This is a genomic window from candidate division KSB1 bacterium (genome assembly GCA_034521575.1).
Classification (GTDB): Bacteria; Zhuqueibacterota; Zhuqueibacteria; order Residuimicrobiales; family Krinioviventaceae; genus JAXHMJ01.
Map to the genome: position 1 here is coordinate 1,211,100 of JAXHMJ010000005.1, position 230,686 is coordinate 1,441,785.

A 230,686-nucleotide genomic window follows, 5' to 3' on the forward strand; every position below is an offset into this window, starting at 1 on the left:
CAGGGTTTCAGGCATCGCAGCTCTTGAAAATGCACCTCTACATGATTGTATTCCGCATTCTTCTCGGCTGTTTCAAGCGCCTTTTCAGAATCGTCCACTGCGGTCACCCGGGCATTGGGAATATAATGGGCCAGAGATACGGCAATACATCCGGAGCCTGTTCCCACATCCAGTATGTGCACGTTTTCCTCCGGTTGAAAGCGATTCTCGCAGTATTGCATAATGTGTTCAACCATCACTTCGGTTTCCGGACGAGGCACCAGTACATCCGGATTGACAAAAAAAGGCAGAGACATAAACTCGGTAGATCCAATGATATACTGCAGCGGTTCATGCGTCAATCGACGCTTTAAAAGCGCCTTGAACGCCGCCAGTTCATCAGATGTGAGGGGGCGGTCAAAGTTGGTATAGAGTTCAATTCTTGAAAGGTCCAGAGCGTGCGCCAGCAGGCGTTCGGTGTTTAACCGGGCTTGATCGAATTTTTTTTCCAATAAATAGTTAACAGTCCAGTCCAGCAATTGAAGAACAGTCCAGTCTTTTTTCTTTTGCTGTGTGGGCACCCGATTTATTCCAATTCTTTTAATTTTTCAGAACGGTCAGCAAGTTTGAGTTGTTCTATAATCTCGGTGAGATCCCCTCCGAGTATTTCATTCAAGTTATATAAACTCAGATTAATACGATGATCGGTCACGCGTCCCTGTGGAAAATTATACGTCCGGATTTTTGCGCTCCGGTCCCCGGTGCTGACCATGGAACGCCGTTCCGCTGTCAGTTTCGCCTGTTCTTCGGCGATGGCTTTTTCATACAGCCGGGCGCGCAGTACCTTGAAGGCTTTTGCTCTGTTTTTATGCTGGGATTTTTCATCCTGGCACGTTACCACCAGTCCGGTAGGTACATGTGTCAAGCGCACGGCCGAGTCCGTCGTGTTCACACTCTGTCCGCCCGGTCCGGAAGAACGGTATACATCCATACGCACATCGTTGGGATCAATTTTTACATCCACATCTTTGGCTTCCGGCAATACAGCAACCGAAGCAGCAGAGGTATGGATTCGTCCGCCGGTTTCCGTGGTCGGAACCCGCTGGACCCGGTGAACCCCGGCTTCATATTTCATGGTACCATAGACATGCTGACCATTCAGTAAAAATATGATTTCCCGGAATCCGCCGATTCCCTGGGGATTCGAAGACATGATTTCCATTTTCCACTTGCGTATCTCGGAAAAATGTTGATACATACGAAACAGATCGCCGGCGAACAAACCCGCCTCATCCCCTCCGGTCCCGGCACGAATTTCGATAATGGCGTTGCGTTTATCCTTGGGGTCTTTGGGCACCAACATCATATTGATCTCTTCTTCGAGACTCTGCTTTTGTGACTTTAAATCTTCAAGCTCGCTTTCCGCCAGTTCCCGCATGTCTCCGTCATCCTCTTTCAGAACCTCATGGGCGCTGTCGATATCAGACAATATCTTTTGATAATCCTGATACCTCTGAACGATCGGAGACAATTCGGACTCTTCTTTTGCCAAATCACGGTAAAGCTCATTCTGCTGAATCACCTCGGGATCACTAAAGCTGTTTCGCGACCTCGTCGTAACGTTTCTTGACTTTTTCGAGTTTATCGATCACAGTCGGTTAGTCCTCTTTTATTACACCTCGACCATCTGCACGTCCGATGGCCCTGCTTGTGGTTCCTGTCCCAGCGCACAGCGCAAAGCCACCATGGCAACTTCAATTTGCTGATCATCCGGTTCTTTGGTGGTGATCTTTTGCAGCCACAATCCCGGATAAATGAGATACTTTATGATAGAGCGTTTCGGAGCCCGGTCGGCAAATCGGATAAACTCATAGGACAATCCGCCGATCAAAGGTACAAATGCAATTCTGAGAAAACGATCCGCAATTGTTTCCGGACGTCCCAGAAACATAAACACCAGAATGCTCACCAGCATGACAATCAGCAGGAAACTGGTCCCGCAGCGGGGGTGCAGCGTCGTATAAGAACGTGCGGATTCGATGCTCAGCTCTTTCTGATCTTCAAATGCAAATACACTTTTATGCTCCGCACCGTGAAATTCAAAAACCCGTTTAATTTCCTTCCACAATGAAATCAGGTAAATATAAGACAAAAAAATGATAACACGAAATATCCCGTCAATGAGATTAAAAACAATCCCGGACTCGATCGGGAACAAATCCGTCAGAATAAGGGGAACATAGAAAAACAAACCCAAACCAATTATAAAAGATAAAAGCACGGTCACTCCCATCCAGATATTATCCCAAATGGATTTCTCGGTATTTTTACCTGCTTTTTTGTTTTCTTCTTCCATGGCAATATCACTGGAAAACGAAAGAGCTTTCATCCCCAGAACAAGACTTTCAATTAATGTGACTGCGCCCCGCAATACCGGCCATCCGAGCGGTTTAAACCGCTTTATGACCGATTCAAATTTACGGTCTTTGACGACAATCGTACCATCCGGCTTGCGTACCGCCACGGCAACCCGTTCGGGGCCGCGCATCATAACACCTTCCATAACAGCCTGACCGCCGACAGTCACTTTTTCCTTTGCTTTCACAGGCAGGCTCCACATAAAAAAACGGAATCAACGTCTGACGACATTCATTCCGTTTAACGAAAATCGTCCAATCGGGTTATTTTTTGTTGGTCTTGTAATCCCCGTATTTTTTACGGAACTTGTCAACACGGCCCGCCGTATCGATCAATTTTTGTTTTCCGGTGAAAAAGGGATGGCACTGTGAACAAATTTCAACCTGAATATCACCCACGGTTGAATGCGTCTTAAAAGAATTCCCACAGGCACAGGATACAGTTCCCAGCTTATAATCCGGATGTATTTTCTCTTTCAAAATAACCTCCGACATGTTGTAGAGTAAAATCTATTATTTGCCAAACAATAATATAATATATTTTGCTCTAAAAAGCAAGAGAAAGATCAGGCATTCATGGATTCCAAAAAGGACTTGTTGGAACGGGTGCCTTTCATTTTGTTGATCAGCACCTGCATCGCCTCAACCACCTGCAGTTCGGACAGGAACTTGCGCAAAATCCATACGCGGTCCAGCTCTCGTTTATCCATCAACAGCTCTTCCTTACGGGTACCGGAGAGATTGACATCGATGGCCGGAAAGATGCGACGATCCGCCAGACGCCGGTCCAGAACCAGCTCCATATTACCGGTGCCTTTGAATTCTTCAAAAATTACTTCGTCCATGCGGCTGCCGGTATCAATCAAAGCCGTCGCAATAATAGTTAAACTGCCGCCCTCTTCAATATTTCGCGCCGCGCCAAAGAACCGTTTGGGTCGATGCAAAGCATTGGCATCCACACCACCCGACAAGATTCTACCCGAATGCGGCACAACTGTGTTATGAGCGCGCGCCAATCGTGTGATGCTGTCGAGCAGAATCACAACATCATGACCGTATTCGACCATGCGTTTGGATTTTTCCAGGACCATATCAGCAACCTGGACGTGCCGTTCCGCCGGTTCATCAAACGTTGAAGAAACCACTTCAGCCTTGACCGAACGTTGCATATCCGTCACTTCTTCCGGACGCTCATCAATCAGCAACACGATCATTTTTACGGTTGGATGATTGACGGTTATCGAATTGGCAATACGCTGCAGAAGCACAGTCTTTCCTGTTTTGGGCTGCGCAACAATCAATCCACGCTGTCCTTTTCCAATCGGTGTCAGCAAATTCATGATGCGTGTGGAATAATCTTTTGACGTACTTTCCAGATTGATACGTTCCTCGGGATAAAGGGGGGTCAGATTATCAAACAGAATCTTACCCTTGGCTTCTTCGGGGGTTTCAAAGTTAATTGCCTCTACCCGCAGCAGGGCAAAGAAGCGTTCATTGTCCTTGGGGGGACGGATTTGACCGGAGATTGTATCACCGGTGCGCATACCGAATCGCTTGATCTGTGAAGGTGAAACATAAATATCATCCGGACCGGGAAGATAATTAAAATCCGGAGAACGAAGGAACCCATATCCGTCAGGCAGAACTTCGAGCACCCCCTCTCCAAAGATCAAACCTTCTTTTTCCGTTTGTTTTTCCAGAATTTTAAAAATGAGTTCGGATTTTTTTATGCCCGTCACACCGGACACCCCTATTTCCTGAGCCAATTTGGTCAGCTCGGCGATTCGCTTGGTCTTTAATTCTGCTATATCCATTATTCTCCTCTTGTTTAAAAACGCTGTTTCTTTATCATAGTCCTGTTCCTTACATTTTTAGTATCGGTCAGCGAATTTCATGTATATCGGTTACTAAAATTCAGCTCTATTCCGGCAAATACTCTATTTTTATTTGAAAAATACAAACCCGCGCCCATGTGCAGGAAAAATTAAATACCCATTTCCAAAGATCAGCAATCATTGGTTCAAATGCCGGAGAATTTTTATTCTGAATATTCATGCATCCCCGTGATGCACCATATACCTGTGCACGACAATACTATGGAAAATATGCCTAGATTAAACGAGCTCTCCCTTTTTTCTTTTCATATCGGATAGAGTTAATGATTAATTAACAGTAGTATTTTTGAAGAAATTTGAGGTCATATACATTTGAGGTGTCGGTGGTAATTATACAAAAATACACAAAATTATCTAGTTTGTCAAGTAATTTATTGTATCCACCGCCTCTTTGTATATAAAATGTGACCCGGCGATACAAATCAAATCCTGCTGTCTTGTCAGCACATTTTTTACACCCTCTCTCACCTTTGTTCCGGGCAGACAGGGGATCTGTTTCCGTTTGACCCGGGATTCGAGTTCCACCGCTGATAACGCTCGGGGATTGTCAGCTTCAACCGGCTGTATACAGTCTGCTGTATCCCTGAGACCTTCCAGAATCGCATCCGTATCCTTGTCTGATGATAATCCCAGCACAAAAGTGACGGATTTCCCCGGATAGAACGTTTCTATCAATGCTGCCAGATTCTTCACGGATGCCGGATTATGGGCAATATCAATAATGACATCCGGGTCTGTTTTGAGGACCTGGAATCGGCCGGGACGCTTGAACCCGTTCAGAGCATCGCATATTCCCTTGTCACGTATATCCCAGCCTGTTTCGCCCAACAGATCTGCAGCTTAACCGCAAGTCCGGCATTCAATACATGCACTTTGCCCGTCATAGCTGTGCGCACACGTATACTGTGACGCCTTGTTTTCAAATCAAAATCAGTATTCTGAACACCGAGATGATGAACATTCATTTCGCAAACATCAGACAAACGATAAAAGGGGGCCTCAAGTTCCCGCGCTTTTTTTTCAAATATACGGTTTCGAACATCCTGACCAACCAAACAGGGCGTACCGGATTTGATGATGCCGGCCTTTTCTCCTGCGATCTCATCCAAAGTGGCGCCAAGAAACTGCGTATGATCTGATGAAATACTGGTAATCAGACTGATTTCGGGATGGATCACATTGGTCGCATCAAGTCGACCGCCCAGACCGGTTTCGATCACAGCAATATCGGTTTTCTGCTCCGCAAACCAGGTAAAGGCCATTGCAGTGAGGGTCTCAAAAAATGTGCTCTGACGGTGTTCCGCTGCAGATTTCACGTTATCGGCACACTGCGCAAATTCTGATTCCGATATCGGCCGACCATTCAACTGAAGGCGCTCTGTGACACTGCACAAATGCGGCGATGTGTAGAGCCCGGTTTTGTATCCCATAGCCATCAAAATCGCAGCAAGCATCGCTGCAACGCTTCCTTTGCCATTAGTGCCGGCGATATGCACAGTTGCAAAGTGTTGATGCGGTTCTTCAAGAGCACGCATCAAATCCCTGACATTCTCCAGTCCCAGCTTCCAGCCGTATTTTTGCCGATCATACAGCCACTGAAGACGCTGCTCAAACCTTTTTGATTGTTCCGTCAAACTCATATGCTTTAATCGCTGCGTAAAGGAGAGTTCCAGTAAAAACGCGTCAATCCTTTAGGGGTTCCGAACCAGATATAATTGCCTTTTAGGTAAAGCGAATAGACCCGATTATCCGCAAGCCCGTCCATGCGCGTATAATGTCTCCACCGGTTGGCGAATCGATTGTATTTGTAAACACCGTTGTCCGTCGCCACCCACACAGATTGCGCGGCAACCAGAATCCTGTGTATACCGGCAGGCACGGAATGCAGCCGTTCTGGAATCTGTTTCAACACATGGTGTTTTGTATCCAGGCAGCCGACTCCCTCGTCTGTCGCGAACCAGAGTTCAGAATCAAAGGCAGAAACGGCAAATACGCGGGTGTTGATAAAATCAATATCTCCGATAAAAAATCCGGCTTGTTTCTGTTTATGGTAAAGGTACAAACCGTATTCCGTTCCCAGCCACAGAGAATCGCCATGACTGTCGACATCATAAACCAGCAATTCCTTGTACCGCGACGGCAGAATTTGTTTAATATCCGCCGAATCGGGTCGAATAGAAGACAGGTTCAGACTGGATGCCCCTCCTTCTGTTGCAATCCAGAGGAAATCAGAATCCAATACCACATCATTGACAATATCATCGGACAGGTTATTCACCCGACGCAAGGTGCGCCAGTACTCCTGTTCGCGATCATAAAAGGCCACCCCGCCAAGTGTGCCGAAAAAAACAAACCGTTCATTCAAGTCAATAGAGGTGATTTCCGGGTTGGAAAACCCCGAAATCAAATGTGGCTCATAATAAACCGGGGGCTTTTGCACGCCGAACCAGCGGGTTATTCCGGTATAGTCATCATGATCCTGCATGCCACCCACCCAAAAACTGCTCTCATCTTTGCCAATATCGTCTACCGTATCATCCCACAATCCAAACGGCAGCAGAGTTAGTCGGTTGGTATTCAGATCACCGCGGCCTGCTCCCAGACCCCACGTGCCTATCCAGAGATTCCCCCACTTGTCACGCACCCAGGTGGTAACCGGCCAGGTTCTGAGTTCATGATCACGGATTTCCTGTCCGGCATCATTGAACGTATACGCGCTGAATTCGCTGTCCATAAAAAAATGCGGCAATCCGGAACGTTGGTCACGGCGGCCGAACCATTTAATATGGTCATTCAGAGCCGGCTGGGTTTGCTGAAAGTTGAAAAACTGGTTATGCGACTTGAACCAGTTGTCCCGAGAGTCCACCACAATCACATTCACACCGTCAAAGCCGATGGATTGCACCGGTGCCTGAATCATACCCATTTCATCGAAAAACTCATTATACCAGATCTCGGCTGCCGGTTCGTAACGGCTGATGCTTTTTTCAGTTACCGCCCAGACAAATCCGGTATTGGCATCTTCGGCGACCAGATAGACTTCATTTGAGGCCAGACCATTACTGACGGTCCAGGGATAGTTCCATTGATTGGCAAAATAATTATAGCGGGTAATGCCGCCGGACGACGCAAAATACACAAACGTATTCCCCAGAGAGACATAACGGACAAACCGTGTTGCGGCATAAGTGATCCAGTCTCCCTGATTGTAGGCACGGTTGGTTTCATAGATTTTCTGTTGAGCAATGGCCGGAAGGCTCAGTACAAGCAACAACAGCAGCAGAGTTTTATATTGCATTATTTTAGACCATATTTTTTGAGTTTTTTATGCAAATTCGCGCGATCCGTTTGAAGAATTTCCGCCATCCGGCTCACATTGCCCTGACATTCGGCATACCCGTTTCTCAAAATTGATTCTTCGAAAGCATTCATTTGATCGCGCAGCGACCCTGATTCACGTTTTGCATCTGTCTGCTCAGCCCCGGGCTCAGCCCGTTCACCCAACAGGCGGACGGCATCCGAGGCAGTAATTTTATCGGCGGTCAACATGATGCTCAAGCGCTCAACAACGTTGCGCAGTTCGCGAACATTCCCCGGCCATCTGTAGCGCATCAACGCATTCAGGGCATCATCCTCAAGTCGCTTGGGACGCTTGCCGTTTTTCACAGCATAAACATCGAGAAAATGCCGGGTCAATGCCGGAAGATCCTCAATCCGGTCGCGCAAAGCAGGGACGGTAACCGGCACTACATTCAATCGAAAATACAGGTCCTGACGAAAATGACCGTTGTTGATTTCAGTCTCCAGATTTTTGTTGGTCGCAGACAGCACCCGCACATTGAACGAATGCGGGACAGTGCTTCCCACCGGCGTAAATTCATTTTCCTGCAGCACACGCAGTAATTTTGCCTGGGTTTCCGGCGCCATATCTCCGATCTCGTCGAGAAGCAGAGTGCCATTTTCCGCTTCCTGAATCAGACCGGTCTTTTTTTTATGAGCTCCGGTAAACGCACCTTTTTCATACCCAAAGAGCTCACTTTCAATCAGTTCACGCGGCAGAGCCGCACAATTTAGCTGTAAGAACCGTCCGGGTCGGCCGCTTTTTTTGTGGATTTCCCGCGCCACCAATTCTTTTCCGGTGCCGTTTTCGCCGTAAATCAAAACCCGGCCGTCCGTCGGGGCGATCTGATCGATCATCGCCCGCAGAGACTGCACAGGGGGTGACTCGCCGATCATCTGGTAATCCAGATCAACGCGGTTCTTCAGAGAATCCAGCTCGGCATCTTTGCGCTGCTGGTCTTCAATTTTCCGAATCTCAAGCAGAATCTTTTCGGGATTCACCGGTTTTTCAAGAAAATCATAGGCGCCTTCCCTGGTGGCATTGACCGCCGTCGAGATATCAGCCTGCCCGGATATCATAACCACTTTGGTACGCGGGCATTTGTTCCGCAGCTGTTTCAACGCCTGCAGACCGTCCATTTGCGGCATGACCACATCGCAAAACACCAGGTCAACATCCTGTTCAGCAGCCTCGTTTACCACACATCTGCCGTCAGAACAGGTGGTCACCGCATGGCCTTCTTTCATCAACAGCCAGCGCAGCGATTCAACAATATTCGCATCATCATCAGCAACAATGATCTTCATACCTGCTCCGGTTCAATTTTGCGCTTCCAGCATACGTTCAATACGCGCCGCGTTCGTTTGATTGGCCACAAGATTCATAATGGCATGCTCTTCGGTATACCGGACATCCAAAACCTGGGCCAAATCATGCATTTTCGCCATCAGACGGGATTGATGCAACGGAATTTCCACAGTTATTTCTCGCGATTGCTCCTGAACCCACTCTGAAAGCTTATCCTTCAGCCGATCCAGAAAAAGACCGCGCCCCGCCGCGATAAACACCGAATCCGGATATTCTCGTTTGACCTCTTCAATAACCGAACGATCGTTGAGCAAATCAAGTTTATTGAATACATAAATCCGCGGTTTTTCACCCGCCTCCAGTTCTTTCAACACATCATGGACAGTTTTCATTTGCTCCGCAAATTCATAGCTCGAAATGTCCACCACATGCAATAACAAATCAGAATCGCGGACTTCTTCCAGAGTGCTTTTAAAAGAAGCCACAAGATGATGCGGCAATTTACGGATAAATCCTACCGTATCAATCAGCAACATTTTTTCCTGATCGGAAAATTCCAGAGCGCGCACGGTCGAATCCAGTGTGGCAAACAGTCGATCCTCGACCAGCACGCCGGCTTTGGTCAGCTCATTCAGAATTGTCGATTTTCCTGCGTTGGTATAGCCCACCAGCGCAGCCTTGAAATTATTCCGACGTTGTTTTCGACGATTATCACGCTGTTTGGCTATTTTCTCCAGTTCCGCTTCCAGATGCGCAATCCGCTTTCGAATGAATCGACGGTCAACCTCAAGCTGGGTTTCACCGGGACCGCGTGTGCCGATTCCGCCGGCCTGTCTTGAAAGGTGAGTCCATTGCCGGGTCAGACGCGGCAGCATATAATTCAACTGCGCCAGTTCCACCTGGGTTCTCGATTCACGCGTGCGCGCATGTTTGGCAAAAATATCCAGAATCAGGCCGCTGCGGTCCAGCAGTTTCACTTTGATCAATGACTCGATGTTTTTCACCTGAGCCGGAGACAGATCGTCATCAAAAATCACCAAATCGGCATCCAGATACTTGGCCATCTGCGCCAGTTCCTGCACTTTACCCCGGCCCAGCATATACGCCGGATTAATTTTCTGTCGGGACTGAACCACTCGTTCGATCACCAGCGCGCCGGCCGTATCAGCCAGCAGTTCCAGTTCGTCCAGATATTCGTTAACCTGATGCCGGTCCTGATCCGGACGGACCATACCGACAATAATCGCTTGTTCGCGATGCTCTATGACCGTTTTATCCAAATACTCCTCTTTCTTTATGTCAAGTTCCGGGTTTGACAGGAACCCGGTATACCATCATTTCCAGTACAATTAGCAACAGAACAGCCCAGGCAAAAAACGGCCATAATTCTGTTCCGTATCGATTTGCCTGTATCTCGGTTTTAATATCAGTTCCCGGCTCCAGCATATTTATGTTAAGCGAATCCAGGATTTCTTGTTGTATTATAGTAAAATCCGATTCATTCGGTTCCACGTTCACAGCCCATTGGTTTAACAATTCGGAATCCGCATAAAGTCCATACATCCCCGATATTTGGGTGTCCTCATAATGAATATACAACCGTCCTTCCGGAGTTACAGAACCTGTAATATGATCGATATGATCAGGATGATGAACAGTCAGAGTTTCCTTAGCGTACAAAGCCGGCAAGGTAGTGTTCAGAGGTTGGCCCAGCTTTTTAACGGACAATTCACCAGCCGACCGCGTTCCGGCATACCGGATCATTCTTGCGGTCAGAGGCGCAAAAATAGTTTTAAACGTCAGATCCGAGAGTCGCGGACTCTGTCCGGTTGTCATGACCAGCACCGTACCCCGACCCAGACGTTTTTCATACAAAAACGCTGATCCGTCACTGTAACTCATAATCGGATCAATGTCCTGACTGCGCTCGGCGCGTAAAGCAAAATAAAATTCCGGTTTTTCGAAAGAAACTGTTTTGAGAAAGATGCCTGAGAACAGTGGATGCGATTTATCGATCGTTCCGAGTGTAAACACCGTGTTTTGCGATCCATAGTCGCCCAGCGATTCCAGCAGACGCGGCAGGTCCAGTTGTTCTGCCAGAGTCTGATTAAACGCTCTCAGATCAGTCCGTTCTCCCAGGATCAGCACGACACCGTTGCCCTGCTCCACGTAATCTCTGAGATCACGGGCCATACTATAATCCAGTCGTGCAATGTTGGAAAAAACCGTCACATCAGACTGCATAAAGTCTCGATTTTGTGCATCGAGACTTGCATCCTGAAGCAAAAACGGACTGCGGCGGTCCAGAACCAGTTTAATAAAGTCTGTTTCACCGTATAACGCGACTTTTGTGCGTTCAGGCACCTCAAACGCAAAATGCCAGATATTATCAGGCGCTATATCGTCTTGACTTAGAACAACGCGGCCGTTCACAGCGCCGGCGTGTTCAAGAGGAAAGCGAAATGAAACCTGACGGGTTTCACCGACAGATAGAGAAACCGGAAACTGCTTCACCCGATCATTTTCCACATAAACCTGCACCAGAGCGCTTTCCACAGGCTGGGTGCCGGTGTTTTTGATCTCTATTATTGCTTCAACCGTCTGGCCGACCTGGAGAATAGTTGACACCCACTGCATGTTCTGAACAGTTAGGTTGTACACAGATGTGCTCTCAAAAAGCAGGCCGTAAATCCGAACGGATTCCGGAATTTCCGCAAGCGAGTCCGGTTCTAAATTGCCCGCTTGAAAGTCGGATAGAATAAAAATCTCCTTATTCAATCCCGGCCCCCGCAGACGGTTCAGCGCACAGGCCAGAGCTGCATTCATATCCGCACTGCGTTCGTCTATTGCAAATTGTTCCAGCTCCCGGGCGACCGCATCCTTGTCCGAGAACGAACGCTGACTCATAACCCGACCGGTGTCCGTCGGAGCGATCAGATTCAGTTCATCGCCCGGTTCCAGCATATCTGCGATCGTCAGCGCGGAACGTCGGGCATGTTCCAGTAAACCGGCATTCTCCCGGTTGCGCTGCATACTGAATGAATTGTCAAGAATAAGTGCAATTCTGGTTTGCGCGCGCGCCTCTGCCAATGCAGTGGTCCGCTGCTTTAGCGTGGGACGTGCAAATGCGAGAACCAGAAACAACAGGATCAACGTCCGAAGAATCAGCAGTAAAATCTGCCGAATGCGGATACGCCGCATCTGCCGGTTTTGCAGTTCCTTGAGGAAAAAAAGCGAACTGAAGGGAATTGTTTTGGTCCGGTTCCTGGCAAACAGGTGGATCAAAACAGGCAGGACAGCTGTAACTGCCGCAAACAATATGACAGGGTTTAAAAAACTCACGTTATAAAGGATAGATAATGTTTTCGATCAATTCGCACCACATGTGAATAATACTGATATGAATTTCCTGAATCAATTGAGAACTGTCAGACGGTACAACTATTGAATAATCATTAAGCTGTAAAAGTTCCCCACCGGATTTTCCCAACAGTGCAACAGTGTGCATTTTTTTTGCTTTGGCTGCGTGTACCGCCCGGCTCACATTTTTTGAATTTCCGCTGGTGCTGATCGAAACCAGCGCGTCATTCGATTGTCCCAAGGCCTCAACCTGGCGTTTAAATACATGTTCGATGGAAAAATCATTGGCGACAGCGGTCAAGATCGAAGTATCAGTGCTCAGGGCAACCGCCGGAAGCGCAGGGCGGTTGCGCTGAAGCCGCCCCACAAACTCTGCTGCAAAATGCTGGGCGTCCGCAGCGCTGCCTCCGTTGCCGCAGATCAGCAGTTTTCCGCCGTTTTCGACACAATCGGATAAAACCAGAGCAGCCTGAAGAATCGATTCGGACAGCTGCTCACTGACTGTTTTTCGGAGGTCCGCTCCTTTTTGCAGATGATTTTGTACAAGCTCTAATGATTTTTCCACGGCAACCTCATGACTTTAACAAAGACTTTATACGCGAGAACATGGATTTATTGCGACTGGAAATCGATTCCGGCTCATGGTATTCGATCAGATCACCCTTTATGATTCGCAATGGATTTTCATTGAACAAAATCCGGGCCCGTTCTTCTCCCCACATGTTTTTGACCAGATTATAGGCTTGTCTTAATTGTAAAGTGCGCGACTGGTCATCATGTGCGTCTGTGGCGATGAGATGCGCCGCATTCGCCTGCAAAAGCGTGTGAGCGACAGTCTGAACCTGCTGACCGAATCCGCCCAACAAACTCCCGGCTGTCACCTGTAATAACGCGCCATTTTTAACCAGTTCGATGGCATTTTGCGGATTCCTGACAATACTGCCATTGCGTTCCGGATGCGCAATGACCGGCGTTTTATCAAGAGGCAGACTCTGAAAAAAATGCCTGGCAACAAAAGACGGAATCATAGCCATGGGAAATTCAATCAAAAAATAACGACCGTTCTGGGCCAGCGTGGTCATGTCCTTATCGAAACGAAAATTCGGCTGAACATAGAGTTCCGAACCCAGATACAAATTGATCGGAATTTCAGCATCCTGCTTGCGCGCAACCAGTTCTTTGAACAGCTTTACAAATTTATATTCATCATCAAGATCATTATTGGAAAAAATGTGCGGCGTACAAACAATATCCGTAATACCATCTTCCCGCGCCTGCTCAAGCATTCGAAGCGACATATTCCAGTCTTCAGAGCCGTCATCACAGTATGGAATGAGATGTGAATGCGTGTCAACGAGTTTCATAAGGGGCTTTCACAATTTCAGGACTCATTGACATGAACTGCTTTGGCAAATTCGGCTATCAAATCAGCATCCCGGTTGCGTTCAATGATACTCCCGGTCACCACAAAATCCGCTCCGGCCTCAACTTTTGCGCGCGCGTCTTTCGGCTTTCTGATACCGCCTCCCACAATAACAGGCAGATTACAATATTGCCGGACCGACTGAACCACCGCGTCCGGAACAGATAATTTTGCTCCGCTTCCTGCCTCAAGATAAACACATTTCATCCCTAGATATTCCGCGGCGAGCGCGTGCGCCGAGGCAATGTCCGGTTTGTCACGCGGTATAGGATTGGTATCGCTGATAAACAAAGCAGAGGTAACCGAACCGGATTCAATGAACATATAACCGGTGGAGATGGGTTCAATCCCGACCGCTTTAATAATGGGCGCACTCAATACCTGCTGACCAATCAGTGTATCTGCGTTTCTTCCGCTGATCAGCGAAAGGTACAAAAGCGCATCCGCGTATTGAGACACCTGTTTGGTACTACCCGGAAACAAAATAATAGGCAGACCGCAAGAGTCTTTGATCCGTTTGATCACCTCATCAAAACAATGAGTGAACAGCAGACTTCCCCCGACAAGCAAGGCGTCAACGCCGGACGCTTCACAGTATTGTGCTGTTTGCACAGCTTTTTCTATATCCTGTTTATCCGGATCGATAAGGACGAAATATCCTGCTCCGCGTGATTCCTTGATTTGAAGGAGCTTTTCAAAAATCTTCACGGATCACTGACTCCTTTCAATTGCGACATTCATTAACAATTTGTTCAACTTTTGACAATGCCAAAGGCAGTTTGGATACATCCTTGCCGCCGGCCAGGGCCATATGCGGCGCGCCGCCGCCGCCGCCCTGAACATAACTTGCAACTTTTTTAATAATATCACCGGCTTTGACGCCCTTTTTAACCAGATCATCCGTCACCACACAGACAAGAGATACCTTGTCGTCAATGGCTGCGCCCAAAACCCCCACGCCGCTATCCAGTCCGTTTCTGACATGATCACCGAGTTTTCTCATATCATTGGCTTCATTGGCGTGAACCTCTCCGGCCACCACCTGAATGCCATTCACCTGCTTGATCTGGTCGAGTATGGTGTCAATTTCGCCTTTGGACGACTGCTGCCGCAGGGTTTTTAATTCGTTCTGGATTTCTTTCTGTTCATCAATCAGCGCTTGTACACAGGATTCAAGCTGTTCCGGTGTACATCCCAGCAATCGGGATGAACGCTGAGCCACTTTACGGCCGTTCTCCAGATAATTCAGAGCCTGCATACCGGTCAAACATTCAATCCTCCGGATGCCGGCCGCAACCGAACTTTCATTGATAATCACAAAACTGCCGATTTCGCCTGTAGCGCGCACATGTGTTCCGCCGCAAAGTTCTTTGGAGTAATTCTCTACCTCTACCACGCGAACCTCGTCGCCGTATTTTTCACCAAACAAAGCCACAGCGCCGTCTGCTTTGGCCGTCTCGATATCCGTATAGCTCCAGGTGGTCTTTCGGTTTTTCAGAATCTGTTCATTGACAATGGTTTCCACCTGATGCCGCTGTTCTGCGGTCAGCGCTTCGAAATGTGTAAAATCAAAGCGCATAGTCTCCGGCCCCACCAGTGAACCCGCCTGCTGGACATGCTCTCCGAGTGTCATTCGCAGGGCTCTGTGCACCAGGTGTGTTACCGTATGGTTGCGTTCGGTGGCCCGGCGTCGATCACGGTCGATCACAGCCGTAGCGCGATCCCCCGGTTTGGGCTGTCCGGATTTCAGTTCACCGATATGCAGCACATGTTCACCGGCTTTTTGTGTGTCCGTCACTTGAAATTCAAAATCATCGCCTTTGATCACACCGATATCGCCCACCTGACCGCCGGATTCAGCATAAAAGGGCGTTCGGCTGAGTACCAGTTTACCGTCTATATATTTGATCACCGACGCATCCGTTTCATCCTTGTCATAGCCTAAAAACTGTGTCGGCTCTGCCTGCACGTCGATGGTTTGATAGTTTACATTTTTTGCAGCCTGTGCGGAACGCTGACGTTGGGCGTCCATTTCCCGGTTAAACGCTTTCACATCCACAGTGAGTTGTTTTTCCTCAGCCATCAGCTGAGTCAGGTCCAGCGGAAATCCGTAGGTATCATGCAGTTCAAACGCATCTTTTCCGGGGAATACGGTTACACCGCGCTCGGCAAGTTGACGTGAACGGTCTTCAAAAATTTCAATCCCACGGTCCAAAGTGCGTCCAAAGCTCTCTTCTTCAGAACGAATCACCCGCTTCACATAGTCGTGACGTTCCCGGAGTCTCCGGATAGGTTTCGCCCATCTGATCACAAAGTGTTCCGACCAGTTTATAAATGAATGGTTCGCGCATCTCCAGTAACCGTCCGAACCGCGCCGCGCGCCGCAGAATCCGACGTACCACATAACCGCGGCCCTCATTGCCGGGAATAACGCCGTCGGTGATCGCAAACGTCAAAGCGCGCACATGATCCGAGATCACCCGAAAGGCCACAGCCTGCTCACCGTCCGTGTACGGCTTGCCGGCGAGCTCGCCAATTCGCTTCAGCAGCGGTGTAAACACATCCGTATCATAATTGGATTTTACATGCTGCATCACCGCAACCAGACGTTCAAATCCGGCTCCGGTATCCACATGCTTTGCCGGCAGTGGATGCAGCTTGCCGCTCTCATCGCGATTGTACTGAATGAACACCAAATTCCACAATTCGATAAAGCGGGCACAACCGCTGTTGACCTCACAGACATGATCAGGATCATCCGAATCGCAGAATTCAGATCCCCGGTCAATATGAATTTCCGAACAGGGACCGCAGGGACCCGTGTTGCCCATTTCCCAGAAATTATCTTTTTTATCAAATTCCAGTATATGAGAATGATCAATATCGGTTTTGGATTTCCATTCTTTAATAGCCTCGGTATCCTTGGCCACATGATCGTCCTGATCTCCCTCAAAGACCGTGGCATACAGCCGATCCTTGGGAAGCTCCCACACGTCGGTCAACAACTCCCATGCCCATTCGATAGCCTCGGATTTAAAATAATCACCGAACGACCAGTTGCCCAGCATTTCAAAAAAGGTATGATGATAGGTATCGCGCCCCACTTCCTCCAGATCGTTATGCTTTCCGGACACACGGATGCACTTTTGCGAATCCGCGGCACGCGGAGCATCCGGCGCCTGGGTGCCCAGAAAAATATCCTTAAACTGGTTCATGCCGGCGTTGGTAAACAACAGCGTGGGGTCATTCTGCGGCACAACCGGCGCGCTGGGCACGATTTTATGGTTCTTGCTTTTGAAAAAATCCAAAAAAGATTGTCGTATTTCGTTGGCTTTCATTCCGTAGCACGTTTCCTTTTTGCTGTTCTCGATTATATATTGTTCAATGCCTGTTTTAAATCGTTGATCAGATCCTGAGTGTCTTCAATTCCGACAGACAGGCGCATCAATCCGTCCGTAATGCCGATGGCCTGGCGCTCCTCCGGAGTCAAACTCTGATGCGAGGTGGTGGCCGGATGCATGATCAGTGTATCGATCTCACCCAGACTGACGGTAAAATTGCACACCTGGACCGAGTTCATGATGGTTTTGCCGGCTTTCAGGCCGCCCTTGACTTCAAATGCTAGCATGCCACCGAATCCATTCAGCTGCCGCTTTGCCAGATCATGCTGGCTATGCGACGGCAACCCGGGATACAGCACCCGTTCGACCTTGGGATGGTTATATAAAAATTCAGCGATAGCCTGGGCATTCTCGCAGTGTTTTTCCAATCTGATTTTGAGTGTTTTTAATCCACGGATGGCCAGCCAGGCATTAAAGGGACTGACAATACCGCCGTACAACTTGACGGTCTCACGAATGGGTTCAATCTTTTCACGGTCTCCGATGATCACACCTGCCATAATATCACCGTGACCGCCTATGTATTTGGTTGCACTCTGAATGACGAGATCCGCGCCCAGATTCAATGGCTGACAAATCGGAGGCGGTGAAAATGTGGAATCGACCACCAGAAGTAAATTGTTTTGTTCGGCAATCTCCGCCAATCCGCTGATATCAGCAAGCACCAGATTGGGATTGCCGATGACTTCAGTGTATAGAATACGGGTTCGGCTGCTGACGGCCGCTTTAACCTCGGCAAGGTCTGTGATATCAACAAATGCGGTATTGACCTGCAACCCCCGCAAACGCTTGTCCAGCCAGGCTTTGGTGCCGCCGTAAATGGCGGCAGAGGATAAAATCTCGTCTCCCGGCTCGACAAAGGATAATATGGCATTGCTGATCGCTGCCATTCCGGACGCGGTGGACAGGGCCTGCTCACCGTCTTCAATCAAGGCCACCATGGATGCAAACAAATCCATGGTCGGATTGCCTTCCCGGGTGTAAAAATAGCCTTCCCGGTTTTTGGCAAACACTTGCATGCCTTCATCAACGTCCGGATAATCATAATTCACCGTTTGAAAAATGGGGGGAATATGCGAATTGACCTGGCGAAAATCAGCCTGATTGGCCGCTTTGATCAATCGGGTGCCGACATCCAGTTTTTTCAAATCATCCGGTTTCACGTATTTACAACTCCTCCCATCGATCTATAACATCATGTATGATTGCAAATGCAAAGCCGCGCCGCTGCAAAAAATCCGAAACGCGTTTCTTTGCCTTTATTTCTTCTTTATTCTTTAACATTTTTTTACGTTTTGCCGCGAGTTCCCGTGCTACTGTGGCCTCGTCCGTCTCGCGGTAGGCTTCGTTGACACCGGTTTCAATATCTTTTTCACTCAACCCTTTCTGAAACAGTTCGCGCCTCAGATAATACGCGCCGACCGGCTTGGTCACCATGCGTGACCTTGAAAACATTTTTGCAAACTCGGTGTCATCGAGCAGCTTCAACCGGTCAAGTTCCTTCAGGGTCCATTCGATAACCGGTTTGGAAAAATCACTGCGCTCCAATCGCTGACGCATTTCAGACCGGCTCCGGGCGCGCACACCCAGCAACCGCAGAGCCTTGTCCTTGGCGGCTCGCTTTTCTTCCAGGTCCTGAATTTCCTCGATTTTTTCAAGATCGAGCCGGTCGCCTTTGGCGATACCGGTTTTTAAAAGAACATCGACATGTATACCAAACGCAAATTCGTCATCCAGAAACACAGAATACCGGTCTTTGCGTTTCTTTTGCGGAACGAGACCGGTTATTTCAAAAGTGACAGTCAATGCGTTTGATCAGATTTTTATTTATCGTCTTTCTCCGTTTCCGATGTTTCCGATGTTTCCGGTTGTTCTTCCTCTAATTTGGGTATCAGGCCGGTCTCTTCTTTGACTTTTTTTTCGATCACGCTCAACAAATCATGATTCTCATCCAGAAACTGTTTCACGTTCTTCGCGGCCCTGTCCCAGACGCTCGTCGCCGAACGAAAACCAGGAACCGGATTTATTGACGATATTCAAATTTACCGCCAGATCCAGCAAATCTCCAACGTAAGATATACCCTGGCCGTAAATGATATCAAACTGAACTTCTTTGAACGGCGGTGCCACTTTATTCTTCACCACCTTAACCCGGGTACGGTTACCGATCATACTATCACCGTCCTTGATGGAGGCGATTCGGCGGATATCCAGACGCACGGAAGAGTAAAACTTGAGAGCGCGGCCTCCGGAGGTGGTTTCCGGGCTGCCGAACATCACACCGATCTTTTCCCGGATTTGATTGATAAAGATCACACTGCATCTTGATTTTGAAATAGCACCGGTCAGCTTGCGCATGGCCTGCGACATCAGTCGCGCCTGCAGTCCAACCTGGGCATTGCCCATTTCTCCCTCGATCTCTGCGCGCGGCACCAGCGCGGCCACGGAATCGATCACAATAACGTCCAGCGCGCCGCTGCGCACCAGTGTTTCCGTAATCTCCAGCGCCTGTTCACCGGTATCCGGCTGCGAGATCAGCAAATTATCCGTGTCTACACCCAGCGCTTTCGAATACTGGGCATCCAGGGCATGTTCTGCATCAACAAACGCCGCCAGCCCTCCGGCTTTCTGAGCCTCGGCCACGATATGCAGCGCAAGTGTGGTTTTTCCCGATGATTCGGGACCGTAAATTTCTATGACGCGGCCGCGCGGTATTCCGCCTACACCCAGCGCCAGATCCAGTGACAGCGCCCCCGTAGAAATACTGGGCACATCCACTTTTTTGTCAGCTCCCAGATACATGACGGAGCCTTTCCCGTATTGACGGTCAATCTGGAAAGCGCCAGATCCAGAGCTTTTTTGCGTTCTTCAGTATTTCGTTCTTCTGCCATAGTTCAACCTTTTTTTCATAATGTGCAAATTTCTGTGAATTACAACCCGATTTTCCGCAACGGCGTGTAAACTGCACCGGATGGCGTCAGTTTACTCTGCATCACCACAACTTCCCTGGCAGGGAATGAGACGGGTTCCGGATGCAGGCGTTCGAGTTCTTTTGACACGTTGGCAACACCCCGGCTGTTGTTAACCCGGCCCAGGGTGAGATGCGGAGAAAATGCACGTTTTTCTCCGGGAAATCCAATATCTTCAAGCTCGCCCTCGATGGCTGCCTGGCATTGTTGCAGCTTTTGATCCGGGTCCGAAACACCGACCCAGAATACACGCGGACGTTTAAAATTGGGAAACGCTCCGGTTTTTGACACTGTCAGTGTGAACGGTTCAAACGCTTTGCAGGCATTCTGCACCGCCTCCATAACAGCGTCCAGTCGCTCACGCTCAACATCCCCCAAAAAGCGCAACGTCAGATGAATACGCTCCGGGTTCACCCAGCGGGTGCCGTCGTGCAGGGGTTTCAAGCGTCCCTGAATCGAGCGCAGCAGTTCCAGCACCGTCGGGGGGAGTTCAAAGCATACAAATGTCCGGATCTTATTCTGCATCGAGCAATTGTTTTCTAAATAAATTCAGCACAGCCTGAGCTGTGCGCACTTTATTGCCGTGGCGGTCATTGGCAAACCGGTGCTCCTCCACCACGGTATTCACACCATCGGAAAATCCGATATAGACCAGTCCGACGGGCTTTTCTTTTGTTCCGCCTGTGGGTCCGGCGATACCGGTAGTAGACAGTCCGAAATCCGTACCGGCCCAGTTTTTCACACCGCGTGCCATGGCCGCGGCCACGGGTTTACTGACCGCGCCGTGTTCTTTTAACAAGGTCTCTGCCACGCCGAGAACATTCCGTTTCGCCTCATTACTGTAGGCAATAACGCCCTGCATAAAATACTTGGAACTGCCGGAGATACTTGTCAACTTGTCCGCCAACAGTCCGCCCGTACAGGATTCCGCCACCGCCAAAGTTTTACCACGCTCCAACAGCAGGTCAGCAATCACATGTTCCAGCGCTTTTTCCTCTTCGGTGTAGACAAACTCTCCGGCACGCTCGCGCACCTGCTCTGCGGCTCGCTGTAATTGCCGATCGGCATCCTGTTCCGATTCGGCTTCCACGGTCAACCGAATTTTAACACCGTCGAGTCCGGGCAAAAACGCCACTTTGGCGCCAATGGACTCGATATCGCCCATTTTTTCGTACAATGTACTCTCTGGAATACCGGTTGTCTTCAGGGTGCGCATACGGATGACCTGCCCGGTCTGTTTTTTTAACTCGGGCAGTACAAAGGACTGCATCATATTATGCATTTCATGCGGCACACCGGGCATCACATAGCAGGTTACTTTGTCCGTTCGAAACACCATACCCGGGGCAGTGCCCAGCGGATTCTCAATCATATCCGCATCCTCCGGCACCATTGCCTGTTCTTCATTCACTTTGGCCAGCGGAATATTTCGATGCATAAAGCGCTGTTTGATCGCCTCCAGCCATTCCGGGTTCAAAACCAGACGTGAATCGAAAAATTCGGTCACCACTTTTTTGGTGATATCATCATGGGTAGGACCCAGTCCACCGGTCACCAGCACCACATCAGCGCGCTGACTGGCCGTCTGCAAAGCAGCATAGCAGTGTTCGGCGACATCGCCCAGGGTGGTCACCCAGCGCGGAGTGACCCCGATCTCTACCAGCCGCTGTCCCATCCAGGACGCATTTGAATTGACCGTCTGACCGGACAGCAGTTCATCGCCGATTGACAAAACCTCAATGTCCATAGGTCACCGTAAATAAAACCAACTGCAACACCAGATTCGCATACACACCGGCCACCACATCATCCGTCATAATCCCGGTACCACCGGGCAATCGTTCTGCGGTGCGAACCGGAACCGGTTTCCAGATATCGAACAACCGGAACAGAAAAAAACCGGCCACATACACCCACAGAATATGCGGCAGGGCGAACAGAGCGATCCATTGTCCCAAAAATTCATCCCAATTCACCAGTCCGGGATCTTTATAATATAATTTTTCAGTTTCACCCGAAGCCCAAACCCCGATTCCGTAAAACAGGACAAACAATCCGAGTAAAATCAGCGGCGAAACCGGTTGTAAAAACCACAAGACCACCACAGCAATCGCAGACCCAACCGTCCCGGGAGCGATCGGGAAATATCCGGTCCCGGCGGTTGTGGCTATCATTTTGGCTAAAGTTTTCAATTAACACCCTTTCAGGTCTTTTAAAAAGTGTATATTAAAAAATTAAATAGACAAAGGCAAGGTCAATTATTAATCTTTTGCCCTCAGTAATAGATGCGCCCTTCCAGCGCCCGTCCCAGCGTTAATTCGTCCGCATACTCGATATCCGCCCCCACCGGCATACCGCGCGCAATACGGGAGACTTTGATATCCAGAGGCTTGATCAGTTTTGTCAAATATACTGCAGTGGCCTCGCCTTCGGTATTGGGATTGGTTGCGATGATCACTTCAGTCACACTGTCCAGCCTACCCATCAAAGGTTTAATGCGCAGATCATCCGGGCCGATACCGTCCAGCGGCGACAGAACACCGCCGAGAACATGATACAGGCCGTTGTATTCACCAGTGTTTTCCAGCGCCAGAATATCATTGGCTTCCTCAACCACACAAATCATCGTGCGGTCGCGTTTTGCGCTGCTGCAGATGTAACAGGGGTCCTGCTCAGTAATGTTATAACAAATCGAACAGTGTCGCACATGCGTGGTCAAATTGACCAGGGCCTCGGACAATGCCTCTACCTCGCTTTTCGGCGCTTTCAGCAAATAAAAAACATGCCGCTGAGCGGATTTTCGGCCGATTCCCGGCAGCTTGGACAGTTCATGGATGGCACGTTCTACTGTTTCTGAAGAATATTTCACCACTTGCCTCGCGCCTACATTCCGGGAAGTTTCATGCCGGGCGGCATACCGCCGGCAACCTGGCCCATCATTTCTTCGGACTTGCTCTTGGCGTTTTGCATGGCCTGGTTTACGGCAGCCAGCACCAGATCCTCAAGCATTTCCACATCATCAGGATCAACGGCTTCCGGATCAATCTTGATTTCCAACACTTTTTGCTGACCGGTCACCACAGCCGTCACCATGCCGCCGCCGGCCGTGCCGGTTATCTGCATTTCTGCCAGTTCGTTCTGAATGCGTTCCATCTCTTTCTGCATTTTCTGGGCCTGCTGAAGCAGACCGCCCATACCACCTTTAGCCATGGTCACCCTTTCTATTTTATAAATTCGACGTCAAATGTATCCGACAGTCGTTTTAACATCGGATTCTTGTCGCGTAATTCCTGAAAAACCTTTTCTTTGTCCACCTGTGAGGGAATTTTGCGTATGGACTCTATTTTTTCCGGTTCAATCAGCGTGAACATCAGTCGCAGCGGATGCCCATAAAACTCTTTGATCAAGGATTCCAGGAACCGGCTTTCGCGTTTGGCTGTATTCATCTGAAATCCGTTGCGCTTGCCGAATGCCAAAATTAGATTGTTTTCGGTCACACGCATCGGCCAGGCATCCGAAAGAATCGTGCCCAATCCGATTTTATGATGCTTGACCTGTTCCAGCAATGCCGTCCATTTTTTCTCAATGTCGTCCAGCGTTATGGGAGGCGTCTCTTTGGAAGATACATGCTTTGTAGACGGGAGCGGAGAGCGCTGCGGTTGAGGATCAGGTTCCGGTGGTTTTTGGGTTACCGGAGTTCCGGGGGGATCAGATGCTTTTTTTTTTGGTATTAGATCAGTTTTTTTTTTGATCTGCTCAAATTCTGAAAGCAAATCGGACAACTGCACACTGGAATTCATTTTAATCAGTTTGATCAAAGTGACCTCCAAATGCAGCCGGGCATTCGAAGAGCGGCGCAGTGCATTTTCCGCATCCGCTGTGATCTTGATCATGCGCAGCAGATCTTCGATTTCAAAGCGTTCGGCTTCCTGCAAATAACGGGCAGCAAATTCCTCAGAGACATCAAGCTCGGCGGCGCTGTTTGTCGCTCGGGCAACCATAAAATTACGGAAATGCTCGGCCAGTCCGAGTATAAATTCATTAAAATCATAACCCTCTGAAAAAATATGTTCGACCAGCTCGATACCGGCATCCACCTCGTTGTTGTGAATATGATCGGTCACCCGGAAGAACAAACTCTGCCCGATCAGCCCCAGCAGCTGCGAGGTGTCCTCCGCTGTGATCCGGGTTCCCGCATAGGCGATCACTTGATCCAGAATACTTTCGGAATCGCGCATACTGCCGTCACCCTTGACTGCGATCAGACGGAGAGCTTCGTCCTCAGCCTCTAATTCTTCCTTTTTGCAAAGCTGTTTCAGCTGTTCGACAAGCTGTTGATTGGATATACGTTTGAAATCAAAACGCTGACAACGGGATAATATAGTGGCCGGGACTTTGTGGGGTTCGGTGGTGGCAAAAATAAACAGAACGCGTTCAGGCGGCTCCTCCAATGTCTTTAACAGGGCGTTAAAGGCTTCATTGGTAAGCATATGCACTTCATCAATAATATGGATACGGTATTTGTTGGGATTGGGGGAATAGCGCAGACTTTCGCGCAAATTACGGACTTCATCGATACCGCGGTTGGAAGCGCCGTCGATTTCCAGCACATCCAGACTTCGGCTTTCGTTAATTTCCACGCACGACGAACAGGTATTGCAGGGCGTATCGGTAAGACCGTTATCACAATTGATGGCTTTGGATAAAATTCGCGCAACCGTGGTTTTGCCCACACCCCGGGGACCGGAGAACAGATATGCACCGGCCAGACGGTTTTGTTTGATCGCGTTTTGCAGAGTCAACGTCACATGCTGCTGACCGATAACATCCTCGAACAGCATGGGACGGTATTTCCGAGCCAGAACCTGATAAGCCATAATACACCCACATGATAATGATTTAAAAACGCGACTGTGCCCCATCCTTGATTTGCCATGCACAGCGTCCCCTGAACAGCCAACTCCAGCCAAGAACTCCCGCGGCACATGGATTAAGCACCTACCGCTGCTTCCTTCCGGACCTGACGGGGTTCAATGCGCCTCCATTGCGCGGGGCTTGAACTATCAACGTCGCTTATTCAGGAGGGCGTTCGCACGGTCAAACCGCAAATGGGCGTTCAACCCTGCTATAGCGGATTGCAGGTTACAGGGCACCGCTAGCTCCCCGTCTAGCACAGCCGCCTGGTGGAGCCGATGGGATTCGAACCCACGGCCTGTACGTTGCGAACGTACCGCTCTCCCAACTGAGCTACGGCCCCAAATAAAAGAGCGGAGAGAGCGGGATTCGAACCCGCGGTAGTTATTCACTACACACGCTTTCCAAGCGTGCTCCTTCAGCCACTCGGACATCTCTCCGTTCCACGAATTATACCTGATTCGCACATTGTGTTCCGCATCATAAATGCGGATCAAATCATCTTAAAGAACAAGCGGAGAGGCAGGGATTCGAACCCTGGGTACCCGGAAGGGTACAACGGTTTTCGAGACCGCCCGATTCAACCACTCTCGCACCTCTCCGAAAACTTACGCAATTCCCTGAAAAACCGCTGTAACACCTCCCGGCAGCGCGACTCCAGAACACCGGACTCAACATCCACACTGACATCAAGAGCTTTATGATTCGCGATCTGCAGTACACTGCCGCAGGCGCCGTATCGGGGGTCCGATGCACCGTAAACGATTCCGGATATCCTTGATAATAAAATAGCGCCCACACACATCGAACACGGCTCCAGAGTTGCGTACAACACTGTGTTCTCAAGGCGCCATGAATTCAATTTCTGCGCAGCGCTCTTTATAGCCTGCATCTCGGCATGAGCGGTCGCATCTTGCAGAGTTTCTACAAGATTATGGCCTCTTCCGACGATTTGACCGGCCTGTACAATCACACAGCCCACAGGCACCTCTTTTTTCTGAGAGGCCTTTTGTGCTTCCAACAACGCCAGCTGCATCCACTTGCTGTGTTCTGTCTTCATACCGGTCAAAAAATGAGTACGCCCGGGAGGAGTCGAACCCCCAGCCTTCTGGTCCGTAGCCAGACGCTCTGTCCAATTGAGCTACGGGCGCACGTATTACTTTATTATCTCGCAGCGCGTACGGGATTCGAACCCGTGCTACCGGCGTGAGAGGCCGGCGTCCTGGACCCCTAGACGAACGCGCCAACAAAGCCTATAAATATACAAATTTCAGCAAACCTTGTCAATGTTTTATTTTATCAATTCGCATAAATACACCACCTCTTTTGGGGGATTGCAGCAAAAAAACCGGCTCCGCATCTCTTGAAACCGGCTCTTTCTGCCTGTTGCTGGTAAAAGGAGAACACGATCACAGCAGTGATTTAACAGGCCTAGATAAACATATTGACATCCGAACGGCTGGCGTGATCCATAAATGATGCCACACCGCCGATTTCGACACCGTCAACCAGTTCTTCCGCCTTGACACCCATTACATCCATGGACATCTGACAAGCGATCAGATTGGCGCCGCCTTCAATGGCACTCTGGATCATATCTTCCAGAGAATCCACGTTTTGCGCTTTCATTCGGTCACGCATCATTCGGTTGCCCATACCCGCCATATTCATCTTGGACAATGACAGATCCTTACTGCCTTTGGGCATCATGGCGCCGAACATGCGGCCCATCAGATCTTTTCTCACGCGCGGACCTTTTTGTTTTTTGATTATATTCAACCCCCAAAATGTAAAAAACAAATTTACGGCTTTGCCGGCAGACAAAGCGCCGTTGGCCAGAACAAATGCAGCCAACGCCTTGTCAAAATCATCACTGAACACCACCAGGGACAAGCCGTTCTTGTTGGCGCGCACGGCCTGAAATCCCTGTTCAGAGGTTGAACCCTTTTGCACACGCGCGATAAGAGTGCCTTTCTTGTCGGAAAGCTCCAGCAGATGGTTGCCCGTCATACCAGCCCATGACTTGACGTCATTCCGGAATCCGGGATCAGTGGCTTTAATCTCAATGGTATCACCCGGCTTGAGTTCTTTCATGCGGTCGCCGAGGCGCTTGATCGGGCCGGGACACTGCAAGCCGCTGGCGTCCACTTTGACCAATTGTCCCGCTGACTGCAAACGCGCCGGATCCACAGAGTAGACAATATCATCCTGACCCAGATGCATTTTTTCAAAGATATCTTCATTGCTCTGCTTCATAGTGGCGTGTTCAAAGGTCTTGTAACCGCCGGTCAAATTGACCACCTGTTTAAAACCGTGCTGCATCAGAATGCGCGCAGCCAAGTACCCGCGCAATCCCGCGGCGCAGTAAACAATAATACGCTCGTCCCGCGGCAGCTCATCCAGTCGCTGACGCAGTTCATCCAGCGGAATATGCACTGCATCATCAATCATTCCCAGCTCAATCTCCGCCTGGGTGCGCACATCCAGAACCACATCTTTTTCAGGATCGCGTTCGCTGACCTGCTGCCAGTGAACAATATCCACCATCCCCTGAATCACATTTTCTGCGGCAAATCCGGCAATATTGACCGGATCCTTGGCTGAGGAGAACGGCGGCGCATAGGCATGCTCAATTTCCGTCAAATCATGCACTGTTCCGCCGCGCTTGATGGTCGCGGCGATCAGATCAATTCTCTTGTCCACCCCGATATATCCCACGATCTGGGCGCCGTACAGCTTGCCGTTCTCAGGATCAAACTGTATTTTGAGGGTCATCGGTTTCGCATCCGGATAATAACCCGCATGCGAAAATGCATGCGTAATAGACACCTTGTGCGGGATTTTTTCTTTTTTCAGGGTTTTTTCGGACACCCCCGTAGCCGCGACTGTGATATCGAACACCTTGGCAATAGCGGTTCCCAGCGTACCCGTATATTCGTGTTTTGGGCCATCCACCAGATTATTGGCGCATATGCGGCCCTGTTTGTTGGCCGGACCCGCCAGATACGCCAGCATCGGTCGATCAATAATCGGATTGACAAATTCGATGGCATCTCCCACCGCAAATATATCCGGATTGGAGGTGCGCAGATGCGAATCCACCTTGATGCCGCCGGTTTCGCCGATATCCAGTCCGGCGTCGCGCGCCAGTTTGCTCTCCGGGCGTACGCCGATGCTCAAAATTACCATATCCGCGTCCAGTTCCTTGCCGCTGTTCAAGGTCACCCGCACGCCCTCGTCAGCAGATGTAAAGGCTTTGACCGCATCGCTCAAATAAAATTCAACATGCTTGGTCTTGAGATGCTGATGTACGCCCGCCGCCATTTCATAATCCAGCGGCGTCATCACTTGCTCCGCCATCTCGACTATGGTGACAAACACATCGCGTCGATGCAGATTTTCCGCCATTTCCAGACCGATGAATCCGGCGCCTACAATGACCGCGCGTTTGGGGTCTTTTTCATCGACAAACGTTTTTATACGGTCCGTATCCCTGACATTGCGCAGGGTAAAGATTTCCGGAAGATTTACACCCGGAATCGGCGGTTTGACCGGCTCCGCCCCCGGAGACATGACCAGTTTGTCATAGCTTTCTGTATATTCAGTACCGGTATCCAGATTCTTTACATGCACTTCTTTATTAGCCGCGTCCACCGCCACCACTTTATTTTTCAGCCGCACATCTATTTTAAAACGCTTGCGAAACAATTCCGGTGTGGCGACAAATAAATTATCCCGCTCCGAAATGATTTCGCCGATATAATAAGGCAAGCCGCAATTCGCATAAGAAATATGCTCACCGCGCTCGAAAAGAATAATCGTTGCATTTTCGTCACGTCTTCTCAAACGCGCCGCAGTTGTCGCACCACCGGCAACTCCTCCGATAATCAGGACTTTCATTACAATCCTCCAAAATTTTTATGGTTTTTATGATGAGATACAAGACACTGAAAAAGGATTCATTTTTTTTAAAAACAATATTCTCACAGGATCATTCCAGGTAAAAAACGGGATTTTTGATAAAAAAAGCATTGTTTATAGTTCAAAAGATTGAATCCTTTTTTTGACGGGTGCATCCTATTATAAATAGAAATCAAATCTAAGGATATTCAGGATGAAAAAAATAGTCATTTTGGGCGCCGGAACCGGCGGCACGATCATGGCCAACAAACTGAGTCAGCAGTTGCCAAAAAACGACTGGAAAATTACGATTGTCGACAAGGACAATAAGCACATTTACCAGCCTGGACTGCTGTTTATCCCCTTTAACATTTATTCCTGCAATGATATCATCAAACCGAGGCGCGATTATCTTCCCAAGGATGTCGAATTAATTCTGTCCGGAATTGACGTCATCGAGGCGGATAAAAACCAGGTAAAACTGGAAAACAACAAAGTCCTGCCCTACGATTACCTGATTATCGCCACCGGTACGCAGCTGAAACCGGATGAAACCGAAGGCCTGGCTGACGGCGGCGCCTGGTATCAGAATATCTTTGATTTTTATACCTTTGAAGGCGCCTGTCAACTGCAGAAATTCCTGAAACACTGGAAAGGCGGTCACCTGGCGCTGAATATTACTGAAATGCCGATCAAATGTCCGGTGGCTCCACTGGAATTTATGTTTCTTGCCGACTGGTGGTTTACGGAGCAAGGCATGCGCGACAAGGTGGACCTGACCCTGGTCACACCGCTTCCGGGCGCCTTTACCAAACCCAAGGCCGCAAAATTTCTGGGCGATTTCCTCGACCAGAAAAACATCAATCTGATATCTGAATTCAGTACCGGCAGTGTAGATACATCCAAAAACCAGCTTGTTTCTTTTGATGATCAGAAAGTGGATTACGATCTTTTGGTGACCATCCCCACCAACATGGGTGATGACTCGATCGAACGGTCCGGCCTGGGTGATGAGCTGCAGTTTGTTCCCACGCACAAACACACGCTGCAGTCCAAAAATCATGAAAACATATTTGTCATCGGCGATGCCACGGATCTGCCGGCCTCCAAAGCCGGATCAGTTGCGCATTTTGAAGCTGAAGTGCTGACAGAAAACATGATCCGCCATATCGACGGCATGCCCCTGCAGGAAGATTTTGACGGTCACGCCAACTGTTTCATCGAATCCGGTTTCGGCAAAGGTCTGTTGATTGATTTTAATTACGATATTGAACCGCTTCCCGGTAAATTCCCCCTGCCCGGGATTGGTCCGTTTTCCCTGCTGCAGGAAACCAAAGCAAATCATTGGGGAAAAATGATGTTCCGCTGGATATACTGGAACATTCTTTTACGTGGTTCCGAACTTCCCATCCAGGCCCGGATGAACATGGCCGGAAAAATGCGATAAGAAAGGAGGCCTTAGTGGATAAAGACTTGGAGGCTGTTCATCGTAAACTGGACATGATCGCTGAACAGCTGAACGAAACCCGGCGGCGCCAGCAGGAGATGGACGACCTGCGCCGCGACCTGACACCGATCGCCACAGATCTGTTCAACACGGCGGCCGAAGAACTCGACAAAGTTTCTCCCTATTTCAGTTATGAGGATTTGATTTACCTCGGCACCAAGCTGCTGCGCAATATCCGTAATTTAACCTCACTGTTCGAACGCATGGAAAGCGCCGTAGACTTTGTAAATGATGCCGGCCCCTTGTCCAAACAGGTCTTTGACAGCACCCTGGAAAGTCTGGACCAGATGGAAAAACGGGGTTACTTTACTTTTTTCTCAACAGTGCTTCAGACTCTGGACACAATTATTTCAAACATGTCAGAGGAGGATATGCAGCAGATGACTGAGACCCTCCCGAAATTCGCGGATGCGTTTTTGCAGCTCAGCAAAACGAGCTTTGCAGATGATTTGAACGCCGTGGCCGCCGCATACCGGGAAAAACCCGAAATGCCGGAACACGTATCGCTTTTTAAAATCATGAAAACCGCGAGCGATCCCAAGGTACGCCAGCTGCTTTATATGGGACTCTCATTCGTAAAAACCATATCAATCCAAATGCAGCAATCCGACGGCACACAAAACATGTCGGAATTACAAATTCAACAAGGAGGTTAATACAATGCCTGAAAAAACCATTGCAGGATACACGGTTCAAGTGGATGACGAAGGATTTATGACCCAGCCGGATGAATGGAACGAGGACATTGCCAAAGATCTCGCCAAAGAAGAGGGCATTTCGGAATTGACCGATCGTCACTGGGATGCCATCCATTTTATACGCAAAGATTTTAAGGAAAAAGGCGCGCCGCCGACCATTCGCAGAATGAACAAAGTGGGCGGGGTTCCCACCAAAGAAATGTATTCACTCTTCCCGGACGGCCCTGCGAAAAAAGCAGCTAAAATATCCGGTCTGGGTAAACCACAAGGATGTGTATAACAGGAGGTTACAATGGCGGAACAAAATAAAATAGAAAAAGTATCGATTGTTATTTCCAAAGGCTCTCTGGATGGCGTGTATCCGGGTCTGATCATGGCAAACGGTGCACGCATGGCCGGTATTGACGCCACGGTGTTCTTTACGTTTTTCGGACTGGAAGCGATCATGAAAAAACGCGCCGACAAGATCAAAGTATCGACCGTCGGAAACCCCGCCATGCATATCCCGTCGCTGGTCGGTATTCTTCCCGGTATGTCATCATTTGCAACGACCAAGATGAAGCAGGAAATGGAAAAACTGGATATTCCCCCGGTTACGGAATTCATTGAAATGATCAGCGATGCCGGCGCAGGACTGTACGCCTGCAAGGCCACCGTGGACATGTTCCATTTGTCCAGGGAGGATTTTCTGCCGCAGGTAGATGACGTGATTAATGTGGGCAAGTTTTACGAGCTGTCCGCCGGTGCACAGATTATTTTCACCTGAATATTCAGGAATCGGGAAAAAACTTGTCAGCGCTTTGCAAAGAAAAGTTTGAAAAGTAATAACGATAACTTTTGCCCCCGATTCTTTAACTCACCGGTTCGGTGCAGGGTTAAATACAAAGTTTGTTTATCATATCCTGCAGTCATTCAGACGCTCCGGATTGACATATCTTTAATCCCGAGTGTTACAGCGATAATCACAGCTCACAAGTCCACGCTGTTCAGGCGTGAGCGCTCATAAAGGAGAGTTTCCTTGAGGCCTTTAGACAGTGGCCGCGGATGGTATCCCAGATCGCGTCTGGCACTGCTGTTGTCGCCCAAATAGGTGACGCCGGCCTGCACACGCAGGGCTTCTGAAGAATACAACGGCGGCAACGGCACGATCCATTCGATCAGGGATGAAAAAAAAGCGGTTATCTTGAGCAGCGCCGGCGGGACCGCCATAGGCGCCTTGAGACCGGTAATCTGTTCCGCCATATCGAACGCCTCGGTCAGGGTATGACAGGGGCCTGTGATCATATAGGTCGTACCGGGATCAGCCTTTTGCATGGCCAGCAAATGCGCATCGGCAATGTCATCCACGTGCGACCAGCAGAACGCCGAGCGTTTGGGGATCATCGGCAGTTTGCCCTGCAGATACAGGCGCAAAGACTCATCACTCAGACTGGCGCCGTCCGGACCGTAAATCAGACCGGGCATCAGAATCACCAGCGGTAATCCGTTTTTGATAAATGTTAAGGCAATCTCATGCGCCCCGGCTTTGGTGCGGTCGTATTCGCTGATGTGTTCACCCATGAACTGAAAAGATTCATCTTTGGCTTCTGCGTGCGTATCCGAGTTTACAGCCACGGTGCTGGTGTACACGCCTTTGCGGATGCCCAGTTCCTGCATCAATCCCAGGACATTGCGGGTGCCCTGCACATTGATTTTATACCCAGGCGACTTGTCGCGTACTCCGATCTTGTACCAGCCTGCCACATGAAACACGCCGTCGCAGCCCTGCATAGCCGCACGCATGCTGTCCTTGTCCGTCACATCCCCCTGAAAAACCTGAACCCCCAGACGGCGCAAGAAATCCGCCCGATCCGGGTTACGGACAATGGCATTGACTTTATAATTATTGTCTCTCAATTTCGCAGCGATACGCGATCCAACAAATCCGGTGGCGCCGGTCATAAAGAATCTCATTCTTTTCCTCCTTGATATCTTTTATCCTCATCCAATACATTCAATGGGGATAATATACACATATTTTATCAGATAGAAAAAAAAAGCCCGCGCTTGAGCAACGCAGGCTTTTACCATAGGAGGAGAGAGAGAAAAAATTTATTTCATTTTAAACGCTTTAAACGAGTGCGCGTTCAAACGCGTCTGGAACCGGTTTTCGGTGACTTGCCGGAATCTGCGGGTCACGGACTCGCCGTCCAGCACCCGTCCGGTCTCGATATCGATCAACTGACTCACGCCGTCCGGTGTGAACAGGCTTGTCAGCACCGGTTCATCACAGAAAGATTCAACGATAAATGTATCATTGTCATACTGGAACACACTGACCTTGCCGGGGGCGCTGACGCGCACAAATTCATCGGGCAACACGGTTTGACGAATGCCGTCGAGCACCGGAACCGGCAGACGATACAGATCAATAAAGCTTTCCGGGATCGTCAGCACATACAGAACGGCATTGCCGTATTCGGCCGAATGCAGCAGCGGCCAGCCGTTGGTGCCGTCCATGGCGGAAATCTCTTCCCAGGAATCATTGGTCAGATAGGCGATCTGCGGGATAAGCATCGACTCATCAATAGAATACATAGACCGCCAACCGGCGCGGAATTGATCCACCAGGGCCTTGCGCGGCGTGTAGCGCAGTTCAACAATATCCTCCAGTCCGTTATCCTGCAGTGCATTCACCAGCCCGGATGTGATCACAATATCCTTGCCGTTGATCAGGCGTGCTTTCATTTTTTCAACAATATTCGGATCATGTTTGGCGGTCTCGGTGAGGATCAGCATATCACTGTCCATCGGGAATTCGGGCACCAGATGCACGGGAATGCCGATCATGCCCAGATAGTTTTGCAAAAAGTCCTCACCCGTGGAATGAAACGGTTTATAGGACGGAACCGCCACTGGTGTGCCGAGTTCTCCGATAATCGGATCAATTTTTTCAAAGGTATAGCCGGCGGCCAATGCGACGGTGGCATCCTCAAAACGATTTCCTTCTTTTGCCAGGAACGGCGCCATCATTTCATCAAAATCAAAACTACTGCCGCTTCCCTGCCAGTCGGCGCGCCATTCACGGCGAATAGGATACTGCAGCTGGCGGAAATCGAACAAAGTCTGTTCCGGCGCCTTGGCGAACAGGGTCAACCACAACTGTTCCGCGTAACGGTCCAGAAAGCGCAGTCCACCGGTATCCACCCAGCCGCCGAGATTGCCGTCGGGTTTCAAATTTTCGAAATAGCGTACGATCTGATAGCCCTGATACGGCTGCAAGTGCTGATGACTGCCGGGGTCCCGGGTTTCGGTCCCCGTGTACAACCCGTCAAACAGAGCGGGCTGGGTTTCCAGATTAAAACCACATCCCTGAAAGTGCTCGTACCAGTTGGGATATTTGACAATCACACTGACATCCGGATTGACTTTTCTTGCCGGTTTCAGGATTAAATCACGCGCCACCTCGGTGAGCAGCTGCAGACGGAACTCCGGCCAGCTGCGGTCGCCCTTGGCTTTGATGCAGGATTCGCATTTGCAGTTGGTGAAAAAGAAATCATCTAAAATGACCTCGTCGAAATTGCGCGCCGTAAATTCAATCACCTCTTTGAGTTTTTTCCGGTGTTCGGGATTGGTATAACAATACGTTTCGAACCGGTTTCCCTCATCCACTGTAATGGTAATGCCGCCCGACGTTTTAACACCGCGGTCATGAAAAAATTGTTTCACCCGGTCCAGGGTTTCCTGGTCCACGACCACCATATCCCGGTGTGTTTCCAGATAGACCTTGTCCACCTCGATGTGTTCCTGCATCACATCAAAACGGGGTTCCAACCAGTCCAGATCGCCCATTTTAATCGTCTCGTATACACGCGAATAGATGGCTGTGTTAAAATTTTCGTATGCCAGCAGCGGGACCGCAACCAGCACCAGAATCAGACATAATGTTTTCCTCAGCATAGCTTCTCCCTGTTATATATAAGCATCATACCCCCGATCCGTTTCTCCGGTTCATGGGGAATTTATAATTTCCACATTCACTTTTCCGCGGATGTCTCGCGAAGACGTTCCGATCATCAGAGTATATTGTCCCGGCTCGACCTGCCACTCTGCGTTCGCATCATTGTAATACGCCAGTTCGCTGACCGGCAGATGCAATTTTGCCGTTTTAGTCTCACCTGCTTTTATAAACACTTTATCAAACGCTTTTAATGCTTTGTCAGGACGCAGCACCCGGCTTTCTTCAACAGAAACATAGCATTGTACGGTCTCTTTGCCCTCTATTGAACCGGTGTTTTTCACCGCACAGGTAATTTCGATCACATCCCCACTATGATAAACGGATTTGTCGGTTTCCGGCCCGGAATACTCAAATGACGTGTAGGAAAGACCGTGCCCGAACGGATAAATGGGATCGATCTGTTTGCTGTCAAACCAGCGGTATCCCACCAGAAGACCTTCTTTGTACACGACGGTTCCGTTTTCACCGGGATAGGCATTCAGCGCATGCGCGCCCACATCCTCCAGCCGCTTCGGCAGGGTGAACGGCAGTTTGCCGGAGGGATTGACATCTCCAAACAGAATATCTGCCATTGCGCGTCCGGCTTCTGATCCGTTGAACCAGCCGTAGAGCACAGCGGGCGCGAGGTTCACTGCGGACTGAATATCATAAGCAGCGCCGGCAAGAAACACCACAATGGTGTTGGGATTGGCGGCGCACACGCTCCGAATCAGTTTATCCTGACCAAAAGGAAGGGTTAAATCCCGGCGATCTCGCCCCTCGGTTTCAATGTCCCGGCTGGCGCCGGCAAAAATGATCGCAACATCCGAACTCCTTGCAAACTGTACGGCTGCGTCAATCAAACTATCGTTGGCCGTTTGCGAGGGTATGCGGTGTCTGCTGTTCGCTGACTGCATAAACGTCTCTTCATAGCCTCTGGAAAACGTCAACGCAACTTCGGTTCCCAGTTTTGATTTCAAGCCCTGCCAGGGCGAAATTTCGTATTTTGCTTTGACAGATGCAGTATGGCCGCCCCTTGACTGCGGTTTATGCGCATTGGTGCCGATCACCGCGATGCTGTTAATGGTATCCGGGTTGAGCGGCAGAATATTCTGATTTTTCAACAAGACGACGGCTTCGGAGGCCACGTCATAAGCGATCCGGCGCGTTAACGGCGAGGTTTTCTCGCCTTTTGTGCGCGTCGAGTCCGATTTTTTCAGATTGTAAATCACGCGCAGGACCCGGCGTGCCTTGTCATTCACCAGACTATCCGGAACGAGTCCCGCTTTTACCAGTTCCAGCAACGGTTTTGCCATATAATTTTCATCATACGGCTGTCCGGTTCCCATTTCCACATCCAGTCCGCCCCAGGCTGCTTTTTCTGTATTGTGCGTGGCGCCCCAGTCCGAAACCACAATACCCTTGAACCCGAATTCATCTTTTAACACTGTGTTATTCAGATAATCATTTTGGCACAGATATTCGCCGCGGAATCGGTTATAAGCGCCCATCATAGCATGCGCATCCGCCTGCTGTACAACCGCGCGATAGACCGGCATATAGATCTCGCGCAGAGCGCGTTCATTGATTTGCACGCTGATGCTGCCGCGCTGTTCTTCCTGATTGTTCAGCGCATAATGCTTGACACAGGCGGCCACGTCCTGACGCTGTACACCGCGTACATAACCCACCGCGATTTCCGCATTCAAAAACGGATCTTCGGTAAAATATTCAAAATTGCGGCCGCAAATCGGCGTGCGCATAATGTTCACAGCCGGACCCAGCAGTACATCTTTACCCCGGGCGCGCGCTTCCAGTCCGATCCCCCTGCCGTACTGCTCTGCCAGCTCCCGGTTCCAGGTGGCGGCCAGCGCCGGTCCGGTTGGAAAAAAAGTCACCGAATCGGTGGTCAGATTCAGAGAATTCCAGGAGTGACGTTCCAATTCCTCGCGAATGCCGTTAGGTCCATCGGTATAGTGCAATTCCGGGATGCCCAGCCGCTCCACACCACCGGAAACAAATTTGCCCGTGCCGTGCAGCAAATGGACTTTTTCTTCCAGCGTCAATTCAGCCAGCACACTATCGATAACAGTTTCATATCGATCCTCAAACGTCCACTCTGCATCGGCAGCTTTGCGGTTGGTATTGGCGCAAGCGGCCAATAACGTCAATATAATAAAAAGATATTTTTTCATATGCTTTGGTTTTCCTGATATAAAAAGGATTGTATCGCCGTTTTTACATGTTTAATATACTAAATAAAACCAATTCAGTAAAAAAAAGCAATGCTCTATGATAATAATTTACAATTGATGGCATCTAATGACAATATTGTAATGAACTTTAAAAAAAGCATAAACAAGACATTATTAGTCAAAACGCAGGAATAGATATCTTTTGCCGTTCGTTGCAATAAAAAAGCATAATTTAAACAGGGCAACTGACATGAAAAAAATTAGATGGGGTGTTCTCGGTACAGCTGATATCGCACGCAAACAGGTGATACCGGCCATGCAGAACAGTACAATCACTCAAATACAGGGCATCGCGTCCCGGGATTTACGAAAAGCCCAGGGCGCGGCGCAGGAACTCGACATTCCGAGGGCATTCGGTTCTTATGAAGAGCTGCTGGCTTTTGAGGAAATTGACGCCGTTTACATTCCCCTGCCCAATCAGTCTGCATATCGAATGGACAGTCAAGAGCTTGCAGGCGGGTAAACATGTTCTCTGCGAAAAACCCATTGCCATGCATGCCGACGAAGCGCAAACGCTTCTCCAAACCGCTCAAGATTATCCGCATCTCAAGGTAATGGAAGCGTTCATGTACCGGTTTCATCCGCAGTGGATTCAGACTTTGGAATGGGTGCGCTCCGGCACTATCGGAGACCTGACCACCATTCAAACCGTGTTCAGCTATTATAAAGATGACCCGGAAAACATCCGCAACCGGCCGGAAACCGGCGGCGGCGGCCTGATGGATATCGGTTGCTATCCGATTTCAGTCTCAAGATTTCTGTTTGAAAGCGAGCCGCAGCGAGTTTTCGGCTGGATGCAGTACGATCCCCTGCTCAAAGTCGACCGCTTGACCTCGGGACTGTTGGAATTTGAAGACGGCACGTCCAGCTTTACAGTGAGCACTCAAATGTCAGCCTATCAACGGGTGCTGGTGTTCGGGCGCACCGGCCGTATCGAGGTGCAGATTCCCTTCAACGCGCCGCACGACCGGCCGATAATTTTGCTTTTGGAACAGAACGGCAAAATGCACGAAATCACCCTGCCGGCCGCCAATCAATACCAGCTTCAGGGTGACGCCTTTTCCAATTCCATACTGGAAAACACGCCGGTTCCGACTCGCTTGAACGATGCAGTAAACAATATGCGGGCGATTGACGCTCTGAGAAAAAGTCACGAAAACGATGCATGGTGTAACCTGAGGACAAGCCAATGAGCATGTGGGATCAGCGATTTGACACGCCGGAGCATGTATACGGCCGCGAACCGAATGAATTTCTTGTTGAACAGTCAGCGCTCATCCCCAAAGGCCGGGTTCTGAGTCTGGCCGAAGGCGAAGGGCGCAACGCGGTGTATCTGGCGCTGCAGGGATACGAGGTCACGGCTTTGGATGCGTCCCGTGTGGGCTTGCAGAAAACAGAACACCTGGCCAGCGAATCCGGGGTTCCGGTGCATACACTGCACCAGGATCTTGCTCATTATGCGTTTGAACCGGATGCCTGGCAGGGGATCATTGCCATTTATTGTCACCTGCCTTGTGAATTGCGCAAACGCATCCATTCAGACATTGTCAAGAGTTTGGCGCCGGGCGGCGTTTATATCATGGAAAGCTTTTCACAGGAGCAACTCAAATACGGAACGGGCGGTCCAAAGTCTCCTGATCATTTGATGGATCTGGATTCTGTTAAAACCGAATTGCAGGGCCTGGAATTCCGACACGCAGCCAAAGTTGAACGACACCTGGACGAAGGCGCGCACCATAGCGGCCTGGCGTCCGTGGTGCAGGTGGTGGGGGTAAAGGCGCAAGTTTAGAGTGTGCATTCTGCCTCAGCCGGCAAGAGAGTTGAATATTCATGGAAACCGGAACTCATTTCTGTACCTTTTCAAAATTGTGCCGCGACCACTCGTCGCACAAAGGAAAATTGTACGACGAGGACAAGTATGGCACGCCAGCATCCGCGATGCTGGCGTGCGGGGCTCGGCGCCTTGAAATGGATTGCTGTCGTTGGACACCATGCCCGGAATGCGCAGTTTCTGCCTTGACGTGAATCCGTGAAAACTCACGGATATTTCACTCCAAAATGATACATTTACAAAAGTCATTCTCAACAATAGCGTCATGGATGACGCTTTTTCTTTTCCATAACAATGAAAATTCTTGCTAAAGACATAAAAATGAATTAAACTTTTAAATTGAAACGTTATGATTTGCAAATAAATCCATATTGTTATATGGGCATGTTAAAGGAGATCATTTCGAGTGAACACAAAACAAAAAACAGCGCTGGTGACCGGCGGCGGATCCGGTCTGGGCTATGCCATTGCGTCCAAATTTGTGGAAAGGGGCATCCATACGATCATACTGGGACGCAGTATGGAAAAATTGACAACCGCCTGTGAGCATTTTGGCGAGCTTTGCAATTATGAACAATACGATCTGGCTGAATTAGACGGCATACCGGATATGGCGGCGACAATTATTGAGAAACATGGGCCTATTGATATTCTGGTCAACAATGCGGGAATCCATCAAAAGAAAAGTCTGTTTGATGTCTCGCATCAGGACTTTCTCAAAGTCATTGAAATCAATCAAGTCAGCGTTCTCTCCCTGTCCCGCGAAATTGCCAGACATATGGCGGAACACAAAAGCGGCGCGATTCTGAACATCAGTTCCATGGCATCGCAGTATGGCATTCCGTACGTGATTGCGTATACTTCTACAAAGTCGGCTATTGAGGGCATGACCCGGGCCATGGCGGTCGAGCTTTCACCGCTGGGTATCCGGGTAAACTGTATCGCCCCGGGATTCATCGAAACTGACATGTCGAGAAAAGCGCTGGACAATGATCCGGAACGCAAAAACAAGGTTCTCAGCCGCACGCCCCTGGGGCGTCTGGGCAAACCGGAGGATGTGGCGGATGCGGCCTATTATCTCTGTTCCGAGCAAGCCGGATACATCACCGGTGTGGTGCTGCCGGTGGACGGAGGCAATTCAATAGGATTCTGATATGGCAATGGAAAAATGCTGGCGGTGGTTCGGTCCGGGTGATCCGGTTACCCTGTCCGATATGCGACAAATGGGTGTGGAAGGTGTTGTCACTTCATTATATGACGTCCCTCCCGGTCAGGTCTGGCCGCGTGAACAAATCAAAGCCGTAAAAACGTCCATCGAACAGGCCGGACTGCGCTGGAGCGTGGTGGAAAGTCTGCCGGTGGCCGAGGGTATCAAACAGCATACGGAAAGCTATGACGAGCTTGTCGACGTTTACACTCAATCCCTGCGGCATCTGGGCGAACAGGGCATTGATACAGTCTGTTATAACTTTATGCCGGCGCTGGACTGGGTGCGCACCGATCTGCATCACCGTCTGCCGTCGGGCGGAGAAGTGATGTACTTTAACCCGGTCAAGTTCGCGGCGTTTGATCTGTTTATCCTGCAGCGCCCCGCCGCCGAAGCGGACTATAGCGAGGAAACCATACAACAGGCTGAGTCCCTGTACAACAAAATGCATGTATCGGAGCGCGAAGAACTGGCCTACAACATTATTATCCTCACCCAGGGATTCATTCACGGCGCCATTGATAGCGGAGAACAGTATTACCGGGAAAAATTTCTGGAACTGCTAACGAAATACGATGAAATCGACAGAGCCCGGTTGCGTCGGCATCTGGGCTCCTTTCTCAACGACGTGATTCCGACAGCTGAACAGGCGGGTATCAACCTAGCTATTCACCCGGATGATCCGCCGTTTCCGGTGCTCGGATTGCCGCGTATTGTCAGCACCCAGGACGATCTGCAGTGGATATTTAAACAGCAAACCTCGCTCGCCAATGGACTGACCTTCTGCAGCGGGTCGCTTTCTGTGCGGCGTGACAACGATCCCGCCGCCATTGCAGCGGCATTTGCGGAGCGCATTCATTTTGTGCACCTGCGCAACAACCGCGTTCTGAAAAACGGCGCGTTTTACGAAAGCGGCCACATCCAAGGTGATGCAGACCTGCCGCAACTGATCGAATTGATATTGCAGGAACAGCATAGACGCCGGGAACAGGGACGTACAGATACACGCATGCCGGTTCGCCCGGACCACGGTATCAAAATGCTCTCTGATTTCAATGAAAATACAGCGCCCGGCTATCCGCGTATCGGCCGGTTGTCGGGGTTGATGGAAATCCGGGGTATGGAAGCGGCACTTGAATACTGTTTTTAATTCAAAATGCGTCATCGCCCGGGAGTACCGCGGAATGGAATATCCTGCCGGTTATTTTGTTTATAAAGTTAAAATCTGATCATTTTTTGAGAGGTCTATGATGCAGCGCAGGCAATTTATAAAAAGCACGGCAGCAGCCGGTATCTTAACATGGTCCGGCAGCACAGTACACAGCGGAGAGCAGACTATGCAGGAAAAAACAATCATGCCCCGGCGCGTACTCGGACGCACCGGTGAGAAATTATCCCAACTGGGATTCGGTGGCATTCTGGTGATGGATGTGGAACAAAAACGGGCAGACAATATGGTGGCACGCGCTTTTGATCATGGGATCAATTATTATGACGTCGCCCCCACCTACGGCAATGCGGAACTGCAGCTGGGTCCGGCATTGGAGCCGTACCGAAAACAGTCTTTTCTCGCCTGCAAAACCGGTCAGAGAGATAAAAAGGGCGCACTGGAGGAACTGCACGCTTCTCTGAAACACATGCGCACGGATTATTTTGATCTTTATCAGCTTCATCACATCACCACGGAAGAAGATGTGGAACGCGCCTTTGCACCGGACGGCGCCATGGAGACGTTTATCCAGGCCAAAAAAGACGGCAAAGTGCGTTATCTCGGGTTCTCCGCCCATTCGGAAAAAGCGGCGCTCATGGCCATGCAGCGCTATGACTTTGACACGATCCTGTTTCCGATCAATTTTGTCTGTTGGTTTGAGGGAAATTTCGGTCCGCGCGTGCTCAAAGAAGCGAAAAAGACGGACAAGGGCATTCTGGCTTTGAAAGGTCTGGCCTTCCGGCAGCTGCATGAAGATGAAACCCAGCCCTATCCCAAATGCTGGTATATGCCAATCCCGGAAAAAGAAGACCGTATGGCGGAAATCGCGTTCCGGTTCACCTATGAACAGGGTATAACAGCCGCCATTCCTCCGGGTTCACCCGTGTTCTGGGATCGCGCCTTTCAGATCGCCGCCAATCTGAAACCGGTGACAGATAATGAACTGCAGGAATTAAAAGAGTATGCAAGCGGAAAAACACCCTGTTTCAACGGGTATGAAAACTTGTTTTGAACATGATGCATCATGCCGTCGATATCAGAAAAACATCCTGAAAAAATCAAGAAACATTCTTGAAAGTGTACTTTTGGAAAAAAACAGGGCTGTGAATGATCACAGACCCTGTTTCAGAAATCCGTTCTGAAGAATCTCGGTCACCCCGGGAACCGCCATTGGCTGATAAGGCACATCCACATCGAAATCATAGCGGGGCAACGAATAAATTTAGCTGCGATTTGTTCAGCACCCAATCGTATTTGACGGCGCGTCCCGTATAGGCGGTCATACGTCCCAGTACAGCGGTGAGCGTGCTTTCCGCGATACGCTGTCCGTCGTTCAACCGGCTGATTTCGCCCCGCATGCTGGCAATCAGATCTTTGTGTTCCTGTACCATCATATTCGGCGAATCACCGGTGAATTCGTAACTCTTTTTACCTTCAATTTTACCGCTTGACCCCCACAGATACGCGATCCCTTTGCTGCCCATTATGGTCTCAGATACCCGATTGGCGCAGTTATCCATCTGCCGGCACATACTGGTGACCTGAACACCGTTGGGATATTCGTACTGTATGGTAAAGTGATCGTAAATATTGCCGTACCCGTCTCCCCTGCGCCGCTGGGCGCCACCGGTTCCCACGGCATTCACCGGCAAGGCGCCGATTCCCCAGTTGACCACATCCAGATTGTGAACGTGCTGTTCCACTATAATATCACCGGAAAACCGGGTAAAGTGAAACCAGTTGCGGATCTGATATTCGAGATCCGACCAGTTTTCGACAAATTGCTGATGATAAAGCTTTGGTCCCTTTTCCCACCAGGGCGGACCTCCGAGCCAGTAAGCCTGAGCGCTGACGATATCACCGATATCCCCGTCATGGATGCGTTTCATGACCTCCAGATACGGCGCCGAATGCCGCCGCTGGGTACCTGCGACCACGGACAAGCCTTTTTCATCGGCCAGTTTGGCGGTTTGCATAATAGAGCGCGCACCTGCAGGCCCGACCGCCACTGGTTTTTCCATAAACACATGTTTCCCCGCTTTAATCGCCGCGTCGAATTGCATCGGACGAAAGTGCGGCGGTGACGCCATAATGACCATATCAATATCGCATTCAATCACTTTTTTATACGCATCAAATCCCACAAACCGGCGTTCCGGCGGCACATCCATTTGTTCGCCTCGTGATTTTACTTCTTCTCCCTGCCAGCCGGTGTAGCCCTTGGCCAGACGTTCGTAGGAACTGTCCAGATGATCCTGGAACAAATCACCCATTGCCACAATTTTCACAGCCGGGTCCGCATCCGTGCAGTTGATAGCCGCACCCGTACCGCGTCCGCCGCATCCGATCAATCCGACTTTGATGATGTCCGATCCGGCAGCACGCACCGGCTGATACACAGCGCCGGCCGCCGCGGCTGCGGCTGTTGTTTTCATGAATCGTCTTCGCGTCATATCTGTGGTGTTCATATCAACCTCCAATTGAAAAATGATCACATTCCCGATAGGCCTGAATGACAGCCTGTTCACCTTTTTTACCCTGCAGACTTTTGCCATGCTCCATGCACAGCACAGCCTGACAGCCCTTTTCATATAGATGTTTGAATATATTCTTGTAATTGATTTCTCCGGTCGTGGGTTCTTTGCGTCCCGGATTATCACCCAGATGAAACGCGGCAATTTCTTCCCAGGCCATATCGATATTGGGAATCAGGTTGCCTTCGGTGATCTGCTGATGATAGATATCATTGACGATCTTGCAGGATGGACTGTTGACCGCCTTGCAGATCATATACGCCTGGGGAATTTTTGTCAGAAACAATCCGGGATGATTGGTCCAGGCGTTCAAGGGTTCAATCACCATCACCAGACCGGCCGGTTCCAAAATGTCACAGCAAAATTTCAGATTGTCAATCACATTAGCGGTCTGATAATCCCATTCCAGGCCCTCATCAAAGCGCCCCGGAACCACCAGCGCCCATTTGGCACCAACCCGTTTTGCGGTTTCCACGCCCCGGCGCATCTTTTTCATCAGCATATCCCGAATTTCCGTATCCCGGGTAACAAAAGATTTCACCTCGAAATCCGCATAGAGTACAAACGGGCCCAGGTCCATGCCGCGGTTTTGCAATGCGGCGGTAATTTTTTCCTGCAGGGCGGGGGGTTTGTTCATCAAACCGTTATCAAATACCGCCCGGAACCCATGGTCATGGATAAACTTGATATTATCAATCGGATTCGGTCCGGCGTGTTCTTTGAACATGTTCAAACCCGGCGCATACTTGAGTTTAAAAGCTTGACCTTCACCAGCCGATGCCCGGCTATAGAATCCGGATGCAGCCGCCGCTCCGGCTGTCCATGCAAGACTTTGCTTGATGAATCCGCGGCGTGTGGATGTGTTTCTCTCAGATGCTCCCATATCGTTCCTCCGCTTTTAAGGATATATAACAAGCGTTTCCCATTGATCGAAAACCTTTTAGTTAAAAAATAAGAAACAAAAAAACAGCGATAAATGCAAAAGGTTTCTGCAATTCAATCCAAAAAATATTAAAAAATACTCCCGGGGCCGTATTGCAAATCAGGATAAATATTTGTAAATAACTTTATAGATTTATTGAACAGGGTTCAACCGGCTTTAGGTTTGGCACACAGGAAGGGAGCTTTGCAGTCATGCAAAGAGTGCAGACCAGGCCGGATGAGCCCTTTTCTTTCTCAACAATCCTCTTTATTCTCTTGTAAATAAACCGTTTGATTACTATTTTTATGTCACAAATACGTGTTCAACCTGAAAACCAGTCGAAAGGCGAAAAAATAACAATGCCACTCGTCTGCTTTAATACACCATTCACGTGTAGCCGAATTCGAATGAGGCGCATGCCTTTTTAGCTTATGCCTGTTTCCGCACCGGCGAGTTAAAAAAAAGGTGAAAATAGTTAAAGAGAAAATCCTGGATTCGAATTCTGACAATAAAACCACCAACATGCTGAAACAAAAAATTGCACAAAAATAGTATTAAACCATTGAATCCATTATGCATTCAATATTCATGCAATCAATTGTTTCTCATCACCCGGATGTTTGTGTACAATAAACGCGTAATCAAGAGGATATTCCTATGCCAGAAAAACCAGACAACCAACAGTATGAACACGGATTCCGGCTGCGGGGCATGGAAATGACGCGCCTGGAGACGTTCATGGATGCAGCATTTGCGTTTGCTACTACCATGCTGGTGATTGCAGGAGGCGAGATCCCGGGCAATTACCCGGAACTGATCAGTGCGTTAAAAGAAATCCCCGCATTTTTACTCAGTTTCCTCATAATCATGCTGTTCTGGACCGGACATCGGAACTGGAGTCGACGCTACGGTCTGGAAGACAGTAAAACAGTACTGATAAGCATTGGATTGATATTTGTCCTACTGGTTTATGTCTATCCGCTTCGTCTCATGTTTTCGGCGTTGTTCAACTGGATCAGCGGCGGATGGCTGCCGTCGCGTTTTTTATTGCAAACCCAACAGGAACTCGTCGGATTGTTTATCATTTACGGTCTGGGCCTTTTTGCCATGACCGGAATGATGGGATTTCTGTATGCACGCGCCAAAGCAGTCCGTTCAGCATTAAATCTTACTGAACCGGAGATTATTATGACAAACTCGGAAATCACCGGCTGGACCATTGCTGCTGCGACCGGACTGGCCTCCACCCTGTTTGCCTGGCTGGCTCCCTCCGGCATCAATGTACTGGCGGGATTCTTTTATTTTATACTGCCCATAGCCATTCCATTGATTGAATTCCGTTATAATAGGAAAATAAAATCCGTTTCAAATCAGGACCCTCAACAATCAAAATCCGTATGACAACCAATTTGGATCTCTGTACTGGGTTGATTGTCTCTCAAACAGTCGGAGAACGCACCGTGATTATGACATTAATCCCCCCAGGGGGAATTAATGTCGCAATCAACTTGCACAATCGATATTGCTCTTTTTTAAAAAAAGGAAAAATACAATACAGCCACATCACCAGCGGAACGAAACACGCAATAGCGGCGTTTGTGCTGTTTTTTCGCCGTTCTGACGATGCAATGCCGGGACAACATAGCCGATGAGTCCGCCGGCCAGAGCCCCGGCAATGACATCCGTGGGAAAATGTCTGCCGCCTAAAACCCGGCAGACCGCTACGGAAGACGCCAGCGCCATACAACCGCCCCATACCCCTGTTCTTTGAGTGTTGTCCGTTAAATACTCGCTTGTCACCGTTGCTGTATAGGTTGCCGTCGCAAAGGCCAATGAAGTGTGACCGGAAAAAAATGATTTACGGGCATCTTTTTCCAATTTATGTTGTATTGGACGATCGGGAAAATAGACATAGGGTCGAGTCCGCCGGACCAGAACTTTGGTCAAATTCGTCACACCGGCAGTGAGCACAGCCGTTTCCGCATACATCAGCGCCAGCGTACCGGCGTCGCCGCGCATATCCGTATGCGCCAGACTCAAAAGGGGCAAAGCAGCACAACTGAACAGCAAATAATCGCTCCATTCGACGGCCTTTTCGCTGTGCATCCAAACCGCGGGGCGGTCCAAACGATGAATGTCCTGTACTTTCAGCTGCTGAATCTCTGTTTCAGTCAATGCAGGCAGTTGCGATTGTACAAACAAAGACACAACGCCCGATGTCAATCCCGCTGCTCCCAAAGCGAGGTCGGTCTCAGTGTTCGATTCAAACGGTGCAGCCGATGCAGAACCCAATACGCATAATAAAATCAAGATTTTTCGCATCGCATCCTTTTTTTGTCTGGATTTTTCGGATAAAATGATTATAATACCCCCTAACATATGGGTTTCCGGCATCAAATACAACCCAAACCTGTGCAGAACAAGGAATACAGTCCGGGTATGTCCTGTTGTTTAATAAAAAAGGAGAACAGGCATGGATAAAAAATCAAATTCTTCAATCAAACGCCGCACGTTTATCAAGACTCTGCCCGCGGTCGGAGCCGGGATCGCCGCATTTCCCTATATTCATTGCGGGAATTCAAGACCAAAGCCCATGACACGTTCATTCGGCCGGCTGAATCATAAAGTCACCACCCTGGGACTGGGCGGACAGGCTTCGCTGCAATGGACCCCGTCTGATGTAGATCCGGTGCCTATCATTCTAAAAGCGTTTGATCTCGGCGTCAATTATTATGATACTTCCAACTTGTATGGACCCAGCCAAAGCAATTACGGTAAAGCCTTTACGCAGTTGGATATGATTCCCGGTAAAGCCGGATATAATGAATCCCTGCGCCGATCCATATTTCTAACCAGCAAAACCCATCTGCGCATGGGCAAAGGCAGCAGTTCTCTGGAAAACGTCAACAACTGGAGCAACGGCGACGGAACCGGCGCCGTGGATGATCTGAAACGCAGTCTGAGCCAGATATTCGGAGACGGCGAAGGTGGATATCCCAAAGGCGCCTATCTGGATATGATCCTGCTGCACAGCGTAACCAGCATGAACGACGTGGAAGCCGTTTATACCGGACTTTATGATACCGATGCATCAGCCGAACAGATCGGGGCTCTGGCAGCGCTGCGCGATTACCGCGACGGCAGCAATTTAACAGGACTGAATCCCAAAGAGGAAAAACTGGTTCGACATATCGGATTTTCCGGGCATTATTCTCCACCGGTGATGATGGAATTGATACAGCGGGACACGGAGAACGTTCTGGACGCCGTATTGGTGGCCGTGAATTCAAACGACAAGTTTTATTTTAATATGCAAAATAATCTGCTGCCCATCGCATCAGCGAAAAACATGGGTATTATCGGCATGAAAGTGTTTGCCGACGGCGCCATGTACAGCAAAGGCGCTCACTGGTCCAGAGAACCCAAACACGTGGTGCGCACGGTGGGTTCTTCCGAACTTGAAAGCGCTCCGCTGGTCCGCTATGCTCTGACGACCCCGGGTGTGCACACGGCAATCATCGGCATCGGTCAGATCAGTGATGACCCCGCCAAATGCCAGCTGCAGCAGAATTACGCCGCAGCCCAGGTTGCACCGGACGGCATGACTGAAGAAGAACGCGCGATACTTGAACAGCGAACCAAGCAAATCAAAGGCAGCAAAACCAATTACTTCCAGAGAGAATACGTTCCTCTGAGCGCTCCCCAAAATCCCGGCGCGGTTTATCATTCAAGGCAAGGGTGTTCGCTGAAATGGGATACGGCATTTGCCGGGCAGCATCCTCTGGATCACTATGAAATCTGGCGCAACGGCGAAAAACTCGGCGAAGTCACTACATCAACCGCAGGTGAGTAAAACGCCGTTTCAGTTCACTGATCCCGGTACATACGAATCATCTTTTCGATATACCGTGGTCGCTGTGGATCAATCGGGACTGCGTGCAGAATCTGATCCGCTGAAAGCTGTCTGAAACCGACCCTAAAACCTGGAGAGCGCTGATGAAGAACGTTATCTGTGTGGAACACCCGTTATCTGAACATTCATTAACCATTTTACGGGACCGTTCAACACTGACCGCGGACTTTAAGCAACGCACGCAAATCGTCACCAATATACTGTTTGCAGAGGCCACGCGCAGCCTCGCGGTTAAAGAGAAAACCGTATCCACTCCGCTCACGGATATGACCGGGCACATCATCAAGGACAATATTATCCTGGTTCCGGTCCTGCGTGCGGGGCTGGCCATGCTGTTCGCCGCTCAGCAGTTTGTGCCCTGGGCAACGGCGGGCTTTATCGGACTGGAGCGGGATGAAGAAACCGCCATAGCCCGGGAATATTATCAGAAATTTCCAGAGCATTTGTCCAAAAAGAAAACCATTATTCTGGATCCCATGCTGGCCACAGGGGGGTCGCTGCTGAGTACAATCAGCGCTCTCTATGACAAGGGCGCCTCTGACATTGAGATCATCTGCATCGTAGCCGCTCCGGAGGGCTGCGAATTGATTGCGAATCATTATCCGGATATCAAAATTTATACAGCCGCACTGGATTCGCATCTTAACGATCAAAAAATACATTGTGCCCGGACTGGGAGATTTCGGCGACCGGTCTTTTGGTACCGATTGAATCATGAGCGGCTGCAATCCCCTGACAGGGGGGGCGGCCGTTCGAACTCCAGCTCACTCTTGATACACTATGGACGCTCATAATCAAACCATGATATTTACCGTTCCCGAGCAGACGCAAAAGGAACGGCTTGATAGATTTCTGTCTGAAAAGCTGACCTCCGTTACACGGGCCAAATTAAAGCGCCTGATTGATGAAGGACATGTGTTTGTAAACGGTGAGAACTGCAAGGCCGGATTTGCGCTGCGCCCCGGAGATGAGATCGTGGTGCATTTTCCGCCGCCGCCGCCTTTGAACCTGCAGGCAGAAAATATCCCCCTGGACCTCCTGTATGAGGATGAACATCTGCTGGTGGTGAACAAACCGCCCGGCATGGTGGTGCATCCGGCGTACGGTAACATGACAGGCACCCTGGTGAATGCACTGCTCTATCACTGCAACAACCTGTCGGATGTGGGCGGCAGCATGCGGCCCGGTCTGGTGCACCGTCTGGATAAAGACACTTCCGGTTGTCTGGTCATTGCCAAAAATGATGTAACGCATGTCGGTTTGGCCAAACAGCTGTCCGCCCGGAAAATGGAGCGAGAATACCGGGCCATTGTCTGGGGCCACGTGATGCAGGAAAACGGCACCGTAAAGGCAGCAATCGGGCGGGATAAAAAAACGCGTATCAAAATGCGCGTTGACGAGTCGGGCAAACACGCTGTGACGCATTTCAAAATCCTTGAACACATGGCCCTCACCTCTTACATTCAGCTGAACCTGGAGAACCGGCCAAACCCATCAGATCCGCGTGCATATGATGCATTTGGGACATCCGGTATTTTCGGATTCGAATTACGGCGGGCGCGGCAAACAGCTGAATCAGCTGAACCACAGCCAGGTCCAGTTTGTCAACAAGCTGTTTAAACAGTACAAACGGCAAATGCTGCACGCGCGCACCCTCGCTCTGGTGCATCCGGTCACCGGCCGGGATATGCGCTTTGAAGCTCCCATCCCCGAAGATATGAGATCACTGCTGCAGATTCTGCGCAAAACAGATGTGTAAAATATCTACCGGCTGTGTCTTTTTCACTGTGTAATTTTCCTACACCTGCAATCTGCAAAAATAAACATATCCTTTAGCTTATAAACGCCATCATTTTTAAATACTGTTTATATTATACTTATATAATTTTTATGCACCGACGTTCTGTTCTGTAAAACTGGCACAGGGATTGCCTGTATTCTGATCAACAAACGAACAGACGAGGTAAGACATGCATACGAACAATCCAAGAGGAACCTTATACACACTTTGGTTTACAAGCGCGGTCATTATTCTATTGACTCTATTTTTCATGAACCTAGTTTTTGCATCTGATGATGCGTTTTATTCCGGTCTGTCCGATGCAAAGCAGGATGTGGCCGAACGGATGCAGAAAAAATATCTCGGTGATGCGGATGAATTGATGAGATTCAACGGCGATGCCGAAATCAAGACGGATGAAACCATAACCGGACATCTGTTTATCGTATCCGGTACATTGAACATTCAGGGACGCGTTCAGGGCGACGTGCTGGCCGTATTTGCGGATGTCGAACTGGGACGGCAGGCGCTTGTTGAGGGTGACATTGTCATCGTAAACGGTAAATTATGGAACCGCGACGGCTCGATTATACGCGGGGACATTGTAAAGACCACTGTGCCGTTGGAAGCAGGCGAAGCAAAAGATCATGAGGTCATCCGGCGCCGGGACGATGAACCTTACACCAACAAACGCGACTGGCTGGACGACGATCATGAACCGATGTATGCTGATTACAATCGCGTAGACGGCCTGACCATCGGGTATTCCCTGCCCCAGCGCGGCTGGTGGGCTGAAGAAAATCATCGATACGCCATACTCGGATGGGGCGGATATTCCTTTGCCAGCAAAGACTGGCAGTATAAACTGGCGCTGGAACGCTGGACTCAGTCCGACCACCGCTTTGGAATGGGCATTGCTCTGCATGATTATACCGCCACCCAGGATGCATGGCTGAACTGCGATCATGAAAATGCTCTGGCTGCCGGATTGTTCAAATCGGATTACCGCGATTATTATATCCGTTCGGGATTCGGCATTTACGCCGGTCAAACGTTGGGCCGCCGCACTCTGCTCAAGCTGGGTTATTATGAAGATGAGTTTTACAATATTAACAATCATACCAACTGGGCCCTGTTCGGCGGAAAACGCAATTTTCGTGAAAACCCGTCCGCTCTTCCTCCGGGACTCGTTGTTCAGAAAGGTAAAAACGCAAGCATGCTGATCAAAAGCATAAAAGCTGAATTGACACTGGATACCCGTGATGATCCGCAGACGCCGACGCGCGGCTGGATGATCAACGGTCTGGCTGAAAAAACGGCGGACGACATCGGTGATAATATCAGTTTTGAACGCTATATCCTGGATATCCGGCGCTATCAGCCTCTTAGCTGGGATGAGGTTTTATCCATCCGGGTGCGCGGTGCAACCTCAAGCGGACTGCTGCCCCCCCTGTATCTATTCGATCTCGGCGGTATTTCTACACTTCGAGGTTATAAATTCAAGGAATTTACAGGAGACCGGATGCTGCTCGGTAATATCGAATATCGTATGAATGCCAGTAAAGTGAAAGTGTTTGACTTTGATATTATTCTGTTCCTGGATACCGGCCTCGCCTGGTTTGCCAACGAAGACAATCGCCGTTATGCCAACGGTTGGATGCCTGACAAAGGTTCTCTAACTGATGCCAATAATATCGATCCCCGGGACACCTTTGACCGGTTAACCTGGAAAGATATGAAAACCGATGCGGGAATCGGCCTGGCTGCATCTGATAACACCTTTCGCATTAACATAGCCCGGCGCCTTGATAAACGCGGCAGTGATTTCTATGTGACATTCAGAATTTGTAAAACGTTTTAAAATTTGGAAACCTGTGTTACTTTTAACCAATGATTACGTATATTAAATTAGATTTATAGAAAGGTGATATTATGAAACAGTTGAGTACCATCATTCTCGCATGTTTTTTAATGCTGACCGCCCGAACGAGCACAGCCTTTTCCATGATCGAATACCAAGACACCTTTGTAATCAAAGATCATCTCTCACTGGAGCTGGATATTGACGGAGCCGAACTGGAGGTGCGCTCGCATGCCTCAGTCAATCAATGTCAGGTCTATATCGAATACTCGAAAGAAAACTGTGATGTGGATGTGCAGTTTAACCCGGAACGCGGCACCTTGCACGTATCGACAGACAGCGATTTCTGGAAAATGAAAAACAATAAAGGCAAAGCACCCAGCGTCAAAATTGACATACCAACCGGCGTTAAAGTGGAAATCGATGCCAATATCAAGGCCGGAGAGATAGAGTTTAAATTCGGTGAAATTCATTTAACCGGGTTTGAATTGAGAAACTGGGCCGGAGAAACCGCCATCGAGTTTTCCAAACCCAACCGTGAGCTCATGAAAAGCTTTGACGTCAATTGCAAAGTCGGTGAAGTCAATCTTTTAAATCTGGGCAATGCCCGATTTGAAGAAGCAGAGATCAACAGCGGGATCGGGGAGCTGAACGTGGATTTTAGCGGCGATTTGTTGGAAAAAGTGATGGCCCGGATTGATCTGGACCTCGGTGAAACTCATATCACAGTACCGGAAGAACCGGGTGCGAAATTGCGCGTATCCAAAACATTTATTGTGGCGGAAATCAATATCGACGACTGGTTTAATAAAGAGGGTCAGTATTACTATTCAAAAAATTATCGAACAGCGGAAAAATCCCTGTACCTGATCATCACCACCGGTCTCGGTGAATTATCGATAGACAGCATCTGAAAGGAGGACCTATGACTGGAGATAAAAACACTGCAGTAACTCAAGAAATGTCAGTGTCAGCGACTGGTTTCATAAAGGCTGGGACCTGTTCACATCTGATACGGGCACGTTTGTTATTATGGGACTGATATACCTGGTCATTGTCATCGTCACCAGCAGCAGTCTGGTCGGAGAATTCCTGTTTCTGGGACCGCTGCAGGTCGGCATATTTCTGGCCTGCTTTAAAAAGATGCGCGGTGAAACCGTCCGCATCGGGGACATTGGACAGGGATTCACCTTTTTTGTGGCCGCTGTGCTTTCGAGCATTCTGATTACCGTTTTTTCTTTTATCGGATTTTTGCTGTGCATTATTCCCGGCTTTATTATCATCGCATTATACATGCTCACACCGGCGTTTATTGCTGAAAAAAACCTTGATTTCTGGTCAGCAATGGAAGCCAGCCGAAAAACAGTTTCTCAATATCTGCTGGAATTTGTATTGCTGACTCTAGTACTGTTGGGTATCAACCTGCTTGGCGCTCTGGCGCTCGGCGTAGGCCTGGTTTTTTCCATTCCCCTGTCCTTCGCCATTATCGCCGCCGCCTATGATGAACTTGTAGGTCTGGAGCCCCAATCCTGAATCTAAAAAAGCACACAGGGAACCTGTGTGCTTTTTCCTCCTTTTTTCCACACTTTTGGCACAAAACGTGCTATTATTAAAAGAAAAACTTGCTTTCTGTGAAAATTTTAAGTAAATTTTATTACAATTGTTTACATTGGATAAATATTAACATCTTGGGGTAGCAAAATGGGACAAATGCAACTACTCTTAATTGTGCTAACGGTTATTCTGGTAGGCATTGCCGCAGTGATCGGCATTTTTCTGGTTGGAAGCAATATCGCATCAGCCAATGCGGACCGGGTGGTCAGTGACCTCCTGGATATGGGTTACAAAGCACGCTCTTATTTTACCAAACCGGAATTCATGAGCGGCGGTGAACAGGATTTCAGTAACATCACAATGGGCGATGTGGTGCCCAACCCCCCTTTTACCGGCACGGTGTTTACCAATGATAACGGCAGCTACTCTATCGATTCGAAAGAAATAAAGTTACTCATCCTTGAAGGTGTCGGCAGACATGACTCTGACAAGGATGGAACAAATGCAACGTTTCACCTCTATGTGTCACCGGATTCGATCAAGTTTACAACCATTTCCCGCTAATCACCAAAGAACAATTCCTGAATCTTGCCTGTACGACGTTTATCATGATTCAAACTCTGCCAACACGTCTTGAACAGCGTCTCTGTGAACCATATAAGCGAGTATTTTTAGTTTTATATAATCGCCGTGAAAAAAATGGTAACCGTTAAACTCTCCACGCCAGGCACTGGAAGCCGAGTCTTTGATCAGAAACCAGTCTTCTCCCTGGTATCGTTTGTAACCGATCAGATGCACACCATGATCATCTGTGCTGGATTCATTGTAAAAGCGCAATTCCCGGGCGCTCTGATCGATAAACGCCGATGGAATATCAAAACTCGGGACAACCGCGATATCATGCCAGCCGTATTTGCCCGGTTCCGAAACATCTCCGGCGATGGCCGCCGTATATCCGTTTCGAATCGCTGCTTTCAAACTGTTGTAAAACACATCTAGAGGGACATTGTAATAGTCTTTGCTGTGCCAATAATTGTCAGGCACCCGATATTCGGCCATCTCCCAGAACGGAGCGTATTTGAACGAAATCAGAGCCACATAGTCATTCAGCGGTATTTGCAAAATCTCGCTCGCATATTCTTTCGGTGTTACCTCACGGTCGTCCACGTTAATGGTTTGCGGCGGCACACCCAAATGACGATTCAGGATCATGCGCACATTGGCAACACCCTGGTCTTCGTTCCAGAGCGCATTCCGTTTCACATAATCCAGATAATCACTGATCTCATCAATCAGATCGGCATGATCATAGACCGTCTGCACTCCGACCAATCCGCTGTAATCCTGTTCCCGCACCGTTCCGTATTGTTTGATGCGTTCGATGACCGCATTGTGCTGCGAGCCTTCCGCCACCAGCGATTCCCCATGCGTTCGGAAATATTCACGCACTTTTTCCACATATTCCCAATACACGATATACATACGGGACAATTCCACTTTACCGCGTCCCAGGCGCTCCAGTTCGGATTCCAGAAAAGAAATAGCGGAAAAACACCAGCAGGTGCCCGTGGTATCCTGCCGAACCGGCGGGACATGAAATTCCGGATCATAAGCCTCTGGATCACGCACATGTGGAAACTCTTTGACATCAAAGGTGAGTATTTCTTTTTCTTCACCCCAAAAATTCACTCGGGTCTCATAGCGTGCCGTATCCGGCTCCCGGGCAATCAGAACAGCAGCGAAAAGCATCAGCAAAAAAACAAATCTCATCATGTTATCCCGTAATTTTTCATCATCTTTATTTTTTGAATATGCATATTTTTTTGATAAAATTCAAGCCATTCCGCCTGTCGATCAAGAAATGCATTGATCAAAACCTTTGCTGATTTTAAGCAAAAAATGCAAAATACTTCTTGACACTTGGGCGCTATTATCTTATATTCTATACGTTCACGTATACTTTTACTAATCTTAAACGTTGAGGTTCGTTTTGCAGAACAATATATACACCCGGCAGGAAATCATGAACAAGACCGGGGTGACACCCGAACAACTAAAGGCGTGGCAGTCCTTTAAATTGCTGCAGCCGGTCGGATATACGGATGACAAACAGCCGGTTTATTCTCACCGTTTACTGGAACAGATCGAAAAAATCAAAGGTCTGTTGGATATGGGCTATGAGTTGTCTGATATTCAGAAAATTATACGCAAAATCGGCTTGCCGCAGGCAGAACAGAAACCGGCGGTACCTGCAGATGCGTCATTTCTAACCGTTGGAACCCTGGCGCAACGCGTGGATGCGAGTCCGCGTACCCTGAAATACTGGGAAACCATCGGTATTATTGAACCGGATATGCGCAGTGAGGGCGGTTTCCGCCTGTACAGTGAACACTGGGTGTATCTATGTCAATTGATCAAAGATCTGCAGTTATTCGGCTATTCACTCGAAGAGATCAAAGAAATATCCGATTATTTCCGTGAATTAGCGGTACGCATGCAGGGCCATCTTGAGGCTATCAGCAAATCCACCGCTGCCGCACAAATCCAGGCCTGGCAGCATGAGATCGACGCCCTGTTTGAAAAGATAGAACAGTACAAACAGGGCATCCAGCGCTGGGAAGAATTATTAAAGCGCAAACGCAAAGAAATCAATCAACTGCAATCCCAGAACCAGAAACGACCGGATTCGAAAGGAGCTTCACATGCGTAGACTGATGCCCACTGGATACAAAATCCCTTTTTTCGTGATGCAGCGTCCCTCATCGTCAATGCATCCGCATTCAGAAGAATTTGATTATTTACGACGCACCTTTGACCGATCAAACTCGGAACAAACGTTAAAAAACGGCAGCAAAATTTTGCATATTCCATTTGATTCTGAACATAAATCAACTCCCGCGGCCGGACACCGGCTGGACAACCGGGATCATGTTTTTCAGGCGCTGCTTCGCTATTACCTGTCGCAAAATCAGTATTCGAACAAGTATATTTTCAACACCCTGCAGGCCCCGGACACTCAAGTGGACGAGAACCGGCATTTTCATTTCAGTTTATTCACACCGGATGCGGAGCCGGCCCGTGATATAATTATCCTGCTGCATGGTTTGAACGAGAAATCCTGGGACAAATACCTGCCCTGGGCGCGGTCTCTGGTCGCACTGACCGGCAAAAGCGTGCTGCTGTTCCCCACCGCCTTTCACATGGACCGCACCCCCAAAGCCTGGAGCGATCCGCGTTTGATGTCCCGGGTCGCCAAAGAACGCCGGGAGCTGTTCCCGGACGCCTCCGAGATCTCGTTTGCCAACGCCGCCATCAGTCACCGTCTACAGTTTGCGCCGGAACGCTTTCTGCTCTCCGGGCTGCAAACATTCCACGACATTCAGAAGCTGACGAAAAAAATCCGGGCGGGAAAATACCCGCAGATTTCCTCTGACGCCAGCATTGATTTCTTTGCCTATTCCATCGGCGCCATGCTGGGGCAGGTTTTATTGATGAGCGATCCGAAAAAGTTATTTTCTGACAGCCGCCTGTTCATGTTTGCCGGCGGCGCTTCTCTCAATCTGATGAATCCGGTGTCCCGAGCCATCATGGACCGCAACGCATTCGCGTCCATCAATGAATTTTACGGAAAATTACTTGACCAGGAGAACAGCGCCAGCCTGTTTGATACGCAAATTGATGCATTCAAATATTTCAAAAGCCTGCTGCACGACGAACGCATGCAAGTTGCCGTGCGCCGCAACCGCTTTAAACAGATCGGCAAACGCATCATGGCCGTTCCGCTAAAACATGACAAAGTGATCCCGCCGCAGCATGTGCGGACAACCGGACAGGGCAGGCACGGCAAATCCTTATGGATATGCAAAACCCTGGACGCGCCGTTCCCTTACAGTCATGAAGACCCGTTTCCGCTGTCCCGGGAACAAAGTCTGGTGAATGCGCAATTCAACAAGGTCATGTATCTGGCTGCGGATCATTTGGGCAAATCGTAAGGTCAAAGGTCGTTGGGTCTAAAAGTCAAAAGTCTGAAACTCCAGAAGGAAAAGCCATATTATTTGGAGTGATGATTCATAAAAAGTATTTCAGCTGCTCGACTTTATTTAGCAGTTCAATCTCGTAGTACAGCTGATTTTGCTGTGCTACGAGTCGTTACAGCGGGAGTTTGAATCCTAATCATTCAGTTTACAAAACAGACGGCTTGACGCTTGTTCGACTTTTAGATTTTTACACAACCTGATGGCTTGTCTCCTCTCAATTTTTTCTTTTTTTTAAAACAGATTTGAATTTTACATTTTTTTTGATAAATTCATATCCAAATAATTCCCCATGCCAAAACAATTATTTTATATGACAGTTGATTTTCTGGACATATTGCTGTTCGTGCTGTTTTTTCAGTTGTTATCGTTTGTTCCGTTTTTATCCATCGAGTATAAAAAGCGCAACCATGCGAATCTGTTTCTGGCCCTGTTCCTCGGCGCCAAAGCGCTGTGCATCAGCAACATGCTGGCGTTTCGTCATTATGATTTCTTTTTCCAGCATTTCCCGCACTTGTTCATTTTCGGCAGTTCCTTTACTATATTATGGGGGCCGCTCTTGTATCTTTACACGCGCGCTTTGGTATTCAAAGAACACAGGATGAGAAAAACGGATGCTCTGCATTTTGTTCCGTTTCTGCTGCACTTTACCTATTTGAATCCAGATCTGACATTTGAACATCTGTCCGAGATGACACATATCCCGCTGCGTTCATTATCCGAGGTATTGAACCGCACCCTGAACCAGAACTTTTACGAATTTATCAACAGCTACCGAATTCAGGAGGCCATCAGCATGTTCTCCGACCCATCCGCCCGGCACAGCACTATTCTCGAGACGCTGTATTCGGTTGGATTCAACAGCAAATCATCATTCAATCATTTTTTTAAAAAATCCACAGGCATGACCCCTTCCCAGTACCGCCGCCTCTCCAAAGCATAAATAAAACGTCCGGCTCGATGCACTCCGGGTTCATCCGGTCGAATATATACTGTGAAATGGCTATCTTGGCCGCGAATTCACAATTATATTCAACCCAAATTCGGAGGAATCATGAAAACAATACATATCCTGATTGCAGTAATTGTAACCGCGTTATTTTTAACTCCTGTCGCGGAAACCGGTATTCAGGCAGCCGACGGCAACACCTCGGCTTTTACTTGGACATTCAAAACCGCAAAAGGTATCAACGCCTCGCCCACGCTTGTTGACAGCACCCTGTACATCGGCGGTCTGGACCAGAATTTTTATGCGCTGGACGCAGGCACCGGCAAGGTAAAATGGCAGTATCAAACCAAGATCCGGTATCCGATCCGATGCGGCAGTATGCGGCGACTGGGTCTGTGTCGAAAGCGGCAATCAATTATACGCATTCAGCCGCTACGGCGACCTGAAATGGGAATTCCCTCTGGCTCCAACCGCAGCCAATAATACCTTTGACAACTGGGATTATTATCACTCATCTCCCGTGATCGTCGACAGCATCGTGTACATTGGAAGCGTGGACGGTCTGGTGATCGGCGTAGAGCTTTTAACCGGCGAAAAAGTCTATCGCATCCAAACCAAAGGGAAAAATATCATTCGCACCACTCCGGCCGTATCCGGAGACACGCTGTTTTTCGGTGATTATCACGGTGTCATGTATGCGTACAGCCGGTCCAGCGGTGAAAAAATATGGGAATACAACACGTATCCTGAACGGGTCTGGCATAGCGGCGCTCAGATTTACCGCGCATCCGGTGATCTGGAATCAATGCCGTCTTTACAGGCGGACGCGGTAGTGCGTTATATTCATTCCGCACCACTGACGGTTCCAAACAATGGAAATTCAGCAGTCCGACAAAACAATGGATTGTGGGCGGTCCTGTACTGGATGACGATGTTCTGTATATGGGTACCTCGGATCAGCACCTCGTGCGTGCGTTTGACGCTGCCACCGGGACAGTGCTTTGGGAGACCGGAGTGGATCAAAACATATTTGCCGCACCGGTGTACGATGATTCCTGCGTCTATGTGGTCACAGGAGCTGCATACGCCGACGGCGGCGGTTCTGTCTATGCACTTGACAAACGAACCGGTGAAAAACTGGCCAAACTGCGCCTGCCGGACAAGGTCTTTTCCTCCCCTGAACTACAAGACGGCATCTTGTATTTCGGATGCAGCGACACCTATATCTATGCCATTCAAGTCGATGTTTTGCGCAATCTCCCTGAATTCAAACCGGACCCGGATGCCAATATAAATCTGGGCGACCTGGACATAGGTGGAACCGTTGACACATCAGGCTGGACGCTGTACAACAGCGGCGCGTTGTCTGATTCGATACAAATTTCCCTGCGTGGATTTTACCGGAATCCGACCTCTGATACAAGCGTTGTCATGCTGACGCCTTCCTGCTTTCGGATTCAGGCGCAGGATTCACAAAAAATCGACATACAAATCAATACGGAAAAGCTTGAGCCCGGCAGTTATTTGTATTTTATTACATTTACGCCACAGATCGGCGCTCAGTTTGTAAAAAATATCAGCTTTCGGGTGAATGATCCCAGTGCCGTTGAGGATGAAAATCCGGCCACAGCAGATCAATTCGCGTTGCATCAGAATTATCCGAATCCTTTTAATCCATCTACAGTGATCCGATTCACCCTAGCACAAACAGCCCATGCCTCGTTAAAAGTTTACAATACATTGGGACAACAGGTGGACAAACTGATCAACCGAACGCTGGATGCCGGTTTGCATAAAGTCAACTGGACACCCCATGATCTCTGCGACGGTGTGTATTTTTATTCGCTAATGGTGAGCGACCCGAATGACGAATCCAGAATCGTTAAACAGGACATGAAAAAAATGATCTATATCAAATAGGCGCAGCATTTCCCGTTTAAGAATGAACATGCAGAATAACGGATTGGTCAACGAAAAAGTCATTAAAACAACAACGGGAGCTTTAGGCTCCCGTTGTAATTTGATCAAGTTGGAAATTCAGAATCAGGCATACCAATTGCGTTTACGGTTCTTTAGAGTGTTCAGTGTATTGACGGCAATATTGACGTCATCCACAATTTGAAAATCAAACATGCCCACACAGATAAAATCTGCGCCGTTCTCAAACGCAAACCGGAATCCATCCTGCGGATGAATGGCGCCGCCGGCGAGCACCTTGAATCCGATGAGAGGAATTTGTTTGTTTTGCATAAACTCGACGGTTTCTCCCGGAAACAAGCAGAACATATTGTCATGGAACTGATCATGATCACCGGACAGGTTGCCGTCCACTGAGAACGGAATACGGTTTTCTTTGGGATGCGCCGACCAGTACTGGTCATGATGCAGAGTTTTCATATAAAAATCCGGTTCAATCCCGGCCCGGTCGCAGGCCATAATCGCCTGGATGGAATGCGCGCCGAGACCGGCTGTATAGCCCTGCTGTTGGATATAGTCGATGCATTTCTGCAGCACATCAATCTCACCGTCGCGCACCCGCCAGTCACAGCAATTGCCCTGAATCTGTACCAAATCCACACCGGCATCGATCACCTTGTCCACGTGACTGTAAATATCATCCGCGGTGGGATGAATCTGGGAGATGGTCTGCAGCTTACTGCCAAAGATACTTTTGTATTTATTAATCAGAGGAAATTGGGTATGGGTGATATTGATGGTATTGATTCCGGCTTTTTCAGCCAACTGCAGGGTTTCAAATACTTTTTTCTCCGTGTTGTAGGCTTTGAACAGAGACGAGACATAAATGAGATCGCGGGAATGCGCCCAGCCGCCGATGAGATTGCCGCCGATAAACAGACGGCTGATCTCATGCTCACCGAATTTTGCCTTTGGGCAGTTCGCCTTTTAAATCCTTGATCTGAGAGTCGCTCACCGTAATGGTGGCGCCGCTGATGGCATTGACTTTTTCCCATTTGTATTTTTTCACCGCGCCATAGGCAAATCCGCCCAGCACCGGCAGAGTCAAGAGATGGGTCAGCACACCGCGCCGGTCCGCGGAAAAGGATTCCGCTGGCGCATGATGGCGCTTGGATAAATGCTGGATATGAGTTAGCAGACGCCGGATACCAAAATACGAATCGGTGGGAAACAGGGCAATCAGCAGCAGTCCGGCCATCTCTACCACATTTTTATTGATGAACAGATAATGCCCTTCTTTGGCCACACCAAAATCCGTGCCGATAAACGGTGGATTCGCTGCATAATACAACAGCAGCATCGCGATGCCGAACAGACCAGCGGCGCGTGAAAAAACGCCCAGCAGCAGCGCCAGACCGATAAGCACGAGTCCGGCCATATTGAGAATATCCACAATCTGCAGCACCTGGGCGTTCGCCGCCATGGCGTGAAACAGATCAGCGAAAATCCAGCGGGACTGCTGCAGATAGGGCGCTGCGCTCCAGTCCGGGATCAGGATTTTCGACACGCCTTCATAAAGAAAATGCCAGCCGATGATCATGCGCAGCAGCACCAATGAGAGTTTGCGCAGATTCGTTAATCGTTCCGTATTCATCAATTTGCCGTTCGGGGCGGGTTTGCGTTTCATGGGATTGTTTCCTTTACTGCCAGGGGTATTCAAGTACAACGTTGAGACGTTTTTCAATTTATCTAATATAAGAATTGTGGTTTAGAATTGCACAAACTTTTTCTGAATGGATAGGGAAAAACCGGTTGACTGCATGAAAATTAAAAAGCCTGAATTTACCGCAAAAATCGAGGTAATATTGCAGCCACTTTAGAAAAGACGGAATTTTATCAACTGTTATTTTATTATTTTTTAAATATTCAAAATAACGTTTTCTGATAGATTCAGAAATATTTTGCATAACGCCCCCTTTTTCCGTTTATCATTACAGTTGCAGTGCTAAACGATATGTTTAGCATTCAAGAGTGATAAGAAATTTATTTGATAAAAGCAATGATTTTTATTGATTTTATAACTAAATTTCAATAGTTTCTTTTGAATGCGCATAAGAAACTGTATACTTACTGGTTAGCCATCGATAAAGGGATATAGTGGTAGATAATAGCCATACTGAACCTCTGAATTCACTTAAACCTCAAGAGATCAAATCCAGGCTTCTGGCAACTAGTATCATTCTATCCTCATATGAAATTATAAAATCAATGGTTTTACCGAGAACAAAATTTTCATTTTTAGTCGGTTTTGGATATGGCGGCGACAAATATTCCGATGATTACGAAAAAGATGTATTAACTCGACACGATAGCCCATTAATAGCAAGTGCAAAATATTTAGCTGAGCATTATGAAGCAATTACGCTTGATGATGTCGATCAGATCATAAAAATGAGAGATATGAGAAATCGTATCGCGCATGACCTCCCAACCGTTTTGGTAAAGGAAGAATTCATAGACTTAATTGAATTCGTAAAAAAAGCTCGTAATTTGGTTTTTAAGCTCGATAATTTTTGGATGTATATCGAAATTGGGCACGACCCGGAGCATCAAGGGACTGACTGGGACACAGCCTATAGCAACGCAACGATGTTTATTGACCATCTAATTGGGTTAGCCGAAATATATCAGTAGTAAATTGGCTAACAAATCACTGGTGCCGACCCAAAAAGCCGGGCGGCACAGTTCAATCGTTAGGGCTGTACAATTCATCAAAGAATTCGAATCATTTTAAAATATTCACACAAAAAAAGGACGTTATCAGTGAAGATTATCTCGTTTATTTCTAGCTCTATTGATGATTGTACAGTTAACACAGAATAAGCTTTTTAGTCAAGACCAAAGTGGGATTATCAAAGGGACTGTTATTAAACTTGAAAGCGGTGAGAAACTTCCAGGAGCGAACATAATTGTGACTAACACGTTATTTGGGGCATCTTCAAATTCTGATGGAGAATATCAAATCACGGGATTAGATACAGGCACATACAACCTTGAATGTAATCTAATTGGTTATAAATCAATTTCAATTACTGATATCCAAGTCAAAGAGGATAAACCAACAGAAATTACTTTTTTGCTCTCCCCCACCACTCTGGAACATGATGAGATAGTTGTAAGTTTCGAAATGCCTAAGAAAATGCCCAACAAAAATAAGTATGATATTGATCCAGATTTTGCCATTATCGTTGATGACTCGATTGATCCAGATATGATAATCGCCGTCGATCCTTCCGTCGATCCCGGTATTTTTTTGAATTCCATCAATCCCACAATGGGAGTAAAATCAAGCAATGATACATTGAATATAAGGATACTTGATTTAATAAAAGATAAATCAAAATCAAAAAAAGAAAAAGAACACTGAAAACCAATGAAGATTTATGTGATGCTGCAAATCGAAATAATTTCTTCATTAACTTAATCGATCAAGCAGTAAGGCAGCCCTAACGAATAAGCGTTGCATTCGACCTGAACGCAGTGAAGGTCGATATGCGAACGCGGGGTTGGACTTGGCCCTGACGACTCGCAGCGAGTTTTAGTAGTGGAGTTGTAAGTTAATGGAATTTACATTTTGGGGAACGCACTCTACACAACAGTTAAAAACTGTTCAGAAAATATATCTCGGAAAAAATCCCTTAGAAAAATGAATCGTATCAAATCCTGAGCAAGGTTCAAAACAAGCTGTAAACAAGGCAAAACTACTGTTTTCTAATATAAAAGACATACGTCACCCATGTCATTGAAAATGATTTTTTAAAGTTTTGAGATTGTAAGCCCAATGTTTGGAGGTCCTCTTCTTTTCGGGATTTCCGCGACAAAAATCAGTGCATGTCCGCAGTCAGGGCATTTCATGATTTTATCGTCTGTGATTAAATCATCAATATTTGTTTGTAAACGTTCACCGATCAGTTCTTTGACATATGCCAATTCACCTCGTTTTTTGGTGGCCAATATTCCGAAATAGCGCACTTTTACAAAGCTTTTTGGAAGAATATGCTGTAAGAACAGATATATGAATTCATTGGCATCCAGTGACCGGGTTTTCACGGTATCTGTTTGAGCATCTTTATAGCGGAATGTTACCTTGCCATGTTGTAAGTTTATTATGTTTTTGTCAGAAATGGCTACACGCATGATGTATGGTGCCAAGTATTTAGGGGTGGGATAGATTATTTTGAAAAGAAAAAGGAAATTAAAAGATATAATCCCACCCCCCTTAAGAGCTGATTGTCCGTTTCCAACTGGTTTGATATGACAAACCCATTTCTTTTTTTGCAATTTTAGCAGCATCCTTGGCTTCTTTGAAAGCAATTTGTATACTTGTCAAAGGAATAGGTTTATCAGTGGTTGGCATAGCGTTTCCACCACGGCCAGGTGCCGGGAATATCCATTTTGGATTTCGATGTGTTTTGTTGTAGAGGAAGTATTGGCGCAGTTCCTCTTCGGTGATTTGATCAGGTGGTTTTTGGTAATGTGTTGAAAGTTGAGCAATAGAACGAATGTACATTTCAATTGTTCGTTCCGATTTACCCTGTGAGATATAATATTTTCAAAAATTGAATATCTAAAGCGTTCAACTGATTCTGAATAAAATCTATGACGCTAGTCTATCTCACGGGGCAGGTACCTTTGAGTTGCATGTCTTCAGTCATACGTGTACGCCAGTCAGTCATCGTGAACCTCCTTTTAAATAATGTGTTTGTGGTTCACGATGGCTGCAATTTTTAGACAAAAGTGCCCGCCCGTTTTCTGGGCGGGCTTGGTTCAACGAGGTGCTGCACCGTACTGGCAATTCCGCTGCGCTCCATTCCCGCCGGTGATGGCGGTTATATAAATAAAAACAAAGGGTGTCAGGATTGAAACAAAAAAAAATTACTCTCTCCCAGCTTGAGTCTTTTCTGTTAAAGGCGGCTGATATTTTGCGTGGGAAAATGGATGCTTTGGAGTTTAAGGAATTCATTTTTGGTATGTTGTTTATTAAACGTTTGTCTGATGAGTTTGATCGGAAGCGGAAGCAGTTGCGCCATGATACTTTTGCGCATTTGAAGGATCAGCCTGAATTGTTAGAGGAACTGCTTGAGGATAAAACATCCTATGGTGAGACTTTTTATGTGCCGAAACGTGCCCGGTGGCATGAGACCTGGGTAGATGAGGATGGGAATACGGTTCCCGATTTGTAATATGAATATGATTCTTCATAATATCAGTCGTTTCACCATTGAAAACGGTGATACGCTGGAGGATCCGCAAATACTGGAGAATGGCCAGATTCGTAAATTTGACCGTGTGCTTGCTAATCCCCCTTTTTCACAGAATTACAGTCGAGCCGGCATGAAATTTACACATCGCTTTCGGGAGTGGGCGCCTGAGACGGGTAAGAAAGCCGATCTCATGTTTGTCCAGCACATGCTGGCCAGCCTCAAAAGCAATGGGCACATGGCCACTATTATGCCGCATGGCGTGTTGTTTCGTGGCGGTAAGGAAAAGCTGATTCGGGAAATATTTATCAATGATGATGTCATCGAGGCGATTATCAGTCTGCCGCAGGGGCTGTTTTACGGAACCGGCATTCCCGCCTGTGTGCTGGTCTGCAACAAAAACAAACCGGATCAATTGCGAAACACCGTGTTGTTCATTAACGCAGACCGTGAATTTGCCGAGGGTAAGAATCAAAACAAACTGCGGCCGGAAGACATTGAGAAGATCGACACCGTTTTCACCCAAAAGCTGGAATTCCCAAATACAGCCGGTTGGTAGATACCTCAGAGATTGTTGAAACTGCACAAGAAAAAGCCGCCTATGAGCCGGATGAAGACGAGAAGGTCAGCGCCACGGTTATCAAAAAGGCGTTGAAGGCGCTCATTGATGATTTGAAGGATACGGCCGGCGCATCCGCGAAAAAAGAGCTTGATGAGCTGATAAAACAGGACGCAGCCATCAAATCGATCGAGAAAAAAATCAAAGACGCCAAAGCCGCACTGAAAGAGAAAACTACCGAACTGATACTGAAACTTGAATTAAAACGTCTGGGCGCTGAAGGGTTTACGGAAGCTGATTCGGAAGGTGGAACAACAGATTGCTGATCTGGATGCCAACAATAAAGCGGATAAGAGGAAAATCAACGCATTGCAAAAAGACAAGGAAGCTCTTCAGGCACGCATTGACAGAACAGATGCCCTGCTGGCGGAGATTGGCGGCCAATTGACCGATGAAGAAGCCAAACTTTTAATTTTGAAAAAGCTTTACGACATTGGCGGCCGGGAACTGGAGCGGTATCTGAACACGGAAAAACGGGCACTGATTCAGGGAGTTGAAAACCTCTGGAATAAATACGCGATTAGCAGCCGAAAGCTTGAACAGCAGCGGGAAAAGACAATTGAGGAATTGAACGGGTTTCTGAAAGGATTGGGGTATCTCCGATGAAAGCCTTTGAAAATATTATTCTCCCGAGAGTCGGTGAACTTCGCATGGGTGAAACGATCATTGAGAAGGACTGCACAGGTGAGGGATTACCGATCTATTCAGCAGATAAAAGCAACCGTCCTTGGGCATATTCAACACATTTCAAGCGCCTAAACCAACCCGGGACAATCGTTATTGGGGCGAGAGGTACAATTGGCTACCCGAGACTTCCGAAAGAAGCAGCATTTGGTGCAACTCAAACTACGATTACGCTCAAACCAGATTCAGAAAGCTTTGTGCCAAAGTTCGTTTATTACGCCCTTCAACAACTCGACTTTTCGGTTCTTGGTGCTCAGCAGGCGATACCGATGCTCACAGTCGGCAATTTGGAAACGGTCACTATTCCCTGGTTCCCCAAACCCGAAAAATCCAAAGTCATTTCCACGGTTGATCAGGCCATTGAGCAGACGGAAAGCCTGATTGCCAAGCAGCAGCGTGATTCCGACACAAAACAAAGTTTCGTGAGCAATGACGTGCCAAAATGATTTTTTTGGCCCGAGAGGGTGTAGAGATGATGCCCGGACAGGATTAAAAGTCAATGCAGAAATCCTGAGAATAAAAATATTGATCTTTCGTAACGGCGCCATTGTTCTCAAGAATACCCCTAAACAGCATCGCCCGGAAGCTCCCGGGCGATGGTTGTTTGTCATATACCTATTGTGTCAAATTTCTTTGGTGATCCGGACTATTCGAGTCCGCGCCGCTCCAGCAGCGGTTTAATCGTCGGTTCATGGCCGCGAAAGCGTTTGTACAGCACCATGGCATCATCCGAGCCGCCTGTTTCCAGGATATATTTACGAAAGCTTTCAGCGGTTTCCGGGTCAAACAAACCGTTTTCCTTGAATGCCTGATACGCATCCGCGTCCAGCACCTCGGCCCAAATATAGCTGTAATACCCGGAGGAATATCCGCCGGAGAAAATATGCATAAAATAGGTGCTGCGGTAACGCGGGATGATCTCGTCGATCAGTCCCAGGCTTTTCATGGACTGATCCTCAAACCCGTTTACATCCAGCTCCTGCTGTTTTTCCAGAGTATGATAATCCATATCCAGGAATGAGGCTGCCAGGTACTCGACTGTGGCAAACCCCTGATTAAAATGCTTGCTCTTGTCCAGTTTGGCGATCAGTTCATCCGGCATGGGTTCGCCGGTTTTGTAATGCCAGGCGTACTTCCTGATCACGGACGGTTCAGCCGGCCAGTTTTCCATGATCTGGGACGGCAATTCAACAAAGTCACGCGGCACCGAGGTGCCGGATACGCGCGGATAAGTGCATTGGGACAGCAGGTTGTGCAGTCCGTGCCCGAATTCATGGAACAGGGTTTCGACATTGTCATAGCTCAGCAAAGACGGCGTATCTCCGGACGGCTTGGGGAAATTGGTGACAATGGACACCACCGGCAGAATGCGCTCGCCGTCCACTTTCATCTGTTCGCGAAACGAGGTGCACCAGGCGCCGCCGCGTTTGCTGGCGCGGGTGTAAAAATCCATGTACAGGATCCCGAGCCGCGTGCCGTCCCGGTCAAGCACCTCAAAGGTCTCCACATCATCGTGATACACCGGCAGGCTGGTCAGAGGCCGAATTTCAAGGCCGAACAACCGGTTGGCCAGATCAAACGCGCCGTCGCGCATGGCGGTGAGTTTGAAATAGGGTTTCAATTCTTCTTCGCTCAGGGCGTATTTCTGCTGCCGGACTTTTTCCGCGTAATACCACCAGTCCCAGGACGCCAGCTTAAAATCATCGCCCTGTTCATCGATCATCGCCTGCATGTCCGCAGCTTCCTGTTTGGCCACTGGCAGGGCCGCGCCCCAGAGTTTGTTGAGCAGACTGTACACACGCTCGGGCTGACCGGCCATATTGCGGTCCAGGACATAATGGGCGTGCGAGTCATAGCCCAACAGATGCGCTTTCTGCACGCGCAAATTGACAATATTGCGGATAATGCCTTTGTTATCATTTTCATTGCCGTTATCTCCGCGCATCATTACGGCTTTGTAAAGTTTTTCGCGCAGGTCACGCCGCTCCGAGTATTGTAAAAACGGAATCCAGCTGGGTTTGTGCAGGGTGAACACGTATTTGCCAGAGTGTCCCGCGTCTTTTGCAGCTTCAGCCGCGCTGCTGCGCAGCCATTCGGGCAAACCGTCCAGGTCGCTTTCCTCCAGTATCAGCTGGAAATCATTCGTCTCGGCCAGCACATTGTCACCGAACTGGATGGTGGCCAGAGACATCTGCTGGTTGATATCGCGCAGGGTATCCTTGTCCGTTTCTGACAGATCCGCCCCGCCGCGGACAAAATCTTTATAGATCTTTTCCAGAACCGTTTCCTGTTCGCGGTTCAGATCAAATTTATCTTTTTTGTTGTAAACGGTTTTCACACGTTTGAACAAATCCGCGTTCAACAAAATACTGTCGTAATGAGCGGACAGCTTGGGAGAGATTTCTTTGGCGATTTCTTGTATCTGCGGATTTGAATCCGCGGAACGCAGATTATAAAATACCAATTCGATCTGATTCAGTTTTTCACCGCTGTAATCCAGAGCGGCAATGGTATTTTCAAAGGTGGGCGGCTGGGTGTTTTCAACAATCGCTTCAATTTCCTGATTATGATCTTTTATCGCCTGTTCAAAAGCAGGAACAAAATGTTCAACCTGAATGCGATTGAACGGCGGTACCTGAAACGGGGTATCAAATTCCTGTAACAATGGATTCTCCTTTGCGTGAGCTGTAAACAAGACGACCAGACTCAATAGCCAGACAGTAGCAGCAGATTTCATATACAATCCTTTCCGGTTAAAATAGGGTTCAACACTTTGACGTCATTTTCCATTCAATGTTCCCGCTTATCTTTTGTTTTTTATTCATTTTGACAAATAATTTGCTTTTCAGAGGTTCATTTGATAATTTAATAAAAAAGCTGGAGACCTTGTGCAGAACATCAATTACAACTTTATACCATTCACAGCATCGGTCATCGACTCCGCAGTCCAGACCCGGTCAGCAGATCAGTCCTTGCTTGTTTTCCCGTCTGAAAGCAGTAAAATGGCGGGCTTGCGGCGCTACCAGACCGAATGGAATTTCGAGCGGGTCCGGTTTCTGAGCATGGAAGAGCTGAAAAATGAGTTGTTCCACAGCGACCGGCCGATTCTCAAAGAGGAAAAACGCACGCTGGCATTTTATTCATGCCTGACAGATAAAGATAAGGATTTTTTTAAAATATCCAACTATTTCCAGTCCATTGACACCGCTCTCAAGTTTTTTTCGCTCTGGGAAGAACTGAACGAAGAGTTGACCAACATGCCGCAAATCCTCGAACAGCTTGAAGCGTCGGGACTGATGCTCAGCGAGTGGCAACTCCAAATGCTGAACAAACTCGAGGAATTGCTGCAGCGATATCAAGCGTTCATCACGTTGAAAGGATATTCGGATACTATTTTTCAATACCATCCGGCTCAACTGGACCCTGAACCTATACGGGATATCCGCCAGATCACGTTTGTGAATCAGTATTATTACACCCGACTCGAACGCAGCATGATCGAGCAGCTGCTTGGACACAACTATGCGGTCACTCTGATTTATCAGCTTCCGGAAAACTTGCTGGACAAAGAGACCCTGAGCGTCAAGCCATTCAGTCTGCGCGACCTCCAGGGGCAGACACAAACGATCCGCATTTACGAATGCCGGGATGCGTTCAGCATGTTTCTCACCCTGGTGCGCGAGGTCCGGCAAACCGGAATACGGCACGTTATCGATCAATCGCGCTTGTCCCAGACCTTTTCCCGCTACTGCTCACCGCGTCACTACCGGGTGGGTCAGTATCAATCGGTTCAGGAAACCCCGGTGTATCCCTTTTTGCATACGCTGCATACCTTACTGGATGGTCTGATGTTCGAACCGCAACGAAAAAAAATCCTGCTGCCGCTGCAGCTGATCTTGCAGGCGCTGCAGGACTCTGCATTCTATGCGTATTTTGCTCCCCCGCCCACGCAGCAAGCTGTTCTGGAGATGTGCTATGAGGCCATCGACAAGGATTATCATTATCTGGATGTAGACGGCGACTGTCTGCAGGAACGTATGTTTCAAAATACTGACCTCACCGTATTGACAAATCTGTTCTCACTGTTGAAACGGTTTTTCAGTGTGCAGTCCATTCAGAATTTCATCGATCTCATTGACACGCCGGATGGACTCGAGATCAGCCGATTGACGGATAACCCGGAGGAACGCGAATTATTCTACAGAACCCTGGCTGATTTTGCATCCATCGAACGCATCAAGCTGATTGATGACTGGCAAACTCTGTTCCGATCCACTGACACGCGCCTGCCTGTGGTTCCGACGGGAATGTTGCGGCTCTTTCTCGATTATCTGGCCCCCAAACGGGTGCGCCGACAAATGGATGTGGACAGCAAACGCACGGACTTTACCAGTTTGCTGGACACCCGTAACCTGCAGTATTCCGCCCTGGCGGTGTTCAATCTGGTTGAAGGAGAGCTGCCGCACGCCCCCAGCACACCGTTTCTGTTTACCGAGCAGCAGCGTCAGATCATCGGATTAAAGACATTCGAGGATATTCAGCAGCGGGAAAAATATTATTTTATGCGTCTTGTTCTCACCACTCCCGAACTGGTTCTCTTGACCCGCAAAGACAGTGAAAACAACATCGAGCCCAGTTCATTCCTCGAACAAATCAGGCTCTATGCGCCGGTAACCCTTGTCCAGGCGGAACCGTTCCGAAACATGATCCCGGCCTATCATGCTCTGCTGAAAACCGATATGACATTTGCTGTCGATTCTGATGTGACCCGAATGCGCTCCTTTTTCAGCATTCCGCATGATCCGCAGCAGGATACGCGCACCCTGCAACTGAGCACTTATGCGCTCATTGATCTGCTGGACAATCCTTTTACGTTCTACCTCAAACGCATCGGCCGACTCCAGGATCGCAAGCGTCGTGTTGAAAACGAAATATCGCATCGGATTTTGGGCAATATGGTGCACAACGTACTCAACCGCATCTGGTTCAGTCTTTTGGACCGCGGCATGGCGGGAGAACCTCTGACTTTTGATTTCAGTCACATTGACACGGATTTGATCCGGCGGTATATTAAAAAAGAACTGAAAGACAGCCGTTACTACTACAAATCGCCGCACAATTACACCTCGTTGTACCTGGAGCGCATTGTCAGCCGCTTTATCGAGAACGGGATCACGGCATTCTTTCGCGAACTGGATAAACGCGGTTTCAGCGGTCAGCCGCTGCACATTTATCCGGAACAGGATGTTCCCACCGTGGGTGACACACAAAAACAGTGGATTTGGGCGAACGAGCATCGATTGAATTTCGATATCTTTATAAACGCCAGGGCTGATCTGCGTATCGAGAATGAGCGCACCACGATTATTGATTACAAAACAGGGTCGGAACAAAATGCCCATCGTGAGCAGCTGTGGCTGTACGAGTTGTATTATCTGCTGCTGGACTATCCGGATAGAGCCGAACACGTGCAGTCGTTTTTTTATTTTGTGTTCAAACAAAATTCGAAAGACTATCCCGGCCAGGAGAATGCCGCGCGACTGAAAGCTGAACTGATTCAGAAATTGAATGACGTTTATTACAACGGCTATTGCCTTCCGGAGCAAAAATCCAAAATTTCTCAATTTGAAGATATTGCCCGTAAAGACATCTTTGGCTCCCGGCAATTTACTAAAGAACAGAACATGAAAGAAATCTATGAATAAAAAGACAAAACAAACCGAATATCTCGACCATCCCAGGCCTTCGACGTTGTATATTTTAATGCTGCTCACCGTTCTGATCATTTTGTGCATTCCGTTTCTGGCGGTTTCGTTTATGATCAATTCAAGCGTGCGGCTGTATCTGTTCCCGTTTCTCATTCTGGTCTTTGCGATATTCGGAATTTTTCTTCACGCCGCCTTTAGCACTGTTTATAAATTTAAAAATAAAAAGCTGTACATCCGCTGCGGTATTTTTTTCACACGCATCCCGCTTGCCGACATTCAACGCATTCACAAAAAACGTTTTATTCCGCGAATTACCGGATGGAACTCGAGATCTATAAAAGGATTTAACAACAGATTTGCCAACGGATTGCTGATTTTGACGCAAAATCGACAGGTATATATCAGTCCCACACAGCCGAAAGAGTTTACATTGTCCCTGCAGGTCTATAACGGAAAGCCGTTTCCCTATACCACATTTACCAGTGATTGACGAGGATTGCCATGTTACACTCACTCCGACAAAAAGTATATATGAAATCCGCGCGGCTTCGCGGCGTCTTTTACGTACTGATTATCGCCTGTATCATCGGCATTGTTTTGTACACCCAGCAGTTGGTCTCTGAACTGCGCAGTGAATCACGCGATATTGTCGAGTTTTACGCCAACACCATTCAGCGCGTCGCCTCGAATCCTATGAACTCGGAAGCCCTGGGCTGGGTCTTTGAAAACATCACGCAACGCACCAACTTTCCGCTCATCCTCACCACAGCTGAAAAGGAACCGTCCTCATGGAAAGGCCTGGCCATAGAGGAAACTGACCATTCCACAGAGACCCTCGATAAAGTCAGACGGATGATGAAAAAGATGGGACAGGAAAATGATCCCGTCCCGATAAAGTACAACGGCCGGGTGATCAATTATCTGTATTACGGAGATTCCAAACACATCACCCGGCTGTCGCATTTGCCTTATATCACGCTGGCATCGATGGGATTGCTGGTGTTGCTGGCCTTTGTCGGGTTTCAGAGCATCAAGCAGAGCGAGCAGCGGTTTATCTGGGTGGGCATGGCCAAAGAAACAGCGCATCAGCTGGGAACCCGATTTCTTCGTTACTGGGATGGCTGGAACTCTTGCGCTCGCAGGCGCCAAAAGATACAGCCGTGATCGCCACAGTCGATGACATGCGCCAGGACGTCACACGGTTGGAAAAAATCGCCTCACGTTTTTCACAAATCGGCTCACAGCCTGCGTTAAAAATCCAGAGTCTGAATCCGCTTTTGGAAGATATTTAGCGCTACTTTGACCGGCGATTGCCACAATCGGGAAAATCGATCTCGATCGAATACGATTGCAAAGAACTGCCGCCGGTGCCGATCAATCGCGACCTGTTTGAATGGGCGGTGGAAAATTTGATCAAAAACGCCATTGATGCGGTTCAGCGCAAGCAGGGGCATATCGGCATTTCCTGCGGTGTCCTGGATGATGAACGCGTTTATCTTGATATCAAAGACAACGGCAGCGGCATTCACGCCAAATTCAAATATGACATTTTTAAACCCGGTTACAGCACTAAAAAACGCGGCTGGGGTCTGGGACTTAATCTGGCCAAGCGCATTATTGAAGAATACCACCACGGTGAACTGCTGATTCGGGACTCGCATCCAAACCGCGGCACCACGATGCGTATTATCATTTAAACCGGATTGGCACATTGTCCGAAAACAGCGGCGTTTTGCCGCTTTTGGTTCAAAAAACTCTCATAAAGCTTGATTTTGTTGCTTATTCTTTGTAAACTAAAAACGGCTAGTTTCACCCCTTTTCAACTGTAGATGGAGACCATATGGCTATAATAAAACCTTTCAAGGGATTACGACCCAATCCGGCGCTGGTTGAACAGGTTGCATCCCCTCCGTATGATGTTCTCGACCGGCAGCAGGCTCAGACCCTGGCCCAAAACAATCCGCATTCATTTCTTCACATCATCAAACCGGAAATCGATCTGGAAACAGATGATCCGGAACAAATCTACCAGCAGGGCCGCAAGGCGCTCGAACAATTCCGGCAGCACTATATTTTACTGAAAGAAGACTCTCCCTGTCTCTATCTATACCGCCAGACCATGGGAGAGCATGAACAGACCGGTTTTGTCGGTTGCGTATCGGTGCAGGAATACAAAGATCAGGTCATCAAAAAACACGAACATACCCGGCCGTCCAAGGTTCAGGACCGGGTTCAGCTGATTAGCGCCTGCAAGGCGCAAACCGGCCCCGTATTTTTATCCTATCGCCAGACGGATCAACTGGCATCCTTGAAACACAAGCTTTTGGACAAATGTGATAAAGTATACGATTTCACCAGTTATAACCAGGTCCGGCATCAATTTTATAAAATCGAAGAGCCGTTTGTTCGCCAGGCGCAGAACGCATTTGACCCGCTCCCGGCGCTTTATATCGCAGACGGTCATCACCGTTCGGAAGCCGCGGCGGCGTATTGCGACACGCAGCCGGACTGCGGCAGCGGCGATCAGCCCTATAATTATTTTCTGGCGGTCATCTTTCCGGAAACCGAACTTTATATTATGGCTTATAATCGGGTGGTCAAAGATTTAAACGGCATGAACGCAGACGAATTTATGCAGCGGCTATCAAAAATATTTGATGTCGAACCGATCAGCGTAACATTTGACGGCCCGGGGCAAAAACATCAATTCGGTGTATATATCAAGGGCAGCTGGCATCTTTTGACGGTCAAATCCGAACAAATCAACCCCGAGGACCCTGTACAAAGTCTGGATGTGGCGTTGCTGCAGCAACATGTGCTCACGCCGATTCTCGGCATCGATGATCCGCGCACAAATCCACGTATCGATTTTGTCGGCGGCATTTCGGGAACTCGGGAACTTGAGCGGCGGGTTGACAGCGGAGAGCATCAAGTGGCGTTTAGTCTGTATCCGACCAGCATGCAGGAAATTATGCAGGTGGCGGATGCGGGCAAGGTCATGCCGCCCAAATCTACCTGGTTCGAACCCAAACTGTTCAGCGGTATGGTCACGCATTTACTAGAGTGATCATTCGATCATGACATATTCGGTTTCGATGCGATAGTTGTTCTGCTTCACCTGAGGCAGGGCCGCCACAGCCGCTTTGTAGCGGTCCAGCTGGTCTACTTCACTCACCGCGCCGGTTTTAAAATCAATGATCCGGATGATTTTTTTCTCTGTATTGACCATCAGACGGTCAATACGCAGTTCGGCGCCGTCCGGCGCGTACAGAGTACATTCGGTAAACACGCGGCTGTCAAAATCCTGAAACAGTCGGGGATGCGCGCCGACGAACCGTTCGGTCCGATTTAGCTGATCATTCAACTCTTTTAGAGGGACCAGACTGCCGTAATACTCGCTGGTTTTTTCGCGCGCATACCGGCGCTGCGAATCCGTGTCCTGACGGATGAATGATAAATAATAATGAATAATATTGCCTTTTTCCGCGCTGCGGTGGTCTACAAACGCGGTTTTCAGATCGACATGCCGGATGCGCTGCCGCAATTCCTGATCCGGGACGCGATAGTCTGCATGGTTCATATCCAGAACATTATCCAGAATAGTATCCTGGACCGATTCCGCTTCGGTTTCCACCGGCAGTTCAGGCGGCAGTATCTGTCCGGATTGCCCGACAATCTTTGTATCCGATTCATCCCGTTGTAAAGCGCCGGCATCTTTAAAATAGCGCACGACAGCCGCAGCCGTGTCCCATGATGGTTTCGGTTTGGGCTTTTCATTTGATTTGGGCCTGGGTTTGCTAAAGCCGTCTTTATTCTTAAAAGTCAATCCCAGGAACAAATTCTCTCTGGCGCGCGTCATGGCCACGTACAATACATTCAATTCTTCTATCGCTTCACGACGAATTTTCTCATCCTCCAAAGGCGCAAAACGGGATGTCGTTTCCACAATTCCCTTGTAATTGTGGGTGATAAAAAAATTACGCGTGCGCAGTGTTTCCGGATCAAGGTCATACAATGTATGAATATCAAGACTGCCCGATGGCGTGCGCGGCGACAGCTCCCAATACAGAAACACCGAATCGAATTCCAGGCCTTTGGATTTGTGAACCGTCATCAGCTCGATTGCGTTCATTTCCGCGGTCGCGACCTGTTGCAGAGACTCTCTGTCTTTCTTGTCCTCACACCAGGTTGTAAATCCCTGCAGGGTGATGGGAACCTGTCGACTGCTGTTCATAAACTCAGTGGTAATCTCGACAAAGCGGTTGATATTCTTGAGATCACTTTGCAGCGGGAACAGCTGCGTCACATTGTAATGTTCCAGTATGCATTTGACGACATACAATGGGTCCGTCTGCCGGCTTAGCTTGGAAAACAATTGCAATGCTTTACGGACCGCCGGTATATCCTCACACCGCTGCATCAATTCGTTTAAAAACAGCCTGTCCCCGGCCTGCAGTCCGCGGTCCAAAAGCGTTTTCAGGTCCATCGTATCCAACAACACATAATCGGAGCGCAGAAACTCGCATAAATCAAAGACATCCTGAAACACCAGCAGTTTCAAGAATTTCATCAGCGGCTTGATCGCCCGATGCTCGAAAATCGGATTCGACGACTTGTGTACATAGGGAACCTGCAGCTCATCCAGAATCCGGGCGATATGTTCCAGTTGTTTATTCTGGCGCACAAGCACAGCCGATCGAGAAGGATCGATTTCGCCGGTTTGTATACGGCGGTAAATCATAGTTTCAACAAATTCCCTAGTCGCCGTATAATCATTGATCTCATGCTCATTATCGCCGACGGCGGACAAATTGCGCAGCCACAATTCGATATATCCCTGACCATTTTTGCGATGCGGTTGCACGCATTCATACGGCCAGTCAATATCGAAATCCGTCAGAGCGGCATGCAGCATCTCATCGGAATAGACCTGATTGATAAAGTCGATGATGCGTTCATCGCTGCGAAATGAAGTCCTCAGCTGCTGTTGATCGCTGTCCACTGAACAGACGCGGCATGCTCAACAGCAGATCGCGCTCACCGCCGCGCCAGCCGTAAATGGCCTGCTTTTCGTCTCCCACCACGATGACGCCTCCGTATTCCTTGATGCCGGCGCCGCTGATCACTTCGCGGATGATGGGCATTAAAATCCGAAACTGGATCAGACTGGTATCCTGAAACTCGTCGATCAGCATAAACCGGTATTTGGCGGTCAGGTGCTCGTAAAAATCATTGGTCACCGTATCATCGGTAACCATGGACAGTTCAGGATCGTAGAGAAATCGATACGTATAGAATGAAATATCCGAGTGGGAAAACACCCGATTTCTCAGGGTAAGCTCGTCATATTCCCGGAGGATTTTCCGGATCAATTCGCGGATTTCCCGTTCTTCCGGAACCGCCAGCATCCAAAGCAGATACTCTGCAAGAGATGCAACAAATTCCTGATGCGCTGATAAAAAATGATCTTTGGCTTCTGCGTATTTGTTTGCTCTAAACACTTTGCCACCGTTCCAGAACGGATCAAACAGCAGATGGCCTTTCTGCTCGAGATGATCACGATCCTCCACCGCCTGCAAACACTCGTCAGATAGATGTTCGAGGGGGGTATCGGGTTCAATATTGAAAAAGTCTTTTGCATTTTTTTTTAACAAGGCATTGATCCGCGCATCCGCATGAAATTTCAGCACGTGCTGCTGGAACTCGATGAGCAGGGTTTTTAGCTGTTGACGAACAGCTTGATACAGGGCGTCTGCTTTCGGCGGCGTGTGTTCAAAATCGCGAGCCCCGGATTCGTCGATCATGTGATACAGCCAGCGCTGCTTGATGGTGGTGTTGAGAAATTGCTCATAAGCCTGGATGGTCTTGCGTTCTCCGCGTTCCAGGAACGACCGAAACACTTCCCAGAGCTCGCTGTCGTTCAGCAGCATATGAAACAGGTTGTCTTTGACCGCATCGTCCATGACATTATCGATCTCGTGATCGTAAATATGCAGAAACGGTGCGATAATTGATTTGAACACCGTATTGGTGAACGAATCAATGGTCATGATCTTCACCTGGTGCTTGTTGCTCAGCATATCATGATAGCTCCGGCGCAGAAAATGCAGATCATCGCGGCTCAGAGATCGACCGAGAACACTTTCGAGGTTCCGACGCAGCTCTTCACTTTCACCTTTGGGATTCACCAGTTCATTCAGATGCGTAAAAATACGATCCCGGATCTCTGCCGTGGCTTTGCGGGTAAAAGTGATCACCAGTATTTCTTTGTATTGACAGCCCAGATGCCGGTACTGACACAACAGGGACAGGTATTCAAGAGACAATCGATAGGTTTTACCGGTTCCGGCGCTGGCGCGGATGACACGTTTGATGAAATTTTGTTGCATTGTTTTATCGTGACTTTTTGACAGATGAAATCATTTCAATCGGGTTTATAGTATTAAAATTCTCTGTTGATAAAATAGGAAAAAGATTTATTTCTTATTTGGGCTATTTCAATAGAATAGTTTTTGAGCAACTCTACCATAAAATCAATTCTGGAATCAAAGCTATTTGGTATTTGCTGATTAAATTGTTCTTTTGTCAGATCATTTGTGTCTTTGAACGGTTTTATTTTGAGTTGTCTTTGTTTTTTCTCGGCTAATCCGGCCAAATACCAACTCTCGATTTCTTTGATCACAACTTGTATCCTGCCCTGATCAAGATTCCTGTATTTTTGAGCCAATTTTTGCTTCTTTGCAGTTACGCAGGGAGTAGAATTTATATCACAGATAAAATAATACTCGTCATCCATCGACTTGATTTTATAAAATTCTCGATCCATTTTTTGTTTTTGGATGCATAATGCAAAATCTGTACATCATAGTTTTTATTTAAAAGTGGTTTTACTATTCTCGCAACAAATCTCTCATCATCCGGACCTTCGACAAACAAATACATCAGTGTTTTGGACATGTTTATCCCCCAAGCAAATTTTGAATATAAAGCTCTTCAACTCCGATTTCATTCTTTAAAAATGTTTTGACCTGCTGTTGATCTGCGGGACGCGTGATTTGAGAAAACCCGTCTGCATCCCGGGAAACCAGCAACAACGAGTCCAGATCAGCATGGCGTACCATTTCGGTATTGTGGGTTGTGGCAATAATTTGTTTTTGCTTCGAGGCATCCTTCATCATCTCCGCAACTTTGGCGATGAGATGCGGATGAATATTGCGTTCCGGTTCTTCGATAATGGCCAGGGGTTTGTTTTCAAAATATAACGCCACAATCAAGGCTGTGATATTGATTGTCCCGTCCGAAACCAGCGAGACGGGAATGGATTGGTCCGAGTACGTTTCCTGCAGTTTGAAAATCAATTTGTCGGCAGATTTCTCCACACTTAGATCCGAAATAAACGGCAACAGATCATTGACCAGATTGTACAATTTACGCCGCTTTGCATTGTTTTCTGTAAGGTGTTTAAGAATGATGGACAGGTTGCTGCCGTCTTCTTCCAGCTCTGCCTTGCCTGTTATGGGAGTGGCCTTTTTGGGGAGTTTGGGATCAAAATCATAAATGGAGATTCTTTGAAAAACATTTTTAATAAAAGATAGAGAAAGGTAAGAATTTTGGATAAGTAGCTCATGCGAATCCAATGCATTTCTATTTAAATATGAAAGTAAAATATCATTTTTTTTGATATTTACTTCATCTGGTTTATTTATATCTATTGATATGTCATTATAGGTACGAAGAATTTTTATATTTCCAGAGCCAAGAGATTTAAGTGGTTTTACACTATTATTTTCCAAGTATACTTGTTCATATTCAACTGTGTGGTTCAATAATTCATTTTTAATAACAAAATCACTGTTTTTATTAAAAGATATTGATAATTCATAAATAGTTTTATTAATAAAGACCTCGGTGAAATAATCACCGGAAGCATTAAACAATGAACTTGAATCTTCATCACTTTCAATTCTAAGCACAAACTCATTTGATTCTGCGGACGTAATATTGCGTAAATACTCTGCCCCACCTTGTGCTGATATCGCATTCTCCAAACCATCTTTTGCAATATCATGTAAAAACTTAAAAATCTGCACAAAATTCGATTTCCCCGCCGCATTGGCGCCAATGATCAAATTCATATTTCCGAGCTCGAGTTCCAGATTCTTAAAGCTCTTGAAATTTTTCACACTGATCTTTTTAATGCTCATTCATGCACCTCATGCATGTTTCAATATGAAAAGTCGTTAATATGGATACCAAAAGTTATCCGTGTTTTATAACATAATTAATTCTAATGTCGAAAACAACCGATTTTCATCGGGCAGCCTCATCCTTCAAGCACAATCCCCGGTCCCGCTTTTCTCGCGCCCTTTATACAACAATCACAGTTATTTTTCAGCCATTAATTTTTTACGTATCCGGGACACCCCGGGCGCAGCGGCCCCGACCAGCAGTGCCAGCAATGCCGCGCCACTGATCCAGAGTCCGGTGACGAACGACAGGGGTTGATAGAGAAACTCAATTCGGTGTTCGCCGGGCTGCATAAACACGGATTTCAGACAAACATTGGTTCTATAGCTTTTCACCCGCTGACCATCAATAAAAGCGCGCCAACCCCGCGGATAATAATTCTCACTGATTACCAGACAGGACGGCTGGTCCACAAAAACGTCCATCTGATAACGACAAGCATCCCGCCGATGCCAGGTGATATGGATACTGTCCGGCGGATGCACAGCCAACGGCGGCGGTTCGAATAACAGCGCGGTTACTGCTGGATTAAAATTCGCGCTTTTCATGCTATCCAACGCAGCCTTACTATCAGACACCACCATCACGGTATCGCTGAAAAAGGCAAACGGCAGCGCCGTTGTATTGCGGTAGACAAATGGACTCTTTTTATTCAGCAATTTATAACGCGCATCCTGAATGCGCAACGCTGAAATGATCGTTCCCACGTTAAACATATCCATACAGGCATAATCCAGAACAAGCCGTGCCGGCATAACCTGCTGCGCCGGGACCGGCTGTTCCAGCACATCTCCCTGACGAAAAACAGTGCGGTAATATTTGGCCAAAAAAGGATTGCGTATCCAGGGACGGTCCGGCAGATGATAACCGGTTTCCCTGAGGATTTCATAATAATGTTGCAGACAGTTGCCGCCCCCGCCGGTGATGTTCAGTCTTGCAGACGCTGCAGACGCGTGAGAGTTAAAAACACGTTTATTCGTATCCTCCCTTTTAGAGACAGCGGCGGGTTCCGCCTGATTCGAATGCAGGGCATTTAAACTCTCAAAATTCACCCAGGTAAAATCCGCAACAAGCAAAAACAGCACCAGTCCGCTCCATAGATACAGATTCATTCGTCTTGCATTGCTGACCAGAATCGCAATGACCGCAAACAGAAACAGATGCAGCGCCCACTCTTCCAGTATCTGATAATACAATACTGTTTTCTGGTTTAGCTGCAACAATCCAAAAAATTGAATAAATGCATCATAAAGCTGCGACCGGAAAACAAGCAGCGCCGAAAACAAGAGGACAAACAGCATCCCCCAGATAACGGCATAGGATTTAAAAACCGACTGATTTTTATCTCGCGGAGCCAAAACCGCATCCAGTCCCAACACACTGCCGGCGAGAAACACCAGAGGCAAAGCGACAATGGCGATCATCGAATGATCTGTAAACAGCAGCCCCACACAAAGCAGCAGCCCCGCAGCCACGGCGAATCCTGCTTTTTTATATTTGGGGAGCATCAGGCCGAAAAAATAAAGCAGCCCTCCGGTGTAAAGCAGGGGCAATGAAAAATGTGGATGCGTACTTTGCGTCAAAGAAGGCAGCAGTACACTGACGATCTGTAGCGGAAGCACAGTCAGTTTCTCATGCAACGGTACGGCGGCGCCCACATATTCAAGCACCGGCAGCCAGGTATAAGCGGACAGCAGCAACGCACTCAGAAACAAGGCCGGAACAAGGACAAGTTTTCCCAGCAATCGCACCAGCGGCAGTTTTTTAAATAATCCCATAGCAACAGTCAGAAACAAGGCGGACCACAGGGTCACAATGATGACAGGCACACTGCCGCGCTGCAGCAGAACCGCCAGCGCCAGAGTACAGACGGCAAAGGACCACGGACGCAGATGGCTGAACAATCGGTACAGACAAACAAGAAACAAAGGCAATAGCGATACGGCCAACAGATGACGCCCGTATTCAATTCCGCTCATTAATAAAAATCCGGGCAGGTTGTAAGCAAGCAAGGCAGTTATGAGCACGGCCAGGGGATGCAGATTAACACGCCGGCCCAGCATGTAAATCCCGGCGGCAAACAGTAAAAAATTCAAGAGAATATAGAGGAGATAGATATTGACAAAACCGGACAGCGGCGTGAGCAGAGAATAAAGCAAGGCATCAGGAATGCTCAATGAAGCGATGCCGTTGGTGTCGCTGTAAACCGGAAGCCCCATAAAGGCATCCGGATTCCACAGGTCTACAGCATCCCGTCCCTGAAACAAAATTTCCGTAAAAATGCGATCCGGCTCCGGCGACCAGCCAAACGCCTGGAACACCGCATAAAATCCTGAGAGAATCAATATGGACAGCAGAAAAAATACAAGCCACAGCCAGCCATCACGATGATTCGGCATCATTCATCTCCCCGCTATAGTGATCCAGTTGCCGTACAATTCGGGCCGGTACGCCGGCAATCAGAATATCGCCCTGGGGAAAGCTGTGTGTGACCACGGCGCCGGCTCCGACGATGGTATGATCACCCAAAGTGACACCGGCGGTAACAATCGCGCCCGCTCCCAGCCAGCAGTTCCGACCGATACGGATGGGTTCAGCTTTAATATACTCTCGGTAATCGCATAAATTATGGTTCATGCTGATCACACTGACGCGCGGACCGATCCAGGTATTCTCGCCAATCATGATGCCGTTTCGTCCATCCAGATAACAAAACGGCGACAGTCCGGGACACCGGCTGCCGCGCTGAATGCGCTCCGGCGATTTGACCACGGACGACGGATGTACCGGCCAGGGCACATGAGCGTTTTTACGCCGGATTTTCTGCAGTACAGCCTGTTTGAGCAGTTTACCAGCCGGAAACTGGGAGTCACGGAATGCTGGTCCGGCCAAACAGCCCGCCAAAAAATAAGCAATTTTACTGATCATAATCTTCCGCATGTTTGATAAAATAATAAATTGAAATATTATAAAACAGGTAAAATAATCCAGCCGTAATGGACAGCGCCAGCAGCATGGACCGCGGTGTCTGATTAAAGATAAACATAGCCAGCAGCCGCAGAATCAGAGACGCCGCAATGAGATAAAACCCGACTTCCTGCCGATTGATAATGCTGAATGTAGAGCTGATGGGTGAATTGATAAACCGGAAAAACATCCAAAAGGTGATAATCTGCATATAAACACCAGCTTCTGCAAAATCTGAGCCGAAATAAAGAGAAGCAAACTGCGGACCCAGCAGCAGAATGAACAACAGCGGAATGACTGCAAATAATGCCAGTTTTTGCACCGTGCTTTTATAGACCCCGATCAGGGCTTCCTTGCTGTTGTGCATGGCTTCCGAGGCGCTGGCGAAATAAACCTGCTGAACCGACCGTCCCACCATAAACAGCGGTATATTGACAATCCGGTCTGCCATGGAATACAGCGCCACAATCTCGGGACCAAAAAAGCGGCTGAGCATAAACACGGGCAGCTGCAGACTGAGGGTGTTGAGAAAAACCATCGACGTATTAATAGTCGGGAATTTCCTGTACTGTTTGGCCAACCGCCACAGATCAGCAAGCCGGGTTTTGTAGACCACCAGATGCATACGCAGGATGATCACGGAAGCCAAAAGGTACCCCAGAACCTGTGCAATGAGCAATGCCTGACTTGAAGTCCAGAACACACCGAACAGTACAGCCAGCACCTGTGTAGAAGCCACCTGAACCACCTTGTTCAGGGCCAGCACGCCGAACCTTTTCCGCCGCACCAGTATATACTGCACCGCCTGCCAGAGTCCGAACAGAAACACCCCCAGTGCAATATAATGCAAAAACGGCTGCAGGGAATCCGCGTTCATCCAGTGCAACAGGTCAGGGCCCAGAAAAAGCAGCACCATTGAAAACAAGACAGAAAACAACAGCAGAGCCAACAGTGACAACAGCGCGAGGTCGTTTCCTTCCCGATCCTCTTTTGGAAGAACAATCGCCATTTCATATTTCAGAGAAGCAATCACACCAAAGGTGGTGATGGTAGAGATGAAAATCTGCCAGTCCCCGAGATTCTCCTTGGTGAACAACCGGGTCAGGATGGGCGTGGCAATAAAGGTCGCAACATGGGCAAACGCAGTGCCGGAAAACAGTTTGACCACATTGCGTGTGAAATCGGATTTAATGACAGGTATCTTGAGCATGCGTGTCCCGGTCAGATAAGAGTAAAGGGGAATTTCTTTTTATGGATAACAAAATACGGCGTCTGTCGGGCTCCGAAACCGCGGACAAAGCGCTCGATCGGTTCGATCATACTGCCTTCAAAATCAAATTGCGCGGTCACTTTGGACGCGAATTGTATAGCAGTCCACATCAGAAGCGAACTGGCGCCGCTGTTTCGCAGTTCGGGATCAGCTCCGCCCATCAGGTAATAGGCGCTGAACGCATCCCAGGCCAGATAGAGGACGGCATGTTTGCGTCCCTCATCATCCACGGCCGCCCAAATCTTTCTACACTCCCGACGCTCACAGGCATCATCAACGCGCTTCAGCAAGTCAAAGGAATAAGACGGTGTCTCATTTTGACGAGAAAAGGTCATCTTGTTCAGACGGTAAAATTCCTGCAGGTTCTTCTCCGGTCTGATCTCCAGCCGGCGCTCAGCCTTGCGGATTTCCCGACGAATATTGTTGCGAAATCCCTTGTACACCGCATCCGTATCCGAAATATCCGGAATGATATAGGAATAGCGAGTGGTCTGTTTATAACCTTTCCAGTAAAACGGCAGCCAGTTGGTTAATTCATACGAATACTTTTGCATAAACCGGGGCGACGGCGGAAGCTGTTCGATCAATTCGCTTAAAATATCCTTTTCAAAGGACAACCGCCGGGTCATCTTTTGCTCCGGCGGATAATCAATATAGATATGATACCACGGCGTCAATTCCGGCATTTTATACACCTGAAATCCCGCCAGACGTCGCCGTGAAAAAGGCAGCGCAGCGGCAACCTGGTTATTACGCATAACCAGGGCCACATCCCAGTTCTCGGCTCCGGCGGCAGCATCCAGCCACCAGGGTTGTGAAAACAGCCGGACGGCAGGATTGTTTCGGCAAAACTCTCGATAGTTTTCTTTATTTTTCAATAATCCGATCCAATATGGTCTGTATTTGTTCCAGTTCTTTTTCTTCAATATGCTCGCCCTTTAAGGGGCGGGACGGCGGAAACGATTCGGGGATAGACGTCAAATCCGCGTCCGCCGGTATGTCATGCCCGGTCAAAAATTTACCGATCGCCTCCAGTTTTTGAACCGGATTGGTGCACAGCTTGGCATAATTCACCTCATGCAGCCGGTTGTTTTCTACTTTTTGCAGATCGCGTTTGATATTCATTTCAGTATAATAGACCTGATGACACACCTGCTCCAGTTCGGACATTTTTTTTATCTCGGGATACTCTTTCGGCATCACCGACCACCAGGATTTACCTTTTTTCCTGCGGATATTTAACAGCGAAGCGGCGGAATGCACCGGATTTCTCTGCATATGAACAAACAGAGCGTTCGGGAACATTTCCAGCAGAGGTCGGATTCTAACACTCATTTTCACATTTTTCGTCAAAAAGGGAGCGTTAAACATGTTTTCAACATTGGCAACGAATGTAACAATACGGTTTTTCGCCGGTTTTGACAAATAATGCGCCGGTGTATAATTGAATCCCTCGCGTTTTTCATAAGGAAACCAGCGATTCCAGATATTGCCGGCCTCACTCGGCGCCATGGCGCCTTTTTCATAACCGTGCACACTGGAAAAGCTGGAAGAATACGACGGACATAACAACCGTCCCATCCTGGCAGCCGTTACCGGCATCATGTACCAGGTATTTGAAATATTGGGAATATAGGAAAAATGAAATGCAGACATGAGTAACTGGTACAACAGGGTGGTTCCCGAGCGCGGCGGCCCAACGATAAAAACCGGCGGCCATTTGCACAGGATGCGGCGTTTCAGGATCAGCGATTCCACCAAAGCAGTGGGCTGATGCAGAGTTGCGATTCCCTTGTGAGCTATCACTTTTATATGATCAATCATAATTGTCTCCACCAGTCATGCAACTCATCAAGCGTACACAACCAGCCGTTATGTTCGGCAGTCCATTCGAGTATAGTGCTGTACAATTCTGAAAATCCGGACCAATCATCTGCAAACAGATCGGAATTGTGCCAGTTCACAGTCAGGCAGGCCCGGTTGATGCGCGTTTCTTCCAGCAAGTCAAAGACCACCTGGTGCGAATTTGCCGCGCTCAGGCCCTGTTTGCTTTCCAGAAACAGTACCGTGTCCATCAAAACAAGCGGAATTTCGATCAGGGACATTTCCTGCTGTGTATCCGGATCCCAGGGATGATAGGGAAAGCCGGTTCCACAGCGGTATCCCGGAGCATTCGAGAATCCGACTGTCGAATCATACGAAAACCCGGCGTCCTGCAAAATCCGCCAGGTCATCCCGGAATCAAAAGTCAGGTAATGCTGGCGGCAGCCGTTCACGGTTTTCCCGATGACCCGCTCCAGGCCGGATTTTTCATGCTGCAATTTCTCGGCATTCCTGTATGCACCGGAGGTTCCATGCAGCCCAATAGCTGCCCCCGCCTTGTCAAGCGCTGAAATACCCCGCTGCAGTCGACCGGATGTTAATGAATAACCCGGATCAATGGATGAACGCCGCTGCTGGACAAAAAAGAAGGTGGACGCGGCACCGTACTGCGATTCCATTCGGGTGATGGTTTTGAAGTTACCGGCCCAGTTTTCAGGGCGTGCCATCGAGCGCAGCAGATAACCGGCAGCAGGCAGAACGGCGGATAGGCCGCGCGATTTCAGGACCGGTGCGATGGCACGGCGTGCCTTGCGCAGCGTCCAGGTGCGGATGCGGTCCACATCATGAGACAACGCCACAGCGAACGGTTTGTGATCCGGCCAGATAGCGGGATATGGAACAATCCCGGGTACTTTCGGCGCTACCAGCAGTATCTCGATCAGCCTGACGATCCGATCCACGACCGGCATATCATAAAGTGACGACTCTCGTGTAAACTCACGTTGAAAGCGTCCGTGTTCATCGCGGGTCGCAGTGCGGTTTTCCTGTTCCAGATTCAGCATGTAAAAACAAGTTGCGATCAGATCGCAGGTACAGGAAACGGTCTGTTCGGAATGACTAACCAGCGGCTGCCGGTCTGCATCCAGGTACAATATTTCTTCAAAAGACGGCATATCTCCCGTGAACAGATAAAGAATGCGACGGGGCAAGTTCTGCGGCGCACTGCCGTCCGCCACTGCACGGCGCACATTGGCGTTGTCAGGCAGATATTCCGGAACAGCGCCGATACACAGCCGGCGTTTTCCGGATGAATCGGGCATCTTGCCGTAAAACAGTTCGGCCCGTACGCCATCCCGATCCCCCCCTGCCCCGTTAGCAAAGACCAGACCGGTCATCCGGCTCAGTTGGCGCAGGACATACCAGAACGGCGCTTTGAACGACGCCGGTCCATGATATTCGACTCTTATCATAACCGTCCTAATTGTTTCAACGCCCGGTATTTAATCCGGTACATTTTCATAATATTGAAAAACCGGTCATAGTCCCGCCATTTTTCCGCAAACTCTTGAAATACAGTATCCCCGGTCAGGGTATAAAACAGACGCAGCTGGGTATTGACCAGTCGCAGATATCCTATAGTCGCCGGATCCGGATCCGGATAAAACGGTTGCCTGCAGTAATTGTAGCGGATCCAGAATCCGAGATCGTATTCCGGCAGCCACTTTTTAATACTGTCCAGACCGGATTCAAAAAGCGCAGCCGCAGGCTCCGGATCATCAACGGCGCGCATATATTCATGCAAGCCGCACATGGAAAAAAAGAATCCGTCCAGCACCATGGTCGGGAAGGATGCGGGATATTCTTCGTAAAACGGACCGTAATCGGTAAAGGTGGTCACTCCGCCCTGATCCGCCGGTACTGCAAAAATGTTCAATGCATCTTTTACCACGTCAAGATACGGTTCATGTTCCGTCATCTGAAACGCCCGCAGCAAAATGGATATCGCGCGGCTTTGGGCAAAGGCTGAAGGCCAGGGTTCATTAATTTTAAATTCCGGTTTCGGGACGTCGGTCAGCCAAAACGTACCGCGTTCCGGTTCCCGAATGCGGTTATCATAAAACCACCTGGCAATATTTAAAAATCGTTTCCGGTCATCATCGGCTCCGCTTGCGAGATACGTATGATAAATCGCCAGGCCGTATTGACCAATCGAGATGGGGTAATAGATCATTCGACGGTCTTTCACATCGATATAACTGGGAATGATAGGAATGCCATCGTCATTGAAAAAAAAGTTTTGACTGTGTCCGTTCAGCAATTCCTGTTCATCCATGAGGAAATAATAATATCCCAACTGCCGGGAATGAACGTCTAAAGTTAGCTGATAAATATCAGCATCTCTTCCGATATCCTTGAGCAGTTTTTTCAGCATGAATATTGATTTTTCTAGTTTCCGCATAAGTCCTGACTCTGTTCGATAACAGCTAAAGATAACAAAGTTCACTGAAAATATAAAGTAAAACATGACAATACAACGTTCAAAGCGTTTGCCGGCAATACATGCACTTTCGGAGAAACTGATACAAAAGAATTAAATATCTTCACGCATGACGCTTTTATTAACGTATATAGCAGAAAATATTCAGGAAAATCAGAAACAATTTTATTATATTATTACAGGATTCATTTATACATGACAGAACGTCTCTACGATCTGCAGCTGTCACCGCAGGAAGACAATTATCTGAATGACACACAGAACACCACCGGTTCTTATACAAAATTTGAACTTTACTATCCCAAAATAAGCCGCGTTCAGCAAATGCGGGATATGTATCAGCTCATTCTCAAAATCGCTCAGAGCCAGGCATCCATATTGATTCATGGAGAAACCGGCACAGGCAAGGAACTGGTGGCGGCCGCGATCCAGAACAAAAGTCCACGCTCAAACAAACCGTTTATCAAGGTAAATTGCGCAGCGCTGAATGAACATTTACTGGAAAGTGAACTTTTCGGGCATGAAAAGGGGGCGTTCACCGGCGCTCTCAGTCTGCGCAAAGGCAAATTTGAAAAATCGGACGGCGGCACCCTGTTTCTGGATGAAATCGGAGACATGGCCCTGTCCACCCAGGCAAAGATATTACGGGTTTTGCAGGACCAGACTTTTAACCGGCTCGGCGGGAACCTTGACATTCGTGTAAACGTTAGAGTCATCGCAGCCACCAACAAAGATCTGTGGGTACAGATGCAGAGCGACAAATTCCGCAACGACCTGTTCTATCGGCTGAATGTGGTCTCTCTTGCGATGCCTCCGCTCCGGGACCGCAAAGAAGATATTCCGCTGCTGGCGGAATATTTCCGCAAAAAATTTTCAGTAGAACTGCGCAAAAAGGTGAGACCGTTTACGCGGAATGCCATGCAAATGCTTATGGATCATCACTGGCCTGGCAACATTCGTGAACTGCGCAACCTGCTTGAACGAGCGATTTTGATCGCAAAACCCGGCAAACCCATTGCTTCACATGCTCTAAACATGCCGGGAACCGCCTATTTCGAGGCCGGAGCCCATGAAAAAAGGCAAGAAGAACGCGACGGAACCAATTTCAAAACATTGAACCTTCAGGAACTGGAACGGCAAGCCATCGTCACCGCGCTGATGCGCGCAAAATGGGTGCAGCGGGATGCGGCAAAACTGCTGGGCATTTCCCCCCGGGTTTTAAACTACAAGGTATCACAGCACGACATCAGACATGAGAAATGGCGAAAATATCATGATTAACCAGCTTAAACGGATCAACTTCCGGAACACGTTGAAAATACTAATCATCACCTCTCTGCTATTGATTCCTGTTGAATCAATAGCGCTTACATTGGTCTGGGACCCCGTTCAAAACGATGATATTCTCTGCTACAAAGTCTACTGGGGACGCGAATCCGGACGCTACACGAATTCCAAGTACGTGGGCAAAGAAACACAATATAAAATCACTTTTGAGGACAGTGTTGTCTATTATATCACCGTGACTGCGATCGACATGTGGGGCAATGAAAGCAATTATGGCTCTGAAATCAAACTGATCGGCGGTGTGTCAGAGCCGGTTGACCGTGAGGACAGCGCCGCGCTGAGTCTTTATCCGAATCCGGCCCAAACCCATATCAACATCCAATTTAATTTGGAAAAAAGGCAGAATGTGTACATCAGCGTTTACAATATCATGGGGCAAAAAGTGACGACTCTAATCGAGCAATCATTCAGCCGCGGCAGTCACACAGTCCATTGGAACAGAATGTCTGCAAACGGCGGATTAGCAGCTGCCGGCATTTATTACTGCCGGATCCGGACTGATTCTCAAACGACCATACAGAAAATTACGTTGCTTTAAAAATTTCATTATATTGCAATAAACTATTGAAATAATCGGTATGGTTGTCTATATTTCAATAAAAACAAGGGTCTTTTATGATAAAGCGCATCCTCACCGCCCTGATGATGCTGGCGCCGGCAGTGTCTGTTCTGGCCCAAAGCAGCCAGGATGTATCGCAGATTGGGCAGACTCCGGTTACCGGTGCCGGTGAGAGTCAGCAAATATCAAAAGCTTCAGCCGCCCCCCAAGGCGATCTTCAGCGATTTGGCGCCAATTTATTCAGCGGCCGCACAGCGGAAATCAATGCAGCCGGTTCTCTCCCCTCAGATTACCAGCTGGGTCCCGGCGATCAACTGGCCGTGTATATGGGTGGCAAAGTTCAGCAAGAGTTTGACCTCGCCGTCACAGCTGACGGTAAACTGTACGTTCCCAATATCGGGGTCATCTCTGTGAACGGCATGACCATGAACCGTTTTAAAGGCGAACTCGATCGCAATCTCAAACAATATTACAGCGATTATTCCCTGGACGTGATGCTGGCGCGTCCGAAACAGATCGGAGTCAGTGTCATCGGCGAAGTCACAAATCCCGGTAATTATACCGCCGGCGCTCTGGCCGGCGTGCTTGATTTACTGATCATGGCACAGGGACCGACCCCCAACGGCTCGCTCCGCAATGTGCAATTGTACCGCCGGGACACTCTGTATGCGCGCATCGACCTGTATAACTTTATTCTCCGGCCGGTCGGCCACAAACCCGTTGTCCTTCAGAGCGGCGACCGGCTGTATGTGCCGATCCGGCAGGCTTCAGTGGATATTGCCGGTGAAATCAACCGGCAAGCCAATTATGAACTGAATCCTGTGCAAACAGAACATTTGAGCGACCTGTTAAAATTGGCCGGCGGATTTACGGATATTGCGCTCCGGGAAGAGATCAAAATACAGAATATCAATGCCAATGGAGTGGCAACGGTTCAATATGCTGATTTTGGCTCCTATCCGGATATTGACCCGGCTGAAGACCCGGTTCTGTGCAACAACGACAGTATTTACGTGTTTGCCAAAACGATCAAATCACCTGCACAGCAAGTATCCATATACGGAGAGGTAAAACGTGCCGGCAGTTATCCGTGGCAGGAAAACATCAGAGTCAGCGATTTGATCCTTATGGCCGGCGGACTAACACGAAGCGCCTATCTGCTGCGCGGCGAAGTGGCCACCATCGATTTGAATGAGGCTCCGGGAATTAGCTCTTTTAATGTACAGAATGTTCTGAATCGACAAACCGCTCCTATCATCCTGCAGCCGGATGACCAGGTGTTTATCCGGCGCATTCCCGACTGGGAAATGGGACCAACCGTTGATATCCAGGGTGAAGTGCAGTTTCCCGGCACGTATCCCATCACCCAAAATTCGACTTTTCTCAGTTCTGTGATTCAGGCTGCCGGCGGACCAACCTCGAACGCCATGCTGCGCGAAGCCAGGCTCATGCGACAACAGGCCGTAATACCGGAAGACAAGGAATTTCAGCGCTTGTCTAAAATGCAGGCCGCGGACATGACGGACTCGGAATATGAATATTATGTTATGAAACAGAACACCCGCGATATCAAAGAAATTGTGGTCGATTTTCAGAAACTGATTGTTGAGCAGGGCAGCACAGAAGATATTAAGCTCAAGGACGGGGACACTATACATATTCCCCCCAAGCCGCAGATTGTGTTCGTGACCGGCCGCGTATCCCAACCCGGCGGTGTGCTTTATCACCCGGGACGTTCTATCAATTATTATATTTCTCAGGCCGGCGGTTACACCTGGGATGCATCCAGAAACCGCGCCAAGGTCATCAAATTATCCGGGATGATCCTGGAAAAAAATAAAGTTAAAAGTCTGGATCCCGGTGACCGAATCTGGATTCCACGTAAAAAGGATGTCGATGTCTGGCAGGCATTTCAGGACATTGTCATGGTCATGGGACAACTGGCCACGGTGTACCTGGTATTGCGTAACGCTGCTGAAAAATAATCAGGTTGATGAATATGCAAACAACACAACCCTCCCAAAAAGAAACACGGCTCAGCGATCTGCTGATGGTCCTTCTGGACTATCGCTGGATTATTCTCCGCAATACACTGATCACGTGTATTGCAGCCATTCTGCTCACCTTTGTTCTGCCGAAAAAGTGGACAGCCGAAACCACATTGATGCCGCCTGAGGAAAACAGTCGCCCGGGCATGTCGTCCATGATGGAAGGCGTGGATCTACCCGGCTTTTCGTTCTCCAAGCAGACCTCTTCCACGGATTTACTGCTGGAACTTTTAAAAAGCCGCAGTCTGAGCAGCGCCATCCTGCAGCGCACCTTTGTCAGCGACAATGACACCCTGCCGTTATACAAAATAGCGGGATTCTCCTCTGTGAGCGTCGGCACACAAAAAATGTATAAAATAGCAGAATTTATGAAATCAAAGCAGGGCATTATTTCCATCCGGGTCGAGCTTGGTGATCCGGATTTGTCCGCGCGTGTAGCCAACGCCTTTGTCGAAGAACTGGACCGCTTCAATCAGCAGAAAAGCGTGTCGCGGGCCAAAAACTCGCGTCTTTACATTGAAGAACAGTTGGAAAACACACACGAACAACTTGTATCCGCGACAAAACGTCTGGCTGAATTTCAGCAGAAAAACCGCGCGGTGTCTCTGGAAAACCAGATGCAGGCGTCATTTGAGCAAACCGGTCAGCTCAAAGCCCAAATCATCGCAAAGGAAATCAATATTTCCATGATGCAAGAGGCCATGAAACCGCAAAATCCGCAGCTCATTCGCGCCAAACAGGAACTCAAGGAAATGAAAAAACGCTACGCAGACCTGCAAATCGGCAGCGATTCGTCGCATATTGATACCACCGATATTTACGTGCCGTTTCTGGATGTACCCAAAATAGCTATTCAGATTGCAGAACTCAAGCGCGATGTTCAGGTGCAGGAAACCGTATGGGAATTGTTGAATCGTCAGTATTATCAGGCCAAAATTGAAGAGGCGCGCAACACGCCTACGGTACAGGTTCTGGACCCGGCGGTTCCGCCGCCTTTCCGCAGCGCTCCGCAGCGAAAATTGATTGTGATCGCGTTAACGCTGTTGGGATTTGTGTTCAGCATTTTTTATGCATTTGCCGATCACACCTACAACAACCTGAATGAGGCATCTGAAGAAAAACAGAAACTGCAAACCGTTTCCCGAACCCTGTCCGGAGACGCACAGCGTATCAGAAGCAAACTAAAAACACTCACTCGATCCCGCAAACGAGGATAAACATGACACAAGTTATATCACCCAGCGCTCATATTGGCGAAGGAACTGAACTAAAGGAATTTGTGGTTCTGGAAGATGATGTTCGAATCGGAAAAAACTGCATACTTGGTCACCATGTGGTGATTCACGCCGGAACCCAAATCGGCGACCATACCCGCATCGATGACTTTAGCGTTGTCGGTAAAGAGCCGATGCGCGCCAAACGCAGTATCTTCAAACAAGAGGACCTGGAGCCGGCGCGCGTGGGCGAACACTGCTTGATCGGAGCTCACGCCGTGGTGTACCGCGGCAGCCGGTTGCACGGCCACAATCTCGTCGCGGACGGCGCCGCCGTGCGCGAACAGGTGGAAATCGGCGAATACACCATTATCGGCCGCAATGCCACTATTGAGAACAAAACCCGGGTAGGCAAAAAATGCAAACTGGAAACCAACTGTTATATCACGGCCTATTCGGAGATTGAAGATTATTGTTTTATCGCGCCGGGTGTGCACACCACCAACGATAACTTTCTGGGCCGCACCCGGGAACGCTTTAAGCATTTCAAGGGAATCACGGTCAAACGCGGCGGACGCATTGGCGGCCACGCGGTTATTTTACCCGGCGTGGTCATTGGAAAAGATGCCGTGGTCGGCGCCGGCGCGATTGTGACCCGTGACGTACCGGCCCGTAAAACCGTCATCGGACAACCGGCCCGGGTGTTCCGCGACGTCCCGGAAGCGCAGCTGCTGGAAAACCAGGACTGGGACTGAGACAAATCGGTTTAACCGCATCCTGATGCGGCCAAACATCTTTCAGCTGGCAGAGAACCCGTCATGTTTTGTCAAACATATGCATAACCATAAAATAAAAACATTGCTGATCCTGTGTTTGTTCGCCGACTTTTTTATGGGAAATCCGGCGGCTCAGAGCATCTATGTTCCGCTCAATCACTGGGCTTATGAGCTGTTGGACCGTCTGGAGACCAAAAAACAAATCCACGCTGCCCTGAACAGCACCCGCCCCATGACCCGGGATCAGATGATCAGCGCTCTGCAGCGCCTTGATCCCAAAGCAGTACTCACACCAATTGATCAGCAACAGATCGAACAACTGAAACAGGCCTGGTATATGGACTGGCCGCAGCAAGATGCGCCAAACACCACACGCTGGACACAGTTAGCCCAATCGTCCCGTATCGATCCCTGGCTGCCCGATCTGATTTACCGCGACGGTGTGCACCTGTTTTCGGCTCAAACCGGACCTCTCCAGGTATACGGCAATCCGATTGTCATCCGCAGCCGCAGCTACGCAACCGCCGATACCCTGGACGGCATAGAGCGCGAATTCAGCGACGGTAACGGGGTCATGCTGTGGGGACAACTCGGAGCCTTTTCGTTTTTAACGGATGTACGCGATACCCGGGATTACGGTGATCGCGCCTATCCGCGCGGCAATGCCACAGACTTTGGTCTCGGTTTTGTCCAGGGCAGCAAAGGACAAATGTACCATGACGAAACCACGGCCTATATCAATTATCACAACAACTATCTGGATATCCTGTACGGCAAAGCAAAGAACCAGTGGGGCCCCGGCCGCACCGGACAGTTGATGCTCTCTGACGCCGCCACCAGCTACGACCAGATCAAACTGCAAATTTCCTTGCCTCACCTGAAATATACGACTATGCTCGCCTGGCTGAAACATTACACCACAGACTATTTTTTCGGAAATGCACAAACCAAATATTTGGCCGCGCACCGACTCGAATTTTCCCCCTGGAACTGGCTGGAACTGGGTCTCCAGGAATCCATTGTCTATGCCGGCCGCACATTTGAACCCGGATATCTGAATCCGGTTATGTTTTTTCGTTCCGCCGAGCACTATCTCGGAGATCAGGACAACGCGCTCATGGGACTCACATGGAATTTGAAACTCCCCCGGCGCACCCGGTTTTACGGTGAACTGCTCATCGATGATATGACCACCGGAAAACTGGGAACCGGATACTATGGCAACAAATACGCCTGGCTCTGTGGTTTTAAGCATATCGATCTGTTTTCTCTGCCCAATCTGGATCTGGGCGCCGAATATGTGCGCATCCGGCCGCTGGTGTATTCACACAAAGAACCGATGACCCGCTACCAGCATTTCAGCACTCCAATGGGTTACCCCACCGGTCCGCATACACAAACAGCCATCCTGGACTTGTCCTACCGGCCGCACTACCGATTTCAGATTCAGACTTTGGTTCAGCATAGTGTCCGATATGAGAACAGCGGTGTCAATACCGGCGGAGATATAAACGATCCCGTCATCTCCGGCGGACCGCTGTATATCAAGTTCGGGGAAGGACTGGACATGCCCTCTACGTCCTTTGATTTGTATCTTGATGTTCAGTTGGCGCTCAACCTGCATATCAAAGCCGGATACTCTTATTCAAGGGGGAAATCTGCGAACCGGACAGACATCACCCGTCGTCAATGGACGTTGTCGTTTACATGGAACACTCTCTGATATGTCTGACTCTATTTCAGAACCCGGACAGCTTTACCAAAGCAAACACATTGCCCGTAACAGCTTGTACAATATCCTGGGGCAAATTCTCCCTTTTCTCGCAGCCCTGATCGCCATCCCGTTGCTCATTCAGGGCATCGGCAAAGAGAGGTTTGGTATTCTCAGTATCGGATGGATGCTGATGGGATATTTCAGCCTGCTGGATCTCGGACTGGCGCGTGTGATGACCAAACTGATCGGTGAAAAACTGGGACACGGCAAACAGGACGACATTCGCGAGATATTCTGGAGCGGTCTGTTGTTCCTCTTGCTGCTGGGTCTGTGCGCCGGCGGACTGTTGGCGCTGGCCGCCCCTGCCATTGTATCGCGTATTTTGAACATCCCTCCCGCCCTGCAGCAGGAAACCCGAGTCAGTTTTCTGCTCCTGGCCGCCGGTGTACCGCTGGTGACCACCACCACGGGACTGCGGGGAACGCTGGAAGCCTTTCAAAAATTCGGCCTTGTCAATATAGCCCGTTCCCTTAGCGGCATATTACTGTTCAGCACACCGCTGTTGCTGCTGCATTTCACGTCCGCCCTTCCCTGGTACATCCTTGCGCTACTCATTGTCAGACTGGTGGTGGGATTGTTTTACGCTGCGATCATCAGCCGTTCGCTGCCCGCTCTGCGAAAAATGCAGACAACTTTTGAATTTCTCAAAGATATGTTCAGGCAGGGCATATGGATGTCAATCAGCAACATCCTGGGTCCGGTGATGGTGTACTTTGACCGCTTTTTCATCGGCGCCTGGCTGTCCATGGCCGCGGTTACGTTTTACGTCACTCCCTATGAAGTGGTGAGCAAATCCCTGCTCATCACCACAGCCCTGGTGCGTGTGCTGTTTCCGGCATTCTCCACCTCCTATTCGGTCAACCTCAGCCACGCCGGGGCGTTATATCGGCAGGGATTGCGCGCGCTTTACACGCTGATGTTCCCGCTTGCTATGCTTCTGATTGCCCTGGCTGAACCCGGACTGCGACTCTGGCTGGGCAGCGAATTCGCAGACAAGGGGACCCAGGTTGCGCAATGGCTGGCCATCGGATGTCTGGTCAATTCACCGGCGCAGATTGCCTTTTCACTGATTCAGGCCGCGGGCCGTGCAGACTTTACCGCCAAACTTCACATAGTGGAAATTCCGTTTTATCTTTTGCTGCTTTATGTGCTGGTGCATCGATTCGGGATCAGCGGCGCTGCCCTGGCATGGTGTCTGCGCGCTCTGATCGACAGCATTATTCTGGTCTTTTTTGCCCATCGTCTGTTAAAGAATCCCGGATGGCATAAACTGTACAGTTTGTTTTTAGCATCAACCATGGCTGCATTATTAGCAACCGCCCTGCAGGGAACGGTATTGATCACTGCAAGTTTGACAATCATTGTGCTTTTTCTTATCTTTAACTGGCATGTTTCCACCCCGGCTGAAAAGAATCATATACGCCACGTTTTAAAAATAACAAAAAGAGTGGGGAAATGAAAACCGTAATGTTTGATAAAAAAATCCACACGTATGCAGGACACAATCCTTATATTGTTCCGTTCGTCCCGCCCGACTCTTTTGTGCTTGATGTGGGCTGCGGCACAGGTGAACTGGGTCGACGCTTGCAGAATGGCAAACATTGCCGGGTTTACGGTATCGATATTTCTCCTCAGGCACTCGTGCGGGCCCGTGAGCACTTGTACCGAACTGCTGTTGTGGATATCGAAGCTGACACCCCACAACTCCCGGATCAGAAATTTGATGTAATCATTTTGGGAGATGTGATTGAGCATTTGAGGTTTCCGGAACCGGCCCTCAAACGACTTTTACAGCTCTTGAAAACGAACGGTTTGGTCATCGTTTCCATCCCCAATGTGGCGAATATCCTGATCCGTTTGAAATTGCTGGCCGGTAAATGGCAGTATACACAATCCGGTATTATGGATGAAACACATATCCGGTTTTACACGTTTCAGAGCATGCTAAAATTATTCGAGAACCTGGGTCTGCAGATCAAAGAATTTACCTCCATCCCCGGACGTTATTTTATCAAAAAATCCAAACGCCAAAACCCAACCCGACTCGAACGCCTGCTCAGCCGGTGGTGGCCTGCATTATTTGCCACTCAATTTGTATTCAAACTGGAACAGCGATGAACATCATTGGCCTCTACAACCACCCGGAACTGCTTAAAGCCGGATTATTGAGCAGTCATCCGCACATCACGGATAAAGGACCGATTCTGATCGACAATACGCACAATGAATTCGAATCTTTTGGACAGGCCATAAGGTTCGCGCTTTACAGGTTTACAGATGACCAGGTTCTGGTGCTGGCGCATCAGGACGCGCTGTTTTACGATCCGGAAACATTTAACAAAATACCGGAATGGATCCGGTCTATTGCCCGCAATGACGATTATCTGGCGGGCGCCGTGGGACAGCGGAGTAAAAAATCAGAGAAAGAAGGTTGCGGCGTCAATCCCATTATTTCCGGAGGTAAACAGATCTCTAATATTCCCATTTCTGAACCCGAAACCGTTCAAATTATTGATGAATGCGTGATGATCACCAATCGACAAACCATAGAACGATTTAATTTGTTTACCGACAACCGGTTTGACTGGCATCTTTACGCGGCGGATGCCTCACTGACGCTGGCAGAACAGGGTTATGCGGTTTATGTGTTGCCGTTAAAAATCAATCACCTCTCGGCCGGACATGTAGACCTAAATTATCTAAACAAGGCCAAGCTTCTCTTGAAAAAATACGGTTTAAAAAACGTGGTGACGACGAATGGTTTGATTAACCATCGCATTCTTGCTCTCCGACGCTTTAAACGGCGGGCTCGGCAGCTTTCAAACCCGTTGAAACAGATGATTAAATTCAGGTGCCAATCGCATGATTCGAACAGGAACATGCCGCCTGCCACAAAGGAGCAGAGTTGAAATGTCGGAGAACCGGACACAACAGAATTCCACATTGCACACACGCGCCAAATCCATGTCCCGCCAATGGCTGGTCGTATTCTCCGGCAAGATATCCAAACAGGTCTTGAGTTTTTTCATCGGCGTGCTGATCGCCAAAACGCTCGGCAGTGCCGTACTGGGCAATTATCAACTCGGTATCGTGGTCATTCAAGTGCTTACCATGCTCACGGTCATGGGCGCGGATCGGGGATTGATTCGTTTTTTACCGATTTACACCCGGGAGCACAAGGGCAAAGCCAAACGTATCATCCGCAGTTCTCTCGGCCTGTCCTTTGCAGCATCCCTTTTGCTGGCCGTATTATTGTATATCTTTGGGCCAAAGCTCGGGGTTCTGCTGTTCAAAACCGAATCCGCAGGATTGGCATTGCGCGCTTTTGCCTTTTATCTGCCGTTTTTCACCTTATACCGCATGCTGATCGCCGTATTCGACGGATTCAAGCGCGCTGATGTTGAATCCATCATCGAATCGATCGTGGCTCCGGCTCTTTATATTCTGTTATTGATCGGCGTCAGTCTGCTCTCTCCCCGATTAACCTCGGTCATCACCGCCCGTATCCTGGTTTACATGATAAGCTGTGGTATTTTGCTGCGGCTGGTGTTTAAATATTTTAAAGATATTGCCGATTCTGTCGATCAGCCTGTTAATCTAAAGGCTTTTTACGTCTATTCAGCGCCGTTATTTTTAATCGGCACTCTGAATCTGTTGATGAATCATGTGGATATTCTGCTCACCGGTTATTATCTTGAATCCTCACATGTGGGAATCTACACCATCGCTCAGCGACTGGCCATGCTGAGCCTGCTGGCCCTGCAGGCCATTAATGTCATATTTTCGCCGCACATCTCTGAACTGTTTCACGAACAGAAAATCAATGAACTGGAACGTCTGTTCAAGCTGTTCACCCGCTGGGTTTACAGCTTTTCACTGCTGGTCTTTGTGTTTTATGTTCTTTTCAAAAATCAGCTATTGGCGTTCTTTGGACATGAATTTTTAACCGGACAGTCGGCGCTGCTGCTGTTAACGCTGGGACAAATGATCAACGGACTTGGCGGCCCCAACGGCACCATCCTGGTCATGACCGGCAAGCAGAAATGGATGCTGTGGAACTCGGTGTTGATGCTGTTTTTGAATACACTGTTTAATATTCTTTTTATCCCGCGGTGGGGCATCACCGGAGCTGCGCTCGCAACCGGTACCAGTATTGTGGTTGTGAATATACTCAAAACCCTGCAGGTCTATCACGAGTTCCGAATCCATCCATACGATTGGCCCTACCTGGGCAATACCGCGGTCATAGTGGCAGCAGGGGCCATAGTGATGGCACTGCAGCATCTCATTCATCTAAAAGGTTTACCGGGCGCCATGGCAGGAGGCATTATCTTGCTGACGTTATGTATAGGCGGGTATTTGACCCTGGTAAAATCCAAAGATGACAAAATGATCATCACTCTCATACAAAAACGCCTGCACAGAAAGAAATAGTAATTGAACCCCCGTTCAGCTGAAATTCTGTCGATTACTTATCCTGACTTTTCATTCACAAATGATACTGTTTTCCACAATAAATTCAAAACATCAGACCCAGCCTCTCAATTCACAAGTCTCTGCAATACGCGCCACACCAACAATGGAAGCCGCCAATCGGGGATGCACCTTTTTTTCCTGTGTCGCCTCCTTGATGGTGTGATAAGCCTGGGTCAGGATTTTATCCAGCCGTTCATGAACAACAGCCTCTTCCCAAAAATCACGCGTTCCATCCTGAACCATTTCAAAATAAGAGACCGTCACGCCGCCGGCGCTGGCCAGGATATCCGGAATAACATGAATATTTTTTTCATAAAGTATTCTATCTGCATCCGGTGTGGTGGGACCGTTGGCAAGTTCACAGATAATTTTCGCCTTGATGCGTTCAACATTTTTCAACGAAATCGCATTTTCAAGGGCAGCCGGATATAAAATATTGACATCCAGTTCCAAAATGCTGTCACGGTCGACGGGGTTTGCGCCCGGAAAACCGACCACAGAGCCATTTTTCAATTTATACATGATCAAATCCTTGACAGGCATCCCATCGGGATTGTAAAGCCCGCCTCTGGAATCGCAAACGCCAATCAATTTTCCACCGCCCAGTAATTCCTGATGTAAAAGCGCGGCGCGTTGTCCCGCATTGCCAAACCCCTGCACCGCAAAAGGACCGAGTGGATCAATATTCAAGGCCCGGCAAGCTTCACGCACTGTAATCACACCACCGCGCGCTGTCGCATCGCGGCGTCCTTCCGTACCACCGATCTGCATGGGCTTGTCAGTCAACACACCGGGATGATGATGCTGCACAATCGTTTCATATTCATCCATCATCCAGGCCATAATCTGCGGATTGGTATACACATCCGGAGCCGGAACATCTTTATCAATTCCAAGAAACGAGGCGCAAGCCCGCATATAGCCACGGGAAACATTTTCCAGTTCTCTGCGAGATAAATGACGCGGATCACAAACAACACCGCCCTTACCGCCGCCCAGCGGCAGATCAACCACAGCGGTTTTCAAACTCATCCAACAGGCCAGAGCCCGAATGGTTTCAACCGTTTCATCCGGATAAAATCGAATCCCGCCTTTGGCCGGTCCGCGCGCTGTGTTATACTGCACACGGTAAGCATGGAAAATGCGGGTCTTTCCATCATCCATTTTCACCGGAAATGTAAAAGAAATTTCCCGTTGCGGCCAGGACAGTAAATCGATAGTGGCCTGATTTAAATTCAGGATTTTTGCCGCTTCTATAATCTGATTCTGAGCGGTTTCAAAAGAATTGTATGATTTCATGACTCATCATCCTTATTGCGATAATTCTTGGGAGGCTCGGTCTGGGGATTGTCATTGTGGTCCAATAAAATACGGTACCAGCATCCCCGGCACATCAAAGCGCGGTCCACACTCAGCAAAACCTGCTCCCAGGGACTCAATCGTTTGCCGCAATGCGGACATTTTACAGGAATTTTATCATGTTTTTCCAAATTCAGCCTCCGGCTTTAAAACAATGCCTTTGCTTTTATGACCATTCATTTTAACAACAACAGGATGTTCAAAACGCAAATGCCGTATATACTGTTTCTGTTCAAGAGGCTTTTGCTGCAGCAGCCAGTCCCAGTCCACAAAACTTTCCGTCTGTTCCGGATGAACCGTATAATATCCGACCATGAATGAGTTTAAATTTTGAAAAAAATGCGAACCCTGGGAAGGCGAGACACTGTGATCCTGAAAATTTGTCTCAATGATCACACGCGCCCCCGCAATCTGATCCCAACGCACCGGAATACCCAGCCAGGGATCAAGCGATCCCCAGCGGCCCATACCAATCAGTACACAAGGGCGCTTCTCGTCAAGCAGTTTCGAATTCAGACGCCCGATTTCTGCAGCAACCTCGCGTGTTTTTGAACGGTCAAAGGCATCTCGATCGACCACAATAATATCATAAATATTCCGCAGTACACCATTGCCCAGCACCTTGACACTTTTGCAGATCAACTCTTTTTTATCAAAATGTCCAATATCCAGAACCTCCAGTTCCCGGTTCTGTACCACCGGGCGCATCTGCAAAATGGCGAATTCATTGGGTTGCGAGTCCGGTGTATGGGTGTTGACCGCAAACTCTATCTCGACCGGCGTTCCCATGCTCCAGCTGCCCATATCCAAAAGCAACTCGGTTATTTCCGGGAGGGGAAACAGTTTACCTTTGATCAAAGGTGCAAAAGACACAATTCGCGCTCCGGGTCGCGAAATGCCGTCATATATTCGATCATTTTCCGGCGAAAAAGTAGAGCCGACCTGAGCCAGGGTATTGTCCTTCTCCGCTGCATCAAGATTATATTTTTTTAAAAAGGAATCCCAGACCGTATCGGGGCGTTCATCCCGGCTGCTCACATCCAGCGCATAAAACGAGGTCTGTGCATTTTGCAGGACATTTTTAGTGTTTCCTAACGTATTCAAATAATTTGGATATTTGGGACAAAAACGAACCACAGAGCCGCCCTCCACCACCATCTTGCCCAGTCCCAAAGCAATTGAAACGATTCCATCGGATGCGTTTTGCGGTTTGACCGGATAATAATTATAGGATCGGGCAACACCGGAGAAATTCGGATAAAACCGGTCGGAATAAAAAGAACCTACCATTTTTTGTACGATGACAGCCATTTTTTCATTTTCCAGACTGTATGACGTGGCTTTGATATAATCTTTTGCCGCTTTTAGATAGGTAGACGCATAGACCCGCTTTATTGCCTTTAACAGCTGAGCCAGCCGGATCATAGAATCTTCATGCGTATTGGGCAGCATACACGTATCATAGACCCCCGCAAATGGCTGATTATGTGAATCTTCCAAAAGGCTGGACGAACGAACCGCCAGAGGTTCCTGAATGATATCGAGAAAGGATGCCAACTCGCCCAATATATTCTCAGGAAATTTTTTGGCATGCAGAAAACGTTGTATAATCTCCTGATCATCATTCGATTCAAGCGCAAAAGGCAATAATTCATTTTGTTCAACAAACGCATCGAAAATATCCGTACCAATGACAATAGCGGGAGGGATAAATATCCGAATTTCAGGAAAACGGTTTTGCAGGTTATAATTATTGATTAAAATATTGACAAAAGAAAGTCCGCGCGCTTTTCCGCCCAGCGATCCACCTCCCAATCTGGAAATACTACTCACCGGATCATACATATCTTTTTTAAAAACGGTAACAATGCCGCGCTGACGGAGTTTACGATAATCGCGCAGCGCCTTGATCAGTGACTGGCGTGTCTCTTCAATCGTATTGTAATCAGATATCTTGCGCGGTCGCAATTGATGGGCCAGCCAAAATTCAGTTCTGGCTTTTAACCAGTTGGAAAAGTAATTGCGTTCGGCATGATAAATAATGCTTTCTTCCGGGACTGTTTTTAATTTTTGCTCCAGCATCGGCAGGTCCGAGGCGCGATCCACCTCGGTGCCGTCATGTGTGCGGAAAATAAAATCGCCAAAATAAAAGTGATCAAACATGAACTTGTGCAGTCGCTCGTAAAACTGCTCGGAATTTTTCAGTAAAAATTCGGCTCCCACCCGCAATGCTTTTTCCTGATTATCGCGGGAATAACTCTGTAAAAGAATTGGAATTTCAGGACGGGCCTGTTTGACATAGTGTGAAAACGTCAAACCTGCCTGCGAGTTCATTTTCCCGTTGCGGGGGAACTCTATATCCGAAATGATGCCGAGCACAGTCTCGTAATAAGCATCGTAATAGTCAGTTGCCTCTTCATAATCCGTACATAAAATTATTTTAGGCCGCGCCCGCGCTCTTAATTGTTTGTGAGAAAGATTGATACCCTCGGAAATCAAACGCTGCGCCTGCTTCATGACCTCAACGTACATTACAGGCAGAGTTGCGCTATAAAAGCGGACATCATCTTCAACCACCAGAATAGATTGCACTCCCACCAGATTCGTATCGTGTTCCAAATTCATCTTGTCTTCAAGATTTTTGATAACGGCAAGTAAAAGCCGAAAATCCCCATGCCAGATAAAGATCTGGTCAAAATCTTCAACACCCCCGTGAGTCATCAAATCAACAAGTTCACGGTTATCAAAGGCGAGCAGAACCACCGGGATATCAAGATCACTTTGCTTCAATCGCTGCGCAAAATGCGTAAGACTCATATCTTCAATATGCAAAGTGGTGATAATCAGATCAAAGCGGCGCTCCTGCCGGGCCAGTGCAATGGCTTCTTCACCGTTTGAAACTCGCGTCAATTCCGGGGCATGGCTGAGATTCAGGTGCTGATATTGTTCGCGGATTAACTCGTATAACCGGCCATCTTCCTCAAACACATACAGATCATACAAGCTGGAAACCAGCAAAACATCCCGAATTCTAAAGCGCATGAGATTCTGGAATCCCTGGAACCGGGTTCCATAGCCGTGTTCCACCCATAGGGGATCGGAATGGGGGAGCATTTTAGACGAATGTTCATACATCATATTTACTTTCAATCATTATTTCAAAAAAGGCGGCCTGTCCCGGATAATAATCATCTGGATCGACAAAAAGTGAGGACGGGAAACGCCGGTTACACGGTTCAAACCACACCCTGATCGAGCATGGCATCCGCAACTTTGAGAAATCCGCCGATATTAGCGCCGTTCACATAATTACCCGGTGTGCCGAAACGTTCCGCCGTTTGCACACAGGTGTTATGAATATTTTTCACAATCATATGTAGACGCTCATCCACCTCATTGCGGGTCCACGGCAGGCGCATACTGTTTTGTGTCATTTCCAGACCGGATACGGCAACACCGCCGGCATTGGCTGCTTTGCCCGGAGCATATAATATTCCTTCATTCAAAAAAACATCAACACCTTTTTTTTCAGTAGGCATATTTGCGCCTTCACTTACACAATACACCCCATTTTTAACTAAATTTTGAGCATCGGTCTCATTGATCTCGTTCTGAGTCGCGCTCGGAAAGGCACAGTCTGCCGGGTGATCCCATAAAGGATTGTTAGTATCTGAAGAATCCGCCTGCGTATATACAGAATTTTTATACGTATCCGCGTACTCGTGTATTCGACCCCGTCGGACGTTTTTCAAATCTTTGACATATTCAAGTTTCTTCACATCAATGCCTTCAGGATCATAAATATATCCGGATGAATCCGAGAGCGTGATAACTTTGCCGCCAAGTTCAATTATTTTTTCAACGGTAAACTGAGCGACATTTCCGGAACCGGATACCAGACAGGTTTTTCCCTCAAGTGTCTGATTGCGGGTCTGCAGCATTTCGGCAGCCATATACACAGCGCCATAGCCGGTGGCTTCGGGTCGTACTAAAGATCCACCCCAATTCAGTCCTTTACCGGTTAATACACCGGTGAATTCGTTGCGCAACCGTTTGTACTGTCCGAACATATAACCGATTTCGCGTCCGCCAACCCCGATATCACCGGCAGGCACATCTGTGTTGGGCCCGATATGTCTGCAGAGTTCGGTCATAAAACTTTGACAAAACCGCATCACTTCCTGATCAGTTTTACCTTTGGGATCAAAATCAGAGCCTCCCTTGCCGCCTCCCATAGGCAGCGACGTCAAACTGTTTTTGAACACCTGTTCAAAGGCAAGAAATTTTAAAATCCCGAGATTCACAGAGGGATGAAACCGCAATCCGCCTTTGTAAGGGCCAATGGCGCTGTTCATTTCAACACGAAATCCGCGGTTGCTATGAATATCTCCCATATCATCAACCCAGGGTACACGAAATAAAATGACCCGTTCGGGTTCAATCATTCGTTCGAATATTCTGGCGGTTCGATATTCCGGGTAACGCTCGTAAACCAGTGATATTGACGCTGCAACCTCCTCAACAGCTTGATGAAACTCTTTCTGCTCCGGATCAGTAGCGGTTACTGTCGCAACAATCTCCTGCACAAAATCATTCATAAAGGCTCCTTTCTAAAGAGTTAATAATTTCCGTCGGTTATAATATAATTATACTTTTTGCCTGATTCAACAAAGAAAAAAAAGAATTCGTCAATATACCCCAAAGACCGTATTTTTTTTCAGGTTTTAAACATAATTGTTAAAAATATAAAATATCATTTTTAATTTAATAAAATAAATGATATGTTAAGATAGTCATACAATAATTATCATTATTTCCGTAAAAAAATCACAACAGCTGAAAAATATGAAGCATGCGCCTGTTATCATTATCGGTATGCATCGATCCGGAACCACACTGCTTGCGAAATTATTAAAGCAGGCGGGACTGTGGATCGGAAATGATCTCATTGACACCTGGGAATCGCGGTTTTTCCTGAACCGCAATGAAAAAATTCTCAATGCCGGCGGCGGAAGCTGGGCGTCCCCCGAATGCGCGGAAGCTATTCTGGGGCATTCATCTTTACGTCGGGCACTGACCTTGGAATTGAAACAGGATGCATCCTCGGCTTTTTGTGCAGGATACCTCGGGCTGAAAAGGTATATTAAACACCGTTCATTGTTCAATCTTCAAGAGCCCTGGGGGTGGAAAGAACCCCGCACGATGCTGCTCCTTCCCCTGTACCTTGATATATTTCCCGGCGCCAAAGTCATACATATAGTTCGCAATGGTGTGGATGTGGCAGCGAGTCTGGCTCGTCGAGAGCAGGTCCGTTTGGAACAGACCATTTTGAAAAAATCAGCCTCTGAAAAACTCGGCGCTCTGAGCCGCGAATACAACAAAGAACCATCTTTTTTCTCTCTGCTGCACAACTATGCCATATCAGCAAGACTGCGGTATCATCCGGTGGAAAAATATCGGAAATACGGGCTACTGCCTATTGCATCTACTGGAAAAGGGCTTTGAATTATGGAGGTATTATCTTAATATTTACTTTGAGCATCAACGCAGATTAAACTTTAATGCTTTAGATGTGAAATATGAATCGTTTCTCGAGAGCCCGGTAAACATTCTAACTCAGCTGATCGAATTCTGTGAACTCAGAAACAGTAAAAACACAGTAAAAGATATATGTAATGTCATAGACACAACACGGAAAAATGCCTATAAACAGGACAAAGATTTAGTCAATTTTTACCATTCAGTCAAATCGGACATAATTATGCAAAAATTATACGGTCAAAATTGAAAATAATCAGAGCTTTGTTCAAAATAGCATAAAAAGCAGAAAAAGTTTGATCCCAAATATGTTCCAACCAAAATCGAAACATACATTCTATTCCTGGCTGCCTTTAGTTGCAAGTATTCTGTTTATACTGCTTCCTGTTGAATATGCCATTAGTCTGTTTGTAATATCAATGCTGGTCCTGTTTCTGATTCCAAAGTATTATGCAAACGATCCGCTATTTGCCCAATTGCTTATTTTGGCTATTGTTCTCAGAATTGGCATTTTAATCGTAAATGTACACATACAGTTTTTACCCGACCAACCTGATGCTGCTCATTATTCCAGACAGGGCCTGCAAATCGCCACCAATATCAGCAAAGGATACCCTCTGTTTGACAATGTTGAATACTCGACCAGTGTAAAAAGTTACGGTCTTTTCCTGGGACTCTTGTATATTATGGTCGGGCAAACACCGCTGGTGGCAGCTGTTTTGAATGTGCTTTTTGGAGTATTATCCGGAGTCTATATCTATAAAATTACATTACTCGTGTTCAAAGACAAAACAACAGCACTTGTTACCGGCGCTATCATGCTGTTCTTGCCGTCAGCGATTGCATTCACATCATTTGTTCTACGGGATCCTCTCATACTGCTGTTAACGCTCATCCTGCTTTATCACCTTTTACGTATCCAGACCGACAAGCGTCGTACTTACGATTACTGGACGTCCCTGATCACATTTATTCTTGTCGGTATTTTGCGCATTCAAAACTTTTATCTGTACACATTGTTTTTTATCATTTTTTTTATTTTTTTATTTTTAAACTCGAAAATCAAATCAAGCAAAAAAATCCTATTTGTTTTGTTCATTCTGATCTTTCTCAGTATTCTCATCTACCAGTTTCAGGATCATATAAATGCGGTCATAACCTATCCGTTAAGGGCACAACCTCACCGAATAGAAGGCGGATCTGCTTATCTTCTCCATATGGAATATAATACTTTATCTGATGTTATCAGGTATTTGCCAATTCGATTTATCTATTTCACCTATGGCCCGTTTCTTTGGGATGTTGGCGGCCTGTTTCAAATATTCTCCGCTATTGAAGGTTTTTTTATTTGTATCGCGTCTATCCTGACACTTTTTTACGTTGTCAAATTCAAACGGTATAGGAATAGTCAGGAGATATTCATTCTGATGTTTTGCCTACTGGGTCTGCTTGCCAACTCAATGGTTGACTCCAATTTTGGCACTGCTGTCCGACACAGATTAAATTATATCATATTTTTCTTCATGTTTGCAGTTGTATATATACGCCATATTAAATTTAAGCTATAAAAGAGAAATATGTCACTCGAAAAAAAATGGTTAATCATTATAGTAAACTACAACACAGCTTTGCTTACCCTCAAAGCGATAAAATCAATTTACAAAAGCAATATCAATAATTTTGACATAATTGTTATCGACAACAACTCGAGTGATAAAAGTGTAAAATTGATATCATCAACATTTCCCAGCCTTCAGATGATTGTAAACAAAACCAATGTGGGATATGCAAAAGCCAACAATCAGGCTATTCGTTTGACGCAAAACGAATATATTTTACTCATGAACAGTGATACTGAAATGATTACCCAACATGCACTGCAAAAACTGCAACAACATTTTGAAAAAGAGCAACAGACAGGGATAGTTGGCGCTGTTCTCCTAAATTCAAAGAAAAAAATCCAGTCAGCAGGCCGGCCATTTTTAACACTTTCTCAAATGATTAAAAAATACCTGTTTTGTTACGAGCCGAATAAAATCCAAAATTCAAGCACATCTTATCCAGTGGATTACGTTGACGGAGCATTTTTAGCCATTCGGCGAAGTGCAATCAAAAATATTGGGTACATGGATGATAATTTTTTTCTTTTTGCAGAGGACATGGATTGGTGCAAACGTGCCTGGTTATGCGGCTGGCAGGTTCGCATTGCTCCGCAAATTCTTGTTTTGCATCATCATGGTGCCAGTTCAACACAGGATTTTACAAACGCATTGATCAGCAACGGTAAAAGTATTTACTATTACATGCAAAAATACAATCCCGGTCATGCTCAGATGGCATTTATTGTGTTTTGTATTGCACTGGGGTTACGTATTCCTTTGGCTATTCTTCGACATACCGGCCTTGCTGGTGACTATTGGCGGGCTTTAAAGTGCTGCATTCAATTGCTTCCTCGTCTTGAAACTCTGAATAATCGTAATACGTTATGAAAAAGATCGGTATAAATGCTATACTCTATGCACCATCACACGGCGGTATTGCTGTGTATATGAAATATTTAATACAGGAATGTTTGAAACATGAAAGCAAGCCGTACTTTTTTGTAAAACAAAATGAAATCAAAAACCTGGATATTCAGAAAAAATCATCACAAATCATTCCGGTTCATATACCTACCTCCCCTGCAGCGCTAAGATTATCACTTGAATGCGTAATCTGGCCATATCTTTTAAAGCGCTATAACATACAATGTTTTCATAGCACCATCTCTTATCTGCCTCCGGGTATCAATAAACCGTCGATCGTTACAGTACATGATCTTCGAGTATTTCACTATCCCGAAACATTCAGCACATGGAGAAGGAAATATCTAATGAAAACGATTCCGGAATCAATCCGGAGAGCAAATAAAATTATTGCAATTTCCCATTGCACCCGCAAGGACATTATCGATCTATTTGCATGTCCTCCTGAGAAAATAAAAGTCATTCCACATGGAATTGATCAAACAAGGCTGCATATGACATTCTCGGAAATCTTGAAAAATGCCACTCTAAAAAAATATTGTTCTTATCCTTATTTATTGTTGGTTGGACATCTGGAACCTCGTAAAAATTTTCTTCGATTTCTGCAGGCGTTTCAATATTTAAAAACCACAAAAAATATTTCTGAACATGTCGTGATTGTCGGAAAATCAAACCGATACACCTCCATAATAAAACAGGAAATAGACCGGCTGTCATTAAAACCCTATGTTCATTTGACCGACTTTGTCAACTATACAGAATTGGTCATTTTATATCAAAATGCCCGACTCGTTGTCTCCCCTTCGATTTTTGAGGGATTTGGTTTCACACCGTTGGAGGGCATGGCGGCTGGAAAACCTGTTATTGCATCCAATTGCTGCGCTCATTTAGAGACATTATCGCAGGCCGCTCTTTACTTTGATCCCTTTGATGTAAAAGATATGGCCGAAAAAATCTATGTACCTCTCCGGGAGCCCCAATTATACAACTCTCTGGTATTAAAAGGTGCAGAGCAGGCAGCAAAATACAGCTGGGAAACATGCTGTAAAAAAACTATAAAACTTTATGAGGATATATCAAACACATTATGAAATCCTTGAGCATACTATTTTTACCACAAACAACCTTGATTGGCGCATCAAGTCGGGCGCGTATTTATCAATATCTGGAAAACATCAAAAACTCACCATTTCAGTATAAAATTGATGCAGGCTGTTCTGTTAAGCTTGATCAGAACTTTTTGAAAGGACCTTCTCTGCTGCAAAAAATCCACTGGTATATATCAAAAATATACGGGCGCCTTAAATATCTGTTTCAACTAGATCAATATGATTGTATTTTTATACAACGCGAATCTCTGCCTTATTTTTTTCCGTTTACTGAATTACTCTTGATAAAATGGGCAAAAAAATCAATTTTTGATTTTGATGACGCTATTTTTTACCATTATCAAAAGAAAAACTGGTTGCAGTTATTTATGGACTACCATGCTGTTGAACGTATATTAAAGACTTGTAATACTGTCATCGTGAGTAATTCCTATCTTGCAGCCTATGCCCGGCGTTTTAACCAAAATGTGCATATCATTCCCACAAGTATAAATATACAAAATCAAAAAAAGAATAAAGCAGAAAATCATCCCCCCATTATTGGATGGATGGGCAGCAATGCCACACGCCAGTATATAATTGATCTACTGCCCATACTTGAAAAACTTGGACAATCCACCCCTTTTATCCTCTATATTGTCGGAACAAAAATCAACAGTAAACATCTGAAAATTAAATGTTTTGATTGGAAAAAAGAAAAAGAGTGGCAATATCTCGACTCTTTTGATGTCGGTATTATGCCTCTTCCCGATACACCTTGGACACGCGGTAAAGGTGGTTACAAATTATTGCAATATATGTCAGCAAATGTCCCCTGCGTAGCCTCGAATGTCGGCATGAACAAAGAAATCATTGAGCATAACGTCAATGGACTACTGGCCTCTACAGAGGAGGAATGGTTGCAATATTTAAAAACGTTGCTGAAAAATAAACAAAAAGGGAAACTGATCGCCTCAAACGGCTGGAACACGGTTAATAAAAAATATTCAATACAGGTAAATCTCAGAAATTGGAAATCAGTTATACATCAAACGTGCAAATAAGTAAAATGTCAATCAATGTATTACATGTAACAGCAATCAGCGATATAGGCGGAGCTGAACGCATCGTCTTGAAATTGGCGGAGCATTCTCCCCCCCCGTACCGATATGTAATTACCAGTCTGTCAGGAAAGGGGGAATTGGGTAAATACGCCGCACATTTGAACATCCCTTATTATGACCTTGATATCAAAAAAATATGGGCATTCCCAAAAATGTTTCATCGAATACTAAAGCAGCATAATATAAAAATCATACAAACTCACGGCTTAACCGCAGAATGTGCCGTAATTTTTGCTGCAGGATTTAAATATGCACCTTTGATTCCAACCCTCCATGGCGTTCATGATTATAGTGACGGCATCAAAAAGTATGTTATTCAAATGGCAAGACCTTTCGCAGATCACTGGATATCCGTTACCCAAAAAGGAAAACAGATTCTTACAGATATTCATATCCCGCCAAGCCGTATTCAGGTAATACCTAATGGTCTGCCGGTTAAAGACATCCCGGCTACAGTAAAACAGAATAACAGGTGCTTTAATGTATTAACAGTTGCCAATCTTCGGCCTGTTAAAGGTCATATATATTTACTGAAAGCTATAAACACAATCATAAGGTCTGGACATCGTAATATTCATTTTACTTTGGTAGGGCGAGATGACATGCACAGCCGTCTGCAACAGTACGCAAAAGATTTAAAGATATCTGATTATATTACCTTTACAGGATTTAAAAAAAATATAAATTATTTTCTTGGAAAAGCGGACCTTTTTGTATTACCTTCTTTATCAGAGGGATTGCCACTCTCTATCATTGAGGCAATGTATTGCAGGTTACCGGTCATTGCAACTAATGTCGGAGGCATTCCGGAAATTATTATCCATAAAAAAACAGGGCTGCTGGTCGAACCGGCAGACAGCGAAGATTTATACAGAAAAATTATGACTTTATATCCAAATGCTGAATTAAGACAGAAACTTGTAACCAATGCTTATGATTATGCCGTAAAAAACTTTTCAATTACAACAATGATAAAATCTTATGTTCAATTTTATAATCAGGTATTAAAGCATGCCTGTTAGCAGAGCTATAAAGATCATCCGTATACAATCAAGAATATGCATTGGGGGTCCCGCTTTGCATACTGAAATTCTGAGCAGGCATCTGTCAAATGAACGCTACCAGACTTTGTTGATTAGCGGTGCTATTGACAGCAATGAAAGCAGCAAAATTAAAGATTTTAAGCAAAAGGGGATTCCGGTATGTGTCATTCCTGAAATGAAACGCGTCTCGAATCCAATTGATGACATCATGGCAATTTACAAATGTTTCAAGATAATCAGAAAGAAGAAACCGAATATTGTTCACACTCACACCGCCAAAGCCGGAACCGTTGGACGCCTTGCCGCCTGGCTGGCAGGCGTGCCGTTGATTTATCATACCTTTCATGGGCACACCTTTCACAGCTATTTTTCCAAACCGGTGACCGCCGTGTTTTTGCTGATCGAGCGTGTTCTCGCCAGACTCAGCACAGCGGTTATTGCCATCAGCCCCTCACAGCTTGATGAACTCGTCAACCGCTATCACATCGCACCCAAACAACATTTCAGAATGATTCGGCTCGGACTGGAGCTCGAGCCGTTCAAAAATCTGAAACGCAGAAACAGCCTGAAAAAGAGGTTGGGTCTGGATCCGGATTCTTGTCTGTTGGGAATTGTCGGCCGTTTGGTCCCCATCAAAAACATCGAAATGGCGCTCAAGGTTACGAGTCAGCTTGAATCCCGATACCATCTTTGCGTGATCGGCGACGGCCCCGAACGCAATACGCTTGAAATACGCAGCAAAGAACTCGGGCTGGAAAACCGGGTTCACTTTATGGGATGGATTGAAGATATTACCGGAATTTATGCGGAAATCGATGCGTTATTACTAACATCAAACAATGAGGGAACACCAGTAGCGGTTATCGAAGCGATGGCAGCCTCCATACCAGTCATTGCGACCGAGGTTGGTGGTGTTCCAGACCTTGTTAAACATGAGTTTAACGGTTATCTTTGCGCGTCACAAGATGTCGTTTCAATGTCCGGTTTTGTACGAGATGTGTGTCAGGATCGATCACATACTCTACAAATATGTGAGAATGCACGCCGTTTTGTCTCTCAATATTATGCAGCCCATCGATTGCCTGAGCGATATCGAGCATTTGTATCAGGAACCAATTCCATAAAGTATCACATTTTTTTCTTTTATAATCTCAATGTTTTTATTATATTACATTGGGGTAAATTCGTATATGGGAAGAACATTCAGAGCCGGGACACAAGGATTCAGGTCCTGTCCTGGATCGATAAAATCGGGGCCGCCCCGATAGGTTTTATTTTTTATGGTATAAATTTTGCTATAATTAATAATAATGGCGAGACGAAAAGCAGTTACGAACCTTAGAAAATCAGGTTAAATTTATGATACAGTTGGCGGGGTATTTTTTATTCACGTTAATCATTTCACTGGTCACAGTACCCGTGGTTCGACAGTTTGCCATCCGCTATCACGTGGTGGCGCAAAAAAACCACCGTACGGTTCATGACGGCGAAATCCCCAAACTGGGAGGCGGAGCCATATTTTTTGCATTTGTCACCGGCATGGCCGCATTGTTGTATTTTGACCAGCAATCGGTGGCCCAATTTCACAGAGAACTGTTGAGTCTGTTAATCGGTACCACAATTTCGTTTATGACCGGCGCTCTGGACGACAAGATTGACCTGAATCTGCTCACTGAAATTCAGTGTCGAACTTTTGGTCGCCGCGCTCGCCGTTTCCATGGGATGGCGGGTGGAAACCATCATTCTTCCCGCGCCCTGGAACTGCAGGCTGGACTGTTTTCCTATCCATTCTCCATGCTGTGGATCGTAGGCGTTGCCAACGCGTTTAATATGATCGACGGTCTGGATGGTCTGGCCGGTGGTGTAGCCGTTGCGGTCTCTTTGGTGAGTTTAAGCATTGCCGCGCTGTTTGGCAATCAAATGGCCCCCGTGATCGCAGTTCTGTTGATGGGCGCTGTGATTGGATTTTTGCGCTATAATCTGAATCCCGCGTCTATTTTTATGGGCGATTCCGGCAGCCTGTCTATTGGTTTTCTGCTGGCCTGTATCACCTTGAATTCGGCTTCGTTGGCGCCGGGCAAGACCGCATTTATTATTCCGCTGCTGCTGCTTGCCCTGCCGATTACCGATACCATGCTTGCTATTACTCGACGCCTGCGGCGGGGTATCCATCCCTTTCACGCGGACCGGGAACATATTCACCACCGTCTGGTTAAATTAGGACTATCGCATTCACGTGCGGCTCTGGTCATGGTGGGCTGGTGTTTGATTCTCGGACTGTTTGCATTCCTGGTTGCTCATGATCTGTACGCCGGCAGCTTGATCCATTAGCAGGTAACCGCCGGGTTCCTGCGCGAGGTCTATCAACGCAGAGAACGTTACCGTATGAAACAACTTGAAATCATTTTATCGATAATCTTTTTATCGTGGGTTTGTTCTCTTTCTGCACAGTCGCGTTTCGAAATCACAGAAACCGGAAATGAGATCATCCTGGAATGGCACTGCCCAAACCTGTCGTTTCAATCCATTGTTCTGCAAAACGAAATCTATAGTCTGCCTGTTCTCTCCGGTCTTGCACATCAGCAGACACCCGGCGCGCCACAGCTCCCCGTTGACGCCACCCTGATTTATGCCCCGGACCTCAAACTTGAATCTCTGGACTCGGTTACGGCACTCCACTCAACCGGCACCGTCTGCCCTGCCCCTGCTTATAGCCAGACCGATGCCGGGGACGTCCTGACCCGGTATGAACCCGACCCTGCTATTTATTCCTCATCCGCCCTCTATCCGCAATCATTTGTGCGTCTGGACAAAGCCACCAGCAGCGGGAAAACAGTTTGGCGTGTTCAAATCACACCGCTTCAATATGATCCGGTGAACAACCGACTTGTTCAGGCGCGTTATCTGCGGCTGCGACTGGCTAAATCCACCCAGCCGTCTGCCCGCGAACCGGAAGCGCTTTTTAAATCCAGTACCACAAAAACCGTCTCTCGCCGATTCGAACAGGCCGCGCAAACAAAACCCGTTAAACTCAAATGCGCTCAACCCGGTGTCTATGCGATCAACGGCAGTGATTTGCAGGCCATCGATGTGGCGATCCAATCCCTGAACCCGTCCACACTACAGCTCTATCACAAAGATCAGGAACAAAGTATACAGCTGCAGGGGATGCAGGACGACCGCTTTGATCCGGATGACCGGATTTTGTTCTATGCAGAACGATTGTCAGGCGATACAACCTTTTATCACGCTTACACCGATACCAATATCTACTGGCTGACCTGGGGGATCACAACAGGTCGACATAAAACCGCTTCGGTAACTTCCGCCCCCACATCCGCACCGCTGAGCAGCTTTAATCATACATTGCATATTGAACGCGATCTGGATTACTACCAGGGTGACGATAATCATGCCATCCAGAACAGTTTTACGACGCCCGGTGAAGGCTGGGTCTGGGAAAATTTATCGATCCCGGCACCCGCTTTGAAACCGCCTTTGATTGTCCGGGATATATCGATATTCAGGATTCGGTCAGCTTCCGCCTGCGCGTGCGCGGCCAAACCCGCAGCAGCAGCGCAAACGATCATCATATACAGGTGGACATTAACGGCTTTACCGGCGTAGACGCATTTTTCGATGATCGTGAGGAGCGTATCTACCGGTTTAAGGTTCCCGGAGATCTGATTTACAGCCGCGATAATGCTCTAATTATTCGTTCTGTCAGACAGAGTTCTGACCCGATCTCGCGCTTTTATTTTGACTGGCTGGAATGTGACAGTCCGGTTCGCTTCCAGGCACACGATGATCGGCTCTGTTTCTCCGATTCGACTCTGCCGGCACATGCAAGCATCCGTGTATCCGGGTTCAGCGGCGACAGCGTTTTCGTCTGGAATCAAACGTCTGGTGACATCATCGCCCCCACTATTTCGCAGAGTGTGATCCGACGCATCCGTGTGGTATCCGCAGGACTCGCCGACGGCAACCGGGCGGAATTTTTAATTGATGGGGAAACGATGTATTCCGGAAGCCGGGGAATTAGCCTCGTTTTTCTGGATTCTCATTCGGGTGAATTTTTATATTCAAAAACATATGACACATACGGTTCTGAAACCGCGTCACAAGAATTGTCCAATAATATAGCAGAGGTACCAGACGGTACCATTGTCCTTGCAGCTGTACGTGATGATGGTGCATCCCGCCTCTCTGAGCAGGCGATTGCTTCTCTGCAAAATTGCGGCAGCCAATACATTGACGAGTTGAAATATCGGGATTCCTGGGCGTTCATCGGCCGCAAAAACGATACAACGACAGTCTATGAACAACACACCCTAAAAGGCGCCGGACAGGCCGCTGTTTCAACATTTCTCGAATTTCAGGGAACGGCTCAGGACTTTACAGCAACATTCCAGGCAGAAAATCTGAATAACAGCGCTTTTATCGTCTTTGAGGAAAACAGCATTCGCAAACCCAAGCTGATAAATCGGAGTGAGATCCGTAATCCTCTGCACCATCCGGCAAGATACCTGATCATCACAGACCCCATGTTCGAAGAAGCGGCGCAGCAGCTTGCAGACTATCGCAAGGATCAGGAGCACATCTCCAGCGCAGAAATTATATTTGTCCAGGATATCTATGATACATTTAATGACGGCATCAAACACCCCCGGGCGATCAAGACTTTTCTGCGGGATGCCTGGCAGATTTGGGGCGTTGAAAAACCCCGATATGTACTGCTTTTAGGGGATGCCAGCTGGGACCCCAAATTGAATATGCCGGACAGCCGGTTCCGGGATATCATCCCAAGTCTGGGCAATCCGGTGAGTGATGTCCTGTATTCCTGTTTCGATGATCTGCTGCCGGAGCTGGCGATCGGTCGGCTTCCGGCTGCCACAGCGGAACAGGCGGCAATGCTGGTATCCAAAATCATCGAATACGAAAATACACCGCCGGCAGAGTGGAACAAACACCTGTTGTTTATCAGCGGCGGATTTGATGCCGTTGAACAAAGCCGGTTCAACAGTCAATCCCAGGCGCTTTCCGATGAGTTTGTCTCACCGGCGCCATTCGGCGGTGATGCGTATCATATCAAAAAATCAGATGCCACCCTGATTGAAGGCGAACACACAGCGAATATTATTGATCATTTCGCAAAGGGAATGGCCTGGGTCAATTTTATCGGGCATGCCGGCAGCCGGACCTGGGAACTGTTTTTTCATAATTCAGATATCGACCGGTTGAACAATGCGCCGTATTACCCGTTCATATCCAGTATGACCTGCCATACCGGTCGATTTGCCGAACCCGGCGATGAAAGTTTTGGAGAACATTTTATCAATGCCCGGCAAAAAGGCTGTGTCGCATTCTGGGGGACATCCGGCTGGGGCTATACCTATGAGGACAATCAACTGCTGCGGCAATTGTATCCGGCGATCCTGCAGGATACCGTGCGGATTCTGGGAGACGCTCTGAATCAGGCCAAAGTCGGGCTGTGGGAGCAGCAGGGTGTCACATCGCATGTGACCAATGTGATTCTGCAGTACAACCTCCTGGGAGATCCGGCCATGCGTCTGCAGCTGCCGAATCAACCGGATCTTACATTTTCAGATGACCCCATCAATATTGAACCCCGAATTCCCAGTGAAGCGGATTCGACCGCGCAAATCACATGCGCCCTGTCAAATATCGGACTGTTTCCGCCGGACAGCTTGCAGTTCAGGTTACGGGCAACATCACAGGAGAATCCGGAAACCCGAATCACCTGGAATCTCAAACGCGAACCGTTTACGCTCACAGATACGATCAAGGTTACCTGGCCGCTTGCAGGGATGTCCGGAACCGTGAATCTGGATGCATCTATTGACGCCCAAGATGCCATTCCCGAATCGAATGAACAAAATAATAGCGCGACTCTGACAACACAGGTTTACAGCAGTTCTGTACGACTGGTTCAGCCCGCTGAATTCGCGCGTATATCAAATGGAGCGGTCACCTGTATCGTGGAAAATCCTCCCAATATACCTTATAAAGAGTTATCATACGAGTTTCAACTGGACACTAGCAGGACTTTTAGCAGTCCGGTCCTGAAAACCCGCACCCGGCAGGCAGACCCGCTGCAGACTTTGTGTCCATTTAATGATGTACAGCCCGGCATCTATTTCTGGCGGGTGCGTATACTCGATCAAACCCCGCCTCTTTGGCAGACAGGTTCGTTCACAGCGGTTTCGGACAGTCTGAACGGCTGGCAGCAAGCCAGCGCGCAATTTATTGAAAACAGCTATCAATCCACACAATCCGGTTCCAATGGGGTGCGTCTCAGCACAGAAAACATTTCACTGCGCGTTGAATCGGCCGGAAAACGGCAGGGCAATTTTGCGCGCATTCTGGTCAACTCACAATCTGTCATGCCCACCAGCCGGGGATTCAATGTCGCCGTGCTGACCAACAACTGCGCTGAAATATGCGCCACCGCAACGTTCGATACCTGGGGAAATGAACAGGCTTCTGAAAAACTGGCTGACTTTATTTCAAATGTCCCGGAAAATGATTATGTACTCGTTGCGGTCAAGGATGAAGCCAGCAACCGCCTGTACGAACCGGCGCTAAACGCGCTGGAAACTCTCGGCAGTGTGCACTGCCGGGACATCGGACCTTTTGATTCCTGGGCAATCATCGGACGCAAGGGCGCCCCGCCCGGAAACGTCCCCGAAGCGTACAGCCCTTCGGATCAGGAAACCATTGCCGCTGTGTCCGACAGCATCCGGAGGCATGCTGCGTTCGGTCAGATACTTTCTCCGAAAATCGGTCCGGCTGCAGCGTGGTCAAAAGCGGAGATACAGTCAACTCTGCCGGACAGCACAAACATTAACGTTCATTTGATCGGACATCCGATATCCGGTGCACCGGACACGTTGTACACAGGATCTCCCGCAAACAGTCTCGATCTGTCATTTATTGACGCTCAACACACTCCCTATCTGAGCCTGGGCGCTCAACTGAGCAGTCAAAACTATCGTATCACCCCTGTGCTGCAGAGCTGGCATGTTCTGTTCGACCCCACACCGGATATTGCGCTCTCGCCGCAGCTGTTCTCACAAAACCGGGACACAGTGACCAGCGGAGAACCGGTCACATTTTATTTCGATGTTTATAACCTCGGCGCCTCTATGACGGACAGCGGCAGTATCCGTATTCTGAGTAAAAATAGAGGCGAGGACCTCCACACCCTGTATTATCCGCCCCTGGCACATTCAAAATCGCATGCTCTGACTTTTGAAACCCCTATTTCGGCTTCAGGCATCACCCATTTTTACATAACAGCAGATCCGGAGAATGAACTCGTTGAAAGCTCCGAATCCAATAACGTCTTGCATACCACCGTATTTGCGAAAAAAGACACCATCCCGCCCACACTGCTGATTACAGTCGATGACCGCCCCGTTTATGACGGAGATTTGATTTCACCGCGGCCGAATATTGTTATTTCAATTCAGGACAATAATCAGAAATCCATCCGGGACACCAGCCAAATCAACCTTTCTCTGAACGGCGCGCGCATATCTTTCACAGACCAGGACGTGCTGACATACAATAAAGAAACACAAAACATTTATTTTTCGCCACAGCTTGACGACGGACATCATAAACTCATCGTTAATGTTTTTGATTCAGAAAACAACTCAACTGCGGAATCTTTTGCGTTTGAGGTTAAAAGCGAGTTGGTCATCCGAAACGCATTAAACTACCCCAACCCGTTTTCCGAGGCCACAGAATTCTCGTTCGGATTGAGCCGACACGCGGATATCAATATCAGTATCTACACACTCGCCGGACGCAAAATCAAAGAACTGTCCGCAGGCAGGCGTTCACCGGGGTATCATCAAATTCCATGGGACGGATACGATGCAGACGGTGACATCCCGGCCAATGGTGTGTATTTGTACCAAATTCGGGCTGAATCGGAAAAAGAACAGAAAACCGTGCTCAACAAGTGTATCATTGCTCGTTGAGGAAAATCTCACCAGAAAAAGCCCAAAAACCGACCTGCGGAAATGTGAACAGGTTGTGGATAACTTTTAAATCCCGCAACACCCCCAAATTTCGTTTTTACAAAATGTAACGTTTACATTCCAACGCGTCCCTTATTTAAAAACAATATCTTAACGTAATTAATGAAAAGTTATTCAACTTTGTTTTTACTTGACTTGTAGCTGTTTTGCAAAATACCCGATATTAACGAAACTTTAAATTAATGTTAAATACATGTTTTTTCGTACATGAATTTTCAATCAGTTAAAAAGGAGCAAAAAAAGACGTTTCAGGCTGTTAAAAAAATGTTGAAAAGTTGACATTATCTCATAAATTTTATCCGCACTCCATATCTGCAAGAACCATGGAATTCTACTTGGATTTGGTTTGAAAATTGTTTAATTATGGGAAAGAAAAATCGAGAGAGACTGATGACATTTTCCGACTGGTATTATCTGCTTCTGTTCGCTGCGGGCATCGGTGTACTGATATTTATTTCCGAACTATTGCGTAAAACCACATCCTGGTCCATTGAAGGCACACGCAAGATCGTCCATATCGCGGTGGGACTCTTTGTTGCCTCCACTCCTTTTTTACTAAACAGTATGTACCCCGTGTTGATGCTGGGAATTATGTTCGCTGTTCTGGATTTCATTGCGGTCAGGCGTCACTGGCTCAACGGTATGCACTCCACCCGGCGACCCAGTTACGGCACGGTGTTTTATCCACTGTCCATTGTTATTCTGACCCTCTGGCTCTGGAATTCACACCCGCTGATATTCATCAATTCTATACTGATTATGGCCGTTCCCGACGCGCTTGCGGCAATGGTCGGTGAACATATTGCCCGTCCGCGCGAGTATTATTTCGGTCCGGAAAAAAAATCCGTCCAGGGGTCGTTTACCATGTTTTTATCCACATGGGTCATTCTTTTGATCGGATTCTTTTTTTTATCCCCGTTGTTCGGCCAGCATTGGTCGACGCAACAAATTCTCTGGACAGCCATTATCACCGCCTTTCTGGCTACAGCCGGTGAAATGGTATCGGTACGCGGTTCTGACAATCTGACGGTGCCTTTGATTTCCGCCTTTAGCTTATTCTATCTGATTGCCGAGCCCCTTGATCAGCGAATACAATTCTCGATAGGCATGGCCCTGGCTCTGATCCTGGCTCTGATCTCCTTTCAACTGAAATTTTTAACCGGCGGCGGTTCGGTATCCCTGCTTATTCTGGGCACACTCGTTTTTGGAATCGGCGGATCGACCTTTGCGATTCCCATACTCGCTTTTTTTGTCCTCTCAAGTATTCTCTCCAAAACCGGTAAAAAACGCAAAGACACCCTGATCAACATCTTTGAAAAAAGCGGCTGCCGGGATGCCGGACAGGTTCTGGCTAACGGCGGACTGGCGGGTCTGCTCGTGCTCGTCTGGTATTTTACAGGAGAACAGGATATTTATATTCTGTATATCACCTCGCTGGCTGCGGTCACCGCAGATACCTGGGCTACAGAGATCGGCGTCCTCTCCAAACGATTGCCGCGCTCTATCCTGACATTCAAACAAGTCCCGCTCGGCACCTCCGGAGGCATCACGTTTCTGGGTTCGCTGGGCGCCTTGATCGGCTCCGCGCTCATTGGTTTCATCGGTTTTCTGGTGACCTCCGAACTCGAATTCGGTTTATCCGCTTTGATACTGGTTTCATTTGCGGGCCTGATTGCAAGCTTTGTAGACAGTCTGCTGGGAATCACAGTTCAGAGTCAGTACCAGTGTCAGGTTTGCGCCAAGATCACTGAAAAAAAACAGCATTGTGAGGTTCCCTCTGTTTTTTTCAAAGGCTGGCATTGGGTGAATAACGACACAGTCAATCTGCTTTGCGCGGTCTCCGGTGTGCTGCTGGTCTGGATATTTGTTACAATGATTTGAAATCCACTACAACACTGCATTAGAATTACCCCCGGTCAGCCAAAAAACAGTCAAACGGCGGCATTATCTCAAGTTCATGCCGTATTGTGTGAAATGCCGGACCGTTTCCCCAATTTTCCATTCGTCATTCAATAATCATAATAAAAATCTTGTATTTTTCTTGTAACATTTCTATATTTAAACACGTTTGCAATACAAACATGTTTATAAAAAGGAAACCGATGATTTCAGACCTGACACAACAATTAAACAAGGTTTTTCATGACCGGGTGCGCCTGGCCATCATGTCCACGCTGGTTGCGACTGAAGAGGAAAAAAGCTTTTCCGAATTGGTCGACATGCTCGATTTGACCCGCGGCAATCTCAGCGTTCATGCCAGGGTACTGGAAAAACACGGGTATATTGAAATAAAAAAAGCATTTGTGGACAACAAGCCTAAAACCACATTTAAAGCCACAAAAGCCGGACGCGATGCATTTGAACAATACATCACCCTTTTGGAACAAATCATTAAAGGAATTCAATCATGACAGAACAACATCAACAATTGTCTCCTGAAGAGGCGATTGAACAAATCCAGCACATCCGCAACACCATGGCCCAGGCTTCAAAACGGTTCTTTATGTCCGCCTGGCAATGGATTGAATGGGGCATTCTAATAATTATCGGCGGACTGATCACCCTTTATCTGGTTCACCAGGATAAATCCGAACACATCACTTTTATCTGGATTGCCATTTTTATCCTGGGCGGCGCTCTGGAGACGATTATCTGGTACCGGGGCGCTCAGGATCGCGGTATTAATCCATTGCAACCGTTCTCTATGAAAATTTGCGGCGTTTTGTTCGCTCTCATGATGGTGGGCATTTTCTACACACTCATTTTTGTCGAACTCAGCCTGCCGCTTTATATCCCCGGATTGTGGATGCTTGTATCCGGCCTCTGTATCTTCATGATGGTTATCCTGGGCGATCGACGCGATCTTGTGTTGATGGGCTCGGTCCAGGTGATCAGCGGTATTTTGGCCTCCTCTGTTCTGCTCGATTACTCGATACAGGTGGGAACCGTCTCTTTCGGGTTCGGCAGTATTGTGATGGGATTTTATCAGTTATACAATGAAAAAAAACAAAGGAGCGTATCATGAAATACATACTATCCACATTACTGGTCATCAGTATCCTTCCCCTGCAGGCACAAAACATGAGCGCGGATTCGATCATCCATCGTGTCAACGATCTAATCAACCAGAATTCCTCTCAAGCCGAGGTCAGCATGACCATCAGCACAAGTTCCGGCGACAAGCGCACCTTTGAATACAATATGTACACCAAAAACCAGGGCGAAAAAACCCTGATCGAATACACGGCGCCGCGGCGCATTCAGGGTCAAAAAATGCTCATGCTCAATCACGCCGATGATATCTGGCTGTATTTCACCCGCACCCGCCGGGTGCGTAAACTGGCATCGCACGCCAGAAAACAGAATTTCCGCGGCAGCGATTTTACGCATGAAGATATGGGCGGCAGCAACGCATTTATCGACGATTTTGACGCAGAGAAACTGCCGGACGAAGAAAAACGCGACATGGACTGTTACAAGCTGCGTCTCACCCGTAAACCGGGCGCCGGGTCCGGATACGCCAAACTGGTCATGTGGGTGAACAAGGACAATATGATGCCTGTTGTTATTGATTACTATGATAAAGACAATCCGGATCGCATTGCCAAAACCCTGAAACAATATGATATCAAAACCATTGACGACATCCCCACCCCCACGCGTATGGTCATGATCAACCACAATGACGATTCCAAAACGGTGATGCAAATGCATGGTATCGAATACAATATCAAACTGGACAACACTCTGTTCACAGAAAGAGGATTGAAACGATGAGAACACTGTTTCTACTTTTGCTATTGTCCGCTGTCGTCGCCGGCGCGCAGCCGGTGCAGTTGACGGGCTATTATGAACCACAGTTGATGATCGCGCACCTGGACGGCGACACCTATCAGATGATGTCCAATAAACTGCGCGTTGACCTGTCCAAAACATACGGCAACGCCCTGTTCGCCGCCAATTTTGATTATATCACCTATCACGGCAAAACACAATGGAATTTAGCTGATTTTTTGCCGAGCCGCTATAAATCTGTGATCCCGGATTTCACCTATTCATTCGGAGATCTGGTTCGATCGTCAGGGGGAGGGCGATTCGAGCACCGGCCGGAGCGTATTTTTCTCGACAATGCTTTTGTGCGCCTGAACTTTGAGCGCTTTGATCTGACCATAGGCAAACAGCAGATGGGCATGGGCTCCGGATACACCTGGAATCCCACGGACCTGTTCAATGTCAAAGATGTCATGGATCCGAGCTATGAACAACCCGGTCACAATGCGGTTACACTAAATGTGCCGCTTTCGTCCCGATTTTCAATTCACAGCTACTATGCCCCCGGTGAGGAATGGGAGAATTCCGCTAAAATGTTCAAAGTCAAAGCCTGGCTCGGCAAATTCGATGTTTCGTTGATGGTCATTTCCAAAGAGTGGACGCTGAAAGAATACACAGCGATGGCAATAGATTATCAATATAAACGCACCCTGTTTGCAACGGATATCGCCGGAGAATTGTTGGGACTGGGCGTCTGGGCTGAAGGTGGTTATAACCACATGAACCTTCAAACATCATCGCTGTCGGATGGTAAAGATGATTACTGGGAATGGGTGCTGGGAACGGATTATACGTTTGATTCAGGATTATACGTGATGAGTGAATGGTACCATAACGGCATGATGCCGGATGAGAGCCAACACTACTCGATCAGTGACTGGCTTTGGATGTTGACCGGCGAGGTCAAATCTTTATGCCGGGACCAGCTGTTCGCCATGTTTCGGTACCCGGTTACCGATCTGATTACAGCCGGCACTATGAGCATCAGTTCCCTGTCCGACGGCAGCGTCGCCCTGGTGCCTGTGCTGGAATGGAGTCTTTATCAGGACATCGAACTAACCATATACGGCAATATCTATACCGGCAGTGACGGACAGCTGTACGCCGCCAACATGGGCAACGGCGGTATGGCGCGGCTGCGGGTTTATTTTTAGGAACCTGAACCATGAACGAACTTGTCTGGATTTATATGATCAATGCAGCGATGCTGAGCGTACACGAGATGGATTCTGCCTATTGGCATGAATGGGATCTGTTTGGACTCAAAGGCGGCATCAACGGATTTCTGGTGATCCATATACCACTGTTTGTCTTGATTTTCTACGGATTTTGGATGCTGATTGAAACGAATGTTATCGGCTTTTGCATTTCACTGCTGCTGGCCGTATGCGGAATCGGTGCGTTTGTGATTCACATGACATTTCTGCGTAAAGGCCATCATGGATTTGATACATTTGTATCCAAAACAATTCTAAGCAGCATCCTGATTGTTTCAATCGTCCAGGGCGTGCTGACCCTTTTAAACTGGAACACGTGTTGTTGATCACTTGTTTTTCTTTTCTTTGCGATCTCTGCTTCTTTGCGTGAATAGATTTTGGGGGAGTTGGCATGCAAAGGTCGCTGACAAAAACAAATAGAAAATAAAGGAGAATCCCCGTGAGAGACCGATTATTGAAAAAACTTGCCTCCGCGCATGCCCGCCACCCCGGACGCATGCTCGTTCTGGTCGTATTGCTGACGCTGGTGTTCGGGTACCTGAGCGCCCAACTCAGCGTCACCATGCGCTGGTCCGATCTGCTGCCCGAAAACGATCCGCGCACCGTGCAGTTTAATAAAATCGTAAAAGAATTTTCAACGTCCACCAATCTTGTGGTGGTGGTTCAGGGGCCTGAAGAGCGCATCAAACAATTCAGTGATGAGCTGGCTCCGAAAATCACCGCGCTTGTTGATTCTTCACAAAATGAACGTATCCGTTCGGATATAAAAAGTCTACAGAAAGCACTGGCGGAACCGAACAATTCTCAACACCGGGATCAACTGCTGGAACAAATAAAAAGCAAACAGGCGAAACTGGACGAGCCGTTGTTCAAACGTGTGGATTACAAACTCGATATGGATTTTATCCGTAACCATGGTTTGATGCTGCTCGATGAAGCTGACCTGAAAAACATGAAAGATCAGTTTTATGACCCGAATCTGCCCGGATTGCTCACCCATATCAATGACGCCATGGAAAAAGAGTATGTGCGCCGCGAGGAATCCATTTCCAGCCGTGAAAAAGAAGACAATGCCGTGATGTTTCTGGACGGACTGAATCAGCTGGTGGCTATGTTGACAAACACGGCACGTTCCGGTTCCACCCGGGCAGTGGAAAAAAGCGTAGAGAAACTGCTCTACGGCGATCCCTATATGATCTCTTATGATGAGAGGGCCCTGGTCATGCTCGCCATCCCCAATTTCAGCATGACGGATATGCAGAAACTGATCGACGGCACCAACGCCGTCCAGGCGGAACTCGAGCATATGCTGCCGGATTATCCGGACGTGAACGCCGGTTTGAGCGGATTCGTCGCCATTGCTCATGATGAAATGGTGTACAGCCAGAAAAGTTTGAACTATACTTCGGTCATTGCCCTCATTGCTATTTTAATGATGCTCATCATTTCTTTCCGCATGTTGGCGGCTCCGATGTTAGCGCTGCTGAGCCTGCTCATCGGCTCGGTCTGGGCGGTCGGCACGGCCGCGGTGGTGGTCGGACAATTGAATATCATGACCCAAATGATGATCGTCATTTTGTTCGGACTGGGTATCGACTTTGCCATTCACCTCATCTCGGGCTTTACAGAATGGCGCGGCGCGGGAGAATCCATTGAAGAATCCATGCAGCAGACGTTTTTGAAAAGCGGCAAAGGGGTCATTACCGGCGGATTGACCACGGCCTGCGCGTTCCTCACCCTCGTCATCGCCCACTCGCGCGGTATGGAGGAAATGGGTCTGGTCACCGGATTCGGACTGCTGGCCATGCTGATCGAGACCTTTTTGCTGCTGCCTGCGCTGTTGGTCCTGAGAGAACGGCGTCTGGAGCGCAGAAACAAACGCACTCGAACCCGCGATCTCTCGTTTCAATTCCTCGGCCGCACCGGCAATGGCCTGGCCGGGCGCTATCGTTTCACACTGATTGCAGCCGTTGTGGTTACCGCTCTTTTGGGATGGACCGCTTCTCTGATCACATTTGATCATAATTATATGAATATTGAACCGGAGGGTCTGGAATCTATTGCCCTGCAGGACACCATACTAAAAAAATTCGATCTCAGTCTGGATTATGCCATGATCCTGGCCCCGAATCCGGATTCATCGCGACGCGTCTCCGAGGCAGCTGAGGATATGGGAAGCGTCGCCATGACAGAAGATATTTCGCGTTACCTGCCGTCAACAGAAGATCAAACGCAGCGCATTCCGCACCTTAACGACATTCGGCAAAACATACAGGACACACGCATACAGTCCGGTCTCTCCGGCAGCGATATGCAGACGCTTGAGACTCAGCTCGAACGGCTGGAAATGAACATTATCGAGATGCAGGACATGGCGTTTTTGGGCGGACAGGCCAAAGTCGATAACAAATGCGACGAGATTGTCGGTGACCCGGAAGCGGAAAATCCTCAAAACAAAATCACAGACCTGCTGACGTACATACAAGAGCATCCCGAACCCGTCCAGTCCGCCTGGAGCCGGGTTCAGAATCAGTTTGCTCCCTTGTACAAACAGCGCGTACTGCGCATGAGTTCAACCGATTCGATCAAACTGAGCATGCTGCCTGAGGACATCCTGGACCGTTACAGCAATGACAGCCGCGATCAATTTTTAGTCACCGCCTATCCCGCTGCCAATGTCTGGAAGGATGCTCAGTTCCTAAAGCGCTTTGTCGATGATCTGGAATATGTAACTCCCAAAGCAACCGGCATGCCGCCGATTTTCCTCGCACTCATCGAGGTGATCGGGCGGGACGGCCGACATGCGCTGATGCTGACCCTGGTGATCGTCTTTTTCCTGCTCTGGCTGGATTTCGGCAAGCCCCGGTATGCGTTAATGGCTATGACCCCTCTCGCCGTCGGATTAATCTGGATGGTCGGGTTTATGGTGTTGACCGGTCAGCAATTCACCGTCATGAATGTCATGGGCCTGCCTATGATCCTGGGCATCGGCATTGATGACGGCGTGCATTTGATTCATCGCTGGCTGCATGAAGGCAAGGGCCGACTCTACACCGTATTTGCCAGTACCGGTAAGGCCATCCTGTTGACGTCATTGACCACCATGCTGGCATTCGGCTCTCTGGTGTTTTCCGTCTGGCGCGGATTCGCGCAGCTCGGCGCCGCCCTGACGGTCGGTGTGGCCGCCTGTTTTTTGACCAGTGTGGTGATGCTTTCGGGTATCCTGGGATGGATTGAGAAACGCAAAAACTAACAAGATGCAAACAAGGGTTTTGATGATACAAGCTATCCTGTTAATTTCATGATACTTGTATACACCCCAAACAGTATGTACTGGAGTACGTACTGAAATGGGTTATATTAGAATAGACATTGACTTTTTCAACTTTGCTACAAATTGCTTATGCCAAGTTGCCACAGGAAACGAAAGCACAAATATTGATTGGAGCGCTGGGACCAAAAAGACCTACTATGTACTATTCGTGACGCGATATCCCCGCTGGTAATTCTTTACGACGGGTGTGCCCTCGCGTTCGTTGGCCCTCCTGAAAATGTTTATTCGCAAGACGAACTCCTTGGGCGTATCTCTCGTACAGTCGAGAACCATCTCGACAAGACTCAGCCCCCCGCTATCGTGCTTCACGGCGCAATGCTCTTGACGCGTCTAATGGCTGGATCCATCAAGTTCTCGCAGCATATCGAGAGTCCAGACCTAAATGCTTCTGTCGAGAATCCTGAAAGTGAGGAGGCACGAAAGGCAGCGTCTTTCATGCGGGCGAACGCTGGGGCCGAATGGGGAATGTTGGGAGTGCCTACTGATTGGGCCAAGCATTTCTGGAACCGAAACGGAGAACTGAAGCGATGCGAGCTTCAGGAGTATCTTAAACAAGATGACTGATGATCAAGAATCTCCGCTGGATGAGTTCATAGGTAGCTATTGCTCGAACGTCGTTGAGGGACTCGAATCTCGGTGGAACGCCCATACGTTAGAGATCTACAAGAACGAAATCTCGGAAGCAATTTGGGGGTTAACTTCGCGCCAAGCTACTCTCGGCTTGGAAATGGCGCGCAATCCCGGAATTTGGAATCCTCATGTCGCGCCTATTATTTTGCGAGCGATGATTGATGTTCACATAACCTTGGCATGGATAATTAATGATCCCGAGGATCGCAGTCGGGACTACATTCGTTTCGGTCTAGGCCAAGGGAAACTCTATCTTGAATACCTGCAGAATGAGGCAGACCAGATTCCGGAGGGCGAACTAGACCAACCTCTGGAGGATATCATTGAAATGCGGAAGTCATGGTTGAACTCTCAGTTGATGGAGTGGGCCATTGAGGTAAACGTTGGTTCTTGGTCCGGAAAATCCACGAGGGAGATGGCCCAGGAATCCGGATGTGAGTCCCTGTACAAGTTTGCGTACGTGCCATTTAGCGGTCCTGCCCACAGCATGTGGCAGCATGTGGGTATCTATAATGTTGCGCCTTGCCAGAACCCACTGCATAAGAACCATCGCATGCCGGTTCTAACTGACTTTGATTTCCTGTATCGCTCTGCAAAGTATGAAAGCCGCACCTACGAGTTATTGAGCGACAAGTTGCAACTCAATGTTGCGGTTCCTTTACCTGTCGATTTTTTCTTTGAAAACCATCCATTTAAAGGGCGCGAAAATGAAGCGGACGGCTAACCTCGCTATTCCAGCCGACGCAAAAAAACCGCGCGGCTGAATAGCCCGTTATCGCATATTAATTCATATAACGCTTGACATTTAACGTAGCACGTTATAAATTATCCGTATGATAAAATCATTTAAATGTAAAGAAACAAATAAAATATTCAATCGAGAATATTCAAAAAAGTTGCCACATAATATCCAGAAAGTCGCTTTTAGTAAGCTGCGAATAATTAACAGAGCATATATATTAAATGATTTGAAAATGCCTCCAGGTAATAGGCTTGAATTATTGCATGGGGATCGTGAGGGCCAATACAGTATCAGAATAAATAATCAATGGAGAATTTGGTTTAAATGGATTGATCATGATGCAATTGATGTCGAAATTGTTGATTACCATTAAGGAGATAAATTATGAGTAACAAGAAAATACCTCCCATACATCCCGGAGAGATATTATTCGAGGAATTTCTTAAGCCGATGGGATTAAGCCAAAATAAAATTGCTCTTGATATTCGTGTACCAACTTGCCGAATAAACGAAATCATATTAGGTAAACGAAGAATTACGCCTGATACTGCTCTAAGATTAGCAAAATATTTTCACATGTCTCCACAGTTTTGGCTTGGTCTTCAAATGGATTATGATTTAGATACTGCTGAAGATCAATATGCAGAGAAAATTGAAAAAGAAGTTCAAGAGTATCAAGAAGCTGTATAGAATATTGCGATAACGAATAAGCGTTGCATTCGACCTGAACGCAGTGAAGGTCGATATGCGAACGCGGGGTTGGACTTGGCCCTGACGACTCGCAGCGAGTTTTAGTAGTGGAGTTGTAAGTTAATGGAATTTACATTTTTGGGAAGGCGCTCTACACAACAGTTAAAAACTGTTCAGAAAATATATCTCGGAAAAAATACTATAAAAATGAATCATATCAAATCCTGAGCAAGGTTCAAAACAAGCTGTAAACAAGGCAAAACCACTGTTTTCTAATATAAAAGACATACGTCACCCATGTCATTGAAAATGATTTTTTAAAGTTTTGATTTAACAAAGCTTTTTGGAAGAATATGCTGTAAGAACAGATATATGAATTCATTGGCATCCAGTGACCGGGTTTTCACGGTATCTGTTTGAGCATCTTTATAGCGGAATGTTACCTTGCCATGTTGTAAGTTTATTATGTTTTTGTCAGAAATGGCTACACGCATGATGTATGGTGCCAAGTATTTAGGGGGTGGGATAGATTATTTTGAAAAGAAAAAGGAAATTAAAAGATATAATCCCACCCCCCTTAAGAGCTGATTGTCCGTTTCCAACTGGTTTGATATGACAAACCTATTTCTTTTTTTGCAATTTTAGCAGCATCCTTGGCTTCTTTGAAAGCAATTTGTATACTTGTCAAAGGAATAGGTTTATCAGTGGTTGGCATAGCGTTTCCACCACGGCCAGGCGCCGGGAATATCCATTTTGGATTTCGATGTGTTTTGTTGTCCATTCCTGGAGACGATTGGAAAACCTGCTGAATCGGTAACAGTCGATGATATCAGACGCTATCTTTATACTATGAAAACGCTCAGAAAGTGCAGTCAGGCCAATCTTAAGCAGGCTTGTAGCGCAATCAAGTTTTTGTTTGACAATTTATAACTATTGTAATCATTCCCGTAAGAGCCGCAGTTATGTGTGGTTTTTTCCGGGCTCAACGCAGGATAAAATACTTGATGTTAGGCTTAAAAGGGGGGAAAGTTAGTTGCGATGAATAAAAAAAGTACTTGACTTATAGTATCACAATGTGATATATTAAATATGCTCAAACTGAAGACGAAATGGTTTAACAAATGGGCCGGGAAAAATTCAATTCCCGACAGTTCGCTGCTTGAAGCCTTGGAAAATCTTGCCGGAAATCTCAGCACTTTCAATTTAGGAGGAGGGTTATACAAAGTCCGAACAAGAAGGAAGGGGCGGGGAAAAAGCGGCGGCTACAGAACGATTATCGCATATAAAGAAATGGACAAAGCTATATTTATTTATGGATTTTCGAAAAATGAACGCGATAACTTGGATAAAGACGAATTGTACAGTTTCAAAAAGTTGGCCAAAGATTTATTGCAATTGAGTCATGATGAATATAAACGACAGGAGAAATTAGGCAATTTCTTCCGTCTAGAGGAGTAAAGATATGAGAGAATCAATCAAAGAAGCGATCGGAGATACGATCCAAGATTTAATAAAAAATGGGATAAAGACATCCTTTACGGAAAAAGAATTAAAAGAACTTGGGATCAAGATACCCGATATTGAAATAAATGCTCGAGATATTCAGAGAATCCGAGAGAAGACAAATTTAAGCCAAACAGTTTTTGCAAAAGTATTGAATGTGAGTCCGTCATCTGTGAGGCAGTGGGAGCAGGGAAAACGAAAACCGACGGGATCGACTAAAGTGCTCTTAGAAATATTGGAAAAGCATCCGTCGATTCTCGACTATAGGATTTCATCCCATCGAAATCCCAAAGCCTAACGAATCCGGATGCACTTGACGGCTCTGCTGCGCGCCGCCGCAAGTGATCCAGGTTTTATTTAAAAAATTAATTGATATTTTATAGAGTTTTGTCTAAATTTGACAAAAATAATTGATAATTTGTATGTTTAGGAAATTATTATGAATGCTTATGATATTGGTAACAAAATTGAAAAATTACCCGATCATGTGATAGGTGAAATAAATGATTTTGTTGACTTTTTGTTGAACAAATATGGCTCAAAAAAAATCGAAAGTGATAAATTTAATTTTGATTGGGAAGGTCAATTATCACATTTGAAATCAAAGTATTCATCTGTTGAATTACAACATAAAGCCATGGAATGGCGATAATGAAGTTAATTGATACAAATATCTTTTTAGAGATACTTTTGAAACAAGATAAAAGTGAAATATGTAAAAAATGTCTCGATGATAACATTGGTTCAATCAATATATCAGATTTTACACTTCATTCAATAGGAGTTATTTTATCAAGGGAAAAGAAAACTGAAACATTCAAGATTTTTTTATCTGATATTTTTCCCAAAACCAACCTTCTGTCCCTGCCTAAAAATAAATATCAAGAACTTATCAAAGCAAGTATAAATATTGGATTAGACTTTGATGATTCATATCAGTATTGTATAGCAAAACATTTTCAATTTAGACTTGTAACAATGGATAAAGACTTTAAAAAAGTTAATGATATCAAAGTTGATTTTTTATAATTTTGATTTATAGAATTTTAATTTTCTAATGTCCAACACGTAGCTTAAATATATTCAATTTTTTTAAATATAACAATTCGCTCAAGCCGACGCAAAGGTCGTGTTTTAAATCTTAAAATCCGCGGTACACCTGCGCTCGTGACTCGCGGGGTGAGTCACGATTTTCCGGACTTTGCTCGGGTTAGCCCATAAATATCCCTTGCAACGTTACGGGTTATACTATATATTGTGATAGTTAAAAGATATTGGGTGGTTTACCAGATACGATAAAATCGTTCAAGAATAAAGCATTGTCAAAATTATACACTGATGGAGAGTCAGGAGTAAAATTAATCCAGATCATGTTTCAAAAATTTCAAGGGTACTTGACCGTCTCGATGCTTCTGTAAGTTTGTCACGGCCCTTGCATGTAAAGAATCTTGCAGGCGCAGGTCGTTTCGATGAAAGGAGAAACAAGATGATACGACAACTGATTCGACTGACGATTGCAGTACTTTTCGCAGTTCCAACTTTTGCCCAGGAACCTGCTTCCGCCGAACATCTGCGCAAGGACTTTCTCACATGGAAGTTCGGGATGTTTATCCACTTCAACATGGCTACTTACCATAATTGCGAGTGGGCTCTCGGATACGAAGACCCCGCAACCTTCAAGCCGGAGAAACTGGACTGTAACCAGTGGGCCGAAGCTGCCGCTTCGGCAGGAATGAAATACGCTGTTCTGACAGTTAAGCACACCGGCGGATGGTGTCTCTGGGACAGCAAACAGACAAAGACCCACGCCATGTCGGCTTTTCCCCATTACAAAAATGGAAAAGGCGATATCGTGCGCGAGTTTGTTAAAGCCTGCCGCAAGCATAACTTAAAAGTGGGGCTCTACTACTGCTTTCCGAGCAACTTTGGAGTTCCAAAAAACAAGAGGCCGCTCAATGGGCTGCCGCCTGAAGCCGAGGGTGATCCCATTTCTTTCATCAAGAAGCAACTGACTGAACTCTTCACCGATTACGGGCAGATCGATCTCCTTTGGTGCGATCAGTATCAGTTCAACATCCGAGAGCATTGGCAGGAAATCGTAAAGCACGTCAAGGCTCTCCAGCCCAACTGTATCGTGATCGCAAACAACAGCCTAGATCTCAAGGAGACGGATATTTACAGCTACGAGTATCCCTGGCTCAAAACAAAACGGCGCAGGGCGCTACCGCCGGAGGACAACGAGACTCCATCGGAGGTCTGTGACAAGATGGGCCCTGCCTGGTTCTGGAAGGCCAGGGAAAACGCATCAAATATCAAAAGCGCGGAGCAGGTGGTGAAGATGGCAAGACTGTGCAACAGTCGAAAAGCCAACTACCTTTTGAATGTCGCACCTGATAAATCAGGCCTCATTCCGGTCTATTCTCTGGAGCGGTTGAAGGAGATCGGGAGTCTGCTGAATATAAAAGAGCCACAACGGTCAGGGCCTCAGACAGACGACAAATGACATCGAACAAGCCGGATGCACGCGACGGCTTACAGCCGCGCGTGATCCGCAGCGTTGAACTCTATAGTTGGCCAGAAGGGAGAATAGATGAACAGACGTGATTTTGTAAACGCCACACTAGCAGCAGGGGGCACGCTTGCGCTTTTGACAAAAGTATACGCACAACCAGAAAAACCGAGGCAACAACCCAATATCGTTCTGATCATAGCGGACGATCTCGGTTTCGAGACCATCGGTTGCTACGGTGCTAAGGACTATAAAACTCCGAACATCGACGCTCTGGCAGCCAAGGGCGTGCGCTTCAACCACTGCTATTCCCAGCCACTTTGTACCCCGTCGCGCGTCCAGATCATGACCGGTCGGTACAACAACAGGAACTACGAAGGTTTTGGCTACCTCAACCCCAAAGAAATTACTTTTGGAAACATCCTGAAAAAAACCGGATATCAGACGTGTATCGCAGGCAAATGGCAGCTCTGTGGCGACGCCAGCACTATCAAAGCCTTCGGGTTCGACGAACACTGCCTCTGGAACATGCACGCTTACAGAGAGGATGCACCAGATGCGAAGGAGCCAAAGGGGTGGCTGAGGCGCTATGATGCTCCCACTCTATACGAAAATGGCAAATGGATAGAGCATCCGGAAGGGGTCTATGGTCCACAAGTATGCGCCGATTTCATCCGTTCTTTCATCAAGAAGAACAAAGACCAGCCGTTCTTTGTGTATTACCCGATGATTCTCACACATGATCCATTTGTCCCAACGCCTGACAGTATCAACAAGAATTCCAAGGACAACAAAAAGAAGAACTTTGTCGACATGGTCGAGTATATGGATTTGCTAGTGGGACAAATAGTAAACCAGTTAGAAGAACAGGGCATTCTGGATAACACACTTGTTCTCTTCACGGGAGACAACGGTACACACAGGTCCATAACATCAGAAACAACCCGGGGGCGCATCAAAGGCGGCAAAGCTCAGATGACAGATGCGGGCACTCGCGTCCCGCTTATTGCGTGCTGGAGCGGCAAGTCTCCCGCCGGAACAGTCCTGGAAGACCTCGTCGACTTTTCGGATTTTCTGCCAACCGTCCGCGAAGCCGCAGGTTCAGCGGTTCCAGCTGACCGCATCATTGATGGCCGTACCTTTCTCCCACAAATCCTCGGGAGAAAGGGCAAACCCCGTGAATGGATATTCTGTCATTACTGGGGCCGTGGCCGCAACAAAGAGCAGACACGCGAATTTGTCAGGGACCAACGCTGGAAACTCTATGATAATGGACAAATGTACGATATCAAAAATGACGTTCTTGAACAGTCCCCCCTGCAAGATACTGAACCGAAATTGGTTGCTGTGCGAAAGCGTTTGCAGGCAGCGTTCGAAGCTGTCAGGAAACGGTAATAATTGTCCAACAAAGCACTGCAGAACCACGTCGCAAAGCGCGCCGAGTCTGAGTGCAGACGTTCGATTTAAGGAGAAAAAGTGCATAAAGGAATTACTCGACGCAACTTCATTCGGACTGCTGCTGTATCTGCTACAGCAAGCCTGATTCCATCGATCGGATATGCCAGAGAAATCGGGGATCGTCCCAATATTGTAATATTTTTCCTGGATGACAGTGCTTACGGTGATTTCGCCCACAACGGCAACCCAACCATTCGCACTCCAAACATTTCAAAGCTGATGCGGGATGGCGTGAACTTTACCCAGTTCTATGTTAGCTCACCGGCTTGCAGCGCTTCACGATATTCACTATTGACCGGTCGTTATCCCGGGCGTTCCGGGTTGGGCAAATGGGTGATCGGACCGACATCGCAGCGTCATCTCCATTCGAAAGAAATCACCATAGCGGAAGGATTGAAAAAGCGCGGTTACAAGACCGGGATATTTGGCAAGTGGCATCTGGGAAGCCCCAACAAGAAGAATGGCGCATCACAAGATACCTTGCCACTTGCTCATGGTTTTGATCAATGGTTGGGAACCAATGTCTCCCATGATTATGGCAATGCCATGTTGTTGAAATCAAATCCTGCAGGAAATAATCCAATTAAAGGCTATTCTCTCATAGCTAATAACTTGCCATCAAAGCCCAGGATGTGCGCGTCGTTAACAGGACGGTATACAGAGTCTGCAATCTCATTTATTGAGAAGAACAAGAGCGAACCTTTCTTTGCCTATATCCCCTTCAACATGCCTCACCTTGGAATTTATGCAAGCGAAAAGTTCCTAAACAAATCCCGGCGTGGTCTGCTCGGCGATGTTATGGAGGAAATTGATTACAGTGTAGGCCGAATCAGAAAGGCGCTTGAAGATAACGGCCTTTCCGAAAACACGATAATTATCTTCTCTTCGGACAATGGGCCATGGATAAAGTTCAGGAATACAGCCAAACACCCCAAATATGGTGAAGCTCGCCTTCACGTAGGTTACGCACTTCCATTTCGTGATGGCAAAGGATCTACATGGGAGGGCGGACATCGTGTCCCGGGAATATTCTGTTGGCCCGGCAGGATACCGGCCAACACAGTTGAACAATCTCCTGTCAGCACTCTGGATATACTACCCACGTTGTTTGCAATAGCTGGCACTGAGGTCCCCAAAGACCGGTCTATCGATGGACGTGACATAAGACCATACTTAATGCCCAATAGGCACAAGGATAAAGTTCCTCCGTTTGAGTTTGTCTATTCAGCATCAGATAACAAGCCTTCTGCTATTCGGGTAGGGCCCTGGAAAATGCATATCCGTATATCCTCACAAACAGGAAATAATTATGGATTCAAAGCGTCTCGTCTTGCTCCACTCTTATTTCAAGTTGAGCAAGATATTGGAGAGAGAATTGATCGAGCCAATGAACAAAAGGATCGTGTCGAGACGATGCTTAATAAATTGAATGCCTTTGAAGCTCAAGTAAAGAAAGAAGGTAGTTTCTGGGATGTTTAACGATAACAATCTATAATCCCAAAATTTAGTTGGACAACCGCGAAACAACAGGTTCGCGAACAATCCCGTTGCAAAATACAACTTTGGCTGCAAGATAAATCAGATAGGGTTGAGATGAAAATATAATGCAATGCCATTTATCCTGAAATATTTACCTTGAATTTCATTATATTTATTGGTTAATTTAATTTTAATTGGAAAAGGATCAACAATGAAAACCATGAAAATAGAAAAACAATTTACGATTCAGGATATGAATGACACACCAAAAGAATCATCATTTTGGTTAAATAAATCACCACAAGAACGAATTGCTGCAGTTGAAATGATGAGAAGAATAAATTATGGCAAAAATTATTCTGCCGAGCGACTTTCAAGATTTTTTGAAATTGCTGAATTATCACAAGATTGAATATTTGTTAATAGGCGGGTTTGCAGTTGCCTATCACGGGTATCCACGCAGCACAGCAGGTATGGATATTTGGATTGGGATCAGCAAAAATAACGCTGAAAAACTGGTGACTGCTCTCAAAGAATTCGGTTTTGATCTCCCTGTGATAAAAAAAGAACTTTTTCTACAAAAAAACAAGATTTTCAGAATGGGCAGGACACCGATCAGAATTGAATTGTTGACAACAATTTCCGGGGTCGATTTTCAAACCTGTTATTCCAGGCGAATAAAAAATACAATGAATGAAATCCCCATTAATATCATTAATCTACAAGATTTGAAAACAAACAAAAAAGAAAGCGGACGGCATAAAGATTTGGATGATTTGGAAAATTTACCATAGCAATTGCTGTTCAATACTCGTGTAGCTTTTTGCATCTCCAATTTGGATAAATCGTTTTTCAATCAAAAACTCTTTTTAAAGATTAGCGTCAAAGTACCCGACCCCCAACGAGATTGTGCCCGGTCAACCGGGAAAAGCTGCAAGAGCAGCATACGGCTCTGATTTCAGCATTAAAGAAATGTACGGCATAATACAAAAAGATAGAATCTATTAACGGCAAAAAACGCAACATCAGCACGTCCTGAAAACAGAGGGGGTAGCGGAAGACAGGCAGCCGCGCGGCCGGCCTGCGTTGTTCAGCAGGACGGCAAACCGGTCTGCGGGAACAGGGAGAATTGGAAATCGCATCATCTGCGGTGTGACTGCACAAGGCGGCAGTTGTAAAGCCGGTTTAGCGAGGCGGTGCCCGCTCCCAAAATCCCGGACTATCGGCAAAATCATAAATGGAGCGGGCAGCCTGGCTGTAGCGAGGGGAGACCTCCCCCTCCTGAAACCCGACTCTGTGTGCACCTGCGCATTTATTTAGCATTTGACCGTGTTCCATAAAAGCCGTTCTGTCCGAAAGCCCTTGCTTTTTTTCGGGTGAATGATTATGTTATCATCAGATTTGTCATCAATTGAAAGGATTGACTTATGAAAGACCAGGATTATACCTGTGTGGAGCGTTTTTTAAAGTATATCACGTTTGACACGCAGTCTTCAGAAGAGTCCGACACTGTGCCGAGCACGGAAAAGCAAAAAAAACTCGGTAAGGTTCTCGTTGAGGAGCTGAAAGAGATGGGGCTGCAGGACGCGCATATGGACAACAACGGTTATGTGATGGCGTCGCTGGCCGGCAATGTCGATCACGCCGTTCCGGCTATCGGACTCATCGCGCATCTGGACACGTCACCGGATGTGTCCGGCAAAGACGTCAAGGCCGTCACTCATGAAAATTATTCGGGCGGTGACATTAAACTCAAGGACGGGGTGGTGATTCCGGAAGGTGAGAATCCCGAGCTGGCCAGGAACAAGGGCAGCAATATCATCACCTCGGACGGCACCACGCTGCTGGGCGCGGACAACAAGGCCGGTATCGCTGAAATTTTCGATGCGGTGCAGGTTTTGCTTGATCATCCGGAGATCAAGCACGGGGATATCAAAATTGCGGTAACCCCGGATGAGGAAATCGGCAAAGGCGCGGATCATTTTGACATTGAAAAATTCGGCGCTGATTACGCCTATACGATCGACGGCGAAAGCGCCGGCGAGATTGAGGATGAAACCTTTTGCGCGGATGCGGTGAACATGACCATTACCGGCGTTAATGTGCATCCCGGTTACGCCAAGAACCGTCTGATCAACGCGGTTAAAATAGCATCCGAGATCATCAATCTGCTGCCCAAAGATTCCATGTCCCCGGAAACCACAGAGGACCGCGAGGGCTATGTGCATCCGCACGTCATGCAGGGCAATGTGGAAACCGCGTCGATTAAATGGCTGATCCGTGATTTTACCGTGGAAGGCCTGAAAGAAAAGGAAGCGTATCTGAAAAAGTTGTCCGATGACGTGATGAGTTCCTATCCGCAGGCCAGAATGAATTTTGAGGTACAGGAATTCTACCGCAACATGAAATACAAGCTAAACGAGGAACCGCGGGTTGTGGATTACGCGTTGGAAGCCGTGGAACGCGCCGGGATCAAATCGATCCGCAACTTGATCCGCGGCGGCACGGACGGCGCCCGGTTGTCTTATGAGGGACTTTTGACGCCCAACGTCTTCACCGGCGGGCATAATTTCCACTCGCGCCAGGAATGGATTTCCGTCAAGGACATGAAAAAAGCCGTGGACGTGATCCTGAACCTGGTGCAGATCTGGGCCGAGAAAAGCAAATAAACGCATGCAGTGGCGCAAACGTGTAACCCGACGAGTCTGGCGGTGGCCGGTCAAACTGGCCGCCGCAGCGCTGTTGGCTCTGATTCTTGTGCTCTGCGCCAAACCGATCCTGGTGTCTGCCGGAGGCTGGCTCAGCATGCCGTCCTCCGAGCAGCATTGCGATGCGCTCATCCTGCCGTCCGGGGCCACGGTATCGGATTATTTTATGCAGGAGGCCATTCGCTGTTATCAGGCCGGACAGGTGGACCGAATCATTGTGGTGATGCACGAATACGATCAGCCCTCCGGCGTGTTTGGACTCGAAAATTACCACGACCTTTTTATGCGGGAAATCCAAAGACGCGATATCCCGGATTCCGCGGTCATTCCCCTGTTTCTCAAAATAAACGACCCTTATACCTACAATACAGCCAGGACACTAACGCCTTCACTGAACGCGCTCGGCATTGACAGCATATTGCTGCTTCAGGACAATTTCCATATCAAACGCAGTATTCTGACCTACAGGCATGTGATGAACGCACATGGCATAGAGGTAGAGCCTTATGTAATGCAAATCTATCTAAATGCAGACAACTGGCACACCTCGGCCAACGGCTGGCGCCGGGTGATTGATGAATATATCAAACTGATCGTTTACCGCATAAAAGGATATCTATAGATGACGCGTCTGAACCGCTTGAAACGCATTTCACTGACAACCTGGATATTTATCGGACTGGGCAGCGGTATCCTGGCCGGACGACTCGTCGGCGAACCGATTGTTCCGGCAGCGCAGTTCTTGTCCGATATTTTTCTGCGCATGCTGCGCATGGCCATCATGCCGCTGATTCTGACCTCCATCACCTCCGGGGTGGTCAGTATCGGATCCGACAAAGGTGTGGGACGTCTGGGCCTGAAGACGCTGCTCTATTACCTGTCCTCCACCCTGCTGGCTATTTTGACGGGCCAGCTTTTGGTCAACCTGCTCAAACCCGGGGTGGGCGCCACCGTGGGACTGACCGCAGATGTAGAGTCCGTTCCGGTTTCCGATGACTCGATTGCCGATTTGCTGCTGCGCATCATTCCGGTCAATCCGTTCGAGGCTCTGGCCAACGGCGATGTGCTGCCGGTGATCTTTTTCTGCATTATGTTTGGTATTTTTGTCATGCATCTGCAGGAACCGCATAAAGGCAAACTCGTCTCGGCCATTGAAGCGGCTTTTAAAACCATGATGAACATGACCCGGTTTATTGTTTGGCTGGCGCCCATCGGCGTGTTCGGCATCAATGCCATGATCGCCGCCACCACCGGACTGGCTGCGTTCAAGTCTCTGGGATTTTATTTCATCACCGTGCTGCTGGCGCTGTTCTGGCATATGGGTGTCGATCTGCCGCTGCTGCTGCGATTGATCGGACGCGTGAATCCGCTCATGCACTATAAAGGCATGACCTCGGCCATGATCACGGCCTTTTCCACCAGCTCGTCCATGGTCACCCTGCCGCTGAATATCGAATGCGTGACCAAACGCTCACGCGTGTCGCAAAAAATTGCCAACTTTACTCTGCCCATCGGCGCGACGGTGAACATGGACGGCACCGCCTTGTACGAATGCGTGGCCGCCATTTTTATTGCTCAGATATACGGAATTGAATTGACTGCGCTTCAGCAATTTCTTGTGGTGTTGACCGCGCTTTTGGCCTCCATCGGCGCGGCGGCCGTGCCCATGGCGGGATTGGTGATGATGAGTATCATTCTCAAGGCCATCGGCCTGCCGCTGGAAGCGGTGGGGATTATTCTGGCCGTGGACCGAATTCTGGACATGTTCCGCACCACGGTGAACGTGACCAGCGATTCCTGCGGGGCGGTGATCATTGCGCGCAGTGAAGGTGAGGCGCTGGACCGGATGGGCGAACCGGCGGAGCCTGGCGTCGATTGATGGTTCAGACAAATCGTATTGCTAAAGCCGGAACGGAACCATGAGCAATGATTATCATCTAACAGCTTTAGCGAAATATCAGCTTTTATTTTCTATTGTTCGTTTCGGTCGTCTTGTTCGTTGCAAAATATTTCACTGAAAAAACAAACAAGCAACGAACGATGACGAACACGACGAACTAAAAGACCTTTTCCTTGTATCCTAAGGACAGAGTTTGTATTTTTAAAATGATCAAAAATGAAACAGGAGAATAAAATGCAGGCTGTTCTCATGGTGGCGGGAAAAAGCACCCGCACCTATCCATTAACGTTGACGCGGCCAAAACCGCTGTTGCCGCTCTTGAATAAAGCAATCATCCGGCACAGTCTGGATCAGATAGCCGGATTGTTCGATGAGGTGATCCTGATCACCGGTTACAAACAGGATATGATTAAAAAGACACTCGGCGATTCCTACCGGGATATGCATCTGATTTATCAGGAGCAGACCGAGCAGCTGGGCACCGGTCACGCTGTGCTGCAGGCCAAAGCGCATATCAACGGCAAGTTTGTCGCCATGAACGGGGATGACCTGTTCTCGCGCGCGGATTTCGAACAGCTGCTGGAATACGACAATGCCGCATTGGTCAAACGCGTGGAAGATCCGTCCCTATACGGCGTGTTTCAGACCGACAGCAGTCACAAGGTATTGAATCTGGTTGAAAAACCTCAGACCTATCTCGGCGATCTGGCCAATATCGGCTGTTATATATTCCAGCCGGAAATTTTTACTGTACTCGAATCCACCCCTATGAGCGAACGCGGTGAGATCGAAATCACCTCGGCTGTGCTTGAGACTGCAAAAAATAAAGATTTTTATGCCCTGCCCATTGCGGGCGACTGGCTGCCCACCGGCTACCCCTGGCATCTGCTGGATCATCAGGAACACCTGATGGCGGAACTGGAGAGCGATACCCGCTCGGGTATTATTGAGGACGGCGTGACGATCAAGGGAAATGTACAGATCGGCGAAGGCAGCATCATCAAGTCGGGATGCTATCTCGAAGGCCCGATCATCATCGGGGCGGGCAGCGTCATTGATCCGCACTGTCACATTGGCCGCTATTCGGTGATCGGCGACAACTGCCGCATCGGACATGCAACTGAAATCCGCCATTCTCTGATCATGAACGATTCCCAGATCGGACATTTGTCGTTTATTGCCGATTCGATCGTCGGCAGCAACTGTTTGATCGGGTCAGGAAGCATGACCGCCAATATGCGGTTTGATGATGAAACCGTGCATTCCGAGATCAAGGGCAAACCCGTGGATTCCAAACGCAAATACCTGGGCGCTGTGTTTTCCGATAGCGTGCGTGCCGGTATTCACACGTCATTTTATCCGGGTGTCAAGATTGATCCCGGTCAAACTATAGATCCGGGCTCTGTGGTTGTAACCGATGTCAAGACCTGAATATGAAACAAACCTACAGCCGGTTTGAATTCAAAGGCGCGGTGGTTCGGGGCTATGACGCCTTTAATCACGTCAGCACGGCCGGACTGGATTTGGTCTGGCGGCGCAAGACCGCGCAATTTGCGGCGTATCATCTTGTACAGGCTCCGGGACATATTCTGGATCTGGCCTGCGGATCTGGAGATATGGCGCTCGCCCTGAAACGGCAGCTGCCGAATGCCCGCATTACCGGCAGTGAACCGTCGAATGAAATGCTGTCCTTGCTGCAGCACAAACAGACATTCCGGAACATAAAAGCGGTCAAAGCGGTCAGCGCCCTGCCGTTCGCCGACGCACAGTTCGATGCGGTGACCATTGCCTTTGGTGTGCGCAATTTTACCCGACTCGACGCTGAAATGCGCGAGTGTCTGCGGGTGCTCAAACCTGGTGGACGATTGTACATCCTCGAATTTTTTCAGCCGCGGCATCCGGTTTTGCGCCGGTTTTTAACCCTGTATCAGCGCGTTGCGTTCCCGATCATCGGGTATCTGCTCACCGGTCATATCAGCCAGTACCGCTATTTGTACAAATCGATTGTGACGTTTAAAACACTGCCGGCGTACAAGCGTATTCTGAATCAGGCAGGGTATACAAACGTACAATCATACCCCCTGGAACCCGGACTGGCGCACCTGGTCACGGCACAAAAACAGGAGATAAATAAATGAATATAAAAACCGCATGGAAAGCGGCCCGGCCGTTTTCTCTGACCGTCAGTTTTTTTCCGCCGCTGCTGGGCGGACTCTTGGCGGCTGCTCAGCCGTTTTCAGAATCGATAAATGGATTGCATCTGGTGATTACAGTCCTCGGCAGCATGCTGGTTCACGCGGGAGTGAATATGTTCTCCGATATCAAAGACTTTGACCGCGGTGTGGACCGGCCGGGTACATTCGGCGGCAGTCGCGTGCTGCTGGACAAAGATCTGAGCAAACGCGAGCTCTTGCTGCTGGCGGTCATTTGTTTTGCTCTGGCGGCCGTCATTGGCGTTTATTTTATTCTTATTCTTGCCAACGGATTTTTACTTTTGTATCCGATCCTCATCGGCGCCCTGCTCGGTTTGTTTTACACCTATGGTCCGCTGCCGGTCAAGTATCACGCGCTGGGAGATCCGGCGGTCTTTATCGCGTTCGGTCCGGCCATGGCCGCCGGCGCGTTTTTCGTACAGGCCGGTTTCTACTCTCTGGAATCGATTCTCTATCCTTTGCCGTTTGCCTTTTTAGTGATTGCCATTCTGCATGCGAACAATCTGCGCGACATTCAAAATGACAAACAGGTCAATATTCGCACCCTGGCCATGCTGCTGGGAGAACGCGGCTCCCAGGTTTATTACACGGGCCTGCTTGCCGCCGCTTATATATCGGTGCTGATTTTGATATTGTTTGCCGGATTGTCCCTCTTTACCCTGTCGGTATTCTTTACGCTCCCCCTCGCTCTGCAGCGTGTCAAATTGATCTGGAACAAACGCAACCTGAGCGAACAGGAATTCATTCCGGTAGATGCCCTGACCGCCCAGCTGCACATGGCGTTTAGTCTGGTGTACCTTGTTTCACTCATTCTGGATTGGATGATCCTGTGAACAAACCACGTCGACAACTACGCCTGATGATCGCCGGTGTTATTCTGGCGTTTATCCTCTGGTGGATCATGTTTGTACATCCGCCGCTGAATTTCTGGATTTTGATGGCGGTCAGTACGCTGACGCTGACCGTGATCGGCCTGACCGCAGACCCCGGCATGCTGCGCAGCTGGAACCTTCGTATGGTTGCATGGGGCATCGGCTCTGCGCTGGTGTTATGGGGCATATTCTGGATCGGCAATGAACTGCTGCAGCTGATCAATGCGCATGTGGTTGAAATCCTGCCTGAACGTTCCATACAGCTGCAGAGTGTGTATGCCAACCGCGATGCCATCCCGCAGCCGCTGCTGATTCTGCTGCTGGCGTTTCCGGTGGGATTCGGTGAAGAGGTATTCTGGCGCGGACTGGTGCAGAAACAGCTGCAACACCGGCTTTCCAACGGGCTCGGCTATGCCGCGGGTGTGGCGCTGTACGCGGGCGTGCATATTGTCACCGGCAACGGTCTGCTGATCATCGCCGCGCTGGTGTGCGGACTCTATTGGGGCGCGATTTACTGGAAAACCGGCAGTCTGGTGCCGGTGCTGATCTCGCACATGATCTGGGACCCGCTGATTTTTGTGCTGTTTCCGTTGTACTAGTCCGGAAAAGGCTGCAGCGGTTAAATCAGGTAAAAAAAGCAACGAACGAGACGAACGAAACGGGGCAAAAGTTGCTATCGTTGAAAAACCGTTACGAGACAAACTGGGAGAAGAAGGCTCTCAAAGCCTTATTAACTTGATGAATCCGATGCTACCAAGCTTGAAAACCATGAAATAATCAATCCAGGCCAGACCAAATCACAGCACGGTAAAAATTGACTGCCCCGTTTCTTTAAACAGCCGGGGTTTCACCTTATTCTTTTCCGATGAACCTGGCCCGTGCAAAGCTTACAACAAGCAGTAGCACAGGGACTTGCCGCACTTACACTCTGCTTCAATAACCAAAAGAGCTTTTTTGATATGCTCTACTTTTTTCTTGTATTTACCTGAAATACCATTAAATTATGTTATGTTTATCATAAAAAGGAGGGTACAATGGCAAAACTGGTAACCGTAGAAGAACCATTACGGGAAAAACTGGGACCTAAAGCATCGGAAAGCCTGATTCATCTGATCAACAAAAGTCAGGAAGAGCAAAAACACGAGATGTTGGAGTTTGTGGAAGAAAAATTTGAACGGCGGTTGACGGAAGAAATTGGCAAGGTTAATATAAGTATCGCAAATTTGGAGAATCGCTTTGACCATCGCCTCACCACAGAAAGTTCCAAAGTCAATGAACGCTTGACAGAAGAGATTGGCAAAGTCAATGAACGCATGACAGAAGAGATTGGCAAAGTCAATGAGCGCATGACGGAAGAAATGGGCAAAGTCAATGAGCGCATGACGGAAGAAATGGGCAAAGTCAATGAGCGCATGACGGAAGAAATGGGCAAAGTCAATGAGCGCATGACGGAAGAAATGGGCAAGGTTAATATAACAATTGCCGACGTCGAAAAACGTCTTGATAATCGTATAACGGAAGAAGTATCCCGGACCCGCGCCGACCTCATCAAATGGATGTTTATTTTCTGGATCGGTCAAATCGGGGCGATGTTGGGGTTGTTGTTTGCGTTTTTCAAATAAATTCGTTTGTAAATGGCTAACAACGTGTAACATGCTGTAAAATAAGGTAATAAAATAGTTGATGCGATGTCTTGCGGCGCCTGAGGGTGCAAAGACAAAAATAAAGTAAATACCCGGACAGGGGATAAAAAATGCAAAGCTACAAAATGTCGCGTCCCGGATAAACATCTGCCGCTGTGTGCTGAAATCGTATTATTGAAAAGCTTGTTTCATGTGTTTTGCAGCGCAGCATCCGCGATGCCGTCGTGCAGGGACATCGGGCCCGACATACGGAGGGCGATATATGAGGTTGTCTTGAAAAAAATTAGTCCGGGTTCATCCTCAGCAATAGTATCATTGATGACGCTTTTTCTTTTTCCTCCTTTTCCAAGGAGGGACGCTTTGTCAGAGGCGGACGCAGTCCGATATCTGACAAATCCGGGTGGTCCGTGCAGGGTATCGCCTGCAGGTGAGTTGCTGCCGTCAAACACCGTGCCCGGAAGGCGCGGTGTTTGCCCAGATGCGAAAAATTTATACGTAATCATTCGGACCGGGTTTGCATGAATACAGCGTTGCGGCTACGGTTTACAACCTACCGGATGATTCACCTCCGAGCATTACTTGTTCTTTTCCCTCCTTTTCCAAGGAGGGACGCTTTGTCAGAGGCGGACGCAGTCCGATATCTGACAAATCCGGGTGGTCCGTGCAGGGTATCGCCTGCAGGTGAGTTGCTGCCGTCAAACACCGTACCCGGAAGGCGCGGTGTTTGCCCAGATGCGAAAAATTTATACGTAATCATTCGGACCGGGTTTGCATGGGTACAGCGTTGCGGCTACGGTTTACAGACCTACCGGATAATTCACCTCCGAGCGTTGCTTGTTCTCTTCCCTCCTTTTCCAAGGAGGGACGCTTTGTCAGAGGCGGACGCAGTCCGACATCTGACAAAGCCGGGTGGTCCGTGCAGGGTATCGCCTGCAGGTGAGTTGGTGCCGTCAAACACCGTACCCGGAATGCGCGGTGTTTGCCCAGATGCGAAAAATTTATACGTAATCATTCGGACCGGGTTTGCATGGGTACAGCGTTGCGGCTACGGTTTACAACCTACCGGATAATTCACCTCCGAGCGTTGCTTGTTCTCTTCCCTCCTTTTCCAAGGAGGGACGCTTTGTCAGAGGCGGACGCAGTCCGACATCTGACAAAGCCGGGTGGTCCGTGCAGCGTATCGCCTGCAGGTGAGTCGCTGCCGTCAAACACCGTGCCCGGAATGCGCGGTGTTTGCCCAGATGCGAAAAATTTATACGTAATCATTCGGACCGGGTTTGCATGGGTACAGCGTTGCGGCTACGGTTTACAACCTACCGGATGATTCACCTCCGAGCGTTGCTTATTCTTTTCGCTCCTTTTCCAAGGAGGGACGCTTTGTCAGAGGCGGACGCAGTCCGACATCTGACAGAGCCGGGTGGTCCGTGCAGGGTATCGCCTGCAGGTGAGTTGCTGCCGTCAAACACCGTACCCGGAAGGCGCGGTGTTTGCCCAGATGCGAAAAATTTATACGTAATCATTCGGACCGGGTTTGCATGAATACAGCGTTGCGGCTACGGTTTACAACCTACCGGATGGTTCACCTCCGAGCATTACTTGTTCTTTTCCCTCCTTTTCCAAGGAGGGACGCTTTGTCAGATGCGGACGCAGTCCGACATCTGACAGAGCCGGGTGGTCCGTGCAGGGCATGCAGTTCAATAAAAATGTGTCCGCAGAGCAACCAGCCATGAATGCGCAAATACAGCCGCGAATCCACCCCCGTGAAAACTCACGGACATTGCTGTCTGTAACGAGAATTATAAGGGTTGGGAGATTGAGGGAAGATACTGTCATTATGACAATTATGTAACTGATTATTCTTTCTGTGGCTCAAGAGATAGGTGTTATAAGTCTGGTGATTCTTCATGCTCTTATGTTGCTGATGGTGCTGGGGCTTCAAGGGATGTTGGCGGCGATGCCAGGCTTTGGTGCGGGTACAGTTGTTATCCTGTTACTGGCAAGACGTGTGAGGAGACTACTATCGGTGCTTGGTATGATGGGGATTCTGCTTCTAATGTCTGTGAGAATGCTAATATCAATGGCGGAAATGGTTTAGGTGTTTGGACTTTTGGAACCTGCGGCAAGAGTGTTTGTGATACTGCTGATGGTTCTGGTGATTATTGTTGTGGTGATGATTTTAATGAGGCGTATGTTTCCACTGACTGCGATGGCAGTTCAGTTTCTTTTTGCTGTCCTTCGGGCAGTGTTGTGAAGGATAGCAGTTGTGTTTCAAAGTGTGATATGCAGGCGCCTGTTGAGACTTTCTTTTCTGTTAATGGTCAGGAAGCCGGTACTGTTTATACTAGTAACCCCACGGTTAATATTGTTTCTTCTGGTGAGGATAATATTGGTATTGACCGGTATGTTTTGTATTATCAGGCTACAGTTAGCATACGGCTTTTATTCTGGGAAAGTAACCCTGAGATGCTAGCATTTGTTTCCGGTTCAGGCACGAGTCCTGACACAAAAGCGTATTCTGTCTCTTTGACCGAGCCAGACGAGTACGCTTTCAACGCTAAGGTTTATGATGCTTGGGATAATTCAGGTAATGAGTTAGGTTCGATAATTGTTTGTTATGATGATGAAGCTCCGGCGTTTATTGATGAATCAACTGCGTCATCATTGGGTCTTGATCCGGTAAGCATCTCTTCAATTGATAGGACAGCTACGGTTTCTTGGGTTCCTTGGGATGCAGGTTGCGCATCTTTTGATAATTCTATTGAGTGGTTTTTTGGGGGAGTTTGCAATCCTTCGCAGTCTCAGGGCGCTACTTCAATCTCTTCGAATAGCTTCTATTCTGAGGGTATTTACCTGGGAGAAGAGTATTACACTTCTAAGACTTTTTCAACTTACGGTCCTGTTTCTGCCAGGATAACTGTTACTGATGCTGCTGGCAATAGTTTCCAGAGCGATTGCTTGTCTGTTACGCTTGAGGCTAGCACTCCTACGTGTTCTGCTGCATGTTCTTCTTATGATGGCAGTGTTTGTGATTCTTCTCCTTTCACTGACGATCATGGCACTGTCGTATCATACTCAGGGGATAATGTTTGTGGGGAGGATTGTTATTGTGTTGATTGTGATGGCGGTTACTCTTGGGATGCTAATTCGTTGGAGTGTTATCTTGACTCGCCTGATTTGGCTGTGACTGATATTTCTGTTGTTCCTGATCCTTGTTCTGTTTCCACTTCTGCTGATGTTGAGGTTACTGTTGAGAATATTGGCTCTCAGCCGATTCAGAGTGTGGATGATAATGTGTTTTCTGTTACTTTGAGTTATTCTGTTGGTGGCTCGGAGTATTCTCTTACTCAGTCTAGTATGGGGGACACGATTGTTGCTGGTGGTTCTAGAGTTTATTATTTTAATGATGTTTCTGGTCCTGGTTTTTGTGATTTTACTGTTTTGGGTGGTTTTGAGGAGTCTAAGCTTCTTTCTGTTTCTGTTACGAATACTCCTGCTGATTTTAATTCTGCTAATGATGATGCTACTTATTCTCTTTCGTGTGAGATGACGTGTGATGATTGTATGGTTGCTGATGGTGATGCTGGCTGGTGTGCTAACAGTGATGGTTTGTGCTGGTATGACTCAACTCAGGGCAAGTGCCTCAGGGATTCTATGGTTTGGCAGGGCGGCGCCTGTGTGAGTTGTGTTGGTGATAATCAGTTTAGTGGACCGTATTGTTCTGTTGATTCTCACTGTTGTGGTTATCCTGACATGGCTAGTTACTGTGATCTTGAATATTTAGGACCTACTAAAGGAGTCTGCACTGGAACAGGATCGCCTTGCAGTCCCACCTGGTCTGATCCGGAGTCCATAGATGAAACCTCAGGAAAAGTTTGTTGTGATGCAGTCCTTCATGGTACAGGAACTTATTATGCTGATCTTTTAGACTATGTAGTTTATGGATAGAAAAGAATTCTTTTTTATTCTGGTTTTGGAAGCTCAAGTTTTTCTTTTTTTATGATTGAGTCGAGTGGTATGTTTAGTGTGAGTGCGCCAAGGTGGTGTTCAGGTGATATTTGTATCTGGTTTCCTGGTGGTCCGTAACTGACTGAAGCCACATATCCCTGTTCATGGTTCATCTCCCTTGTATCTCCATACATTGTTCCTGCTGCTGCGTCTTCCATCTCGTTTGTTACGTCTTCTCCGTTTTGTAGTGATGTTGTTACTTCTGATAACCCTCCTGCTCTTCTTGGTGTTCCAAGATCTCCTCTGTTTATTCTTGCGAATCCTTTGCTTGTGTGTTCCCCGTCTGGTATGGAATTTGCATCAGAGCCGTTTACAGAAGGACTGTAGGTTGATATCAGTACCATGTAATCATAATCTTGTAGTATGTTTCCTGCCATGAAGTTACCTACAATATAGCTTTCCTCAGCGCCATTATTTGCTTCTATATATACCGAGTCTGCCTCTGCCCTTGTTTGCAGTCTTATCAGGTTGTCTGTTGATTCTGGCACCTTGTCTATTAGCCAGTCTAAATTCTCCTGTGTGACTGGAAAGCCATCCGTGTTTGAAGTATTCACGTAGACTGTCCTTAGTGTTCCTTTTGGGAGTTCTTCGCCATACTTTTTTTCCGGGTCCCATATCTTATTCTGAACATAAGTTTCTCTGTCGCTGTCCCCGTATACGCCGTGTGCGTTTATCACGAGAGCCATCTGCTCGTCGTTTTTCCAGGCTACTGGAACTGCTTTCAAAGGCGTGTCTTTAAGAAGTGAGTCAAGGTTCATGTCTTCTGTTCCTATGTCAAGGTCCCATTCTGTCATCATTCGTCCGCCGCTGGAATCTGTTTGCATTTTGTATTGTCCTGGCGCAACCTGTATTGCAACCCTGCCATTCTCATCTGTTGTTATAGCGTAGTCTCCGAACATGACGTCAAGCGCCTTTACAAGCTCTTTGTTTATTGGGTCTTTGAAGGTTGCTGTGATGTCTGCTTCTGGTTCTACGCTGACTCGAACGTTTGCTTCACTGTACGCACCTGAAAAATCGCTTACGCGGATGGTTATGTCTGAGTGTCCGCTTTGGTCTTTTGCAAGGCTTTCTAAGGTTAGTTTTCCATCTTCGACCTTGTACGTTACAAGGTCTGGGTTGGTCTGGTTTATTATCTCGTATATGTGCTCATCATCGTCATCGTTTACATTCAGTGTTATGCTTTTTCCTTTTGAGTCTTCTTTAAACGAAATATCTTCGAGGCTTACTTCTGGTGTTTTGTTTTTGAGGTAGACTCTTGCAGTGTCAGAATTTGTTTTTCCTTGTTCGTCGCTTACTCTTAGGACAACGGTTTTTTCTCCTTTTGTCTGGTATTGGTGTTGTTCTTGTTCTTCGCCTTCGAAGAAGCCGTTTCCAAAGTCCCATTCGTATTTTATTATTTTTTTGTCATCACTACTTTGCGATCCGTCAAGGTTGAATATGGTGTCTATTGTTCCTGTGTCTGGGTCTGCTGTTACGTATGCTACAGGGGCTTGATTTTTTGTGAGCGCGTATATGAGTCTTTCTTCTCCTCCGCTGAGTTTTACTGTGTCAGTGAGGCTTTCGTAGTTGTCTGGGGAGGTTTCGATTACGTAGTCGTCTTCTGCTTGTGTTTTTGAGAGCCTTGCAGCATCAGTGTATTCTGTTCTTATCCCGTCTAAGAAGGACGCTTTCCCAGAGCCGTCTACGAGTGTCATTTTCATGGCTTTTCTTTCACCATTTGATCTTACTTCTGCTATGTACACGCCTGATGCCACGCCTTGTCCTTTGTTATCTGTTCCTGACCAGCCTACTTTGTGTTTTCCTGCTGGCAGCCAGGCATCAGTAAGTTCTTTTACGAGTTCTCCTCTGATGTTGTAGATGTTGATGTCTATGTCTCCTTCTGTTTCTGTGCTGAAGGGTATGACAGTGGATGGGTTGAAGGGGTTGGGGTAGTTTTGCTCTATTGCAAAGTCAAGAGGCACGAGGGTGTTGTCTTGGTCCACGTAGGTGTAGTTTTCAAAGACTGCGCTTCCCTCTGAATCAGTTGTTCTTGTCTGGTCAAATATTGTTTTATCATCGAGGTTGTATACTCTCAGTTCAGAATTTGCTATTCCGTTTCCTGTGTCGTAGTCTTGCAGTACGATTTCAAGCCGGTCAAGTGCGTTGTCCATTTGCGCAGAAGCATCTGCTTTCTCAACAAGCCCTCCTGCTGCTGCGAGGGCTACTGCTCCCATCGTTCCTGCCAAGATGTATTTTTGCCAGCCTTTTGCGTTAAGAAGTTCGTACCCGGTCATGTGTTCCAGGTTGTTTTTAATGCAACGGGCGTAGAAAAAATGCAGCATTTTCATGATTATTTCCCCAAGATTAAGGTTGAATGTAAAAAGCGTATATAAAAACAGGCAACAAAAAGAATCAACGAGTCGTTGTTCCTATGAATATATGATTTTTGTGAATAAATAAAAGGAAAATAGTAGGGCGCCCAGCATCCGTGACGCTGCTGCGCAGGGCAGTGCCTGAGGGTGGGGCAAAGCAGAGGGAACCATGTGTGCTTTGAATCATTGCTATTGTATGACAATCCTGGCTGGTGTGCTAACAGTGATGGTTTGTGCTGGTATGACTCCACGCAGGGCAAGTGCCTGAAGGATTCTATGGTTTGGCAGGGCGGGGCGTGTGTGAGTTGTGTTTCTGGAGGTGGGGATTGTTCTCTTGACGCGCATTGTTGTGCGTTTGATGAGGGTAAGAGTTATTGTGAAAATGGTTTCTGCACTGAAACCGACGATCCTTGTACTTTAACGTCTCCTCTTTGGTCTGCTTTAGGCTCGATTAATGAGCTTGAAGATGCAAGTGCTTGTTGTGAGGATGTTTTGCATGGCACCCATACTGTTTATGATGATTGGTTGCCTGTTACTGTTTATGGTTAGAATTCTGGTTTTGGAAGCTCAAGTTTTTCTTTTTTTATGATTGTGTCGAGTGGTATGTTTAGGGTGAGTGCTCCGAGGTGGTGTTCTGGGGATATTTGTATTTGCTTTCCTGGTGGTCCGTATGTGACTGTTGGGTTGTATCCGTTTTGGTGGTCAAAATCTCCTGGGCTTCCGTATAGTGTTCCTGCTGCGGCGTCTTCCATGTCGTTTGTTACGTCTTCTCCGTTTTGTAGTGAGCTTGCTATTTCTGATAAGGCGCTTCCTCTTTGGTTTATTCCCAGATTTCCTCTGTTTATTCTTGCGAATCCTTTGCTTGTGTGTTCCCCGTCTGGTATTGTATTTGCGTCAGACCCGTTTATGCTTGGACTATAAGTTGATATCATTACCATATAATCATAGTCTTGCAGTATCTCTCCTGACCTGTACCTCATTACTATCTGGCTCTCTTCAGCCTTGCTTCCTGCTTCTATATAAACTGAGTCTGCTTCTGTTCTTGTTTGTAGTTTTATTTTGTTGTCCATTATGTTTGGTATTTTGTCTACTGCCCAGTCGAGGTTCTCTTGTGCGCCTGGGGATCTTCCAATCCTTTCTGTATTCACATAGACTGTTCTTAGTGTTCCTTTTGGGAGTTCTTCGCCATACTTTTTTTCCGGGTCCCATATTTTGTTTTGCACGTAGGTTTCTCTGTCGCTGTCCCCGTATACTCCGTGTGCGTTTATCACGAGAGCCATTTGTTCGTCGTTTTTCCAGGCTACTGGGACTGCTTTCAAAGGCGTGTCTTTAAGAAGCGAGTCAAGGTTCACGTCTTCTGTTCCTATGTCAAGGTCCCATTCTGTTAGCATTCGTCCGCCGCTGGAATCTGTTTGCATTTTGTATTGTCCTGGCGCAACCTGTATTGCAACCCTGCCATCTTCATCTGTTGTTATAGCGTAGTCTCCGAACATTACGTCAAGCGCCTTTACAAGCTCTTTGTTTATTGGGTCTTTGAAGGTTGCTGTGATGTCTGCTTCTGGTTCTACGCTGACTCGAACGTGTGCTTCACTGTACGCACCTGAAAAATCGCTTACGCGAACAGTTATGTCTGAGTGTCCGCTTTGGTCTTTTGCAAGGCTTTCTAAGGTTAGTTTTCCATCCTCGACCTTGTATGTTACAAGGTCTGGGTTGGTCTGGTTTATTATCTCGTATGTGTGTTCATCATCGTCATCGTTTACATTCAGTGTTATGCTTTTTCCTTTTGAGTCTTCTTTAAACGAAATATCTTCGAGGCTTACTTCTGGTGTTTTGTTTTTGAGGTAGACTCTTGCAGTGTCAGAATTTGTTTTTCCTTGTTCGTCGCTTACTCTTAGGACAACGGTTTTTTCTCCTTTTGTCTGGTATTGGTGTTGTTCTTGTTCTTCGCCTTCGAAGAAGCCGTTTCCAAAGTCCCATTCGTATTTTATTATTTTTTTGTCATCACTACTTTGCGATCCGTCAAGGTTGAATATGGTGTCTATTGTTCCTGTGTCTGGGTCTGCTGTTACGTATGCTACAGGGGCTTGATTTTTTGTGAGTGCGTATATGAGTCTTTCTTCTCCTCCGCTGAGTTTTACTGTGTCAGTGAGGCTTTCGTAGTTGTCTGGTGAGGTTTCGATTACGTAGTTGTCTTCTGCTTGTGTTTTTGAGAGCCTTGCAGCATCAGTGTATTCTGTTCTTATCCCGTCTAAGAAGGACGCTTTCCCAGAGCCGTCTACGAGTGTCATTTTCATGGCTTTTCTTTCACCATTTGATCTTACTTCTGCTATGTACACGCCTGATGCCACGCCTTGTCCTTTGTTATCTGTTCCTGACCAGCCTACTTTGTGTTTTCCTGCCGGCAGCCAGGCATCAGCAAGCTGGCAAACCAGCTCGCCTTTGATGTTATAAATCCGGATCGTTACGTTTGCTTCGGTACCGGTTGTAAAGGGATCTGTGTGGCGGGATTGAAGGGGTTGGGGTAGTTTTGCTCGATGGCAAGGTCGAGCGGGATTAGGGTGTTGTCTTTTTCAACGTATGTGTAGTTTTCAAAGACTGCTGTTCCCTCTGAATCGGTTGTTCTTGTCTGGTCAAATATTGTTTTATCATCGAGGTTGTATACTCTCAGCTCAGAATTTGCTATTCCGTTTCCTGTGTCGTAGTCTTGCAGTACGATTTCAAGCCGGTCAAGTGCGTTGTCCATTTGCGCAGAAGCATCTGCTTTCTCAACAAGCCCTCCTGCTGCTGCGAGGGCTACTGCTCCCATCGTTCCTGCCAAGATGTATTTTTGCCAGCCTTTTGCGTTCAAATTAAATAGCATTATAAATCCCCGCTATGTCATAAGCGTGCTGCCGCAAACCACGGTCAAAAAGATAAATTTTGTGACCACTGCTTTAATAAATATAGGAATATTGTGAAAAAATAAAAGAAAAATATGCAGATCAAATCATTCACCACACATGCCTGAATGTCAGATATCGGCATTCCAAAAGCACCAACAACTCTAATAGTGCATTTTTATAATTTCAGTTCGTGTCGTTCGTTTTGTTCGCTGCTTTATGGTGCCGCTGTCACTCGTCGCACGTCCGGGAGACATACGATGAATATTTCATGCCATAAAAAAAGCCGGTCCCTTTCAGAACCGGCTTGTGGTTTCCGCGATTAAAGAAGCGTCTTTCCCCGTTTCAGTTGCACCTCCGTTGCCTAGTTATCATAATAGAGGAAAAATTCGTACGGATGCGGGCGATGCGCCATCGGTTCGAGTTCATTTTCGCGTTTGTAAGTGATCCAGGTGTCGATCAGATCCTGCGTAAACACATCACCTTTTAACAGAAAACCATGATCGGCTTCCAGGGCGTCCATAGCTTCGTCCAATGATCCGGGCACCTTGGCAATACCGGAAAGTTCTGCAGGCGTCATATCGTATATATCCTGATCCAGGGTATGTTCCGGTTCGATCTTGTTTTCAATGCCGTCAATCGCGGCCATCATCATGGCGGTCCAGGCCAGGTAACCATTGGCCGTGGGATCCGGACAGCGGAATTCAAAACGTTTGGCTTTGGGATTCGAACTGTACATGGGAATTCGAACTGCGGCGGAACGGTTGCGCTGTGACAGAACCAGGTTTACCGGCGCTTCGAATCCGGGTACCAGTCGGCGATACGAGTTGGTCGTCGGTGCGGCAAACGCCAGCACAGCCGACGCATGTTTCAGCAGACCACCGACCGCGTGCAGCGCCATTTCACTCAATCCGGCGTACTTGTCGCCGGCAAACAACGGCTTGCCGTTTTTCCAAAATGAAATATGACTGTGCATCCCCGAGCCATTGTCTTCAAAAATCGGTTTGGGCATAAATGTGATGCTCTTGCCGGCGCGAAAAGCCACATTTTTGATGATATATTTATACCACATGAACTGATCCGCCATTTTGGTCAGTTCGTCGAACTGCATATCGATTTCAGCCTGACCGCCGGTCCCGACTTCGTGGTGATGCGCCTCGATCACGATACCCATTTTCATCATTTCACGCACCATCTCGCCGCGAAGATCGCCATAGGTGTCGGTGGGCGATACGGGAAAGTATCCGCCTTTGTAGCTGGGTTTGTAACCGAGATTCGGTTCTTCAATGCGATTGGTATTCCAGGCGCCTTCGACCGAGTCAATGGAATAAAATCCGGTGTTTTGTTTCTGTTCAAAACGAACTTCATCAAAGATAAAAAACTCCGGTTCCGGACCGATAAAACAGGTATCCGCGATACCGGTCTTTTTCAGAAACTCGACTCCCTTGCGCGCCACATAGCGGGGATCGCGGCTGTAGGATTCCCTGGTGATGGGATCGACAATATTGGCGATTACAGACACCGTGGGTTTTTCAAAGAACGGATCAATGGTGGTTGTGGACGAATCCGGAATTGCAATCATATCCGACTGATTGATGGCCTGCCATCCTCGAATGGACGAGCCGTCAAATCCGAGTCCCTCTTCAAACGTGCTTTCATCCCATGTTTCCACGGGATACGTACAGTGCTGCCAGGTGCCGAGCAGATCGCAGAACTTGAGATCAACCATATCCGCACCATTGGTTCGGGCAAATTCAAAGAATTCTTTTGGGGTCATAAGACTTTTCCTTTGTTCATTGTTGTTTGTTTTATTGATGATATATTCTTATTTTCAAAAACCCGATGCATACGTCCAGACGGGTGTGAGATTTGCTGTTTTAGATGCCACTTGAAATTCATAAAAAAAGAGCCTGCCTCAAGACAGAGAAGTTAATGTTTGACCCCAAACGGGAAAGGCAGGCTCTTGTTGTTCTCAACGTTTGTACATCCCGGAGATCTTGCATCAACTGTTTAATACAATGTCAAAGAATGTGCCAAAAATCCTCTTGTAAAGACACACCTCTTATTTAGCTGTTTTATAGTACCTTACAAACAACCAGCCACTATAATAAGCATGCTTTATTATTACATTTTTGTAGCATATTTATCTTATATAACATTTTTGTTTTAAAACGGATCAACACACAATTCTTTACCTTAATAACGTGTCGCTATCAGATATTGCATACTATTAATTATACTTATGTTACACCACCTTTAGAGTCAGACGTCAACTCGTTCACCAAAACACACACAAAACCGTCTTGATTAAAATCGGCCGACAAATCAGCAAACCTCGCCGGCCGATTCTCTTTCAAGACCATCGTACTGTAAATCACTCGATCATTGCTGCGATTGCAGTCTTTTGTCCGGGAAACACCTCAAAATTCAGCATCAAAACCAGCCGGCCAAATCCCGGCGCCCAAGTGTTCCTACTTTATTGAAATTCTTGCATTGTTTTATTACATTTTTGTAAGCCTAAAAACTGTACCCGGCTGTCATGAAAAAGATATTTTCCAGGTTATCGTCATCAGACACGCCGATCGAATAGTTCCAGCTGACTGCTACATTGTCAGATACGGACTTGCCGGCGGACAAGGTCAGAGTTGTAACCGCATCATCGGTCGAGCTGGAATAAGTTCCATAACCCAGCGTGGCGCCGACATCCGCGCCCAGCAGCGTGCTTCCGCCGGAAACTTCCAGCCAGTAAACGCTTTCATCCATATTTTCCTGCTCCGGCGTATAAAAGAATGTAACACCCGCGGCGCCGTATGCAAGCGCGCCATAGACTTCATAAACATTGTATTCAGATTTTGCGAAAAAATCATAGCTGTACAAAGTGGCGCCCACTGCCGTTGAAATTTCACCTGCAGGCAGACTCACTTGGACAAATGGATCCGTTTCCACTTCCATGGGACCGTGCATTGTGGATGACCAGAAGCCTACGGTCACCGGACCGGACGTCAGACCGGCGGTTCCCTGCATGGCCACACCGTCAAACTGCTTTACACCGCGCCACACATACGTACTCACTCCGGTCACATCACCGCTGAACTCAACCGCCAACGCAGAGCCGGTCAACAGGACCAGCATTAAAAGAATCAGAATGCTATTGTTTTTCATTGTTTCCTCCATCATTAAAAGTTAATTTGAATTACTGTGTGATAAAAATCTGGAATCCGCTGTAGGCTTCCATACCATGCTCACCAATATCCAGGCCTTCCAGTTCTTCTTTTTCACTGACACGCAGTCCGGCGGTCTTTTTAATCAGGGTAAACAGGATCATTCCTGTCCCGAATGCCCAGACAAATCCGGCCAGCACACCGATCGCCTGAATACCCAGCAGACCGAATCCGTCGCCGTAGAACAGTCCGCCTTTCACATTGAACAATCCCACGGCCAGAGTGCCCCAGGCGCCGCAGACACCGTGCACACTGACCGCACCGACCGGGTCATCCACTTTTAATTTGCGTTCGATAAAGTACACGCTATACACCACAATCACACCGGCAACAAATCCAATGGCCAACGATCCCAGCGGAGATACCGTATAACAGCCGGCGGTGATTCCGACCAGTCCGGCGAGAGCGCCGTTCAGCGCCATGGATCCGTCCGGTTTACCGCCGGAAAGCCATGACGTAAACAATGCGGCAATCGCGCCGGCGGCTGCCGCCAGATTGGTGGTCACAGCGACACGGCCGATCTCGCCGTCACCCAGCGTTGTCGAACCCGGATTAAATCCAAACCAGCCAAACCAGAGAATAAACACACCCAGCGCAGCCAGAGCAATATTATGGCCCGGAATGGCGCGCGGTTTTTTATCCGGACCGAATTTTCCGATCCGCGGACCGAGTACAATAGCACCGGCCAGAGCCAGCCAGCCGCCAATCGAGTGCACAACCGTAGAACCGGCAAAATCAACAAAACCGATCTTCTCAAGCCAACCGCCGCCGTTGAACAGACTGCCCCAGGCCCATGACCCGAAAATCGGATAAATGAGCGCACAAATAAAAACGCTGTAAAGCAGATAGCCGGTAAACTTTGTGCGTTCCGCCATGGCGCCGGACACGATGGTAGCTGCAGTCCCGGCAAACACAGTCTGGAAAATCAAAAACGTCCAGGCCCAGTCGGCGCCGGTGACATTAATGCCGAGCATCATAAATTCCGAGGTCCCGAAAAACCCGTTTGTACTCCCGAACATCAGTCCAAATCCCAGCATAAAAAAGGCAACCGAACCGATGGAAAAATCCATCAGATTTTTCATCATAATATTAACCGTGTTCTTTGCGCGGGTAAAACCGCTTTCAACCATGGCAAATCCCGCCTGCATAAAAAACACCAAAAAGGCGGCCACAACCGTCCATACAGTATTGATATTATTCTGAAGCATCTCAACAGCAGTCGGGGTGGCGTCCTGCGCAAAAGCAAGGGCCGGCAGCAAAAGGACAAATGCCGGCACACCGGGCCCAATCATTTTATTCTTCATGAGTCTATCTCCTTTCTGTTTTATCCTATTGCATCATGTCCTGTTTCACCGGTACGGATCCGAATACAATCTGCCAGATCCTGGATGAATATTTTGCCGTCGCCGATATTTCCGGTACGCGCTCCCTCAATAACACCTTCGGTAGCCGCCTGAACAAAATCTTCATTTACCGCAATTTCAATACGAATTTTTTTCAACAAATTCACTTCAATATCAGCGCCGCGATAGGTTTCATGATATCCACGCTGCTGTCCACACCCCAATGCATTGGTGATGGACATCTTGAAGACTTGGCGCTCATAAAGCGCCTGCTTTACGGCATTCAACCGTTCCGGCTGAACATAAGCGATAATCAGTTTCATAACGTCTCCTTTCTATTAGTGGTTTATTGACTGCCGCTTGCCTCTGCACATGCAAGGCATGTACCAGAAATTATAATATTTTTATAGTATTGTTTTTAATGCACTTAAACCCCATCCCATAAAGTCATCGCTGACATTTTTGTAAAAAGCCGCTTTATTAGATACATTTTTGTCGAAATCAATGCATCACAGTCCGCAATCACCCCCTAACAGCCCTCTTGTCAACACAACCCGACACACCAGCAAAGACATGCACACAAAATAAATCCCGTCAAGTGAGAATAAATGTAAAAACAGGCAAAAAAGCCGAATTTGCAGTCAATTTTGCAAAAAACTTGTTGCATTGTTTTCTACATTATTGTAACTTTGAAAGCGCTATAAACATTTTTGTACCATTAACAAGCTCCGGTTTTAGGTGATCGATCATCGACATCGAGCAGACCGGACAACTACATAAAGGAAATAGACATGGCCGCAGTCAGCCCGGAAAAAGAGTTACCCCAAACCCATCTAAAAGAATTGGAAATGCTGGTCGAAATTAATCAGGCCATCAGTCGCACCTTTAATCTCAAAGAGTCCTTGCGCGCAACGCTTAAAATATTACAGCGCTCCTACCAGGTCAAATCCGGCGCCATCTTTTTATCGGAAAACGATGGAAAAACCCTGTCCATGGCCGCTTCCGTCGGGTATCGCGATGAATACGCCAAAGTCAAATATGTGCTCGGCGAAGGTCTCACCGGCCGGATTGCTGAAACCGGTAAACCCATTGTGGCGCCGCAGGTGAGCAAAGAGCCGCTGTTTTTGAACCGTTTGAGCTCATGGGACTCTAAAAAGAATCCGGAACTCACTTTTATAGGCATTCCGATCAACCTGGACTATGATACCCTGGGCGTGATCATTGTCAATCTGCCCTATGCTGCGAATCGGAACTATGAAAGTGCAAAAAAATTTCTGTCACTGGTTGCCTCCGCCCTGGTTCAGTCCATCCGACTGGAGCAAGTGCGTCAGGAGGAACGGCAAAAATTGCTGAGCGAGTCCAATAAACTGCAGGAACAGCTCAAGGACGAATTCCGGTTCAGCAATATCATCGGAAACAGTCACGAAATGCGCGAGGTCTACGACAAAGTCACCCAGGTGGCTCGCGCGGACACGACGGTGCTGATCCGTGGAGAGTCCGGGACCGGCAAGGAATTGATCGCGCAGGCGATTCATTACAATTCGCTGCGCAGCGAAAACCCGTTTGTGCGCGTCAATTGTGCGGCTATCCCGGAAACCCTGATCGAAACAGAATTTTTCGGACATGAAAAAGGCGCATTCACCGACGCCAAAACACAAAAAAAAGGCCGCTTCGAGCTCGCGCACGGCGGCACGATCTTTCTGGATGAGATCGGCGATCTCTCTCCCATGACACAGGTCAAGCTGCTGCGCGTGCTGCAGGAACAGGAATTCGAACGGGTCGGCGGAACTCAGCCTGTCAAAGTTGATGTCAGAGTCATCGCGGCGACCAATTCGGATCTGGAAACACGCATTTCCGACGGCACCTTTCGCGAAGACCTTTACTATCGCCTGAACGTGTTTTCAATCTTTTTGCCGTCACTGCGCGAGCGGCGCACCGATGTACTGCTGTTGGCGGATCATTTTATGCTCAAATACGGCCGCAAACACGGTAAAGCCATCAAACGCATCTCCACACCGGCCATCGATATGCTGCGTCAATACCATTGGCCGGGCAATGTCCGTGAACTGGAAAATTGTATCGAACGCGCCGTTCTGGTCTGCGACGATCAGGTCATTCACAGTTATCATCTGCCACCGACACTTCAGACTGCGGAAAGCAGCGGCACCACTCCGCATCTGTCCCTCAAAGATGCCGTGGCCTCTTACGAAAAGGAATTGATACAGGATGCGCTGAAAACCGCACATGGCAATCGCGCAAAGGCGGCGCGTCTATTAGGCACTACAGAGCGCATTATCGGGTATAAAATATCAAAGTACAAAATCGACGCGGACCGGTTCAAGGATCGCAAGATCGAAAATGATCATTATGCGTTCATTGACCATGACTTTATTTAGAGGTTACCATGGCAAATCAATCAACTCTCTATATCGGTCCCGCGGGCTGGAGTTACCCGGACTGGCGCGGCGTGGTGTATCCATCGCGACGTCCCTCCGGTTTCTCTGAATTAGAGTATCTGTCCCGGTATTTCAATATGATCGAACTCAATGTCACGTTTTACCGCATCCCGCCGATAGAGTATGTTCGGAAATGGTCATCCAAAGTAAAAGAACATGATTTTCAGTTCTGCGTCAAACTGGGAAAGCAGTATACCCATTCGAGCAACATGCCCGACAAACAGGATACGCAAGCGTTCAAGACCTCCATTCGGCCGCTCGTGGAACAGGATCAAATCGGCGCGCTGCTGCTTCAGTTCCCCTGGCGCTTCAAATACAGCAAAGCCAACCTGGATCATCTGATCAAACTCCTGAACCGGTTTTCCGAATATCAGCCGGCTGTGGAATTCCGCCATAAAAGCTGGCAGTGCGAGCCGGTTTTTCAGACATTACAGGAACACAATGCGGCTTTTGTCAATATCGACCAGCCGGTGATCGGCAAATCCATTGAACCCTCTGCCAACGTCACCGCCCCTGTCGGCTATTGCCGCCTGCATGGCCGCAATTACAAAACCTGGTTTGAACAAGGCGCCGGCCGCGACGCCCGCTATGATTACCTGTATGATGACCGGACTCTGAACCAGTGGGCAAAGCTCGTAAAATTGGTCCGGGACTCGAGCACAAAAACATTTGTGGTATTTAACAATCACTTTCGCGGACAGGCCGTCGTCAATGCGCTGCAGATGAAGGCCATTCTCGAAGAACGCAACATTTCTGTACCCCCGGATTTAAAGCGCACCTTTCCCGAACTTTTATCTATCTCTCAACCGGAACCCGGCGAAACCCTGTCGCTTTTTTGAAACTTTTTTCATCTCTGCTCATCTAATACCTACATAACGAACCATACCGATCACTACCAAGAGGAGATGTATGAACGATATTTTAGAGCTGTTGCTGATATTTGCGGGCTGGATAGTGCTGGCAAGGTATGTTCTTCCTGCGCTGGGTGTCCCCACCTGCATGTCCGGTCATTGCCGCACACCGCGGCAGCGCAAAGAAACCGAGACCGAACCTATCGCTGAGCAGAAAATCGACTGAAATTATTTATTCAAAACAGCGTTTTGAACTTGATTTTTAGCGGTGGACTTTATACTTTCAGTCTGCCGCGTATCATAAAAGGAGTGCTCTATGAAAGACTGGATCCGATACGGCGGCGGACTGCTGTTTGGTGCGGGACTGGGATATTTGTATTTCCGACTGGTTGGATGTCAGACCGGAACCTGCCCTCTGCAAAGCAGTCCCATTTTGAATATTGCGTTGGGCGCGGTGATCGGCCTGATTTTGGTTGATGAAGTTTGGAAGGCCGTTGAACAACGCAGAGAGCGATAACTGACTCGAGGTTGAAATGAAGAACATGATTGTTGCCCTGATCATAGTGACGGGCTCTGCGGTTTGGGGACAGGTCATCAAATCAGCAGAAACCTGCGGTGAATGCCATCATCGCAATTTTGTTCAGTGGCAACAGTCCAGTCATTCCGGTTCCGCAACAGACCCGCTGTATCAGGCTGTCCTGAACACCCTGCCTCCTGAATCTGAACGTCGAACCCGCTGCAGCCGCTGTCATGAACCGGTTAGACATCTTGATATCCCGGCTACACTGGCAAAGGACATTGCAAAAGAAGGCGTCACCTGCGATATGTGCCATGCCGTCAACTGGCGGGAATCCTCACGTCATCATTATGTGCTGGGCCCGGAAAATGTCAAATACGGGCCTTATGAGGACGCCGTCCCTTCTGTTCATGAACACGAATACTCGCAAGCCCTGAGTTCATCCTCCGCCTGCATCAGCTGCCATCATGATGTCGGAACCGAATCGCTGATCACCTGTTCAACCGAATCCGAGTATAAAAACAGCTCATTTTACAAAGCCGGTGTCACCTGTCAGGATTGCCACATGCCCAAACGGGCGGGCAAGAGCGCTGAACTGGGCAAATGGCGGCAAAATATTTATTCGCATGTATTTTACGGCGGCTCGACTCCGCGTATGTTGTATGACTGCGCCACGCTGAACGGAGAACTGAAATTCCGTGACAATAATACGGTGTTGAGTCTGAGCGTAACCAACCAGAGCGTCGGGCACGCCCTGCCCACCGGCTCCCCGCTTCGAGCGGTTTACTTAAAGATAACAGCAACATCAGAACAAGATTCTGTATTATGGAGCAATTACAAAACCAATTCCCTGAACGAAGACCCGGACGCGCTGTTTATGCGAGTGCTCAGTGATGAACAGGGGAATGCACCCTGCATCCCCACCCAGGCCCGACAGTCGTCTTTGATCACCGGCTGCAGCCGGACGAAACGCGGCAGTTCGAGTATGTCATCCCCGATACTCTGGTGGACCGCATTCAGGCCTCACTGTTTTATCGCTCATTCCCACCGACTCTGCAGGATCAGCTTAACATTGATCCTCAGGATCCGATATTGATTCAATCAAAAACTTTTAGCCGATGAATCGAATCAGCGGAATTCACCGTGCAGACAGCAGTCTCAAAGCTGTGCTCAGCAACAGCACTCCCCACTATCGCCGCAACCGCAATTCGGCTCTGTCCCCCGAATCATTCCATTGATAACCGCAGCGGCACATCCAACTCCGCTGTTGACAGAAATAGCACCGTACACGCAATTCATCTGACAAGCGCCACATTCAATACATGCGTCCGGATCCTGAATTTTTACCGTATCCTCCACATGCAGTACATTTCTCGGACAAACTGTAGTGCACATTCCGCATGCTGTGCATCGCTGAGAATCAATTTGCAGGGTTGTGACATTTCGTAAATAATTCATCGTTACCTCTCAAATAAAAAGAAAAATACCATAGAGTAAACATCCCAAAACCGCCGCAGAAATCATCGCCGGAATACCTGTTCTCAATTCCTTTTGAACTCCGGATAAGGATGTCAGTGGAGTAGAGCCGGTGAAATTCACAGCCAAATAAGACCCCAGAGCCGGAATAAGCAGCAGGTGAATCAGCCGTGTCTGAAGATCAGTTGGGAACCAATTGTCCCAGACCAATACAAATATCACAGAAACAAACGCGCCTTTGAGCGCAAACGATCGAAACGGAATCCACGGCAGCAAGACCGGAACCAGTACCGTGCCAATGAGCAAAGCAGCAACATAGGGCATAAATACTATGAATAAATCCGGTAACAGAGAACCATGCGCCAACACATTCAAGCTGGTGAAAAACAGAACAATCAGTGCAAACCACTTGAGTGCGGGTATGAATTCCATAGGCACCAAAACGAGACGTTCCGCCAAAGTAAAATGGACCCGGCGCATATCAGTAGTGGCTTTCATACCGTTTTCGAGAAATATCTCAACATCATCAGCATAAACAGGCCCGTACTTTACCCGAAAACCGGTTTGCTTGCGAACCGAATGAGCTGCAACTCCGACCGCACCAAGCTGCGGAACAATGACGGTCCGGTGATTGACAAGCGAGCTCAGTTTAAAGCGGTGTATTTGCGAGATCAGCGCGTCAGTGCCGAACGTGCCTTTACCGGCAGCACACCAAACATTGATAGCGTGTGTATCCAGAACCAGAATCCACGCATTCACGTTTTCCAGTTCCCGCCGCAACGTGTCGAACGTCAGTTTATAATTAGAGGTCACCAGAACCGGAGAATCGGCATCCGGTTCTCCCACGCCGTAAATTCCAGGCTGGACTGCATATTTCATTCGCTTAATACCCCAGCGCACCTTCCACGCCCCGAGCCTCTCCCGCCATCCCCATTGGGTTGAGACGATCGGTACAATCCCGATCTGACTCTGTGTTTGGCGAAGAACAAAAGACGGTTCACCAGCAGATTTGTTTTTCCGCTCTTTAAAATTAGCCTCTGCATTTTTCATCCAGACCTCCGGAATTTTGTTTCTTTTGAATCGCTTCCGTCAACAGCCGCAGCCCCTCGAGCACGGTTTGTTGCTCATCCGGCATCATACCACAGCACACCGTTTCATACATCTCATTACAGAAAAAATTAATACTGTCAACAAAGGATTTACCGTTTTCTGAAAGCGCAATTTTGTAAAAACGCCTGTCATTTGGATCAGAAAAACGAGTCACCAAATCCCGCTGCACCAGATTCTCGACCGTTCGACTTGCCGTGCTTTTATCCAGATTTAAACGTTCAGCCAGTGCTGTGACTGTGCATTTATCATGCACGTCCAGCTCTACCAGAGCATGGCATTGTGCCAGAGAAACTCCACAGCACCCTTTATGATTTTTCAACTGCTGATCAACATGACGTTCCAAAATGCGGATATATCTTCGCAGCAACTGCAATTCAAAAGTATTCATAACACCTCTTGTTTGTAAGATACAACTAATGTAAGTTACAACCATTGAAATTGCAAATTCTTTCTTTTCAAAGCTCAATTTATTATAGAGAAAACAGTAATCAGACAGATAAACTCGACAGACCGATTCATTTCGCGATCAATCGAGTAAAAGCATTATTCAGCACACAAAAGAATTGAATCGTTCTGTTGTTTATTATTGCTTTACAAATGTCCCCGCGTGAAATTCATCGAATGCAATGCGCAGTTCCTGATGCGTGTTCATGACAATTGGTCCGGCCCAGGCCACTGGTTCATTGAGCGGAGCGCCGGATACCAGCATGAAACGCACACCATGATCAGCAGCCTCTACCTGAATCATATCACCATCACCGTACATCACCAGGGTGCTCGCCGCGAACCGGCAATCACGTTCAAAATCAAAATAGTTTTCCCCTTGCCGCTCAAATTTATAGGGATCGCGCTCGGAATCGAAATATCCGGCAAGATAATCCAGAGCCGAAATCATTTAGCAAGAGAAACGGATCAAACATCGGTTTCTGATGGTATCCGAATACGCGTTTCAGGTGTACACCGGCGCCTTGGGTGGTGGGAATACTTTTTAACACTTTTGATAGATCGTACAGAACTCATAGTGTCTCCCTGAAACTGTCAAAAAGCTGTAAATGGAACGGAAATATTAACGGGATCTAATATAAGCATATCAACACAAATGATCGGCATTCTATTTCACAGCATATTGCCGCAAAGACGTTCCAGCATACGAATCAAAGCTTTAAAACTCATTTGACACCGCTAACCACAGCCAAATTTAAAAATTTCCAGGGGATATCAACCGATCGAAATCCCGCCCGGCTCAACCACTCGATTTTTTCTTCTACCGTACAGACATGGTGCGGATTGCGCAGAATTGTGGATTGACTGAGCTGTTCAACCTGTTCCTGGCTCACCTTACCGTCCGAAATCGCTTTTTGAATGAATTTCATCTCCAGGTCATGGAACACGCGGTTGATCCGGTTATCTTGAGAGCGGAAAAATTCGCAGGAAATCCATCGGCCGTTCTCCGACAGCAGGTCATAAGCTTCCTGAACCACTTGCTGGTGACGGTCGGTGGTCAGGTAATCAAGCGTAAAAGATGATACCACCGCATCAATCCGTTCCAGCTCATGCATCCACGCGTTGTTGTTCAAATCCCGATTTTCAGGGATGAACCGGTCAGAATACGATTCCAGCTTTTGCATGGCGCGCTGTAAAATAGCCGGTTCACGCTCAATTCCAAACACCATGCTGTTGGGAAACAGGTCCATCATTCTCTGACTCAAATCCCCGAATCCGCTGCCCAGATCGGCAATTCGCAATTCCGCGGATGATTGCTGATCCAGCATAGAGGTCATAATATCATGCGCTTCATGATATTTTGGGATAATAAACTGGAACATTTGTTCCAGTATCGACAATTCATCATAGCTTCCATTATGCATAAAATATCCTTTTTAATTTATAGCCAGCCGACCTGTTTATACCAGTCCGCTGTTCGTTGAAATCCTTGGTTAATATCGATTCCCGGTTCAAATCCGAGTTCCTGTTTTGCTTTTTCATTGCTGCACACCCAGGCGGATTGTTTCATCTCCCGAATCTTGTCGCGATTTAAAAGCGCCGGTTTGTCCGTCACTATGGCGCTCGCCTCGCTGACCCATGCCACGGCTGTGACTAAAAACTTGGGAATGTAGAGTCGAAGAGCCATCCTGCCCATACTCTGCTGCATCGCCCGTGTCAGCGTCTTCCAGGTATAAACCCCGTTACCGCTGATATAATAAATCTGATGATCGGCATTCGGGCTGTTTCCCGCGCGCATGATACCCTCCACCAGATCGGAAACGTAAACCAGACTCAAAGTCTGCCGCCCCAATCCTGCAATCGGCACCAGACCTCGCTTGATTTGACGGAACATGATGTAAAAATCCTTGTCCCGAGGGCCATAAACAGAAGGCGGTCGGATCACCACCGCAGGGCGGTCGGATTGCCCCAGCAAGACTTGTTCCGCCTTTAATTTCGAACGCCCGTACCGGGACACCGGTTCCGGCGGATCGGTTTCAATGCGCGGGCGACCGTCAACGGCGGCCCCCCCGGCGGCTTGACTGGACACCATAACAATTTTCTGGTGATCAGGGCCGTATTGTCTCGACGCCTCCAGCAAATTAACCGTCGTTTGGTAATTACCCAGCATATAGTCTTCCTCTTTGCGACCCTTGGTCACGCCTCCCGTATGATACACCACATCCACATCCCGAACAGCGTCCGCCAGAGTTTCCGGATAACGCAGGTCCGCGTAGACAAATTCCACATCCAGATCGCGAATCCATCGCGTGTTGCTTGTTTTGCGTATTAAACAGCGCACATCTGCTTCTTTTAACAGTTGTTCCGACAACGCCGATCCGATAAATCCGTTGCTGCCCGTCACAAGTACCCGCATATCCGCCTCTACTGTTAGAATTTTATTCCTTGACATCTACTGGTTATAATTTAACGCTTTTCCATCGAAAAACAAAGACCCGAGAAGCCTCCACAGCGCTGATCCCGGACTCTTTATTTCGGCGGACGACTCAATTTCACGTGTTCTGAACCGGCTATGCTTTGTTTAGTAGTTTACGAGTTTACAGTGCAATACCTTTCATCTTGACAATATGAATACAAATCAGTATATTATTTAAATGATAAGACCCTGTATTTCTCGGACATACAAGTACAGCATACAACCAGTTATCGGAATAATAAAAACGGGAGTACTATTTTGGCGGATCTTTTTGAAAAGTGTTCAGGCAGTTTGCTGGAACGTGTAAAGCAAGTAACGGAACAGGGTTTGTATCCCTATTTTAAAGCTATTGAATCGGGGGCAGACACAAGCGTAACGATCAACGGCCAGGAGTTGATCATGATCGGTTCCAATAATTATCTGGGACTGACGCAGCATCCCAAAGTCAAGGAAGCGGCAATCAACGCCATCGAAAATTTCGGTACCGGCTGTACCGGGTCTCGCTTTCTCAACGGAACACTTTCTCTACACGAAGAGCTCGAAAACCGTTTAGCAGACTTTATGCAAAAAGAGGCGGTGCTGTTGTTTTCCACCGGATTTCAAACCAATCAGGGCTTTATTTCAACTATCATCGGACGCAAAGACTTTGTCGTTGGAGATGCCGAAAATCATGCCAGCATTGTGGAAGGCACACGCCTCGCATTCGGCAAAGCCTTAAAATATAAACATAATGACATGCAGGATTTGGACCGTGTTCTGACCAACAATCTGGACGGACGAGCAGCTCTGATCATCAGCGACGGTGTGTTCAGCATGGGAGGGGATATCGTTAATCTCCCGGAACTGGTCAAAGTTGCGGAAAAGCACAATGTTCGTGTAATGATGGACGACGCGCATTCAGTCGGCGTGCTTGGCGCTCACGGACGCGGTACCGCCGAGCATTTTGGCCTGGAAGATAAAGTCGATGTCACCATGGGAACCTTTTCAAAATCTTTTGCTTCCATCGGCGGCTTTATTGCCGGGCCGAAGCAGGTCATTGATTTTGTAAAACATGAATCCCGTGCGCTCATCTTTTCGGCCAGCCCGCCGCCGTCAGCCGTGGCCACTGTATTGGCCTGTCTGGATGTTCTGGAACAGGAACCGGAACGGCGTGACCGCCTCTGGAACGTGACCGAGAAAATGAAAAAAGGCTTTGATGACATGGGATTTAACACCGGGAATTCCCAAACTCCCATTATCCCGATTATTATCGGCAGCGATGAAGATACCTTTGCCGCCTGGAAAGCACTGTATGAAGCCGGTATCTTTGTCAATGCATCCATCAGTCCGGCTGTTCCTCCCGGCTGGGGCCTGCTGCGCACCAGTTATATGGCCACACACAGTGATGATGAACTGGACAAGGTTTTAGACATCTTTTACAAAGTCGGAAAACAGCTCGGTCTTGTAAAATAAACATCCCCCGGGAGAATTGCACCTGCAATTCTCCTGTCCCTGTTTTTTCGAATATTTTTTTACCCGCCTGTGTTACAATACCACAAGAAAAGACATTTTTTACGTTATCAATAGAGGAGCGCTATGAATATAATTGAGAAATCCAGCTCAAAAATTTGTATTGTGGGAGCCGGACAAGTGGGTTCCACATTTGCATATGCTTTAATGATTCGGGGCCTGGCCTCTGAAATCGTGCTGATTGACAAGAATGAGAATCTGGCGCAGGGTCAGGCCGAAGATATCAGCCACGGTTTACCTTATGTGCAACCGGCCCAGATCCGGGCCGGAGATTATAACGAATGCGAAAACGCGGACATTGTGGTCATAACCGCCGGAGCCGCGCAAAAACCGGGCGAATCTCGGTTGGATCTCACCAAGAAAAATGTCGATATCTTTAGCTCCATTGTGCCTCATATTACAAAATATACCAAAGACGCCATTCTGGTGGTGGTTTCCAATCCGGTGGATGTGCTGACCTATGCCGCCGTTAAATTTTCAGACCTGCCCCCGCATCGCGTACTGGGCAGCGGCACCACACTCGACAGCGCAAGATTCCGCTACCTGCTGAGCCAACACTGCGGCACAGACTCCCGAAACGTGCACGCCTATATCATTGGAGAACACGGCGACAGCGAAGTCGCCGCCTGGAGCCTCGTGCATATCAGCGGTGTGCAACTGGACGATTATTGCTCCATCTGTGAGCAGCAATGCGACAAATCTATCCGCGAGCAAATATTTCATAACGTGAAAAGCGCCGCCTATCATTTGATTGAAAAAAAAGGCGCCACTTACCACGCCATCGGACTGGCGACACTAACCATTCTCGAAGCAATATTGAGGAACCAAAATTCAATCCTCACCGTTTCAACCCTGATGAATCAGCATATGGGAATGAATGATGTCTGTTTGAGTGTTCCCACCATGCTGAACCGAAATGGTGTCGGTAAACGCATTGCTCTTCCTCTGCTTCAGGATGAGCAAAAAGCCCTACACCATTCGGCCGACGTCATTAAAGAAGCTATTGAAAAATCAGGATTAACAAAGTGAGGATTATATGGCAGGAATTTTTACTTTAATCATAAATACCATAAAAGGGATTGCGGTCAATTCTTTTGAACTGCTTCTGGACATGGCTCCTTATCTGTTGTTTGGCTTTTTTTTCGCCGGAATTTTACATGAATTCATCTCAACGGAGAAAATAGCCGCTCACCTGGGCAAAAAACGCATGAGCTCCGTGTTCAAATCCGCATTATTCGGAATTCCGCTTCCCCTGTGTTCGTGCGGCGTCATTCCCCCGACTATGACATTGAAAAAAGCCGGTGCCAGCCGTGGTTCTGTGGTCTCTTTTCTGATCGCCACTCCCACAACAGGTGTTGATTCTATTATGGCCACGTATGCACTGCTGGGACCGTTTTTCGCTGTTTACCGGGTAATTGCGAGTTTCACAGCCGGAATTTTTTCGGGTATTCTCACCAATCTCACGGATACAGATAAACAAGGCACACCCGCCGAGTCGCATGAGCCGAAACCAGATCAGGAACAGGTCGGGCTGTATCATCGGATCGTACGGATCTTTCGTTACGCCTTTTTCGATCTGTTGTCGGAAATCGGCAAGTGGCTGGTAATCGGTATCCTGATCGGCGGCGTGATCACCTATGCCATCCCGGATTCTTTTTTCAGCGAAACCCTGACCTCCGGTTGGCAGACCATTTTGCTGATGCTGGTTATCAGTGTTCCGTTGTACGTCTGCGCTACAGGTTCCATTCCCATCGCAGCTGCTCTCATGCTCAAGGGATTAAATCCGGGCGCTGCTTTTGTATTGCTACTGGCCGGCCCAGCCACAAACTCTGTCAGCATCACAGTGGTCAGCCGTTTCCTGGGCAAACGCACCACCATTGTCTATCTGACCAGCTTGATTATTTCCAGTCTTGCGCTTGGATTCGGCCTGGACGCACTGTGGCGAGCTTATGATCTGAATCTGGCCATATCGGAACACATCCATGATCATTTGCTTCCGCTATGGCTGACCGTGGGTTCGACGCTGCTTTTGACCGGCCTGCTCATCGCCAACTTTATTCGCAGCAAGCGCAATTCAGAATCAGTGGATGAGACTGAAACCGATTCCGAAAATCAGACTGTCTTTTCAGTACCGGACATGTCCTGCAACAACTGTGTGGCTACGGTTGAAAACGCTTTAAAAAATGTCAAAGGCGTGGAAACCTATCAGGTGAATTTATCAAAAAAAGTGGTATCGGTGCGGCACTCCTCCGGTGTAGATGATCAAGACCTGTATCAGGCTGTGGAAAAGGCAGGATACCGGGTAAAAGACACACAATAGTATATCAGCATAGGGCTCACCTTTCACCCATTTGATGCCGCCGTACTCATCAACAAAGTAGGGTTGCCCGGAATAATGACTTTTATATTCCGGAGAAAAAGTATAAACACTGTCACCAGAGCCCCCTGCCAGCATTTCATACATCTCGGCCGGAGTTTTTCTATAGATATGAACTGACCATAGATCTGTTTTGACATGGTAGCGACCACTCGCGTCGTTGATCGGACGTGTAGGATCCAGTTGTTTGGTCAGATCATAGGCATCCCGAACAAGACGGTCATGCTGCTGCATATCTCCGGTTTTGGGAGCGTGTGTTTCATTAAACGGCACCCATGCGATAATGGATGGATGATTGCCTTCAATATGAATTTTTTGGCTCTATAACAAATCGAGTGGGTAATAAATTTTTAAACGAGGAAGCAGTGCAAAATGCAAAAAATCATCTAGTGTTGCTTGATCTTTATTGTTGAGCAATTTTAATAATCATCTATTAGAACAGAGCGATACATGATAAACACAGCAAAGAAAACCACTTTACCTCAAAATCCTCTGCGGCACTCCGCGGGCTCTGCATTGGATTGATGTAAGATAGCAGCTGAAAAAATGAAACGCCGAGTTCGCCGAGAACGCAGAGAAAAACAAGAGTAAACCAATTTATTTTCAAATAGTTGGGAATATTTATTGGCCTAAATTTTATTTAATTCCATTTAATTATTGAGCACTTGTGTTTTTTTCCCTCTGCGACCTTTCGCGCCTCTGCGTGCAATGTTTCGATAATCAATTCACGAAAAGATAATTAAAAATTAAATAGACAGTTTTCTCTTTGACTTTTTTGCATCTCTAAGCTTCTGTGTTTATCATTTACCCACTCAAAACGTTATAGAACCAATTTTTTTTGAAAAGAAAAGATTTTTTTCGTTCCAGTTTCATCCTGTCACAAACAGAATATTATTTTAACCTTAAATTACGTAAACCTTGCATTTTTTTTCTTATTTATCTACCTTTATAGACCCCGAGTTGAGCTTGTTGCAGGTGTTGAGCCAAACAGATAGTTCAATAACAGCAAGGATATGATGATAAAGTTGAACTGGAAACATCTTTTAAATTGTATTTCTCGTCGCTCAACTCCGCCGATATCGACCCCCAGTCCGTTCTGTTTAACCATTAATCCCTGTATTTTGCCAAGCCGGAGGACAAACAAAAAATGAAAAATGGGTTGCTGTATATCAGTCTTTTGGCCGTTGTGACTGTTGCACCGCTGCATGCTAAAGGCCGTCCCGAATGGGCGAATTTATCGTTTATACCTGCAAATCATAGTGATCTGTATTATGCAGTCGCCCAGGGTGATTTAGATCAGGAAGAAAAAACCACGATCCGCAACCGCGCCCTCGCGGATTTGGCTTCGCAGATCCGGGTCAATATTTCATCGGTAATGAACTCTGTTTTAGAGGACACCGGCGACCGGGTCACAGAAGACACCCAATACCGTATCAACGCCCTAACCCAGGCCCGCTTTTACGGAGAGGATCTGCACACCAGAGAATATGTTGACAACAGCAATGTCTATTGGGTTTACGTTTTTATCGGCAAACACGAGTACAAACAGCGCATCGCCGAACGCATGCAGACAGGCAAGAAAAACGCCATGCAGCACCTTGCAAGCGCACGATCCCTGAATAATCAGGGAGACATTGTGATGGCTTTGAAAAGCTGTCTCAAAGGCCTGGACGCCCTGGCATCGTTTCGTGATCTCCCTCTCACAGTGATGGTCAACAACCAGCGTTTGAACGTCTGGAATACGCTGGAACATGAATTATCAGGACTGGCGGAACGTATCACATTAACCCCTGTACAGTCAGAAATCTCTTTTTCTCACAAAGACAGTAAAAAAATTGGCTACAAAGTCCTGTACAAGGGGGATGCCGGCGCTCCTCTCGCCGCTCTGCCGGTGCGCTTTCAGATTCAGCAAGGCCGTGCAGAAATCAACAAACAGGGATTTACCGACAGTCGGGGATGTGTGTTTTGTACTCTGCAAAACAGCCGCAGCAGCCGCATTCTTGTATCCGCTTCGCTTGATTGGACTGAACTAACGGCTGAGCCGGCCACCGCAGAACTCGCGGTTTCGCACAGTCCGGCCACTCAAAAACGTATCGTTCAGGTGTATACAGCCGGACCGGCGCTGCTCTACAGAGACAATATATCCTCTGACAATACGGCACTGATCGATGCCGCCCGGCAATCCGGTATCCTGAAAAGCCATTTGCAGAATGTTCTCAAACAAAGCCTCAATGCATCATTTGTGTCCTCATCCGCTGAATCGAACCTGATTGTGCAATTGAATCTGAGCGTCAAATCTCTGGGTCAGCTTTTAAAACAATACAATTCAGACATGATTACCGTTGCCGTCACGGCACATGTGGCGCTGCTCAATCCCGCAACCGGACAAACTCTATATACGTCACCCTCAATGACAGTTCGCAATCTCGGTGCGACAGAATCACAGGCATTGACCAACACCCTGCAAAAATGCACCGACCGGCTGGATTCGGATATTTTGCCTGCTCTGCAGGATGCCGTGCTTGAACAGCAGTAATCGTTTATTAATCGGGAGTCAATCAATGAAACCATACCCTCGTTTGTTTTGTTTAACCCTGTTGTTATGTATTACTGCCTCAGGGTTGAGTCATGCGCAGCAATCCAAAACAGCTGCTATTTTCCCCTTTCATTTTGCTTCGCTGGATGCCAATGAACGCGACACGATGCAACAACTGAATGAATTGTTTTACGATCTGTTCGCCGGTCAATTGACAAGTTCGGGATATTTCGAGGTGGTGGATCGACAGCACATTGATGATCTGATGCAGGAAATCAACTTTCAGCAAAGCGGATTGACAGCAGACCAGGCCGTGGAAATCGGCAAGGCCAGGGGCGCGGAACTTGCATTATTCGGGACGGTCACCCAGGTTTACAAACAGACGTTTCTGACGCTGAAAATCATTGATATTGAGACCACATTGATTCTCAAAGCGGTCAAAGTTAAAGGATCGCTGAAAAAAATCGATGATCTGGCCATGGATGCCGGATACCGGTTTATGCACGGACTGAGCAGCGTACTTTACGACCGCTACGGTATCGGAGCCGGAGAGCTCGGAGAGGCCTCACAAGAAGGGATCGAGCGTTTTCTGACAGCCAGAGATCAAATGCGTCAGGCCATCGTTGCAAAAGAAAATGGTGATTCGAAAAAAGCGCGGTCTCTGCAGGATAAAGCCAAACAACACCTCGAATATATTATCGCCACCCATCCTGAATTAAAATCGTCTGTATCCATTTATGTGAAACGTTTAACCAGGGAGATGGATGATGAGCGTCCGTAAAATTCCCGGCATTGTATTCCCTCTATGTTTCGCACTGGTGTTCCATTGCAGCGTCATTCATCCGCCTCTTTCCGTAGAATCCCATAACACGACACCGGTTAACCGTCGACAGATTAAAACACTGCTCAGCACCTATGCCAACCAGGACACAGTGCTCCCCAATAGCGTAGGTGTGATTCCGTTTTATGAAAACAACTCGAATACCGGCCTGGGACTTGCCGCCACGGAATTTTTTACAGCCAATCTCGGCCTGTTTGAGCAATTTGAACTCGTTGATATGTCCTATTCCACGATTCTGGAACAGGAATTTAACGCATTTTCTCCCCTTGAACAGATCAGATCCCTGCGCGCGGAAAAAATAGTCACCGGGATTGTGATGCTGAAAAACCGGCAAATCCTAATGGCCGGATTTGATATGCAGCGAAGCGATCCCTCGTATGAAAAATTGAGCGTTCGCAAGGGGGACGGCACTGAATTTTTCAGACTCGTATCTGACCTGAACATTAAATTCCTTGAGAAAAACGGAATTACAGTCACGCCGGAAATCGCAGATCAATTATACCGCATCCCCACAGAAAATCTTCAAGCCTATGTCCTCTATGCCAAAGGACGGCACGAAGAATATCTGGGCAATTATCAGACTGCATTGAGCGCGTATGAAAATGCAAGCAGACTGGATCCTTCATTTACAAAAGCACGCCAGGCGGCATCGCAAATCAACAACAGACTGGCGGCGTTGCCGCGCCCTGTGCTTGAACAAAAAATGAAAGACATTCGTGATGACCGGGAACGTCAAAACCCGGGGCTCGAGGAACGCTTTATGCCCCCGTTGCTTGATAACGGCACGGTGGTTATTGATATCAAAGCGCCCACTGTTGAACGGATCAATCCTGGACCGACCGTTCCGGGAGTCTCATTGAAATAAAGCCTGGTCCAGGCTCATGAAAGGAACCCGTATGAAGCCTATTCGTCTCCTGTTTGTCAGTCTTTTTGCAGGTATCTTTTTCCTGATCTCCTGTGAATTGTTTCAACCGCATTCGCCTGATAAAAAAGCCGACGTACGGCTGCATCTGCATTACGGATTCCCCACCCGGAATGCAGCTGATGACACAACGCAGTCCCGAGCCCATACAATATCGGAATCGGCTCCGCTGCACAAACAATTGAGCGACTCGGCGGGTCCGTACTTGTTTGATAAACTGAGTATTGTATTCTATAACCTGCAGTCAGAATCGGAATATCATGAAGAATATGATTTTCACGAACGCATTTCTGCCTTTCTGGAAGGCTTTCAAGGTGATTCCAGCGATTTTGAATCCTACTGGATGCGCAGAGATCAGGGATATCTGGACATATTAACCGGCGGTCGCTTTGACATTGAATTGCGCACGGTTTTAACACTTCAGGACGGACGGTTTTACGGAAAATATGATCTCTCTCCCGGTCTGAAAAGCTATCGGATCGGCTGTTACAAGGGTGACAGTCTGGTTGCCGTGGCGCCGCACGAGGAAAGTTATTCTGCGGCTCTTTTCCTGTTAACTCCCAATATCACCTTTGATCTGCACGCCAACGCCATTCCTATCGATCAGATCAACAATACGCCTCCGGCGCCGATTTTCACCGTCAGTCCGGACAGCGGCAGCGTGCAGACCGAGTTCCAATTCGATGCATCGGCAAGCTACGATGAACAGGATGCACCGGAAGACCTTTTGCTCCGCTGGGATTGGAGAAACAATGGAATCTGGACGCGTTACAGCAGTGAAAAAACCGTATTTCATCAATTCCAGATTCCCGGAACCTACACAGTCGTGCTTCAAATCAAGGATACAAACGGCGTGACTGCCACTGCGGCAAAAACTGTGTATGTAAGTGAGGCCATTCCCAGATTGCTGCTGCCGACAGAAGGCGCAGAGCTGAACACCGCAACGCCGCGGTTCAGCTGGTCTGAAATCGAAAACGCGTTATTCTATCATATCCGCGTCGGTTTTGATTCTACATTTACAGAAATAATCATCAATGACTCTCTGATCACCAATACCGCATATACGCCGGAAGAAACATTGAGTGACTCGCACTATTACTGGCAGGTCCGCGCGCAAACCGATGACGGGGCCTGGAGCGGATGGTCGGAAATTCGTTCATTTCAGATCAGCGCCGCCGGTCCTGCCGCGCCTCAGCCGCAATCGCCGGATAATGGCAGCGCTTTTAATGATGCGCAACCGATTTTCCTCTGGTCTGCAGTTGACGCCGCCACCCGATATCACATCCAGATCAGCTATTCCGATGACTTGTTGGCGGCGGAAGACAGTTCTGTTCTGAACCCCGAGTACAGTCTGGATACTCCGCTGGACGAGGCGCTCTATTTCTGGCGGGTACGCGCCCAAGACGCGCATGCGCGCTGGGGCAGCTGGTCAACGACTTTTACATTCACAATCGACAAAACCGCGCCGGCTGTCCCGATTCCGAACCAGCCGGAAGCCGGTGGTGTGCTCACCACTTTGTTCGTTTCTTTTTCCTGGTCTGCTGAAACAGATGCAGTATCGTTTGATCTGCAGGTTGATTATTCCGAGGCTTTTACCGCACCGGTCATCTCGGATTCCATGATCTCGGCTCAAACCTGGGAAAACACAACCCCCTTTTCTGACGGACTGTATGCATGGCGGGTTCGGGCGCGCGACGCGGCCGGCAATATCAGCAGCTGGTCGAATGCACAATTTTTTACCATAGACACACAGGGACCTGCCGCTCCGGAGCTGGATCAACCGATGGACAATGCCGAAATCGGAATTCCGACCCCGCAGTTGAGCTGGTTTACTGCTGAGGGAGCGCTTCGCTACGAATTAATTGTGGATAATGACCAGTCCTTTACGTCTCCCATCGTACATGATTCCAGCATGACCGTCACTTCGGTCATTCTGAACACAGAACTGGAAGACAGTCGCTACTGGTGGAAAGTCCGCGCACGCGACGAATACGGCAATGTCGGCAGCTGGTCTGTCACCCGAACCTTTACCATCAATACAGCGGGACCTGCCGCTCCGGATCTGCTGCAACCGGAAGACGGTTTTATAACGGATATTGCCAGCCTGGAATTATCCTGGACTCCCGTCACCGACGCGGCTGAATACATCATTCAATTGGCGTACTCTCCTGATTTCATCAATCCCGTGGTAGAAGATTCGCTTACGGACAGCTTTTTCTATACCGAAGATGTCCGGTTGTCCGACTCGACCTATTACTGGCGCGTTCAGGCGCAGGATATTCTCGGGAACCGGGGTGTATGGTCGGAACCCCGTTCTTTTACTCAGGTCGCCAATCAACCCTATTTACGGCTGCAGCTGCAGACCGCCACGGTCAACGATCAACAAATTCAGGGAGCTGCTGCGGAATTTCGGGTAAATCCCGGGGAGGAACTGGCCGGTACGTTCACAGTCTATTTTGAACACAATCTGCCCGTGACCGATATTATCCCGCTGGCAGCGACACCCAATAGGGGCAACCGCGAAACCGGTTACTGGCTGGCCCAGGATTATGTCATGAATGAACTGTCCTATCAGGGACAATTGTCGCTCACGGCGCCTTCCCTGCCGGGCACCTATTATATTATACTGGCAGCCAGTCCGGAGGAAACAGCCGGACAAATTGTATCGGCGACCCACTCGACCTACGGAAGCCTGGTCTGGGATGACGGCAATGATGTTTACGATTTATCCGATTCACAGATCCTGCGCGCCATTGAAACCGGAACACTGCCGATCGCTGTGCTCACCCGGGAAAACCCCCTGTACGTTCGCTACGGACTGACAGCAATTACTATCATTGTTCAATAGCCGGATTTCATCAAATGAACAGGAACAATAAATGATCAAACGCAAAACAAACAGCTGTTTCATTTTTCTTTTTCTGGCCGCATCGTTTGCGTTGGATGCGCAAACTGATTCCTCGCAGGTATCCCTGTTCTCTCTGCGCCGCATTGAGGAAAGCGTGGGCTTGAGCGCACAGTATGCATCCATCCAGTCAAATAATATCGATCCGCGCGCCTTTACCATGGTCTCCCTGCCTCTGTTCATGGACTATACACCAACACGCTATATGCGCTATACCTTCAAGCTGAATCAGGGCTACCAGATGTATGATACAACCGGACTCTATGGACTGAGTAATCTTGATTTTACAGTACACTATAAAGTGCGGCGGCAGCTCACGTTATCCGCAGGTGCAACTCTGCCCGTCGGCACTTCTGAAATCAGTGCGGATGAATTCCGCGTGATGGCCACAGGAAAATTACCGTTTATCGATGCACCGACTCTGTACAAACAATCCGGGTTGGGCTTCCGCGCCGGCATCTCGGTAGGCGATCAAATCAGTGACAATACATCGATTGCCTTTGGCGCCGCGTTTTATTACCGGTCAGCCTACACACCGATTCTAAACGGACTGGAGTACGATCCCAGTGATGTACTGATGCTGAGCCTGGGCCTGGAAAGCGGTGATCCGGATGAACCGGGTTTCATCGGTGATTTGCAGGTTTCTGTTTATACGCCTGAACAAATGCAGCAGCAAAAAGTCAATCGGGCCACGCTCGGCATTGCATTCAGCGGTATCATGAATTACGAACGATTCAAGCTATCCATCCTGGCGCTCTACCGGGAAAAAAGCAGGTTGGTGTACGGCGGTGAATTTCAGGCGCCTTCCCTGCAAAATATCAAACTGGGATACCGGGTGCGGCCGCAAATCATTCCGTATGCCGGTTACGAACATATCAGCAAAGGCTCGCGTGTGCCCGAATCACACTTTGTATTACTGGGAACGGTTTTTGAAGATTTTGCTTTAAATGGATATCCATTATCGCCGTATCTGGAGCTTCGCTGGGGTACTCTGGATCCGGATGCGACGGTTATAGGAATCAAGCTCGGCACCCTGTTTTCATTTCAAATTTACTAATATGAGGAGCCTATGAACTCTCTAACTCTGCGTTTCTGCCTGTTTCTTCTTTTCACGACTGCAGTATTGTATGCGGGTGTTCAACCCGGACTCTCTGAGACGGACATCCAAACCATGCAGCGTTCCCTTCAACAATCAGACGCCAACAAAGCCCTGCTGAATGCCGTCAGCAATAATGACATCAAAGATCTGGTATTGAATCGGGAACGCGTCAATCAGCACAATGACGCATTCAATGTCACCACGGATGCCAAAGGCATCACGGACCAGCAAAGCACCGGACGCTGCTGGCTGTTCGCCGCCCTGAATATCATGCGCCCGGTGGTTATGGATTCATTCAACCTGGACAAATTCAAGTTTTCCCCGTCCTATCTGTTCTTCTGGGACAAGCTCGAAAAGTCCAACTATTTTCTGGACACGATCATAGAAACCCGGGACCGCCCGATTGATGACCGCGAATTACAGGCCATTCTTGACGCTCCGGCGCCCGACGGCGGCTGGTGGAATTATGCCGTCAATCTGATTGAAAAATACGGTGCCGTGCCGCAGGAAGTGATGCAGGAAACGCAAAACACCAGTAATTCTCGCATGCTGAACAAAACCCTGGGTACCCTGCTGCGCCGCTATGCCGCGGAACTGCGTTCCATGCCGGATTCTGAAACCCATCTGCGTAAGCGCAAACAGGAGATGTTACAGGATTGCTACCGCCTTGTGGCGCTGCATTTCGGCACGCCGCCGCGATCCTTTACCTGGCGTGTACGAAACAAAGCTGACAGCCTGATCACTGGCACATTTACCCCAAAAGAATTTTACAGGCACGCCGTCAATCTGGATTTAAGCGATTACGTGACGCTGGCAGATTACCCCGCCTATCCCTCACGTAACCATTACGCTATTAATTTCTGCACCAATCTCACCGGCAGCGACGATATGGAATTCATCAACGTTTCGCCGGAAATACTGAAACAGGCTGCCCTGCAGTCGCTGCTGAACAAAGAGCCGGTCTGGTTCGCCGCCGACGCCGGTTGGCAGATGGAACGCGATCACGGCATTATGGCGGATGATATTTACGATTATGAATCGCTTTTTGATATCAGTCTGGATATGTCCAAAGCAAACCGCATCCACTATGGTGTTAGTGTGGCCAATCATGCCATGGTGTTCATTGCCGCCGACACACTGAACGGCAAAGTGCACAAATGGCGGGTTGAAAATTCATGGGGCACGGACCGCGGCGACAGCGGATACTGGACCCTTTACGACAACTGGTTCGATCCATATGTATTTAATCTTATTATCAACAAAAAATATTTGAGCGATAAGGAACTGGCGTTGTTTGTAAAACCTGTTCAGCGCATTCCGGCCTGGGATCCGCTGCGTTCAGCGTTTTTGAAATAAATTTACAAATCAGCATTTAAAACGAAATCCAATATTATGACAAACTATTTTCTTGTACTTTTTATGATCATTGGCTGTACAGTCCCCGGACTGACACAGCCGGACTCTCACTGGAGCCATGACATTGAGGTGGACTCGTCCGGAATTTTTTACATTGCGGGCCGCAGCAGTGAATCCGCTTTTCTGATCATCAAATACAACGCTATTGGCGTTCAGCAGAACGAGCTGAGCGCTCCGAACAGCATACATTCAGATGCCGCCGCAGCTCTGCATATAGACCCGCCGGGTAATATTTATGCAACAGGATTCCCCGCCATCCCCGCAAGCATTTCAAGTATTTCCCAATCACCCGAATCCGTTCAATGCAGAAACCGTGATCCCGTTTTACAGTCCGCAAGCGGGTGAAATACAACTCGATGTTTTTAATCTGCGCGGGCAACACATATTGTCAAAGCAATTACATACAGAGGCAGGTTATTCAAAAATGCATCTTGATGCACATGAATGGGAAAGTGGAATTTATTTTTTTATATTTAGAAACACAAAGGAAACAAGTGGGAAAATACTTTTACTAAAATAATTTAATTAGTTTTCCCAACCCCTTAAACTGTTTGCCTTTTTTATATAATCTACATAGGGTCTATCAGATTTTGCTGGTGGTAAATGTATAACAGATCTCAAATTTCTAATGAATTTTTCAGCCCCATCATCCAAATCCAGCTTGGAAAGTTCATTGAATCTAAACTTATCATAAACAACTTGGTATTCTTCAGTAAATGTTACCAAATTTATATCATATGCCCGATGGTGTAGAGCACAAAGAGCAATACCATTAGAAGTTTCATCATTACCATCATATTGTACGGGAATAATATGGGCTGCATCAACCAATTTAAGTTGAAGACCACAAAAGGCACAACGATTTGAATATGATGTTAAAACTCGAGATTGAAAACTATAATCTCGAATTCTTTTTTTTACATTTCTTAGAGTTGTCTTTCTATATTGTGTTACCTTTTCAATTTCTGTATCATTTATTTCATCGGGATTTTCTGTAACCCGATCCAATATATCATAATCTTGTTTTGATTCTCCAAAGGTATGCAATACTTCCAAATTCCTTACATACTCTACAAAAAAATCAGGCCTAAAAGCAATTGAAATTTCTTGATTACCTTTTTCCCACGGGGCAATACCTTTAATATATGCTTTTCTAAGTGCTTGTTCTCTTATTTGTATTGAAGGCGAAAATCCAAAGTCACTACTATGTCGTTTAAAATCAAATCCAGCAAAAACCTCCCCCTCTTTCCACCATCCTAAAATAAGCGTTTTCCCATCATATTCCGGCACAAAGCGATCTATACCAGTTATTTGAATCCTATACTCGTCAGTGGGTCTTTTTGATCCGCCGCCATGCGTTAAATTCCAAATATAAATTTTCAATTTGTAGTTCTCTTCATCATGATATATCTTGAGCCGAAATGGATGAGACTTCTTATCCGATAAAAAAAGAACATGCCACCCACTTTCACGGACACTTTGTATTATCAATTCAAGTAGATCGTATTTACCCAGTCTTGACACCATTGACCTTTAGTTTGATTGGAAATAAAGTTAATTCAGATTTAAAACGATAAATGCTGCCTTCTAAATAGTTCTTTTCTAATTCAACAGATATCCATTTCCGATTTAACAACTCTGCTGAAAATCCGGTTGTATTTGAACCAGCAAAAGGATCCAATACAATATCATTTTTTTCCGTTAAAAATTTGATAAAAAAATCAGAAAAGCCCTTTGGAAATCGTGCAGGATGTGGTTTTATTCCAAATTCACGACATTTCTTCTGATATTGACCATTCGAGTTTGTATTGGGTAATTCTAAAAGATTTGGCGGTATTGCGCCACCATTATCTTTACCAAATTTATCAGATATATCATGACCACTTGGGCGAAGTTTAGCCTTATAACCATTTTTAATTAAAGTCTTCATACTGTCACTATATGGTCTTAAAATATTTCTATTTTTTGCTTTTGGATATTGACTTTTAGCAAGCCACCAAACTACATTGACCGAATCTTTCACTCTTATTCGTCTTACCGTAACCCATTCAGCAGGAGTTGGTAATCTTGATGGATTATAATGAAAAAACTCTTGTGCCAGAAAAAATTTTTGCTCTCTGCATAACCTAACTAAAAGCTCATATTGATAAATGCTTCTTACTGGATAACCTGGCAAATATGCACCACCTAAATCAATAACTAGAGAACCTTCATCTTTAATGATTCTGTAAAACTCTTTTGAAAATTCGAGGAACCAGCTAATATATTCCTCTTCCTGTTTATTTCCATATTCCTTTTTTCTTGTAAGAGCAAAAGGGGGAGAAGTTAGAATTAGATCAATTGAGGAATCAGGTATCTCTTTCATCAACTGCAGGCTATCACCCCAATACGCCTCGCCAAGATCAGTTTGATAAAATGGAGCAGCATTTAAATTTATTTTTAGCATATTATATAATCACATCCCCTCTCATATTAATTATTTATTCTAGTATTTACCAAAAAGGATATAACGTAACTCAATATAAGTTCTTTTATATATAAATTCAATAGTTTCTTATTCACGCATTTATCAAACAATTGGTTGTTTAAAAAGTGATATATTTTTACGCTATTATTTTATAATTGTATAAATATTTACCGTATTGAATTATTCGGTTCATCATTACATTAATCAAAAGCCAGCAAAGTATTGTGATTTTGTTCAAGTATATAATACAAAATCAGCAGCACGATTTATCTCTTTATAAAATTTATTGTGGCAATATCTCACCGGTTTGCCGTTTTAACCCTGATTCCCGGATCCGGAATATACCAGACATTCTTCTCCAGATCAACACCGCCGCCCATCTGCTTCTGCACCACACGATCAATGATATACACACCGGTCCGGGCCATATTCTCAAACGTATCGATGCCGTCGTTGGGAAAATTCTGGCGCGTTCGGTGGATATTGTATTCATCCGCAAACTCACGTCCGAACACCGCTTCCACCGCGTCTTTGCCGAGCATGAATCCCAATAGGCCGCCCCACGTAGCGGTGGGATTGTCCGAGTCCCAGCCGGCCAGAGTTCCGATCTTGATGGTTTCCTTGATATCTCCTTCACCGTAAAACAGACTGACCAGATATTCAGCTGATCCGGCTGCCCCCAATCCTCGCGTGTGTAAAAATCACCGGTTTTGATCTCACCGATATCGCCGATTTTGTCCATTTCCGTCACCAGGCCGGTCCAGTTGCCGATACACTGTCCCAGCCAGAATCCCTGCAGCCTGTTCATGTAATCTGAACGGGATATGACACGATCTGTACCAGCCGGCGTATAGGATTCATAGTCCAATTGAGGATTCGCTGGAATGTCCGTACCTGCTTCAGGCTGACCTGATCCGCAATTCCAAATCATGCTTATAACAATCAAAAATAATAGTCTGTGCATAGGGTTCTCCAATCCGTTTCAAACAGGTCTAAACCCCGTTTGATCCATTACAAATATTCTCATTTTAATGATATAAATTTGTAGTTTGCATAGTTACTCGAGTCTGAACAAACTCGCCTTTTTTAAGGTAGACTCGAAATGGCACGTCCCGGTTGTCGAACCACATGACGTAAATCATTCCTTTTTCATCTACATCCACTGATACAGACCGGCAGGTACCGGAATGGTCCGTCACACGACAGTTGTCACTCCATGTAATACCATTGTCCGGCGAATATTTTAGAAAAATCTGATAACATCCCTCAACTTATTCCTGCCAGGCGATCACCACTATATTTTATTTTACAATCACAGTCGGGTTCGTGGATGGACCGTCGGAAAACGTGAGACGCTCCGGAAGAGCCCATGTTTGGCCCGAATTCAATGATTGTATCAAATAGATTTCATAATTTGGAAAAATTATGGGTTGTACGTACCGGTTGTTTCCAATGACGACCATTATCAGGCGAACAGGCATAGAAAATGTCCCCACAGTCATGATCTGTTTCATCCTTCCAGGCTGTATATACATGTGTTGAATTCACAGCAAGACAGGGGGCTGTAGATTTACCGCTTGTTTCACAAAGTCGGATCGGGGCGTGCCAGGTTGCTCCGGCATCTGTCGATCGTCTATAAAAAATATCGCTATTGCTGTCAGACAGGATCGCAGTCCAGACCGCATGCAGCGTATCCTCCTAAGCACACAGAGAATACCCGCCATGTGTGGTGACCGCGCCGCTGGACTCCTCGGTACTGAGTTCAATGTCATCCTGCCAGTGTAAAGACTGCCCCCCGGCCAGCGCAGCACAGTGCAGCAAAACAAAAAGTAAAATTTTCATCATTCCCTTCCTTTGAATTTCTGCTACGAAAAATGAATAACAGCATATCAAACAACGCGGATCTCATCTATTCAGCCGCTTGCACCAAGGGCCGTCGGCACAATCCGCTGCATACGCTTGATCGTATCATCCACCTGGTCAGTCGATTCAAAACCGATGGTGGTCGCATCCACCGCGCCGCTGTTCCAGACAAAGTTCAATGACTCTTCCCGCTGCTGGGGGTCCGTGGTCCGGCCGCCGCCGTAAATTTTCATACCAACGACACCCTTTCCCGCCTTGCGGGCTTGTCGGAGCAACGCCGACACCTGTTCCGGCGAACCGCCCATCATCGTACCGCTGTTGTTGATACGGCCCATGATCACTCCGGTCCAGGACGATTCCACTGCGGCAGTCAGCGCCTGGAACGAGTGACAGGACACGCCGCACGCACGGATCACACCACGTTCACGCAGTTCGGACAAGCCGTCGCAGACCGGTTTATACAGTTCCGGCCAGTCCGGCCGAATCACACAATGAATCAACACAATATCGATTACATCCACGTCCAGTTCCTGACGGAACCGGTCCACAGCGGCCTGCGCGGTGGTGAATTCCGCCCAGGACGCCGGTCGCGTCCAGACTTTTGACAACAGCGTGACCTGGTCGCGGGGAATTTCCTTCAAAGCCTCACGCATATACGGATGCGATCCGTAACTGTCCGCCATGTCAAACAACCGCACCCCCGATTCATAGCCATGCTGAACCAGATCAACAAATCCGGTCATTCCCAAGCGGGTCTGCCGGGAATGCTGTTCACTGCCATGCGTGCCGGTCCCCATAGCCAGACGGCTCACTGAAATCCCCGTGGTTCCGAGCTTGACTGGCCCCATCACATCGGGTTCATTTGTCGTAAAGCCTACCCCCGGCAGCGACAAAGCGGCAAAACCGGCTGTTGTTTTCATAAATTGACGCCGGGTCATGGATATCATAATCGTCTCTCCCTATTAATACTCACAAAAGACAAATGCTGAAAAACAAAAGGATAGACTCGATCAAACACGGCCTATTCCACAAAAGAAATTACAAATATTTTTGATGAATTCAAGCAAAAAAATGTACAACAATACAGCAGGGTTTAGGCGGATATAGGGATCGGTGATCGCAGCCGCCAGAAACGCATCTTCTCCAAAGCTTTCAAAATTCCGGCCCGCATAAGGCGTGCGGTGTATATTGACGCATGGACCCAGAATCACATTGCGGCCCTTGGCCTTGGTCTCCTGCGCCAGCGCCTGTCCGTATTTATTCATTGCAGCATCATGGGCCTATTGATAAAATCCTTCCATTTCTTCAGGTTCGATTTCAAAAGTCAACATGTCCAGACAGTGGTCATATTGTTCAATGATATCCGCCTGATCTCGTCCTCCGATAAAAAGATTGGCGATTTCATAGCTATAGCTGTCTTGCCCTTGCAAATCCGACAATGGCATTCCGGGATGCACGGGTATTTTAACACGTGTATCCGGCTGCTCTTTTTTCAGTGCTTTAATTTCATCATCAGAAGGCACTTTTTTTACCACGCCATTTTCAAATGTACGCACCATAAAATGGCCAGCCAAATTATATTTGCCGTTCTTTTCCATAACTTTGGGCTTTTGTCCCAAAGCCAGGTCAAGCATAATCTGATGATGCGAGGTTCCGTGCACTTTTTCAAAAATATCCGTATGCGCCTGCGAAATGCGCGGATTGATTTCCAGCAAAAACACCTCATCATAGCTTTGATTGTAGAAAAATTCGATATTGAACGGAGAATTGTCCAGTTCAATCTGCTGAATCGCGGTACGCGCCACATCAATCATGCGGTGCTGAATTTCAAGAGGCAGCGAAGAGGGATATTCATAGCGTGCGAACGACGAGCTGTCCGGCTCACGAATCGAGTCCACCACTCCGTATACCGTAACACGACCATTATAAACATAACCTTCCAGTGTACATTGCGCACCGCCAATTGGACTTTCCGCAATACAGCTTTCCGGCATTTCAGCAATTTCCTGAGGCATATGATAGGTGTTCATCAATTGCTTAAAGGGTTTTCCGATGAAATCAATATGCTTTTTTACTTCTTCCATAGCTTCGTAAAACTGTCCCTCACCATTAATCTGATAAGAAAGAAAAGAACGAAAAGATTTGATCGGCTTGATCCAGTACGGAGTCAGAATATCAATCGTGTCAAACACATTTTCCTGAAACGGATCAAAGGCCTGAAAACGGGGAATATGACCCAAAATCACTTTTTGCTGTTCCAGCCGACTCCAATACTTGTTCTCAGATTTCATGATCGCTTCCAGGCTCGGTCCGGGCAGATTAAACTGTTTTGCCAAAATAGGTATCATAACCGTACCCGGAAAATCATAATAGCTTGCAATCGCATCAATAGAACCATCGAAATTTTCCATATTTTTGATCGCTTTATCAATCAAATGCTGCATATCATAATCATCCACATTGCGGATATCCTTAATATCCAGAGCAGCATGAAAATCACAATATGCGGCCTGTGGGGTGTGTTGGAGCAATTTGTAATTAAACTCGTCCAAACCGATAATAAAAACATTTTTTTTTGCCATATGAATCTCCTTTCCTTATACCTGATTGCGCGAAATTCGTTCTTCCCAGCTTTTGCTGTGTACGCGTGAATCCCCCTCATAAGCGTCCAGAGTCGCCCGGACAATAAAATGTGAACGAGTGGACGTCAAGATCGTTCGTGTTATCGTCAGCACTTCCCAGTCACCGCGTTTAAACCGGCGTCTGCCTTCCACCAGGCCTTTTACCGTGTCATAGTTATTATTGTAATAAGAATACTCTTCCTTGACGTCCCTCTGGACTTCCAGATCAATATCATAAAGCCGATAGCGTTTGTCATTATTTATAACATTCAGAGACACACGGTTATTCGCCAGATTGTGCTTTACTGTCCATTCGCGCTCCGCAGGCGCCAGCAAGGTGGTGTCCGGCGGAGGTGCGGATACTGCATTCCCCAAATCGCGCAAATGATGATCCAGCTCTTTCGGCTCGCGTACAGGTAAACTCAAACGGCTGGATGCCAGATGAACAGATAGTTGCACCGGCTCCGGAGACGGCCAGGCCAGAGGCCAGTAGGATGTCGACAGACTCAATCTGATCTTGTGGCCGGCGGGAAAGCGCTGCGCCACATGATTCAATGGGATGACAATATTATATTTGTGATTCACCTTTAACGGCTCGGGATGTTCGTGATTGTTTCTGTGCGTCAGATTCAGCAATCCATAGGTTACCCGTGTCGCGCGATCATGGGGGCCCACATCAGACAATCGAACGGCAATCATCGCCCGGGGTTTATTGGAACTGATCCCGAGCTTTACTTCCGGCATACCGAGTATTTCAACATCATGTTTCAGCGGTGGGGAATCGAACACCAGAGCGCCGCCGTCTTCTTCCCGTTGATCCCAGGGCAGATCCGTGGCTGCCGAATACGAGCACCACTTGCCGGCAAACAATCCCACGCTCAACGGACTTTGAAGGGTCAGCACCCGGTTCGAGGTTTTATCCTCGCTCAAAAATCCGGGTCGCAGCGCATATTCACAGGTCGGCAGGTCAGCCGGCCATGTCTTTTCAGCGACCCATTTGCCCGGACGCTTGGACAACAACGGCGAGACGGAATCCTGCATCCACACCTGCAGCACGGGGTCTTGTTCCACACCGGTATCAATGCCTTTGAGCCATCTATCCCACCAACGCAAAGATTCTCCGAGAAAATTAATAGCAGGACCCGGACCGCCCATATGCGGATATTTATGTCCCCAGGCGCCCACCAGACCTTTTCGCGGCGCTTGCAGATTCTCAAGCAGGCGAAAGACGGTATTTGAATACCCGTCCGCCCAGCCGCTCACGGCAAAAACCGGGCATTTGATCGCGGAAAAATCCTCACAGACCGAAGCATGCTTCCAGAAATCATCACGGGTTTGGTGCTCCAGCCAGTTTTTAATCCATAATCCGCTTCCCTCGAGTCGCTCCAGCCACATCTCGCGCCATCGTTCTCCGACTATAGCAGGATCCGGAGGACAGGAATTGAACGCAAACATCGTGGAAGCCCAGGACAGATTATCCGTTAACAGACAGCCGCCCATGTAATGAATATCGTCGGCATAACGATCATCCGATGAACACACCGTAATTACCGCTTTGAGCTCCGGCGGCTGCAGGGAGGCAATCTGCAGTCCGTTGAATCCGCCCCAGGACAAACCGAACATGCCGATATTGCCGGTGCACCAGGGCTGGGCGGCAATCCAGTGCAGAATTTCCAGTCCGTCCTGCAATTCCTGCGGCAAATATTCATCGCGCAGCACGCCTTCAGAGTCTCCGCTTCCGCGCAGATCCACTCGCACACAGGCATAGCCATGCTGGGCAAAATAGCCATGGATTTGGGTGTCGCGTACCGCCTTGATGTCACGTTTACGATAGGGAATATATTCCAGAATAGCCGGCACCGGTTCCTGATCCGCTTTTTCCGGCAGCCATATTTTGGCTGCCAGCCGGCAGCCGTCCTGCATAGAGATCCATACATTCTCGATCACCCGGATCGGCAAAACCCCGTTGAGTTTCATTTCCTGTCTCCAATAAACAAGTACACGATAAACGCCCGGTCATAAAACAAATTGCCAATATAGCCTTTATTAGGAAAATTGCAACTATTTTTTTTACAACCGGGCGTCAAATACCATTCAGAGCTTTTTAAGATAAATATTCTTGAACCGAACGACCGCGTGATCATCATGATTCTGCAGCCCGAAATATCCGTTCTCGGAAAAGGATGTTATTTTACCGCGCGGCTCTACAATCCAGTCGATGACCAGAGCCCCATTCAGTTCAACTTTGTAACGATCACCTTTGCACGTTATCTTGTAATGATTCCATTGCCCGTCCGGTTTCATGGCATCTCGTATCGGCGCTTCTGCATCGTAAACCGCGCCCGTTTTATGAGTCCCCATGCCGCGGTCATAGATCTGAATTTCAAAGCTGTTAGTGATATAGTCATTGTTAACAACCACATCCGGGATGCGCAGGAAAATCCCCGAGTTGGTATTCATGGACTCGGACTTGAAATCAAGTTCGAGAACAAAATCAGAAAGCGGTTCCGCACTGTACCATAACAGTCCCATACCTTTATGAGATTCCAACACGCCGTTTTCTTCATCCAGGATAAAATATCCGGGGCCGTAATGATTCCAGCCGTGCTTGGAATAACGCAGATTCCGGCGGTTAAACGGCAAAAGGGACCTGTATCCGTCAAGATGCGTGATATTTTTTATATAATCGAGGCCTTTCTCAATGGAAGGCGAAGGATTCAACCGTTCGGCCTTGTTTTCGTGCTCCACAGCCAGAAACCCGTGGTAATCCTGCAGCGTCAATTCAGCAAGAACATCATAAATATGGGCCGCACCGCTGCCGAAAGGCACATCATGAGCGGTTTTACGGCCGGCTTTATTCAAATCCTTTAAATGGACATTGGTGATGCGTCCGGTTAGAAACCGCAGGGCTTCCACCGGATTGACGCCGGATCGCAGCCAGTGCCCGGTGTCCGCACACACTCCGATACGCGGGTCCAGGTCTTTGATTGTGTTATACACGGTATACGGGTTCCAGTATTTGGACGGTTCAGGATGATTGTGAACCCCGACCCGGATATTATAGTCTTTGACCAGAGATTCAATTAACGTAAAATCATCATATTCCGGTTCAATGACCAACGTATAGATTCCCATATCCCGGGCAAACTGAAAAACCGTTTCCGCCGCTTCCCGCGTGTTGTCGAAATGGACCACACCGTAGCTGACCAACGTCAGATCGTACTGTTTCAATAGGTCTTTGACCCAGGACCGCTGTTCCGCTGTCATATGATGACCGAATGTCTCCGATTCCGGACGCTCCTCGCTCAAGCGTTGTCCCGGATAAGCTTCAACGTATTTTACCCCGAGATCATTGATTTTTGCAAGCGCTTGCTCAAACGTAAACTGATTGAACGTCCAGCACTGTACAGATACATCCATCGGAATGATACGCACATTTTCGTAACGCGGATTAAAGGGTTCCTGACCCGCCTGCAGTGAAAACACCAATGTCAAACACAACAGAATGCATTTTTTCATCTCATGCTCCTTGGTATATTTTAAAACAGTTTATTTTACTTTTTCCAGAAACATTTCCTTACCGTCCTGGATCAACCTCAAACCGGTCACCTTGCCGTCTCTGTGCCGGAACGCCATCTGCATTTGACAGACCGGTGCATAGAATCCGCGCCATGACTGCGGCCGGAACACGACCTGATCGCGCCGGACCTGGTCGACCCAAAGTTTGTCATCCTCAGCCCGCTTGACATTCAACTCAAAAGAAGGATCTGATTTCGAGCGATAAAGCCCGGTATAAGCGTTTAAATCTTTTTCAGAGACTGTTACGTGACCAGCGGATGGCTTGGTTTCATTTTCTTTTTCCAGATCCCGAATCCAGACATTGCGGTACCGCACCGGATTGCTGTGATCCTGCAGGAAAATCGGCAGTCTGTCAGAGTGCGGTGCATAATCGGTGCGAATCTGATAGGTGGTGGGTCCGGTGAGTTCAACATGATCCTGAACCAGCACACCATTATGAAACACCGTCACAACAGCCGGTTTGCGCACCGAGCCGTCCGGATTGAACCGCGGACGCCGAAAAATAATGTCATAGGTCTGCCACTTGCCGGGAGGACGACTGGCGTTCACCTCCGGCGGCTTTTGGCCGTATAATGCAGCTGCCTGTCCGTCCGCATAGGTTGTATTCTCATAGGAATCGAGCACCTGAATCTCATATTTTCCCATCAAAAACACCCCACTGTTGCCGCGACCCTGTCCGTTACCTTCAGGTTCAGCAGGCGAGGCCCATTCCACATGCAGCTGACAATCTCCAAATGCTTGTTTCGTTATAATTAAAGATTTCCCCGGCACACATTCAAAATACTCATCCGTCACCTTCCAATCCGCAGGCTCTCCCTCCGCTGTTCTCCAGGCTGACAAATCACCACCATCAAACAAAATAACGGCATCCGAAGGCGCTTTACCTGCCTTTTCCTGTGTGCTTTCGGTACCGGATTGAACAATCGGTGGATTTTCACGCTCTGCACTATGGATGGGATGTTCATATTCGTAAAACTGCTGATGCGGTTCGGCAAAAACAACTGCAACCGCCAAGAGACAGAACAACACGATAGTCTTCATAAACCTCTCCTTTTTTGAAAATTAAAATTAAAATTAAAATTAAAATCGAAACCGGAAAAACAGAGATATTAATTCAGTGGTTATCTTGACAATATTGTTAAGAAAAGACGTCCGGCTGTCCGGGTCCGCTTTCCATTGAATCGGGAATTCACAAATTTGACAACCATGTTTGCGCGCGTTCAAGATCACTTCAAGATCGAACAAGGCGCCTGTACAACGTAAATTTTGATAAATCATTCGCGCCTGAGGGCCCTTGTACATTTTAAATCCGCACTGCGTATCCGTCAAATTTTCGGGGAGCGGCAACAATACGGGAAATAGCCTGCGCAGCAAACGGCCGATCCATTGACGGATCAGAGGTTGTGGAATGACGATCTCGCTGTTTGACATGAACCGCGAAGCGTGCGCCAATTGGCATGACCCGCCTTGCAATAGACACATCGCATCAATGCTGTAATGGTAGGGTGTACAATGCCCGCTGTCCGCAAACAGCACAAACAATCCGGAACTGAAAACCATCCCTCTGCGCACGGCCGCGCCTTTGCCGTTGTGCCGTGGGCATGACAATACATGCAGCGGTGCACTGATCTGCTCCCGGACTTGCTGTGCTGCGTTCAGCGTCGTGTCCTCCGAACCGTCATCGGAAACAATAATCTCACCCGGGAATCGATTGTCACTTAAAAACCGGTCAGCTGCCAGAATATCCGTCCTGATTTTCGCGGCCTCATTGTAAACCGGAATCACTATAGACAGCAGCGGCGCCAATTGCGGGTCTTTTTTTAAAACAATTTTTTGCATGTTTTGATTCACAGATTACCCGTCTTTTATCCATTTGGGGCCAAAACTTTTCATAGACTGCGCGTCCCGGCAGATGACACTTGTGTTGTAAGCTCGACTGTATGCATCGATTTCCGAAACCGGCATCAGCATAAAAGCTGTGGACAGCGCATCCGCCACAGCCGCGGATTTTGCGGCCACCCAAACAGCTCGGGATTCAACCGGTCCGGACTCGCGCCGGGGATGAACAATATGCGGTCCTTTGAGCAATCCGGAAGCGCCGAGGCTGATACACTGCGCCGGAAAGGCTGCCAGCAGTTCTCCGCTTTCCGGCGCCGAGATACTCAGCGTCCATCCTTCGACCGTTTCCGGAGGCAGACCGGCGCGGACGGAACTGCGTCCTCCTGAGATCAAATAGCGGCCGATGTCCCAGTCTCCAAGTTCTTCAGATATCAGGTCAACGGCAAATCCCTTGCCAATCCCGCCCAGGTCCAAATCCAGGCCTTCCGGCGGCAGCCATACAGCCATGCGCTCCGATTCAATTTTCAATTCAGCAAAGGCTGTGTTTTGATTTTTATAATTCGGATCAAACCGGCCGCCGGTTTTATGATAGAGGTCAAGGGCGGTGTTTCAGACGCTTTAGAGTTTCCGGTGAAACCTGAATCCATTCCTTCCCGGCCGACTGATTGATCCGGGAGATTTCGCTGTTGGGGATAAACCGCGACAGCTGTGATTCCAGTTCGAGCAGGCCTTCAAAGGCCTGAAAGGCCGCCTGCTCCGCATAACCGACATCGGTATGGCATAACCAGATATCGAAGCGGGTGTTCATCGCAGAATGTGAAAACGTCCAGGTGTCAGGCAAGTTTGTTTGTTTGGCGGTATAGATCATAAGCCTTAATTCTGTAACGGGTCGCGCCATCGTTTTTGAACAAACACCTCAAGTTGAACATCCGGCCGCAGAAAATAACTTGATTTTGCCAACGGCACATACAGCAGCCGTTCGCCCGGTGGAGGCAGTTCATAAATACGGCGCACCAAATCAGTCTCGAATTCGGGAGGGATCACCACCAGCTTTGGCAGCGGCAGAGTCTGCGGCACAGAGTCGTACCATCCCACATATTCAATGTTTCGCAGGTACCAGGGCAGCGGCCAGTAATCATGTCCCGGCATAATAACTTCAATGTGATAGTTTTCGCTGTCCGGGACTGCCGCACAGATATCCCGGACTGTATCGACCAAATTCAGAATATCCGGCGAGGTATGGCCGTAAACATAAGGATTTTGCGGATGGGCATCATATTTGAAATTCAGCTGAAGCGTCTGCGCCAACAAATGGACAGTGCCCGAAATCAAAACCGCCAAAGCCAAAATCCAAAGCCGATTTTTTACGAGTTCAAACAGTTGTTTCCAGAACAAACCAGCCCAGACACTAAAGATCACCCAGACGGTTAAAAAGCTCCAGGGGGTTTTATAAGGTAACAGAATATAGATACCGGCGATTGCAAGAGTGAATACGGCAGCGTATTTACGGAAACAGGTCGGCAGTCCCAAAAACAACAACGAGGTCTCTGTAAATCGCCGGTGAACAGCCATCGTCAATCCGCCGAGCGCGGAAAGCAAAATAAAACCTTCAGTGTAAAAAGAATCTGCAGAGTTGTAAAACCCATACCATCTGAAATAGGTCCACCAGGGATGCAAATGCGCCCCTCCTCCAGCCCGGTTTAAATACACAGAAAAGGCTTCAAACGGCTTGCTCAACGCGCCGAAATCAGTAAACCATTCGGAGTAAAATATCACAAACGGCAGCACAAATCCGCCAAGGAGCAGCAACCCGAACATCAGGTAACGGGTCAGACTGCCGGCCAGGTTGCGCTGATGCAAAACCGTAAAAATCACCGACATCATCGCCAAAATCCCGGCCGGAATAATCCAGGTTTCCTTTGTAGCGGCGGCCAGTCCCCAACACAAGCCGGACAAAAAAACAAAAAGCCGACGCTGATCCCGGACCGCCAGAACAAACAGCAGCAATGCACTCATGATAAAAACAACAAGCAGCATTTCCTGGATATAATAGCGACTGTAGAATACAAAAGCCGGAGATATCGCGATAAAGACTCCGGCCAGCCCTGCAGCCCGGTGACCGATCAGGGTCACTGCCAGCAACGGGGTCAAAATCAGCAGCCAGCCGAATAAAGCCGGGACCATGCGCAAATGCCGCTCTGTGGTTGCCGCGATCGTGTCGACGCCGGTCAGGGAACAGGGCAAAAGAGAGAATACATTCAAAGTGGGACCGTGATACTCGAACGGATCGTATTCGTATTCTTGGTCTTGAAGCAGATTTTGAAATTTGATGGCATGTACAGCTTCATCGGTGTGCATGGGGCGCTGTTCCAGTGCGCTAAACCTCAGAACAGCTCCCGTCAATAAAACCGCCCCCCAGCTGAACACCAGCGTTACTTTGCGTTTCAAACCCCGCATTTTAACAGGTCAGGATTTTCTAGATCGAAAAACCAGCCGATCCAGACCGATCACTCGACTGGTCGGGAGCATGGATATCACAAACAAAGCCGTCATCTCTACAAATGTTTTGTTGATAATCAGATAATTACCTTCCTGGGGCAGGGTATAGAACAAACCGGGAAGCGGCGGATTGCTCAAGTAATACAGCAAAAGCAGCAGCACGCCCGCCACCGCTGCAATTCGTTCCAATGCACCCAGCATGAGACCGAGTCCGATCAGAATCAGGCCCCACGTGTTCAATTGATCCACGACAGCAAGCACGGACGGCGTATCCGCAATCCATTGAAACAACGGTGCGAAAATCCATTTGGATTGCGAAAGAAATCCCGCCGCGGTCCAGTCCGGATTGATCAATTTTGCAAGTCCCTCATATAAAAAATGCCAGCCGATCGCCACCCGCATGACAACCAGCGCTCCAATTTGCAGCTTTGAAAGAGGTGTTGAATTCATAAATCGATTCCTTTTATTGTCCGCCTGCAAAGTCAGTGTTGTCGATTTTATTTTCCGTATACAGCGGCTTCGATATAATGATTCAGGTCATTGTTGTTGTTGCCGTTGCTGTAAAAACGCACATACCGGGCTTTTACGCCTTTGGCATCAACGAGTTTACCTTCAGAGGTTTCCACATAATGTTTGTCCTCACCGGTACCCAGACCGATTGAATTATCAATGTCATTATTAAACAGAATATTCACATTCTCGGTAAAATCTGCATCCGTAGCGGTCTGAATAATCACATCAAAATAAACGCGCGGCTGTTTATGAAAATGCCACAATACCACCGCATAGAGCGTATAAACATCCTCCAGATCGACCGTCACATGCTGCTCAAAGGGACCCAGTTCAACATAATAGCCGTCAGCAGCTTCCTTGTCACCGTCCGTGATCATATCAATCTCGCCAATGATCGGAAAATCATCCGTACTGGTCACCGGCTTGCCGAGCGCAACATTTTCCGTCCCTTTGGGTGCGAGAAACGGCTCGCGCGGTTCATTGGCGGGCTTTTCCAGGTTCGGAACGTCCATATTCTGCGGCGTCCCGACAAACATGGGTTTGGGTAGATCGATTTTGATCGGGACCAACTCTTCACCTGCGCCCAGACTCACAGCGACCAGTACAAGCATCATCAATAAAACAGGTATATTTTTCAACATCTCAGCCTCCTTTTTAACACGATCATTCATCGTTTTTACATTTAAATCAGATCCGATCAAACATGAAAAGCATCGGATTTAAAACTCAGCGTGCGGCCCGCTTCAACCGCATCGTTCACCTTTAATACCGTCACAGCTGTTTCATAACCGATCTCCGCCGGACAGTTGAGCGTGTCGTCTCCGCGCACGCTGTTGAAAAAGTTTTCCAGATGCGGCTGATGATAGGGGTCTGTCAATGTCACCGGAATATCATGTTTATCCGGAGCAATCGTTTCCCGCACATCGAGTACAGCACTGGAACCCGGAGTTTCCACTTTTTCCGGTTTGGTCAAATAGCCTTTGCGCACCCATTCATCCCACTGCGGCGCTGAGGGCTCACGGTATACCGAACCGCGATTTGCAGATTCGGAGATGTGCAGCGTACCCTGATCACCTAAAAAGTTTTCAAAATAACCCTCACTGCTGTTATTGGTCAGCGTTTGATAAAATGCGCGCACCGGACCCTCGGCGGTTTCGTATTCGTAAATCGCCAGCACGGTATCGTACCATTCATGCGTGGCTTTATCGTAATAATCCGTGCCACCGCTCGCCATAACGGATTTCGGCGTGCTGTTCAAAAACCAGTTATAAATATCAATTTGATGAGAACCGAGATCCACAATCGGACCGCCGCCAAGTCCCTTGTACCAGCGCCAGTTGCGGAATTGATGCATCGAGTCGAATCCGTATTTTTTCAGACGTTGAGGATCGATGGCGTAGCGTTGCGGCCAGCCCAGGTCAGGCTGAACCGCACGGTTCCACTGGCCGTTTATCGATGTGATGCGGCCGAGGATATCGGCTTCACCCAGCAGCTTGTCAAAAGCGTGAATATAACGCGGATTGCTGCGCCGCTGATGCCCGATTTGCAGCAATTTGCCGGTTTCCCGCGCCGCCATCACCATCCGATACGCATCATCCAGCTTGTTGGACATTTCTTTTTCGCAATACACATGCAAACCGGCATTCAGACAGTCGATGGTATGCCGGGCGTGCCAGAAATCCGGTGTGGCAATAATGACCGCATCCAGATCTTTTTCCTGGTCCAGCATTTCCCGATAATCTTCATAACCGGTCACATCATGTTTGTATTTCTGCAGCAGCCGCACCGCACGCTTTTGATTATATTCAGCCCAAATATCACAAACAGCGCGAAATCGAATACCGGGTATACGCAGACAGGCGTTCATCAGCACTTGACCCTGGGCGCCGGCGCCCAACAAAGCAACATTGAGTTCACGGCCGGATTCAGCCGGTTCTCGCACGATTGCTTTTTCCATTTTTTCGCTATGCTTTTGATAATACGCAGCGGCAAATGCACCGAGCGCCGGTACCGCAGCCAGGCCCTGCACAAAATCACGACGGTTTATTTTTTTGTCCGATGCAGCTTTGTTTTCTTTTTTTGTTTCAGGCGTTCTGGATTGTTCACTCATAATTCATCATCCTTTACACTTGTTTCTGATGGTAAGGTTGCGGCGATTCTATTGAATGCATCAACACATTGCCGAATTTCAGGCAACGAGTCTAACCAATGATACTCATATTCCACGGAAAAGCTCCCATGAAACCCCATATTATGCAGCTGCGCTAAAAATTCTTTAAAGCCAAGCTCTCCCAAGCCCCAGTGCACATCATGTGCATCCTTGTTTCCAAATGCATTCAGGTCCTTGAGATGAAAACACATCAGCCGGTTTCCCAAAAAGTCCACAGCAGTCTCCGGCCGAATGCCGGAACGCATCCAGTGCCCCGTATCACCACATACTCCCAGATACGAGCTGCGGCCCTTTAATGCCTTGAGCACGATCTGTGGATTCCAGTAACGGGACGGTTTGGGATGATTGTGAATAGCCACGCGGATATCATATTCTTTACATTGGCGGTCAATCAATTTGAGGGCATTAAAAGGAGGCTCGGAAATAATGGTGCCGATGCCAAAATAATTTGCAAATTCAAACACCTTGACATTGGCAGCTTTATCTTTGGAAAGACCGACGACCCCAAAATTAATCAGCTGAATACCCGCTTGCTCAAGTTTTCCCCGCACCCATTCTTTCAGGCTGTCGGGCATTTGAGGTCCAAACCTCACATCGGGGATGGTATCGCAAAGTGTTTGCCCGCTATACGCTTCCAAATAACGCACCCCCAGCGAATCCAGTTTTTCGAGCGTTTCCATAAATGTAAATTCTTTAAAGGAATAGGCCTGCACAGCAAGCTTCCACCCGTCATAGGCAGTGTCCGTATTCTCGGCATTGACCGGAACGGTGATCAGCAAGCCGATCATGGCAAGCAGCAGTATAGCAATATTTCGCTTCATGTTGATGTCCAGATTGAGTGATGGTTTATGATTTACATGTCTTCGAGCGACCAGCCTTTTCGATACTCTTTGCTCAACAGCGCATTGGCGGCTTTTAGATTGGTAAACCGTCTGGCCCGGTCATCCCATTCCAGAACGGTATTCTGATCGCTGGTCAAGATGGCAATATTGCCCAGCAGCATGGTTTCCGTCAGAGGACCGGAATAACTGAAATCCGTAGACGATTGTCCGCCGTTCACAATCGCCTCGATCCATTCTTCATGTATCCCGGGCGAGCGTTTCAGAGTCTTTTCCGGCACCTCAAACTCGCGCATTTTTGTTTCCGGCACAATACGCGGCACACCGCCGTGCGATTCCTGCATCATCACACCTTTTGTACCCTGATACAAAATACCTGAACCGCCCAGACGGCGTCCGGGCTCCATACACTCGGGACGCATCGGCTTTAATCCGCCGTCGTACCACCACAGATCAACGGGTCCACGTCCGTTTTTAGCTGCAAACTGGTATTTGACCACGCAAGCATTGGGATAGCTCGCATCAAACAAATCAGTAGAGGTGGCTTGCACGCGTTCGGGGTAGCCCAGATTTAGAGCCCAGTACGGATGGTCGATGATGTGCGCTCCCATATCTCCGAGGGCTCCCACTCCGTAATCTTTCCAGCCGCGCCAGACAAAATGCGTCAGCGCCGGATGATAGGGCCGCCATTCCGCCGGGCCCTGCCACAGGTCCCAGTCAAAAGTGGGGGGAACCGAGACAATCTCTTGGGGCGCTTCAACGCCCTGTGGCCAGATCGGACGATTCGTCCAGCAATGCACTTTCTGGACCTCACCAATAGCACCGGCAGCAATCCATTCATTCAGTAAAAACGCCCCCTCCCTGGCATGCCCCTGGTTTCCCATTTGCGTTACCACACCGTACTCTTTGGCCGCGCCTGCCAGTTTTTGTGCCTCTTCCACCGTATGTGTCAACGGTTTTTGACAGTACACGTGTTTGCCGCGTTTCATGGCCGCCATCGCAATAACAGCGTGCGTATGGTCCGGAGTTGCAATAACCACAGCGTCAATAGAGGGTTCTTTATCCAGCATTTTCCGAAAATCATTATATATTTTGGCTTTGGGGTAGGTTTTAAATATAGGGGCGGCACGCTCAAAATCAACATCGCACAGCGCTACAATATCTGCGATAGGAGCCAGTTGTTCCAGATTGCGCTTGCCCATCCCGCTGATCCCGATACCGGCAACACGCACCCGGTCGCTGGGCGCTGTATGAGATTTGCCCAATACATGAGAAGGTACAATTGAAACCGTTGCTGCAGTCAGCAAGCTTTTACTTATAAAAGATCGGCGGGTGCACTGATGCTTATCCATGTCAAAATACCTCATTCATCTTGATTAGAAAATCGCTTGTTATTCAATTATCCGTGTAACCGGACAGTTTTCTATGCTACACAAAATTGTTAATCAGAGGCAGTATATATGTCATATATGTCAACGAATTTCTATTGAAAATATAAACCTGTAAACATTCTGTTGGAAATCTGAATCTTTATCACATGGATATTAACCCATACCGGTACATAATGGTATGAGTGATAGGTTGTTGAGATAGAGTAATATGATAATCCATAGCATTAATTACAAGTAAAACCTGGTAAATGCATGTAAAAAAATGTCATAAATTCAGTCATCCTCGCGATATGGGGTCACCACAGGTATTTCATCTGCATTTATCTGCACCTGAACGGTAATGGGTCGGCAACAGACCGGGCAATCTTCTATATAGGATTGCCGGGACACGGATATATCCACCAACAGTTCAATGGATTCCCCGCAATACGGACAGAAAACCTGTTGTGACCAAAGCCCCTCGTTCATATTTACCTCGTCGATACATTTTAAAATTCACATTATCTTTTTCATAACACTGCTTATATTTCACTTATTTCTGCCTTGTATATTACGCAAATTTATTTTAACCTAAATTGAGCGATTTTAAAACAGAACAAAATAAACTGGCTCAAAAGGGAGCCAGTCATGTCTATTTGTGTAAATTCTATTCTGTTTTCATGTTACAAAAGTCTTTTTACCTGTTTTTAAAATGAACTATGCCTAAAAACATGAAAAAACTAACATTAGGGCGTATCAATCCTGTGAAATAAAATTTTCTGGAAACATTTTGCTCTATGTCATGAAAGCTGGTTTTTGTTCGCGAATCGCCTGCCATAAAAGTGGAATTTTTAATGCATCATAAGTAGCTTGGGTGACTTTCAAGATTACCTGTTGACTCGTCGATATTATCTTGACAGCAAAATCAATTACAGTCCGGCGAAAAGTGCTGGGATAGCTCGTAACCGGTAACACATCCTGGGTCATATCACGCTTGAAAGCTTCGTATAGAAAATGACTCATCAAAAAAATGTAATAAAAGGCTCTGTTCATTCCAAAGCCTTTAAAGGGAAGCTGCTCGCATACGACAAAATCCTTTTGTGAACGATGAACAAGTTCACCCTTGCCGCGACTATGATCCAATTCAATGATCTTTTCCGCCTTTAAATAGTCATCGCCAACTGCCTGCACCAGCTTTTCATCACATTCTTTATTCTGGCCAATGTTTGTATAAATCACATTGTCCGGTCGAGCAAAATCAAAGGTCATCTGGCCATTATCTTCGGTTTCTTGTGATGTGAAAATGCATCGCCGAAATGTAGACCACGTGTCAAGCCGGTTACCAAATTCAACAAACGACCACGACATTTGATACAAGTGAAATCGATCAACAGGAACTTCTTTAACATATTGTTTAATACCCTTATAGAGCTTTCCGCTGCACGCATAATGAATGCCGAGGCGTTCTTCAAAAAATCTGAAATTCTTATCATCTAAAAAACCGCTGTCTTTAAGCAGTATGATTGGCACATCAGCATAATGGGTTCGAATCGCTTTGACCAAACGTCCAACAGCTTTTCTCAAATCTGTCCCATGATTGCAGTGCACATTGCCAGGACGGAACAATGCATCCACCACATAAGGCCCCCAGCTGATTTGCAGCGGCTGAAAGCCCTTTTTCTTCTTATAAGTTGGCTTAACGCCTTGACGTTTTTGGGCATCGTCATTGTCAAAGACCACCGTATCAGCGAATAATATGATCACTTTGGGCTTTTCAACATGAAGGCGCCAGATAAAAAGCTTGAGCAAAATAGAACGAAAGAGCCATTGTCCGACAAAACCAAGTCGGCGAAACATTCTCTTTATCTGATGCGATGTCGCCATGTGCCAAGGCTCATTCTCTAGGAGCGCGGCATAAGCGTCGTCGTTTTTACGTCGATCAAAGCCTAACATGGAACGGTCGGTGCCATCAATGAACCAGCCCACAACTTGTTTAATAAACTGAAAGCAACTAATGCCCTTGGCCGAACCTTTTAGAGAACCAAGACATTGTTCGAAAAGCTTGAAAAAACCAATGTTTTCGACATATTTGATAAAGAAAAACAGGCCGCCGCGCCCGCTCATTTTTTCAGTTGTGACCTCGATTTTTGAAATTTTTACTTGCTTTGAATTGGTTTTTTTCTTCATATTATTGTCACCTTTTGGGTGCGTGGATTGATTTTAGTTGATTTTGTCTTAATTAAAATAATAACAATCCATTATAATCCCAAAAGGTTTTTTATTTTTCGAAGAATCGCTCAGTTTAGGTTTAACTTTATTAAACGGATTCTCCTTTTCATCTTATACGATGTGAACACATGAAACTTTCCAGACGCCGGTTTATAAAATCAGCTGCGGCATTGAGCGCCACTTTCTTCCCGGGACTTGTTCGATCCTGCAGATCACAGCCAAACATCGTTCTGGTCGTCGCGGACGACCTGGGCTATGGCGATTTAAGCTGTTATGGGCAGAAAAAATTCGAAACACCAAATCTTGACCGAATGGCCGCGGAGGGTATGCGCTTTACTCAGCATTACAGCGGCAGCACGGTATGTGCACCTTCCCGCTGCTGCCTGATGACAGGCATGCACACCGGCCATGCACAGATACGCGGCAATAAAGAAATTCAGCCCATCGGCCAATACCCGCTCAAAGCGGGTACCTTGACGCTGGCGAGGCTTTTACAACAGGCCGGTTACAAAACCGGAATGTTCGGCAAGTGGGGTCTGGGGTATCCGGGAAGCTCAGGAGACCCCTTGAACCAGGGATTTGATACCTTTTTCGGATACAATTGCCAGCGCAACGCCCATAGTTTTTACCCCTCTTATTTGTATCACGATAAAGACAGAGTCCCTCTTGACGGCCAGACTTATTCCCATGACCTGATTATCGAAAAGGCGTTCGAGTTTATCAAAAACAATCAGGACAACCGGTTTTTCTGTTATCTGCCGGTCACCATTCCGCATGCCTCCATGCATGCCCCCCCCGATCTGCACTGCAAATGGCGGAAGAAATTACCTCAATTCGATGACGTCACAGCGGATTACGGCGGCCCGATCGTCCGCAACCCGGTCGCCGCTTTTCCAGCCATGGTAACTCATCTGGATAATCAAATCGGCAGTCTGTTTCCGCTCTTAAAGAAGCTCAATCTTGACAATAATACACTGGTCTTGTTTACCAGCGACAACGGTCCACACCAGGAAGGCGGGCATCGGCCGGATTTCTGGGACAGCAACGGATCGTTTTCCGGCTATAAACAAGATCTTCTGGAAGGCGGTATCCGCACTCCGCTGATTGCGCGCTGGCCGGGTCAAATACCCGCCGGCAGCATCAGTGAACATGTATGTGCTTTTTGGGATTACTTGCCTACTCTCGCAGACTTTGCAGGGGTACAGGCGCCTTCCGATATCGACGGTATATCCATGCGTTACTCGCTCTTGCAGTGGCCCGTGGAAAAACAGGAACACAGCTATCTGTATTGGGAATCTCGTCGTCTGGGTGGACAACAGGCCATACGCTACAAGCAATACAAAGGGATTCGGCGAAAAATACGCAAAGATGTCCCCTCTCCTGTCGAGATTTATAATCTCGAAACTGATCCGGCGGAACAGAATGACATCTCTGACGAACACCCGGAACTGATTCTGGCATTTCGCACATTATTCAAAACAGCCCGCACGCCATCTAAACTCTTTCCCCTGTTCGAGTACGAAAAAGAAATGTAACAAACTTTAGCAAAAGTATCAGCTGCACTCCATTTGCTGATCCCGGCGGTTCATATACTCACACGCGGCACGAACCACCCGTTCCACAACCGCTTTCAGCGGTTGCTCAAAGCTGGCGCCGGAGGCAAACTGATGTCCGCCGCCGCCAAACCGTCGGGCCAGCTCATTGACGGGAATACGTCCTTTGGATCGAAAACTGGCCTTGGTCAGATTTTCACCCAGTTCCGTGAACATGATACTGATTTCGGCATCCCGTAGACGGCGCGGTATATCCGAAAAGCCTTCCGTTTCCTGCAGCTCGACCCCGGTTTCACACAATAACGCTTGACTCAATACATACCAGACAAACCGGCCTTTGCATTCATAATGCAGCCGGGTCAGTAATTTACCCTTTAACTGAAACAGTCCCGGCGAGTCGCTTTCATAAATCTGTTGATAAATCCGGCTGTAATCAGCGCCGTTCTCTATCAGGCGCGCCGCCATTCGGTGTGTGAATGCCGTTGTGTTGGAAAACCGGAATGAGCCGGTATCCGTCAGAATACAGGTGTACAACGACTGCACAATCGTTCGGGTCCAGTCCGCGCCCAGATGATCCAGCAGCCGGAACACCAGTTCACCTGTAGACGACGCCGTTGTGTCAATGAGCTGCAGATCATATTCAGGTCCGGTGTAAATATGGTGATCCACACAACCTGTCTCGAGTCCGGCGGCCCGACTCTGCGTTTTAATGGCGCCGATTCGGTCAAGTTCGCTCACATCCAGCAGCAACAGAGCATCCGCCTGCCTAAACACGGCATTGTGGACAGAAGCATCGTAAACCTCAATCTTTTTTTCAGGATCAAGAAATTGAAAATAGCGAGGAGTGGGATCGACATTGATAATTCGGTATTGCACCCCCTGCTGCCGGCAGTAATCCGCAAGAGCCAATTCGCTACCCAAACCATCACCATCCGGATTCAGGTGTGTGCTGAGGATAATCAGGGATTTATCCTCGAGAAACCGCTGAAATAAAGTCCAGTTCATTTGATCAATTCAAATCTTTTACAGGGTATACATTGACATTTCCGAACTCATCCTGCACCTTGATGGCAATATCCGCATTGGGCTCTGAAAGTTGAACTTTATAATTTTCCGATTTGGAATCCGCAATATCATCACGCGGAAACACATCCTGCCATTCCCTGGCGTTTTCGCTGTACCAGACATTTTTTATTCGTGACCACGCGTCATAAACCGTAAAAGAAAGAACAGAATCTTTAGCTGTCAGATGTTTCAATACCGGGGGTGTATTGTCTACCAGAAAAGTATCAGATATTTTATCAGATGCCAATTCTCTGCCTTTGGGATTATCGGGCGCGTCACTGGCCTCAATTTTAACCCGGTAATAGCCGTCCGACATATGCTGTGTATCCCAGGAGTAATAATTCAACGCCCATTCATCCTTCATTTGGCGCCAGTAGCTGCTGTTTTTTTTCTGATAATACACGGAAAACAGCAATCCGTCGTAATTCGGGTCTTGAAATTGCCATTCCACACTGCGATACCCCTGTTTTTCCGATTCACTGCTCGGCGATTGAGGAAATTTAAGACCAGCCTTGTCCTGGTCTTTATGTTCGAAAAACGTATTGTGAGAATGCAGAAAGAGGCTGGTAATTTCCGGCTGCAGATTGGCCTGCAGATAACTGACGGTTACTTTTTCAATAATCGCGGATTCGTTCTTTAGCTCGACTTTCCACTGCAGAAAACGGCTCTCCGGGCTTGCAATGCTTTGATCTTTGGCAACCGGTTGCCATGCACTCCAGGCGGTTCCGGGTTCTTTGGTATTGCCGCTGCGGGTGTAAAACTGTATGGCTTTAACCGGCCCCTTGCTCTCCCATTGCAATGCCCCCCATCGTGCCCTGACATCGCTGTCGATGGGTTTTGACAAATAACAGGCATTTTTTGCGGGCTCGTCAATTAACCGGTAAACATGCCCAAGGTTGGATGTGCCGATCAATACATCATCGCTTGTTGTGAAAAGAGCTGAAACATGCGACTCGTCCATCTGATACAACAAGGTTTTTTCGCCGTCCGGGGTCATACGGTAACAGCGTCCTTCTTCACCGGTTCCGACCAGAATATCCTGTTCCAGCGGTGCAATACTCTGAATGACTCCTTTACTGCCTTGCCACAACTCCTTTCCGTAACCATGAGAGGTGATACGGAACAGAGACGTGTTCAGTGAACTCATCTGAGGCGACATCAGACCGTTCGTTGCAGAAACCATTCCGCTGCTTTCGCTATCCTCACTGGATTCGTCCGGACTGGAAACTGAAGCAGCAAATGGATGCAGCATGGCTTTGCTCATGGCTGCGGCATAGACCACACCCTCCGGCCTGACAAACAAATCAATCACTTCTTCCATCATGGTATCAAACAGAACAAACATATCGTTCTCACGAATTCGGTAAATATGCCCGTCTCCGCTGGTTCCCGCATATACCGCGCCCCCGTAAAGTGATAAACAGCGCACATGTTGGGCATCCGGTGTAAACCTTTGCAGAACCGTTCCCTCTGCTGAAATATGATAAACACGCGCTGTATCTCCTGTGGCCACCCAAATCGAGCCATCAGGCGCAATATCAATATCCCAGATATAAACCGCATCCGGATTGTAAAGGTCGGAAACTTTTCCTTCCGGGGTAATCCGCTGTAAAAGCCCGTTCGGAGATGTTCCAATGATCAGGTTATCATCCTTGTCGACGCTCATGGCATATGCCGCCAGTTTGTCCGAGGTATAGAACAAACTGGTATCGGATCCGGATATTTTATAAATGCGTCCCTGATTGCCGGTGCTGGCATAAATAATTCCATCACTGTCTTTGACCAGTTTCCAGACAACAGGTTCTGTGGACATGAGCAGGGATTGTTTGCGCGGTGAAGTGCGCAGCTCACCGTCTTTGCCGATTGAAACATTTTTCGGCGTACCTTGTTCAAATTCGCTGCGGCTGTCAAGCGTGACAAGGGTTGCATTCACCGCCCAAAGGCTCATCCCCCACAATAAGCAAAACAAAAAAACCGCTCGTAACATGTGTATTCCTTTATAATGATTACCGATTGCTGTTTTGATTACCGGATGCGCCGCCGTTGCCTGTCGGTTCAATAGAAATGACATGACGCTTGATACCGTAGACAACCTGATCAAGTTCGACAATATCTTCAAGATAGGCGTAATCATGCAACCGGGCGCCGTTCTGACTGCGGCCCCGGTTGTCCATGACGTTCATCACAGAAGGAGGAACCGACAGCATACGCTGACCCTCCACCACCAGATGGTTACCCGTTCCGCGCAGCTGCAGCGCCAGATTTTGAGGTTTTCGCCGCTCCTCAAGAATACGCAGCAAATCATCAAATGAATGCGGTACAAAAAGCTCCCGATTCACCTTGGATTCATACTGCGCCAGATAGAGTCCTCCGCCGACCAGAATACTTGCACGCCGGGCATTGATGTGACGCGGAATGACCAGCGGACGTATAATCGTGGAACGGCGTTCGCGGGTATCACGCAGAGAAACCGTAACAAAAACGGTATCCCCCGGTTCTACGGTTGTTTTGTCCAGCCAGATCGACTCGATACGGGTTTTCCACTTACCGGGCAGGGTCCGGGTTTCCAGTTCAACCCGCTTGACGCGCGGCGCCTCAAAATCATTGATCATCAAAGCGCCCAATGCCGATGTCACAAGATCAGAAGCCTGGACAAAATCCGTGCCGGTTGCCGAATAACCGAATCGTTGATTTGACGAAAACAAATCATCAAACTCTATTTTTTCACCGGACACCAGTTCTACAAATCCTTTTAAACGCACAGAATGCTGTCCGCCCGCATAACGGGAGACGTTCAGCGCCTGCACCAAAGCAATACGCAGATAAAAGGGAAGCAGATGGTTCAGGGACGGGTCCCAGGCCATTTTGAATTCAAATTGTTGATCCTCTCCATAGGGCGACTGCGTCTGCAAGGATACCGGCACCCATTGGGGCATCTCATTCAAATCACCAAGCACACCGGACATTCTGTCCTGTCGAAAAACTCCCAAAAGCTGCGTAGGTGTGGCCATTTTGTTGGACCCCATTAAACTGGGAACCGTCCAGTGAATGCGGGCGCCGTACAGCGGCAGGTTGATGGCTCCCAGACTGAACACGGGATGCCCAAAGGCCAGCAGTTTTCCGTCCGAAACCGCTGTGACCGTGCCCGTGGCTGCGATCCCGGCGTCACCGGCGATCAATACAGTAGAGACGGCAGAACCGGGCTGCAGAACCTCGGCGCTGTCGACCAGAGACACCCGAGTCCCGCCTGCGGAAGACGTAAATCCCATTTTTGACAAGACATCCTGAAACGGTTCGATAAACTCAGGCTGAATTCCGGAAAACACAAGCGGCGTTTCAATAGGCGCAAACACCGAACGTGTGGATGCCGCCTGACTTAAAAGATCAATCCACAGAGAATCGCCTCCGCCGCTCAAACAAGCCTGCAGATATCGATTTCCAAAACCGTTCAGAGCCTTCCATTCCCTCGAATGATGAGCATTCAATTTGTCCAGACGCAGCATATTTTCAATCGGCATGATCCCGGTGATCGGCTCTTTGAGAAACGTGCCCATACGATAGGCGATCGCTCCAATTAGCTTGCCGTCAATATAGACCGGACTGCCGCTCATGCCGCTTACCACACCATTCTTCTCCGCCTGTTCTCCGGCAAGCCGCGCCAGGATGATATCAAAATCCGGATATTGGTTGCGGACAATATCCAGAATTTCCACCTGAAACTCTTCGATGGTCTGTCCGTAATACACGGTGCGCCCCACTCCCTGCATACCGGGTTCGATCTCGTCCAGCCCCATGACGGGCAGATCCCAATCGGTCCCGAAAGCAAGAGAGCCGGCCATTAAAAAAACAACAAAACTGTAGATAAAAATTCGGTTCATAATCGCCATTCTATCGTTTAGAAAAGAATTAATATAGGCAAATTGAACGTCTAAATCAAGATTTTCATGGGCTGCCGAATTTCCAATGCCTCAAGTGCAGCCGGACTCTGCAGCTTTATCCCAATCCTGCCGGCACGGGATGTTACTGCGTATCAAAATTTTAAATATGAGTAAAATCGAACAACATAGCGGCCATTTTTCATACACACTCTTTAGCCGGCAAACACAGCCACTGTCAAGTCAAATTCGCACCGGCAAAGCCCCCCAGCTGCGGGCCCGATCATTCATATTGACCGTTTTTTCTTGGCAATTTTAACATAATTTTATATTTTCAGGCATCATATAAAAGGGAGGTTTGATCATGAACCGCAACACGTTTGTAATAGTTTCGGCGCTGTTGTTTGCCGTTGCATTGTTGACAGGATGCGCGGCAAACAATGAAATGTACATCACCGAACCGGCCGGCTTTTGGGCCGGTCTCTGGCACGGACTGATCATTATCATCACATTTATCATCAGTCTGTTCACCGACACTGTCGGAATCTATGAAACCGCCAACACCGGCGGCTGGTATAACTTTGGGTTTGTCCTCGGCCTCCTCATTTCTCTGGGCCATGACAAAGTGCGCAAACCCTGTAAACATAAAATCAAGAGTGAGAAAGAAAAAAAATGGGAGGAAATCGGCAAAGTGAGAACCGGTATCCAGAAATAGCTGGAAGAAACAGACCGTCAAGATTCGGAATGGCAGGAAATCGGTGAAAAAATCAAACGCGAACTGCGCAACTGGGCGGAAAAGTAAAGAATTTAATATAACCGCAAAAACCGCCGGACTTTTTCTGATCGTCTGGATCATATTTTTTGTTCGTCTGCCGAACTAACCAGCCCGGCTGTCAACGGGGTACCTGGTCTTTCTGGTAAAAACCGGAGCAGCTGTAACATATGCTAACAAGTTGCAAGGTTTACTTACTTATTACTGCTTTATCCAATTGTTTTAATTGCATATAAATTACCCCCAAACAAAACGTACTGTAGTACGTTCTGTTTGGAATGTTCCAGTATCACATTTCAAACATCCCGGATGAGACCAATGCCTCCAAATCATTGTCCACTTTGTCAAAATGATTCTGTATTCTTCCATACAGACAGACGCAGGTCGTTCCTGCGCTGCAGTGCTTGTCATTTGATATTTGTCCCGCAACAATACTGGCTGAGCTCTGCAGAGGAAAAAGCCGAATATGATCTGCATCAGAACGAGGCACAGGACCCCGGTTACCGCCGCTTCCTCTCCCGCCTCACCGTCCCTCTCATGAGCAAATTATCTCCAGGAGCCACCGGCCTGGATTTCGGCTGCGGCCCAGGTCCGGCGCTGTCCGCCATGCTTGAGGAACAGGGATATAACATGGTTCAGTACGATCCGTTCTATGCCGATGACCCGTCTGTTCAGAATCGCCGTTATGATTTCATCTGCGCCACCGAAGTCGTGGAACATCTGAAAGCGCCCAAGCAGACCTTTGAGCAGCTGTTCTCAATGCTCAAACCGGACGGCTGGCTGGGTGTGATGACCAAACGGGTGCGCGACCAGGAGGCGTTTCGCAACTGGCACTATATCCGCGATCTCACCCATATTTGTTTTTACAGCAAAAAAACGTTTACGTATCTCGCTCGGACATTCAACGCCGGGCTCGAATTTGCGGGGGATGATGTACTTTTATTGAACAGTCAAAAAGACGAGAGCATGAATAATAAGCCTAACCCGATACGGAAATAGCGGGCTTTAGCTCCCTTTCATTCCCGAGCCCACGGATTTATTCGTGGGCGATTGACCATTTCAGCAGGGTATGGCGGCTTTTTCTCCACTCATAAACCAGGTCTGAAAGTCATATTTTTTCAAGCCCGGAATTCAAATTTCAGCGTTACAATTTTACAGCAAACACCTCTCAACTCTTGTACACATAAAGCGCGTACAATTCTCCCTGCCGTTCCGACCAGACAGGTATACCCTGTTCTTTCAGCTTATCCATCATGGGCATGGGAAGAAATTCAGACGTAAGCTTTAGAATGGAACCGCTTTCGACTTGCTTCAACTCGGCCTGAATCTGACTGTAAGGGTAATCCCCTTTTTCAAGCAGTTGAGCGGCGTTCACCGTTTTGACGATTTTCCGATCCTCCAACCAGTGCGGTTTTTCCCCGGTTTCGCCGCCTGTTTCCGATATCTCCAGCGCCGGTTGTCCGACCGCCTGCCGCAAATTGTTTACCAGGGATTCCACCGGTACCTCACCGACCCTGGCGGCCTGTTGCAGACTGGTAACTTTGGCGACGGTTCGTCGCAGCACCGGATTCTTTAATTTTTTGAATGCCGGAACCCGCCGGATCAATTCATCCTCCAGTTCCGGAAAAGCCTTCAGCAATTCTGATATTTTGATACGCGGGGTAATATCCGGTTTTGCCATTATTGCTCCTTGTACGACAAGATTCGTTGTTCGCCTTCAAGCTTGCGCAATTCAGTAAGGTCCTGAGTCACTTCGATCGTACCCAGATACTCGCCTTTTTCATTGCGCAGCGCAAAGTACTCAATATGTATAAAACGTCCGTTCATTTGAATCCAGAACGGCGCGCTGTCCTGTTTTCCGGATTTGAAATCACTGACGATCTGTTCCACCACATCAACACTGGACGGCGGATGGCACATCCTCACATCCCGGTTCAATATAGCGCGGTTGCGATCGAATATGCGTTCCCGGGGCTGAGAAAAGAATTTCACCTTGTCATCCGCATCCACGAACGTAATGTCAACAGGCAAAGAGTTAAACAAGACCGTTAGTTCCTCCAGCGTGAAACGGCCCGACGGCAGCTGGACATGGCCGGTATCCGGCTGACTCTCGGCTGTTTCAATGGTTTCCGGCTGCCAGTCGGTCTGCGGATCATAAAGACAGAACCCGATCTCCAGCGACTGCTGAACAATTTCATACCATTCATTCTCGGTCAGTTCATCCAGCGCCATGGGAAACAAAATTTGCTCTTCTTTATAGACCATTTCCTCCAGCGCATCCAGCAGCGGTTTAAACACCAAATCAATAACAGACTCCCATTCCGCTTTATCGCCGGATTTCTCACTCACCGCCTCGTGCGCCGCTTTTAATTGTTCGCGAATTTCATCATGCTTGCCCCACATCACGGTCGGCGGACCGGTAATGTCTTTTTCTCCAGATACGGAAACAGCAGGTTTTCCTTGCGGCGGTAATGCTTGTCCACATCGGATAATTTATTCAGATAACCGCGGGCACTGGTTAAATAGTCATTCAGGGACAGATCCAAAAACTGTTGATTGAACTGTTCAAATCCGGCGATTTCAGCCTGCAGCGCGCGGTTCTCCTGTACAAACGTATGCACCGGATGTCCGGCCGGAACCTTGTCCATCTCCGATTCTTCCACCACGCCCTTTAATGCTTTTGAATGAACGTCGCACAGTTTGATCACTTCTTCCTGCGGCAGACCTTCGGCAATCAGTTCCTGTTCTACTTCGACTACATCACCATAGGGGATCTGTCCAAACAGTTCGGTAAGCTGTTTTTTAACCGTGTCTGTCTCTTTACCTTTGTGCAGCTGCAGGATCATATGTTTGAGCAGATCTTTGCGTTTTTTCGAATTATTAATCAGTTCACTCATGAATAACCTCAATGTTTTTGGTTGATAGAACGCAGCACATGTCGAACAGCCAGTATCGGATGGGTAAACATCATCCGTGGACCGGAATAGCGCATGACACGTTTAATCTGCTCCCGGCGTTTTGAACTGTAACAGTGTACCGCACATTTGGAACAAACCGGTTTATCACCGGAAAACGGACAATGCTCCAGTCTGGTCTGTGCGTATTTTAGCAGATCCAGACACGCTGTGCACGGTTCCGAGGTTGCCTGGTGATGCGCCCGGCAGTACATCGCGATCATTGTTTTCACGGTTTTCCATTCCTGCTGCAGTCGGCGTTCCGGCAAGCTCTTCTCCTCAGTATTGGCTTTTGAAAAACTCGTCTCTCAAATATCGGTGCATCGGCGCGTCGCGTGTGCTGTCGACCACTGGCCGGACAAAACTCAGCGGTGTCTCACTGTCCATAGCCAGAATCGAATGGCATAAAGTGCAGTCATGGCGCATGCTTTCGCCGCTTTCCGTGCGCATATTCTCGTTATGACATCGGAAACAGCCCAGATCGCGTTTGTGTCCGGCATGACTCGGATAGGCGCCCCATGATATGTTCATGTGGTGATGCCGGTTCACGCGGTAAATGTCCTGCAGTACGGTCACCGCCTGTTCAAGGTCTGGTCTGTATGTTCGCGCTGCATCCGGATAGTGCCGTTGATAATAGCCAAAGAGTTCGTTTTCAATTCCCTGCATGGCGGCCGCTTTGGACGCGTAGGAAGGGGTGATGGCAGACAGGGCCTGACGCTTGATAAAAGGAATCTTTCGGTTGATCTCGCCGCTGCGAATGGCTGCATCCACGGCCCGGTCCGGGTCTTTGTAAATATGAGTGGCGCGGTTGTGACAGTCAATACAGTCCATGCTGCGAAATTCGTTTTCAGTTTCATGCCGGGATTTCCGGCGCACATTGGTGTAAACCCTGGTATCACCGTCCGACAGCAAGGCCTTGACCGTCAGCATTTCGCGGCGCTCATCCCCGATCGAGGTATACAACACCTGGTTTTTTTCATCAATATGCCAGTGAGCGCCCGGATCATGACCCGGCCGGCCCGCATCGATTTTCACGCTCAGTGTGGTATACTGCGGTGTGGACAAACTGTCTTTTTGATAATGGGCGCGGGTGATCAGCCGCTTGCCGTAAAATTTTTGCGGCCAGTGACATTTCTCGCAGGTTTCACGCGCCGGCCGCAAGGTGTGCACCGGTGTGGGAATGGGCTGATTGTAGAGATTGAATGCCGCCAGATACATCTGGCGAATGCCGTTGAGCTTGGAGGCGATTAAAGCATCCAGCCCCTCGCCGACATGACATTCCACACAGGATACCCGGGCATGCGGGGACCGCTGATAGGTAACCCACTCGGGATTCATCACGCGGTGACAGGCGGTGCCGCAAAAACTCGACTGATCCATAAAATGCAGCATACGAAGGGTGGCAAAAGTCAAGACCAGAATATTGATGACCGTAAAAAAAGCCACAAACCGGATCAGTCGGGCGCCGACCGGCTGCGGCGCCAGATCCTGTTGATTGAACTGATCGCTGAGCAGTTCTTTGGTGGACTTGCCGGCGCTGTTTCTATACTTGATCCAGCCGATCGGGATGAGTAAGAGTCCCAGCACAAACAACACCGGAAACGCCAAATACGTGATCAGCCCGAAATAGGCGTTGCGGATAAATCCCAGCGTGTGGGCGGACTCAAAGACAAGAAAGGAAATGAAGGTAGCCGTCGTCAGGATAACGCCCAGTTTCCCGACCCAATTGATAGAGACGCCGCGCAAAAAGTACCTGTATTTGTTCCACATTATTGCGCCTCAAAATAAGATTCATAAACCTGCTGCATTTTTCCGGACCCGATCTCTTTTTTTAGCGCCTCTGTTGAACGCCCCAGCCATTGATGCATGGGATCATTCTCCAGCAGATCATCGATCGTCTGATTCACCTCCGGATCATCATACGCACGCGCCTGCGGCAGAAACGTGAAATAGAAATGCTGAGCGACCTCGTAAAAACCGTGCCACCAGGTGTAATCCGGTCCCATCATGGAGGATCCGTGCCGGGCGCGACGGCCTTCATGGTGCCACAATTCCCAGAAGGTCCATTCGATATCATTGGAAAACGAGGCCGGGTTGTGCATCAACTCTTTTTCCTTGATCAGAGAAATAATCTCCAGAGCCGGTTTGGCAAATTTATCGTTATACAGCCGGATTGTGGCGTCCATTTGCGTATAGTGCCCGTCCACAAATACGGAACCATGACAAGTCGAGCACACATCTTTCATATGTTCCCGTTTGGTCTGCCAGTTGTCCTTTTTACCGGAAATCACAGGCCGCAATGTCCAGGATAGTCGGTCGCCCACATCATGCGTATAATCCTGTTTAGAGGTAGCGGACATGTGACATGTGGCGCAGGTGGGCGCGGCAAAATAATCTTCTCCCACCACCCATTGATCATCATTTAGATTCATTTTTTCCAGATTGGTATAGTAGGTATTGCCATGTTTGGATTCTTCATAGACTTCTTTCTGCGGATGATCAGGACCCAGATGACATTTGGAGCAGGCCTCCGGCTGGCGCGCCTGGGCTTTGGAAAAGGAATGACGGGGATGGCAGGCATTGCAGGACCCCAGAGATCCATCCGGATTGATGCGTCCGATCCCGGAATTGGGCCAGGACTTGTGCGACAGCTTGTTATCCGTGTTCGGATTTAGCTGTACCTTGGTTCCATGACAGCTTTCGCACCCTTGAATGGCTACCGGATTTCCAGCCGTCACATGTGCCAGATAAGCGTCCTGGGATTCCAGAATTTTTCCGGCCTGAGCGTGATAAGACTGTCTCACCTGATCCGCTTCCTGTTCATGACAGGCGCCGCAGTCTTTGGGTGTCACCAGCGTGGCAATATAAGCGTCATAATGTTCAAACGCATCCGATTCATTTTTATTCGCTCCGTGACAGTCAATGCAGCGCACCTTGTGCAGGGCATGTGAAGATTCATACCATTGATTGTACAATCCTGTTGTTTCTTTTTTATGACAGGTCATACAACGTCCGGCCACCGTTTCATCCGGCGCCGCCGACAAGCCAACTGCAGCCAAAAGCAAAATTAAAAACATTCTTTTGCAAAACATGTCGTTCTCCCTCTGTTTCAAACCACAAACCTTTGCAAATCAGGTGTTTTTTTAAAACAACAAACCCGCATAACTGATTATTCGTTATAAAAATGATTCAATATTGAAAATAACTGCTGATTGACTGCATCACACGGATCGGACTTTGACAGGATCGTATTTGCCGATTGAACAAACGGCCCCGGCACAAGCTCAGCTTCATTCTGCACTAAACTCTGCACCGTAAACGGCGTCGCTTCCATATGGAATTGCAAAGCCAGCGCCTGCCCCTTGTACAAAAAACCCTGCTGCTCGCAACACTCACTTGAAGCAAGATGAATCGCACCGCTCGGCAGATCAAAAGTATCGGCATGCCAATGCAAAACTCTTGATCCGTTTTTTTTCAACTGAAAGATATTCACAGCCTGATCTGTCCAGCTGACTGGAAACCAGCCGATTTCTTTTTCGCGATGCGGATAAACCCGTGCCCCCAGCGCCTGGGCGAGCAGCTGCGCTCCCAGGCAGACACCGATAACCGGTTTGCCCGTCGCAAGAAAAGATTCGATATACCGCCGTTCAGCGGGTAGCCATGGATACTGGTCCTCATCATTTACACCCATCGGACCTCCCATAATCAGCAGCATATCCACCCGATCCAGATCCGGCAGTTCAGCAGACCGGTACAATGCTGTACGTGTCAACTGAATACCTCGCGATAGCGCCCAGTCCGAAAATTTTCCGGGGCCTTCAAACGGTACATGCTGAATCACATGCAGTCGGTTCAATCTTTTTCCTTTTTAAAAAAACAAGTTCAATCCGTTGCTGTTAGAATGTATATGTAGTATCATAACAATTTTTTTAACGGTTGCATTCTCTGTAAATTAATTTAGCATTACACAAGGAGCAGAGGGAAAAGAATATAAACCATCAGGTTACTTTCCTTTGCGTTCTCTGCTGCGTGTTATTTGTAATTTTGCTCATAGCCCGGAAAAAACATCTGTACAATGAGATTTCTGCTATAAAACACGCGTTTTTCGTGTGGGCCGCGGCACCTTGCCAACCAAAACACGCAAGATTTGATCACTTTTATTGTACCAGCAATGCGGTATTCCTTGCGGGCTGTCAATCAGGGTATCTTTTGAAACGGTTTGTGTTTCATCACCGATTTCAACCACACCCTCACCTTCCAAAACATAGAAAAACACATCAACAGGTGTGATATGCGGTTTTAACTGCTCACCCGGCGCCAGTTCAATATGTACCACCTGCGCATGTTCTGTATCATAGATGCGTTTCGCGTCAATCCCGTGCGAATTTTTCATGGGTTCCGCGTTGTTTATGTTTATTGTTTTCATACATCACTCTCGTTTATTAATAATATGTTTAGTTTTTTAACTGTGGCATTGTCTGCAGATTATTTTACAATTGTACGCAAAAGCGCAAAGAAGCAGAGGAATAAAATTCAAAACCTCTGATTTATTTTCTTTCCTTTGCGTTCTCTGCTGCTTTGCGTGCAATTCATAATTCTTGGCGTAAACGAAACAACCTACAGCGTAGAACAACAGAATCAGCCCAAAATAGCTTTCAGGTCTTCATCCGCCGTGGTTACCGGTTTGACGTCAAACTGGTCTACCAGCACATTCAACACGTTATCCGTCAAAAATGCGGGCAATGTGGGACCCAAACGCACACCTTTGATTCCCAGGGCCAGCAGTGACAGCAGTATAACCACCGCTTTCTGTTCGTACCAGGACAGCACCAGAGACAGGGGCAGTTCATTGATTTCGGTATCAAATGCCTCGGACAGCGTCTGTGCGATACGGATGGCGGAATAGGCGTCATTGCACTGACCCACATCCATCAACCGCGGCAGCCCGCCGATTTCGCCCAGGTCTTTGTCATTAAACCGGAATTTGCCGCAGGCCAGGGTCAGCACCACCGTATCCTCGGGCGTTTTTTCCACAAATTCTGTGTAATAATTACGTCCGGGTTTGGCGCCGTCACAACCGCCGACCAGGAAAAAGTGCCGAATATCGCCGTTTTTCACAGCATCGACCACGTTGTCAGCGACATTCATGACCGCATTATGGCCGAATCCGGTCATGAGCGTGCCGCCCGGCTGTTCTTCCGTCAACCCGCCAAGTTGCAGCGCTTTGTCAATGACCGGTGAAAAATCATAATTTTCGATATGGGTCACGCCCGGCCAGGCAACCAATTGACTGGTAAACACCTGATCCCTATAAGACGGTTTTGGTTTTTGAATGCAGTTCGTATTGAACAAATAGGCTGCCGGCACACCGTCAAATTCTTTCTGCTGATTCTGCCAGGCGGTTCCAAAATGTCCGGACAGATGACTGAACTTTTTCAATTCCGGATAGCCATGCGCAGGCAGCATCTCACCGTGCGTGTAAATGTTAATCCCCTTGCCCTCGGTCTGCTGCAGCAGCTTAAGCATACTCAACATATCATGACCGGATACCACAATGGCAGGCCCCGGTTTAATTGTTGTCGACACCACGGTGGGTTCCGGATGTCCCAATGTTGCGGTATGTCCGGTGTCCAGCAATTCCATGGTCCGCACATTGGTCATTCCGCAGCGCATGTTCAATTCCAGCCAGTCCTGCATCGGCTTTTCATCATTCATAGCCGACAGCGCTTCATGGAAAAAGGCATAGACTTGATCATCCTGCTGCCCCAGAATGGCGGCGTGATCCGCATAGGCGGCCATGCCTTTCAGACCATAGGTCAGCAGCTCCTGCAGAGAACGGATATCAGCATCTTTTTCCTGCAGCACACCAATCCCGTTGATGGTCACTGCATCCTGCAGCAAACCGGACTCGTCGTTGGCCGGATTATATGTTGCCGACTCTGGCCAGAGACTCTCATTCGGTTCAACCCGACTCTCTTTTGCGGCCTGACGCAGCAGTTGCGCCGCCTGATTACGAACCTCAGCCGCCTGCTGAATCCAATGCAGCATGCGTTCGGGATCAAAGTCCACATTGGTCACGGTTGTAAACAGGGCTTCCACCGTAAACCGATTGACTTTTTCGTCCGTGCGTCCGTATTGCCGGGCCTGATGCGCCAGATATCCGATGCCCTTGAGCTGATACACGAGGATATCCTGCAGATCAGCAACCTCGGGACTCTTGCCGCAGACTCCGATTTTATCGCATCCTGTTCCACTTTTGGTTTGTTCACATTGATAACAAAACATATTAACTCCTTTTTCAGTTTAGATCCATTCCTCACGCAGGATATCGCCTTGCAGTCCGAGAATAATGGCCTTGATCGGTACGTGACGGGTTGCCTGTTCCGCAGCCGCCTGGGCCATGTGCAAAAGCCCGCCGCAGCAGGGAACCTGCATCATCAATACCGTGAGTGTATTGATTTGCGCTTCTTCTATTAATGCTTTGATTTTTTCAACATATACATTCTGTCCTTCATCCAGTTTCGGACAGGCAATGGCAAGTGTTTTATCTTTGAGAAAAGATTGATGAAAATCACCTGCAGTAAATGCCGAGCAATCCGACGCCAGCAGCAAATCCGATTTTTTGTAATGCGGCGCCGCAGGTGAAATCAAATGCAGCTGCACCGGCCAGTGGGTTAACTGTGAGGGCACAGAATCTTTCGTTTGCTGCGCCTGATTGCTCTGCGTTGCAAAAGACATAGACTGACTGCCGGGGCAGCCGCTGAATACGGGTTCCGGCCTGTCATCCGGAACGGGCATGCCTTTTTCTTTGAGAACGTTAACCGCCTCCTGTAAATAGTCGGTTTCTCCATGCTCACGCAAATGCTGCAAATGTGCCTTGATTGTATTTTCTCCCTGTGAGATTACATTTTCCATCACGTTGCGTTCATCATAGGTCTCCGCGTCCCGCTCCTCGATGGTTATGGCGCCTTCGGGACAGTGTCCGAGACAAGCGCCCAGACCATCGCAATAACGGTCACTGACCAGCCGCGCTTTGCCGTCGATCAGCTGTATAGCGCCTTCCGGACAACCCGGAATGCACAATCCGCAACCATTGCATTTTTCTTCATCTATGTTGATAATTTTTCGTTTCATATCAATTTCCTTATTGTTAAATTGTACTCCCAATATAAAAGAAAAACGGGTTATCAACCTTGATCTGAATCAAGAAAACAGAAAAATGACAGAAAAAGAGAAAAAATTACTTGAATTTGATTACTTTCGTCACATGGCGTCAACAAGCCGTCAGCATCTCGCGGATATTTGTTTGGAAAAAAATACGGAAAAACAGGAAATCATATTCACGGAAGCAGAGAAAGGATATGCTCTATTCTGCTGTATTCAGGGTCAAATCCAATTAAGTAAAATCACAGCCGACGGCAGGGAAATTGTAATCAAAGTCATACAGCCGGGTGAAATTTTCGGTGAAGTCATTTTGTTCGAAAGCGACTTGTACCCGGTAACTGCGACCGCGTTAAAACCGAGCCGGCTTTATATGATCCCCAAACATCAATTTCTCTGTTTGCTGGAGAAACAGGATTTCCGCAATGATTTTATTGCCCTGCTGATGCGCAAGCAGCGTTATCTTGCGGAGCAAATTAAATATTTAACAATACACGATGTGGAAGACCGGTTTTTTCGCTTTATAAAAGAGCACTATGAAGGAGCCAACCGTATTAAACCCGAACTGAGTAAAAAGGATATGGCCGCGGCGATCGGAACCACCCCGGAAACCCTGTCCCGTTTATTCAATCGCCTGATAAAAGATAAAAAAATTCATTGGCAGGGGAAATGGATGGTCATTGATCAACCCTAGCGCTGTCGCGCAAAAAAACAAGCAGCTCGGCCATTGATCCCGAGTAGTGCGGTGCAAATCCATTTTCTGCGTCGCCAAGCGCATAATTATTGACCAGAAATGTCTCTAATCCTGCAACGCGCGCCGACATATCATCCTGATAATCATTTCCGATCATGAGGCACCGGCTCGGCCTGCAATCGAGTTTTTCGCAAATTTCCAGGTAATAGTCCGGATGCGGTTTGCTCACGTGCATGATTTCATAACTGGTGATCATTGAAAACATCGCACTGTCAAGTCCCGCCCAGCGCACGCGCTCTTTAATCGCGGCGTACGGGAAAATGGGTACCGTGGCCAGAACAAGATTTGATGTCAATTGCGCTGCAGCTTGAACAGCAGCGCTTGCTCCCGCAACAGGATGCGTGATTTGTCTGATCTTTAAATAGTCATTGTGATAATATTCTTTAACGATTCCCTCCAACGTTGAAAATGAAACAGAGGACTGCCGTTCAAAATAATCAGCAAAGACCTGGCGCAAGGTCCGGCGCCCGCGTTTTGCAGACAGGACCGCCTGGGTCGCCCCTGTCATCAGAGAAATAAATTCGGTTTCTTCAAAGTATCCAGAAACACACGGTGTCAATGTTTTAAAATAGTGTTTTACAAACCGGTCCGCGTTGTTGCGCAACAATGTATCGTCCAGATCAAATAAAATAGCTGAATATTTCAATAAATTTTCCATGTGCTCCGATCATTATCATATAGGCAGAATAATAAACATTTCAGCCGGGTATCAAAATCCAGTTAGAATGCCAATGCTTTAAAAACGCTTTGTCAACTCTGGCACTTTAGTGATAGTATACTCTAAGAGCTCTCCTTCAGCCGAAGGTAATTCGTATTTAACAGGTCCAACCCCTCTGGCGTACCACCATACATGCTCTCCGGCAAAAACAGGACTTGCAGCCACATCCAGATAAGTCACGGCAATCTTCATCCGCAGACAATTATGAAACGTCCCCGCGGGTGTGATAACAGTTTCAATCCGGTTAATGTTATAATCTATCCTGATCTGAGACCGACGTGTTGCAGAATCCGTTTGAGTTTCTGTGAAGACCATACTGGTTGAAAATTCCATACGCTCCGACATGGGGGCATATGGAAGCGGCGGTGAAAACATAATCCTGGGGAATAACGGCAAATTCGGTTCAAAAGTTTTCCAATACAATTGACTGTCCTGCAGGACGTGGGTTTCACTCCAAAGCGCTGTATCTAAAGTATCATAATAAATCAATTGAAATGTTTGAATTCCGTTACCGGTTTCAGTCATCAGTATTTTGGATATACTGCCGGAAAACTCCCACGTATTCCCGTCATGGACCGGGAAATAGACGATCGGCTTAAAAACCGGTTCTTTTTCATTGCAGGCCATCACCAGGAAACCGACCAGCAGCGCAAAAATAAAATATTTACAGTCTTTTCGCTTCATTCCATTTCTTTTTTCTGGTTCTATCACACATCAAGTGGCCAAGAACCTCTTAAACGGCAAGGCGTAAATCAAGTATTTTTTTCACTTGAGACTAACGAGCCGGCAATGAACAGGGCCGCGCTTATGATCGCAAAATTTTTAATAATATACTGACCTTCAAGCGTCAAACCATAGGGGAACTGTGTCCATACGGCATCCGGGGTGACCACAAGGGGCAGGAAGGTACCCGGCATATGCAGCGCCAGCAACAACAGGATCAGCCACATGGGGCGACCCAACAGAAAACCGATTCCAATGACAACCTCCCAGGTAGCAAGCACGGGAATAAACAGATCAGGACTGATAAAGGTAATTGTATTCCTGACCACTTCTTCCGCCGGTGAAAGTCCGGGGAAATATTTCAAAACGCCGAACCAGATAAAAATAACACCAAGCGCCAGCCTTGCGACCCTCACACCGTTACGCTGGGCCCATATTGCAACTTTTGTTTGAATGCTGTGTATAAAATTCATTTCCTGCTCCAATTTTTCAAAGGTAACACCCGGATTTTGAAAACATTTCATTTTCTGATGTATTTTTATCTTTACCGGGCGCTTTTAGACCGGATTGTCAATATCAACAAATGACACTATAATATCAAACTTTTTGGCGACCAGACCTCCAAGCCGCTGAATGCCAAGCCGTTCTGACGCGTGATGGCCCATTGAAAAAAAATGTAATTTTCCCTCCTTGGCAAGATGCATCACAGGTTCTGAAACTTCGCCTGTGACAAACGCATCCACTCCCATTTCCAGCGCTTCTGCAATTAACTTTTGCGCGCCGCCGGAACAGACCGCAATCGTTTCAATGGTTTCCGGGCCATAGGCAAACGACAAGGGTTCTGATGAGTAAATCTTTTTTAAAAGCTGAACAAATTCATTCAGCTGAACCGGATGAATCCGTCCCCGGAGTCCGATGCCGCCAAACGGTTCAAGGTGAGTCATGCCCAGCAATTGCGCTGCAGCCGCATTATTCCCGATTTTGCGATGGGCATCCAGAGGCAGATGATACGCCAGCAATGTAATATCGTGCTTGAGCAGTTTTTGCAGACGCCCCTTGAGCACGCCTTTGACCACATGGCTTTCTTTGTCCCAGAGAATGCCATGATGCACAATCACCATATCCGCTTTTTCTTCGATCGCCGCATCAATTAAATCAGCATTACAGGATACTCCGGTCACGATTTTACCGACGGTTTCCTTACCTTCCACATGGATACCTTTGGGAGTAAAATCCTGAAAATTTTCAATTTCAAGATATTCATTCAAATAGCGGATCACATCATCACGTTGCACTGTCTTCATACTCAATGTCCTCACATTTCCGGATACTGGAACCCATTATGATGCAGTACGGATTTTATTGAACGTTTCGGGACGTGAAGCTGTTCTTGTTTATCTTTGAAATACTTGATCGAATCCGATAACGGTACCGCTACGGGTTTTTCATCAGGATAACCCAGGGCCAGGGCGGAATCAATTTCATGCGTTTCCGGTACATTCAGAATATGAGCGGCCTTTTCCCGTTGTATTGAACCCAGCCAGCAGGATGCGATATCTTTTTCCAATGCGGTTAATATCATATTTTCAACAGCGGCTCCCACATCATGCCCGATCCATTTCGATTGACAATCCTTGCGCACCACGATGACGATATAAGCTGTCGGTTCTTTGCCCGGCGCCGGTCGGCCTTGATTGTTTTTTAAATATCCAGCCCAGCTCGTCAATTCGAATATAGAATTTACCACATCAGGATCATCCACCACGATGAATTCCAGAGGTTGCCAGTTTCTCGCAGAGGGAGCGAGGCGTCCGCTGTCAACAATACGTTCAAGAATAGTATAGGGCAGTTTGGCCGGTTTGAACTGCCGCACAGAACGGCGCTTTTGAATCATCTGATACAAATTCATTTTTTGCCTTCTTTTTTTACAATAATTTATCAGAAAAAGTTGTAAAACACAAGTGAAAATCCTTGTTCCTGCAGCCAGGTGTTTGTAACTTTTATAAACTCGTATCGTAAACCCTGTTAGAACAACAAAAAGAAAAGGAGGTGCACTTGTGACAGCCTCGGAACAAACAACCCGGAAACGGCAGACCCCTCAAAAGGACCCTTTGAGCGGTATTCTGGTCGGATTCATTTTAATGACAGCGGGTGTCATTTTTTATCTTTATGAACAACATGTGATATATGAATGGTTATGGTGGTTCTTGTTCGTCGTGGGAATTTTACTGATCATAGATGTGGTGGTTCGTCTCTTTATTTCCAAATACAGATATTCCATCGGAGGCCGGTTCATCGGCGCTGTTTTTATCTTGATCATTTCCGGCGGTAATTTATTCGATATAGACCATTGGTGGCCATTTTTATTGATCGCAGCAGGAATCGGAATCATTTTCAATGCCCTGAGACAAGGCCCGGTACCCCACGAATAAATCCGTTTGCAGCAATAAAAATCACTTTTTTGAGCCCGGATTGAACCCAAACCAGAGACGGACAACATAACACGGCCTCTGGTTTATTCAATCCTGAAGCATCATCCCCTCCCCGTTAATCCGCTTTGCCATTAATACTTTTTGTATTTTTGT

The 230,686-nt window shown here is 47.7% G+C and carries 205 protein-coding genes, 5 tRNA genes, 1 other RNA gene and 5 pseudogenes (1 of these 216 running past the window's edge); 102 read left to right on the forward strand and 114 right to left on the reverse strand.

Annotation, left to right across the window (positions count from 1 at the left end; all coding sequences use genetic code 11):
• The 33 genes and pseudogenes from prmC to U5R06_18610 form a co-directional block, all read right to left on the reverse strand.
• Nucleotides 1-560, reverse strand: partial view of a peptide chain release factor N(5)-glutamine methyltransferase gene (prmC, locus tag U5R06_18450; protein ID MDZ7724730.1) — the 5' portion only. It extends 346 nt beyond the left edge of the window; 560 of the gene's 906 nt are visible here — the first part of the coding sequence; the start codon lies at nt 558-560; the stop codon falls past the left edge of the window.
• 5 nt (nt 561-565) lie between these two features.
• Nucleotides 566-1,631: pseudogene (gene prfA / locus U5R06_18455) on the reverse strand (peptide chain release factor 1).
• 20 nt (nt 1,632-1,651) lie between these two features.
• On the reverse strand, nt 1,652-2,584 hold the full coding sequence (locus U5R06_18460) for a DUF1385 domain-containing protein (GenBank protein MDZ7724731.1): 933 nt from the start codon (nt 2,582-2,584) through the stop codon (nt 1,652-1,654).
• 76 nt (nt 2,585-2,660) lie between these two features.
• The gene (gene rpmE, locus U5R06_18465; protein ID MDZ7724732.1) at nt 2,661-2,876 is read right to left on the reverse strand and encodes a 50S ribosomal protein L31; all 216 of its coding nucleotides are present in this window, start codon (nt 2,874-2,876) and stop codon (nt 2,661-2,663) included.
• An 86-nt stretch (nt 2,877-2,962) separates the two neighbouring features.
• Complete coding sequence (gene rho, locus U5R06_18470; protein MDZ7724733.1) at nt 2,963-4,210, reverse strand: transcription termination factor Rho; 1,248 nt, start codon at nt 4,208-4,210, stop codon at nt 2,963-2,965.
• A gap of 435 nt (nt 4,211-4,645) precedes the next feature.
• Nucleotides 4,646-5,119 (reverse strand): cyanophycin synthetase, encoded by a 474-nt coding sequence (locus tag U5R06_18475; protein ID MDZ7724734.1) that lies wholly within the window; start codon nt 5,117-5,119, stop codon nt 4,646-4,648.
• A complete protein-coding gene (locus tag U5R06_18480) occupies nt 5,068-5,925 on the reverse strand; it encodes a Mur ligase family protein (GenBank protein MDZ7724735.1) in 858 nt (285 codons plus the stop codon). Before U5R06_18480 ends, U5R06_18475 begins: the two co-directional genes overlap by 52 nt.
• Before the next feature lie 11 nt (nt 5,926-5,936).
• Complete coding sequence (locus U5R06_18485) at nt 5,937-7,589, reverse strand: hypothetical protein (GenBank protein ID MDZ7724736.1); 1,653 nt, start codon at nt 7,587-7,589, stop codon at nt 5,937-5,939.
• Nucleotides 7,589-8,938 (reverse strand): sigma-54 dependent transcriptional regulator, encoded by a 1,350-nt coding sequence (locus tag U5R06_18490; GenBank protein MDZ7724737.1) that lies wholly within the window; start codon nt 8,936-8,938, stop codon nt 7,589-7,591. Before U5R06_18490 ends, U5R06_18485 begins: the two co-directional genes overlap by 1 nt.
• 12 nt (nt 8,939-8,950) lie before the next feature.
• Entirely contained in the window at nt 8,951-10,219 is a 1,269-nt protein-coding gene (gene hflX / locus U5R06_18495; protein MDZ7724738.1) for a GTPase HflX, read from the reverse strand.
• A 19-nt stretch (nt 10,220-10,238) separates the two neighbouring features.
• Nucleotides 10,239-12,281 (reverse strand): BatA domain-containing protein, encoded by a 2,043-nt coding sequence (locus U5R06_18500; protein ID MDZ7724739.1) that lies wholly within the window; start codon nt 12,279-12,281, stop codon nt 10,239-10,241.
• Nucleotide 12,282: 1 nt separating this feature from the next.
• On the reverse strand, nt 12,283-12,864 hold the full coding sequence (gene gmhA / locus U5R06_18505; GenBank protein ID MDZ7724740.1) for a D-sedoheptulose 7-phosphate isomerase: 582 nt from the start codon (nt 12,862-12,864) through the stop codon (nt 12,283-12,285).
• A gap of 7 nt (nt 12,865-12,871) precedes the next feature.
• Complete coding sequence (locus tag U5R06_18510; protein ID MDZ7724741.1) at nt 12,872-13,663, reverse strand: CpsB/CapC family capsule biosynthesis tyrosine phosphatase; 792 nt, start codon at nt 13,661-13,663, stop codon at nt 12,872-12,874.
• 17 nt (nt 13,664-13,680) lie between these two features.
• Nucleotides 13,681-14,430: a geranylgeranylglyceryl/heptaprenylglyceryl phosphate synthase gene (locus tag U5R06_18515; GenBank protein ID MDZ7724742.1), complete on the reverse strand. Its 750-nt coding sequence runs from the start codon at nt 14,428-14,430 to the stop codon at nt 13,681-13,683.
• Nucleotides 14,431-14,446: 16 nt separating this feature from the next.
• A complete protein-coding gene (alaS, locus tag U5R06_18520; GenBank protein MDZ7724743.1) occupies nt 14,447-16,033 on the reverse strand; it encodes an alanine--tRNA ligase in 1,587 nt (528 codons plus the stop codon).
• A complete protein-coding gene (gene alaS, locus U5R06_18525) occupies nt 15,960-17,060 on the reverse strand; it encodes an alanine--tRNA ligase (GenBank protein ID MDZ7724744.1) in 1,101 nt (366 codons plus the stop codon). The genes alaS (U5R06_18520) and alaS (U5R06_18525) overlap by 74 nt, the downstream gene beginning before the upstream one ends.
• 32 nt (nt 17,061-17,092) lie before the next feature.
• The gene (locus U5R06_18530; GenBank protein ID MDZ7724745.1) at nt 17,093-18,286 is read right to left on the reverse strand and encodes an aminotransferase class I/II-fold pyridoxal phosphate-dependent enzyme; all 1,194 of its coding nucleotides are present in this window, start codon (nt 18,284-18,286) and stop codon (nt 17,093-17,095) included.
• 4 nt (nt 18,287-18,290) lie between these two features.
• Complete coding sequence (locus tag U5R06_18535; GenBank protein ID MDZ7724746.1) at nt 18,291-18,929, reverse strand: RecX family transcriptional regulator; 639 nt, start codon at nt 18,927-18,929, stop codon at nt 18,291-18,293.
• A 17-nt stretch (nt 18,930-18,946) separates the two neighbouring features.
• Nucleotides 18,947-20,014 (reverse strand): annotated as a pseudogene (gene recA, locus U5R06_18540) (recombinase RecA).
• Between the two features lie 39 nt (nt 20,015-20,053).
• Complete coding sequence (gene thpR, locus U5R06_18545; protein MDZ7724747.1) at nt 20,054-20,617, reverse strand: RNA 2',3'-cyclic phosphodiesterase; 564 nt, start codon at nt 20,615-20,617, stop codon at nt 20,054-20,056.
• Nucleotides 20,607-21,839 (reverse strand): competence/damage-inducible protein A, encoded by a 1,233-nt coding sequence (locus U5R06_18550; protein MDZ7724748.1) that lies wholly within the window; start codon nt 21,837-21,839, stop codon nt 20,607-20,609. The genes thpR and U5R06_18550 overlap by 11 nt, the downstream gene beginning before the upstream one ends.
• The gene (locus U5R06_18555; protein MDZ7724749.1) at nt 21,829-22,284 is read right to left on the reverse strand and encodes a phosphatidylglycerophosphatase A; all 456 of its coding nucleotides are present in this window, start codon (nt 22,282-22,284) and stop codon (nt 21,829-21,831) included. The genes U5R06_18550 and U5R06_18555 overlap by 11 nt, the downstream gene beginning before the upstream one ends.
• Nucleotides 22,285-22,367: 83 nt before the next feature.
• Nucleotides 22,368-22,961: a recombination mediator RecR gene (recR, locus tag U5R06_18560; GenBank protein ID MDZ7724750.1), complete on the reverse strand. Its 594-nt coding sequence runs from the start codon at nt 22,959-22,961 to the stop codon at nt 22,368-22,370.
• 14 nt (nt 22,962-22,975) lie between these two features.
• Nucleotides 22,976-23,302, reverse strand: a complete 327-nt coding sequence (locus tag U5R06_18565; GenBank protein MDZ7724751.1) for a YbaB/EbfC family nucleoid-associated protein — start codon at nt 23,300-23,302, stop codon at nt 22,976-22,978.
• Nucleotides 23,303-23,313: 11 nt separating this feature from the next.
• On the reverse strand, nt 23,314-24,969 hold the full coding sequence (dnaX, locus tag U5R06_18570) for a DNA polymerase III subunit gamma/tau (protein ID MDZ7724752.1): 1,656 nt from the start codon (nt 24,967-24,969) through the stop codon (nt 23,314-23,316).
• A 34-nt stretch (nt 24,970-25,003) separates the two neighbouring features.
• Nucleotides 25,004-25,268: signal recognition particle sRNA large type (gene ffs, locus U5R06_18575), an RNA gene on the reverse strand.
• A 5-nt stretch (nt 25,269-25,273) separates the two neighbouring features.
• Nucleotides 25,274-25,349 (reverse strand) — tRNA-Ala (locus U5R06_18580).
• An 11-nt stretch (nt 25,350-25,360) separates the two neighbouring features.
• Nucleotides 25,361-25,446 (reverse strand) — tRNA-Ser (locus U5R06_18585).
• A gap of 75 nt (nt 25,447-25,521) precedes the next feature.
• A tRNA-Ser gene (locus U5R06_18590) sits at nt 25,522-25,608 on the reverse strand.
• Nucleotides 25,587-26,066, reverse strand: coding sequence for a tRNA adenosine(34) deaminase TadA (gene tadA / locus U5R06_18595; protein ID MDZ7724753.1), 480 nt, complete (start codon nt 26,064-26,066; stop codon nt 25,587-25,589). The genes U5R06_18590 and tadA overlap by 22 nt, the downstream gene beginning before the upstream one ends.
• A gap of 17 nt (nt 26,067-26,083) precedes the next feature.
• Nucleotides 26,084-26,157: transfer RNA gene (locus tag U5R06_18600), tRNA-Arg, on the reverse strand.
• Nucleotides 26,158-26,178: 21 nt separating this feature from the next.
• A tRNA-Glu gene (locus U5R06_18605) sits at nt 26,179-26,251 on the reverse strand.
• 186 nt (nt 26,252-26,437) lie between these two features.
• The gene (locus U5R06_18610) at nt 26,438-28,906 is read right to left on the reverse strand and encodes an FAD-dependent oxidoreductase (protein ID MDZ7724754.1); all 2,469 of its coding nucleotides are present in this window, start codon (nt 28,904-28,906) and stop codon (nt 26,438-26,440) included.
• 214 nt (nt 28,907-29,120) lie between these two features.
• Here U5R06_18610 and U5R06_18615 point away from each other — a divergent pair, with 214 nt between their 5' ends.
• Genes U5R06_18615 through U5R06_18630 form a run of 4 tightly spaced genes read left to right on the forward strand, consistent with a single transcriptional unit; the run spans nt 29,121 to nt 31,877 of the window.
• A complete protein-coding gene (locus tag U5R06_18615; protein ID MDZ7724755.1) occupies nt 29,121-30,353 on the forward strand; it encodes an FAD/NAD(P)-binding oxidoreductase in 1,233 nt (410 codons plus the stop codon).
• Nucleotides 30,354-30,367: 14 nt separating this feature from the next.
• The gene (locus U5R06_18620; GenBank protein ID MDZ7724756.1) at nt 30,368-31,069 is read left to right on the forward strand and encodes a hypothetical protein; all 702 of its coding nucleotides are present in this window, start codon (nt 30,368-30,370) and stop codon (nt 31,067-31,069) included.
• 4 nt (nt 31,070-31,073) lie between these two features.
• Entirely contained in the window at nt 31,074-31,391 is a 318-nt protein-coding gene (locus U5R06_18625) for a TusE/DsrC/DsvC family sulfur relay protein (GenBank protein MDZ7724757.1), read from the forward strand.
• A gap of 12 nt (nt 31,392-31,403) precedes the next feature.
• Nucleotides 31,404-31,877 carry a DsrE/DsrF/DrsH-like family protein gene (locus tag U5R06_18630; protein ID MDZ7724758.1) on the forward strand — a complete coding sequence of 158 codons (474 nt, stop codon included), beginning with the start codon at nt 31,404-31,406 and terminating at the stop codon, nt 31,875-31,877.
• 203 nt (nt 31,878-32,080) lie between these two features.
• Here U5R06_18630 and U5R06_18635 read toward each other — a convergent pair whose 3' ends face one another.
• From U5R06_18635 to U5R06_18645, 3 genes are all read right to left on the reverse strand, one after another.
• Entirely contained in the window at nt 32,081-33,064 is a 984-nt protein-coding gene (locus U5R06_18635; GenBank protein MDZ7724759.1) for an NAD-dependent epimerase/dehydratase family protein, read from the reverse strand.
• Nucleotides 33,065-33,202: 138 nt separating this feature from the next.
• Complete coding sequence (locus U5R06_18640) at nt 33,203-35,050, reverse strand: hypothetical protein (protein ID MDZ7724760.1); 1,848 nt, start codon at nt 35,048-35,050, stop codon at nt 33,203-33,205.
• Nucleotides 35,051-35,101: 51 nt separating this feature from the next.
• Nucleotides 35,102-37,285, reverse strand: coding sequence for a glycoside hydrolase family 3 C-terminal domain-containing protein (locus tag U5R06_18645; protein MDZ7724761.1), 2,184 nt, complete (start codon nt 37,283-37,285; stop codon nt 35,102-35,104).
• A gap of 250 nt (nt 37,286-37,535) precedes the next feature.
• Between U5R06_18645 and U5R06_18650 the strand changes: the two genes are divergently transcribed.
• The 6 genes from U5R06_18650 (at nt 37,536) to U5R06_18675 (ending at nt 42,605) form a co-directional block, all read left to right on the forward strand.
• The gene (locus tag U5R06_18650; protein MDZ7724762.1) at nt 37,536-37,808 is read left to right on the forward strand and encodes a Gfo/Idh/MocA family oxidoreductase; all 273 of its coding nucleotides are present in this window, start codon (nt 37,536-37,538) and stop codon (nt 37,806-37,808) included.
• Entirely contained in the window at nt 37,795-38,538 is a 744-nt protein-coding gene (locus tag U5R06_18655) for a Gfo/Idh/MocA family oxidoreductase (protein MDZ7724763.1), read from the forward strand. The genes U5R06_18650 and U5R06_18655 overlap by 14 nt, the downstream gene beginning before the upstream one ends.
• Before the next feature lie 2 nt (nt 38,539-38,540).
• Nucleotides 38,541-39,134, forward strand: a complete 594-nt coding sequence (locus U5R06_18660; GenBank protein ID MDZ7724764.1) for a class I SAM-dependent methyltransferase — start codon at nt 38,541-38,543, stop codon at nt 39,132-39,134.
• Between the two features lie 448 nt (nt 39,135-39,582).
• The gene (locus tag U5R06_18665; GenBank protein MDZ7724765.1) at nt 39,583-40,329 is read left to right on the forward strand and encodes an SDR family oxidoreductase; all 747 of its coding nucleotides are present in this window, start codon (nt 39,583-39,585) and stop codon (nt 40,327-40,329) included.
• Nucleotide 40,330: 1 nt separating this feature from the next.
• Nucleotides 40,331-41,533 carry a mannonate dehydratase gene (gene uxuA / locus U5R06_18670; GenBank protein ID MDZ7724766.1) on the forward strand — a complete coding sequence of 401 codons (1,203 nt, stop codon included), beginning with the start codon at nt 40,331-40,333 and terminating at the stop codon, nt 41,531-41,533.
• Between the two features lie 187 nt (nt 41,534-41,720).
• Nucleotides 41,721-42,605: an aldo/keto reductase gene (locus U5R06_18675; protein ID MDZ7724767.1), complete on the forward strand. Its 885-nt coding sequence runs from the start codon at nt 41,721-41,723 to the stop codon at nt 42,603-42,605.
• Between the two features lie 187 nt (nt 42,606-42,792).
• Here the strand turns inward: U5R06_18675 and U5R06_18680 are convergent, their stop codons facing one another.
• Both U5R06_18680 and U5R06_18685 read right to left on the reverse strand, forming a co-directional pair.
• On the reverse strand, nt 42,793-44,061 hold the full coding sequence (locus U5R06_18680) for a Gfo/Idh/MocA family oxidoreductase (protein MDZ7724768.1): 1,269 nt from the start codon (nt 44,059-44,061) through the stop codon (nt 42,793-42,795).
• Between the two features lies 1 nt (nt 44,062).
• Nucleotides 44,063-45,010 (reverse strand): TIM barrel protein, encoded by a 948-nt coding sequence (locus tag U5R06_18685; GenBank protein ID MDZ7724769.1) that lies wholly within the window; start codon nt 45,008-45,010, stop codon nt 44,063-44,065.
• A 696-nt stretch (nt 45,011-45,706) separates the two neighbouring features.
• Between U5R06_18685 and U5R06_18690 the strand changes: the two genes are divergently transcribed.
• Complete coding sequence (locus U5R06_18690; protein ID MDZ7724770.1) at nt 45,707-46,450, forward strand: TMEM175 family protein; 744 nt, start codon at nt 45,707-45,709, stop codon at nt 46,448-46,450.
• Between the two features lie 162 nt (nt 46,451-46,612).
• On the opposite strand, the gene U5R06_18695 is transcribed toward U5R06_18690, so the two are convergent.
• Nucleotides 46,613-47,371, reverse strand: a complete 759-nt coding sequence (locus U5R06_18695) for a phosphatase PAP2 family protein (protein MDZ7724771.1) — start codon at nt 47,369-47,371, stop codon at nt 46,613-46,615.
• A gap of 151 nt (nt 47,372-47,522) precedes the next feature.
• On the opposite strand from U5R06_18695, the gene U5R06_18700 reads away from it, so the two are divergent.
• The 8 genes from U5R06_18700 to U5R06_18735 all read left to right on the forward strand — a co-directional run bounded on the left by U5R06_18700 (nt 47,523) and on the right by U5R06_18735 (nt 54,721).
• On the forward strand, nt 47,523-48,902 hold the full coding sequence (locus tag U5R06_18700; protein ID MDZ7724772.1) for an aldo/keto reductase: 1,380 nt from the start codon (nt 47,523-47,525) through the stop codon (nt 48,900-48,902).
• A gap of 143 nt (nt 48,903-49,045) precedes the next feature.
• A complete protein-coding gene (gene upp, locus U5R06_18705; protein ID MDZ7724773.1) occupies nt 49,046-49,756 on the forward strand; it encodes a uracil phosphoribosyltransferase in 711 nt (236 codons plus the stop codon).
• Entirely contained in the window at nt 49,743-50,582 is an 840-nt protein-coding gene (locus tag U5R06_18710; GenBank protein ID MDZ7724774.1) for an RluA family pseudouridine synthase, read from the forward strand. Before upp ends, U5R06_18710 begins: the two co-directional genes overlap by 14 nt.
• A 16-nt stretch (nt 50,583-50,598) precedes the next feature.
• Nucleotides 50,599-50,721 carry a hypothetical protein gene (locus tag U5R06_18715; GenBank protein ID MDZ7724775.1) on the forward strand — a complete coding sequence of 41 codons (123 nt, stop codon included), beginning with the start codon at nt 50,599-50,601 and terminating at the stop codon, nt 50,719-50,721.
• A gap of 292 nt (nt 50,722-51,013) precedes the next feature.
• On the forward strand, nt 51,014-52,603 hold the full coding sequence (locus U5R06_18720; protein MDZ7724776.1) for a BamA/TamA family outer membrane protein: 1,590 nt from the start codon (nt 51,014-51,016) through the stop codon (nt 52,601-52,603).
• A gap of 71 nt (nt 52,604-52,674) precedes the next feature.
• Nucleotides 52,675-53,517 (forward strand): LiaF-related protein, encoded by an 843-nt coding sequence (locus U5R06_18725; protein MDZ7724777.1) that lies wholly within the window; start codon nt 52,675-52,677, stop codon nt 53,515-53,517.
• Between the two features lie 118 nt (nt 53,518-53,635).
• Nucleotides 53,636-54,136: a hypothetical protein gene (locus tag U5R06_18730; GenBank protein MDZ7724778.1), complete on the forward strand. Its 501-nt coding sequence runs from the start codon at nt 53,636-53,638 to the stop codon at nt 54,134-54,136.
• A gap of 177 nt (nt 54,137-54,313) precedes the next feature.
• Nucleotides 54,314-54,721 (forward strand): hypothetical protein, encoded by a 408-nt coding sequence (locus U5R06_18735; protein ID MDZ7724779.1) that lies wholly within the window; start codon nt 54,314-54,316, stop codon nt 54,719-54,721.
• Nucleotides 54,722-54,763: 42 nt separating this feature from the next.
• Here the strand turns inward: U5R06_18735 and U5R06_18740 are convergent, their stop codons facing one another.
• Nucleotides 54,764-55,930: a peptidase C1 gene (locus tag U5R06_18740; protein ID MDZ7724780.1), complete on the reverse strand. Its 1,167-nt coding sequence runs from the start codon at nt 55,928-55,930 to the stop codon at nt 54,764-54,766.
• Between the two features lie 217 nt (nt 55,931-56,147).
• Here U5R06_18740 and U5R06_18745 point away from each other — a divergent pair, with 217 nt between their 5' ends.
• From U5R06_18745 to U5R06_18765, 5 genes are all read left to right on the forward strand, one after another.
• Complete coding sequence (locus tag U5R06_18745; protein ID MDZ7724781.1) at nt 56,148-56,867, forward strand: MerR family transcriptional regulator; 720 nt, start codon at nt 56,148-56,150, stop codon at nt 56,865-56,867.
• Nucleotides 56,860-58,149, forward strand: coding sequence for a DUF6051 family protein (locus U5R06_18750; protein MDZ7724782.1), 1,290 nt, complete (start codon nt 56,860-56,862; stop codon nt 58,147-58,149). Before U5R06_18745 ends, U5R06_18750 begins: the two co-directional genes overlap by 8 nt.
• Before the next feature lie 334 nt (nt 58,150-58,483).
• Nucleotides 58,484-59,134, forward strand: a complete 651-nt coding sequence (locus tag U5R06_18755) for a helix-turn-helix domain-containing protein (GenBank protein ID MDZ7724783.1) — start codon at nt 58,484-58,486, stop codon at nt 59,132-59,134.
• 111 nt (nt 59,135-59,245) lie between these two features.
• The gene (locus U5R06_18760) at nt 59,246-59,623 is read left to right on the forward strand and encodes a PQQ-binding-like beta-propeller repeat protein (protein MDZ7724784.1); all 378 of its coding nucleotides are present in this window, start codon (nt 59,246-59,248) and stop codon (nt 59,621-59,623) included.
• 318 nt (nt 59,624-59,941) lie between these two features.
• Nucleotides 59,942-61,060 (forward strand): PQQ-binding-like beta-propeller repeat protein, encoded by a 1,119-nt coding sequence (locus U5R06_18765; protein MDZ7724785.1) that lies wholly within the window; start codon nt 59,942-59,944, stop codon nt 61,058-61,060.
• 123 nt (nt 61,061-61,183) lie between these two features.
• Here the strand turns inward: U5R06_18765 and U5R06_18770 are convergent, their stop codons facing one another.
• Nucleotides 61,184-61,882: a hypothetical protein gene (locus U5R06_18770; GenBank protein MDZ7724786.1), complete on the reverse strand. Its 699-nt coding sequence runs from the start codon at nt 61,880-61,882 to the stop codon at nt 61,184-61,186.
• 130 nt (nt 61,883-62,012) lie between these two features.
• Nucleotides 62,013-62,744: a DoxX family membrane protein gene (locus tag U5R06_18775; protein ID MDZ7724787.1), complete on the reverse strand. Its 732-nt coding sequence runs from the start codon at nt 62,742-62,744 to the stop codon at nt 62,013-62,015.
• A 470-nt stretch (nt 62,745-63,214) separates the two neighbouring features.
• Between U5R06_18775 and U5R06_18780 the strand changes: the two genes are divergently transcribed.
• On the forward strand, nt 63,215-63,751 hold the full coding sequence (locus tag U5R06_18780; GenBank protein ID MDZ7724788.1) for a hypothetical protein: 537 nt from the start codon (nt 63,215-63,217) through the stop codon (nt 63,749-63,751).
• Nucleotides 63,752-63,914: 163 nt separating this feature from the next.
• Complete coding sequence (locus U5R06_18785) at nt 63,915-64,484, forward strand: carboxypeptidase-like regulatory domain-containing protein (protein MDZ7724789.1); 570 nt, start codon at nt 63,915-63,917, stop codon at nt 64,482-64,484.
• A 389-nt stretch (nt 64,485-64,873) separates the two neighbouring features.
• Here the strand turns inward: U5R06_18785 and U5R06_18790 are convergent, their stop codons facing one another.
• Nucleotides 64,874-65,398, reverse strand: coding sequence for a transposase (locus U5R06_18790; GenBank protein ID MDZ7724790.1), 525 nt, complete (start codon nt 65,396-65,398; stop codon nt 64,874-64,876).
• A complete protein-coding gene (locus U5R06_18795; protein MDZ7724791.1) occupies nt 65,337-65,660 on the reverse strand; it encodes a phage integrase N-terminal SAM-like domain-containing protein in 324 nt (107 codons plus the stop codon). The genes U5R06_18790 and U5R06_18795 overlap by 62 nt, the downstream gene beginning before the upstream one ends.
• Nucleotides 65,661-65,976: 316 nt before the next feature.
• Between U5R06_18795 and U5R06_18800 the strand changes: the two are divergent.
• Nucleotides 65,977-67,543: pseudogene (locus U5R06_18800) on the forward strand (N-6 DNA methylase).
• Complete coding sequence (locus U5R06_18805) at nt 67,540-68,067, forward strand: restriction endonuclease subunit S (protein ID MDZ7724792.1); 528 nt, start codon at nt 67,540-67,542, stop codon at nt 68,065-68,067. Before U5R06_18800 ends, U5R06_18805 begins: the two are co-directional and overlap by 4 nt.
• 200 nt (nt 68,068-68,267) lie before the next feature.
• On the opposite strand, the gene U5R06_18810 is transcribed toward U5R06_18805, so the two are convergent.
• Nucleotides 68,268-70,358 (reverse strand): M3 family metallopeptidase, encoded by a 2,091-nt coding sequence (locus tag U5R06_18810; GenBank protein MDZ7724793.1) that lies wholly within the window; start codon nt 70,356-70,358, stop codon nt 68,268-68,270.
• Nucleotides 70,359-70,509: 151 nt separating this feature from the next.
• On the opposite strand from U5R06_18810, the gene U5R06_18815 reads away from it, so the two are divergent.
• The 6 genes from U5R06_18815 to U5R06_18840 all read left to right on the forward strand — a co-directional run bounded on the left by U5R06_18815 (nt 70,510) and on the right by U5R06_18840 (nt 76,396).
• Nucleotides 70,510-73,326 carry a PD-(D/E)XK nuclease family protein gene (locus tag U5R06_18815; GenBank protein MDZ7724794.1) on the forward strand — a complete coding sequence of 939 codons (2,817 nt, stop codon included), beginning with the start codon at nt 70,510-70,512 and terminating at the stop codon, nt 73,324-73,326.
• A complete protein-coding gene (locus U5R06_18820; GenBank protein MDZ7724795.1) occupies nt 73,319-73,819 on the forward strand; it encodes a PH domain-containing protein in 501 nt (166 codons plus the stop codon). Before U5R06_18815 ends, U5R06_18820 begins: the two co-directional genes overlap by 8 nt.
• Nucleotides 73,820-73,830: 11 nt before the next feature.
• On the forward strand, nt 73,831-74,493 hold the full coding sequence (locus U5R06_18825; protein ID MDZ7724796.1) for a hypothetical protein: 663 nt from the start codon (nt 73,831-73,833) through the stop codon (nt 74,491-74,493).
• Nucleotides 74,490-74,621, forward strand: a complete 132-nt coding sequence (locus U5R06_18830) for a hypothetical protein (protein ID MDZ7724797.1) — start codon at nt 74,490-74,492, stop codon at nt 74,619-74,621. Before U5R06_18825 ends, U5R06_18830 begins: the two co-directional genes overlap by 4 nt.
• Nucleotides 74,622-74,639: 18 nt before the next feature.
• Nucleotides 74,640-75,026 carry a HAMP domain-containing sensor histidine kinase gene (locus tag U5R06_18835; GenBank protein MDZ7724798.1) on the forward strand — a complete coding sequence of 129 codons (387 nt, stop codon included), beginning with the start codon at nt 74,640-74,642 and terminating at the stop codon, nt 75,024-75,026.
• Nucleotides 75,027-75,169: 143 nt separating this feature from the next.
• On the forward strand, nt 75,170-76,396 hold the full coding sequence (locus U5R06_18840) for a DUF1015 family protein (GenBank protein ID MDZ7724799.1): 1,227 nt from the start codon (nt 75,170-75,172) through the stop codon (nt 76,394-76,396).
• Here the strand turns inward: U5R06_18840 and U5R06_18845 are convergent, their stop codons facing one another.
• The 11 genes from U5R06_18845 to U5R06_18895 all read right to left on the reverse strand — a co-directional run bounded on the left by U5R06_18845 (nt 76,397) and on the right by U5R06_18895 (nt 90,095).
• Nucleotides 76,397-78,331 carry a 3'-5' exonuclease gene (locus tag U5R06_18845; GenBank protein MDZ7724800.1) on the reverse strand — a complete coding sequence of 645 codons (1,935 nt, stop codon included), beginning with the start codon at nt 78,329-78,331 and terminating at the stop codon, nt 76,397-76,399.
• Complete coding sequence (locus U5R06_18850; protein MDZ7724801.1) at nt 78,285-79,718, reverse strand: UvrD-helicase domain-containing protein; 1,434 nt, start codon at nt 79,716-79,718, stop codon at nt 78,285-78,287. The genes U5R06_18845 and U5R06_18850 overlap by 47 nt, the downstream gene beginning before the upstream one ends.
• Before the next feature lie 53 nt (nt 79,719-79,771).
• The gene (locus U5R06_18855) at nt 79,772-80,011 is read right to left on the reverse strand and encodes a hypothetical protein (protein MDZ7724802.1); all 240 of its coding nucleotides are present in this window, start codon (nt 80,009-80,011) and stop codon (nt 79,772-79,774) included.
• A 277-nt stretch (nt 80,012-80,288) separates the two neighbouring features.
• Nucleotides 80,289-81,533, reverse strand: a complete 1,245-nt coding sequence (locus U5R06_18860; protein MDZ7724803.1) for an AAA family ATPase — start codon at nt 81,531-81,533, stop codon at nt 80,289-80,291.
• Nucleotides 81,534-81,713: 180 nt separating this feature from the next.
• On the reverse strand, nt 81,714-83,978 hold the full coding sequence (locus tag U5R06_18865) for a YfhO family protein (GenBank protein ID MDZ7724804.1): 2,265 nt from the start codon (nt 83,976-83,978) through the stop codon (nt 81,714-81,716).
• Nucleotides 83,959-84,504, reverse strand: coding sequence for an acyltransferase (locus tag U5R06_18870; GenBank protein ID MDZ7724805.1), 546 nt, complete (start codon nt 84,502-84,504; stop codon nt 83,959-83,961). Before U5R06_18870 ends, U5R06_18865 begins: the two co-directional genes overlap by 20 nt.
• Nucleotides 84,494-85,753, reverse strand: coding sequence for an oligosaccharide flippase family protein (locus tag U5R06_18875; protein ID MDZ7724806.1), 1,260 nt, complete (start codon nt 85,751-85,753; stop codon nt 84,494-84,496). The genes U5R06_18870 and U5R06_18875 overlap by 11 nt, the downstream gene beginning before the upstream one ends.
• Nucleotides 85,754-85,764: 11 nt before the next feature.
• Nucleotides 85,765-86,691 carry a GNAT family N-acetyltransferase gene (locus U5R06_18880; protein MDZ7724807.1) on the reverse strand — a complete coding sequence of 309 codons (927 nt, stop codon included), beginning with the start codon at nt 86,689-86,691 and terminating at the stop codon, nt 85,765-85,767.
• Entirely contained in the window at nt 86,681-87,637 is a 957-nt protein-coding gene (locus tag U5R06_18885; protein ID MDZ7724808.1) for a sulfotransferase, read from the reverse strand. Before U5R06_18885 ends, U5R06_18880 begins: the two co-directional genes overlap by 11 nt.
• Complete coding sequence (locus U5R06_18890; protein MDZ7724809.1) at nt 87,634-89,106, reverse strand: polysaccharide deacetylase family protein; 1,473 nt, start codon at nt 89,104-89,106, stop codon at nt 87,634-87,636. The genes U5R06_18885 and U5R06_18890 overlap by 4 nt, the downstream gene beginning before the upstream one ends.
• Nucleotides 89,103-90,095: a D-glucuronyl C5-epimerase family protein gene (locus tag U5R06_18895; protein MDZ7724810.1), complete on the reverse strand. Its 993-nt coding sequence runs from the start codon at nt 90,093-90,095 to the stop codon at nt 89,103-89,105. The genes U5R06_18890 and U5R06_18895 overlap by 4 nt, the downstream gene beginning before the upstream one ends.
• Nucleotides 90,096-90,329: 234 nt before the next feature.
• Between U5R06_18895 and U5R06_18900 the strand changes: the two genes are divergently transcribed.
• The 10 genes from U5R06_18900 (at nt 90,330) to U5R06_18945 (ending at nt 102,286) form a co-directional block, all read left to right on the forward strand.
• Nucleotides 90,330-91,415 carry a sigma-54 dependent transcriptional regulator gene (locus U5R06_18900; protein MDZ7724811.1) on the forward strand — a complete coding sequence of 362 codons (1,086 nt, stop codon included), beginning with the start codon at nt 90,330-90,332 and terminating at the stop codon, nt 91,413-91,415.
• A 31-nt stretch (nt 91,416-91,446) separates the two neighbouring features.
• Complete coding sequence (locus U5R06_18905) at nt 91,447-92,019, forward strand: T9SS type A sorting domain-containing protein (GenBank protein ID MDZ7724812.1); 573 nt, start codon at nt 91,447-91,449, stop codon at nt 92,017-92,019.
• A gap of 77 nt (nt 92,020-92,096) precedes the next feature.
• Nucleotides 92,097-94,025: an SLBB domain-containing protein gene (locus U5R06_18910; protein ID MDZ7724813.1), complete on the forward strand. Its 1,929-nt coding sequence runs from the start codon at nt 92,097-92,099 to the stop codon at nt 94,023-94,025.
• A 14-nt stretch (nt 94,026-94,039) separates the two neighbouring features.
• Entirely contained in the window at nt 94,040-95,305 is a 1,266-nt protein-coding gene (locus tag U5R06_18915; protein MDZ7724814.1) for a Wzz/FepE/Etk N-terminal domain-containing protein, read from the forward strand.
• Between the two features lie 2 nt (nt 95,306-95,307).
• Entirely contained in the window at nt 95,308-96,057 is a 750-nt protein-coding gene (locus tag U5R06_18920) for a DapH/DapD/GlmU-related protein (GenBank protein ID MDZ7724815.1), read from the forward strand.
• A 79-nt stretch (nt 96,058-96,136) separates the two neighbouring features.
• Nucleotides 96,137-97,801: a capsule assembly Wzi family protein gene (locus tag U5R06_18925; protein MDZ7724816.1), complete on the forward strand. Its 1,665-nt coding sequence runs from the start codon at nt 96,137-96,139 to the stop codon at nt 97,799-97,801.
• 1 nt (nt 97,802) lies between these two features.
• Nucleotides 97,803-99,311 (forward strand): flippase, encoded by a 1,509-nt coding sequence (locus U5R06_18930; GenBank protein ID MDZ7724817.1) that lies wholly within the window; start codon nt 97,803-97,805, stop codon nt 99,309-99,311.
• Entirely contained in the window at nt 99,308-99,970 is a 663-nt protein-coding gene (locus U5R06_18935; GenBank protein MDZ7724818.1) for a class I SAM-dependent methyltransferase, read from the forward strand. Before U5R06_18930 ends, U5R06_18935 begins: the two co-directional genes overlap by 4 nt.
• Entirely contained in the window at nt 99,967-100,761 is a 795-nt protein-coding gene (locus U5R06_18940; GenBank protein MDZ7724819.1) for a hypothetical protein, read from the forward strand. The genes U5R06_18935 and U5R06_18940 overlap by 4 nt, the downstream gene beginning before the upstream one ends.
• Before the next feature lies 1 nt (nt 100,762).
• Complete coding sequence (locus U5R06_18945) at nt 100,763-102,286, forward strand: flippase (protein MDZ7724820.1); 1,524 nt, start codon at nt 100,763-100,765, stop codon at nt 102,284-102,286.
• 93 nt (nt 102,287-102,379) lie between these two features.
• On the opposite strand, the gene U5R06_18950 is transcribed toward U5R06_18945, so the two are convergent.
• The 4 genes from U5R06_18950 to gdhA all read right to left on the reverse strand — a co-directional run bounded on the left by U5R06_18950 (nt 102,380) and on the right by gdhA (nt 108,285).
• The gene (locus U5R06_18950; GenBank protein ID MDZ7724821.1) at nt 102,380-103,627 is read right to left on the reverse strand and encodes a Glu/Leu/Phe/Val dehydrogenase; all 1,248 of its coding nucleotides are present in this window, start codon (nt 103,625-103,627) and stop codon (nt 102,380-102,382) included.
• The gene (locus U5R06_18955) at nt 103,624-103,818 is read right to left on the reverse strand and encodes a hypothetical protein (GenBank protein MDZ7724822.1); all 195 of its coding nucleotides are present in this window, start codon (nt 103,816-103,818) and stop codon (nt 103,624-103,626) included. Before U5R06_18955 ends, U5R06_18950 begins: the two co-directional genes overlap by 4 nt.
• Nucleotides 103,805-106,825, reverse strand: coding sequence for a PEP/pyruvate-binding domain-containing protein (locus U5R06_18960; GenBank protein MDZ7724823.1), 3,021 nt, complete (start codon nt 106,823-106,825; stop codon nt 103,805-103,807). The genes U5R06_18955 and U5R06_18960 overlap by 14 nt, the downstream gene beginning before the upstream one ends.
• A 98-nt stretch (nt 106,826-106,923) precedes the next feature.
• A complete protein-coding gene (gene gdhA / locus U5R06_18965) occupies nt 106,924-108,285 on the reverse strand; it encodes an NADP-specific glutamate dehydrogenase (protein MDZ7724824.1) in 1,362 nt (453 codons plus the stop codon).
• A 247-nt stretch (nt 108,286-108,532) separates the two neighbouring features.
• On the opposite strand from gdhA, the gene U5R06_18970 reads away from it, so the two are divergent.
• The 20 genes from U5R06_18970 (at nt 108,533) to U5R06_19065 (ending at nt 133,518) form a co-directional block, all read left to right on the forward strand.
• A complete protein-coding gene (locus tag U5R06_18970; GenBank protein ID MDZ7724825.1) occupies nt 108,533-109,192 on the forward strand; it encodes a sulfotransferase in 660 nt (219 codons plus the stop codon).
• Between the two features lie 341 nt (nt 109,193-109,533).
• Nucleotides 109,534-110,793 (forward strand): glycosyltransferase family 39 protein, encoded by a 1,260-nt coding sequence (locus U5R06_18975; GenBank protein MDZ7724826.1) that lies wholly within the window; start codon nt 109,534-109,536, stop codon nt 110,791-110,793.
• A 9-nt stretch (nt 110,794-110,802) separates the two neighbouring features.
• Nucleotides 110,803-111,714 carry a glycosyltransferase family 2 protein gene (locus U5R06_18980; protein ID MDZ7724827.1) on the forward strand — a complete coding sequence of 304 codons (912 nt, stop codon included), beginning with the start codon at nt 110,803-110,805 and terminating at the stop codon, nt 111,712-111,714.
• Complete coding sequence (locus tag U5R06_18985; GenBank protein MDZ7724828.1) at nt 111,711-112,841, forward strand: glycosyltransferase family 1 protein; 1,131 nt, start codon at nt 111,711-111,713, stop codon at nt 112,839-112,841. The genes U5R06_18980 and U5R06_18985 overlap by 4 nt, the downstream gene beginning before the upstream one ends.
• Complete coding sequence (locus U5R06_18990; GenBank protein MDZ7724829.1) at nt 112,838-113,902, forward strand: glycosyltransferase family 4 protein; 1,065 nt, start codon at nt 112,838-112,840, stop codon at nt 113,900-113,902. Before U5R06_18985 ends, U5R06_18990 begins: the two co-directional genes overlap by 4 nt.
• A 5-nt stretch (nt 113,903-113,907) precedes the next feature.
• Nucleotides 113,908-114,984: a glycosyltransferase family 4 protein gene (locus U5R06_18995; protein MDZ7724830.1), complete on the forward strand. Its 1,077-nt coding sequence runs from the start codon at nt 113,908-113,910 to the stop codon at nt 114,982-114,984.
• Nucleotides 114,974-116,347: a glycosyltransferase gene (locus U5R06_19000; protein ID MDZ7724831.1), complete on the forward strand. Its 1,374-nt coding sequence runs from the start codon at nt 114,974-114,976 to the stop codon at nt 116,345-116,347. The genes U5R06_18995 and U5R06_19000 overlap by 11 nt, the downstream gene beginning before the upstream one ends.
• 17 nt (nt 116,348-116,364) lie before the next feature.
• On the forward strand, nt 116,365-117,336 hold the full coding sequence (locus tag U5R06_19005; protein MDZ7724832.1) for an MraY family glycosyltransferase: 972 nt from the start codon (nt 116,365-116,367) through the stop codon (nt 117,334-117,336).
• 54 nt (nt 117,337-117,390) lie between these two features.
• The gene (locus U5R06_19010; GenBank protein ID MDZ7724833.1) at nt 117,391-118,632 is read left to right on the forward strand and encodes a C25 family peptidase propeptide domain-containing protein; all 1,242 of its coding nucleotides are present in this window, start codon (nt 117,391-117,393) and stop codon (nt 118,630-118,632) included.
• Nucleotides 118,557-123,014 carry a C25 family cysteine peptidase gene (locus U5R06_19015; protein ID MDZ7724834.1) on the forward strand — a complete coding sequence of 1,486 codons (4,458 nt, stop codon included), beginning with the start codon at nt 118,557-118,559 and terminating at the stop codon, nt 123,012-123,014. The genes U5R06_19010 and U5R06_19015 overlap by 76 nt, the downstream gene beginning before the upstream one ends.
• A gap of 450 nt (nt 123,015-123,464) precedes the next feature.
• A complete protein-coding gene (locus U5R06_19020) occupies nt 123,465-124,955 on the forward strand; it encodes a DUF92 domain-containing protein (GenBank protein MDZ7724835.1) in 1,491 nt (496 codons plus the stop codon).
• 221 nt (nt 124,956-125,176) lie between these two features.
• Nucleotides 125,177-125,485, forward strand: coding sequence for a transcriptional regulator (locus U5R06_19025; GenBank protein MDZ7724836.1), 309 nt, complete (start codon nt 125,177-125,179; stop codon nt 125,483-125,485).
• Complete coding sequence (locus U5R06_19030) at nt 125,482-126,099, forward strand: hypothetical protein (protein ID MDZ7724837.1); 618 nt, start codon at nt 125,482-125,484, stop codon at nt 126,097-126,099. Before U5R06_19025 ends, U5R06_19030 begins: the two co-directional genes overlap by 4 nt.
• Nucleotides 126,096-126,851 carry an outer membrane lipoprotein-sorting protein gene (locus U5R06_19035; GenBank protein MDZ7724838.1) on the forward strand — a complete coding sequence of 252 codons (756 nt, stop codon included), beginning with the start codon at nt 126,096-126,098 and terminating at the stop codon, nt 126,849-126,851. Before U5R06_19030 ends, U5R06_19035 begins: the two co-directional genes overlap by 4 nt.
• Nucleotides 126,848-128,059 (forward strand): hypothetical protein, encoded by a 1,212-nt coding sequence (locus tag U5R06_19040; GenBank protein ID MDZ7724839.1) that lies wholly within the window; start codon nt 126,848-126,850, stop codon nt 128,057-128,059. The genes U5R06_19035 and U5R06_19040 overlap by 4 nt, the downstream gene beginning before the upstream one ends.
• Before the next feature lie 11 nt (nt 128,060-128,070).
• A complete protein-coding gene (locus U5R06_19045; GenBank protein MDZ7724840.1) occupies nt 128,071-128,448 on the forward strand; it encodes a DUF6713 family protein in 378 nt (125 codons plus the stop codon).
• 113 nt (nt 128,449-128,561) lie between these two features.
• Nucleotides 128,562-131,375 (forward strand): MMPL family transporter, encoded by a 2,814-nt coding sequence (locus U5R06_19050; protein ID MDZ7724841.1) that lies wholly within the window; start codon nt 128,562-128,564, stop codon nt 131,373-131,375.
• 637 nt (nt 131,376-132,012) lie between these two features.
• Entirely contained in the window at nt 132,013-132,810 is a 798-nt protein-coding gene (locus U5R06_19055; protein MDZ7724842.1) for a DUF5677 domain-containing protein, read from the forward strand.
• 109 nt (nt 132,811-132,919) lie between these two features.
• Nucleotides 132,920-133,201, forward strand: coding sequence for a type II toxin-antitoxin system RelE/ParE family toxin (locus U5R06_19060; protein ID MDZ7724843.1), 282 nt, complete (start codon nt 132,920-132,922; stop codon nt 133,199-133,201).
• 11 nt (nt 133,202-133,212) lie between these two features.
• A complete protein-coding gene (locus U5R06_19065; protein MDZ7724844.1) occupies nt 133,213-133,518 on the forward strand; it encodes a HigA family addiction module antitoxin in 306 nt (101 codons plus the stop codon).
• A gap of 577 nt (nt 133,519-134,095) precedes the next feature.
• On the opposite strand, the gene U5R06_19070 is transcribed toward U5R06_19065, so the two are convergent.
• Nucleotides 134,096-134,233, reverse strand: a complete 138-nt coding sequence (locus U5R06_19070; protein MDZ7724845.1) for a hypothetical protein — start codon at nt 134,231-134,233, stop codon at nt 134,096-134,098.
• A 374-nt stretch (nt 134,234-134,607) separates the two neighbouring features.
• On the opposite strand from U5R06_19070, the gene U5R06_19075 reads away from it, so the two are divergent.
• The 16 genes from U5R06_19075 (at nt 134,608) to U5R06_19150 (ending at nt 149,782) form a co-directional block, all read left to right on the forward strand.
• A complete protein-coding gene (locus U5R06_19075; protein ID MDZ7724846.1) occupies nt 134,608-134,976 on the forward strand; it encodes a type II toxin-antitoxin system RelE/ParE family toxin in 369 nt (122 codons plus the stop codon).
• A 4-nt stretch (nt 134,977-134,980) separates the two neighbouring features.
• A complete protein-coding gene (locus U5R06_19080; GenBank protein ID MDZ7724847.1) occupies nt 134,981-135,319 on the forward strand; it encodes a helix-turn-helix domain-containing protein in 339 nt (112 codons plus the stop codon).
• A 141-nt stretch (nt 135,320-135,460) separates the two neighbouring features.
• The gene (locus tag U5R06_19085; GenBank protein MDZ7724848.1) at nt 135,461-135,673 is read left to right on the forward strand and encodes a DUF2281 domain-containing protein; all 213 of its coding nucleotides are present in this window, start codon (nt 135,461-135,463) and stop codon (nt 135,671-135,673) included.
• Complete coding sequence (locus U5R06_19090; protein MDZ7724849.1) at nt 135,673-136,050, forward strand: PIN domain-containing protein; 378 nt, start codon at nt 135,673-135,675, stop codon at nt 136,048-136,050. Before U5R06_19085 ends, U5R06_19090 begins: the two co-directional genes overlap by 1 nt.
• A gap of 457 nt (nt 136,051-136,507) precedes the next feature.
• Nucleotides 136,508-137,524, forward strand: a complete 1,017-nt coding sequence (locus U5R06_19095; protein ID MDZ7724850.1) for an alpha-L-fucosidase — start codon at nt 136,508-136,510, stop codon at nt 137,522-137,524.
• An 87-nt stretch (nt 137,525-137,611) separates the two neighbouring features.
• Nucleotides 137,612-138,925: a sulfatase-like hydrolase/transferase gene (locus U5R06_19100; GenBank protein ID MDZ7724851.1), complete on the forward strand. Its 1,314-nt coding sequence runs from the start codon at nt 137,612-137,614 to the stop codon at nt 138,923-138,925.
• 81 nt (nt 138,926-139,006) lie between these two features.
• Nucleotides 139,007-140,467: a sulfatase gene (locus U5R06_19105; GenBank protein MDZ7724852.1), complete on the forward strand. Its 1,461-nt coding sequence runs from the start codon at nt 139,007-139,009 to the stop codon at nt 140,465-140,467.
• A 211-nt stretch (nt 140,468-140,678) separates the two neighbouring features.
• A complete protein-coding gene (locus U5R06_19110) occupies nt 140,679-140,879 on the forward strand; it encodes a hypothetical protein (protein MDZ7724853.1) in 201 nt (66 codons plus the stop codon).
• A 1,015-nt stretch (nt 140,880-141,894) separates the two neighbouring features.
• Nucleotides 141,895-143,136 carry a peptidase T gene (gene pepT, locus U5R06_19115; protein MDZ7724854.1) on the forward strand — a complete coding sequence of 414 codons (1,242 nt, stop codon included), beginning with the start codon at nt 141,895-141,897 and terminating at the stop codon, nt 143,134-143,136.
• Nucleotides 143,137-143,140: 4 nt separating this feature from the next.
• Entirely contained in the window at nt 143,141-143,797 is a 657-nt protein-coding gene (locus U5R06_19120) for an ElyC/SanA/YdcF family protein (protein MDZ7724855.1), read from the forward strand.
• Nucleotides 143,798-145,054 carry a dicarboxylate/amino acid:cation symporter gene (locus tag U5R06_19125; protein MDZ7724856.1) on the forward strand — a complete coding sequence of 419 codons (1,257 nt, stop codon included), beginning with the start codon at nt 143,798-143,800 and terminating at the stop codon, nt 145,052-145,054.
• 255 nt (nt 145,055-145,309) lie between these two features.
• Complete coding sequence (gene glmU, locus U5R06_19130; GenBank protein ID MDZ7724857.1) at nt 145,310-146,506, forward strand: bifunctional sugar-1-phosphate nucleotidylyltransferase/acetyltransferase; 1,197 nt, start codon at nt 145,310-145,312, stop codon at nt 146,504-146,506.
• Between the two features lie 2 nt (nt 146,507-146,508).
• On the forward strand, nt 146,509-147,213 hold the full coding sequence (locus U5R06_19135) for a ubiquinone/menaquinone biosynthesis methyltransferase (GenBank protein ID MDZ7724858.1): 705 nt from the start codon (nt 146,509-146,511) through the stop codon (nt 147,211-147,213).
• A complete protein-coding gene (gene menA / locus U5R06_19140; GenBank protein MDZ7724859.1) occupies nt 147,210-148,121 on the forward strand; it encodes a 1,4-dihydroxy-2-naphthoate octaprenyltransferase in 912 nt (303 codons plus the stop codon). The genes U5R06_19135 and menA overlap by 4 nt, the downstream gene beginning before the upstream one ends.
• On the forward strand, nt 148,118-148,759 hold the full coding sequence (locus tag U5R06_19145) for a type II CAAX endopeptidase family protein (protein ID MDZ7724860.1): 642 nt from the start codon (nt 148,118-148,120) through the stop codon (nt 148,757-148,759). The genes menA and U5R06_19145 overlap by 4 nt, the downstream gene beginning before the upstream one ends.
• Before the next feature lie 435 nt (nt 148,760-149,194).
• Nucleotides 149,195-149,782: a DUF1640 domain-containing protein gene (locus U5R06_19150; protein ID MDZ7724861.1), complete on the forward strand. Its 588-nt coding sequence runs from the start codon at nt 149,195-149,197 to the stop codon at nt 149,780-149,782.
• A gap of 209 nt (nt 149,783-149,991) precedes the next feature.
• Here the strand turns inward: U5R06_19150 and U5R06_19155 are convergent, their stop codons facing one another.
• The gene (locus U5R06_19155) at nt 149,992-150,306 is read right to left on the reverse strand and encodes a hypothetical protein (GenBank protein MDZ7724862.1); all 315 of its coding nucleotides are present in this window, start codon (nt 150,304-150,306) and stop codon (nt 149,992-149,994) included.
• Nucleotides 150,307-152,083: 1,777 nt separating this feature from the next.
• Between U5R06_19155 and U5R06_19160 the strand changes: the two genes are divergently transcribed.
• A complete protein-coding gene (locus U5R06_19160; protein MDZ7724863.1) occupies nt 152,084-153,748 on the forward strand; it encodes a hypothetical protein in 1,665 nt (554 codons plus the stop codon).
• Nucleotides 153,749-153,762: 14 nt separating this feature from the next.
• Here U5R06_19160 and U5R06_19165 read toward each other — a convergent pair whose 3' ends face one another.
• On the reverse strand, nt 153,763-156,135 hold the full coding sequence (locus tag U5R06_19165) for a PKD domain-containing protein (protein MDZ7724864.1): 2,373 nt from the start codon (nt 156,133-156,135) through the stop codon (nt 153,763-153,765).
• Nucleotides 156,136-156,435: 300 nt separating this feature from the next.
• Here U5R06_19165 and U5R06_19170 point away from each other — a divergent pair, with 300 nt between their 5' ends.
• On the forward strand, nt 156,436-156,708 hold the full coding sequence (locus U5R06_19170; protein MDZ7724865.1) for a hypothetical protein: 273 nt from the start codon (nt 156,436-156,438) through the stop codon (nt 156,706-156,708).
• Here U5R06_19170 and U5R06_19175 read toward each other — a convergent pair.
• From U5R06_19175 to U5R06_19200, 6 genes are all read right to left on the reverse strand, one after another.
• Complete coding sequence (locus U5R06_19175; protein ID MDZ7724866.1) at nt 156,705-158,507, reverse strand: PKD domain-containing protein; 1,803 nt, start codon at nt 158,505-158,507, stop codon at nt 156,705-156,707. The two genes, U5R06_19170 and U5R06_19175, sit on opposite strands and share 4 nt — an antisense overlap.
• Nucleotides 158,508-158,620: 113 nt before the next feature.
• Nucleotides 158,621-159,019: a hypothetical protein gene (locus U5R06_19180; protein MDZ7724867.1), complete on the reverse strand. Its 399-nt coding sequence runs from the start codon at nt 159,017-159,019 to the stop codon at nt 158,621-158,623.
• A 383-nt stretch (nt 159,020-159,402) separates the two neighbouring features.
• Nucleotides 159,403-160,815, reverse strand: a complete 1,413-nt coding sequence (glnA, locus tag U5R06_19185) for a type I glutamate--ammonia ligase (GenBank protein MDZ7724868.1) — start codon at nt 160,813-160,815, stop codon at nt 159,403-159,405.
• Nucleotides 160,816-161,555: 740 nt separating this feature from the next.
• Nucleotides 161,556-162,200 (reverse strand): hypothetical protein, encoded by a 645-nt coding sequence (locus U5R06_19190; GenBank protein MDZ7724869.1) that lies wholly within the window; start codon nt 162,198-162,200, stop codon nt 161,556-161,558.
• A gap of 31 nt (nt 162,201-162,231) precedes the next feature.
• Nucleotides 162,232-163,563, reverse strand: a complete 1,332-nt coding sequence (locus U5R06_19195; protein ID MDZ7724870.1) for an ammonium transporter — start codon at nt 163,561-163,563, stop codon at nt 162,232-162,234.
• A gap of 20 nt (nt 163,564-163,583) precedes the next feature.
• On the reverse strand, nt 163,584-163,925 hold the full coding sequence (locus tag U5R06_19200; GenBank protein MDZ7724871.1) for a P-II family nitrogen regulator: 342 nt from the start codon (nt 163,923-163,925) through the stop codon (nt 163,584-163,586).
• A gap of 468 nt (nt 163,926-164,393) precedes the next feature.
• Here U5R06_19200 and U5R06_19205 point away from each other — a divergent pair, with 468 nt between their 5' ends.
• The 5 genes from U5R06_19205 (at nt 164,394) to U5R06_19225 (ending at nt 168,522) form a co-directional block, all read left to right on the forward strand.
• Nucleotides 164,394-165,998 (forward strand): sigma 54-interacting transcriptional regulator, encoded by a 1,605-nt coding sequence (locus U5R06_19205; protein ID MDZ7724872.1) that lies wholly within the window; start codon nt 164,394-164,396, stop codon nt 165,996-165,998.
• An 8-nt stretch (nt 165,999-166,006) separates the two neighbouring features.
• A complete protein-coding gene (locus U5R06_19210) occupies nt 166,007-166,897 on the forward strand; it encodes a DUF72 domain-containing protein (GenBank protein ID MDZ7724873.1) in 891 nt (296 codons plus the stop codon).
• A 70-nt stretch (nt 166,898-166,967) separates the two neighbouring features.
• Nucleotides 166,968-167,135: a hypothetical protein gene (locus U5R06_19215; protein MDZ7724874.1), complete on the forward strand. Its 168-nt coding sequence runs from the start codon at nt 166,968-166,970 to the stop codon at nt 167,133-167,135.
• Between the two features lie 90 nt (nt 167,136-167,225).
• Nucleotides 167,226-167,426, forward strand: coding sequence for a hypothetical protein (locus tag U5R06_19220; GenBank protein MDZ7724875.1), 201 nt, complete (start codon nt 167,226-167,228; stop codon nt 167,424-167,426).
• A gap of 16 nt (nt 167,427-167,442) precedes the next feature.
• Entirely contained in the window at nt 167,443-168,522 is a 1,080-nt protein-coding gene (locus U5R06_19225) for a multiheme c-type cytochrome (GenBank protein ID MDZ7724876.1), read from the forward strand.
• Nucleotides 168,523-168,596: 74 nt separating this feature from the next.
• Here U5R06_19225 and hgcB read toward each other — a convergent pair whose 3' ends face one another.
• The 6 genes from hgcB to U5R06_19255 all read right to left on the reverse strand — a co-directional run bounded on the left by hgcB (nt 168,597) and on the right by U5R06_19255 (nt 172,872).
• Complete coding sequence (hgcB, locus tag U5R06_19230; protein ID MDZ7724877.1) at nt 168,597-168,884, reverse strand: mercury methylation ferredoxin HgcB; 288 nt, start codon at nt 168,882-168,884, stop codon at nt 168,597-168,599.
• Nucleotides 168,885-168,893: 9 nt separating this feature from the next.
• Nucleotides 168,894-169,952, reverse strand: coding sequence for a mercury methylation corrinoid protein HgcA (gene hgcA, locus U5R06_19235; GenBank protein ID MDZ7724878.1), 1,059 nt, complete (start codon nt 169,950-169,952; stop codon nt 168,894-168,896).
• Entirely contained in the window at nt 169,933-170,400 is a 468-nt protein-coding gene (locus U5R06_19240) for a MarR family winged helix-turn-helix transcriptional regulator (protein ID MDZ7724879.1), read from the reverse strand. The genes hgcA and U5R06_19240 overlap by 20 nt, the downstream gene beginning before the upstream one ends.
• 195 nt (nt 170,401-170,595) lie before the next feature.
• On the reverse strand, nt 170,596-170,907 hold the full coding sequence (locus U5R06_19245; protein MDZ7724880.1) for a pirin-like C-terminal cupin domain-containing protein: 312 nt from the start codon (nt 170,905-170,907) through the stop codon (nt 170,596-170,598).
• Between the two features lie 274 nt (nt 170,908-171,181).
• Entirely contained in the window at nt 171,182-171,880 is a 699-nt protein-coding gene (locus U5R06_19250) for a methyltransferase domain-containing protein (GenBank protein MDZ7724881.1), read from the reverse strand.
• Between the two features lie 17 nt (nt 171,881-171,897).
• The gene (locus U5R06_19255; GenBank protein ID MDZ7724882.1) at nt 171,898-172,872 is read right to left on the reverse strand and encodes an NAD(P)-dependent oxidoreductase; all 975 of its coding nucleotides are present in this window, start codon (nt 172,870-172,872) and stop codon (nt 171,898-171,900) included.
• 318 nt (nt 172,873-173,190) lie between these two features.
• Here U5R06_19255 and U5R06_19260 point away from each other — a divergent pair, with 318 nt between their 5' ends.
• From U5R06_19260 to U5R06_19305, 10 genes are all read left to right on the forward strand, one after another.
• Entirely contained in the window at nt 173,191-174,384 is a 1,194-nt protein-coding gene (locus U5R06_19260) for a pyridoxal phosphate-dependent aminotransferase family protein (GenBank protein ID MDZ7724883.1), read from the forward strand.
• A gap of 123 nt (nt 174,385-174,507) precedes the next feature.
• The gene (locus U5R06_19265) at nt 174,508-175,470 is read left to right on the forward strand and encodes an L-lactate dehydrogenase (protein ID MDZ7724884.1); all 963 of its coding nucleotides are present in this window, start codon (nt 174,508-174,510) and stop codon (nt 175,468-175,470) included.
• Between the two features lie 7 nt (nt 175,471-175,477).
• Nucleotides 175,478-176,761, forward strand: coding sequence for a permease (locus U5R06_19270; GenBank protein MDZ7724885.1), 1,284 nt, complete (start codon nt 175,478-175,480; stop codon nt 176,759-176,761).
• Nucleotides 176,762-177,965: 1,204 nt separating this feature from the next.
• A complete protein-coding gene (locus U5R06_19275; GenBank protein ID MDZ7724886.1) occupies nt 177,966-179,354 on the forward strand; it encodes a hypothetical protein in 1,389 nt (462 codons plus the stop codon).
• Nucleotides 179,355-179,379: 25 nt separating this feature from the next.
• Nucleotides 179,380-180,135: a CsgG/HfaB family protein gene (locus tag U5R06_19280; protein MDZ7724887.1), complete on the forward strand. Its 756-nt coding sequence runs from the start codon at nt 179,380-179,382 to the stop codon at nt 180,133-180,135.
• On the forward strand, nt 180,119-181,060 hold the full coding sequence (locus U5R06_19285) for a tetratricopeptide repeat protein (GenBank protein ID MDZ7724888.1): 942 nt from the start codon (nt 180,119-180,121) through the stop codon (nt 181,058-181,060). The genes U5R06_19280 and U5R06_19285 overlap by 17 nt, the downstream gene beginning before the upstream one ends.
• Nucleotides 181,061-181,091: 31 nt before the next feature.
• Nucleotides 181,092-183,965, forward strand: a complete 2,874-nt coding sequence (locus U5R06_19290; GenBank protein ID MDZ7724889.1) for a PKD domain-containing protein — start codon at nt 181,092-181,094, stop codon at nt 183,963-183,965.
• 31 nt (nt 183,966-183,996) lie between these two features.
• The gene (locus tag U5R06_19295; GenBank protein MDZ7724890.1) at nt 183,997-185,079 is read left to right on the forward strand and encodes a hypothetical protein; all 1,083 of its coding nucleotides are present in this window, start codon (nt 183,997-183,999) and stop codon (nt 185,077-185,079) included.
• 12 nt (nt 185,080-185,091) lie between these two features.
• Entirely contained in the window at nt 185,092-186,477 is a 1,386-nt protein-coding gene (locus U5R06_19300; GenBank protein MDZ7724891.1) for a C1 family peptidase, read from the forward strand.
• A 36-nt stretch (nt 186,478-186,513) separates the two neighbouring features.
• A complete protein-coding gene (locus tag U5R06_19305; GenBank protein MDZ7724892.1) occupies nt 186,514-186,882 on the forward strand; it encodes a hypothetical protein in 369 nt (122 codons plus the stop codon).
• Nucleotides 186,883-187,062: 180 nt separating this feature from the next.
• On the opposite strand, the gene U5R06_19310 is transcribed toward U5R06_19305, so the two are convergent.
• The 21 genes and pseudogenes from U5R06_19310 to U5R06_19410 all read right to left on the reverse strand — a co-directional run bounded on the left by U5R06_19310 (nt 187,063) and on the right by U5R06_19410 (nt 208,484).
• A complete protein-coding gene (locus tag U5R06_19310) occupies nt 187,063-187,920 on the reverse strand; it encodes an HNH endonuclease (protein ID MDZ7724893.1) in 858 nt (285 codons plus the stop codon).
• A 124-nt stretch (nt 187,921-188,044) separates the two neighbouring features.
• Nucleotides 188,045-188,983 (reverse strand): site-specific DNA-methyltransferase, encoded by a 939-nt coding sequence (locus tag U5R06_19315; GenBank protein MDZ7724894.1) that lies wholly within the window; start codon nt 188,981-188,983, stop codon nt 188,045-188,047.
• A gap of 320 nt (nt 188,984-189,303) precedes the next feature.
• Nucleotides 189,304-189,687, reverse strand: a complete 384-nt coding sequence (locus U5R06_19320; GenBank protein MDZ7724895.1) for an ADP-ribosylglycohydrolase family protein — start codon at nt 189,685-189,687, stop codon at nt 189,304-189,306.
• 1,015 nt (nt 189,688-190,702) lie between these two features.
• A complete protein-coding gene (locus U5R06_19325; protein MDZ7724896.1) occupies nt 190,703-190,849 on the reverse strand; it encodes a hypothetical protein in 147 nt (48 codons plus the stop codon).
• A gap of 68 nt (nt 190,850-190,917) precedes the next feature.
• Entirely contained in the window at nt 190,918-191,814 is an 897-nt protein-coding gene (locus U5R06_19330; protein MDZ7724897.1) for an aldo/keto reductase, read from the reverse strand.
• A gap of 63 nt (nt 191,815-191,877) precedes the next feature.
• The gene (locus U5R06_19335) at nt 191,878-192,132 is read right to left on the reverse strand and encodes a glycoside hydrolase family 3 N-terminal domain-containing protein (protein MDZ7724898.1); all 255 of its coding nucleotides are present in this window, start codon (nt 192,130-192,132) and stop codon (nt 191,878-191,880) included.
• A gap of 15 nt (nt 192,133-192,147) precedes the next feature.
• Nucleotides 192,148-193,449 (reverse strand): ATP-grasp domain-containing protein, encoded by a 1,302-nt coding sequence (locus U5R06_19340; protein MDZ7724899.1) that lies wholly within the window; start codon nt 193,447-193,449, stop codon nt 192,148-192,150.
• A 15-nt stretch (nt 193,450-193,464) separates the two neighbouring features.
• Complete coding sequence (locus U5R06_19345; GenBank protein MDZ7724900.1) at nt 193,465-195,465, reverse strand: CocE/NonD family hydrolase; 2,001 nt, start codon at nt 195,463-195,465, stop codon at nt 193,465-193,467.
• A 117-nt stretch (nt 195,466-195,582) separates the two neighbouring features.
• The gene (locus tag U5R06_19350) at nt 195,583-197,007 is read right to left on the reverse strand and encodes a family 16 glycoside hydrolase (GenBank protein MDZ7724901.1); all 1,425 of its coding nucleotides are present in this window, start codon (nt 197,005-197,007) and stop codon (nt 195,583-195,585) included.
• 30 nt (nt 197,008-197,037) lie between these two features.
• The gene (locus U5R06_19355) at nt 197,038-198,108 is read right to left on the reverse strand and encodes a DUF1080 domain-containing protein (GenBank protein MDZ7724902.1); all 1,071 of its coding nucleotides are present in this window, start codon (nt 198,106-198,108) and stop codon (nt 197,038-197,040) included.
• 39 nt (nt 198,109-198,147) lie between these two features.
• Nucleotides 198,148-198,918 (reverse strand): glycosyltransferase, encoded by a 771-nt coding sequence (locus tag U5R06_19360; protein MDZ7724903.1) that lies wholly within the window; start codon nt 198,916-198,918, stop codon nt 198,148-198,150.
• Nucleotides 198,919-198,921: 3 nt separating this feature from the next.
• Nucleotides 198,922-199,452 (reverse strand): annotated as a pseudogene (locus U5R06_19365) (FAD:protein FMN transferase).
• A 49-nt stretch (nt 199,453-199,501) separates the two neighbouring features.
• Nucleotides 199,502-199,774 carry an FAD:protein FMN transferase gene (locus U5R06_19370; GenBank protein ID MDZ7724904.1) on the reverse strand — a complete coding sequence of 91 codons (273 nt, stop codon included), beginning with the start codon at nt 199,772-199,774 and terminating at the stop codon, nt 199,502-199,504.
• Between the two features lie 5 nt (nt 199,775-199,779).
• Nucleotides 199,780-201,354: a TIGR03663 family protein gene (locus U5R06_19375; protein MDZ7724905.1), complete on the reverse strand. Its 1,575-nt coding sequence runs from the start codon at nt 201,352-201,354 to the stop codon at nt 199,780-199,782.
• 18 nt (nt 201,355-201,372) lie between these two features.
• Nucleotides 201,373-201,855, reverse strand: coding sequence for a DoxX family membrane protein (locus U5R06_19380; protein MDZ7724906.1), 483 nt, complete (start codon nt 201,853-201,855; stop codon nt 201,373-201,375).
• A gap of 47 nt (nt 201,856-201,902) precedes the next feature.
• Nucleotides 201,903-202,559 (reverse strand): hypothetical protein, encoded by a 657-nt coding sequence (locus tag U5R06_19385; GenBank protein ID MDZ7724907.1) that lies wholly within the window; start codon nt 202,557-202,559, stop codon nt 201,903-201,905.
• A gap of 56 nt (nt 202,560-202,615) precedes the next feature.
• Complete coding sequence (locus tag U5R06_19390; GenBank protein MDZ7724908.1) at nt 202,616-204,028, reverse strand: Gfo/Idh/MocA family oxidoreductase; 1,413 nt, start codon at nt 204,026-204,028, stop codon at nt 202,616-202,618.
• Complete coding sequence (locus U5R06_19395) at nt 204,025-204,909, reverse strand: sugar phosphate isomerase/epimerase (GenBank protein ID MDZ7724909.1); 885 nt, start codon at nt 204,907-204,909, stop codon at nt 204,025-204,027. The genes U5R06_19390 and U5R06_19395 overlap by 4 nt, the downstream gene beginning before the upstream one ends.
• A 32-nt stretch (nt 204,910-204,941) precedes the next feature.
• A complete protein-coding gene (locus tag U5R06_19400) occupies nt 204,942-206,279 on the reverse strand; it encodes a Gfo/Idh/MocA family oxidoreductase (protein MDZ7724910.1) in 1,338 nt (445 codons plus the stop codon).
• Nucleotides 206,280-206,591: 312 nt separating this feature from the next.
• On the reverse strand, nt 206,592-206,786 hold the full coding sequence (locus U5R06_19405) for a CPXCG motif-containing cysteine-rich protein (GenBank protein MDZ7724911.1): 195 nt from the start codon (nt 206,784-206,786) through the stop codon (nt 206,592-206,594).
• Nucleotides 206,787-207,092: 306 nt separating this feature from the next.
• Entirely contained in the window at nt 207,093-208,484 is a 1,392-nt protein-coding gene (locus U5R06_19410; protein ID MDZ7724912.1) for an IS1380 family transposase, read from the reverse strand.
• Nucleotides 208,485-208,654: 170 nt separating this feature from the next.
• On the opposite strand from U5R06_19410, the gene U5R06_19415 reads away from it, so the two are divergent.
• A complete protein-coding gene (locus U5R06_19415; GenBank protein MDZ7724913.1) occupies nt 208,655-210,061 on the forward strand; it encodes an arylsulfatase in 1,407 nt (468 codons plus the stop codon).
• 18 nt (nt 210,062-210,079) lie between these two features.
• Here U5R06_19415 and U5R06_19420 read toward each other — a convergent pair whose 3' ends face one another.
• From U5R06_19420 to U5R06_19430, 3 genes are read right to left on the reverse strand one after another with little or no spacing between them, the layout of a single operon-like run.
• Nucleotides 210,080-211,084 (reverse strand): bifunctional oligoribonuclease/PAP phosphatase NrnA, encoded by a 1,005-nt coding sequence (locus U5R06_19420; GenBank protein ID MDZ7724914.1) that lies wholly within the window; start codon nt 211,082-211,084, stop codon nt 210,080-210,082.
• 4 nt (nt 211,085-211,088) lie between these two features.
• A complete protein-coding gene (locus U5R06_19425; protein ID MDZ7724915.1) occupies nt 211,089-213,131 on the reverse strand; it encodes a hypothetical protein in 2,043 nt (680 codons plus the stop codon).
• A 19-nt stretch (nt 213,132-213,150) separates the two neighbouring features.
• Complete coding sequence (locus tag U5R06_19430) at nt 213,151-215,022, reverse strand: SpoIVB peptidase S55 domain-containing protein (protein ID MDZ7724916.1); 1,872 nt, start codon at nt 215,020-215,022, stop codon at nt 213,151-213,153.
• Between the two features lie 361 nt (nt 215,023-215,383).
• Between U5R06_19430 and U5R06_19435 the strand changes: the two genes are divergently transcribed.
• Complete coding sequence (locus U5R06_19435) at nt 215,384-215,734, forward strand: hypothetical protein (protein MDZ7724917.1); 351 nt, start codon at nt 215,384-215,386, stop codon at nt 215,732-215,734.
• A 468-nt stretch (nt 215,735-216,202) separates the two neighbouring features.
• Nucleotides 216,203-216,790: a class I SAM-dependent methyltransferase gene (locus tag U5R06_19440; GenBank protein MDZ7724918.1), complete on the forward strand. Its 588-nt coding sequence runs from the start codon at nt 216,203-216,205 to the stop codon at nt 216,788-216,790.
• 169 nt (nt 216,791-216,959) lie between these two features.
• Here U5R06_19440 and U5R06_19445 read toward each other — a convergent pair whose 3' ends face one another.
• The 10 genes and pseudogenes from U5R06_19445 to U5R06_19490 form a co-directional block, all read right to left on the reverse strand.
• On the reverse strand, nt 216,960-217,472 hold the full coding sequence (locus U5R06_19445; protein MDZ7724919.1) for a DUF1858 domain-containing protein: 513 nt from the start codon (nt 217,470-217,472) through the stop codon (nt 216,960-216,962).
• Nucleotides 217,472-218,056 carry a PAS domain-containing protein gene (locus U5R06_19450; GenBank protein ID MDZ7724920.1) on the reverse strand — a complete coding sequence of 195 codons (585 nt, stop codon included), beginning with the start codon at nt 218,054-218,056 and terminating at the stop codon, nt 217,472-217,474. Before U5R06_19450 ends, U5R06_19445 begins: the two co-directional genes overlap by 1 nt.
• A 21-nt stretch (nt 218,057-218,077) precedes the next feature.
• A pseudogene (locus tag U5R06_19455) lies at nt 218,078-218,688 on the reverse strand (DUF438 domain-containing protein).
• A gap of 8 nt (nt 218,689-218,696) precedes the next feature.
• Entirely contained in the window at nt 218,697-219,014 is a 318-nt protein-coding gene (locus U5R06_19460) for a nitrous oxide-stimulated promoter family protein (protein MDZ7724921.1), read from the reverse strand.
• A gap of 10 nt (nt 219,015-219,024) precedes the next feature.
• A complete protein-coding gene (locus U5R06_19465) occupies nt 219,025-220,515 on the reverse strand; it encodes a NapC/NirT family cytochrome c (protein MDZ7724922.1) in 1,491 nt (496 codons plus the stop codon).
• Nucleotides 220,515-221,837, reverse strand: coding sequence for a multiheme c-type cytochrome (locus tag U5R06_19470; GenBank protein ID MDZ7724923.1), 1,323 nt, complete (start codon nt 221,835-221,837; stop codon nt 220,515-220,517). Before U5R06_19470 ends, U5R06_19465 begins: the two co-directional genes overlap by 1 nt.
• 77 nt (nt 221,838-221,914) lie before the next feature.
• Complete coding sequence (locus tag U5R06_19475; GenBank protein ID MDZ7724924.1) at nt 221,915-222,601, reverse strand: type 1 glutamine amidotransferase; 687 nt, start codon at nt 222,599-222,601, stop codon at nt 221,915-221,917.
• A 231-nt stretch (nt 222,602-222,832) separates the two neighbouring features.
• A complete protein-coding gene (locus U5R06_19480) occupies nt 222,833-223,171 on the reverse strand; it encodes a cupin domain-containing protein (GenBank protein ID MDZ7724925.1) in 339 nt (112 codons plus the stop codon).
• 212 nt (nt 223,172-223,383) lie between these two features.
• The gene (gene hcp / locus U5R06_19485) at nt 223,384-225,030 is read right to left on the reverse strand and encodes a hydroxylamine reductase (GenBank protein MDZ7724926.1); all 1,647 of its coding nucleotides are present in this window, start codon (nt 225,028-225,030) and stop codon (nt 223,384-223,386) included.
• Nucleotides 225,031-225,048: 18 nt separating this feature from the next.
• Nucleotides 225,049-225,879 (reverse strand): 4Fe-4S dicluster domain-containing protein, encoded by an 831-nt coding sequence (locus tag U5R06_19490; protein MDZ7724927.1) that lies wholly within the window; start codon nt 225,877-225,879, stop codon nt 225,049-225,051.
• A gap of 172 nt (nt 225,880-226,051) precedes the next feature.
• On the opposite strand from U5R06_19490, the gene U5R06_19495 reads away from it, so the two are divergent.
• A complete protein-coding gene (locus U5R06_19495; protein ID MDZ7724928.1) occupies nt 226,052-226,600 on the forward strand; it encodes a Crp/Fnr family transcriptional regulator in 549 nt (182 codons plus the stop codon).
• Here the strand turns inward: U5R06_19495 and U5R06_19500 are convergent.
• The 5 genes from U5R06_19500 to U5R06_19520 all read right to left on the reverse strand — a co-directional run bounded on the left by U5R06_19500 (nt 226,584) and on the right by U5R06_19520 (nt 230,010).
• A complete protein-coding gene (locus tag U5R06_19500) occupies nt 226,584-227,318 on the reverse strand; it encodes an HAD family hydrolase (protein ID MDZ7724929.1) in 735 nt (244 codons plus the stop codon). The two genes, U5R06_19495 and U5R06_19500, sit on opposite strands and share 17 nt — an antisense overlap.
• 78 nt (nt 227,319-227,396) lie before the next feature.
• Entirely contained in the window at nt 227,397-228,062 is a 666-nt protein-coding gene (locus U5R06_19505) for a hypothetical protein (protein ID MDZ7724930.1), read from the reverse strand.
• A gap of 68 nt (nt 228,063-228,130) precedes the next feature.
• Nucleotides 228,131-228,574 carry a DoxX family protein gene (locus U5R06_19510; protein MDZ7724931.1) on the reverse strand — a complete coding sequence of 148 codons (444 nt, stop codon included), beginning with the start codon at nt 228,572-228,574 and terminating at the stop codon, nt 228,131-228,133.
• 84 nt (nt 228,575-228,658) lie between these two features.
• On the reverse strand, nt 228,659-229,405 hold the full coding sequence (locus tag U5R06_19515) for a Nif3-like dinuclear metal center hexameric protein (GenBank protein ID MDZ7724932.1): 747 nt from the start codon (nt 229,403-229,405) through the stop codon (nt 228,659-228,661).
• 11 nt (nt 229,406-229,416) lie between these two features.
• Complete coding sequence (locus U5R06_19520; protein MDZ7724933.1) at nt 229,417-230,010, reverse strand: nitroreductase family protein; 594 nt, start codon at nt 230,008-230,010, stop codon at nt 229,417-229,419.
• Between the two features lie 148 nt (nt 230,011-230,158).
• Here U5R06_19520 and U5R06_19525 point away from each other — a divergent pair, with 148 nt between their 5' ends.
• Complete coding sequence (locus tag U5R06_19525; protein ID MDZ7724934.1) at nt 230,159-230,533, forward strand: hypothetical protein; 375 nt, start codon at nt 230,159-230,161, stop codon at nt 230,531-230,533.
• The last annotated feature ends 153 nt before the right edge of the window (nt 230,534-230,686 follow it).

Excerpts from the sequence above, each read along its gene's own strand:
- U5R06_19265 (MDZ7724884.1), top strand. The coding sequence starts at position 174,508 with ATGAATATAATTGAGAAATCCAGCTCAAAAATTTGTATTGTGGGAGCC.
- U5R06_19500 (MDZ7724929.1), bottom strand. The coding sequence starts at position 227,318 with ATGGAAAATTTATTGAAATATTCAGCTATTTTATTTGATCTGGACGAT.
- U5R06_18640 (MDZ7724760.1), bottom strand. The coding sequence starts at position 35,050 with ATGCTGAGGAAAACATTATGTCTGATTCTGGTGCTGGTTGCGGTCCCG.
- U5R06_19125 (MDZ7724856.1), top strand. The coding sequence starts at position 143,798 with ATGACGCGTCTGAACCGCTTGAAACGCATTTCACTGACAACCTGGATA.
- U5R06_19445 (MDZ7724919.1), bottom strand. The coding sequence starts at position 217,472 with ATGGCAAAACCGGATATTACCCCGCGTATCAAAATATCAGAATTGCTG.
- U5R06_19040 (MDZ7724839.1), top strand. The coding sequence starts at position 126,848 with ATGAGAACACTGTTTCTACTTTTGCTATTGTCCGCTGTCGTCGCCGGC.
- U5R06_18490 (MDZ7724737.1), bottom strand. The coding sequence starts at position 8,938 with ATGAAGATCATTGTTGCTGATGATGATGCGAATATTGTTGAATCGCTG.
- hgcB (MDZ7724877.1), bottom strand. The coding sequence starts at position 168,884 with ATGAATTATTTACGAAATGTCACAACCCTGCAAATTGATTCTCAGCGA.
- U5R06_19060 (MDZ7724843.1), top strand. The coding sequence starts at position 132,920 with ATGATAAAATCATTTAAATGTAAAGAAACAAATAAAATATTCAATCGA.
- U5R06_18885 (MDZ7724808.1), bottom strand. The coding sequence starts at position 87,637 with ATGATTGATCATATAAAAGTGATAGCTCACAAGGGAATCGCAACTCTG.
- U5R06_18865 (MDZ7724804.1), bottom strand. The coding sequence starts at position 83,978 with ATGATGCCGAATCATCGTGATGGCTGGCTGTGGCTTGTATTTTTTCTG.
- U5R06_18615 (MDZ7724755.1), top strand. The coding sequence starts at position 29,121 with ATGAAAAAAATAGTCATTTTGGGCGCCGGAACCGGCGGCACGATCATG.
- U5R06_19095 (MDZ7724850.1), top strand. The coding sequence starts at position 136,508 with ATGATACGACAACTGATTCGACTGACGATTGCAGTACTTTTCGCAGTT.
- U5R06_19025 (MDZ7724836.1), top strand. The coding sequence starts at position 125,177 with ATGATTTCAGACCTGACACAACAATTAAACAAGGTTTTTCATGACCGG.
- hcp (MDZ7724926.1), bottom strand. The coding sequence starts at position 225,030 with ATGTTTTGTTATCAATGTGAACAAACCAAAAGTGGAACAGGATGCGAT.
- U5R06_18695 (MDZ7724771.1), bottom strand. The coding sequence starts at position 47,371 with ATGCGAAAAATCTTGATTTTATTATGCGTATTGGGTTCTGCATCGGCT.
- rho (MDZ7724733.1), bottom strand. The coding sequence starts at position 4,210 with ATGGATATAGCAGAATTAAAGACCAAGCGAATCGCCGAGCTGACCAAA.
- hgcA (MDZ7724878.1), bottom strand. The coding sequence starts at position 169,952 with ATGAAAAATGCAGAGGCTAATTTTAAAGAGCGGAAAAACAAATCTGCT.
- U5R06_19005 (MDZ7724832.1), top strand. The coding sequence starts at position 116,365 with ATGATACAGTTGGCGGGGTATTTTTTATTCACGTTAATCATTTCACTG.
- U5R06_19165 (MDZ7724864.1), bottom strand. The coding sequence starts at position 156,135 with ATGAAAATGCTGCATTTTTTCTACGCCCGTTGCATTAAAAACAACCTG.
- U5R06_18680 (MDZ7724768.1), bottom strand. The coding sequence starts at position 44,061 with ATGAACACCACAGATATGACGCGAAGACGATTCATGAAAACAACAGCC.
- U5R06_19110 (MDZ7724853.1), top strand. The coding sequence starts at position 140,679 with ATGAAAACCATGAAAATAGAAAAACAATTTACGATTCAGGATATGAAT.
- U5R06_18860 (MDZ7724803.1), bottom strand. The coding sequence starts at position 81,533 with ATGAGCATTAAAAAGATCAGTGTGAAAAATTTCAAGAGCTTTAAGAAT.
- U5R06_18900 (MDZ7724811.1), top strand. The coding sequence starts at position 90,330 with ATGACAGAACGTCTCTACGATCTGCAGCTGTCACCGCAGGAAGACAAT.
- U5R06_18895 (MDZ7724810.1), bottom strand. The coding sequence starts at position 90,095 with ATGCGGAAACTAGAAAAATCAATATTCATGCTGAAAAAACTGCTCAAG.
- U5R06_18935 (MDZ7724818.1), top strand. The coding sequence starts at position 99,308 with ATGAAAACCGTAATGTTTGATAAAAAAATCCACACGTATGCAGGACAC.
- U5R06_19240 (MDZ7724879.1), bottom strand. The coding sequence starts at position 170,400 with ATGAATACTTTTGAATTGCAGTTGCTGCGAAGATATATCCGCATTTTG.
- glnA (MDZ7724868.1), bottom strand. The coding sequence starts at position 160,815 with ATGACCCCAAAAGAATTCTTTGAATTTGCCCGAACCAATGGTGCGGAT.
- U5R06_19465 (MDZ7724922.1), bottom strand. The coding sequence starts at position 220,515 with ATGTGGAACAAATACAGGTACTTTTTGCGCGGCGTCTCTATCAATTGG.
- U5R06_19295 (MDZ7724890.1), top strand. The coding sequence starts at position 183,997 with ATGATCAAACGCAAAACAAACAGCTGTTTCATTTTTCTTTTTCTGGCC.
- U5R06_19255 (MDZ7724882.1), bottom strand. The coding sequence starts at position 172,872 with ATGCGGGTACTTGTGACGGGCAGCAACGGATTTATCGGATCGGCGTTG.
- U5R06_18915 (MDZ7724814.1), top strand. The coding sequence starts at position 94,040 with ATGCAAACAACACAACCCTCCCAAAAAGAAACACGGCTCAGCGATCTG.
- U5R06_18725 (MDZ7724777.1), top strand. The coding sequence starts at position 52,675 with ATGAAACAGTTGAGTACCATCATTCTCGCATGTTTTTTAATGCTGACC.
- menA (MDZ7724859.1), top strand. The coding sequence starts at position 147,210 with ATGAATATAAAAACCGCATGGAAAGCGGCCCGGCCGTTTTCTCTGACC.
- U5R06_18890 (MDZ7724809.1), bottom strand. The coding sequence starts at position 89,106 with ATGATAAGAGTCGAATATCATGGACCGGCGTCGTTCAAAGCGCCGTTC.
- U5R06_18970 (MDZ7724825.1), top strand. The coding sequence starts at position 108,533 with ATGAAGCATGCGCCTGTTATCATTATCGGTATGCATCGATCCGGAACC.
- U5R06_19035 (MDZ7724838.1), top strand. The coding sequence starts at position 126,096 with ATGAAATACATACTATCCACATTACTGGTCATCAGTATCCTTCCCCTG.
- U5R06_18990 (MDZ7724829.1), top strand. The coding sequence starts at position 112,838 with ATGAAATCCTTGAGCATACTATTTTTACCACAAACAACCTTGATTGGC.
- U5R06_19520 (MDZ7724933.1), bottom strand. The coding sequence starts at position 230,010 with ATGAATTTGTATCAGATGATTCAAAAGCGCCGTTCTGTGCGGCAGTTC.
- U5R06_18925 (MDZ7724816.1), top strand. The coding sequence starts at position 96,137 with ATGCATAACCATAAAATAAAAACATTGCTGATCCTGTGTTTGTTCGCC.
- U5R06_18960 (MDZ7724823.1), bottom strand. The coding sequence starts at position 106,825 with ATGATGTATGAACATTCGTCTAAAATGCTCCCCCATTCCGATCCCCTA.
- U5R06_19000 (MDZ7724831.1), top strand. The coding sequence starts at position 114,974 with ATGCCTGTTAGCAGAGCTATAAAGATCATCCGTATACAATCAAGAATA.
- U5R06_19020 (MDZ7724835.1), top strand. The coding sequence starts at position 123,465 with ATGACATTTTCCGACTGGTATTATCTGCTTCTGTTCGCTGCGGGCATC.
- U5R06_18945 (MDZ7724820.1), top strand. The coding sequence starts at position 100,763 with ATGTCGGAGAACCGGACACAACAGAATTCCACATTGCACACACGCGCC.
- U5R06_19340 (MDZ7724899.1), bottom strand. The coding sequence starts at position 193,449 with ATGGCAAAAAAAAATGTTTTTATTATCGGTTTGGACGAGTTTAATTAC.
- U5R06_18760 (MDZ7724784.1), top strand. The coding sequence starts at position 59,246 with ATGAAAACAATACATATCCTGATTGCAGTAATTGTAACCGCGTTATTT.
- upp (MDZ7724773.1), top strand. The coding sequence starts at position 49,046 with ATGAAGAACGTTATCTGTGTGGAACACCCGTTATCTGAACATTCATTA.
- U5R06_19270 (MDZ7724885.1), top strand. The coding sequence starts at position 175,478 with ATGGCAGGAATTTTTACTTTAATCATAAATACCATAAAAGGGATTGCG.
- U5R06_19220 (MDZ7724875.1), top strand. The coding sequence starts at position 167,226 with ATGAAAGACTGGATCCGATACGGCGGCGGACTGCTGTTTGGTGCGGGA.
- U5R06_18715 (MDZ7724775.1), top strand. The coding sequence starts at position 50,599 with ATGCTGCACGCGCGCACCCTCGCTCTGGTGCATCCGGTCACCGGCCGG.
- U5R06_19120 (MDZ7724855.1), top strand. The coding sequence starts at position 143,141 with ATGCAGTGGCGCAAACGTGTAACCCGACGAGTCTGGCGGTGGCCGGTC.
- U5R06_19305 (MDZ7724892.1), top strand. The coding sequence starts at position 186,514 with ATGACAAACTATTTTCTTGTACTTTTTATGATCATTGGCTGTACAGTC.
- U5R06_18750 (MDZ7724782.1), top strand. The coding sequence starts at position 56,860 with ATGCGTAGACTGATGCCCACTGGATACAAAATCCCTTTTTTCGTGATG.
- U5R06_18720 (MDZ7724776.1), top strand. The coding sequence starts at position 51,014 with ATGAACCTAGTTTTTGCATCTGATGATGCGTTTTATTCCGGTCTGTCC.
- U5R06_19390 (MDZ7724908.1), bottom strand. The coding sequence starts at position 204,028 with ATGAGTGAACAATCCAGAACGCCTGAAACAAAAAAAGAAAACAAAGCT.
- U5R06_18985 (MDZ7724828.1), top strand. The coding sequence starts at position 111,711 with ATGAAAAAGATCGGTATAAATGCTATACTCTATGCACCATCACACGGC.
- U5R06_18660 (MDZ7724764.1), top strand. The coding sequence starts at position 38,541 with ATGTGGGATCAGCGATTTGACACGCCGGAGCATGTATACGGCCGCGAA.
- U5R06_19245 (MDZ7724880.1), bottom strand. The coding sequence starts at position 170,907 with ATGATTTCGGCTCTGGATTATCTTGCCGGATATTTCGATTCCGAGCGC.
- U5R06_18775 (MDZ7724787.1), bottom strand. The coding sequence starts at position 62,744 with ATGAAACGCAAACCCGCCCCGAACGGCAAATTGATGAATACGGAACGA.
- U5R06_18635 (MDZ7724759.1), bottom strand. The coding sequence starts at position 33,064 with ATGAGATTCTTTATGACCGGCGCCACCGGATTTGTTGGATCGCGTATC.
- U5R06_19200 (MDZ7724871.1), bottom strand. The coding sequence starts at position 163,925 with ATGAAACTGATTATCGCTTATGTTCAGCCGGAACGGTTGAATGCCGTA.
- U5R06_19330 (MDZ7724897.1), bottom strand. The coding sequence starts at position 191,814 with ATGATATCCATGACCCGGCGTCAATTTATGAAAACAACAGCCGGTTTT.
- gdhA (MDZ7724824.1), bottom strand. The coding sequence starts at position 108,285 with ATGAATGATTTTGTGCAGGAGATTGTTGCGACAGTAACCGCTACTGAT.
- U5R06_18825 (MDZ7724796.1), top strand. The coding sequence starts at position 73,831 with ATGTTACACTCACTCCGACAAAAAGTATATATGAAATCCGCGCGGCTT.
- U5R06_18875 (MDZ7724806.1), bottom strand. The coding sequence starts at position 85,753 with ATGCTCAAGATACCTGTCATTAAATCCGATTTCACACGCAATGTGGTC.
- U5R06_19405 (MDZ7724911.1), bottom strand. The coding sequence starts at position 206,786 with ATGAACGAGGGGCTTTGGTCACAACAGGTTTTCTGTCCGTATTGCGGG.
- U5R06_18940 (MDZ7724819.1), top strand. The coding sequence starts at position 99,967 with ATGAACATCATTGGCCTCTACAACCACCCGGAACTGCTTAAAGCCGGA.
- U5R06_18690 (MDZ7724770.1), top strand. The coding sequence starts at position 45,707 with ATGCCAGAAAAACCAGACAACCAACAGTATGAACACGGATTCCGGCTG.
- U5R06_19075 (MDZ7724846.1), top strand. The coding sequence starts at position 134,608 with ATGCTCAAACTGAAGACGAAATGGTTTAACAAATGGGCCGGGAAAAAT.
- U5R06_18485 (MDZ7724736.1), bottom strand. The coding sequence starts at position 7,589 with ATGCAATATAAAACTCTGCTGCTGTTGTTGCTTGTACTGAGCCTTCCG.
- U5R06_19135 (MDZ7724858.1), top strand. The coding sequence starts at position 146,509 with ATGAAACAAACCTACAGCCGGTTTGAATTCAAAGGCGCGGTGGTTCGG.
- U5R06_19420 (MDZ7724914.1), bottom strand. The coding sequence starts at position 211,084 with ATGAACTGGACTTTATTTCAGCGGTTTCTCGAGGATAAATCCCTGATT.
- U5R06_18740 (MDZ7724780.1), bottom strand. The coding sequence starts at position 55,930 with ATGATGAGATTTGTTTTTTTGCTGATGCTTTTCGCTGCTGTTCTGATT.
- tadA (MDZ7724753.1), bottom strand. The coding sequence starts at position 26,066 with ATGAAGACAGAACACAGCAAGTGGATGCAGCTGGCGTTGTTGGAAGCA.
- U5R06_19350 (MDZ7724901.1), bottom strand. The coding sequence starts at position 197,007 with ATGAAAAAATGCATTCTGTTGTGTTTGACATTGGTGTTTTCACTGCAG.
- glmU (MDZ7724857.1), top strand. The coding sequence starts at position 145,310 with ATGCAGGCTGTTCTCATGGTGGCGGGAAAAAGCACCCGCACCTATCCA.
- U5R06_19355 (MDZ7724902.1), bottom strand. The coding sequence starts at position 198,108 with ATGAAGACTATCGTGTTGTTCTGTCTCTTGGCGGTTGCAGTTGTTTTT.
- U5R06_18950 (MDZ7724821.1), bottom strand. The coding sequence starts at position 103,627 with ATGAAATCATACAATTCTTTTGAAACCGCTCAGAATCAGATTATAGAA.
- U5R06_18930 (MDZ7724817.1), top strand. The coding sequence starts at position 97,803 with ATGTCTGACTCTATTTCAGAACCCGGACAGCTTTACCAAAGCAAACAC.
- dnaX (MDZ7724752.1), bottom strand. The coding sequence starts at position 24,969 with ATGGCTTATCAGGTTCTGGCTCGGAAATACCGTCCCATGCTGTTCGAG.
- alaS (MDZ7724744.1), bottom strand. The coding sequence starts at position 17,060 with ATGAAAGCCAACGAAATACGACAATCTTTTTTGGATTTTTTCAAAAGC.
- U5R06_18810 (MDZ7724793.1), bottom strand. The coding sequence starts at position 70,358 with ATGAAATCTGCTGCTACTGTCTGGCTATTGAGTCTGGTCGTCTTGTTT.
- U5R06_19285 (MDZ7724888.1), top strand. The coding sequence starts at position 180,119 with ATGATGAGCGTCCGTAAAATTCCCGGCATTGTATTCCCTCTATGTTTC.
- U5R06_18910 (MDZ7724813.1), top strand. The coding sequence starts at position 92,097 with ATGATAAAGCGCATCCTCACCGCCCTGATGATGCTGGCGCCGGCAGTG.
- U5R06_19345 (MDZ7724900.1), bottom strand. The coding sequence starts at position 195,465 with ATGAAACTCAACGGGGTTTTGCCGATCCGGGTGATCGAGAATGTATGG.
- U5R06_19055 (MDZ7724842.1), top strand. The coding sequence starts at position 132,013 with ATGACTGATGATCAAGAATCTCCGCTGGATGAGTTCATAGGTAGCTAT.
- U5R06_19410 (MDZ7724912.1), bottom strand. The coding sequence starts at position 208,484 with ATGAAGAAAAAAACCAATTCAAAGCAAGTAAAAATTTCAAAAATCGAG.
- U5R06_19205 (MDZ7724872.1), top strand. The coding sequence starts at position 164,394 with ATGGCCGCAGTCAGCCCGGAAAAAGAGTTACCCCAAACCCATCTAAAA.
- U5R06_19280 (MDZ7724887.1), top strand. The coding sequence starts at position 179,380 with ATGAAACCATACCCTCGTTTGTTTTGTTTAACCCTGTTGTTATGTATT.
- U5R06_19300 (MDZ7724891.1), top strand. The coding sequence starts at position 185,092 with ATGAACTCTCTAACTCTGCGTTTCTGCCTGTTTCTTCTTTTCACGACT.
- U5R06_19315 (MDZ7724894.1), bottom strand. The coding sequence starts at position 188,983 with ATGCTAAAAATAAATTTAAATGCTGCTCCATTTTATCAAACTGATCTT.
- U5R06_18730 (MDZ7724778.1), top strand. The coding sequence starts at position 53,636 with ATGGGACTGATATACCTGGTCATTGTCATCGTCACCAGCAGCAGTCTG.
- U5R06_19480 (MDZ7724925.1), bottom strand. The coding sequence starts at position 223,171 with ATGAAAACAATAAACATAAACAACGCGGAACCCATGAAAAATTCGCAC.
- U5R06_18755 (MDZ7724783.1), top strand. The coding sequence starts at position 58,484 with ATGCCAAAACAATTATTTTATATGACAGTTGATTTTCTGGACATATTG.
- U5R06_19160 (MDZ7724863.1), top strand. The coding sequence starts at position 152,084 with ATGCAGGCGCCTGTTGAGACTTTCTTTTCTGTTAATGGTCAGGAAGCC.
- U5R06_19395 (MDZ7724909.1), bottom strand. The coding sequence starts at position 204,909 with ATGAAGCGAAATATTGCTATACTGCTGCTTGCCATGATCGGCTTGCTG.
- U5R06_19425 (MDZ7724915.1), bottom strand. The coding sequence starts at position 213,131 with ATGTTACGAGCGGTTTTTTTGTTTTGCTTATTGTGGGGGATGAGCCTT.
- U5R06_19400 (MDZ7724910.1), bottom strand. The coding sequence starts at position 206,279 with ATGGATAAGCATCAGTGCACCCGCCGATCTTTTATAAGTAAAAGCTTG.
- U5R06_19070 (MDZ7724845.1), bottom strand. The coding sequence starts at position 134,233 with ATGCCAACCACTGATAAACCTATTCCTTTGACAAGTATACAAATTGCT.
- U5R06_19090 (MDZ7724849.1), top strand. The coding sequence starts at position 135,673 with ATGAAGTTAATTGATACAAATATCTTTTTAGAGATACTTTTGAAACAA.
- U5R06_19415 (MDZ7724913.1), top strand. The coding sequence starts at position 208,655 with ATGAAACTTTCCAGACGCCGGTTTATAAAATCAGCTGCGGCATTGAGC.
- U5R06_18805 (MDZ7724792.1), top strand. The coding sequence starts at position 67,540 with ATGAAAGCCTTTGAAAATATTATTCTCCCGAGAGTCGGTGAACTTCGC.
- U5R06_18995 (MDZ7724830.1), top strand. The coding sequence starts at position 113,908 with ATGTCAATCAATGTATTACATGTAACAGCAATCAGCGATATAGGCGGA.
- U5R06_18625 (MDZ7724757.1), top strand. The coding sequence starts at position 31,074 with ATGCCTGAAAAAACCATTGCAGGATACACGGTTCAAGTGGATGACGAA.
- U5R06_19155 (MDZ7724862.1), bottom strand. The coding sequence starts at position 150,306 with ATGATTACGTATAAATTTTTCGCATCTGGGCAAACACCGCGCCTTCCG.
- U5R06_19380 (MDZ7724906.1), bottom strand. The coding sequence starts at position 201,855 with ATGAATTCAACACCTCTTTCAAAGCTGCAAATTGGAGCGCTGGTTGTC.
- U5R06_18650 (MDZ7724762.1), top strand. The coding sequence starts at position 37,536 with ATGAAAAAAATTAGATGGGGTGTTCTCGGTACAGCTGATATCGCACGC.
- pepT (MDZ7724854.1), top strand. The coding sequence starts at position 141,895 with ATGAAAGACCAGGATTATACCTGTGTGGAGCGTTTTTTAAAGTATATC.
- U5R06_18820 (MDZ7724795.1), top strand. The coding sequence starts at position 73,319 with ATGAATAAAAAGACAAAACAAACCGAATATCTCGACCATCCCAGGCCT.
- U5R06_19250 (MDZ7724881.1), bottom strand. The coding sequence starts at position 171,880 with ATGCATAATGGAAGCTATGATGAATTGTCGATACTGGAACAAATGTTC.
- uxuA (MDZ7724766.1), top strand. The coding sequence starts at position 40,331 with ATGGCAATGGAAAAATGCTGGCGGTGGTTCGGTCCGGGTGATCCGGTT.
- U5R06_19470 (MDZ7724923.1), bottom strand. The coding sequence starts at position 221,837 with ATGTTTTGCAAAAGAATGTTTTTAATTTTGCTTTTGGCTGCAGTTGGC.
- U5R06_18700 (MDZ7724772.1), top strand. The coding sequence starts at position 47,523 with ATGGATAAAAAATCAAATTCTTCAATCAAACGCCGCACGTTTATCAAG.
- U5R06_19370 (MDZ7724904.1), bottom strand. The coding sequence starts at position 199,774 with ATGATCTATACCGCCAAACAAACAAACTTGCCTGACACCTGGACGTTT.
- U5R06_19290 (MDZ7724889.1), top strand. The coding sequence starts at position 181,092 with ATGAAGCCTATTCGTCTCCTGTTTGTCAGTCTTTTTGCAGGTATCTTT.
- U5R06_19215 (MDZ7724874.1), top strand. The coding sequence starts at position 166,968 with ATGAACGATATTTTAGAGCTGTTGCTGATATTTGCGGGCTGGATAGTG.
- U5R06_18840 (MDZ7724799.1), top strand. The coding sequence starts at position 75,170 with ATGGCTATAATAAAACCTTTCAAGGGATTACGACCCAATCCGGCGCTG.
- U5R06_19275 (MDZ7724886.1), top strand. The coding sequence starts at position 177,966 with ATGAAAAATGGGTTGCTGTATATCAGTCTTTTGGCCGTTGTGACTGTT.
- thpR (MDZ7724747.1), bottom strand. The coding sequence starts at position 20,617 with ATGCAGAATAAGATCCGGACATTTGTATGCTTTGAACTCCCCCCGACG.
- U5R06_19490 (MDZ7724927.1), bottom strand. The coding sequence starts at position 225,879 with ATGAAACGAAAAATTATCAACATAGATGAAGAAAAATGCAATGGTTGC.
- U5R06_19030 (MDZ7724837.1), top strand. The coding sequence starts at position 125,482 with ATGACAGAACAACATCAACAATTGTCTCCTGAAGAGGCGATTGAACAA.
- U5R06_19100 (MDZ7724851.1), top strand. The coding sequence starts at position 137,612 with ATGAACAGACGTGATTTTGTAAACGCCACACTAGCAGCAGGGGGCACG.
- U5R06_19225 (MDZ7724876.1), top strand. The coding sequence starts at position 167,443 with ATGAAGAACATGATTGTTGCCCTGATCATAGTGACGGGCTCTGCGGTT.
- U5R06_19195 (MDZ7724870.1), bottom strand. The coding sequence starts at position 163,563 with ATGAAGAATAAAATGATTGGGCCCGGTGTGCCGGCATTTGTCCTTTTG.
- U5R06_18645 (MDZ7724761.1), bottom strand. The coding sequence starts at position 37,285 with ATGAAAAAATATCTTTTTATTATATTGACGTTATTGGCCGCTTGCGCC.
- U5R06_19150 (MDZ7724861.1), top strand. The coding sequence starts at position 149,195 with ATGGCAAAACTGGTAACCGTAGAAGAACCATTACGGGAAAAACTGGGA.
- U5R06_18610 (MDZ7724754.1), bottom strand. The coding sequence starts at position 28,906 with ATGAAAGTCCTGATTATCGGAGGAGTTGCCGGTGGTGCGACAACTGCG.
- U5R06_19510 (MDZ7724931.1), bottom strand. The coding sequence starts at position 228,574 with ATGAATTTTATACACAGCATTCAAACAAAAGTTGCAATATGGGCCCAG.
- U5R06_19505 (MDZ7724930.1), bottom strand. The coding sequence starts at position 228,062 with ATGAAGCGAAAAGACTGTAAATATTTTATTTTTGCGCTGCTGGTCGGT.
- U5R06_19080 (MDZ7724847.1), top strand. The coding sequence starts at position 134,981 with ATGAGAGAATCAATCAAAGAAGCGATCGGAGATACGATCCAAGATTTA.
- U5R06_18850 (MDZ7724801.1), bottom strand. The coding sequence starts at position 79,718 with ATGCAACAAAATTTCATCAAACGTGTCATCCGCGCCAGCGCCGGAACC.
- U5R06_19010 (MDZ7724833.1), top strand. The coding sequence starts at position 117,391 with ATGAAACAACTTGAAATCATTTTATCGATAATCTTTTTATCGTGGGTT.
- U5R06_19335 (MDZ7724898.1), bottom strand. The coding sequence starts at position 192,132 with ATGAATAAATACGGACAGGCGCTGGCGCAGGAGACCAAGGCCAAGGGC.
- U5R06_18785 (MDZ7724789.1), top strand. The coding sequence starts at position 63,915 with ATGATTGTACAGTTAACACAGAATAAGCTTTTTAGTCAAGACCAAAGT.
- U5R06_18565 (MDZ7724751.1), bottom strand. The coding sequence starts at position 23,302 with ATGGCTAAAGGTGGTATGGGCGGTCTGCTTCAGCAGGCCCAGAAAATG.
- U5R06_18710 (MDZ7724774.1), top strand. The coding sequence starts at position 49,743 with ATGGACGCTCATAATCAAACCATGATATTTACCGTTCCCGAGCAGACG.
- U5R06_19325 (MDZ7724896.1), bottom strand. The coding sequence starts at position 190,849 with ATGATGAAAATTTTACTTTTTGTTTTGCTGCACTGTGCTGCGCTGGCC.
- U5R06_18735 (MDZ7724779.1), top strand. The coding sequence starts at position 54,314 with ATGCAACTACTCTTAATTGTGCTAACGGTTATTCTGGTAGGCATTGCC.
- U5R06_18870 (MDZ7724805.1), bottom strand. The coding sequence starts at position 84,504 with ATGATCAGTAAAATTGCTTATTTTTTGGCGGGCTGTTTGGCCGGACCA.
- U5R06_19170 (MDZ7724865.1), top strand. The coding sequence starts at position 156,436 with ATGGTTTGGCAGGGCGGGGCGTGTGTGAGTTGTGTTTCTGGAGGTGGG.
- U5R06_18975 (MDZ7724826.1), top strand. The coding sequence starts at position 109,534 with ATGTTCCAACCAAAATCGAAACATACATTCTATTCCTGGCTGCCTTTA.
- U5R06_19085 (MDZ7724848.1), top strand. The coding sequence starts at position 135,461 with ATGAATGCTTATGATATTGGTAACAAAATTGAAAAATTACCCGATCAT.
- U5R06_18550 (MDZ7724748.1), bottom strand. The coding sequence starts at position 21,839 with ATGGACATTGAGGTTTTGTCAATCGGCGATGAACTGCTGTCCGGTCAG.
- U5R06_18630 (MDZ7724758.1), top strand. The coding sequence starts at position 31,404 with ATGGCGGAACAAAATAAAATAGAAAAAGTATCGATTGTTATTTCCAAA.
- U5R06_19430 (MDZ7724916.1), bottom strand. The coding sequence starts at position 215,022 with ATGAACCGAATTTTTATCTACAGTTTTGTTGTTTTTTTAATGGCCGGC.
- U5R06_18685 (MDZ7724769.1), bottom strand. The coding sequence starts at position 45,010 with ATGGGAGCATCTGAGAGAAACACATCCACACGCCGCGGATTCATCAAG.
- U5R06_18510 (MDZ7724741.1), bottom strand. The coding sequence starts at position 13,663 with ATGAAACTCGTTGACACGCATTCACATCTCATTCCATACTGTGATGAC.
- U5R06_19190 (MDZ7724869.1), bottom strand. The coding sequence starts at position 162,200 with ATGAAAAACAATAGCATTCTGATTCTTTTAATGCTGGTCCTGTTGACC.
- U5R06_18980 (MDZ7724827.1), top strand. The coding sequence starts at position 110,803 with ATGTCACTCGAAAAAAAATGGTTAATCATTATAGTAAACTACAACACA.
- U5R06_19045 (MDZ7724840.1), top strand. The coding sequence starts at position 128,071 with ATGAACGAACTTGTCTGGATTTATATGATCAATGCAGCGATGCTGAGC.
- U5R06_18675 (MDZ7724767.1), top strand. The coding sequence starts at position 41,721 with ATGCAGGAAAAAACAATCATGCCCCGGCGCGTACTCGGACGCACCGGT.
- U5R06_19435 (MDZ7724917.1), top strand. The coding sequence starts at position 215,384 with ATGAACCGCAACACGTTTGTAATAGTTTCGGCGCTGTTGTTTGCCGTT.
- U5R06_19450 (MDZ7724920.1), bottom strand. The coding sequence starts at position 218,056 with ATGGTCTATAAAGAAGAGCAAATTTTGTTTCCCATGGCGCTGGATGAA.
- U5R06_19210 (MDZ7724873.1), top strand. The coding sequence starts at position 166,007 with ATGGCAAATCAATCAACTCTCTATATCGGTCCCGCGGGCTGGAGTTAC.
- U5R06_19515 (MDZ7724932.1), bottom strand. The coding sequence starts at position 229,405 with ATGAAGACAGTGCAACGTGATGATGTGATCCGCTATTTGAATGAATAT.
- U5R06_19180 (MDZ7724867.1), bottom strand. The coding sequence starts at position 159,019 with ATGCTATTTAATTTGAACGCAAAAGGCTGGCAAAAATACATCTTGGCA.
- U5R06_19065 (MDZ7724844.1), top strand. The coding sequence starts at position 133,213 with ATGAGTAACAAGAAAATACCTCCCATACATCCCGGAGAGATATTATTC.
- U5R06_18920 (MDZ7724815.1), top strand. The coding sequence starts at position 95,308 with ATGACACAAGTTATATCACCCAGCGCTCATATTGGCGAAGGAACTGAA.
- U5R06_19385 (MDZ7724907.1), bottom strand. The coding sequence starts at position 202,559 with ATGTTGAAAAATATACCTGTTTTATTGATGATGCTTGTACTGGTCGCT.